Raw genomic sequence first — 230,686 nt, forward strand, 5'->3', positions numbered from 1 at the left:
CTTGCTCCTCGCCCTGCTGGCCGCGCTGCTCTGCGTGGTCGCCGCCCCCAGGGCCCACGCGGCGTCCACCACGCTGGAAGCCGAGTCGGCCACCCGCACCGGCGGGGCGGTCACCGAGACCGAGCACCCCGGCTACACCGGCACCGGCTACGTCGGCGGCTACACCGACAGCCACAAGGGCACCGCGTCCACGTCGTTCGCCGTCTCCTCGGCGGTGGCGGGCAGCGGGTCCCTCAAGATCCGGTACGCCAACGGCACCACCGCCGTCATGACGCTCAGCCTGTACGTCAACGGCAGCAAGGTCCGGCAGATCAGCCTCCCCGCCACCGCGAACTGGGACACCTGGTCCACCACCGACGAGGCCCTGACCTACCAGAAGGGCGCCAACACCGTCGCGTTGACCTTCACGTCCTCCGACAGCGGGAACATCAACCTCGACAACGTCATCGCCACCACGCCCACCGCCCCCACGGGCAGCGTGACGCACGAGGCGGAGAACGCGTTCACCTCCGGCGGCCCCACCAAGGCGTCCTCCGTCACGGGCTACACCGGCAGCGGCTACCTCACCGGGTTCGGCACCACCGGCGCCCGCGCCGCCTTCGCCGTCAACGCGGCCGAGGCCAAGAGCTACTCCATCGAGGTGCGCTACCGCACGCCCGACGCCACCGCCGCGACGATCACCCTGGTCGCCAACGGTCTCACCGTCCGCCGGCTCTCGCTGCCCGCCACCTCCGGCGCCTGGCAGACCCTGACGACCGACGCACCCCTGCGCGCCGGCCTCAACAACCTCACCCTGCGCCGGGAATCGGGCGACAACGGCAACCTCCAGCTCGACGGCCTGAACATCACCGCGGCCGCCGCGAACGCCACCCGCGGCGCCACCGTCCCGTACACGACCTACGAGGCGGAGAGCGGCAGCACCAACGGCTCCGTCCTCGGACCCGACCGCACCTACCTCAAGACCGCCTCGGAGGCCTCGGGCCGCAAGGCCGTCGTCCTCGACCAGACCGGCGAGTACGTCCAGTTCACCCTGTCGAAGCCGGCCAACGCCCTCACCCTGCGCTACTCGATCCCGGACAGCGCCTCGGGCTCCGCCTACGAGACGCCCCTGAGCCTGTACTCCGCCGGAACCCACCTCCGCGACATCACCCTGACCAACAAGTACTCCTGGGTGTACGGCGGTTACCCCTACAACAACGACCCCTCACAGGGTTCCGGGCACCACTTCTTCGACGAGGTCCACGTCCGGCTGGCGAGCACCCTCCCGGCGGGCACCGTGCTCACGTTCCAGAAGGACGCGACGGACACCGCCTCCTCCTACACCCTCGACCTCGTCGAGACCGAGACCGCTCCCGCCGCCTACGCCATGCCCGCCGGATTCGTCTCCGCCACCACGCTCGGCGTCACCGCCGACGACGGCTCCGACGACACCGCCGCCCTCAACTCCGCCGTCGGCACCGCCAAGAACCAGGGCAAGGGACTCTGGCTGCCGTCCGGCACGTACGACATCTCCGGGCACGTCAACCTCACGGGCATCGCGCTACGCGGCGCGGGCGAGTGGTACACCGTGCTGCGCGGCAAGAACGGCAAGGGCGGCCTGTTCGGCCAGGGCGGCACCAACACGGTGCAGGACCTGAGCATCTCCGGAGACGTCACCTACCGGGACGACGCCGGCTTCGACACCGCCGTCGAGGGCGACTTCGGCAACGGCTCGACCGTCCAGAACGTCTGGATCGAGCACACCAAGGTCGGCCTGTGGATCGACGCCCCCACCAACGGCCTGTACGCGAGCGGGCTGCGCATCCGCGACACGTTCGCCGACGGAGTCAACCTCCACAAGGGCACCGCCGGCACCGAGATCTCCCACTCCAGCGTCCGCAACACCGGTGACGACGCGCTCGCGATGTTCTCCGAGGCCCAGGCCGTCACCGACTCCGCCTACCGCTTCAACACGGTCCAGGTCCCGCTGCTCGCCAACGGCGCGGCGATCTACGGCGGCAGCGGCAACCGCATCGAGGACAACCTGATCTCCGACACCGTCACCGCCTCCGCGGGCATCGCGATCAGCACCCGCAACTTCAACCCGGCCCCGCTGCCCTTCGCCGGCACCACGTCGGTCGCCCGCAACACCCTGACCAGGACGGGCGGTTACGAGCCCAACTGGCAGAGCAAGTTCGGCGCCCTGTGGATCTACGCCGACGCCTCCGACATCACCGCCCCGGTGAACGTCACCGACAACACCATCCTCGACTCCACCTACAGCGCGGTCCTCATCTCCTACCAGAAGACCGTCAGCAACCTCACCGTCAGCAACCTGACCATCGACAGGACAGGCTCCTACGGCATCGAGATCAACTCCGCCGGATCCGGCACCTTCTCCGGCGTGACCGTGACCGGCACGGCGTCCGGCGGCCTGAACCTCGCCGGCGGCTTCACCGTCAACCGAGGGTCCGGCAACTCGGGCTGGTAGCCCCTCGTACGCGGGCCCGGTCGCAACGCCCCGCAGGCCGGGCCCGCCCAGCTCCACCCGGCACACGCAGCAAGCAACGCAAAGGAGTCCACGTGACCGAGCGCGCGCCTCGTACCGCCGCCCCCTGGTGGCGACACGCCGCGATCTACCAGATCTACGTCCGCAGCTTCGCCGACGGCAACGGCGACGGCGTCGGCGATCTGGCCGGCGCCCGGGACCGGCTGCCGTATCTGCGCGAACTCGGCGTGGACGCCCTGTGGTTCACCCCCTGGTACGTCTCCCCCATGGCCGACGGCGGCTACGACGTCGCCGACTACCGGGACATCGACCCCGTCTTCGGCACCCTCGCCGAGGCCGAGTCCCTCATCACCGAGGCGCACGCGCAGGGCCTGCGCGTCATCGTCGACCTCGTGCCCAACCACTGCTCCGACCGCCACCCCTGGTTCCAGGAGGCACTCGCCGGGGGCCCGCAGGCACCGGCGCGCGACCGCTTCTGGTTCGTGCCCGGCCGCGGCGAGCACGGCGAACTCCCGCCGAACGACTGGCAGTCGTACTTCGGCGGGCCCGCCTGGACCCGCGTCGTCGAGGCCGACGGCACGCCCGGCGACTGGTACCTCCACATGTTCGCGCCGCAGCAGCCCGACCTGAACTGGGAACACCCCGCGGTGCGGGCCGAGTTCGAGGACATCCTGCACTTCTGGCTGCGCCGCGGCGTGGACGGCTTCCGCATCGACGTCGCGCACGGCCTCGCCAAGAAGCCCGGCCTGCCGGACGTCGGCCCCGCCCCCGACCCGACGGACCTCCCGTACCAGGACGTCGACGACGTCCACGAGGTCTACCGCTCCTGGCGCAAGATCCTCGACGCCTACGACGGGGAGCGCACCTTCGTCGGCGAGGTGTGGCTGCCCACCGCCGAGCAGTTCGCCCGCTATCTGCGCCCCGACGAGCTGCACTCGGCGTTCAACTTCGAGATCCTGTGCGCCCCCTGGGACGCCCGGGTGCTGCGCGAGGTGGTCGACGGCACGCTCGCCGCGCACGCGCCGGTCGACGCCCCGCCGACCTGGGTGCTGGCCAACCACGACACCATCCGGCACGTCACCCGCTACGGCCGCGAGGACACGTCGTTCGACATGGCCGACAAACGGCTCCTGGACCCCAGCGACACCGCGCTGGGCCGGCGCCGGGCCCGTGCCGCGGCGCTTTTCACCCTGGCCCTGCCCGGCGGGGTGTACGTCTACCAGGGCGACGAACTCGGCCTGCCCGAGGTGCAGGACCTGCCGGACGAGCTTCTCCAGGACCCCACGTTCGCCCGCTCCGGCGGCACCGACCGGGGCCGCGACGGCTGCCGTGTCCCGCTGCCCTGGGCCGCCGACGGCCCGTCGCTCGGCTTCTCCCCCGCGGGCGCGACGGCCGCCCCCTGGCTCCCCCAGCCCGCGGACTGGACCGGCCTCGCCGTGGCCGCCCAACAGGGCGACCCGGACTCGGTCCTGAACCTCTACCGCACGGCCCTGTCCCTGCGCCGGACCCGGCTGGCCCGCCTCCCCGAGACCCTGACGTGGACCGAGTCGGCGGCCGACGTCCTGAGCTTCACCCGCCCGGACGGCTTCCACTGCCTGACCAACCTGTCCCCCACCCCGCGGCCCCTCCCCCGGGACACGGAGGTGGTCCTGGCCAGCGGCCCCCTGGAGGAGGACGCGGAGGGACGGGTGACGGTGCCGGCGGACACGACGGTGTGGTCGTGGGAGCGGGGGGCCACTTCCTGAGACGAGGAGGCCGGGGGTGAAACGCCCCCGGAAAACACGGATGGTGCAGACCGGTTCCGGTCTGCACCATCGGTGATGATCTCTGTGTCCGAGGGGGGACTTGAACCCCCACGCCCGTTAAAGGGCACTAGCACCTCAAGCTAGCGCGTCTGCCATTCCGCCACCCGGACGAGGTGTCTGCCGCCTGGACGGGGGTGTTCCCCGCGGCGACATGGACAACAATACCAAGCTTTCGGAGTGCCCTTCACCTGCATATCCGGGCCTCCGGAGCGGGTCCGCGCGGTGGGACGGGGGTGCGCCTACAGTCTCACCATGGGTGACTGGATGACTACCGGGGGCTTGCCCGAGGGGCGTCGGCCGCGAGCGCTGTCGCCGTTGCGGGAGCATCTGCGGGACACGTTCTGGTTCGCGCCCACCGCGGCCATGGTGCTGGTCTTCGTGGTGTGGACGGTGGCCGGCGCGCTCGACACCGCGATCGTCGAGTCGCTCCAGCGGTCGCGGGACTACGAAACGCTCGACAACCTGCTGCGGCTGGCCGAGGACACCAAGACCGTGGTGACGTCGGTCAGCTCGGCGATGATGACCTTCATCGGCGTGGTCTTCAGCATCTCGCTGGTCGCCGTGCAGATGGCGAGCGGGCAGTTCAGCCCGCGGGTGGTGCGCATCTTCGTACGGAGCCGGATCACCAAGGCGACGTTCGCGGTGTTCCTCGCGACGTTCCTGCTGTCGCTCCTCGTGCTCACCTCCTACGAGTCGAACGCCGAGGCACGGCTGGTGACCTCGGTCCCGCTGGTGCAGTCGGTGCTGACGCTCCTGATGCTGGGGCTGAGCCTGCTGCTCTTCGTGCTGTACGTGAACCAGACGCTGCGGCTCATGCGCATCAGCCATGTCATCGACCACATCACCCGGGACGCGTTCAAGCTCGTCGGGCGGATGCCGGTGGTCCGTTCGACCGGCGAGGAGGACGCCCTCGGGCCGGAGACCGCGCGGGTCGCCCATCAGGGACGGGCCGGGGTGCTGCGGGACGTGAACATCGCCCGGCTGGTGCGGACCGCGCGGCAGCAGGACGTCGTCCTGCGGCTGATCCCCCGGATCGGGGACTTCGTCGTCCCCGGCACCCCGCTGCTCGCCGTCCACGGAGGGCCCGCCCCCTCGCGGCGGTCGTTGAGCTACACGGTGAACGTCGGGGTGGAGCGGACCTTCCATCAGGACTTCTCGTTCGGGCTGCGGCAGCTCGCCGACATCGGACTGCGGGCGCTGTCGGCGGCGGTGAACGACCCGACCACCGCCGTGCAGGCGATCGACCGCATCGTGCAGTTCCTGTCCGCCGTCGTGCGCCGGCCCCTCGACACGGCCCTCCACCGGGACCGGCGCGGGGCGGTGCGCCTGGTGCAGCCGGTGCCCGGGTGGACGGAACTGGTCGATCTCGCGTTCGCGGAGATCCGGGCGTGCGCGGTGGGCAGTCCGCAGGTGACGCGGCGTCTCGTCGCCGGCCTCGACGACCTGCTGCTCGTCGCCCCCGAGGAGCGCCGGGAGCCGCTGCTCCGGCACCGCACCCTGCTGGTGGAGGCCGTGCAGCTCACGGTCGCCGAACCGTCGGACCGCGCCTTCGCACTGCGGCCGGACCGGCAGGGCATCGCGTAGCGGGCCCGCCGCCCCGGCCGCGGACGGGGTGGCGCCCGAGCTCGGGCGCCACCCCCCGCCTCACGGCATCAGGTGGTGGTCCGGGAAGTTGCCGGGGAGCCGTTCACCGGGCGGGCCCTGGGTGACCGCGCGGACCAGGAGTTCCCCGCCGACGAACGCGCCGCGCCACGACGCGCCGAAGCCGCCGAACAGTTCGTCGCGGTCGCCGCGCGAGCGGGGCCGGCCGTGGCCGACCTTGAAGGCCCGGATCTGCGGGGCGAGTCGGTCGTACGTCGCCTCGTCGTCCGTGGACAGGGTGGCGACCAGCGCGCCGTTCGAGGCGTTCATGGCGGCGAGCAGCTCGGCCTCGGTGTCGACCAGGACGATGGTGTCGACCGGGCCGAAGGGTTCCGCGTGGTGCAGCGGGGAGGACGGCGGCGGGTTGAGGAGGGTGACGGGCTGGACGTACGCCGAGGTGTCCTGGCCGGACAGGAAGCGCGCGTCGGCCGGGTTGCCGCGGTGCAGCGGGACGGCGCCCCGGTCGATGGCCTCGGCGACCTGGTCGTGGAGTTCCTTGGCCTTGGCCGCGTTGATGACCGGGCCGAAGTCGAGCGAGGGGCAGGGGTCGTCGGGGTGTTCGACGGCGAGGGGGTGGCCGGTCCGCAGGGTGCGGACGGCGGGGAGGTACGCGGTGAGGAAGTCGTCGAAGAGGGAGCGCTGGACGACGAACCGCGGGTAGGCCGTGCAGCGCTGCTTGCCGTAGTCGAAGAGTTTGGGGACGACGGCGGTCAGCGCGTCCCAGTCGGTGTGGTTCCAGATGCCCCAGGTGTTGAGGCCCTCCTGTTCGAGGACGTGGCGCTTGCCGAGGTCGGCGACGGCGGTGGCGACCGCGGCGCCGGTGTCGCGTCCGCCGACGAAGGAGACGCAGCCGATCTCGGGCGCGCGCACGAGCGCCTCCGACAGTTCGCCGCCGCTGCCGCTGACCAGGGTGACGGGGACCCCTTCGCGGGCCGCGAGCGCGCAGGCGAGGGTGAGGCAGGAGACGCCGCCGTCGGTGGGGGTCTTGGCGATGACCGCGTTGCCGGCCAGGGCCTGCACCAGCATCGCGTGGACGAGGACGCTCATCGGGTAGTTCCAGCTGGCGATGTTGGAGACCGGTCCGTCGAGCGGTGTCCGGCCGTCGACCATGGGCTCGATGCCGTCGACGTACCAGCGCACGCCGTCGATCGCCCGGTCCACGTCGGCCTGGGCGAGGCGCCAGGGCTTGCCGATCTCCCAGACGAGGAGGAGGGCGAGGAGTTCGCGGTGTTCGGTGAGGGCGTCGAGGGTCGCGGCGACGCGGGCGCGGCGTTCCGCTAGGGGGACGTGGCGCCAGGCGCGGTGCTGGTCGAGGGCCGCGCCGACGGCCTGCCGGGCGGTGGCGCCGTCGAGGCGGGGCGGGCCGGCGATGGGTGCGCCGTCGACGGGGCTGGTGGCGGGCAGGCTCCGGCCGTCCGCCTGCCAGGCGGCGTTCCAGAGGTTGAGGACACGGTCGTCGCGGAAGGCCTCGGGGGCGGCGGTGAGGCAGCGCCGCCAGGCGTCGGTCCAGGACGTGCCGGACTTGAGGACGAGGGGGTCGCGGGGTTCCGCGGGGGTGGGGTCGAGGGTCGTCATGGGTGTCTCCGCTCTCGGTGCACAGTCGGGGGCGGGGGCCCGGCGTCCGCCGTGCGGCGGGTCGCCCGGGCCGGCGCGAACAGGCGTCGCGCGGGTAAGGGGAAGGTAGTGAGGTGGCGCGTATTCCGGGAGTCACCTCACGTCGACTATGAGTGAGGTCACGTCGGGTCAGGCGGGCCGGGCGGGGTTGCCGAGCCGGGTGCGGACCAGCCGGGCCGTCTCGGTCGGGGTGCCGCCGACGGGTATGCCGGCGGCCTCCAGTGCCTCCTTCTTGGCCCGGGCGGTGCCCGAGGAGCCGGAGACGATGGCGCCCGCGTGGCCCATGGTCCTGCCCTTGGGGGCGGTGAATCCGGCGACGTAGCCGACGACGGGTTTGGTGACGTGGTCGCGGACGAAGGCGGCGGCCCGTTCCTCGGCGTCGCCGCCGATCTCCCCGATGAGGACGACGAGTTCGGTGTCGGGGTCGTCCTGGAAGGCGGCGAGGCAGTCGATGTGGCTGGTGCCGACGACGGGGTCTCCGCCGATGCCCACGCAGGTGGAGAAGCCGATGTCCCGCAGCTCGTGCATGAGCTGGTAGGTGAGGGTGCCGGACTTGGAGACCAGGCCGATGGGGCCCGGTCCGGCGATGTCGGCGGGGATGATGCCCGCGTTGGACTGTCCGGGGGTGATCAGGCCGGGGCAGTTGGGGCCGACGACGCGGGTGCCCCGTTCGGCGGCGTGGGCGCGGAAGGCGACCGCGTCGTGGACGGGGATGCCTTCGGTGATGACGACGACGAGGCCGGTGCCGGCGTCGGCCGCCTCCTCGACGGCGGCTCTGGCGAAGGCGGGCGGCACGAAGACGACGCTGACGTCCGCTCCGGTCGCCTCGACGCCCTCGCGCACCGACCCGAAGACGGGGACGAACCGGTGCGCGGTGCCGAGGCCCGCGGGGGTCTGGGGGACGTCGAAGCGGACGGTCCGGCCCGCCTTGCGGGGGTTGACGCCGCCGACGACGTCGGTGCCGGCCGCGAGCATGCGGCGGGTGTGCCGCATGCCCTCGGCTCCGGTCATGCCCTGTACGAGGACTTTGGACTCCTTGGTGAGAAAGACGGCCATGTCCCGCTCCTTCAGGTGGTGTTGGCGAGGTGGGCGGCGCGGCGGGCGGCGTCGTCCATGGTGGTGGCCCGGTGCACGAGCGGGTGGGCGCGGTCGTCGAGGACGGTGTGGCCGCGTGCGGCGTTGTTGCCGTCGAGGCGGACGACGATCGGCTTGGTGGGCCGCACGGTGTCGAGGGCGGTCACGATGCCCTCGGCGACGGCGTCGCAGGCGGTGATGCCGCCGAAGACGTTGACGAGGACGGCTTTGACGTCCGGGTCGGACAGGACGACGGAGAGGCCGTCGGACATGACCCGGGCGGAGGCTCCGCCGCCGATGTCGAGGAAGTTGGCGGGGCGGGCGCCGCAGCCCGCGATCACGTCGAGGGTGGACATGACGAGGCCCGCGCCGTTGCCGATGACGCCGACCTCGCCGTCCAGTTTCACGTAGGTGAGCCCTCTGGCCGCGGCGGACGCCTCCAGGGGGTCGTCGTGCGGGGCGTCCCGCTCGCCCCAACGGGCCTGGCGGAAGCGTGCGTTGTCGTCGAGGGTGATCTTGGCGTCGAGGGCCGTGAGCCGGCCCTGGGCGGTGAGGGCGAGGGGGTTCACCTCGACGAGGAGGGCGTCCTCGCGGATGAGCACCTGCCAGAGCCGTACGAGGACGTCGGCGGCCCGCGCGGGGAGTCCGGCGGTCCTGACGATGCCGGCCGCCGTCGCCGGGGTGACGCCCTCGGTCGGGTCGACGGGGAAGCGGGTCACCGCCTCGGGCCGGGTCGCGGCCACCTCCTCGATGTCCGTGCCGCCCTCGGTGGAGAGGACGGCGAGGAACTGTCCGCGGGTCCGGTCGAGGACGTACGCGACATAGAACTCGGCGTCGATGTCGACGGGTTGGGCCAGCAGCACGGTGCGGACGGGGTGGCCCTTGATGTCCGTGCCGAGGATCCGCCGGGTCATCAGCTCCGCCTCGGCCGGGTCGGCCGCGAACCGGACGCCGCCGGCCTTGCCGCGTCCGCCGGTCCTGACCTGTGCCTTGACGACGGCCGGTCCGCCGAGCCGGCGGGCGATGGCGCGGGCCTCCCGGGGCGAGTCCGTGACGTCGGCGGGTGGCACCACGATGCCGTGTTCCGCGAGGAGTTCCCGCGCCTGGTGCTCGTACAGGTCCATGTTTCCGCTCCTGTCCTGAAAGTGGTGCGCGACCTCTGGACATCACCCAGCGGATGCGGGATAACAATCTTCATACAGTATTCGTCGACTGTATGCAATGTGCCGCGAGGGGTCCGACCACCGGCGGCACCAGGGCGGCCCAAGGCAACGGACAAGTGAGGTGACCTGTGACGACCAAGGCTCTCGAAGGCATCCGCGTGCTCGACATGACACACGTTCAGTCCGGTCCCTCGGCGACCCAGTTGATGGCGTGGCTCGGCGCCGACGTGGTCAAGCTGGAGGCGCCGGCCGGGGACATCACCCGCACCCAGCTGCGGGACATCCCGGATGCCGACTCCCTCTACTTCACGATGCTCAACAGCAACAAGCGCAGCATCACGCTCAACACCAAGACGGAGCGCGGCAAGCAGCTCCTGACCGAGCTGATCCGCCGCTCGGACGTCATGGTGGAGAACTTCGGCCCCGGCGCCGTCGACCGGATGGGCTTCACCTGGGACCGGATCCGCGAGATCAACCCGCGGATCGTCTACGCGTCCATCAAGGGCTTCGGGGACGGCCCGTACACCGCCTTCAAGGCCTACGAGGTGGTCGCGCAGGCCATGGGCGGGTCCATGGCCACCACCGGCTTCGAGGACGGCCCGCCGATGGCGACCGGCGCGCAGATCGGGGACTCCGGCACCGGCATCCACGCCGTAGCCGCCGTCCTCGCGGCCCTGCTGCAGCGCACCCGCACCGGACGCGGGCAGCGCGTCAACGTCGCGATGCAGCACGCCGTCCTGAACCTCTGCCGGGTCAAACTGCGCGACCAGCAGCGCCTCGCGCACGGTCCGCTCGCCGAGTACCCGAACGAGGACTTCGGGGACGAGGTGCCCCGGTCCGGGAACGCCTCCGGCGGCGGACAGCCCGGCTGGGCCGTACGCTGCGCGCCCGGTGGGCCCAACGACTACGTGTACGTCATCGTCCAGCCGGCCGGCTGGCAGCCGCTGACCCGGCTGATCGGCCGGCCCGAACTCGCCGACGACCCCGAGTGGTCCACCCCGCAGGCCCGGCTGCCGAAGCTGGCCAAGATGTTCCAGCTCATCGAGGAGTGGACGAGCACCCTGCCCAAGTGGGAGGTGCTGGAACGGCTCAACGCCGAGAACATCCCGTGCGGGCCGATCCTGTCCACCCGGGAGATCATCGAGGACTCCTCCCTCGCCGCCAACGAGATGGTCGTCGAGGTCGAGCATCCCGAGCGCGGGTCCTACGTCACCGTCGGCAACCCGCTGAAGCTCTCCGACTCCCCCGTCGAGATCACCGCCTCCCCGCTCCTCGGCGAGCACAACGCGGAGATCTACGTCGGCGAACTCGGCCTGGGCGACGAGGAACTGCGGCTGCTCAAGTCCACCGGGGTGATCTGAGATGGCCTGTCCGTACCTGCTGTTGGGGGGCGCGTCGATGACATGAGTGTGCGCGGGGACGGCCGACGGTGCGCGTCGGCCGGCCCCGGGACCCGTGAGCGCACGAAAGGCATTTGGCAGGGGGCGCTGACCAGATCTTTCGACGCAAGGGGTGCTGGACCGACATGACAACCACCGACTATTCGACCTCCGTCCCCTACCAAGAGGTGACGGATCCGGGCGGCCGGGTGTACCGCGTCGGCGAGTCCGACGTCGACATCATGGGCCGCACACGCAAGTGGATGGTCCTCCTGCCCTGGGCGGGCATGATGGGCATCAGTTCCGCCGAGTACGCGTTCACCTCGGCGGAGGACACGCTGCACGACGCGCATCTGTGGAGCAGCGGACACATCTTCTGGCTGATGGGCGTCTGGATCTTCTTCCAGGCGGCCGTGGCCTTCCCCGCCGGGCAGCTGCGCGAGAGCGGCCGGCTGCCGGCCCGTACGGCGATGCTGCTGGGCGCGCTGGGCACCCTGCTCGGCTATCTGGCGCTGGCGTTCGCGCCCCATGTGGCGATCGCCTATCTCGGCTTCGGCATGTGCAGCGGCATCGGGGCCGGTCTTGTCTACGCGACCTGCGTGAACATGGTCGGCAAGTGGTATCCGGAGCGCAAGGGCGGCAAGACGGGCTTCGTCAACGGCGGTTTCGCCTACGGGTCCGTGCCCTTCGTGTTCCTGTTCACCTCGTACATGGACCTGGGCAACTACCGGGGCGTGCTGGTGGGCGTCGGTCTGCTGTGCTGCGCGATCGTCGCGGTGGCCGGCTGGTTCTTCAAGGACCCGCCGAAGGGCTGGTGGCCGGCGCACGTGGATCCGCTGAAGGTGTCGGACGACCCGAAGATCCGCCGGGCGCTGGAGAAGAACCCGCCGGCCGTGAAGCAGTACACCCCGAGGGAGGCGGCGCGTACCCCCGTTCTGTGGATGATGTGGTTCTGTCTGCTGTGCACGGCCGGGATCAACATCTTCGGCATCGCCTTCCAGGTGCCGTTCGGCAAGGACATGGGCTTCGCGGGCGGGATCGTGGCCACGGCGATGTCCCTGAAGGCCATCGTCAACGGCACCGGGCGCGGCGTCATCGGCTGGATCTCCGACCGGGCCGGCCGCCGGCACACGCTGATCATCGTGTGTCTGGTGCTGGGCACCGCTCAGTTCGGGGTGCTGGTCTCCGGCCAGATGGGCAGCATGCCCTTCTTCCTGTTCTGCTCCATGGTCTCCGGCTTCGGCGGCGGCGCGATCTTCCCGCTGTTCGCGGCGATGACGGCGGACTACTTCGGTGAGAACAACAACGCGTCCAACTACGGCATGGTCTACAGCTCGAAGCTGATCTCGGGCCTGGTGGGTTCCGGGATGGGCGCGGTCGTCGTGGGCGCGTGGGACTACCACGGGGCCTTCGTGCTGGCCGGGTCCGTCGGACTGGCGTCCGCCGTACTGGCCCTGTTCCTCAAGGCGCCGGACCGACCGCAGGCCCGGAGCATCGTTCCCAATCCGCACCCGCTCGGCGAGGAGATGGCGTGATGACGGCGGAACCCATGGCGGCGAAGGACCGGCCGGACGACTCCGGCACCTCCCGGCGTGCCTACCGGGAGGTCACCGACCCCCGGGGCCGGGTCTACCGGATCGGCGAGAGCGACCGGGACATCCTCGGCCACTCACGGAAGTTCATGGTGTACCTGCCGTGGGCGGCCATGATGGCGATCAGTGTCTTCGAGTACGCCTTCGGCTCCGCCGAGGACACCCTGTCGCACGCGCACGGCTGGACGCAGAGCAACACCTTCTGGATCCTGAGCGTCTGGGTGTTCTTCCAGGCGGGCATCGCGTTCCCGGCGGGCTGGCTGCGGGAGAAGGGCATCCTGACGGCCCGCAGGGCGATGTACGTGGGCTCGGTGATGTGCGCGATCGGCTTCCTCGCCCTGTCGCACCTGGGCAACGTACTGCTGGCCATCCTCGGCTTCGGCGTGGTCGGCGGGCTCGGTTCCGGGCTGGTGTACGCGACCTGCATCAACATGGTCGGCAAGTGGTTCCCCGAACGCCGGGGCGCGAAGACGGGGTTCGTGAACGGCGGCTTCGCGTACGGCTCGCTGCCGTTCATCTTCATCTTCAACTACGCCTTCGACACGGCCAACTACCACCGGGTGCTCGACCTCATCGGGGTCTACGTGATGGTCGTGGTGTTCGCCTCCGCGTTCTTCTTCAAGGACCCGCCGAAGAACTGGTGGCCGGCGGACATCGACCCGCTGACGTACGGCGGCAGCGCGAAGGGGGCCGCGAGCCTCGCGAAGAACCCTCCGGCGGTGAAGCAGTACACGCCCAAGGAGGCCATCAGGACCGGGATGCTCCCCCTGATGTGGGTCGCGCTGGTGATGACCGCGGGTGTGTCGATCTTCGGGATCTCCTTCCAGGTCGACTTCGCCAAGGAGGTGGGCTTCGGCCCGCTGGTGGCGGCGTCGTCGATGGGCGTGATGGCGGTCATCAACGGCGTCGGCCGGGGTGTGGTGGGCTGGCTGTCCGACACCTGGGGCCGCAAGCAGTCCCTGGTGTTCGTCATCGTGGTCCTCGGGCTCGCGCAGTTCGGCGTGATCTGGGCCGGTGACATCCACAGCGAGGCGCTGTTCCTGTTCTTCGCCTTCCTCTCCGGGTTCGGCGGCGGCGCGTTCTATCCGATGTTCGCGGCGCTGACCCCGGACTACTTCGGCGAGAACTACAACGCCACCAACTACGGCCTGGTGTACAGCGGCAAGCTGATCAGCGGCCTGTTCGGCGGTGGCCTCGGCTCGATGGTGGTCGCCGCGTGGGGCTACAACGGCGCGTACGCGCTGGCGGGCGGGATCTCCATGGTGGCGGCCGCGATCGCCCTGCTGCTGAGGCAGCCGGGACGCAGCACGGCGGACACCTCGTCGCCCCAGCCGCAACCGGTGGGCTGAGGACGGCCGCCCGCACCGGGGCGGCCCGACAGGTGAGGGGCCCTCCCGGCCGTACCGGCGGGAGGGCCCCTCACGTCGCGCTCCCGGCGGTATGCCGGCGGGCAGGCAACTGCCCTTACCCATCTAGCCGTTGCCTCCGAAAGCCGCGTCGAAGGACGCCGACGGCGGGTCGAAGTCGTAGGCCTTCAGGCGCTTCAGCGCCTCGGGCGCGCCCTGGAGCCGGTCCATGCCCGCGTCCTCCCACTCGACCGATATCGGTCCCGTGTAGCCGATGGAGCGCAGCATGCGGAAGACGTCCTCCCAGGGGACGTCGCCGTGGCCCGCGGAGACGAAGTCCCAGCCGCGGCGCGGGTCGCCCCAGGGCAGATGGGAGCCGAGGCGGCCGTTGCGGCCGTCGAGGCGCTTGCGGGCCTCCTTGCAGTCGACGTGGTAGATCCGGTCGCGGAAGTCGTGGAGGAATCCGACCGGGTCGAGGTCCTGCCACACGAAGTGGGACGGGTCGAAGTTGAGGCCGAAGGCCGGCCGGTGGTCGACGGCGGCCAGGGCACGGTGGGTGGTCCAGTAGTCGTACGCGATCTCGCCGGGGTGGACCTCGTGGGCGAACCGGACGCCCTCGGCGTCGAAGACGTCGAGGACCGGGTTCCAGCGGGTCGCGAAGTCCTCGTAGCCGCGCTCGATCATCGACTCGGGGACGGGCGGGAACATCGCGACGAGGTGCCAGATCGCCGAGCCGGTGAAGCCGATGACGGTGTCGACGCCGAGCGTGGCGGCCGCCCGGGCGGTGTCGGCGATCTCGGCGGCCGCCCGCTGCCGTACGCCCTCCGCCTCGCCGTCGCCCCAGACGCGGGCGGGCAGGATGGCCCGGTGGCGTTCGTCGATGATGGCGTCGCAGACGGCCTGCCCGACGAGGTGGTTGGAGATGGCCCGGCAGGTCAGCCCGTACTTGTCGAGCAGGGCGCGCCGGGAGTCGACGTACGCCGGGTCGGCGAGTGCCTTGTCGACCTCGAAGTGGTCGCCCCAGCAGGCGAGTTCGAGTCCGTCGTAGCCGAAGTCGCGGGCCAGGCGGCAGACCTCCTCGAGGGGCAGGTCGGCCCACTGGCCGGTGAACAGCGTGAAGGTGCGTGGCATGCGGGGGCCTCCTCAGACCGCGATGGGGGTGTAGACGGAGTTCTTCTCGGCGCTCTCCTCGACCGCGGCGAGGACGCGCTGCACCTGGAGACCGTCGGCGAAGGACGGGGTGGGCGGGCGGCCTTCGGCGACGGCCAGGACCAGGTCGCGGGCCTGGTGCACGAAGGTGTGCTCGTAGCCGAGGCCGTGGCCCGGCGGCCACCAGGCGTCGAGGTAGGGGTGGTCGGGCTCGGTGACCAGGATGCGGCGGAAGCCGGCGTGCGTGGCGGGCTCGGTGTGGTCGTGGTAGGAGAGCTCGTTGAGGCGTTCCAGGTCGAAGGCCAACGAGCCGCGCTCGCCGTTGAGTTCGATGCGCAGGGCGTTCTTGCGTCCGGTGGCGAAGCGGGAGGCCTCGAAGGAGGCGAGGGCGCCGGAGGCGAAGCGGGCGGTGAACAGCGCGGCGTCGTCGACGGTGACGGCTCCCGGACCGGGCCCGTGGACGCTGCCCACGGCTGCCGCGTCCGCGGCGGTCCCGGGTGCGGAACCCGCAGCCGGCGCGCCGGTGCCGCCCGCCGGTCCGCCCGGTTCCGGCACGGCCGACAGGCCGCTGGACGCTCCCGCGGGCCACGGCCGGCTGCGCACGAACGTCTCGGTGAGCGCGGACACCCCGCCGAGCGGTTCGCCCGCCAGGAACTGGGCGAGGTCGACGATGTGGGCGCCGAGGTCCCCGAGCGCCCCCGAGCCGGCCACCTCCTTGCGGAGCCGCCAGGTGAGCGGGAAGTCCGGGTCGACCAGCCAGTCCTGGAGGTAGGTCACCCGTACGTGCCGCAGGGCTCCGAGGCGGCCCTCGGCGACCATGGAGCGGGCGAGCACCGTGGCGGGCAGCCTGCGGTAGTTGAAGCCGACCATGGACAGCCGGCCGTGTTCGAGGGCCGTCGCGGCCGCCGCGGCCATCGTCTCCGCCTCGGCGACCGTGTTCGCGAGGGGCTTCTCGCACAGCACGTGCTTGCCCGCCGCCAGCGCGGCGACCGCGATCTCGGCGTGGCTGTCGCCGGGGGTGCAGATGTCGACGAGGTCGACGTCGTCCCGGGCGATCAGCGCACGCCAGTCCGTCTCGGCCGCCGCCCAGCCGTGCCGGTCGGCCATCGCCCGCACCGCCGCCCCGTCCCGGCCGCAGACCGCGGCGAGCACGGGGCGCAGCGGCAGGTCGAAGACGCGGCCCGCGGTGCGCCAGCCCTGCGAGTGGGCGGCGCCCATGAACGCGTAGCCGACCATGCCGACACGCAATGGGGGCTTCGCGGCCTCGTCACCCCGGTGCGACTGTCCCATACGGATGTCCTCCTCGTCGTCGTCGCGCGGTGCGGGAAGGGGCCCGGACCCCCGTGCCGGGCCCCTGGAACGGGGGCGGCTCACTTGAAGCCGGTGGGCATGTACTGCTTGACGTTGTCCTTGTCGACGACGGCGGAGTAGAGGGTGAGCGAGGCGGGGATCTCGAACTCGGCCAGTCCTCCGATGCCCTTGCCCTGGCCGAGGGTGCGGGCGAGGTCGATCGCGGAGGCGGCCATGGTCGGCGGGTACAGGACGGTGGCCTTCAGGACGCTGTCGTCGGCCTCGATGGCCTGGAAGGCGGAGAGCGCGCCGGCCCCGCCGACCATCAGGAAGCCGTCCCGTCCCGCCTGCTCGATGGCCCGCAGGGCGCCCACGCCCTGGTCGTCGTCGTGGTTCCACAGTGCGTCGAACTTCGGCTGCGCCTGGAGGAGTTGGGCCATCTTGGCCTGGCCGGTCTCGACGGTGAACTCGGCTGCCTGGCGGGCGACCTTCTTGATGTTCGGGTAGTTCTTCAGCGCCGCGTCGAACCCTTGGGTGCGCTGCTTGGTCAGCTCCAGGTTGTCGATCCCGGCCAGCTCGATGACCCGGGCGTCGCTCTTGCCCTTGAGCTTCTCCCCGATGTAGTGGCCGGCGCTGAGCCCCATGCCGTAGTTGTCGCCGCCGATCCAGCAGCGGTACGCCTGGGGCGAGTTGAAGATGCGGTCGAGGTTGATGACGGGGATGCCGGCGCGCATCGCCTTGAGGCCGACCTGGGTGAGCGCCTTGCCGTCGGCGGGCAGCACGACCAGGACGTCGACCTTCTTGTTGATCAGTGTCTCGATCTGGCCGATCTGCGCGGCGGTGTCGTTGGAGCCTTCGGTGATCTCCAGGCTGACGTCCGCGTACTTCTTGGCGCGGCTCTTGGCGTTGTCGTTGATGGCGTTGAGCCAGCCGTGGTCGGCCTGCGGCCCGGCGAAACCGATGGTGACGTGCTTGCCGGGCTTGTCGTCCGCGGCCGGCTGGTCGTTCGCGGCCGGCTTCTCGTCCTTGGTGTCGTTGCTGGTGCAGCCGGTGAGGAGGACGCCGGCCGAGACGGCGGCGGTGCCGAAGAGCAGTCCTCTGCGGCTGGTCAGGCTCATGGGTTCTGGCATGGCGGTGGACCCTTCCCGTGTCAGGTCGTGCTTGCTGTGCGCCGCTGGACCAGGACCGCGGCCACGATGATCGCGCCCTTGGCGATCTGCTGGACGTCGCTCTGGAGGTTGTTCAGCGCGAAGATGTCGGTGATCGTCGTGAAGATGAGGACGCCCAGCACGGAGCCGGTGATGGTGCCGCGGCCTCCGCTGAGCAGGGTGCCGCCGATGATCGCGGCCGCGATGGCGTCGAGTTCGTACAGGTTGCCGTTGGTGTTCTGGCCCGAGCCGGAGAGGATGATCAGCAGGAACGCGGCGATGCCGCAGCACAGTCCGGACAGCAGGTAGAGGTAGAGCCGCTGGCGTCGTACGTCGATGCCGGCGAGGCGGGCGGCCTCCCCGTTGCCGCCGACGGCGACGGTGCGGCGGCCGAAGGTGGTGCGGTTCAGGATCAGCCAGCCGATGACGGTGACCACGGCGAAGACGAGGACCAGCGGCGGAACGCCCAGCACGTACGCGTCGCGTTCGCCGAGTCCGAGGACGCCGTCCACCGACACGATCTGGGTCCTGCCGTCGGTGATCTGCAGGGCGAGCCCGCGGGCCGAGGCGAGCATGGCGAGCGTGGCGATGAAGGGCACCATCCCGCCGTACGCGACGAGCAGTCCGTTGACGAGGCCGCAGCCCACGCCGACGAGCACCGCGGTGAAGAGGATGCCCGCGAAGCCGTACTCCTGCGTCGCGACCGTGGTGGCCCACACCGAGGACAGCGCGACGATCGCGCCGACCGACAGGTCGATGCCGCCGGAGGTGATGACGAAGGTCATGCCGACGGTGACGACACCGATCACCGAGGCCTGGGTGAGGACGAGTTGGAGGTTGCGGGTGTCGAGGAACTCGTCGGGCCGGGTCACCCCTCCGATGACGACGAGGACCGCGAGGACACCGAGGAGCGAGAGGGTGCGGACGTCGGCGCGGGCCACGGCCGTTCGCCACACCGGGAGTTCACCCGTCGAGGGCGCCTTGCCGGCGCCTTCCCGGGGCGGGGACACGTGCTGCGTCATGACGCCGGGCTCCCTTCACTGGCCACAGGGCTTCCTTCCATGACGAGGTCGAGTACGCGGTGCTCGTCCAGTTCCGCGGCCGGTGCCTCGTGGACGACGCGGCCCTCGCGGAGCACGAGGACCCGGTCGGCGAGCCCGAGCACCTCGGGCACCTCGCTGGAGACCATGAGGACGGCGAGCCCCTCGTCGGCGAGCCGCCGGACGACGGCGTACAGCTCGGCGCGGGCGCCGACGTCGACTCCGCGGGTGGGTTCGTCCAGGAGCAGGACCCGGCAGCCGCGCAGCAGCCAGCGGGCGAGGACGGCCTTCTGCTGGTTCCCGCCGGACAGGGTGCGGACCGGCGCGGACGGGTTGTCGGGGCGCAGCGAGAGTTCCCGGGTCGCCGCCCGGGCCGCGCCGCGCTCGGCCCGCCGGTCGATCCAGCCGGCGTGCGCGTAGCGGGACATGGACGACACGGACACGTTGCGGGTGACGGACTCCAGCATCAGCAGGGCCTGGGCCTTGCGTTCCTCGGGGGCGAGGCCGAGCCCGGCGCGTACGGCCGCCCGCACGCTCCCGGTGCGCAGCGGCTCGCCCGCGACGGTGACCCGGCCGGTGGTGGGTCTGCGCGCCCCGTAGATCGTCTCCAGGATCTCGGAGCGTCCGGAGCCGACGAGTCCCGCGAGGCCGACGATCTCGCCGGGGCGCACGTCGAGGTCCAGGGGGGCGAACTCGCCCTCACGGGAGAGGCCCCGGACGGTGAGGACGGCGTCGGCCGCCGGCCGTCCGGCGGGCCGGTCGGGGAAGACGTACTCGACGTTGCGGCCGGTCATCAGGGCCACGACCTCGCGGGTCGGGGTGGACCGGGCGGGCAGTCCGCCCGCGACCGCGCGCCCGTCCTTCAGCACGGTGACCCGGTCGCCGATGCGGCGGATCTCCTCCAGCCGGTGCGAGATGTACACGACGGCGACACCGGCGCGGGTCAGGTCGCCGACGATGCGGAAGAGGTTGTCGACCTCGTCGGGGTCGAGGGCGGCGGACGGCTCGTCCATGACGATCAGCCGTACGTCGTGGGAGAGCGCGCGGGCCATGGAGACGATCTGCTGCTGGGCCGCCGACAGGTCGCCGACGAGCCGCCCCGGATCGATCTCCGGGTGCCCGAGCCGGTGGAGCAGCGCGGCCGTCGACGCCCTGGCGGCCTTCCCGCGCACCACGAATCCGGCGGTGGTGAGTTCGTGTCCGAGGTGGACGTTCTCGGCGACCGACAGGCCTTCCACCAGGTCGAGTTCCTGGTAGATGGTGGCGATGCCGAGGCGCATCGCGGCGATCGGGGACCGGAGGGTGACGGGTTCGCCCCGCCAGCTGACGGTGCCGTCGTCGGGCTGGTGGGCGCCGGCCAGGACCTTGATGAGGGTGGACTTCCCGGCGCCGTTCTGGCCGAGCAGACAGTGGACCTCGCCGGCCTGCACGTCGAGGTCGACGCCGTCGAGGGCCCGGACGCCGGGGAACGACTTGGTGATGCCGGACATGGTGAGCAGTGGTGGTTCGGGTGCCATGACGGTTCCCCTTGGCAGGCGTGCGGGCCGGTTGCCGGGTGGTGCGCGTTCAGGCGAGCTGTATTCGGACACGGCGGAGCCGGGCGTCGTGCCGGTGGACCGTGGCGAGGTGCGTGAGGTGAGGTGAACTGTGCGGGTTACGCGGGTGAGAACAGGTGGTCGCTGATCAGCCGGGCTCCGCCGATGACTCCGGCGGTCGGGCCCAGTTCCCCGAGGACGATGGGCAGGTTGCCGGTCGCGAGCGGGAGCGACTGGCGGTAGACCTGGGTGCGGATCGCGGCGAGCAGGGTGTGGCCGAGACCCGTCACCCCGCCGCCGATCACCACCAGGCCCGGATTGAAGAAGCTGACGAGAGCGGCGATGACCTGGCCGGTGCGGTTGCCGCCCTCCCGGATCAGGTCGAGCGCGGTGGCGTCGCCCGCCGCGGCCGCGGCGGCGACGTCGACGGCGGTGAGGCCGCCGTTCGCCTCCAGCCGCGCGGCGAGTTCGGCCGAGCGTCCCTGGTGGGCGGCGTCCACGGCGTCACGCGCGAGCGCGGCGCCGCTGAAGTGGGCCTCCAGGCAGCCCCGGTTGCCGCAGGCGCACGATCGTCCGCCGGGCACGGCCTGGATGTGCCCGATGTCCCCCGCGCTGCCCGTCGCCCCGCGGTGCACCTCTCCGCCGACGACGATGCCGCAGCCGATGCCGGTGCCGATCTTGACGCAGAGGAAGTCGCCCACGGAGCGGGCGACGCCCGCGTGCTGCTCCCCCATCGCCATCAGGTTCACGTCGTTGTCGACCATGACCGGGCAGCCGAGTTCCTGGCTGAGTGCCTCGCGGACCGGGAACCCGTCCCAGCCGGGCATGATCGGCGGGGCGACCGGTACGCCTTCGGGGAAGCGGACCGGTCCGGGGACGCCGATGCCGGCGCCGTCGAACCCCTCCGCGAGCCCCGACGCCTTCAACTTCGCCGCCATGGCGAGGACTTGCTCGAAGACCGCGACCGGGCCCTCGCGGACGTCCATGGGCTGGTTGAGGTGTCCGAGGATCTCCAGTTCGGCGTTGGTGACGGCCACGTCGACCGAGGTCGCCCCGATGTCGACGCCCAGGAAGCGCAGCGCCGGCGCGAGCCGGATGTTGTGGGAGCGGCGTCCGCCGCGTGAGGCGGCGAGGCCGTCGGCCACGACGAGTCCGGTCTCCAGGAGCCGGTCCACCTCGACGGCCAGTTTCGACCGGGAGAGGTCGACCTGGTCGCCGAGCTGGGCACGGGAGTTGGGGCCGTCGTCGCGCAACAGCCGCAGCAGCCGGGCCTGATGGGCGTTCGCGGGTCGTGCTGTCATCCGTCTCACGAGCCCCTCCCCGCCCCACCGGCCTGCGTCCGTCGGTTTCCGGCCACCCGCACCGGTCGCGCTTTCGAGGGGAACGTAGCAGCGGCTGCCGGAGGTGGGAAGAAGTAGCGCAGCAATCGGCACTTACTTTCTCCACTCCGTGGACAAAGCCGGGCGCGCGGGCATGCCTCGGACCGTCGGCGGGGGTGCCGCGGACGGTCGGCAGGCGGGTCGGCTCAGGTGGTCAGCGGGTCACTTCGGACGCTCGTGGTACATCTTCCGGGTGTGCTCCGTGTGGGCCCGCATGACCGCGGTGGCGCGCTGTCCGTCGCGTCCCGCGATCGCGGCGATCAGCTCGCGGTGCTCGATCCAGGACTGCCGGCCGCGCTGCCGGGCGACCGGCGTGTAGTACCAGCGGACCCGGCGGTCGACCTGTGCGGCGAGTTCGGCGAGCACCGCGTTGCCGGCGAGCTCCATGACCTTGGCGTGCAGCCGGGCGTTCAGAGCGACCGCGGCGTCCACGTCGTCGGCGGCCACCGCCCGCTCGCCCTGCGCGCACAGGTCCTCCAGTGCGCCGATCGCGTCGCTGCCCGCGTTGCCGGCGGCGAGCCGGGCCGCCTCGGCCTCCAGGAGGGTGCGCACCGTGAGGAGCTGGTCGGCCTCCTCCTCGGTCGGCTCGTGGACGAACGCGCCCTGGGCGGGCCGCAGATCGACCCAGCCCTCCGTGCTCAGCCGCTGCAGCGCCTCCCGCACCGGCTGCCGGGACACCCCGAGGTGACCGGCGAGTTCGCTCTCGACGAGGTGCTGGCCCGGCTGGAGGGCCCGGGTGGTGATGAGTTCGAGCAGCGCCTCGTACACACGGTCGCGCAGTGGGCCGGGCCGTTCGAGCTTGGGTACCGCTCCCTGAGGCAGTCCTGCCGACAACATCACGGTCCCTCCTGGGCAGCGCCGTCGCCGCGATAGGGAAAGTCAATTATGAATTGTCTTTCGCCTACAGTCTACGGCGCACAAAGCCGCGCGGGCACGGGAGTTGGGCCTGTCACACGGGGTGGGCACGGATCCCGGCCGGGGCCCGTCGGCGGCCCGGTCCGGTCGGCGGAGCCGTCAGGGGCAGCGGACGACCTGTCCCGCGTACGAGAGGTTGCCGCCGAAGCCGAACAGCAGCACGGGGTCGCCCGTGGAGATCTCCCCGCGCTCGACGAGCTTGGAGAAGGCGAGCGGGATGCTCGCGGCCGAGGTGTTCCCGGACTCGACGACGTCCCGCGCGACGACGGCGTTGACGGCGCCGATCTTCTGCGCGAGCGGCTCGATGATGCGCAGGTTCGCCTGGTGCAGGACGACCCCGGCGAGGTCCTCGGGGGTGAGGCCCGCGCGTTCGCAGGCCTTGCGGGCGATCGGCGGGAGCTGGGTGGTCGCCCAGCGGTAGACGCTCTGGCCCTCCTGCGCGAAGCGCGCGGGGGTGCCCTCGATGCGGACCGCGTGCCCCATCTCGGGCACCGAGCCCCACAGCACCGGGCCGATGCCGGGCTCGGCGCCCGGCGCCGAGGCCTCGACGACGGCGGCGCCCGCGCCGTCCCCGACCAGCACGCAGGTGGTGCGGTCGGTCCAGTCCGTCACCTCGGACATCTTGTCGGCGCCGATGACCAGCGCCCGGGTCGCGGCACCCGCGCGCACGGCGTGGTCGGCGGTGGCGAGGGCGTGCGTGAAGCCGGCGCAGACGACGTTGACGTCCATGGCGGCCGGGGAGGGGATGCCGAGCCGGGCGGCGACCCGGGCGGCCATGTTCGGGGAGCGGTCGACTGCGGTGGACGTGGCGACGAGCACCAGGTCGATGTCGCCCGGCGTCAGTCCGGCGGAGGCGAGCGCCTTGGCGGCGGCGTGCGCGGCCAGCTCGTCGACCGGCTCGTCGGGCCCGGCGATGTGCCGCGTCCGGATGCCGACCCGGCTCCTGATCCACTCGTCACTGGTGTCGACCAGGCCCGCCAGGTCCTCGTTGGTGAGGATCTTGGCGGGCTGGTAATGGCCGACGGCGGCGATCCGTGAGCCGTTCATGAGTGGTCCCCCTCGTTGCCTTGGGTAGCGGGATCCACCAGTCTGATCAGTGACTCACGGGTACGACGGCAGGTGATGCCACAGGATCTGGGCGCCAGGCTTGTCGGCTTCTGTCAGACTCTCGGACGCCCGAACACTCACCCACTGAACAGTTGTGTCGCTTTCTGTACCAGCTCGTAGACGCCGTAGCACAGGGGTGCGCCCACCCAGAGCCAGGCGAGGGCGATGAGCGGTCGGCGGTCAGGCGGACTCGGGCTGCTGTCGTGCGACATCGGCTGCCTCCCTCGGTGCGGGGACGTGGTGACGGGGGTGGACGGGCCGCACGAACTCGTTGGCGACGAAGCCTACGACCAGCAGCCCGATCATGATCAGGAACGACATGCCGTAGAGGGCCGAGCCGTGCTTGCCCGCCGCCTCCTGGTGGTCCGCGATCCGGTTGACGATGAGCGGTCCGAGCACACCGGCCGTGGACCAGGCGGTGAGCAGCCGCCCGTGGATCGCCCCCACCTGGTACGTGCCGAAGAGATCCTTCAGGTAGGCCGGGACGGTGGCGAAGCCCCCGCCGTAGAAGGAGAGGATCACCAGGGCGCCGATGATGAACAGCGGCTTCGAGGAGTCCCCGAACCAGGCGATGAGCGCGTACATGAGCGCGCCGACGCCGAGGTACACGCGGTAGATGTTCTTGCGTCCGATCAGGTCGGAGGTCGAGGACCAGCCGATCCGGCCGGCCATGTTGGCGGCGGACAGCAGGGCGACGAACCCGGCGGCCGCGGAGACGGACACGGGGGTGGAGGTGCCGGCGAAGAAGTCCGTGATCATCGGGGCGGCCTTCTCCAGGATGCCGATGCCCGCGGTCACGTTCATACAGAGCACGATCCACAGGCACCAGAACTGTGGGGTGCGCACCGCGCTGCGCGCCGAGACCTGGACCCCGTCGAGCGCGCTCGGCCCGGACGCGACCGGACGCTCACCGCGCGGAACACGCACCAGCAGGACACCGAGCGTCATGAACACGGCGTACGCGAGCCCGTGCACGAGGAAGGCGAGGGCGATGCCGGAGGAGTCGGACCCGAAGGACTTCAGCATCTGGGCGGACCAGGGCGAGGCGATCAGCGCCCCGCCGCCGAAGCCCATGATCGCGATGCCGGTGGCCATTCCGGGCCGGTCGGGGAACCACTTGATCAGGGTGGACACCGGGGATATGTAGCCGATGCCGAGGCCTATCCCGCCGACGAATCCGTAGCCGAACACGATCAGCCAGTACTGCTCGGTGGCGGCGCCGAGCGCGGAGATCAGGAAGCCGGAGGAGAAGCAGACGAGGGCGACGGTCATCGCCCAGCGCGGGCCGTTGCGCTCGACGAGCGTGCCGCCGAACGCGGCGGACAGACCGAGCATCACGATGCCGAGCTGGAAGGGCAGCGCGCTCTCGGTCCCGCTGAGGCCGAGCGCGGATTCGAGGGGCGGCTTGAAGACGCTCCAGGCGTAGGCCTGGCCGATGGAGAGGTGGACCGAGAGGGCGGCCGGCGGGACGAGCCAGCGGCTCCAGCCGGGGGGTGCGACAGGGGGGCTCATGATCCGGAACGATAGGAAGCGGTTGCCCGGCTGGGAACCCGCGTGACGCAAACCGTCGGGGCGCGTGCGACGAGCGGTCCTCCTGACGCGACGAACGGTCGCACAGGCGCGCCGGGCGGGCACGCCGGCGCCGGCCGGGTCGGGCACGTGGCCGATTCCCCTCCCGCGCCCGGTGGTTGTCGAATCCCTTGCCGCCACTCATTCCATCCTGTAGACAATATTTCGTCGACAGAGTTCGGAAGTTCCTCGGTACCCTCGACCGAACGGAGCGCCACACAGTGAGAGTCGCAGTTCTCGGCGCCGGTGCGATCGGCGCCTACGTCGGCGCCGCGCTGCACCGGGCGGGCGCCGACGTGCATCTGGTGGCCCGTGGACCGCATCTCGCGGCCATGAGGCAGCACGGCGTCCAAGTCATCAGTCCGCGCGGCGACTTCACCGCCCGGGCCCACGCCACCGACGACCCGGCCGAGATCGGTCCGGTCGACTACGTCTTCCTCGGCCTCAAGGCCAACTCGTACGCGGCGTGCGGGCCGCTCATCGAGCCGCTGCTGCACGACACCACGGCGGTGATCGCCGCCCAGAACGGCATCCCCTGGTGGTACTTCCACCGGCACGGCGGACCCCACGACGGTCACCGTGTGGAGAGCGTGGACCCCGGCGGCGCGGTCAGTGCGGTGCTCGCGCCGGAGCGGGCCGTCGGCTGCGTCGTGTACGCCGCGACGGAACTGGAGGGGCCCGGTGTCGTCCGCCACCTCGAAGGCACCCGGTTCTCCATCGGGGAGCCGGACCGGTCCGTCTCCGCGCGCTGCCGGGCGTTCGGCGACGCGATGCGGGAGGGCGGGCTGAAGTGCCCGGTCGAGCCGGATCTGCGCAACGACATCTGGCTCAAGCTGCTCGGCAACATCTCCTTCAACCCGATCAGCGCACTCGCCCGCGCCACGATGCGGCAGATGTGCCTGCACGGCGGGACGCGCAAGGTCATCGAGATCATGATGACCGAGACGCTGAGCGTCGCCGAGGCCCTCGGCTGCGAGGTGGGGGTGTCCATCGAGCGGCGTCTCGCGGGCGCCGAGCGGGTCGGGGACCACCGCACCTCCACGCTCCAGGACCTGGAGCGCGGCAAACCGCTGGAGCTCGACGTGCTGCTCGCGGCCGTCGTGGAACTGGCCGAGATCACCGGGGTGCCGGTGCCGACCCTGCGCACCGTCCACGCCATCTCGGATCTGCTCGCGCTGCGGACGGCGGCGTGAGCGCGGAGCGGGCCGCGGGGCCGGGCGGCATGCGGTCCGCTCCGTCCGTGCAGGACAATGAGGACCTGACGGTCACCCGGTCGCGCGACGGGCCGGTGACCCGCACGGCAACCGCCGCTTGAAGGGCCTCTCCGGCCGGCCGCACGGACAGAACCGGGACTGATCAGGACATGGGACGAGTCACGGAACGACGCAAGGTGATCCGCATCCGGGACGGGGCGGTGAACACCCGCCCCGACACGCTGGTCGCCGAGGAGCCGCTGGAGATCCGTCTCAACGGCAAGCCCCTCGCCATCACGATGCGCACCCCGGGCGACGACTTCGCGCTCGCGGCGGGCTTCCTGGTCAGCGAGGGGGTGCTGGGCGCGGCGGAGGAGCTGCAGAACATCGTGTACTGCGCGGGCGCCACCGTGGACGGCTCCAACAGCTACAACGTCGTCGACGTGCGGACCGCGCCGGGCGTCGTCATCCCCGACATCACGCTCGAACGCAACGTGTACACGACGTCCTCCTGCGGCCTGTGCGGCAAGGCGAGCCTCGACGCGGTCCGCACCACGGCCCGCTGGCCCGTCGACGACACGGCGGGCGACACGACTCCCCCGGTACGGCTGGAGCCCGAACTGCTCGCGCGCCTCCCCGACCGGCTGCGCGCGGCCCAGCAGGTCTTCGACCGGACCGGGGGTCTGCACGCGGCGGCGCTGTTCACCGAGGACGGTGAGCTGGTGGACGTCCGCGAGGACGTGGGCCGGCACAACGCGGTCGACAAACTGGTCGGCCGCGCCCTGCAGAACGGCACGCTCCCGCTGTCCCGGACGGTCCTGCTGGTCTCCGGCCGGGCCTCCTTCGAGCTGGCGCAGAAAGCGGTGATGGCCGGCATCCCGGTGCTGGCGGCGGTCTCCGCCCCGTCGTCGCTCGCGGTCGACCTGGCCGCGGAGACCGGCCTGACCCTGGTCGGCTTCCTGCGCGGCTCCAACATGAACGTGTACGCGGGCGAGCACCGGATCGCTCTGCGGGCCGCGGCCGCCCAGGGCTGACCCGGCTCCCCGCGACACGGCGGCGGGGCCCCGAACGGCGGGGTGCGCCCCCTGCGCCGGAGGGGCCCCGCCTCAGCCGCGTACCCCCGCGACCTCGGCGAACGCGGCGACCAGGGGAGCGCGGCGGTCCGCCTCCCAGGCGAGGAACACCTGGTCGGGCGGGGCGTCCGTGACGGGCACGTAGGCGATGTCCGGCCGGGAGTACCGCGCGGCCACGGACTCCGGTACGAGCGTGATGCCGGCGCCGCCCGCCACGCGCTCGAACTTCTCCTCGACGGTCCGGATCGGTGTGTCGTCCGGGCCGGGGTCGGAGTAGCGCAGCCAGGTCTCGCCGTCCAGGTCGCAGAGCAGGAGTTCCTGTTTCCCGGCGAGCCGGTGGGCGGCCGGGAGCATGGCGACCCTGGTCTCGCCGAACAGGGGCAGCAGCGTGAGTCCGCGCTCGTCGACGGGCCTGCGGACGTAGGCGACGTCGACGGTCCCGTCGAGGATCAGCTGTTCCTGGTCGTCCCACTCGACGCGCCGGGCGGCCACGTCGACGTCGGGATGGCCGGCGGAGAAGGCGCGCAGGGCGTGGGTGACGACCACGCCGGCCCGGAAGCCCACGACGAGCCTGCGCGGGCCGCGCGCCGCACGATGCGCCCGACGCCGTGCGGCCTCGGCGGCGGCGAGCAACGGGCGCGAGTCGTCGAGGAGTTGACGTCCGGCGGCCGTCAACCGGACACCGTGGCTGTCGCGGTCGAAGAGCCCGGCGTTCACGTCCTTCTCCAGCGACCTGATCTGACGGCTCAGCACCGGCTGCGCGATGTGCAGCCGCTCCGCCGCGCGTCCGAAGTGCAGCAGCTCGGCCACCGCCACGAAGTAGCGGACCTTGCGCAGGTCGAGATCCACGGCCGTCCCTCTCGTCCGTCCGGTGGCGATGCCTTCAGGGTATCGCCGACGCCGGAAGAGGTCTTGGACGGCGGGGCGGTACCGCGCGCAGGCTTGCAGTCACCGGGGCGGCCCCGGGGAACACGCGGAAGGGAACGGACATGGGTCTGCGAGGACAGCGGGTCGTCGTGATCGGCGGTACGGCGGGGATCGGGTTCGCGGTCGCGGAGGCGGCAGCGCGGGAGGGGGCGGAGGTGGTGGTCGCCTCCCGCCGCCGGGAGAGTGTGGAGGCAGCGCTGAAGAGGCTGCCCGCGGGCGCCGAGGGAGAGGTGCTGGACGCCACCGACGAGGAGGCCGTCCGGGAGTTCTTCGGCCGGGTCGGCGCGTTCGACCATCTCGTCTACACCGCGGGTGAGTCCCTGCTCCTGGAGAGCCTCGCCGAGTCGGACCTGACACGGGCCCGGGCCTTCCTGGACACCCGGCTGTGGGGCGCGTACACGGCGGTGAAGCACGGCGCTCCGGCGATCCGGGAGGGCGGCTCGGTGGTCCTGACGACCGGCACGGCCGGGCGCCGGCCCCTGCCGGGGACAACCGTCGCGGCGAGCCTGTGCGGGGCGATGGAGTCGCTCACCAGGGCGCTCGCCCTGGAGCTCGCGCCGCTCCGGGTGAACGTCGTCTCGCCGGGGGTGGTCCGCACGGAGCTGTGGCGGGAGCTGCCCGCCGAGGACCGCGACGGACTGTTCGCGTCCGCCGCCGCCTCCCTGCCCGTCGGCCGGGCGGGCGAACCGGAGGACATCGCCGAGGCCTACCTGTACCTCATGCGCGGCGGCTACAGCACCGGCTCGGTGGTCGTCGTGGACGGGGGCGGGGTGCTGGTCTGAGCCGCGCGCCGTCCGTACGGGAGGGTGCCGGGCCCGGACCAGCACCGACCGTGCGGGGCACGGGATGCCGATGGGAGGGCGGCGCCGTCCTGGAGGCGGCACGCCCTCGCCCACCACGGCGGGACGAACCGGCCTCACCGCCCCGTGAAGCGCACCTCCGCCGCCGCCACGACGGTGCCGAGACGGGGGAAGTCCAGCCGGATGGAGGCGTCGTGCTCGGGGGCGGTGAACGCGGCCATCGCGTCCTCGACGAAGACGAGGTCGTAGCCGAGGTCTCCGGCGGCGCGCGCGGTCGACTCGACCCCGAGGTTGGTGGCGATCCCGCCGAACACCAGGGTGGAGACACCGTGTTCGCGCAGCTTGTCGTCGAGACCGGTGCCCTGGAACCCGCCGATGGTCCGCTTCACGATCTCCAGGTCGCCCGCCTCGGCGAGCCCGGCGACGAGTCCGCTGCCGGGAGGCTGCTCGGGCACGCCGGACCGCTCGACCCGGACGAGCACGACGAGCGCGCCCGCCTTGCGGAAGGCGGCCGCCAACTCCTCCGCGGTGGTCAGGACTTCGGTGCCCTTGTGGGGCGCCAGGGGCAGCGCCACGATGCGCTCCATCAGATCGACGAGCACGAGGGCGGTGCACGCCGGATCGAGGGCGAGACGGGGTTCGGCTTCGGGTGCGGTCATGACGGAACGTTAGCCCGCATCAGCCGTCCGTACCGGAAATCCGGATCAACAAGCCCGTGAACTGCTCTCGCCGGGGCCGTCGGGCGGGTCACGGCCGGCCGGGGCGACCCGCGTTCCCGCGGTCCCGGACCCTCCCACGCCCTTCCGCCGTACGGCCACGAACCGACACGCGCGGCTGTCCCGCGTCCGGTCCCACCGGGGTGGGCCGAGGCAAGGTGATCTTGCGTCCGAACGTGCCGGACGCCCCTCGACGGGCAGGCGAAAATCTGGCGTGAACACGACCGGTGCACGCTTCTTGTGAGGTGCGCGAGGCCCCAAGTAGCGTCTGCGGCGCGAACGTTGGACGTGGGATGTCCAGAGAATCCGGATGGCCCAGCCGTACGAAGGGCAGGTCGCACCATGCCGTCACGCCTCCGCAGCCGTCCGAGATCCGTCCTCGCCGCGCGACCGGGCCCGCGCTTACCCGCCCGCCGACGGCCCGCCTCCACCCCCCGACCGCGCCAGCCGTCCCGCACCCGTCCGTGCGCCGCCCTCACGGCCCTCCTCGCCGCCGTCGCACTGCTCACGCTGCCCGGCACGGCCCACGCCGCACCGGCCGACGCCACACCGGCCGACACGGTCACGGCCGCCGTCACCGCTCCGGCCACCGACACCGCCACCGCCACCGCCACCGCGCCCGGCGCGTTCGAGCAGCAGGTGCTGTTCAAGGCCTCCCAGGATCCCGGCTACGCCTGCTTCCGCATCCCGTCGGTCGTGCGGACCACCGACGGGACGCTGCTGGCGTTCGCCGAGGGGCGCGTCCTGAACTGCGGTGACGCGGCGGACATCGACATCGTGGTGAAGCGCTCCGGCGACGGCGGGCGCACCTGGAGCCCGCTGCGTGTCGTCAACGACGGGGGCGGCGACACCCACGGCAACCCCACCCCGGTCGTCGACCGCGAGACGGGCCGGATCCTGCTCGCCGAGACCTACAACACGGGCCGGACCGACAGCGCGAGCTGCTCCGTGCCGTGCGACCGCACCCCGCACCTCCAGTACAGCGACGACGACGGTCTCAGCTGGTCGCAGCCGCGCGACCTGAGCGACGAGATCCTGCCCGCGAACTGGAACTCCTGGTACGCCACCGGCCCGGTGCACGGCATCCAGCTCACCCGCGGACGCCACGCGGGACGCCTCGTCCTCGCCGTCAACACCGAGACGTGGAACGGCAGTCGGGTCACCGCCAACAACGCCGCGCTCGTCACCAGTGACGACGGCGGCGACCACTGGGACATCGGCGCCCGGGACTCCTGGCCGATCGCGGACGACGGGACCTTCCGGCAGAAGCCGTCCGAGATGACGCTCGCCGAGCGGACCGACGGATCGGTCCTGGTCAGCGGCCGCGAGCAGGACGGCACCGACCTGGGACACCGCACCCAGGCGGTGAGCCGGGACGGCGGCGACAGCTTCGTGTCGCCCTTCGCCGCCCTGCCCGACCTGTACGCGCCGCAGGTACAGGGCTCGGTGCTGCGCGTCGGCGACCGGATCCTGCTGGCCTGCCCCGGCGACCCGGACCGCCGCCGGACCATGATGATCCGCTCCTCCTACGACGGCGGCCGCACCTGGGACAGCGTCGACCGGGGCACCGTCGTGACCACCGACTGGTCGGGCTACTCCGACCTCGTGCGGATCGACGGCGACGCGGTGGGCCTGCTGTACGAGGGAGGCGCCGTCGACGCCCGCGACGAGATCCGCTTCGCCCGCTTCACCGAGGACTGGCTCCGGCCCCGCCGGGGCCCCGACCCGACGACCGCCGACCTCGTGCCGTTCGCCCGGCCCGCCGCGGTCCTCGGCGGCGCCCACGAGACGGCGGGCGTCCGGGGCGGCGCGCTGGAGTTCGACGGCACCGACGACGCCGTACGGCTGCCCTACAGCAGCCGACTTCCGCTGGGGACAAAGGACTTCACGGCCACCCTGTGGTTCCGTTACACGGCCACCACCGGTGAACAGCCCCTGCTGTGGATGGGCGGGATCGGAACGACACAGCCTCAGGTGTGGGTGCGCGGGGAGCCGGCGTCCGGCCGGATCACCGGTCTCATCACCACGAGGAACGGTGCGGCGGCCCCGGCCACCGCGTCCGTGCGGACCACGAGCGCGTACAACGACGGCCAGTGGCACCGTCTGGCGCTGCGCCGCGGCGGCGGACAGCTCACCCTGTCCGTCGACGGGGCGGCCGTGAGCACCGCGGACGTGCCCGGATCGGTCAGCCGGAACGCACCGTTCGGGGTGCACATCGGCCAACGGACCGACAGCCGCGCGTACTTCACCGGTGCCATCGACGACGTACGCGTCCAGGACCGGGCGTTGAGCGACGCCGAACTGGCGGCCGAGCCCGCGGCGCACGTCACCCGCGACACCGTCCTGTGGCTCCCCATGGACCGGGTGGCCGGAGGCCGCTAACGTCCCGCCCGTGCCCGACGAAGCACGCACGCGACGGCGGACCGGGACCGGGCTCGGCGTGCTGCTGGCCCTGGTCTCGGCCGCCGTGCTGCTCACCGCCCTCCCGGACCGCGACCGGGAGGGCGGCGGCACCTGCGCCGCCCGCACCGTGCGGTCGTGGTCCGTGGACGCCCGACGCACGGACGCGTTCGCGCGGTACGGGGACGACGCCGGCCGCGCCGACGACTGGACCGGCGGCGACGGGACCCACTCGGTGCGGCTTCCGGACGGCCGGCTGCTGTGGCTGTTCTCGGACACCTATCTCGGGCGGGTGTACGCGCCGCCGAACCCGGCCGGCGAGTCGTACGCCTGGCGGGACGCGAGCACGCCCCTCGTGCGCAACGCGGCGGTCGTGATGTCGCGCGACGGCCGACCGCTGAGCACGCTGCCCGCGCCGCTGTTCCCCGACCCGGCGCCCCAGCAGTGGCGCTGGCCGGTGGCGGCCCGCGTCGAACCCCGCTCCCCCGGCTCCGGCGAGCAGGTCCTGCGCGTCCTGCTGTGGACGCGCTCCACGGGCCCGGCGCCCTGGATCTACGGGGTGCCAGCGGCCACCGAGGTCGCCACGCTGTCCCTGCCCGCGCTGCGCCTCGAAGGCATCACCACGGTCCTGGACCAGCGTCCCGTGCGGGACGCCTCCCGGCGGGTCCTCTTCGGCACCGCGGCCGTCGACGCGGACGGCTGGACGTACGTCTTCGGCGGCGACGACGGCCGCGCCGTCGGGCGCCGGGCCTCGCGGGCGTACGTGGCGCGGGTGCCGAGCGGCCGGCTCGGCGAGCCGGGGGCCTGGGAGTACTGGGACGGCACGGCGTGGACGGTACGGGGACGTCCCGCGCCGGTGCTCGGGAACGGCCGGAGCACGGGCGTGGGCAGCGCGTTCACCGTCGTGCGGGACGGCGGGACGTACGTCCTGTTCACCATGGCGGCGGGCGCCGCGGGCCTGACCACGATCACCTCGTACTGGGCGTGCGCGCCGACCGGGCCCTGGCACGGGCCCGCCCGGGGCTTCCGTCCGCGGCTGCCGCTGGGCGAGGTGGCGGCGTACAACCCGCAGGCCCATCCCGAACTGGACGGGGGCGGCCGGATCGTCCTGAGCTACGACGTCAACTGGCTGGACGCCACGGGCGGTGCGGCGCAGACGAACCTCAGCCGGAACGTGTCCCTGTACCGACCGCGCTTCGTGACGCTGCGCCTGGGGGCGCCTTCCTAGGGTTCCCGCCCGATCCGGTCGCGCCGCCCGCACCGCGCGTTCCGCCGGTGCCCGTCGTCGCGTCCGGGCGGTCCGGGCCGGTCCCGTCGGACGGTCCCGTCGCCTCGGGGTCGCGGGCGCGGCGCTTGGCGATCACCGCGCACACCATCAGCTGCATCTGGTGGAAGAGCATCAGCGGGAGCACGGCGAGCGAGGCGTGCGCGCCGAACAGCACGCTGGCCATGGGCAGTCCGGAGGCGAGCGACTTCTTCGACCCGGCGAACTGGATGGCGATCCGGTCCTCCCGACCGAAGTGCAGCGCCTTGCCGCCGTACCAGGTGAGGACCAGCATCACGGCGAGCAGCACCGCCTCGACGGCCAGCAGCCCCGCCAGCCGGACGGCGCTGACCTGGTGCCAGATGCCCTGCACCATGCCCTCGCTGAACGCGGTGTAGACGACGAGCAGGATCGACCCGCGGTCGACGTAGCCGAGGACCTTCTTGTGCCGGGTGATGAACGCGCCGATCCAGGGCCGCAGCACCTGTCCGGCGACGAAGGGCACGAGCAGCTGCAGCACGATCTTGACGAGCGCGTCGGCGGAGAACCCGCCGCCGCTGTTGCCGAGCAGGGCGGCGGCGAGCAGCGGCGTGATGACGATGCCGGCCAGCGAGGAGAAGGAGCCGGCGCAGATCGCGGCGGGCACGTTGCCGCGCGCGATCGAGGTGAAGGCGATCGACGACTGGATGGTCGAGGGAACGAGGGTGAGGAAGAGCAGACCCGTGTACAGGTCGTGCGTCAGGAACACCGGGACCAGGCCGCGGGCGGCGAGGCCGAGCAGCGGGAACACCACGAAGGTGCACACCAGCACCGTGGTGTGCAGCCGCCAGTGCTTGACGCCCTCCACCGCCTCACGGGTCGACAGCCGGGCGCCGTACAGGAAGAAGAGGAACGCGATCGCCGCCGTGGACGCCCCCGAGGCGACGTCCGCCCCCGTCCCGCTCGCCGGGAACAGGGCGGCGAGCCCCACGGTCCCGAGCAACAGCAGGATGTACGGATCGATCGGCATCCAACTCGGCCACTGCAGGCGTTTCACGGTGCTCCACTACTCGTTCGGTGCGTCGGTCGGGGCCGGCCGGGGTGCCGTTCGGGCCGGCCCGGGTCGTGCCCTCTCCATCGTCCTCTCCCCCTCCGCGATCGGGAATCCTTCACACCGCTCTGACTGTCATCACGATCCACGATAACGTGATCGGAATGTACGACCCTTCGCAGCTGCGTACGTTCCTTGCGGTGGCGCAGACCCTCAGCTTCACGCAGGCAGCCCGGCGGCTCGGGGTGCGCCAGTCGACGGTCAGTCAGCACGTGCGCCGGCTGGAGGACGCGGCGGGGCGGCAGTTCTTCTCCCGGGACACGCACTCCGTGGAGCTCACCGAGGACGGCGAGGCGATGCTCGGGTTCGCGCGGCGGATCCTGGAGGTGCAGGACCAGGCCATGGCGTTCTTCGCGGGGACACGGCTGCGCGGCCGGCTGCGCTTCGGCGCCTCCGAGGACTTCGTGCTCACCCGGCTGCCCGAGATCCTGGAGGGGTTCCGCTCCGACCATCCCGAGGTCGACCTGGAGCTGACGGTCGAGCTGTCGGGCACCCTGCACGAGCGGTTGGCGGCGGGCCACCTCGACCTGGTGCTGGCGAAGCGGCGGCCCGAGGACCCGGTCGGCCAACTCGTCTGGCACGACCACCTGGTGTGGATCGGCGCCCCGCGGCTGCGCCTCGACCCCGACCGCCCGGTGCCGCTGATCGTCTATCCGCCGCCGGGCATCACCCGCGCGCTCGCCCTGGAGGCGCTGGAACTCCAGGGCCGGTCCTGGCGCATCGCCTGCACCAGCGGCAGCCTCAACGGGCTGATCGCCGCGGCCCGCGCGGGTCTCGGCGTCATGGCCCACTCCCGGGGACTCGTGCCGCCGGGGCTGGCCCGGGTCCCGGAGCGGGCGGGCCTGCCCACACTCGGTGAGGTGGACTTCGTGCTGGTGCACGGGCGCCGGAGGCCGTCGGCGCAGGGGGCGGCGGACGCGCTCGCGGCGGCGATCCTGGCCGGCGGGGACCGGCTGCACCGGGGGCGGCGCGGCTGACGGAGGTCAGCGGAGCCGGGTGTACGTGAGCTGCTTGACCCGGCGCAGGAACGGCGTCGTCTCCACGTACTGGACACCGTCGAGCCGGCCGAGCGGGCCGCTCAGATACGCGTAGAGGCCGGCCGTGTCGGGGACGACGGCGGTCACCACGATGTTGGAGGGGCCGGCCGTCGCGGAGGCGAAGGCGACCTCGTCGTGGGCCGCCAGGGCCTGCCCGACGGAGTGGAGGGCGGCGGGGGCCGCGGTGATCCACAGACAGGCGGCGAGGGGGTAGCCGAGGATCTCCGAGTGGTACTCGACGTCGATGTACACGGCGCCGGAGGCGAGCAGCGCGGACAGCCGGCGTTTGACGGCCGACTCGGAGCGCCCGGTGGCGCGTTGCAGCTCGGGGTAGGTGGCGCGGCCGTCGCGTTCGAGGGCGGCCACGAGGGGTTCGTCCTCGGGGTCGATCCGGGCGGGCCCGTCCGCCGCCGGCCGCTCGGGGCGCAGGGCGGCGACCTGGTCGCCGGTCAGCGCGGCGAACTTGCGGGTCCAGCCGTCGGGTCCGCCGAAGAAGCGGTGGATCAGCTGGTGGGCCCGGATCTCCAGGATGCTCGGGGTACGCGGGAGTTTGCCGAGCAGCAGGTCGTCGCGGTCACCGGGGCTGCGCGGCCGGGTCATGCACACCACCTCGGTGCCGCCGGAGGCCAGCCCGATCCAGGCGGTGTCGGGGCGTTTGGCGAGGGCGTCCGCGATGGCCTCGACGCCGTCGGGCGTGCAGCGCAGCCGCAGCATCCAGTGGTCCTGGCCGAGCCGCTGGGCGTCCCGGACGGCGACGACCCGCAGGCCGGCCTCGGCGCACAGCCGGCGGTAGCGCCGGGCGATCGTCTGGTCGGAGGCGTCCAGCACCTCCCCGATCCGGCTGAAGGAGGCCCGTCCGTTCACCTCCAGGGCGGCGAGCAGTTGCAGATCGAGGCTGTCGAGGCTGTGGGATTCCATCTTCATGTGGCCTGCCTCTGTCGGATTCCGTCGGTCGCGGACCGTCGACCGCTGCGATCGGCCGGTGCCACCCCATCGTACGGAGAGAAGCGAGCCGACCGGCACAACGGTGCCGGCGGAGTCGGCCGGATCGGCGGCGAGAGTCCCCCGTGCCCGTGGCACGGGGACGCACGGGGATCCGGCGGTACAGGGAGATGAGGCCATGCGTAAGTGGGGGCCGCTGACGGCGGTGTGCCTGGGCACGTTCATGTTGCTGCTGGACGTGACGATCGCGATCGTCGCGCTGCCGGACATGGCGAGGGGGCTGCACGCCTCGCTGAGCGATCTGCAGTGGGTGATCGACGGCTACGCGCTGGCGCTCGCCGCGCTGCTGCTGGGGGTGGGGGCGGCCGCCGACATCCTGGGCCGCCGCCGGGTGCACGTGGCGGGGGTCGCGCTGTTCGCGGCGGCGTCGCTGTGGTGCGGGCTGGCGACCGGGCCCCAGATGCTGGTGACCGCCCGGGTGGTCCAGGGGGTCGGCGCGGCGGCGACGCTCGCGACGACGCTGCCCCTGCTCGGCTCGGTCTACCGGGGGCGGGACCGGTCCACCGCGCTCGGCGTGTGGGGCGCGGTCAGCGGCAGCGCCGCGGCGGTCGGTCCGGTGCTGGGCGGGCTGCTGACCGAGGGGCCCGGCTGGCGGTGGATCTTCTTCGTGAACCTGCCGGTGAGCGTGGCGGCGGTGTGGCTGACGCTGAAGGTGGTGCCGGAGTCGAAGGGCCCGCGTGGCCTGCGGATCGACTGGGCGGGCACGGCGGCGTTCGCCTGCTTCACGGGAGCGACGACCTTCGCGGTGGTGCGGGCGGGGTCCGACGGCTGGGCGTCGGCCGTGACCACCGGCTCCTTCGCGGTCGCGGCGGCGGCGCTGCTCGCCTTCGTCCTGGTCGAGCGCCGGGTGGCGCAGCCGCTGCTCGATCTGGCGCTGCTGCGCAAGCCCGCCTTCGTCGGCGTGATGCTGGGCGCGCTCGCCTTCAACGGGGCGGCGTTCGGTGTCATCCCGTACCTCTCGATCTGGATGCAGACGGTGCTGGGGCTGGGTCCGGTGCACGGCGGGCTCACCCTGCTGCCGATGACCGGCGCCTCGGTGGTCGTCGCGATCCTCGCCGGCAAGCTGCTGCACGGGGCTCCGGCCTGGCTCACGATCGGCGGCGGGCTGCTGCTGATCGGCTCGGGGGTCCTGTGCCAGGCCGTCCTCGACGCGGGCACGGGCTGGACGGTGCTGGTGCCGGGCCTGGTGCTCGTCGGGATCGGCGTCGGCCTGGTCGCCCCGGCGCTCGCGGGAGCCGCGCTCGCCTCCGTGCCGCAGGAGCGGGCGGGCATGGCGAGCGGCGCGGTGAACACGGTCCGGCAGCTCGGGTACGCGCTCGGGGTGGCCGCCTTCGGGACCGTGCTGATCTCCCGGATGCGCGACACGCTGTCGCACGACGCCGCGCACACCCTGGCGGGCGGCGGCGCCGGGGCGCTGCGGGGCACGGTCTCCGAGCACACGCTGCGGGCCGCGTTCGCCTCGGGACTCGACGCGGCGTCGGTGGCGGCCGGGGTGACGGCGCTGGTCGCGGGCGCGCTCGTCGTGATCCTGGTCCGGACGCCGCGCGCGGCCGCGAGCCCCGCGGGCGCTCCGGCGGAGAAGGTGCCGGCGCCCCAGGGCTGAGACGCGCCGGAGCCGGTCCCGGCCCTCCAGGGATCGGTCCGGCGCGTGCTCCCTCGGCGCCCTGGCCGCCGGGGAGGGTCGTCCCGGCCCCGGACGCGGCCTGCCCGCGACCGGGGCCGTCGCGGGCTCCGGAGGCGCGCCGCGCCGGGCGCGGAGCGGGGGTCCCGGGGTCGGCCGAGGGGGTTCGGACGGCTTCCGGAGGGGGAGGATTCCCCTCCGGCGCGGGTGGCGCCGCGGACTGGTGCGGGGTCGTACAGATTCCGTGGAGATTGCGGACCCGAAACCTACGGAACCGTAGGCAATTCTGTCCGGCCCTTCCCCTTGTGCGGGCATTTCCTCGGCTGACCAGTGCGGACGCCGTGTCCGTCGGCGGTTCGAGCCCCCTCCCGTCCGGTCTCGGGGTGGGGTAGCTTTCACGGCGCTGTGCGGAGCGCCACGAGGAGCGGTATTGCGCGAGTTCACCAACCCCCCGTTGGCGTCGGCGCCGCCGGTGGGCGGCCTGGCCGACGTCGTCTTCGAGTATGCCCAGGAGGACCCGCTGCGCATCGCGCTCGGCCGCAAGGACGAGCGGGGAGAGTGGCGCGACGTCACCGCCGCCGAGTTCCGCGACGAGGTCCTGGCCCTGGCCAAGGGCCTCCTCGCCCAGGGCGTCCGGTTCGGCGACCGCGTCGCCATCATGTGCCGCACCCGGTACGAGTGGACCCTCTTCGACTTCGCCCTGTGGACGGTCGGCGCCCAGGTCGTGCCCGTCTATCCCACGTCCTCCGCCGAGCAGGTCTTCTGGATGCTGCACGACGCGCAGGTGTCGGCGGTCATGGTGGAGCACGAGGACCACGCGATGACCATCGCCACGGTCGTGGACCGGCTGCCCACGCTCCAGCAGCTGTGGCAGCTCGACGCGGGCGCGGTGCACGAGCTGTACGAGGCCGGCGCGCACATCGACGACGACGTGGTGCACCGGCACCGCCGGGCCGTCACCCCCGAGTCGACCGCGACGATCATCTACACCTCGGGCACGACCGGGCGGCCCAAGGGCTGTGTCGTGTCGCACGAGAACTTCATGTTCGAGGCGGACACCGTCATCGAGCGCTGGGAGCCGGTCTTCCACTCCAAGCGCGGCGACGAGGCGGCGACCCTGCTGTTCCTGCCGCTCGCGCACGTCTTCGGGCGGATGGTGCAGGTGGCCGCGGTGCGCGGGAGGGTCAAGTTCGGCCACCAGCCGCAGCTGAACGCGGCCGCGCTGCTCCCGGACCTGGCCGCCTTCCGGCCGACCTTCTTCCTGGCCGTGCCCTACATCTTCGAGAAGGTGTTCAACGCCGCGCGCCGCAAGGCCGAGAAGGAAGGCAGATCGGGCCCCTTCGAGAAGGCCGTCGACGTGGCCGTGCGCTACGCGGACGCCGTCGAGTCGAAGGCCTGGGGCATCGGCCCCGGCCCCTCCGCGAGTCTGCGCATGCAGCACCAGGTCTTCGACAAGCTCGTCTACTCCAAGGTGCGGGCCGCGATGGGCGGCCGGGTCAAGCACGCCATGTCGGGCGGTTCGGCGATGGACCGGCGGCTCGGACTGTTCTTCGCGGGCGCGGGCGTCGTCATCTACGAGGGCTACGGGCTCACCGAGTCCACGGCCGCCGCGACCGCGAACCCGCCCGAGCGCACCCGGTTCGGCACCGTCGGACAGGCCATCCCGGGCACCACCGTGCACATCGCGGACGACGGCGAGATCTGGCTGCACGGCGGCAACGTGTTCCAGGGCTATCTCAACAACGACAAGGCCACGGACGCCACCCTGCACGACGGCTGGCTCGCCACCGGTGACCTCGGCTCCCTGGACGAGGACGGCTATCTCACGATCACCGGGCGCAAGAAGGAGATCCTGGTGACCTCCGGCGGCAAGAGCGTCTCGCCGGGCGTGCTGGAGGAACGGGTGCGCGACCATCCGCTGGTGGCGCAGTGCATCGTGGTCGGCAACGACCGTCCGTACATCGCGGCGCTCGTCACCCTCGACTCCGAGGCGGTCGAGCACTGGCTCCAGATGCGGGGCAAGCCGCAGCTGGCCGCCGGCGACCTGGTGCGCGACGCCGACCTGGAGACCGAGGTGCGGCGCGCCGTGGTCGCCGCGAACACGCTGGTCTCGCAGGCCGAGTCGATCCGTACGTTCCGGATACTGGCCCACCAGTTCACCGAGGAGCACGGGCTGCTGACCCCCTCGCTGAAGCTGAAGCGCAAGGCGATCGAGAAGGCGTACACGACGGAGGTCGAGGCGCTGTACCGGGCGTAGCGGCAGGACAGCACGGGCGCGGTACGCGGTGGGGCCGGCGCGGCGGGGGTCGGTGCGGTGGGCCTTTCGGCCAATCTGTATTTCACAGGACCGCGGGCCCGGTCAGGAATGCATCACGGGCCGTGATCGTTGACCATGGGAGTACCACCCGACGACTGAAGGATCGAGAGCTCGTGAGCAAGGTCCCCCCGATCATCCTGAACAACGGCGTCGAGATGCCGCAGCTGGGCTTCGGTGTCTGGCAGGTGCCGGACGACGAGGCGGAGCGGGCGGTCGCCACCGCGCTGGAGTCCGGGTACCGCAGCATCGACACCGCGGCGATCTACGGCAACGAAGAGGGCACCGGCAAGGCCATCGCCGCGTCGGGCGTCCCCCGCGAGGAACTCTTCGTCACCACCAAGCTCTGGAACAGCGACCAGGGGTACGACTCCACCCTGCGCGCCTTCGACACCTCGCTGGAGAAGCTCGGCCTGGACCACGTGGATCTGTACCTGATCCACTGGCCGATGCCCTCCCGCGGCACGGCGATCGACTCGTTCAAGGCCTTCGAGAAGATCCACGCCGACGGCCGCGCCAAGGCCATCGGCACGTCGAACTTCCTGCCGGAGCACCTGGCGAAGCTGATCGACGAGACGTCGGTCATCCCGGCCGTCAACCAGATCGAGCTGCACCCGCACCTCCAGCAGAACGCCGCCCGTGAGTTCCACGCGGAGCAGGGCATCGCGACCGAGGCCTGGTCGCCGCTGGGCCAGGGCAAGGGCCTCCTGGAGGTTCCCGCGATCGTCGCGATCGCCCAGAAGCACGGCCGCACCCCCGCACAGGTCGTACTGCGCTGGCACATCCAGCTCGGCAACGTCGTGATCCCGAAGTCCGTGACCCCGTCGCGGATCAAGGAGAACATCGACGTGTTCGACTTCTCCCTGGACACCGAGGACATCGCGGCCATCTCCGCTCTGAACGAGGACCGCCGGCTCGGCCCGGACCCGGCCACGTTCGAGATCGGCTGACCGGACCGCACCGACCACCACCGCCGGCCCGGACGCTTCGAAGCGTCCGGGCCGGCGGCTTTTTTCGCATCCTGGACCGGACCAACTCCGCGGAAGGTCTTGACGCGGTCATGCAAGGAGGGCCACCTTGTACGGCAACCCAGTAAGGAAAGTTTCCTAACAGAAGGGTTCCCCCACAGTGCGCACTCGAACACTGACCCTGTCCGCGGCCGCCTGCGCCGCGCTCCTGGCCGGCGCCGCCCTCCCGGCCCAGGCCTCAGGAACCGTCAACCCCCGCTCGGCACAGGAGGGTTCGGTCAGCGCGGCCTCCCTGCTCGCCAAGGTGACGTCCTGTTCGCAGATCTCCAGCGGCAAGTACCGCACCGACGAGGAGACGTCGGCCACGATTCCCGTGTGCGGCAAGAACGGCGCCGTGTTCTGGAAGGCCGACATGGACATCGACTGCGACGGCCAGGTCACCAGCAGGTGCAGCGCCGACACCGACCCCTGGTTCCAGGACGACACGGCCTTCCACCAGTCCAACGGCCAGCCGCTGCGCGCCGATTCGCTTCCCTACGTGGTGGTGCCGTCCACCAGCAGCATCTGGAAGTACACGAGTTCGGGCATCAAGGGCGGCGGCGTGGTCGCCGTCATATACAACAACAAGGTCGAGTACGCGGTGGTCGGCGACACCGGTCCGACGAGCATCATCGGTGAGGCCTCGTACGCCACGGCGAGCGCGCTCGGCATCGACCCCGACCCGGAGACGGGCGGCACCGACTCCGGCGTGACGTACATCGTGTTCAAGAACGCGCAGGTGTCGCCCATCGAGAGCCACACCGCGGCCGTGACGCTCGGCAATTCGCTGGCCCAGCAGTTCCTGGCCAACAACTGACCGACGTCGCAGCGCCGTCGGCCGCTCCCCGCAGCAGGTCCGCGCGGAGCGGCCGGTGGCCTGTCTCCCGCGCCGGTGAGGCCGTTCGCGCGGCACGGCCTCACCGGCCGCCGGGTTCAGGCGGGCTGGCCGATCGGGCGGACGACCACGGTGTTCACGTCGACCCCCGCGGGCTGCCCGACGGCCCACACGATCGAGTCGGCGAGCTGGTCCGCCGTCAGGAGATGTCCCGGCGGCAGGCTCCCGTAGCTGTCCCAGAACGGCGTCTCCACCCGGCCGGGGGAGATCAGGGTCACGCCCACCCCGAACTCGGTGACCTGACGCCGGGTGTTCTCGGCGAGCCCGGTCACCGCCCACTTGGTGGCCCCGTAGATGTTGCCGGGCGTGTTCACGTGCCCGGCCACACTGCCGATCAGCACGATGCGGCCACGGCTCTCCTTGAGCGCCTCGACGGACGCCCTGATGAGCAGCGCGGGCCCGAGCACGTTCGTCAGCACCATCTCGGTCCAGCCGGCCGGGTCGCCCTCGGCGACCGTGTCGTGCGTCGCGAATCCGGCGTTGGCGACGACGGTGTCGAGCCGTCCGAACTCCTTGACCGTCGCCTCGACCGCCGCCCGCACCTGGTCGTACTCGGCCGCGTGTCCGACGAACGTCAACAGCCCCTCGGGCTTGCCGAGTTCCTCCGCGAAGTCGCGCAGCCGCTCCGCCCCGCGCCCCGTCACGGCCACCCGGTGCCCGGCACCGAGCAGCCGCCGCGCGACCGCGGCTCCGATACCGCTGCCGCCGCCGGTGATGAGGGCCACGGGAGCGTCGGGTGCCGGCGCGGCTCCGTCGTCACGGCCGGTGTCGGTGTCGGGTGTGGCGCCCGTGTCGGTCATGGTCTACCCCCAGAGAGTCCGGCCGGCCGCCCCACCGACGGCCCGTCCGCGGGTCCGCACTGCCACGGACCGGTGTACGGCGGACCCCGGGAGTCCATCACTTGGAGCGCTCTCGATGTCAAGGGGCGCCGAACACAAGGGAATTGGGCTGCCGGTCCGTCATCTCGGGGCCTCCGTCGCACGGACCCTCGCCGGTGCCGGACCTGCCGACCGCTACTCCGGTGCCGGACCTGCGGACGGCTGCTCCGGCTTCACCCCCACGTGCACCGTCATCGCCGTCAGGACGAACGTGTCGGTGCGGTGGTGGACGCTCGCCTTGTCGTCCGGGTCGAGGAGGCGGTCGAGGGTGGTGACGTCCTCGGGGGTGAGGCCCTCGGCGAGGCCGTCGCGCCGGCGGGCGAGGGAGGCGACGACGAAGGCGCGGGCCTCGTCCGAGAGGGGGGCGGGGAGGTCGACGATGAAGGTGCGGGTCGCCACGTGGCGCAGACCGACGGCGGTGAGCAGGGCCGGCCAGTCCTCCGTCTCGGACACCGCACCGGGCAGGTCCTCCCGCATCCGCGTGAACCACTCGTCGTGCACGGCGTCGACGCGGGCCTGCAGACCCGGCCGGCCGATGCCGATGTCGCGGGGCAGGAACCGTGTGGGCAGGCCGCCTTCGAGGAGGGCGAGGGTCCCGCCCGGGGCCAGACCGCGCACGCATCCCGCGAGGGCGGCGCGCTGGTCGCCGACGTGGTGCAGCGAGCGACTGGCCCAGATCAGGTCGGCGGGGTACTCGACGTCCCCGATGCCGTCCTGGAGTTCGGCCTCCACGGTGCTGAAGCGGTCGGCGACGCCGAGACGTTCGGCGCGGGACCGGGCCTCCGCGAGCAGCGGTTCCGCGCCGTCCACGGCGACGATCCGCGCGCCGGGAAAGGTCTCGGCGAGCAGGCAGGAGACGACGCCGGGGCCACTGCCCGCGTCCACGACCAGTCCGGGCTCGGGGCGCTGCTCGCGCAGCCACGACGCGGCCTCGGTGTAGGCCGGGGAGAACAGCTCCGCCTCCCGCACCAGCAGCGGCAGCATCTCGGCGAAGTCCACGTGGGTGTGGCCGTGGGTGTGGCCGTGGCCGTGCGCGTGCTGGTGTGCCGGAGCACCGGCCACCGCGTCCCGGTGGTGCGCCGGGTCGTGCCCGTGGTCGTGGTCCTGTGCCATGGCGGAAGCCTCTCTATCGGGATGCCGACAGCGTGCCCGTGCCTCCCGGAAACGGCCAGTCGCCTTGCTCGAACGGCAAAAAGAGGGGCTCCGCCCGAGGGACGCGTGGGCGGCGAGCGGGCGGGGCCGGTCGCGGTGGAGTCCGTGATCCGTCGGGGGCGGGGGCGGGTGGCCGGCCGTCGCACGGTGATCCGTGGAATGGGGCGCGGGGATGCTGTCCCCCCGGCCCGGGGGGCGCTTGGCCCGGGAGGAGGCCGCCTGACCCGGAGGGGCACCTGGCCCGGGGGGCGCCGTTTGGACCGGGAGAGGGGCGCCTGGCCCGGAGGGGCGCCTGGCCCGGGAGGGGTTTGCCCGGCCCGGAGGGGCGCCTGGCCCGGAGGGGCGCCTGGCCCGGGAGGCGTTTGCCCGGCCCGGGGAGGCCGCGGCCCCCTCCCGCGAAGGGGGCCGCGCAGCGTCACGCCGTCCCTGACGGCGTCCGGTCGGCTACGACGGCCCGGGCTCCGGCCTCGTGCCCGGGCCGGCCGGCAAGGACCGCCGCCCGTCGGTCACTTGCTGACGGCGAACCGCATGAGGGCGTTCTCGTCGCCCTGCTTGATCTTCCCCGTCAGGTTGATCACCTGGAGCTTCCAGGCATTGCCGTCACGCTGGGCCTTGGCCACCGCGCAGCCGTTGTCCTGCGACAGCAGGCTCGGCCAGATGTCGGCGACCTGCGTGCTGCTGCCCCCGGTGGCGTCGTACACCTTGAAGCTGATGTTGCGCGCCTTCTGGAAGGAACTGCCCTTCTTGTAGGCGGCGGCGATGAACACGATGGACGTGATGTTGGGCGGGACGCGGGCGAACTCGACGGTGACGGTCTCGTCGTCGCCGTCCCCGCGGCCGGTCTGGTTGTCGCCGCTGTGCAGCAGCGAGCCGTTGCCCATCGGGTCGAGGGAGTCGAGGCCCGCGAGGCGCACCGGCTCGCCGCCCTGCATGGCGATGGCGATCAGGTCGAGGTCGGTTCCACTCTTGCGCCGGAGCGCGCCCAGCACCCCGCCGCTGCTTCCGGAGGTGGGGTCCCAGGACACCCCTATGGACAGGTGGGTGACACCGGCCAGATCCGCCGGGCCGTCTTCCTTGGTGAGCGTCATCATGCGTGGATCATCCTCTGCGAGATGGGACTGCGTCAGGCAAATTGTGCCTGGGGGCTTTCGGCCCGTGAGCCGGGGCCGTCGATCCGGGGCGTAGCACGCGCTATCCCTCGTCCTCCCCCTCTCCCCCGTCGTCCCACGCTTCCTCGTCGTCGCCCTCGAAGAAGTCGCCGATCTCGTCGACCACCTCGGCGGCGACCATGCCGCCGACGACGCCCGCGGCCACCCCCGCGGCTCCGGCGGCGATCGCCGTGCCCATGCCCGGGCCGCCCGTCCGGTGACCGCCGTGCGGCTCCGCGTGGCCGACGTTGGCGCCGGCGTACGGGTCCGGGTCGGCGTACGGGCCGTAGGAACCGTAGGAGCCGGAGCCGTAGGACTGACGGTGTTCGACCAGCTGCCGGATCCAGCCGTCCACCTCGGTGTTCCAGTCGCGTCCTGCGATGTCGTCGTGGCCGACGGTGAAGTGGGTGAGGGTGTCGTGTCCGGAGGTGAGGAGGCCGGCGCGCTTGTCCGCCTCCAGGACGATTTCCGTCGCGGACGCGGTGGCGAGGAAGGTCAGCTCGATCTCGTTCACCGCGTGCGCGTACCGCGGCGGCGGGGTCAGTTCGATCTCCTGGTAGAAGGGCAGCCGCTGGCCCGTGCCGCCGATCCGTCCCCGTTCGAGGTCGGCGGACCGGAAGGCGAAGCCCAGCTGTCCGAGGGCTTCGAGGATCGCCTCCTGGACGGGCGACGGGCGCACCGCCAGCGCGTCCAGGTCGCCTTTGTCCTTCGCGCCGGCCACCGCCAGCTCGGTGCGCACACCGAGGACGATGCCGAGCGGCTGACCGTGCAGCTCGCTGACCGGTGTCTCCCACGGGAGCGTCACGCGGAACGGCACGGACCGCTCCTCCTCCTCGCCGAGGCGGAAACCGCCCCCGACGGTGAACCGTTCGAACGGGAGGAGGCCTTCGCTCTCGCCGTCCTCGTGCTCGGACTCCACGCGCGCGACCAGTTCGAGGACGATGTGCTCGATCTCCGCGACCGCGCCTCCGCCTCTCAGCCGCACCTCTCCGGACAGTGAACCGCCGGGCGATACCGCCCCGCCGTCCAGGACCGTGTCCACCGCGGGGCCGCCCACGCCGATCGCCCCGAGCAGCCGTTTGAACACCATGCCGGTGTTGCTCCTTCACTCATCGCACTGGTCGTTCCCTGCCGGCCGGTGCAACGCCGGCCGCCTTGTCGGAACTCACCGGGGTGGCAAAGAAGTTCCCAAGTCACCTGATCGGAGGCGCTTTCCCGGCCGAGGGGACCGGCGGGCGGAGGGGACGTCGTCACGTCCGCGGCGCGTACCTCCGGGCCAGCTCGGCGACCGTCGCGCCCAGGCGGGCGCGGAGTTCGGGAGGCTCCAGGACCTCGATCGCCGTACCGAGACGCAGGAACTCGTCGTGGGCCCGGTCGACCGACTCGATGGGGACCGTGACCCGTGTCCAGCCGTCCGCTTCCGTACGCCCGTTGTCCTCGACCGCCCGTCCCGTGAGGCCGCCGGGGTCCGCGCCGGGCGCGATCCGCAGAACCGCCTCCGCCCGGTGCAGCCGGTCGTGGAAGTCGCGCTGGTACCGAGTCCAGTAGGCCGTCAGGTCGAAGTCGTCCGGGCGGGTGAACTCCTCCCCGGGAGCGTTGAGTTCGAGGATCTGGTCGACGCGGAAGGTGCGCGGTCCCGGGCCGGCGACGACGTACCAGCGGCCCGCCTTGAGGACGAGGGCGTACGGCTCCAGGCGGCGCTCCACGTCGGTGGGCTCGCGCCAGCGGCGGTAACGGACGTGCAGGACGCGGCTGTTCCAGACGGCGTCCGCGACGGCGGGGAGGTACGGGGTCGCGTCGGCGTCGGCGTACCAGCCCGGCGCGTCCAGGTGGAAGCGTCCGGAGATCCGGTCGGCGTGTTCGCGCAGCTCGTGCGGGAGGGCGGCGCGCACCTTGAGCTGGGCGGCGGCGAGGACCGCGCCGAGGCCGAGTTCCGCGGCCGGTCCGGGCACCCCGGCGAGGAAGAGGGCCTCGGCCTCCTCGGTGGTGAGACCGGTGAGACGGGTGCGATAACCGTCGAGGAGCCGGTAGCCGCCCGCGTGCCCCGCGTCCCCGTAGAGCGGTACGCCCGCAGCGCTCAGGGCCTCGACGTCGCGGTACACCGTCCGGACCGACACCTCCAGCTCCTCGGCGAGCTGGGCCGCGGTCAGCCGTCCACGGGTCTGGAGCAGCAGGAGGATCGAGACGAGACGGCTGGACTTCACTGACACAGGATGTCAGTGAAGCGGGCCTAGCGTCCTGCCATGGCTTCGACGACCTCCCTGCATTCCAACGGTTCCTCGGGTTCGGCGGGTTCCGCCGGCTCCCCTCCCGCACCCCCCGCCTCCGGGTCCCCTGGCACCTTCCGGGAGAAGTTCCTCACCGTGCCGCCGCCCGTCGAGGTGGCGGGGCGGTGGATCAAGCGCTACCACGTCACCTCCGACCCGGCCGGTATCGAACCCGACGTCGAGCGGGCGGCGTACGCGGCGCTGCCGGGGCTGCTGCCCGAGCCGGACGGCACTCCCCCGGCCACGTTCGTCGTCCTGCACCGGGGCGCCGACGACGGCGCCTATCTGAACGCCTACAGCTGGGTGTGGGACAACGTGCTGCACTTCCGGGGCGCCGCCGCGGGCCAGCCGGTGCTGGGCTGCCCGGACCGGGACCCGACCCGTTTCGTCAGCCCCGACCTCCCGTGGATCGGCTGTGTCTGGGAGCTGCCGCCGATCCTGCACGAGCGGGACGCCTGGGTACGGCACCTGCTCGCCCCCGACGTGCCCGACCTGAAGGCCTACGTGGCCGACTCGCTGCCCGAGGGAACCACGGGAGACCGCGCGTGAACACCGCCCACGACACCGCCGCCGCACCCCACGACTTCGACTTCCTGCACGGCGACTGGGACGTCCTGAACACCCGGCGCACGGACTTCCTCGACCCGGACGGCGACTGGGTCCGGTTCCCGGCGACCAGCCGCTGCTGGAACCTGTTCGGCGGGGCCGCGAACCTCGACGAGCTGGACGTGCCGGACCAGGGCTGGAAGGGACTGACCCTGCGGCTCTTCGACGTGGAGAGCGGACGGTGGTCGCTGAACTGGTCGTCCAGCCGCAGCGGAAGGCTGTTCCCGCCGGTGCTGGGGAGGTTCGGGCCGGACGGACGGGGCGTGTTCTTCGGGGACGACACCCACGACGGCAAGGAGGTACGGGTGCGGTACGTGTGGTCGGGGATCTCGGCGACCACCGCTCGCTGGGAGCAGGCGTTCTCGCTGGACGGCGAGAGGACCTGGCTGTCCAACTGGACGATGGACTTCACCCGGCGGACGGCCGACTGAGCTGCCTGTCACAGGAGTTCAGGGCCTGCGGAAGGCCCGCAGGGTGAACTCCGGTTCCGGGCGGGGGCTGTCGGGGGCGGGCAGCGCCTCGACACGGCCGGCGAGCCGGTGCCCGCCGGTGACGTACAGCCGGCCTGCCCGGATCTGCTCGGCGACGCGGCGCGGGGTCCGGCCCTGCCCGTGGCCCCGGAACAGGGCGGTCCCGTCCGGCGTGAGGCCGTGCTCGACGGCGTACGCGGCGACGCGGGCCGAACCGTCGGCCGCGTGGCCGGCCCGGTGGGGCGCGCACAGCGCGTCGATGTCGCTGCCGACATCGTGGGCGGCGGCCTTGTCGACGGTGGTGACGAACACACCGCCGGGGCGCAGCAGCCGGGCGGCCTCGGCGACCACGGGCCGCGCGTCGTCCAGCAGATGCAGCAGCCAGACGACCGACACGGCGTCGAACGACGCGTCCTGGAAGGGCAGTCGGCGGGAGTCGGCGCGGACGACGGCGCCGGGGAGACGGGTGGCGGCTCTGCGGGCCATGCCGTGCGCCGCGTCCGCGCCCACCACCCGGAGCCCGGGCCGCCCGGTGGCGAGCCGCCGGGTCACGATGCCGGTTCCGCAGGCCAGGTCGAGGAGCGTCCGGGTTCCGTCGGGGACCAGGGTGAGGACGGCGTCGGCGGCCGCGGCGGCCCGTGGCTCGCCGCCTCGGGTGGCGTCGTACCGGTCGGCTTCCCGGTCGTAGTCCAGCACGTGGGTCAGTGTGCCCCGTGGCCCGGGGCGAGGTCCTCCACCCTGTGGGCGAGGTCGAAGTCGAGGGCGGTGACGGCGCCGCCGACGCTGTGCGTGTTCACGGTGAGGGCGATCGTGTTGTAGCCGAGGGTGAGGTCGGAGTGGTGGTCGAGCTCCTCCTGCACCTGGGCGATGTGCACGACCATCGCGGTCGCCGCGAAGTGCGAGGCGAGCCGGTAGGAACGGGCGAGCCGGTCGCCGTCGAGGGACCAGCCGGGCAGCCCCGCCAGCCGCTCCTCGATGTCCTTCTGCGCCAGCGGTTCGACGGCCATGAGCGGGTTCCCTTCGTACGGCGGAGCTGGGGGACGTTCCCTCAGCGTGCCACAGCCGGGCGGACCCGGCCGGGCGCCGCCGGGGAGCCGCGCGGGCTCCGGGCCACCCCGCGTCACCGGCGGACGCACTCCGCGGCGAGGTCGTCCGCCAGGAGGGTGATCGTGGCGCGGCCCTCGACCTGCTCCAGCCATGCGTGCGGCAGCCCGTGGTCGCCGTGCAGGGCGCCCAGGAGGTTCCCGCACAGCGAGCCGGTGGAGTCGCTGTCGCCCGAGTGGTTCACGGACAGCAGCAGCGCGTCGGTGACCGTGTACTCGGCGAGGGCGCAGTAGACGGCGACGGCCAGGGCCTCCTCGGCGATCCAGCCGGCACCGAGGGACTCGACCTTCTCCGCGCTCGGAGCGCCCTCGGAGGCGAGGTCGAGGGCCCGGTTCAGCGCCGTCGTGGTCTCCTCGTGGGCGGGGTGGCGGGCGAGCAGCCGGAGCGCGCGCAGGACCGCGCCCTCCAGGGAGTCCCCGGCGACGAGGTGGGTGACGATCGCGGCGAGCGCGCCGGACGCGTAGGAGGCGGTCGGGTGGCCGTGGGTCATCTGCGAGCAGCGGGCGGCCATGGCGAACGCCGACTCGGCCGAGGTCCGGGTGAGTCCGAAGGGCGCGGAGCGCATCACCGAGCCGCAGCCCTTGGAGTCCGGGTTGACGGGTCCGGGCGGGCCCAGCTCGCTCGCCGGGTCGGGGCAGTACTCGCGCTCGCGGAGCCCGGAGAGGCAGGCGTTGCCGGGGGCCCGGCGGGCGTACAGCCAGGTCTGCGCGGCGAGTCCGCCGCGCACGTCCGGGGCGGGGCCGGGCGCGGTCTGGGTGTCCAGCCAGCGTCCGTACGCCGTGCGCACGAGCCGGGACCAGCCGCCGCCGATTCCCTTGTGCCGCTCCCGCGCGTGCGCCTGCTGGAGGCCTTCCACGGTGAACAGGGTCATCTGGGTGTCGTCGCTGACCAGGCCGACGGCGCCGGAGCCGTCGGCGACCGGGCCCCGCAGGCCGCGCGGGCCGTGTGCCGCACGGATGGCGTCCAGCGCGTCGAACTCGACCGGGTAGCCGAGGGCGTCGCCGAGTGCGCCGCCGAGCAGACAGCCGCGGACGCGCGCCCGGTATCGGGCCTCCGCCTCCCAGGACAGGTTCCCCAGCTCGTTCACGTGCCACTCCTCGACTACGGTCCTCGTATGAGCATTGTCCCGCCCGGTGCCGCCGGCTCCCCAAGTGCCCCCGCGGAGAGCGGCGTCGGTCCGTTGCTGCGCGGCTGGCGGGAGCAGCGGCGGGTGAGCCAGCTGGAGCTCGCGCTGCGGGCCGGGTCCTCGGCACGCCACGTCAGTTTCGTGGAGACGGGCCGTTCCCGGCCCAGCGAGGAGATGGTGCTGCGGCTCGCCGAGCACCTCGACGTGCCCGTGCGGGAGCGCAACGCGCTGCTGCTGGCGGCCGGTTACGCCCCGCACTACCCGGAGACACCGCTCGACGACCCGTCGATGGACGCGTTGCGCGAGGGGGTGGAGCGGCTGATCCAGGGCTACGAGCCGTATCCGGCGCTGGTCGTGGACGCGACGTACGACGTGCTGGCCGCGAACCGGGGCATCGCGATGCTGCTGGAGGGGGTTCCCGAGCACCTTCTGGTGCCGCCGCTCAACGCGATGCGGCTGACCCTGCACCCGGAGGGCCTCGCCCCGCGCATCCGCAACCTGCGCGCCTGGCGGGACCATCTGCTCGCCCAGATGGACCGGCAGATCGCGCTGCGCCGCTCGAAGCCGCTGCGCGCGCTGTACGAGGAGGTGGCCGCGTATCCGGTCCCGGACGCGGACGCGGAGCCGGCGGGGGACGAGGAGCCCCTCGGCGCCGTGCCGCCCTTCGCGCTGCCGATGCGGATCGAGCACGAGGGGCGGGTGCTGTCGTTCATCTCCTCCATCGCGACGTTCAACACCCCGATGGACGTGACGGTCGCCGAGCTCGCCGTCGAGACGTTCCTGCCTGCGGACCCCGCGACGGTCAAGTACCTGCATGCACTGGCGTCCTGACGACGTCTCACCCGCCCGAACAGTGCCGGGACGGGGTGCCCCGCGTGACAAAGGGGACGGTCCGCAACCCGTCGCGGCCGAACCGTGATGGTTCTTCACGGACATGGCACACTGCACGCATACTTCGGCGCGTGGGGAGGCGTGGCGTGAGTGAGCGGCGACCCGCGCCCACCGTGGGGCAGGTGGTACTGGGGCGGCGGCTGCAGGAGCTGCGCGAGGCGGCCGGTCTGAGGCGTGAGGAGGCGGCCCGGGTCCTGCGGGTCGCGCCGGCGACCGTACGGCGGATGGAGATGGCCGAGGTCGCCCTCAAGATCCCTTACGTACAGGTCCTGTTGACGACGTACGGGGTGGGCGACGACGAGTCCGCCGCGTTCGTCGCGCTGGCCGAGGAGGCGAACCGGCCCGGCTGGTGGCAGCGGTACCACGACGTGCTCCCCGACTGGTTCAGCATGCACGTCAGTCTGGAGGGCGCCGCCCAGCTGATCCGCTCCTACGAACCGCACTTCGTGCCCGGACTGCTCCAGACCGAGGACTACGCGCGTGCCGTGCTGGAGGCCGGAACGGTCGGGCAGACGGGTCCCGGGGCCATCGAGCGGCACGTGGCACTGCGGATGAAGCGGCAGGCCCTGCTGACCCGCGCGAACCCGCCCCACCTGTGGATCATCATGGACGAGACGGCGTTGCTGCGTCCGGTGAGCATCCGGGGCGAGGTCATGCGCGATCAGATGGAGCGGCTCCTCGAATGGGTCGAGCTCGACCATGTGACGCTCCAGGTGGCGGAGTTCGCGAACGGTCCGCACCCGGGGACGTACACCTCCTTCACGCTGTTCCGGTTCGCCGAGCCGGAGCTGCCGGACGTCGTCTACAGCGAGTACGTGACGGGCGCCCTCTACCTCGACGCGCGGGAGGAGGTGGCCCTGCACCTGGAGGTGCTGGACCACATGACGGCGCACGCCGCCTCCGCGCAGCGCACCAAGGAGATCCTGGAGGAGTGCCGCCGGAGGTTCTGAGGACCCACCCGTGCGGGCGCGGTGAGGGAGGGCCCGGCGGTCACGCGGCGCCGTCCCTCGTGTCCCGGTCCCGGTCCCCGTCCTTGTCCGGTGACCGGTCCGCTTCCCGGTCGTCCTCCACGATCTCGGCCTCCACCACGCCCTCGTCCTCGCCGGCGGCCTGCCCGGTGGGCGGCTCGTCCTGCGGGGGCGTGCGCTGCTCGGTGCGCGCGTACATGGCCTGGCCCATCTGCTGGCTGACGCCGGCCAGTTTCTCGATCGCGGTGCGCAGCGCGGCGGTGTCGGTGGAGGAGTCGTCCAGGAGCTGCTTCAGGTCCGCGGCGGCGGACGCGACCTCCGTCCGCGTCTCGGCGGGGATGCGTTCCTCGTTCTCGCGGACGAACCGCTCGGTCTGGTAGACGAGTTGCTCTCCGTGGTTGCGGGTCTCCGCCGCCTCCCGCCGGTTCCGGTCCTCCTCCGCGTACTGCTCGGCCTCACGCATCATGCGGTCGATGTCGGACTTGCCCAGTGCCGAGCCGCCGGTCACGGTCATCTTCTGTTCGCGTCCGGTGGCCAGGTCCTTCGCGGAGACGTGCATGATCCCGTTGGCGTCGATGTCGAAGGCGACCTCGATCTGCGGCACCCCGCGCGGCGCGGGCGGCAGCCCGGTGAGGTCGAAGACGCCGAGCTTCTTGTTGTACGCGGCGATCTCGCGTTCGCCCTGGTAGACCTGGATGCCGACGGAGGGCTGGCTGTCGGCGGCCGTCGTGAAGATCTCCGAACGCCGGGTGGGGATCGTGGTGTTGCGTTCGATGAGCGCGGTCATGATGCCGCCCTTGGTCTCGATGCCGAGGGACAGCGGGGTCACGTCGAGCAGCAGGACGTCCTTCACATCGCCGCGGATCACCCCGGCCTGGAGCCCCGCGCCGACGGCCACGACCTCGTCCGGGTTGACGCCCTTGTGCGGTTCCCTGCCGGTGAGTTCCTTCACCAGGTCGGTGACGGCGGGCATCCGGGTGGAGCCGCCGACCAGGATGACGTGGTCGACCGCGGCCAGCTTCACACCCGCGTCCTTGACCGCCTGGTGGAACGGTGTCCGGCAGCGGGCCAGCAGGTCGGCCGTCAGCTCCTGGAACTGGGCGCGCGTCAGTTTCTCGTCGAGGTGCAGCGGGCCGTCGGACGTGGCGGTGATGTAGGGCAGGTTGACGGTGGTCTCGGTGGACGAGGACAGTTCGATCTTGGCCTTCTCGGCGCCCTCGCGCAGCCGTTGCAGCGCCATCTTGTCGTGGCCGAGATCGATGCCGTGCGAGGCCTTGAAGCGCTGGGCGAGGTGCTCGACGACCCGCTGGTCCCAGTCGTCGCCGCCGAGCCGGGTGTCGCCGTTGGTCGCCTTGACCTCGATGACGCCGTCACCGATCTCCAGCAGCGACACGTCGAAGGTGCCGCCGCCCAGGTCGAAGACGAGGACGGTCTGTTCCTCGCCCCGGTCGAGCCCGTACGCCAGGGCGGCGGCCGTCGGCTCGTTGACGATCCGCAGCACCTTCAGGCCGGCGATCTCACCCGCCTCCTTGGTGGCCTGGCGCTGCGCGTCGTCGAAGTAGGCGGGCACGGTGATCACGGCGTCGGTGACGTCCTCGCCGAGATATGCCTCGGCGTCCCGCTTCAGTTTCTGCAGCACCCGCGCGGACAGCTCCTGCGCGCGGTACCGGGTGCCGTCGATGCCGCCCGACTCGGGGAAACGCCAGTCCACGTCGCCCATGTACCGCTTCACGGACCGTGCGGTGCGCTCCACGTTCGTCACGGCCTGGCGTTTGGCGACCTCGCCGACCAGCACCTCGCCGTTCTTCGCGAAGGCCACCACCGAGGGTGTGGTGCGCGCGCCCTCGGCGTTGGCGACGACGGTGGCCTCACCGCCCTCCAGGACGGCGACCACCGAGTTCGTCGTACCGAGATCGATCCCGACCGCACGTGTCATGTCCGTCCCCTTCCAGAAGGGCTCTGTCCGCCCCCCCAGCACAGGACGCCCGTACCCGCTTGTCAATGGCGCGTGGCGCCGGGACGGCGGCGGACACGACGGTGCCGCGCCCCCCGACGGAGGCGCGGCACCGGTGTGTTCGCGTCAGGCGAGCTTCGCCGACAGGGTGATCGGCGTGCCGGTCAGCGCCTGGCTGACGGGGCAGTTCTTCTTGGCGTCCTCGGCCGCGGCGACGAAGCCGTCGTTGTCGAGGCCCGGCACCGTGCCCTCCACGGTGAGGTGGATGCCGGTGATGCCCTCGCCGGGCTGGAAGGTGACGTCGGCGTTGGTGAGCAGCTTGGTGGGCGGGGTGCCGGCGCCCGCGAGGGCGTGCGACAGCGCCATCGAGAAGCAGGCCGAGTGGGCGGCCGCGATCAGTTCCTCGGGGCTGGTCCTGCCGTTGGCGTCCTGCGCCCGCGACGCCCACGTCACCGGCTGCTGGCCGATGCCGGAGGAGTCGAAGGTGACGACGCCGTTGCCCTCGAGCAGGTTGCCTTCCCACTCGGTGTGTGCGGTGCGCGTGGTAGCCACGGTGTTTCCTTTCGCGTGTGGTCCCGTTGCCGGGGTCCGTGCTCCCATCCGATCACACCCGGGACCGGTCCACCCCACGGATGGGGGTGCGACCTGCCGGGCGGTGTACGGGATGTCACCGGCGGGGGCGCGAGGAGGCGCGGGCGCCCCGCTCCCGCTCCCCTCGCGTGTGCCGTTCCGGGTAGGGGAGTTCAGCGCACCCGGAACACCGGGCCGCGGGCGGTGAACGGCAGCCGGGCGCCCTGCGGGATCAGGAAGGCGTGCTCGCGCCGCACCCGCAGCACGTCGCACCAGCCGTCCGTGATCACCAGGATCGGCGCGCCGGGCGGGAAGTCGTCGGCGCGGTGCAGCAGGTCGACGCCCGGCTGCAGCACGGTGCCGCCGCGGCCGCGGACCCGCACGCTCGCGGCGATCTCGGTGACCGGCAGATAGCCCGCGTCGTGCGGTGCCGCGTCGCAGAACACCACGCGTGCCGCCGGTACGTCCCGGGACGCGGCGTACGAGGCGATGGCCCCGAGCGCCTTGCCGAGCAGGGTGCGGTCCATGGAGGCGGAGGTGTCGAGGACGACGCCGAAGGTGCAGCGGGCGACCTCCTCCGGCGGGAACCAGCGCCCGGCCCGCGGGATGTCGGGGGTGGCCGCCTGCCGGCGCGAGGGACGCGCGTACGACCGCAGGGGTTCGGGCCGGGGCACGAACTCGTCGAACCAGCGGGCCAGTCGGGCGTCCCACGGCAGCGGCGGCTGGCTGAGGGCGCGGATCTCCTCGACCAGGCCGCCGGGCAGGAAGCCGCGTTCCTGCTGCTGGTGCAGGTCGAGTCCGCGGGCGAGTCCGCGCCGGTAGAACGCGTCGAGGTCGACGTGGTCGCGGGGCTCGCCGAGCGGGCCGCCGAGGATGTCGCCCGCGCCCTTGCCGCGCAGCGTCGACAGGCGGCGCATCCGGCGCAGGTCCCCGGCGATCCGGTCGTAGACCTCCTCGGCCGACAGGTCCTTCAGCGCCGGGTCGTACAGCAGCCCGTCGGGCATGGCACCCACGCTCATCTCGCACAGCCAGCCGTTGATCACGTAGTCGGCGGCGACGTTGAAGAGGTACGGGTCGCGGGGTCCGCAGCGGTCGCCGTGCCGCAGGGCGGCGTGCAGCATCTCGTGCGCGAGGACGAACCGCCATTCCTCGTCGTCGAGCCGGCGCAGCGGGTTGACGTAGATCTCGGCGGCCTCGGTGTCGACGGCGGCCACGGAGATGCCGTGGGCGCGGGCCAGTTCGGCGTCGGCGACGAGCGTGATGCCGGCGGCCACCCCGCCGAGCAGCGGGTACGAGGAGATGAACCAGCTCAGGGCCCGCTCCCAGGGCTGGAGCCGGGTGGGGCCGCCGCGCATGGAGTCGCGACGGCCGCCCGCGAGGTCCATGGCGGTGGCCATCGTCCGGGTCAGGGCGTGGGCGAACGCGATCTGCCAGTCGGGCGGGCTGCCGCCGGTCCAGCTGTTCCAGGGCACCAGGAGCTGGTCCGGACCGCCGCCCGCCGTACCGCACCTCTCGTAGAGCGGCGGGATGCCGTCCCGGCGCCAGCGGGCGGCGAGCCGCTCCTCGTCCCCGTGGGGGTAGCCGGCCGGGAGGTCCTCGGGTGTGGTGCCGATCGGGAACCCGAGCAGGAAGCGGTTCACCACGGTGCAGCGGGCGGCGAGTTCGAAGCGGTCCGGCTGCTCGCGCGCGCCGGCCGCCGCCGGTACGTGGCCGAAGCCGAGGTGGATGGCGGCGTGCGCGACGGCCCAGGCCCAAGCGGTGGGCTCGGCCCGCCGGGCGGGGTCGACGTGCAGGACGCCGTCGGAGTCGACGGCGACCAGCCCCTCACGCGGTGCGAGCGGACAGTTCTTCTGCCGGCAGGTGCTGAACCCGATCGCGGCGAGCGCCCGGTTGGCCCGCACCAGCCGCATCCCCTCCGCGAACGCCTCGGCCGCCGGATCGGGCCGGGTCGCCGCGGCGGCCTTGCGGGTACGGCTCATGGCGCGGTCCCGGCGCACGGAGGTGTGGGCGCCCCGGCGCGCGGGCTCACCGGCGGGCCTCCACCAGGCGCGGCATGTCGCGGGCCGCCTCCACCAGGAACCAGGCGGGCAGCACGGGGTTGCCGTCGGGGTCGGCGGCGATGACGCTCTGGGCCACCTCGACGGAGATCTCGGCGAGCTGCACGAGCAGGGACTTGGCGCGGTACGCGGTCTGCCGGGTGTTCGCCGAGAGGTGCTCCTTGCCGGCGGGCAGTTCCTTGACGAGCCGTCCGCGGAAGGACTCGGCGAGGTAGTAGAGGAGGTCGCGGTCCTCCGGGCGGGAGGGCCAGCGGGCGTCGCCCTTGATGACGGCCTCGATGCCGAACCGGCTGCGCACGATCTTGACGTAGCCGCAGAAGGCCACCGCGTGCGCGGGCGTCAGCGTCCCGTGCGCGATCACCTTCAGGGTCTCCTCGTCGATCCCGGGCCCGAACGAGCCGAGCGCGTCGGACAGCATGTGCCAGGAGCGCGGTGTGGAGAACGGCTCCTCGGTCTTCGGCGGCTTCGACCACAGGTGGTCGGGACGGTCGGTGAGATGGTCCAGGACCCAGGGGTGGATGTCGTTCGCGGCGGCCCAGACCAGCCAGTCCCGCGGGGAGGCCTCCAGGTGGACGTGCGTGAGACGGTTCACCAGCGCCGAGGCGATCGGACGGGCCAGCGCGTTGTCCGTCGCGCGGTTGCCGGCGCCGATCACGATGGAACCCCGCGGCAGCTCGTAGTCGCCGATGCGCCGGTCCAGGATCAGCGAGTAGAAGGCCTTCTGGACATCGGGGGTCGCCGCGTTCAGCTCGTCCAGGAACAGGCAGTACGGCTCGTCTCGGGCGATCGTCTCGGGCGGGCAGAAGACGGAGCGTCCGTCACGGATCTGCGGCACGCCGATCAGGTCCTCAGGAGCCAGCTGCGTACCGAGCAGGCTCACGCACTCCAGTCCGAGCGACTCGGCGAACTCCCGCACCAGGGAGGACTTTCCGATGCCGGGGGCACCCCACAGGAAGACCGGCCGCACGGTGGTGAGACCGAGCAGCAGTTCCGGGACACGGGCGGGCGTGACGGTGACGGCTGCCTGCACAGGCGAGCTCCTCGGGGATGTCCGGCGCGGGCCCGCGAACGCGGCGCCCGGTGCGGACAGTGTGGGCGCGCGGACCCCCGCACCGCCTCCGGTTTTTCGGGGTCCCGGGCCGGTCGCGCCCCGGCCGCGTTCAGGCCGCCCGTTCGTCCGAGCCCATGTCCAGGGGTACTTGGGGGCCGTCGCACTCGCGCAGCCAGCGGCGCAGCACCTGGTGGATCTGCTCCGCGCCGACCAGGTCGGCGTCCGCACCGGCCGGTGCGGACAGGGTCACCGGTGAGAGCAGGAAGGGCCTGCCCTGGGCGCCGCCGAGGCCGCCGTGCGATCCGATCTGCTCCTCGAAGGCGAGGACTTCGCCCCCGGCGGGGTCGTACCAGGAGTTGACCATGATGTCGGCGGTGTGCGGGAAGGAGTGCGTGCGGCGTACGGCGTCGGCGGCGCCGGGTCCGAAGTCGGCCAGCGGGCCCGGGTGTTCGTCGTCGAGCCGGTCCAGCGGCACCTCGACCCCGTGTGCGCCGAGTACGACGCCGCCGTGCTCCTCGCTGCGGACCAGGAGGAATCCGATGCCGGGGTGGTTGGCGAGGGTGGTCAGCAGCGCGGGGTGGCGGCGGTCGATCTCCTCGCGGGTCATCCGGTGAGGCACGTCCGGGAAGGAGACCAGGCCGAGGTTGCCGGAGGCGAGGACGACGGGTTCGGAGTGGCGCCCCGACGGTCGCAGCCGTTCCTCGCGCTCGGCCCGCTCGGCGCGCTCCTCCACGGGGCGGCGCAGGGCGGCCCGGACGGCGGTCCGCGCCTCCGCGCCGCTGTGGGTGCGCCGCGCTCTGCGGGGCACGGGCAGATCGCAGCCGGCCCGGACGAGGCTGCCGAGGGTGAGGCCGTAGCGGGTCAGGAACGTCTCGCCGGGGCTCTGGCCGTGGTCGGAGAGCACGACGATCCGGTACGGCCGCGGGGCGTGCTCGGCGACCTTGGCGATCAGCGCGAGCGACCGGTCGAGCCGCTCCAGGATCTTCTCGGCGTCCCGGCCGCGCGGCCCGGAGTGGTGTGCCACCTCGTCGTACGCCACGAGGTCCGCGTAGACGGCGTTGCGCCCGGCGAGCATGTCGCCGATCACCGCGGCGACGACGACGTCCCGTTCGACGACGGTCGCGAAGGCACGGATGATCGGGTACAGCCCGCCCCGTTTGACGCGCGGCCGGCGCTGCCTGATGCGGGCCGTGAGGGACTGGCCGATCTCCCGGAAGACCTCGGCGACGAACGACAGGGCGGTGCGGACGGCGTTGGCCGGGTCGGAGAAGTAGGCGAAGTAGCCGGCGCGTGAGCGGTTGTCGCGGCCTCTGCGGGCGGCGATGGACAGGACGAGGGCGAGTTCGTCGGCGCCGCCGCTGAAGAGGTTGCCGCGGCTCGCGCCGTCGAGGGTGAGCAGTCCTCCGTCACCGGTGCGCTCGACGGCCCGGCGCTGGAGTTCGGCGGCGCTGTTCGGCCGGTTGCAGACCATCACCTCCTGGTTCTCCTTCTCGTACCAACGGAAGGCCGGGACGTCGTGGTTGCTGCCGTGCAGGATGCCCAGCTGGCTGGCGCCGGTCTGGCTGGACCAGTCGGTGCGCCAGGGCACGATCCGGTGGGTGGGGCGCGGTCCGCCGAGCCACCGGGCGGCGGTCGGCATCAGCCCCTTGGCCATCGCCTCCCGCAGCACGTCGTATCCGACGCCGTCGAGCTGGAGGAAGACCGCGCCGGGGGTCGAGGGGCCGGCTCGCCCGGCCGCGCGTCTGCGGCGGCGGTCGGCGAGCCGGTAGAGCCGTCGCCGGTAGGCGTCGTCGTCCCGGACGGCGAGGGCACCGCCGGCGGCGGAGGCGACGGCTGACATCACGGCGGCGACGACCACGGCGGTCTCGGGGGCCGCCTCCCCCCGCCCCGAGGGGTTGATGCGCAGGGCGATCAGCAGCAGCGAGCCGTTCAGGAAGAAGACGAGGACGCCGAGCACCAGGGCGGGGACGAGCAGCAGGGCCCGCACCAGGAAGGGCCACACCAGGGAGGACAGCAGGCCGAAGACGCCCGCGCCGGCCGCCGCGGTGACCGCGATCCGGGTCGCGCTGTCCCCGCTGTCCGACTGCACCTGGAAGTCGGGCAACAACCCGGCGAGGACGAGCATCGTGACCGTGGACACGGCCCACACGGCGACGCTCCGCCCCACCCCGCTGGCGACGCGCCGCCACCGTCCTGCGTCCACGTCCTGCCACCTCACGTCCGGGCCCGCCCGGTCCGCGCGGCCTGCTCCCCACCCTGTCACAACGCGCGGACGTCCCCCGAAGTCCCCCGGACAGCCCTTCCCCGGCCGTGCGGGAGCGATGCGTGCACCAGGTCAGCGGCCGTCGTAGCCGGCCGTCGGCATCGAGAGACGGCGGTGCACCTGCGCCTTCATCCGGGCGTCGTAGAACGGTTCGGCGCTGCCCACCGTCTCGACGCGCACCCCGCGGCGGGCGCACTCGGCGGTGAACTCGTCGACGGAGGCGAGGGCCCGCTCCAGCACGCGGCGGCTGGGGGCGACGAACAGGTCGACGAGTCCGGCCTCGACGTCGGCCCACAGGGTGCGGTGGTCCGGGCGCAGGGCGCGGACGAGGAGTTCCCGGGTGACGACGTACCCGTGCTCGGCGGCCCAGCGGGCACACATCGCGTGCTGGCTGCGGGAGTCGACGAGGAACGGGTCCGCGTCGAGTTCCTCCAGGGGCGTCAGGCTGGCGATCGCCGTGACGCGCAGCGCCGGGGGTTGCGGTCCGGGGTGCCGTGGCGCGGGGCCGCTCCGGCCGTACGGGCGCTCCGGGGCGTCGGTGCCGGAGGCACCGCCCGTTTCTCCCATGGTGTCCCCCCTCACCTCCGGGTTTCGTCGCCGACCCTACTCCTGCCCGTAGGCTCGGGGGGAGTCGCGCGAAGGAGGCAAAGAGGTGCCGGTGGAGATCACCTGGTGGGGGCATGCCACGTGCACGCTGGAGGACTCCGGCACGCGCGTGCTCACGGATCCGCTCTTCGCGCGCCGGCTCGCGCACCTGCGCCGCCGGCGTGGGGCGCCGCCCCCTCCGTCGGCGGCGGTCGCCGATGTCGCCCTGGTCTCCCATCTGCACGCCGATCATCTGCATGTGCCGTCGCTCGCCCGACTGGCCCCGGGCACCCGGCTGCTGGTCCCGCGGGGCGCCCCGCGGGCGGTGCCCGGCCTGCGCCGGCTGGACCATCTGCGGCTCACCGAGGTCGTGCCCGGCGACCGGACCCCGGTCGGCGACCTCCTCGTACGGACCGTGTCGGCGCGGCACGACGGGCGCCGGCTGCCGGTCGGGCCGCATCGCTCCCCCGCCGTGGGGTATGTGATCGAGGGCGACGCGCGGACGTACTTCGCCGGGGACACGGGGTTGTTCCCGGAGATGGCCGAGGAGGTGGGGGAGGTCGACGTGGCACTGCTGCCGGTGGGCGGCTGGGGTCCCCATCTCGGTGAGGGGCATCTGGACGCGGGGCGGGCCGCCGAGGCGCTCGCCGAACTGCGGCCGCGCAGTGCCGTGCCCGTGCACTACGGCACGTTCTGGCCCATCGGGATGGACGCCGTGCGCCCGCACGAATTCCACGCGCCGGGTGAGGAGTTCGTGCGCCTGGCCGCCGAGCGTGCGCCCGGTGTGTCGGTGCACCGTCCGGACCACGGCGAGCGGGTGCGTCCGGAGGTCGCGCGGTGACTCCCTGGTCCGCCGTGGCCCCCTCTCTCCTGGTGTCGGTCAGGGCCGCGGCTCCGGTGACGCTGCTGTCCGCCGCGGCCGCGCGCGGATCGCAGGAGTCGGCGCAGCAGGCGATCGGGTATCCGACCCTGTTCCTGCTGGTGCTGATCGGCGCCCTGGTGCCGGTGGTGCCGACGGGCGCGCTGGTGAGTTCGGCGGCTGTGGTGGCGTTCCATCAGACGGCGCCGTTCGCGCTGCTGACGGTGTTCCTGGTGTCCTCGCTCGCGGCGTTCCTCGGGGACATCGCGCTGTACTGGCTCGGCCGGCGCGGCATGGGCTCGAAGAACGGCTCGCGCTGGCTGGAGGCGATCCGGCAGCGGGCGCCCGAGGACCGGCTCACGCAGGCGCAGGAGAAGCTGCACGACCACGGCATAGCCGTGCTCGTGCTGTCCCGGCTCGTCCCGGCCGGCCGCATCCCGGTGATGCTGGCCTGTCTGATGGCGAAGATGCCGCTGCGGACCTTCGCCCGCGGCGACATACCCGCGTGCCTCGCCTGGGCGGCCACCTACCAGGTCATCGGCATCCTCGGGGGCTCGCTCTTCAGTGAGCCGTGGGAGGGCGTGGTGGCCGCGGTGGCGCTGACCCTGGCGCTCAGCGCCGTGCCGGGCCTGTGGCGCAGGATCCGCAGGCCGGCCGCCTCGTAGCGAACCCCCTACGTAGCGGAACCCCTTCCCAGCGAGCCGCCTCGTGGAGCGTGCGGGGCTTCGTGGACAGTGCGGGGCTTCGTGGAGCGTGCGGTCGCTTCGCGGCGCCGCTCGCCGCACGCCTCGGGGCGCCGGTCTCAGCCCAGCACCCGGGATCCTCCGACCGGCAGGTCCCAGAGGTCCTCGCGCGCGAGGCCCGCCCGCTCCCAGGCGGCCCGCACCCGGCGCAGCGGTTCCAGCACCGGCTCCGCGGAGAGGACGAACGTCCCCCAGTGCATCGGCGCCATCCGCCGGGCCCGCAGGTCGACGGCGGCCCGCACCGCCTCCTCCGGATCGCAGTGCACGTCGCTCAGCCACCAGCGCGGGTCGTAGGCCCCGATGGGCAGCAGGGCCAGGTCGATCCCGGGGTGGCGCTGCCCGATGCGGGCGAACCAGTGGCCGTATCCGGTGTCACCCGCGAAGTAGACACGCCGGCCCTCGGGCGAGGTGAGGACCCAGCCGCCCCACAGGGTGCGGCAGGTGTCGGTGAGGCTGCGCTTGGACCAGTGGTGCGCGGGGACGAAGTCGAAGCGGACGCCGCCCAGTTCGGCCGCCTCCCACCAGTCCAGCTCGGTGACGTGGGTGAACCGGCGTCGCCGGAACCAGCGTCCGAGGCCGGCGGGCACGAACACCGGTGTGTCGCGCGGGAGTCGGCGCAGGGTCGGGGCGTCCAGGTGGTCGTAGTGGTTGTGGCTGATGACGACCGCGTCGACGCGGGGCAGCGCGCTCCAGGCCACGCCGACCGGGGTGATCCGGGCCGGGGTGCCGATGATCCTGCGGGACCATACCGGGTCGGTGAGGACGGTGAGCCCGCCGATCCGGATCACCCAACTCGCGTGCCCCGCCCAGGAGACGGCGACCGTGCGGGTGTCCACGCCGGGCAGCGGTGCCGGTTCGAAGGGCAGCAGCGGGATGTCGGCGAGCCCGTCGGCGCCGGGCCGCAGCGCGCCCTCGCGGGCGAACCGGGCGAAGGCCCGCAGCCCGGGCAGCGGGGCGGTCAGCCGGTCCACGAAGGAGCGCGGCCAGAGACGGCGTTCGCCGAGCGGGCGGGGTTCCGCGAGGGGCGGGGGGACGACGGTGGGGTGCTCCGCAGGCGGGGGCGTCGGGGGCGCGAGGCCCTCGGTGTCCTGTGCCGTCGTGCTCGTGGTCGACTCGGACTGCTGCGTCATCGAGAGGCTCCCATCACCGAGCGTCGTCGCGGAGATCGTCGAAGGCCGACCCCAACCGGGTCAACGCGCGTCGCACATGCGGCAGTTCCAGGGGCGCGGGGGACGTGAGGGACTGCGTCCGTTCCTCGTCCGTACTGCCGAGCAAGGGTCCGGTGCCCAGCCGGACGCGGAGGGCGGCGAGGTCGTCGCCGAAGCGGTGTCCGCCCGGCGCGGGCATGCCGAGCCGGGCGGAGAGGTGGTCCTCCAGGTCCTGCGCGTCGCCGACTCCCCGCGCCCCGAGCACGGAGCGGAGCGGTCCGAGGTCGACGTACAGATGTCTGCCGGCCTGCGGGGGGCGCGCCACGGCACCGGCCGCGGTCACCACGCGGTGGGCGGCGCCGGCCACCTCCGCGTGCAGGCGGGCGGCCGCGGTGATCCGCCCGGTGATCGCGGCGGGCTCCTCGATCGCGTGGGCGGCCGCGGCGGCGACGGGTTCGGCGACGCGCGCGCCGACCGCGGTGAGCACGTCGAGGACGCGGGACCTCAGGCGGCCGCCCTCCTCCCCGGCGGGGAAGCGGGCGACGGCGGCCGGCCAGCCCTGCGGCAGGAACGCGCCCGCGAGGTCCGTGATCACGGTGACGTCGTCGGGGGCCATCTCGGCGGGGCTGAGGAGCACCGTGTCGTGCGGCCGGTGCAGGGTGTCGCGCCAGGTCTCGTCGCTCACCACGTGCAGGCCCTCCCCCACGGCGGCCTCGACGGCCTCGTGGACCAGCTCGGGCGGCGCGACGGTGGCGGTGGGGTCGTCGGCGACGGACAGCACCAGCAGCCGCGGGTCGCCGCCCTCGGCCCGGACTCTGCGAAGGGTCTCCAGGAGGGCGTACGGATCGGGGACGCCACCGCACTCGGCGGGCGTCGCCACCCGGAAGACGGACCGGCCGAGGAGGCGGGCCTGGGGCGCCCACCAGGCGGCGCAGGGCCGGGGCGCGAGGACGTCGCCGCCGAGCGCGCCGGTCAGGGCGAGCAGCAGCGCGGGGGCTCCGGGGGCGACGGCCACACGGTCGGCGGTGGTGGGGAGTCCGCGACGGGTCCAGTAGCCGCAGGCGGCGTCGAGGAACGCGGGGCCGCCGCCGAAGAGTTCGGTGTCCGCCCGGCCGGCCGCGGCGGCCAGCTCCGTGCGCAGCTCGGGCAGCACGGGGAGGCCCTGGTCGGGGAGGGGCGGACCGTAACGGACCGGTCCGCGGCCTTCCGGATCCGTCCGCCGCATGTGTGCCTCCGCGCCGTGGGTGATGCCTTGCGTTCCGTGCCGCGACCTACCTGGCCTGGTCTGCCTTGCGCCGCCCTGGCGCCGACCTGACCTGCCTTGCCCTGCCCTGACCTGGAGTGGCCCGGGTCGACCTGTGCCGTCCCGGTGCCTTCCCCCGCCGTACGGTCCGGGGGCCCGGGGTCCTCTCCCGCGGTTCGGTTGCCGGGGCTCGGCGTTCCGGGCCGTCGGGCTGTCAGTACCCGGCGGCACGCCGTCCCCTGACTGTCTCCGGGGTCACGCCTGTCCCGTCGTCACCGATGCCGCCGTGGACTGTCGTCGTGCTGTCCGCCGGTCAGGCGCGGCGGTTGCGCAGCCGGTGGACGGCCGCGCATCCGGCACCGGCGATCAGCAGGCCGCCCGCGACCAGTGCGGGCACGGAGTCGGTGAAGGCACCGCCGCGGCCGGCGTGCACGCCCTGCTGGACGGTGGGAGGACGCTCTCCCGTTCCCGTTCCCGTTCCCGTGCTCGGCTCGTGCGCCGGGGCGCCCCGGGCGACGGAGTACGAAGCGGTCCACTGCTTCCCCTGGCCGCCCGGCGGCGCGGGGCAGACACCGTCGACGCCCCACTCGCCGCGGGCGGCGCCGCCGACTTCGGGGGCCACCGGGGCGGCCGGCGCGGTGTCGGGGCCCACGGGTTCGGGCGCCGTCTCCGGCGCCGCGGGTTCGGGAACGGTGTCCGGGCCTACGGCGTCCTGCCCCAGGTCGTCGGGGGTCACGGGGTCGGGGTAGCCGGAGCCGGGCTGTTCGGGGTCGGTGGCGACGGCGGGCGGTTCCATGGCGTCGGGCGCGACCGTGTCCGAGCCGCCGGAGTCGGGATCGGCGGGCGGCACGTCACCGTTCTCGGCGTCGGTCGTCCCCGCGACGGAGGAGACCGTCCTGTCGAGGACGCCCGTCTCGTCGTAGCCCGTCCCCGGGGCGGAGCCCGTCCCCGGGGCGGAGCCCGTCCCCGGACCGGAGTCCGACGCGGCCGGACCGCCCGCGCCCTCGGGGGCTCCGGACGGGATGTGGGCCGTCCCCCGGTAGGCGGCGGCGCCCGCGGCGTGCGCGGCGTCGCCCTCGACGCGGTGCAGTTGCACCTTGCCCTCCTGGAACCCCCGGGAGCTGGCGTCGATGGCCTCGGGCGGGGCGCCGCCGACCCCGTCGCAGGTGACGGTGATGGTGATGGTGCCCCCGGGTTCGACGGAGCCCGGGCTGACCTCCGCGGCCGGATCCGCGGACGCGGCCGACGCGGCGACGCCCAGCGCGGCGCCGGCGAGGGCGGTGGCGTACAGGACACGGGCGGTACGGCGCATGAGCGGGGCTCCTTCGGCGGGGCTGCGGTCCGAGAGCCACGGCCGTCGTGTCCCTCGGGCCCATCAGAGCCCGGCCTGCCCCGGCGCGCTATCGGCCGGGCACCATTCGCGGGAAAACAGGGGCCCGAGCGGGTGATGGCGGCTGCGCCGGGCGCCGCTGTCACGCAGCGGCCCGCCGCGTGCCCCGCGTCTGCGGGGTCACGCGGCGGGCTCGGTGTCTGTCGGCGCGAACGGCTTCGCGGTGCCGGCGGCTTCGCGGTGCGAGCGTCATCCCCGCCCGGGCGGCTTCTCCGCCCGGCGGACGCGAAGGGAGGAGCCTAGGCGGCGTCGCGCATGACCTGGTCGCGCAGGCGCGAGCAGCAGCGGGTGATGAGCCGGGAGACGTGCATCTGGGAGATGCCCAGCTCGTCGGCGATGCGGCTCTGCGTCATGTCGTCGAAGAACCGCATGTAGAGGATGGCGCGTTCCCGCTCGGGGAGCGCCTGGAGCCGCGGCTTGACGGCCTCGCGGTCGATGACCGTGTCGAGCGCCGGGTCGGCGGATCCGAGGGCGTCGCTGAGGGAGTAGCCGTCGTCGCTGCCGGGCAGTTCGGCGTCCAGCGAGAGCGCGGTGAAGCTCTCCAGTGCCTCCAGGCCGGTCAGCACGTCCTCCTCGCTCAGCCGGGCGCGCTCGGCGATCTCGGCGACGGTGGGACGTCGGCCCGAGATGGTCTGCGACAGGTCCTGGGCGGCGAAGCGGACCCGGTTGCGCAGGTCCTGGACGCGGCGCGGCACGTGCAGCGTCCACATGTGGTCACGGAAGTGGCGCTTGATCTCGCCGGTGATCGTCGGCACGGCGTAGCTCTCGAAGGCGTTGCCGAGTTCGGGGTCGTAGCGGTCGACGGCCTTGACGAGGCCGAGCGCCGCCACCTGCCGCAGGTCGTCGGAGTTCTCGCCCCGGTTGCGGAACCGGCCCGCGAGACGGTCGGCCATCGGCAGCCAGGACTCGACGATCTCCTCGCGGAGGGCGTCGCGCTGCGGGCCCTGAGGGAGCGTGGCGAGCCGGCGGAACGCCTCCGAGGTGTCGGGGGCGTCGTCGTGCGGATGGTGCGTCGCGCTCGCTTGAGTTCGCATGATGCGTCGCAACTCCCTTGATGGTGCCTGGTATAGGACAGTCATCGTGGGAGCGCACCCGTGATCCGGACGGATACACCCGTGGCGCGGATCGCCGCTCCCACGGACGTGCCTCCTGTCCGAAGCACTGCATCTGCGTCTGCCCCGGGCCATGCGGAGCAAACACACCCCGATTCTCCCCGATCGCGGACGCCTCGTCGCGCGGAGGCCGTCCCGGACGGGGCGCATCTCGACGTGTCGCGTGAGAGTCGTCGGGTACGCGCTCCCCACCTCGAACCTCTGGAGGGGATTTCATGCAGCGAGGCAGTGACCGGATGAGCGCTCACCGGGACGACGAGATGAAGCACGAACTGCGCGACTTCCTCAGGTCAGGGCACCCCACCCGGACCGAGGAGTGGCAGGACCCGGAGCCGGCCGCCGACGACGACCCGGCGATCGCGGGAGGACCGGTGGTGCCGAACACGGCACCGGAATCGCTGGAGACGCTGCGCCTCGATCTGGCGCGGTTCCTCGGCCGTACCTCGTTCCCCGCCGGTCCGCGTGCGCTGATCGACGTCCTGCGGGAGAAGAACGCACCCGAACAGCTGGCCGACTCGCTGGAACGTCTGCCGGACGAGGAGCACTACGCCAACGCGCACGAGCTGGCGCTCGCGGTCGTGGGCTCCGGCGGCAGCTAGCCGGGGCGCGGCCGTCGCGGGTGTGCGGGACCGCCTCGGGCGGCCCGCACGCCGGTGCCGTCAGGGTCGGCCGGACGGCTTCGGACCGGTCAGGCCGGCGGGACGGCCGCGGGGCCCCGTTCGCGTGCGCCCTCGCGGGTGCGGCCCGCCGAGACGGGCCGGCGCGGATGGCGGCGCAGGTACTCGCCCTCCAACTGGGCCATGCGCCCGTTGTGCGTGCGCAGCGCGTCGTTCGAACCGTGCAGCAGCGTGTCGTGGCGGGTGCGGTGGATGGCCTCCAGCTCTTTCATCAGCTGCTGGTCGTCCAGCCGGCCCGGGTCGACTCCGGTCATGGTGCTACCCCGCTCGTCGTGGCCGTCGGCGCGGTCCGGGCGCCCCCGGCGAACGTCGCCCGGAGGCGGCCGGAAGGGAGCCATGGATAGGTGACCTCCACCCACCACTCTACGAACATCGGGTGGTCCGGGCCTCTCCGGGAACCCGGAGCCCGTGAACCGGCAGGTACCGGTCACCCGCTCCCGGTCACCCGGGGCCCGGGTGGACCGCACGGGAGCGCGGTCTAGCGGTCCCGCTCCACCCGGCGCTCGTCCCAGACCGGCTCCTGCGTCTCCCGGACCCGTCCGTCGGAGCCGAACACCAGGTAGCGGTCGAAGGAGCGGGCGAACCAGCGGTCGTGGGTGACGGACAGCACCGTCCCCTCGTACGCCTCGAGGCCTTCCTGGAGCGCCTCGGCCGACTCCAGGTCGAGGTTGTCCGTGGGCTCGTCGAGGAGCAGGGCCGTGGAGCCCTCCAGCTCCAGGAGCAGGATCTGGAAACGTGCCTGCTGGCCGCCCGACAGCTTCTCGAACCGCTGCTCGGCCTGGGCCGTCAGCTCGTAGCGCCGCAGCCGTGACATGGCGGCGCCGCGGTCCTGGGAGTGCTCGCCCCACAGGATGTCGAGCAGCGTGCGGCCCTCCAGCTCCGGATGGGCGTGCGTCTGCGCGAAGTGGCCCGCCACGACGCGCGCGCCGAGCTTCCACTCGCCGGTGTGCGCGACGTCGCCACCCGCGAGGAGCCGCAGGAAGTGCGACTTGCCCGAGCCGTTGGAGCCGAGGACGGCGACCCGCTCGCCGTAGAAGACCTCCAGGTCGAAGGGCTTCATCAGGCCGGTGAGCTCAAGTCCCTTGCAGGTCACGGCCCGTACGCCGGTGCGTCCGCCGTGCAGGCGCATGGTGATGTCCTGCTCGCGCGGCGGCTCCGGCGGCGGTCCGGCCTCCTCGAACTTGCGCAGCCGGGTCTGTGCCGCCGCGTAGCGGGACGCCAGCTCATGGCTGATGGAGGCGGCCTGACGGAGGCTCAGCACGAGCTTCTTCAGCTGGGCGTGCTTCTCGTCCCAGCGCCTGCGCAGTTCCTCGAAGCGCGCGAACCGCTCCCGCCTGGCCTCGTGGTACGTCGAGAAGCCGCCGCCGTGCACCCAGGCGTCCGCGCCGGTCGGGCTGGGCTCGACGCTGATGATCTTCTGGGCGGAGCGGGCGAGGAGTTCACGGTCGTGGGAGACGAACAGGACCGTCTTGCGGGTCTCCGCCAGGCGCTCCTCCAGCCAGCGCTTGCCGGGCACGTCGAGGTAGTTGTCCGGTTCGTCGAGCAGCAGCACCTCGTCGGTGCCGCGCAGCAGGGCCTCCAGGACCAGGCGCTTCTGCTCGCCGCCGGACAGGGTGCGCACCTGCCGCCACTGCGCCTTCTCGTAGGGGACGCCGAGCGCGGCCGTGGTGCACATGTCCCAGAGCGTCTCGGCCTCGTAGCCGCGGGCCTCGGCCCAGTCGGAGAGCGCCTGCGCGTACCGCAGCTGGGACGCCTCGTCGTCGACGGTCATCATGGCGTGCTCGGCGGTGTCGACGGCCCGGGCCGCTTCCCGGATCCGGGGCGGCGCCACGGACACGAGCAGTTCCCGTACGGTCGTCTCGTCGCGGACGGATCCCACGAACTGGCGCATCACGCCGAGTCCGCCGCTCACGTTCACGGTGCCGCCGTGCGGCTTCAGCTCGCCCGAGATCAGCCGCAGCAGGGTCGTCTTGCCGGCGCCGTTGGGCCCCACGAGGGCCACCACGGCCCCTTCTCCCACCCGGAACGACACATCGCCGAGCAGCGCCCTCCCGTCGGGAAGGTAGTACTCAAGATGTGCGGCTTCGAGGTGTCCCATGGGCAGGCATTCTCCGGGGCACGGGGGGTGCGGGGCAAACGCGTATCGGCCGGGGCGCCCGTCACAGGGGCGAGGAAAACGCCTGATCCGGGGTAGACGGACCCGCATGACCCCCACCCCTGACGTCGACCTGACCGCCCTCGTTCCGGGCCGCCACGGCCTCCGGGACCGTCTTCTGTCCGTGGACCTCCGGGTCTTCGAGTCGGTCGCGGCGCGCCACTGGCCGGGCGGCGATCCCGTGCTGCCGCGGCTGAGCCGCAGCGCCAACCACGGGCTGCTGTGGTTCGCGACGGCCGCCGCGGTGGCGGCGAGCCGCACGCCGCGGGCGCGCCGGGCCGCCACCCGGGGCCTCGCCTCGCTCGCTCTCGCCTCCGCGACGATCAACACCGTCGGCAAGCGGTCGGTGCGCCGCAGCCGTCCCGCGCTGGACCCGGTCCCGGCGATCCGGCAGCTGAAGCGCCAGCCGATCACCACGTCGTTCCCCTCGGGGCACGCCGCCTCGGCCGCCGCCTTCGCGACGGGGGTGGCGCTGGAGTCCCGCGGCTGGGGAGCGGCCGTGGCGCCGCTCGCCGCGGCGGTGGCCCTCTCCCGCGTGTACACCGGGGTTCACTTCCCGAGCGACGTCCTCGCGGGCGCGGCGCTGGGCGCGGGCGCGGCGTACGCGGTCCGTGGCCTGGTGCCCACCCGGGACCAGCTGACCGCGCCGGCGCGGCCGCGGGTGGAGGCGCCCGCGCTGCCCGACGGCGCGGGCCTGGTCATGGTGGCCAACACGGGCGCGGGGACTCCGGAGCGGGTCCGCGCGCTGGCCGACGCGCTGCCGGCGGCCGAGCTCGTCGAGTGCGAACCGGCCGACATACGGCAGGAGTTGGAGAAGGCGGCGGCCCGCGCCACGGTGCTGGGCGTGTGCGGTGGCGACGGCACGGTGAACACCGCGGCCGAGATCGCCCTGCGCCACGACGTCCCGCTCGCCGTCCTCCCGGGCGGCACCCTCAACCACTTCGCCCACGACCTCGGGGTGGAGGGCGACCACGACCTCGTCCGCGCGCTCCAGCAGGGCGAGGCGGTCAAGGTGGACGTCGGCCGGTTCGTGTCCGGCGCCCAGGAGGGAATCTTCCTCAACACGTGCAGCCTGGGCATCTACCCGGAGCTGGTACGGGAGCGGGAGAACTGGTCGAAGGTGATCGGCAGCTGGCCCGCCGGGGTGCTCGGCGCGCTGCGGGTGCTGCGGGCGGACCACCATCCGCTGCGGGCCGAACTGAACGGCCGGACGCACCCGTTGTGGCTGCTGTTCGCCGGGAACGGCACCTACCACCGGGTGGGCCTCGCGCCCGCCCGCCGTTTCGACCTCGCGGACGGGCGTCTCGACGTCCGTGTCGTGCACGGCGGACGCCATCCCGCGGTGCGGCTGCTCGCCGCGGCCTTCGCCGGTCCCCTCACCCGCTCCCCCGCGCACGCCGCCGTGCGGGTGGGTCACCTGACCATCGACGGCGTCGACCCCGGCACGCTCCTCGCCTACGACGGCGAGGTCACCGAGGTCAGCGACCGGGTGACGCTCCGCAAGAGCCGCGAGGCGCTGACCGTGTACCGCCCGCAGCCGGCGGGGTGAGCCGGGCGGCCGGGCCCGCCGGCCCGGCCCCCTCCTCCGGTTCCCTGGACCCCTTCTTCCGTTCCCTGGCCCCCTTCCTCCGGTTCCCTCCTGACGGTCCGACCCGGCACGCACGCGGCCCCCAACTGCGCCTGTCCATATAGCAAGATGCGGGTCTCATCATTCGACATGACCGCGTACGGTGAAGCCATCGCCCCGCGGAGTGCGTGCACGCCCCGCCGAGGCCCCGTACACGTCGAAGGGGACCGGTCATGTCGAAGTCGCAGGAGACCGCCGTCTACACGCACGGCCATCACGAGTCGGTGCTGCGCTCGCACACCTGGCGCACCGCCGCCAACTCGGCGGCGTACCTCCTCGACTCGCTGAAGCCCCACATGAAGATCCTCGACATCGGCTGCGGACCGGGCACCATCACCGCCGACCTCGCCGAACGGGTGCCGGACGGGCACGTCACCGGCGTCGACCACGCGGCGGGCGTCCTGGACCGGGCACGGCAGGCAGCCGCCGGACGCGGACTGCGCAACGTCGACTTCGCGGTCGCCGACGTGCACGCGCTGGACTTCCCGGACGACACGTTCTGCGTGGTCCACGCCCATCAGGTGCTCCAGCACGTGGGCGATCCGGTCCAGGCCCTGCGCGAGATGCACCGGGTCACGAAGCCGGGCGGCTTCATCGCGGTCCGCGATGCGGACTACGCGGCCATGACCTGGTATCCGGCGGTGCCGGGCATGGACGACTGGCTGGACCTGTACCGGCGGGTGGCCCGCGCGAACGGGGGCGAGCCGGACGCCGGCCGGCGTCTCACGTCGTGGGCGATGGCCGCCGGCATCCGGGACATCACGTCCACGTCGAGCACCTGGACCTACGCCACCGAGGACGAGCGGGCCTGGTGGAGCGGCCTGTGGGCCGACCGCACGGTGGCCTCGGCGTACGCGGAGCGGGCCACGGCGGGCGGTCACGCGACGCCGGAACAGCTGCGCGCGGTGTCGGACGCCTGGCGGCAGTGGGGGCGGGCGGAGGACGGCTGGTTCGCCGTGCTGCACGGCGAGGTACTGGCCCGCAAGGCGGTCTGAGCCGTCACGGCGCCCGCCCCCGGCCCAGAGCAGGTCCGGAGGCGGGTGCCGTCCGGTTCAGGGGCCGCCCGGCGCCGTCACGGCGCGGTGCGGGTGAACCCCGCGAGGTCCGTGAAACCGCTGAGGCCGGGCAGCTCCGTGAAGGAGTACGCGGCCCAGGGGCCGGTGAGTTCCACCCGCAGTCCGGGCTGCTCGCGGACGCCGCGGTTCACCCGCTCGACGAACTGCTCGGACTCCGCGCGCGGCACCAGATAGGCGGCGTTGAGCACCTGGGAGTAGGCCAGATCGGAGGGCGCCGCGCTCTGCGGGGCGTGCAGCCTGGTCTCCGTGGCGCGGCCGGCGAGGGTGGTGTGCAGCCGGTGCGCGAGCCCGTCCGCCCGCTCCCCCGTGTACCCGGAGGCCCCGGCCGTGTCCGCGTACACCTTCACGTCCCACTCGACCCGGCCGTCGAGCCGGTCCAGCGTCGTGAGGAACTCCTCCCGGCGCTCCTCCATCATCACGCGCACGCCGCTCTCGTCCCGCAGGACGGTGGCGAGCCGCAGCGGCAGCGGGCTGGTGACGCCGGTGAGGGCGTCGATGACGCCCTGGTGGGCGCGCGCCGTCGCCTCCAGCCAGGCCACGTCCTCCAGCCTGCGGCGCAGCGGTTCCGCGGCGAACTCCTCGTCCGGGACGGAGCCGACCACGGCGACGAGGTCGTCGTGCCGCAGCAGCTTGGGCGGAACGCCCGCGACACCGGTCAGCTCGGCCGACAGCGCGGCCGGGAAAGGGCGGCAGATCGCGTAGACGTACGGCAGTCCACTCATGGGGTCTCTCCTCCCGCGGGTCCCCGGGCCCGGCGCGGGGACCCGGCGCACGGCACCGGGCCGCCTCAGGGGCCTTGTCACCATCGTGCTCTCCGTTCCGGGCTCAGCGCACCACGGCCGTCTCGACGAGCAGCCGGGCCGCGGCGGCGATCGACTGCGCGTCGATGCCGGCGGCGCGCAGCTGCTCGGCCGGGCTCGCCGAGCCGGGCATGGTCCGGACGGCGAGCCGGGCGAGGCGGGGCACCGGACGGCCGTCGGTGAAGGCGTCGAGCACCGCGTCGCCGAGACCGCCCTCCTCGCGGTGGTCCTCGACGGTGACCAGGCATCCGGTCTCCTCGGCGGCCTCGCGCAGGGTCGCGCGGTCGACGGGCTTCACGGAGTACAGGTCGATCACGCGGACCTGGATGCCCTCGCCGTCGAGGGCGTCGGCTGCGGCCAGCGCCTCGTGGACGGTGACGCCCGCGGCGACGATCGTCAGCCGGTCGTCGGAGGAGGCGCGCAGCACCTTGCTGCCGCCGACGGGGAACTCCTCGGTGGGGCTGTAGATGACCGGGCTGTCGCCGCGGGAGGTGCGCAGGTAGCGGATGCCCTCCAGGCCGGCCATGGCGACGACGAGCTTCGCCGTCTGGTTGGCGTCGCACGGGTACAGCACGGTCGTGCCGTACAGGGCGCGGAACATCGCCAGGTCCTCCAGGCCCATCTGCGAGGGGCCGTCCTGGCCGATGGAGACGCCCGCGTGGGAACCGACGAGGTTGATGCCGGAGCCGCTGACGGCGGCCATCCGCACGAAGTCGTGGGCACGGGTGAGGAAGGCGGCGAACGTGGTGGCGTACGGCACCCAGCCGCGTGCGGCCATGCCGATGGCGGCACCGACGAGTTGCTGTTCGGCGATGTAGCACTCGAAGTAGCGGTCGGGGTGTTCCTTGGCGAAGAGCTCGGCGCGCGTCGAGTCGCCCACCTCGCCGTCCAGCGCGACGACGTCGCCGCGGGCGCCGCCGAGCGCGGCCAGCGCCTGCCCGAAGGCGTCGCGGGTGGCGGCCTCCTCGCCGATCTCGAAGCGGGGCAGGTCGAGGTGCCCGGAGCTCACGGCGTGCAGCATCCGGGCGGCGGGCGGCGGCCGGACGTCGACGTGGTGGTCGTGCACGCCGCCGAGTTCGGCGACGGCCTCCTCGGCGTCCGGCAGGGGCTTGCCGTGCAGGCCCTCCCGGTCCTGGACCGCGGCGACGCCCTTGCCCTTGAGGGTGCGGGCGAGGATCGCGGTGGGCTGCCCGCCGGTGGACGCGGCCTCGGCGTAGGCGCGGTCGACGGCGTCCACGTCGTGGCCGTCGACCTCGACGGTGTGCCAGCCGAACGCCTGGAAGCGGCGGGCGTAGGCGTCCAGGTCGTGCCCGTGCCGGGTCGGTCCGCGCTGGCCGAGGCGGTTGACGTCGACGATCACCGTGAGGTTGTCGAGGTGCTCGTACCCGGCGTGCTCGGCGGCCTCCCAGACGGAGCCCTCGGCGAGCTCGCTGTCGCCGCACAGCACCCAGACGCGGTATCCGGTACGGTCCAGTCGCTTGCCGGCGAGGGCGACGCCCACACCGACGGGCAGTCCCTGTCCGAGCGACCCGGTGGCCGTCTCCACCCAGGGGAGCCGCCGCGGCGACGGATGCCCTTCGAGCCGGCTGCCCTCCCTGCGGAAGGTGAGCAGTTCGGACTCGCTCACGGCACCGGCCGCCTTGTAGGCCGCGTACAGCAGGGGCGAGGCGTGGCCCTTGGAGAGGATGAGGCGGTCGTTGCCGGGGTGCCGGGGGCGCTCGAAGTCGTACCGCAGGTGGTGGGCGAACAGGACCGCGACGACGTCGGCGGCGGACATCGACGAGGTCGGGTGTCCGGAGTTCGCCGTGTCGGCGGCGCGCACGCTGTCGACCCGCAACTGCTGCGCAAGATCGACGAGTTGACGGGTGTTCATGAGTCTCCTTCCGGGCGGCTCGCGGCCTCCGAATGGTCGCCGCCGGGTCCGGCTGTCCCGGCGGGCGCGGCGGGGTTCGCCGGGCCGGGCGGCGCTCCGGCCACCCGCGCCAGTTCGGGCGCGGAGGTGTCCAGGGGCACCGACCAGGCGCGGACCAGGCCCAACTGCACCGACTGGCGCGGCAGTACGGCGTCCAGGAGCCAGTCGGCCGCGACGCGCACGCGGTTGGCGGGCATGGCGGCGAGGTGGTAGCCGCGGGTGACGGCTCCGGCGAGCGGTCCCGACAGCGGCACACCGAGGGGGTTGGCCGCCGCGTCGACGCCGCCGAGGTCGACGGTGAAGCCGAGGTCGCGGTGGCGGTAGGCGCGGCGTTCGCCGACACCGAGCGAGGCGGCGACGTTGTGCGCCGCGATCTTCCCCTGGCGCCAGGCGTGCTGGGCCGTCATCGGGGTGTACTCGCCGGGCTTCTCCAGGTCGGGTACGGCCGCCGCGTCACCGCAGGCGAACACGTCGGCGTGGCCCGGCACCTGGAGGAACGGGTCGACGAGGAGCCGGCCGCGTTCGAGGGGCCGTCCGAGCCCCTCGACCAGGGGGTCGGGGCGGACGCCGACGCACCATGCCAGGGTCCTGGTGTCGACGAACTCGCCGTCGCTGAGGCGGACTCCGTCGGGCGTTGCCTCCTCGACCGAGGTGCCCGTGCGCACGTCGACGCCGCGCTCGCGCAGCACGCGGTCGGCGGTGCACGAGAGCCGCTCGTCCAGTTCGGGCAGGACGCGGTCCGCGGTGTCGAGCAACAGCCAGCGCGGCCGGACGCCCTCGGGCAGCGATCGCTCGCGGACCAAGGCGTCGGTGAACAGCTGCCCCTGCGCGGCGACTTCGGTTCCGGTGTAGCCGGCGCCGACCACCACGAAGGTGGTGCGGGCGGTGGCAATCTTCGGGTCGTCCGACCCGGCGGCGAGTTCGATCTGCCGGGTCACGTGGTCCCGCAGGTAGAGCGCCTCGGGCAGGCCGCGGAAGCCGTGCGCGTGCTCGGCGACACCGGGCACGGGCAGCAGCTTGTTGACGCTGCCGACGGCCAGCACGAGACGGTCGTACGTCAGCGTGCCGCTGTCGCCCTCGGGGTCGGTGTAGCGCACGGTGCGGGCGTCGAGGTCGATCCCGTCGGACGCCGCCTCGCCGAGCACGAGGCGGACGCCGGGCAGCGTCCCGGTCAGCGAGACGGTGACGCGGCGTGGCTCCAGGACACCGGAGGCGACCTGGGGCAGCAGCGGCAGGTACAGGAAGTAGTCGGTCGGGTTCAGCAGAGTGATCTCGGCCTTGCCCCGGGCCAGCCGCGACAGGGTGCGGGCCGTCCGGTAACCGGCGAAACCGGCGCCGACGATCAGAATGCGGGGTCGCCTCACGATGCTCCTCTGGCAGTGTCGCTTGCGGTGTCGCTCGTACGGGCTTTCCGCGTCCCCCCGAGGGGGTGGCCCAAACACGGGCACCCCCGGCGTTTCGCCGCCTCGGCGAGAAGGGCCGCGGTCGAAAAGGGCTGCGGTCGGGAAGTGCTCCGGTCGTGGGGCGCACCGCACGCGCGGGGCGTCCCGGACTGCGGGGCCACGGATGGGCGCCGTTGCCCCGGGGCCGCCTCGGCACGGGCCCGTCGGCACCGGCACTGCGGTTCTCCTGGGCAACTGGGCCCCGGACCGGGCCCAGTCCTGCGGGCCGGCCCGTCCCGCGGCGCCTCGACGGTTTCCAGTCTGCTCCCGGCGGACCCCTTCGGCACGACGGGCGGGACGCCCGCGGACGGCTGCCGGGTCCGCCCCGGCCGGGGCGGACCCGGCAGCCGGACCGTCAGCGCGCCTGGTGAAGGTACGTGTCGGGGTCGCTCGCGAGGTGGGCGCCGGGGTCGGACGCGCCGGGCGTCACGGCCGGGACCGGCGGGTACAGGACCCCCATGCCGCCGGGCGGGGAGGCCGGCGCGGTGCCGCCGAGGATCCGTCCGGGCGGGGTCAGCTCGCTCGCGTGACCGGTGTCCGTACGGGCGGCGGTGGCGGGCCGGGCCATGCCGCGCAGCACGAACGCGGCGACACCGAGCGCCGCCGCGGTGACCAGGGCGGCGGCCCAGCCGGGCAGCCCGAGAGCGAGCGCGAGACCGAGGGCCAGCGCCAGCGCGGCTCCGCCGTACAGGGCGGCGGCGCCCGAGGCGGCGTACAGCGCGGCCGTGCGCCGCTGCTTGCGCGTCTGCTCACGCAGTTCGTCGCGGATGGTCTCGCGGGCCACCGCGGTCAGTTCGTCGACGAGTCCTTTGTCCAGATGCTCCAGGTGATCCAGGTGCTCGATGGGCTTCATGGTGTCCGGGTACCCGGGTGTCCGTCCGCGTAACGGACCGCCCGGTAAGCGCCGTCGGCCCTGCCGGCCGGTCCCGGAGTGGTGTCGGACGGCGATCGTCCGAAACGATCTCCGTCGCGGGCCGACCCCAACTAGGCTCGTCCGCATGGAGATTCTGGGAGCCACGCTGCGCGTCTGCGTCGACGACCTGGAGACTGCGGTCCCCTTCTACGAGCGGCTCGCCGGCGGCCGTGCGCTGCGCTTCGAGCGCGGCGGTGTGTCGGTCGCCGCGATCGGCTGTTTCCTGCTGATGAGCGGGCCCGAGTCGGAGCTGGAGGTGCTGCGCAAGGTCGCCGCGACGATCGCCGTCAAGGACGTCGAGGAGACCGGCCGGGTCCTCACCGAGCTGGGGGCCCGTGTCATCGCGGGCCCGGTGGCGACACCGGGCGGCCGCAACCTCATCGCCCTGCATCCGGACGGCTCGGTGTACGAGTACGCCGACCGCGACGGCTGACCGCGGGACCCCGGACTCCCGCCGTGCGGTGGGAGTCCGGGACCGTGGACACGGCGCGGCGCGGGCCGTTCAGAGGGCGGACGGCGGCCGCATGCGGAAGTCGTAGCGCGCGGGCAGGGGTTCGTCGCTGAGCCGGGACCACAGCAGACCGATGGTCTCCGCCCCCTCCCTCAGGTCGGCGACCTCGAAACCGGCGTCGAAGACGGCCCGCGCACCCGCGCGGTTCCCCTCGGCGAGCAGCAGCCCGGCCTCGACGAGGCGGAACCGGCCGCGCTCCCGTACGGCCTGCGGCAGCCGATCCCACACGGCACGGGCGTCGGCGGTGCGCCGTACGGCGAGCAGCGCCTCGATGGCCTCGCGGCCGAGCGCTGCCGTCGCCGCGGTCCAGCGCTCCCCGTCGTCGCGCCGTTCCCGGCACAGGTCGTCGAAGGCCTCCCGGTAGCGGTCGGCGGCCCGCTCGGGGTTGCCGCTCTGCTGGTCGGCGACGGCGAGGCAGCGCAGCAACGGCCAGATCGACGGGGCGAGTTCGAGCGCGCGCTCCCAGCTCCGCACGGCCTGGGCGAGATCACCGGCGTGCCACTGGGCCACCCCCAGGTGGTACTCGGCGGCGGGCACCGCGGGTGCCGTCTCCAGCATGTCGCGCCAGTGCGGGGCGACCAGCGACTCCCCGGGCGGGCCGGCCCGCCGGGGCTCGGGGAAGGCACCCGAGCGCAGCAGTTCGCGCCACGGCGCCTGGTCCTCGCCGAGTGTGGACTCGTCGAAGGGTGTCCCCGGCAGCTTGTGGGCGGCGCGCAGGACTTCGAGCGCTCCCCAGCCCGAGCCGATGGCGAGCACCTCGCCCGGTTCGGTGTCGGCGTGCGGCAGCCAGGCGGCGTACGCGGCGTCGACGGCGTCCCGGGGCAGGGCGCCGTCCAGCCGGCGTTCGGTCTCCGCCCGGGCGGCGTCCCAGTCCGTTCCGTGGACGGTCGCCGCGTCGACGGACAGCGGGCCGTACGCCTCCAGCCAGGAGATGTCGCTCTCCGCTTCGAGCCGCACGTGTTCGAGCTGGGTGCGGGCGAGTCCGGCCTGGATCTCGCAGTACCCGCCGGTGCCCGGCTCGGTGAGCCACTCCTGCCAGCGCCGGCCGCCGGGTCCCGAGCCCCAGACGAAGAGCTTGCGCCCGCGCAGGGTGTCGGTCGAGGTCTGCACGAGTCCGTCGCCCGCGTCGTCGAGCGCGGTGATCCAGCGGCGCTGCCCTTCGGGCACCTCGTAGAAGTAGTCCGCGGGGAAGGTGCTGTTCAGCGGATAGGTGCGGTCGGTTCCGTCGTACTCCGGCACGGGCACCGGGCGCAGCCGCCGCTCGTAGCCGAAGTGCCAGGCCTCCTCGGCCGGGGCGATCACCCGGCGCTCCTCGGGGACGGCGATGTTGGACCACCAGTACAGGGGCGTGGGCCGCTCGTGCGGGTTGCGGACGCGGACGCCGACGTACAGGAAGTCGGAGCCGTCCGGCAGCCAGAGGTCGACCTGGAAGGGGAGGTCGCGCAGCCGCTCCCATTCCCACAGGCGCAGCATCTCGCCGCCGTCGGGGGCGGGTACGCGCGCGGCGTGGACGGGTGAGCACGACAGGGTCGTGTGCCCGGTGGCGCCGATGTTCCACTCGATGCCGCCGGAGAACCACGCGCCGTTGAGGGCGAAGCAGGCGGGCTGCACCACCGGGTTCCGGTAGAGGAGTTCGCGGTGGGTGGGCTTGTGGAAGAGGGAGACGACGCGGCCTCCGTGGCCGGGCAGCACGGTGGCCCGCAGCCGGTCGTTCTCGATCACGACGGTGTCGAGCTCCGCGGGCCGGCGCTCGCGTCCGTAGCCGTCGCGGATGCGCTCCGGCAGCACGCTGTGCAGCGGCTCGTAACCTATCTGGCGGGCCATGTCGCGCGGCAGGCCGACGCGGTCGCGGTCGTCGATGGTGTGGGTCTCGTCGAGGGTCCGCAGGGGCGGCAGCGGGTTGCTCGGTCCCAAGTCCGCCGCCGGGAGGGTCAGTACGTCACGTCGGATCGTCGTCACGATGACCATGGAACATGGTCATCGGTCAGCTGACCAGGGTCTCCGCTCGTCAGGTTCGGGTCAGGATTGCGCAAAGGCCCCGACGACGACGTCCGCGAGGAGCGCGCCCGCGGTGCCGTCGGGGTCCAGGTCGGGGTCGTAGATGGTGATGTTGAGGCCGACGCAGCGCGGGGAGCGGACCAAGGGGCCGAGCAGCGCGAGGAGTTCGTCGGGAAACAGACCGCCGGGGTCCGGGCTGTCCACGGCGGGCATCACCGTGGGGTCGAGGCAGTCGGCGTCGAGGTGCACCCAGAAGCCGTCCAGCCGCGGGAGTTCGAGGGCGGCGAGGGAGGCGCGGGCGGTCGCGTCCGCGCCCCGGGTGCGCAGGTCCCCGACGGTCGTCGTGGGAATCCTCAGGGCGGCGAGCTCCTCCAGGTCGGAGTCGTCGTCGCGGATCCCGAAGAGGTGGACGTCCTCGTCCCTCAGATAGGGCCGCAGCCCTTCGAGATCGGACAGGTCCTCCTGGCCGCGCCCGGTGGCGATCGCGAGCTCCTCGCCGCCCGCCGCGCCGATCCGCTCGGAGTTGCCGGGGTGCCGGAAGTCGGCGGAACCGTCGACGGCCGCGAGCCCGAACCGTCCGATGCGGCGCAGCGCGAGGGAGGCGCCGAGCTGGATGGAGCAGTCCCCGCCGAGGACGACGGGCAGATCGCCGTCGCGGACGTGCCGCTCGACCCGGTCGGCGAGGATCCGCGTGTAGTGGGCGATGGCCGCCGCGTTGAAGACGCCGTCGCCCTCCTTCCAGTCGCCCCGGTCGTAGCGCGGGGGCACGACGACCCCGCCCTCCAGGGCGCCGAGCCGCTGCACGATCCGCTGTTCCCGCAATGCGCCGGCCAGTTTGTAGCAGCCGGGCACGGTGCCGGGGGCGGGTGGCCGCAGGCCCAGGTTGGAAGGGGCGTCCAGTACGACGATGTTCCGCATGGGGTCATCCTCACCCGTCGGACGGCGCCCGTGGAAGGGGATCGCGGAGCGGTCGGACGGGGCGGCCGCTCCGCGTCCGGCGCGCGCGGCCGGGCGGTCAGCGGGACGCGGTCATCTCCGCCGTGATCGCCCACCGTTCGTGGTCGCGCCAGGCGCCGTCGACGTGGATGAAGGCCGGCGAGAACCCTTCGAGGCGGAAGCCGCACCGCCGGGCGAGGGCGATGGACGCGGCGTTGCCCGGCTGCACGTTGAGCTCCAGCCGGTGCAGCCCCATCGTCCCGAAGGCGTATCGGACGACGAGTCCGAGGCCCTCGGACATGAGCCCGCGGCCGGCGGCGTGCGCGAACGCCCCGTAGCCGAGGGCGCCGCACAGGAAGCCGCCCTCGACGATGTTGTTGATGTTGACGAAGCCGGCGATGCCCCCGCCGTCGCGTTCGCAGACGAGGAACCCGGCCTTGGTCCGGTCCTCGATGAGCCGTCCCGCGTACGCGGCGTAGCCGTCGGGGCTGCCGGGCGGGAACAGCCACGGCTGGTGGAGGCTCTTGCTCTCCCTGGCCCGCGCGGTGAACTCGTCACCGTCGTCGAGGGTGAAGTGGCGCAGGCCCACCCGCGGGCCCTCGGCGAGATAACCGGCGTTCTCAGGCATCCCGTCACCCTAGTCGAGCACGTGATCAGCGCCTGCGTCGCATGGCGTACGCACCGCACAGCGCGCCGATCAGCGCGGTGGCGAGGAGGGCCACCCACAGCGGCATGGTCACCTCGGGGACGATCAGCCGGATCCTGGTGCTGCGGGTGTTCTCGAAGATGAAGATCAGGGCGAGGACGCCCAGCACGGCGACGACGATCCTGGCGGGCGTCATCGGCCCTTCGCGGGTGCTCTTGCCGCTGGTGGGGGCGTTCTCGGTGGTCTTGCGACTCATGCGTCCAGCATGGGCCCGAAGGCACGGGTCCGCACGACGGGAGGATCTCGGCAAGGCCGGGACCACCCGTCGCGGCTCCCGGCGCCGGTCCCCCGCGACCGGTCCCGGGGCTCAGCCGGCGACGACCGGCAGCTCCAGGGTCCCGGTGTCGCCGGGCGCGCTCGTCACGGTCACCGGCTTCACTCCCCTGTTCCCGGTGTACGCGTCGTCGCTGGCGGCGACGACGAACCGGAGCCGGTGGCCGGCCTCGTACCGGTGGACGATGCCGGGCAGGGTGACGGTGAAGCTCTTCGTCACGTCCGGGACGCGTACCGGGGCGACCAGCCGGTGCACGAGCGCCTTGCTGCCGTCGGGTGCCACGTCGTACAGCTTGGCGAAGAGGACCAGCTTGTCGGCGGCGTCGCCCGAGTGCTGGACCCGCTCGGTCACCGGGGAGACGACCTTCAGCCGGGCCCGGGGCGAGCCGACGACGTCGAGGGGCCGGGTCAGCGGTTCGCCGGTCCAGCCGAGGAAGGTGCCCGCGATGTCGTACGGAGCCGGGTCGGCCAGCCCGGCCAGGGCGGCGAGGGAACGCTCGGAGTGACTGCTCGGCACCAGCAGGTTGCGGTACACCCGGCTGCCGCGGGCGACCTTCGCGCGGTTGTCGACCAGCTTCCCGTCCCCGGAGAGGTACAACGTCCGGTCGGGCACGGGCACCCGAGGGGCGGTGGCGTACCTGGCGTCGGGGTCCGTGATCCAGTCGCGGTAGTAGGCGAGGGCGGGCCCGGTGCCGGCGCCCGCTCGGCGGTTCAGATAGCGGTCGAACCAGGCGAGGACCCGCCGGCCGACATAGCTGGTCTCCAGATTGCCCTGGCTCAGGCTGAGTTCACCGGTCGCGGGATCGGTGAGGCCCCCGCTGTGTCCCCAGGACTGCCAGATCATCCGGGCCTCGGTGCCCTGTGTCGTCAGCGTCCTGTACGTCGCTGTCGCCTCGTTGAGGTTGAAGAGGCTGTCGGCCTGCCCCTGGACGAGCAGGGTGGGCGCCCGCACGCTCCGCAGGTACGAGACGGGCGAGACGCGGCGCGCGTACCGCAGCAGCGACTCCGTCCGGGCGGCGGGGTAGGTCCCCGAGTTCAGGGTGCGCACGGTGGCGCAGGCGTCGGTCACGAAGTGCAGGCAGCCGAGGGTGTTGACGCGGGTGGGGTCCAGGTTGGCCGTGGTGAGCGGCTGGCTCTCGCCGATCAGGTAGAAGCCGTTGCCCCACTGCCATTTGAAGGCGCCGGGCACCTGCCGGGCACCGGCCGCGTTGTTCGGGGCGAGGGCGTACGCGAGGTCGTTCCAGGTGATGAGCGGGACGAGGGCGTCGACGCGGTGGTCGACGGCGGCCGTGGCCATCTGGACGGCGCCTCCGTACGAGCCGCCGATCATGCCGACGCGGGGGTCGTCCCGGCCGTCCCGGGTGACGTAGTCGACCGTCGTGCCGTCGTCGGCGGCGCGGGTGCCCGCGAGGAAGTCGACGAGTCCGGAGGCGGCGCGCCCGTCGATGCCCGGGTCGTCGAGGGAGATCAGGCATCCCGACTTCCCGAAGCCGAGCCCCGAGTAGACGAGGCTCACGTAGCCGCGGGCGGCGAACGCCTTGCCGATGCCGTCCGTGGAGCCGTCCGCCTTGCTGCCGCCGAAGCCGTTGGTCGCGAGGACGGCGGGCGCGGGATGCGCCCGGTCCACTCCAGCGGGCCGGTACAGGTCGGCGTCGACCGTGCAGTCGCGGTCGCCGGCCCGGACGGTGAAGGTGAGCGGCGTGACCGTGTACCCGTCGGTGGCCGAGGCCGCGGGCGCGGTGAACGCGAGCGGCGCGGCCAGCGCCGCACCGAGCGCCAGGGCGAGCGGTGCACGGGACGCGGACCCGCGCGAGCGACCGGACACGAAGACCTCCACGCTGAGGACGACCGACGGGCCACGGCGGGTCCGCCGGGCCGGGACCCGTGGACGCGCCGCGCTACCGACCGGTACATACCGGTCGGTAGTCATGCTGTGACACGTGTCATCCGGGGTCAATCACCGGTAAGAGTGGTTCTCGACAGGGCTGCGGTGACCGTGTCGCGCGTCCCGTGCCGTCAGGCCAGCGCGGGCTCCTCCAGGGTCAGCGTCCCGGCGTCCGCGTCGAGTTCGGCCCGGAGGCCGAACGGCATCGTCAGCGCGCCCTCGGCGTGCCCGAAGCCGAAGTGCTCGACGACGGGCACCCCGAGGTCCCCGAGACGGTCGGCGAACACCGCGCGCAGTTCCTCGTAGGGCCCGCAGTCGACCCAGGAGCCGAGGGCGATCCCGGCCACGCCGTCCAGCCAGCCGGCGCGCAGCAGTTGGGTCAGGATCCGGTCCGTGCGGTAGGCCTCCTCGCCGATGTCCTCGATCAGGAGGAGACCGCCGCGGGCGGACGGGCGGGCGTGCGGGGTGCCGAGGTCGGCGGCGAGCAGGGACACGCAGCCGCCCAGGGTGACACCGCTCGCCCGGCCGGGCACCAGCGCGCCGGCCTCACCGGAGGAGAGGGTCCGCACGGAGTCCGGTTCGAAGAGGGTGGCCCGCAGGTGCTCCTGCGCCCGTGCGTTCTTCAGGAAGTCGAGGGCCGCGATCATCGGTCCGTGCAGGGTGGCGAGCCCGACGCGGGTCGCGAACGCCTCGTGCAGTGCGGTGATGTCGCTGAACCCGAGGAAGACCTTGGGACCGGCGGCCCGGATCGCGTCCCAGTCGAGCAGGTCGACCATGCGCTGCGCGCCGTAGCCGCCGCGGGCGCACAGCACCGCCGACACGTCCGGGTCGCACCAGGCGGCCTGGAGGTCGGCGGCCCGGTCCGCGTCCGTCCCGGCGAGGTAGCGGAACTCGCCGTGCCGGTCGAGGACATGGGGGCCCACCACCGGGTCGAGGTCCCAGCCGCGCAGGATGTCGAGACCGGCTTCGAGGCGCTCCTCGGGGACGGGCCCGCTGGGCGCGACCACGGCGACGCGCGCCCCGGCGGCGAGCCGCGCCGGCCGGGTCAGGGGGGTGACGGTCGAGGTCGTTCGGGTCACGCGTACTGCTCCCGTTCCTGGTGCTGATCTTCGTGCGGGTCTTGCTGGTCGTGCTGGTCGTGCGGGTGACTACCGCTCGTGCGGCGGCCTTCCGCGCAACGGCCTTCCGTGCGGCGGCCGTTCGCAGCGTGGCCGCTCGTGCAGCTGTCGTCCGCAGCGTGGCCGCCCGTGCAGCTGTCGCCCGTGCGGCGGCCGTTCGCAACGTGGCCGTCCGTGCGGCGGCCATTCGCAGCGTGGCCGCCCGTGCGGCGGCCGTTCGCAGGGTGGCCGTCCGGGCGGCGGTCGTTCGTGTGCCGGTCGTGGGCGTGCGCGGCCACCCGGTCCGCCGCCGCCCCGGACCGAGCGGCGCCTGTCCCGGTCGGGTTCCCGGGCCGCGCCGGCCTCACTTGGTCAGCTCCAGGGTGGGGACGTCCGGCGGGTTCAGGCCGAACACCTGCGCGTACAGGGAGAGTTCGGCCTCCAGGGCGCGGACCATCGTCTCGGCGCGCCGGAAGCCGTGGCCCTCGCCCTCGAAGGCGATGTAGGCGTGCGGGACCCGGCGGCCCTCCTCCGCCAGCCGGGCCAGGAAGCGCTCGCACTGCACGGGCGGGCAGATGGCGTCGTCGAGTCCCTGGAGCAGCAGGAACGGGGCGGTGATCCGGTCGGCGTGCTCGGACGGCGACCGCTCGGCGTAGCGGCCGGGCACCTCGGCGATGGGCCCGACCAGCGACTCCAGGTACTGCGACTCGAAGTCGTGGGTCTCGCCGGAGGCCCAGCCGGTGAGGTCCAGGATCGGGTAGATGATCGTGCCGCAGGCGTACACGTCGGTGACGGCGAGGGAGGCGGCGGTCGTCCAGCCGCCCGCGCTGCCGCCTCGGATCGCGAGGCGCCGCCGGTCGGCGGTGCCCTCCGCCGCGAGCGCGAGCGCGACGGCCGCGCAGTCCTCGACGTCGACGACGCCCCACTGCTCGCGCAGCCGGTTGCGGTACTCGCGTCCGTAGCCCGTCGAACCGCCGTAGTTGACCTCGGCGACCCCGATGCCCCGGGAGGTGAAGTAGGCGATCTCCAGGTCCAGGACGAGGGGCGAGCGGCCGGTGGGGCCGCCGTGCACCCACACGACGTACGGCGGCAGTTCGTCGCCGGGCGCGACGTGGCCGGGATGGTGCGGCGGGTAGACGTGCGCGTGGATCTCGCGTCCGGCGGGTCCGGTGAAGGAGCGGATCTGGGGCTCGGGGTAGTGCGCGGGGTCCACCGGGTCGTCGTGCGCGGCGCCGACCACCCGGGCCCGCCCGGTGCGCGCGTCCAGCTCGACGACCTCGTACGCGCTGCGGGGGCTCGCTCCGACGCCGACGATCCTGGTGCCCTGTGCGGCGAGGGTCGGGGCGAACTCCGTCCAGGGTCCGGCCGCGTCGACGAGCTCGCCGGTCTCCGGGTCGAGTATCCCGAGCGCGGTGGACCCCAGTCCGTGCACGACCGCGATCAGGCCGCTGTCCAGGGGGGCGAACCAGCGGTTCCCGACGCGCCAGAGCGATCCGCCGAACTCCTCCTCGCGCGGGCAGACGGCCACGCTCTCGCCGTCCGCGCCGAGTCGGTGGAGGTTCCACCAGCCGGTGCGGTCGCTGACGTACAGGAGGGTGCCGTCCGATGCCCACTCGGCCTGGACGACGGACTCCTCCGGGCCTCCCGCGACGGTGCACGGGCCGGACAGCGTGCCGCCCTCGGTGACGTCCGCGAGGATCACCTCGGTGCCGTCCCAGGGCATCCGGGGGTGGTCCCAGGCGAGCCACGCCGCCTGCCGGCCGTCGGGCGAGATCCGGGGTCCGGTCACGAACCGGTGCCGGCCGTCGGACAGTTCACGGACGGCGTCGCGGTCCCGCGCCGCCGAGCCGTCGAGCGGTACGGCGGCGAGGACCCGGCGCACGTCGCTCGGGCCGTCGCCGGTGAACTCCTCCAGGACGCACCACACCTCGTCCCGCTCCCCGCGGATCTGCGGGTCGACCCAGCGCAGTCCGCCGCCCACGTGCGAGACGGGCGTCAGCGGGATCGGTTCGGCGCCGGGTTCCCAGCGGTAGAGGCGCTGGTCGGAGAAGTCGACGAAGACGATCAGGGGCCCCTCGGCGCGCATGACGCCGGCCCAGGGGAGGCCGCCGTACTCGATGACGCGACTGCGCACGTTCCACGGTGCGGGCAGGACCGACTCCTGCCGGCCGTCCTCCGTCCGGCGCACCAGGGTGCGCCGCCCGCCCTCGGTGGGCCGGGGTTCGGTCCACCAGACCTCGGCGCCGACGAAGCCGGCGAACTCGGGGTGCCCGTCGTGCGCGGCGGCGAGCGTCGCGTCGATCGGCGAGGGCCAGGATCCGTAGGGCAAGGTCTGCATGTCGTCCCCCTAGGCCGTGCGCAGAAAGCGGTCGAGAACGCGGACGCCGAAGTGGAGCGCCTCGACCGGCACCCGCTCGTCGACTCCGTGGAACAGGGCTTGGTAGTCGAAGCCCTCGGGCAGCTTCAACGGGGCGAATCCGTAGCCGGTGATGCCGAGGCGGGAGAACTGCTTGGCGTCCGTGCCGCCGGACATGCAGTACGGCACGACATGGCCCTCGGGGGCGAACTCCTCGACGGCCGCCCGCATCCGCGCGTACGTCGGGGTGTCGAGGGGGGCCTGGAGCGCCACCTCGTGGTGCTCGAACTCCCACTCCACGTCGGGTCCGGTGAGCCGGTCCATGGTGGCGCGGAACTCGTCCTCGCCGCCGGGGAGATAGCGGCCGTCCACATGGGCGACGGCCTCTCCCGGAATCACGTTGATCTTGTAACCGGCGCTCAGCATCGTCGGGTTGGAGCTGTTGCGGACCGTCGGCTCGACGAGGGCCGCGGCCGGGCCGAGCTTCTGGAGCAGGTTGTCGACGCCGCTCGGGTCGCCCAGGTCCGGGTCCACGCCGTACACGGCGGCGAGTTCGGTCAGGGCGGCCCGGACGGTCGGGGTGAGGCGCAACGGCCACTCGTGGTCGCCGATGCGGGTGACGGCGGCGGCGAGACGGGTCACCGCGTTGCTCCGGTTCACCTTGGAGCCGTGGCCGGCGCGGCCCCGCGCGGTGAGCCTGAGCCAGCCGGTGCCGCGCTCGCCCGCCGCGATCGGGTAGAGCTGCCGGCCGCTGCCGTCGTGGAAGGTGAAGGCCCCCGACTCGCTGATCCCCTCGGTGCAGCCCTCGAAGAGTCCCGGATGCCGGTCGGCGAGGAAGCCCGAGCCGTCCTCGGCGCTCGCCTCCTCGTCCGCGGTGAAGGCGATGACGAGGTCGCGGCGGGGCCGTACTCCTTCGCGGGCCCAGGAGCGGAGGACGGCGAGGATCATCGCGTCCATGTTCTTCATGTCGACCGCGCCGCGCCCCCAGACGACGCCGTCGCGGACCTCACCGGAGAACGGGTGGACGGTCCAGTCCTCCGCCTGGGCGGGCACCACGTCCAGGTGACCGTGGACGAGGAGGGCGTCGGCGGTCGGGTCGGTGCCCGGCACGCGGGCGACGACGTTGGTCCGCCCCTCGGTGCGCTCCAGGAGGGTGGGCTCCAGGCCTGCCTCGGCCAGGAGTGCCGCGGCGTACTCGGCGGCGGGGCGCTCGCGGCAGTCGCCGCCGCCCCGGTTGGTGGTGTCGATCCGGATGAGGTCGGAGGTGAACCGGACGACCTCGTCCAGTGCCTGCGCGTCAGCCATACTGCTCCTCCACCGCGGCCGAGACGATCGTGGTGACCGCCTTGAACGTCCGGATCCCCTCGTACATGGTGGCGCTGGTGTAGGCGATCTTCCGCTCACCGGTGCGGTCCACCCCGGGCACGACGGTGGCGGCCATCGCCAGGTGTTCGGCGTCGAACTCCAGGGCGACGGTGAACGGTCCCGCGGCGACGGGCTCGTGCCGCACGGCGAGCGCCGCGGCCTCCTTGGCGGCCGCCCGGATGTCGGCGGCGGTCCTGGCGGGGGTGCGGCACACGGCCGCGTACCGCGACACGTGGTCCTTCACGGCGACCTTCAGGGCACCCGGCGCGTACCCGAGGGCGTCCTCGCACGCCACGTCGTCGCCGGTGACCAGCACCACCGGCACGCCGTACTCGGCGACCACGCGTGCGTTCAGCAGGCCCTCGCTCGCGCGCACCCCGTCGACCCACACGCCGGTGATCGAGTTCGCGAGGTAGGTGTGGGCGAGGACGCCCTCCATGCCGGCGCCGGCGTGATAGCCGACGAACGCGATGCCGTCCACGTCGTCGTGCTGCACGCCCTCGACCATGGACAGCGACTTGTGCCGGCCGGTGAGCATCTCGGCTCTTTCGTCGAGCCGCTCCAGCAGGAGGTTGCGCATGGTCCAGTGGGCCTCGTTGATCAGCACCTCGTCGGCGCCGCCGTCGAAGAAGCCGAGCACCGCGGCGTTCACGTCCGAGGTGAACATCGCGCGGCAGCGCTCCCACTGTGGGGTGCCCGGCAGCACGTCGGCCGGCCAGGTCACACCGGTGGCGCCTTCCATGTCGGCGCTGATGAGGATCTTCATGCCGGAAACCGTACGCGCTTGTGCCCGGGCCCGGCAGAGCCTGTGGACAACTCTCACCGGTCCAGACCACTGGCGTCACTCGGTACGCCCCGCCATCAGCTCTTTCGACATGGTCCGCGGCGCGGCTCCTCCGTCGCGCGGGCGGCGGAGGGAGCCCTGCCGTACGGTCGAACGCACCCGTCGGGGAGCGCGTTCCTGCCGGGTCAGTCCTCGTGCCCCAGTTGCAGGTCCCGTTCCGTGCGGCCTCCGCCGGCGACCTGGAGCACGGTGGCCACGGGCGGGTAGCCGGCCGCGATGACGGTGTACTCGCCGGACGCCAGGTCGACGAACCGGAACGTGCCGTCGGGTCCGGTGGTGAGGGTGTCCACCACGTTGCCCGCGGCGTCCAGGAGGGTCACACGCGCGTCCTCGACGGGGCGTCCGCCGCCCGCCCGGACGGTGCCGCGCAGCACGGCGCCGCCCGCGAGTTCGACGTCCTGGCGGGTCTCGCGCGCGGCCTGGACGGTCACGGGGAGGGCGGCGGGGCGGAACGCGGGCGCGCTGGAGGCCAGGGTGTACTCGCCGGCCACCAGTTCGGTGATCACGTACCCGCCCTCGCGTCCGCTGCGGGTGGTGGCGACGACCTCGCCGTGCACGTTGGTGAGGGTGACGGTGGCCTCCCGCACCGGGGTGCCGTCCGCGGTCAGCACGCTGCCGGCGAGACGGCCGGCGCCGCCGAGCACGACGTCGAGTTCGACGGGTCGTTCGCCGACGGTCACGGAGACGGCCTGCGGCTGGTGTCCACCGGCCGCGGCGATCAGCACGTACGATCCCGCGCCGGGTGTGGACAGCGCGTACCGCCCGTCCTCGCCGCTGGCGCCCCGCCCGATCTGCTGTCCCCCGACGTCGATGAGGGTGAGGGCGGCCCGGGGGACGACCGTGCCGTCGGAGTGCTGCACCGTGCCACAGACGGGGATCCCGGCGGCGTGTCCCGAACGGGCCGGCGGGATGGGGGTGTTCACCTGCGCGGACTCCGGCTCGGCGGTGGGGGCGTTGTGGGACACCAGCGGTTTCTCCTTGAGGAAGAAGGCGATGACCAGTCCGAGGACGAGGACCGGCACGAGGTAGAGGAAGATCCGCGGCATGGCGTCCGCGTACGCGCCGATGTACTGGTCGCGCAGGGCGGCGGGCATCGCGTGGACGAGCTGCGGGGTGATGGACTCGGCCTCCCCGGCGGGGGCGCCGGCGCGCGCGGGGAGGCGTTCGGCGAGGGCGTCTGCCAGCCGGTTGGCGAACAGGGTGCCGAAGATGGCGGCGCCGACGCTGCCGCCGATCTGCCGGAAGTAGTTGTTGGCGCTGGTCGCGGTGCCGAGGTCGGCCGGGCGCACGGAGTTCTGCACGGCGAGCACCAGGACCGGCATCACCATGCCGATGCCGGCGCCGAGGACCGCCATCCAGAGGCTGTAGTGCAGCCGGGGGGTGTCGACCTCGAGGTGCGAGAGCAGCCACATGCCGACGACGGAGAGGGCGCCGCCGAGGATGGGGAAGAGCTTGTAGCGGCCGGTGCGGCTGATGAGCTGGCCGGAGACGATGGAGGCGCCGACGATGCCGCCCATCATGGGCAGCATCAGCAGTCCGGACTCGGTGGCGCTGGCGCCGTCGACCATCTGCAGGAAGGTCGGCAGGTAGCTGGCGGCGCCGAAGAGGGCGACCCCGACGACCAGGCCGACGAGCGCGGTGACGTTGAAGACGCTGTCCTTGAACAGCCTCAGCGGGATGAGGGGTTCGACGGCGAAGCGTTCGACGACGAGGAACAGCGCGGTCGCGGCGAGGGCGCCGGCGGCGAGCCCGAGGATGGCGCGCGAGCCCCAGGCGTACTCGGTGCCGCCCCAACTGGTCAGCAGGACGAGGCAGGTGGACGCGGCGGCGAGAAGGAGGATGCCGAGGACGTCGACGCGCCCGCGGACGGACGGTTTCGGCAGCTTGAGCACGACGGTGACGACCGCGAGGGTGAGCAGACCGAAGGGCACGTTGATGTAGAAGCACCAGCGCCAGGAGAGGTGGTCCGTGAAGTAGCCGCCGAGCAGCGGGCCCGCGACCGACGCGAGCCCGAACGCGGCGCCGATCAGACCCATGTAGCGGCCGCGCTGCCGGGGCGGCACGATGTCCGCGATGATCGCCTGCACACCGATCATCAGGCCGCCGGCGCCGGTGCCCTGGACCGCGCGGAAGGCGATGAGCTGGTCCATGGTCTGCGCCCGGCCGGCGAGCGCCGAGCCGATCACGAAGACGACGATGGCGAACTGGAAGACGCCCTTGCGGCCGAAGAGGTCGCCGAGCTTGCCGTAGACCGGGAGTCCGACGGTGGAGGTGAGCAGGTAGGCGGTGATCGCCCAGGACATCTTGTCCAGGCCGTGCAGCTCCCCGACGATCCTCGGGAGCGCGGTGGCGACGATCATCTGCTCCAGGGCGGCGAGGAGCAGCGCCAGCATGAGCCCGCAGAAGACCAACCGCACCTGGCGCGGGGCGAGTCCGGCGGGCTCGACGGCCGGCGGCGCGACCTCCGGCGGGGGTGCGACGACCGGTTCGTCCTGCACCAGAGTGATCCCGCCCACGTACCGCTCCCCTCGTCGCACCCACGCACAATTGCCGCTTATGGCGACAACTGCGAGCAAGCGCGACGAGTTACGGCACGAACGCCGGCGGACGGGAGATCCACTCGAACCGGTGAGAGAGCAACACGCCCTCGGGCGGCCCCTCTTGACGGTGGCGAGCCCCGCCGGGGGGTTACCGCCGCGTCGCCGGCGTCACTTCTCGGCGTGGGCGGCGAGGTTGGCGAGCTCCGCGTCGTAGATGCGGGCGAGGCCCTTGGGCGCGAAGGTCCGCTCGAAGAAGCCCCCGATGCCGCCCGCGCCGTTCCAGACGCTGGTCACCACGACACGCGACGCCCCCTCACCGGCCGGGGTCACCCGCCAGGTGGTCACCATGGAGGAATTGCGGTCCTTCTCGACGAGTTCGCCGTCGGTGGGCTCGGTCACCTCGAGGAGGCAGTCCCGGACGCGCTTGCTGGTGGCCTGGAGCTTCCAGTGCACGAGGGTGCCCTCGCCGTCGCCGCCCTCGCGGACCTCGTACTCGCTGAAGTGCTCGGGCAGCAGCTTCTGCCGCGTGCCGCTGTAGTCGGCCAGGGCGTCGAACACCGCCTCCGCGTCCGCCGCGATGACCCGCTCCGTCGTCGCCTCGACCTGCGCCATGGCACTTCCTCCAGCAGTTGGTTCCTCGGGTGTGCGGTCAGCCAACCACCCGGCGGCCCGGGCGCCCAAATCGGGGTGCCCGCGGGCTACGGGCCGGGCCGGCCGGGCTTCCGGGAAACACGGTCGCACGATCAAGGGAACATGTGTTCTATTCTGTGGTCAGTGCTACCGAGGAGGCGTCATGCGCTGGGAGAACCTGACCGTGGACCCCGCCGGGGACCCCGCCCGGGACGCCGCGCTGTTCGGCGCGGACCGGGTGACGACACGAACGTTCGACACCCCCGAGTTCCGGGGGATCACCTTCCACGAGATCCGGGCGCGCTCGATCGTGAACCGGGTGCCGGGGGCGTCCCGGATGCCGTTCGAGTGGACCGTCAATCCGTACCGGGGCTGCACGCACGCGTGCGTCTACTGTTTCGCGCGCAAGACGCACAGCTATCTGGACCTCGACACCGGCCTCGGCTTCGACTCGCAGATCGTGGTCAAGGTCAACGCTCCGGAGCTGCTGCGCCGCCAGCTCGCCTCGCACCGCTGGCACGGCGAGCACATCGCGATGGGCACCAACGTCGACTGCTACCAGCGCGCCGAGGGCCGGTACCGGCTGATGCCAGGCATCATCGCGGCCCTGCGCGACCACGCGAACCCCTTCTCCATCCTGACCAAGGGCACGCTCATCCTGCGCGACCTGGACCTGCTGAGGCAGGCGGCCGAGGTGACCGACGTCGGGATCTCGGTGTCCGTGGGGTTCACCGACGCCGAGCTGTGGCGCACCGTCGAGCCGGGCACGCCGGCCCCGGAGCGCCGTCTGGACGTCGTCCGCACCCTCACGGACCACGGCATCGACTGCGGCGTCCTGATGGCGCCCGTGATCCCGTTCCTCGGCGACCATCCCGCCCAACTGCGCGCCACCGTACGGGCGATCGCGGCCTCGGGGGCGACCTCGGTGACCCCGCTGGTGCTGCATCTGCGGCCCGGCGCCCGCGAGTGGTTCATGGCCTGGCTCGGGCACCACCACCCGCATCTCGTACCGCGCTACGAGCGGCTGTACGCGGAGGGCGCCTACGCCCCGAAGTGGTACCAGCGCCGGATCACCCGCCAGGTCCACGAGCTGGCCGAGGAGTACGGCATCGGTCCCACGCGCGCGGGGATGCCGCGCCGGATCACCGCCCCCGAGCCACAGGCCCCGGCGGCCCCGGAGCCCACCCAGCTCACGCTTCTCTGACACTCCCTCAGGACACCTGGCCGGAAAGGGCCGAAGGGTGGCCCGCGGCGGCATCCGAGCGCATCGGGCGGACCAATCGGGTCGAGTCTCGCCGGAACGCGTTCGTCCGGGGCCCGGCTCCGGGACGATACGGCGAAGGCCGTGGCGTGCACGGCTCGAAATCCTCCGTCCTGGGAGGCCTTGTGAAGAAACGCGCAGCTGCTCTGTGCGGGGCTGCCGCCGTACTGGCCGGGGTGATCACGTCGGTCCCCGCCGACGCGAGCGCCGGCCCCGCGGCCGCACCACGCAGCGCCCCGGCCGCGAAGCTCGGCTGGAAGAAGTGCGCCACCAGCGACTACCCGACCCTCCAGTGCGCCTCCCTGAAGGTGCCGCTGGACCACTCGAACCCCTACAGCGAGCGAATCACCCTCGCCCTGTCCCGCGTCCCGCACACCGCGAAGACGTACCAGGGCCCGCTCCTGGTGAACCCCGGCGGTCCCGGCGGCAGCGGTCTCACCCTGGCCGGGTTCGTCGCCTCCGCACTGCCCAAGGCCGTGGCGGCGCAGTACGACGTGATCGGCTTCGACCCGCGCGGCGTGGGCGCGAGCAAGCCCGCCCTCGACTGCAAGCCGGGCCACTTCAAGCCGGTCCGGCCGGACTCCGTGCCGAGCACCAGGGCCCTGGAGAAGGCCAACCTCGACCGCGCGAAGTCCTTCGCCACGGCGTGCGGCGCCAAGTACGCGGACCTGCTGCCGTACATCGACACGGTGAGCGCCGTCCGCGACATGGACGCGATCCGTGCCGCACTCGGCGCCAAGAAGATCAACTACTTCGGGTACTCGTACGGCACCTACCTCGGGGCCGTCTACGCCAAGCTGTACCCGCAGCGGGTCCGCCGGCTCGTCCTGGACTCCATCGTCGACCCCACCGGCGTCTGGTACGAGGACAACCTCAGCCAGGACTACGCCTTCAACGACCGTCACCTGGCGTTCCTCGCGTGGGTCGCGAAGAACAACACCACCTACAAGCTCGGCACCGACCCGGCCAAGGTCGAGGCCAAGTGGTACGCGATGCGCGCGGCGCTCGCCAAGAAGCCCGCGCAGAAGAAGGTGGGCGCCTCCGAACTGGAGGACACCTTCATCCCGGGCGGCTACTACAACGGCTACTGGCCCTACCTCGCCCAGGCGTTCGCGTCCTATGTGAACAGCAAGGACTCGGACGCGCTCGTCGAGGCCTACGACAACTTCGCGGCCGTCGACGCCTCGGGCGACAACGGGTACAGCGTCTACACGTCCGTGCAGTGCCGTGACGCCTCCTGGCCGCGCGACTGGCGCCAGTGGCGCAAGGACAACTGGGCGGTGTACGACAAGGCGCCGTTCATGGCCTGGAACAACGCCTGGTACAACGCGCCGTGCGCGTTCTGGCCGACGGACTCGCTGCGGCCGGTGGACATCTCCAACCACCGGCTGCCGCCCACGCTGCTGTTCCAGGCGACCAACGACGCGGCCACCCCGTACGAGGGCGGCGTCACGGTCCATCAGCAGCTGCGCGGTTCCAGCCTGGTCGTCGAGCAGGGCGGCGGGAACCACGGGATCACGCTGAGCGGCAACGCCTGCCTGGACAAGTACCTGGCGACGTATCTGACCGACGGCAAGGTGCCGCGCGGCGACGGTGAGGCCGACGCGGTGTGCAAGACGCTGCCCGACCCCAAGCCGCTGACCACGAAGGCCGCGTCCACCTCCGCACGGGGCTCGGCGCTGCACGGACTGCTCGGCTTCCGGGGCTGACCCCCGGCCGGGCGACGCCCCGTCGGGGGCACTGTCGGACCCGTGGTCCACGATGGACCCATGAGTGATCCGACCCGCATCCCAGCCCCCGACGGGGTCGCCCCCGCCACCGCGTACTCCCACGTGGTGGCGGCCACGGGGCGCTTCGTGGCCGTCTCGGGCCAGCTCCCGCTGGACGAGGACGGCGAGATCGTCGGGGAGGGCGACGCCGAGGCGCAGGCCCGCCAGGTCTTCGAGAACCTGCGCCGCTGCCTGGCGGCGGCGGGCGCCACCTTCGACGACGTGGTCAAACTGACCTTCTTCGTCACGGACATGGCCCACCTGCCCGCCATCCGGGCCGCCCGGGCCGCGCACCTGCCCGACGACCGGCTGCCGGCCGCCTCGGCCGTCCAGGTCGCCGCCCTGGTGAGACCCGAGTTCCTGATGGAGATCGAGGCGTTCGCCGTGGTCGGCGCGTGAGCGCGCTCCGGGTCCGTGAGATGACCCTCGCCGACTGTCCGCGCGTGGCCGAGATCCGGGTGCGCGGCTGGCAGAGCGCGTACAAGGGCCTCATGCCGCAGTCGTATCTGGACGCGCTCAGCGTGTCCGAGGACGCGGCACGGCGCCGCGGCCACCTCGAACGCGCCGACGGCTCCGTGGTGAACCTGGTCGCCGAGCGCGAGGGCGCGGTGGTCGGCTGGGCGTGCCACGGTCCCTACCGCGACGGCGAAGCCGGCCCCGCGGACGTCGAGTTGTACGCGATCTACGTCCATCCGGACCTGGTGGGCCGGGGAGTCGGGCAGGCCCTCTTGCGGGCATCCGTCGCCCGGTGCGTGGCCGCCGGGCGTGAGCGCATGCTGCTGTGGGTCCTGAGGGACAACATCCCGGCCCGCCGGTTCTACGAGCGGGCCGGCTTCGGCGCCGACGGCGCGGAGGAGCCCTTCGAGGCGGCCGGCGTCGAGGTGCCCGAGGTGCGCTACGTCCGGGACCTGCCGCCCGCGTGACCCGGCTGCCGCCGTCCGCGCACGGGGCCGCCTCCCCCGGGTGCGTCAGCGCGTGCCGCCGGCTCCCCCCTCGGGAAGCCGGTCCAGTGCGCGGACGGCGGCCTGCGCGAGTGCCGGATGGGCCAGCGCCTCGGTCAGGACGGGGCGGGCCCGGGCGTCGCCCAGGGTCCCGAGGCCCTCGACGCAGGCGAGCGCGACCCTGCGGTACGGGTCGTGCGGGAGCAGCCTGCGGCGCAGGACGGTGATCAGCGCGGGTACGGCCTCGGGGGCGCGGAGTTCGACCAGCAGCCGGACCGGCTGGAGGGCGTAGGCGACGCGCAGTTCGTTCGTGGCGAGCGCGGCGGCGGCGCGGGCCGTGCGGGCGTCGCCGAGCCGGGCCAGGGCACGGGCCGCGGACGCGCAGCGCTCGGGATCACGGTGGTTCAGCAGCAGGACGAGCGCCTCGAAGGCCCGCCGGTCACCGGCGGTCCCGAGCCGGAAGGCGACCAACTCCCGGGCCCACAAGGGCTGTCCCGGTTCGGTCAGCGCCGCCGCCAGGACCTCGGGGTCCTCGGTCGCCGCGAGGCGTTCGTACCCCGGCGACGCCCCCGCCTCGGCCCGCACACGCTCCGTGAGTGATCGCAACGCTTCGTCCATGGGCCGAGCTTAGGCACGCCCGTGGGGTGCGGGGACCTACATCACAAAGTCGGGGGCTGGCGCGCTCGTTACCGGCGGGTTAAGCTCAGACGAGCGAGTTACCCACTCGTGTTGGACCTCTCGGTGGCCTGGTGACGCAGCCGCCGGGAGAGCAGTCGGTCCGGTACCTCAGGTATCGCAGTACGACACGGCTCCGGGACAGGGCCGGTCGGCTTCACCGCCACTCGGGCGCGCTCTCTTCGGCGCCCCGTTCGCCACCGGGCGTGTGCGCTCGTCAGCCCGGTCGACACCCGCAACCTCCGCACCGTGTGCGCCTGTTCGGCGTACCCGGGCGCACCCCTCAGTCGTCACCCTCTCCCAGGAGTCCCGCGATGGCCACTCCCCTGTCCGACACCCCTCTGTCCCCGCTGAAGACCGTCGCCGTCGTCGGCCTCGGCACCATGGGCACCGGCATCGCCGAAGTCCTGGCCCGGGCCGGCCGCGACGTCATCGGCATCGACATCAGCGAGGCCGCGGCCGTCCAGGCCGTCGCCGCCCTCGAAGCCTCCACCGGACGCGCCGTGGGGCGCGGGCGGCTCAGTGAGCAGGAGCGCACGGACGCCCTCGGCCGGTTCCGCACCTCCACCGACCTCGCGGCCGCCGCCGACGCCGACCTCGTCATCGAGGTGACTCCGGAGTCGTACGACATCAAGCAGCAGGTCTTCCGGGCGCTGGACGGCATCGTGCGGCCCGAGACGATCCTCGCGACGGGCACCAACGCGCTGTCCGTGACCCGGCTCGCCGCCGACTCCTCCCGCCCCGAGCGCGTCCTCGGCCTGCACTTCTTCAACCCGGCGCCGGCCATGAAGCTGGTCGAGGTCGTCTCCTCGGTGCTGACCGCGCCGGCCGCCGTCGCCGCGGTCACGGATCTGGCCCTGGAACTCGGCAAGGAGCCCGTCGCGGTCGGGGACCGCCCCGGATTCGTCGCCGACGGACTGCTGTTCGGCTACCTCAACCAGGCCGCCGCGATGTACGAGGCGAAGTACGCCTCCCGCGAGGACATCGACGCGGCCATGAAGCTCGGCTGCGGACTGCCCATGGGCCCGCTCGCGCTGCTCGACCTGATCGGTGTGGACACCGCGCGCACGGTCCTGGAGGCCATGTACACCGAGTCCCAGGACCGGCTGCACGCCCCCGCACCCATCCTCAAGCAGCTCAGCGAGGCGGGCCTGACCGGGCGCAAGTCCGGCCGCGGCTTCTACTCCTACGACGCCCCCGGCGGCGCCACCGTCGTGCGGGACGCGCTGACGCCGTCGGAGGACGGCACGCAGACCCCCGGCCGCACGGTCCGCTCGGTCGGTGTCGCGGGCTCCGGGACGATGGCCTCCGGCATCGCGGAGGTCTTCGCGAAGGCCGGCCACACCGTCGTCCTCGCGGCCCGCAGCGAGGAGAAGGCGCAGGCCGCGAAGGCACGGATCGGCAAGTCCCTCTCCCGCTCCGTCGACAAGGGCCGGCTGACCGCCGAGGCGGCGGCGCAGACCCTGGAGCGGATCACGCCGACCGGCAGCTACGACGACTTCGCCGACGTCGATCTGGCACTGGAGGCGGTCGCCGAGGACCTGGAGGTCAAGCAGCAGCTGTTCGGCGTCTTCGACAAGGTCTGCAAGCCGGGCGCGATCCTCGCCACCACCACCTCCTCGCTGCCCGTCGTCGCCTGCGCCCGCGCCACCTCGCGCCCGCAGGACGTGATCGGCATGCACTTCTTCAACCCGGCCCCCGTGATGAAGCTCGTCGAGGTCGTGCGGACCGTGCTGACCGCGGACGACGTGCACGCCACCGTGCGCGAGGTCTGCGCGACGATCCGCAAGCACCCGGTGGACTGCGGCGACCGGGCCGGCTTCATCGTGAACGCGCTGCTGTTCCCGTACCTCAACAACGCGATCAAGATGGTGCAGGAGCACTACGCCTCGCTCGACGACATCGACGCCGCGATGAAGCTGGGCGGCGGCTACCCGATGGGCCCGTTCGAACTGCTCGACGTGGTCGGTCTCGACGTGTCGCTGGCCATCGAGAAGGTCCTGCACCGCGAGTTCCGCGACCCGGGACTGGCCCCCGCGCCGCTCCTGGAGCACCTGGTGGCCGCGGGCTGCCTCGGCCGCAAGACGGGCCGCGGTTTCCGCGAATATGCCCGCCGCTGAGCGTCCGGGCGACTCGTTCACGGCGGACGCCGACTGGGGCGGACTGCTCGAACCGGCCGGAAACCCCTCGCCCGTCCCGGGCGGGGGGATCCCCGGACATGCGCGCTCTCCTGCACACATGCAGTACGTTCGGGTCATGCCCCAGCCCGCCAAGTCCTCACGTACCCCCGCCACGTCCGACGCTCCCCCGGAGAGCGCCGCGGGCAACCGCGCGGCGGCCCAACGGCTCAAGATGCGGCGGGAGCTGGCGGCCGCGGCCATGGAGCTGTTCGCGACCAAGGGGTACGAGGCGACCACCGTCGACGAGATCGCCGCCCGGGCGGGGGTGGCCCGCCGCACCTTCTTCCGCCACTTCCGCTCCAAGGAAGAGGCGATCTTCCCGGACCACGACGACACCCTGATCCGGGCCGAGGCGGTGCTCAACGCGGCGCCCGCGCACGAGCATCCGCTCGACACCGTGTGCCGCGGCATCAAGGAAGTCATGCGGATGTACGCGGCGCAGCCGGAGATCTCCGTCTCCCGCTACAAACTGACCCGCGAGGTACCGACACTGCGCGAGGCCGAGATCGCCTCCGTGGCGCGCTACGAGCGGCTCTTCACGCGCTATCTCCTCGGCCACTTCGACGAGCACGCGCACGACGACGACGCCAACGACGATCCGCTGCTCGCGGAGGTCGCCGCGTCGGCCGTGGTCACGGCGCACAATCACGTGCTGCGGCGGTGGCTGCGGGCGGGCGGCCAGGGCGACGTGGAGACCCAGCTGGACCACGCCTTCGCCATCGTCCGCAAGACGTTCGGCACGGGGATCGGCGCGGGACGGGAGACCGCGCCGCGACCGGCCGCCGCCGCCTCGTCCTTCACCGAGGGGGACGTGCTGGTGACCGTGGCCCGGGTGGACGCCCCCCTGGACCAGGTGATGCGCACCATCGAGCAGGCGCTCAAGGACCGGTCCTAGCCGGCCCTTCGCACACCTTCGGCAGTACCGCCCGTCCGCAGTGGCCGGACGGGTTGATTCAGCACCGGACGGGCTCCTTTTGAGCGCGTCCGGTGTTTTTATGCCCTGATCTGATCGATCATCGCTCACGTGTTACGTAAAGATTTCATCTGAGCGCAACTTTTGGCACTGCGTGCCTTGTCAGGTGACACGGCGTGCCATACGTTGAAGGAGTCCGGGCGGCCGGCGTGCAGAGACCCTTCGTACGCCGGCTGTCCCCGCAAGCCGACGGCCTGCGCGCCCGGACGCCTGCGTCACAGGCACCCTCTCGCGCACACCAAGCGCTGCCCAGCACCACCTCCGCCGGACCGACGGCACACCCCCACCCTCAGCAGCAGCACCGACGTAACCCTCAGCGTTCCCCTCAGGACGCTCATCGCCGGAGGCACCACGTGAAGGAAATCCTGGACGCGATCCAGTCGCAGACGGCCACGTCCGCCGACTTCGCCGCTCTTCCGCTCCCCGAGTCCTACCGCGCGATCACCGTGCACAAGGACGAGGCGGAGATGTTCGCCGGGCTCGGTTCCCGCGACAAGGACCCCCGCAAGTCGATCCACCTGGACGACGTGCCGGTGCCGGAGCTCGGCCCCGGCGAGGCCCTGGTGGCCGTCATGGCGTCCTCCGTGAACTACAACTCGGTCTGGACGTCGATCTTCGAGCCGGTCTCGACCTTCAGCTTCCTGGAGCGCTACGGGCGCCTCAGCGAGCTCAGCAAGCGCCACGACCTGCCGTACCACATCATCGGCTCGGACCTCGCGGGCGTCGTGCTGCGCACCGGCCCCGGCGTGAACTCCTGGAAGCCCGGCGACGAGGTCGTCGCGCACTGCCTCTCGGTCGAGCTGGAGTCCTCGGACGGCCACAACGACACGATGCTCGACCCCGAGCAGCGGATCTGGGGCTTCGAGACCAACTTCGGCGGCCTCGCCGAGATCGCGCTCGTCAAGTCCAACCAGCTCATGCCGAAGCCGGACCACCTGAGCTGGGAGGAGGCCGCCGCTCCCGGCCTGGTGAACTCCACCGCCTACCGGCAGCTCGTCTCCCGCAACGGCGCCGGCATGAAGCAGGGCGACAACGTCCTCATCTGGGGCGCCAGCGGCGGACTCGGCTCCTACGCCACGCAGTTCGCGCTGGCCGGCGGCGCCAACCCGATCTGCGTCGTGAGCAGCCCGCAGAAGGCGGACATCTGCCGCGCGATGGGCGCCGAGGCGATCATCGACCGCAACGCCGAGGGCTACAAGTTCTGGAAGGACGAGACCACCCAGGACCCGAAGGAGTGGAAGCGCTTCGGCAAGCGCATCCGCGAGTTCACCGGCGGCGAGGACATCGACATCGTGTTCGAGCACCCCGGCCGCGAGACCTTCGGCGCGAGCGTCTACGTCACCCGCAAGGGCGGCACCATCACCACCTGCGCCTCGACGTCGGGCTACATGCACGAGTACGACAACCGCTACCTGTGGATGTCGCTCAAGCGGATCATCGGCTCGCACTTCGCGAACTACCGCGAGGCCTGGGAGGCCAACCGGCTCGTCGCCAAGGGCAAGATCCACCCCACGCTCTCCAAGGTGTACTCCCTGGAGGACACCGGGCAGGCCGCCTACGACGTGCACCGCAACCTCCACCAGGGCAAGGTCGGCGTGCTCGCGCTGGCACCCCAGGAGGGTCTGGGCGTGCGCGACGAGGAGAAGCGCGCCCGGCACATCGACGCCATCAACCGCTTCCGGAACGTCTGAGGTCCGCCATGACCGAGCGTCAGCCCACCCCGGCGAGGGCGGAGAAGGACCGGCCGTGGCTCATGCGCACGTACGCCGGACACTCCACCGCCGAGGCGTCCAACGAGTTGTACCGCCGCAACCTCGCCAAGGGGCAGACGGGCCTGTCCGTGGCCTTCGACCTGCCCACCCAGACCGGCTACGACCCCGACCACATCCTCGCCCGCGGCGAGGTGGGCCGGGTCGGGGTCCCGGTCTCGCACGTCGGTGACATGCGCCGGCTGTTCCAGGACATCCCCCTGGACCAGATGAACACCTCGATGACCATCAACGCCACCGCCATGTGGCTGCTGGCGCTCTATCAGGTCGTCGCCGAGGAGCAGGGCGTCGACATCACCAAGCTCCAGGGCACCACCCAGAACGACATCGTGAAGGAGTACCTGTCGCGGGGCACGCACGTGTTCCCGCCGGTCCCCTCCCTCCGTCTCACGACGGACATGATCACGTACACGGTGAACCACATCCCCAAGTGGAACCCGATCAACATCTGCAGCTACCACCTGCAGGAGGCGGGCGCCACACCGGTCCAGGAGATCGCCTACGCGATGTCCACCGCGATCGCCGTCCTGGACGCGGTGTTCGCGTCCGGGCAGATCGCCGAGGACCGCAAGGGCGATGTCGTGGCCCGGATCTCCTTCTTCGTGAACGCGGGCGTCCGCTTCATCGAGGAGATGTGCAAGATGCGGGCGTTCGGCCGCATCTGGGACAAGATCACCCGCGAGCGGTACGGCATCGAGAACCCCAAGCAGCGCCGCTTCCGCTACGGCGTCCAGGTCAACTCCCTCGGCCTGACCGAGGCGCAGCCGGAGAACAACGTCCAGCGGATCGTGCTGGAGATGCTCGCCGTCACGCTGTCCAAGGACGCCCGCGCCCGCGCCGTCCAACTGCCCGCCTGGAACGAGGCGCTGGGCCTGCCCCGCCCCTGGGACCAGCAGTGGTCGCTGCGCATCCAGCAGGTCCTCGCGCACGAGAGCGACCTGCTGGAGTACGAGGACATCTTCGAGGGCTCGCACGTCGTCGAGGCCAAGGTCGCGGCCCTCGTCGAGGAGTCGCTGGCCGAGATGGACCGGATCGAGGAGATGGGCGGCGCGATGGCCGCCGTCGAGTCGGGCTACCTGAAGTCGCAGCTCGTCTCCTCGCACGCCGAGCGGCGGGGCCGTATCGAGTCCGGCCAGGAGAAGATCGTCGGCGTCAACATCTACGAGTCGACCGAGCCGAACCCGCTCACCGCCGACCTGGACGCCGCGATCCAGACGGTCGACCCGGCCGTCGAGGCCCGGGTCGTCTCCGCGCTCCAGACCTGGCGCGACACGCGCTACCAGCCGCCCTTCAACCACCCGCGCCCGTGCAAGGCGCTGGAGCGGCTGAAGGAGGCCGCCGAGGGCACCGGCAACCTCATGGAGGCCACCCTGGAGTGCGCCCGCGCCGGCGTCACGACCGGCGAGTGGGCCGGGGCGCTGCGCGAGGTGTTCGGCGAGTTCCGCGCCCCCACCGGCGTCTCGTCCGCGCCCGTCGCCGTCAGCGCCGGGGAGGGCACCGGGCTCGCCCTGGTGCGCCGCAAGGTGGAACTGACGGCCCGCGACCTGGGCGTCGGCAAGCTCCGCTTCCTGGTGGGCAAGCCGGGCCTCGACGGGCACTCCAACGGCGCCGAGCAGATCGCCGTGCGGGCCCGCGACGCCGGGTTCGAGGTGGTCTACCAGGGCATCCGGCTCACCCCGGAACAGATCGTGGACGCGGCCGTCGACGAGGACGTGCACGCCGTGGGCCTGTCCATCCTGTCCGGCTCGCACGCCCAGTTGGTGCCGGACGTCCTGGAGAAACTGCGCAAGGCCGGCGCCGCCGACATCCCGGTGATCGCGGGCGGGATCATCCCGAACGCCGACGCCGAACAACTGCGAGCCGCGGGAGTGGCCGCCGTCTTCACCCCGAAGGACTTCGACATCACCGGAATCATCGGCCGTATCGTCGACGAGATCCGCAAAGCGAACAAGCTCGGCCCCCTGGAGGTCCCCGCATGACAACGCCCGTCAACCGTCTGCGTCCGCGCCGTTCCTGTCTCGCGGTGCCGGGAAGCAACCCGCGCTTCCTGGAGAAGGCGCAGGGGCTCCCCGCGGACCAGGTCTTCCTCGACCTGGAGGACGCGTGCGCGCCGCTGGCCAAGCCCGACGCCCGGCACACCATCGTCAAGTTCCTCAACGAGGGCGACTGGACCGGCAAGACGCGGGTCGTGCGCGTCAACGACTGGACCACCGAGTGGACGTACCGCGACGTCGTCACGGTCGTCGAGGGCGCGGGGCCGAACCTCGACTGCATCATGCTGCCGAAGGTCCAGGACGCCCAGCAGGTGGTGGCGCTCGACCTGCTGCTGACGCAGATCGAGAAGACGATGGGCTTCGAGGTCGGCAAGATCGGCATCGAGGCGCAGATCGAGAACGCCCAGGGGCTCAACAACGTCAACGCGATCGCGCAGGCCTCCCCGCGCGTCGAGACGATCATCTTCGGCCCGGCCGACTTCATGGCGTCGATCAACATGAAGTCGCTGGTCGTCGGCGAGCAGCCGCCCGGCTACCCGGCGGACGCCTACCACTACATCCTGATGAAGATCCTGATGGCCGCCCGCGCCAACAACCTCCAGGCGATCGACGGCCCCTACCTGCAGATCCGCAACGTCGAGGGCTACCGCGAGGTCGCGCAGCGCGCCGCCGCGCTCGGCTTCGACGGCAAGTGGGTGCTGCACCCGGGCCAGGTGGAGGCCTCCAACGAGATCTTCTCCCCCTCCCAGGAGGACTACGACCACGCCGAGCTGATCCTGGACGCGTACGACTACTACACGTCCGAGGCGGGCGGCAAGAAGGGCTCCGCGATGCTCGGCGACGAGATGATCGACGAGGCCAGCCGCAAGATGGCCCTGGTCATCTCGGGCAAGGGCCGGGCAGCCGGCATGCGGCGCACGTCCAGCTTCGAAGCCCCGGAGGCCTGAGCACCATGCAGTTCGGACGCACCTACGAGGAGTTCGAGGTCGGCGCGGTCTACAAGCACTGGCCCGGCAAGACGGTCACCGAGTACGACGACCACCTCTTCTGCCTGCTGACCATGAACCACCACCCGCTCCACATGGACAGCAACTATGCGGAGAAGACGACCGATTTCGGCAAGAACGTCGTCGTGGGGAACTACATCTACTCGCTGCTCCTCGGCATGTCCGTGCCGGACGTCTCGGGCAAGGCGATCGCCAACCTGGAGGTCGAGTCGCTGAAGCACGTGGCGCCGACCTTCCACGGCGACACGATCTACGGCGAGACGACGGTCCTCGACAAGACGCCCTCCCGTTCCAAGACGGACCGCGGGATCGTCTACGTCGAGACCAAGGGCTACAAGCAGGACGGCACGCTGGTCTGTGTCTTCCGCCGCAAGGTGATGGTCCCCACCGAGACGTACATCAAGGAGCGCGGCGGCGAACAGCCCGGCCGCCCCCAGCTCAAGGAGCAGGAGAAGTAGCCATGGCGCGACTCGCCCAGACCGCCGGTCTCACGGACGTCCAGCGGGAGATCCTCTCCACCGTCCGGGACTTCGTGGACAAGGAGATCATTCCGGTCGCGACCGAGCTGGAGCACCGCGACGAGTATCCGCAGGACATCGTCGACGGCCTGAAGGAACTCGGCCTGTTCGGTCTGATGATCCCCGAGGAGTACGGCGGTCTCGGCGAGTCCCTCCTGACGTACGCGCTGTGCGTCGAGGAGATCGCGCGCGGCTGGATGTCCGTCTCCGGCATCATCAACACGCACTTCATCGTGGCGTACATGCTCAAGCAGCACGGCACGCAGGAGCAGAAGGACCACTTCCTGCCGCGGATGGCGCTCGGCGAGGTGCGCGGCGCGTTCTCGATGTCGGAGCCGGCGCTCGGCTCGGACGTGTCGGCGATCTCGTCGAAGGCGGTGAGGGACGGCGACGAGTACGTCCTGAACGGCCAGAAGATGTGGCTGACGAACGGCGGGACGTCGACGCTGGTGGCCGTTCTGGTCCGAAGTGACGAAGGACACCCCGAGGGCACGGCGCCCCACAAGTCGATGACGACCTTCCTGGTGGAGAAGGAGCCCGGTTTCGGAGAGGTCCGTCCCGGCCTCACCATTCCCGGGAAGATCGACAAGATGGGGTACAAGGGCGTCGACACCACCGAACTCATCATGGACGGACTGCGCATTCCGGCCGATCGCGTGCTCGGCGGCACCACGGGCCGAGGGTTTTACCAAATGATGGACGGAGTGGAGGTCGGCCGCGTCAATGTCGCGGCGCGTGGCTGCGGTGTCGCCCAGCGTGCTTTTGAGCTGGGTGTCTCGTATGCCCAGCAACGCCACACTTTCGGCAAGGCGATCGCCCAGCACCAGGCCATCCAGTTCAAGCTGGCGGAGATGGCTACCAAGGTCGAGGCCGCCCATGCAATGATGGTGAACGCGGCTCGCAAAAAGGACTCCGGGGAACGAAACGACCTCGAAGCAGGGATGGCGAAGTACCTCGCCTCCGAGTACTGCAAGGAGGTCGTGGAGGATGCATTCCGGATCCACGGCGGCTACGGCTTCTCCAAGGAGTACGAGATCGAGCGCCTCTACCGCGAGGCGCCGATGCTGTTGATCGGTGAAGGTACCGCCGAAATCCAGAAAATGATCATCGGCCGCAGGCTGCTCGAAGAGTATCGACTCCAGGGTTAGATGTCCTGGTTCGGGGTGTTTTCTTCGCGAAGAAGATCACACCCCGTCAACACTCTTCGGCCGTCGACTCCGCTTCCTGGCTTGCCCAGTTGTGGTGCGCGACCGGTACGATCGCGTGAAAGCCGCCGTCCCCCGTAAGAGCGCGGCATCATCCGCTACGAAGGTCATCCATGCCCCACAGCCAAACCTCTGCACCTCGCGACAGCCGGACCGGCGTCCGCCTCGCGCGCGGAGCATCGCCGTGGCTCCTCCCGACCGTCGCCACCGCAGCACTCAGCCTGGCCCGTTCGCGCCGCTCCGGCGCGGCCCGGGCCGTGGCCGTACCCGCCACCGCGCTCGCGGCCGGGATGCTGTGGTTCTTCCGCGACCCCGAGCGCGAGATCGCTCAGGGCCGGGTCATCTCGCCCGCCGACGGTGTGGTGCAGAGCATCATGCCGTGGAAGGACGGACGGACCCGCGTCGCGATCTTCATGAGCCCGCTCAACGTCCACGTCAACCGTGCGCCCCTCTCCGGCACGGTGACGTCGGTGGAGCACATCCCCGGCGGGTTCGTTCCGGCGTTCAACAAGGAGAGCGAGAACAACGAGCGCGTCGTCTGGCACTTCGACACCGAGCTCGGTGACATCGAGATGATCCAGATCGCCGGCGCCGTGGCTCGTCGCATCGTCCCGTACATCCCGCAGGGCACCAAGGTCGAGCAGGGCGACCGGATCGGACTGATCCGCTTCGGCTCGCGCGTCGACATCTACCTGCCCGAGGGTGTCGAGGTCGATGTGGAGGTCGGTCAGAAGACCGTGGCTGGGGTGACTCGAATTGACCGTGGTTGATCCTGAGACACAGGCCGGCTGGGTGCCGGAGGCCGACGACATCGACGACGACGAGGAGATGCCCCTCTCGCTCCGTCTGTCGATAGCGGACACCCTCACCCTCGGCAACGCCACGTGCGGCTTCATGGCGGTGTACTTCACCACCACGGGCATTCTGATCCCGCACCTCACCGGCAGCCAGGAGACGGGCATGGCGCGGCACAGCGCCGCGACGGCCGTCATCCTCATGCTCTGCGCGGCCGTCTTCGACCTCTTCGACGGTCTGGTCGCCCGCAAGCTGCGCTCCTCCCCCATGGGCGCCGAGCTGGACAACCTGTCGGACCTGATCAGCTTCGGCCTCGCGCCGGCGTACTTCGTCCTGGTCTACGGCATGGTCGCGGACGACGCGCATCAGCGGGTCGCGGCGGTCGGTGCCATCGTGGTGCTGCTGGCGGTGGTGCTGAGACTGGCGCGGTTCTCGTGCGTGACGGTCAAGGACGGCACCTTCCAGGGCATGCCGTCCCCGTTCGGAGCCCTCACCGTCGTCTCCATCGTGCTGCTGGAGCTGCCGTTCGTCGCCACGCTCATGGCGATCATCGGCACCGCCTGGCTGATGGTGAGCCGAGTCGAGTACCCGAAGCCGCGGGGCCGCCTCGCGGTCGCGATGCTCTCCTGGATCGTCCTGTCGATGGGTCTCCTGGCCGCGTGGGCGTTCGACGCCCCGAGCGGTCAGCTGCTCCTGCAGACCGGCTGTGCGCTCCAGCTGGTCATGGGAGCGGTCATCCCGCTGTTCGCCACGGCCCGCCGGGTGAACAACTTCCGGGACAACCGCCGCGAGGCACGGGCCGCTCAGCTCCCGTAACCCCGCGTACATCGTCACAAGGGCCCCGAACCGTATGGTTCGGGGCCCTTGTGCGTCAGCGGGACGGGTCAGGAGGCGCCAGGAGTGTATCCCTGGGCGGCGGACGAGGCCTCGGCCTCCTGGACGACCTTCATGCCGCCCACGGCGCTCTTGTCGGGCCGCAGGATGACGCTCTCCTTGGAGGAGGCGGCCTTCGGGTCGCCGAAGTTCTGGGTGACGCCGAAGCCCGGGTCGAACGCGTCGATGGTCAGCAGGGCCTTGTCCACGCCCTCACGGGTGAGGTCCTTGGCGGCGCAGGCCTTCTTCAGGGCCTCACCGAACGCCGAGGCGGCGGTCCAGCCGGCCACCACGCCGTTGTCCAGGCTGTCCTTCGGGTAGGCGGCCTTGTAGTCGGCGACCAGCTTCTTCGCCTGCGGGGTGTCGGCCCCGATCGGCAGCGACGGCGAGGCCACGTAGTAGTTCGCCTCCAGCGCGGGCGCGGCGGGGGTGGCGAGGAGCTGCGGGGCGTACGCCGAGTTGTTCCCGATGATCGGGACCCCGAACCTGCTCGCCGCCGCGACTCCGACGAGCGAGGCCGCCTGGCGCGGGCCCGCGCTGATCACGATGGCCTTGACCCCGGCCTTCTTCAGGGCGACGACCTGCCCGGTCATGTCGTTGTCGGTCGGCTTGATCTTCTGCTCGACGACCTTGAGACCCGCCTTCTTCGCCATGTACCGGGAGCCGGTCAGAGCGTTCTCGCCGTAGTCCCCCTCGAAGTACACGTGCCCGACCTTGTCGCCCTTCTTGAGGCCCTTCTCCTTCATCAGGAAGTCGATGGCGTTGATCGTCTCGATGTCGTACGTGGAGCCGATGACCCGGATGTAGGGGCTGCCCAGCAGCGTCGCCGACCAGGCCTGCGGCAGCACGAGCGCCTTGTCCTGCCCGTCGATGCGCTGTTTGACGGCGGCCACGAAGGGCGAGCCGATGAACTGGGTGAAGCCCAGCACCTTCGGGGCCAGCTCCGTGTAGCCGGAGACGGCCTTCTGCGGGTCGTAGCCGTGGTCCCGGACGGTCAGCGCCAGCTTGTACCCGCAGACCCCGCCGTCGGCGTTGGCCTGCTTCACGTACAGCTGCTGGGCCTGGGTGACGCTCTTGCCGAGTGTCGCGTACACACCGGTCATGTCGGTGAGCACGCCGAGGTTGATCGTCTTGCCGGAGATCCCGTCGCCGGTCTTCACCCCGCCGGCGGCGGGCTTGCCGGCGCCGTCGTCGTCCTTGGCCTTGGAGCTGCAGCCGGCCAGCACGAGCAGTGCGGCCAGCGCCCCGGCGGCCATCCTGGCCGTATGTGTCGTTCTCATCGTTCCTCCCCTGCAGTGGCCCCGGGACGGGGCCGGACGCGGAACCGGGCGGCCACCCTGACCAGGCCGCCCGGCAGAAAGAGCACCACCGCCACGACGGCGGCGCCGTACAGGTACCGGGCTGCCTCACCGGGTGCGACCCCGCCGGTGCCCGGGTCGGAGACCAGGGGCAGCGCGTCGCTGTAGCGGGTGAGCAGCTGGGGCAGCAGCGAGACGAAGACGGCTCCCACCACCGCCCCCGAGACCGAACCGAGCCCGCCGATGACGATCATGGCGAGGTATTCGAGCGAGAGCGTGATCCCGAAGTAGTCGGGCACCGTCCGCTGGAAGACGAGCGCGAGCAGCACCCCCGCGAGTCCCGCGTACATCGAGGACAGGACGAACACGGCGGCGCGGTAGCGGGCGACCGGCACGCCGATCACCCCGGCCGCGATCCGGTGGTCGCGGATCGCGTTCATGGCCCGCCCCGGGCGGCCGCGCAGCACCCCGCGGGCGAACAGCCCGCAGCCGAGGAGCAGCACGAGACCCGCGTACCAGAGCTTCTCCGCCGAGCCGAAGGGCACGGCCGCGACGACGACCTCACGCTCGTCGAAGGTGAGGCCGAAGAGGCTCAGCGGCGGTACGTCGCGGCCGTTGAAGCCGCCGGTCAGATCCGTCGCGTTGAACAGGACGTGCTGCCCGATGAAGATCAGGGCGAGCGTGGCGATGCCGAGGTAGGCGCCGCGCAGCCGGCCCGCGATCGGGCTGAACAGTCCTCCGGCGATCCCGGAGACGGCCACGGCGAGCACGGCCGCCAGCCAGGTCGGCAGGCCCAGGCCGGTCAGGCCGCCGCCTCCGTCGGCGGCGAACACGCAGTAGCCGTAGGCGCCGACCGCGAGGAAGAAGGCGTGGCCCATGGAGAGCTGGCCGGTCGCCCCGGTGAGGAGGTTCAGGCCGATGGCGCCGATCGCCGCGGCCATCGCGAACAGTCCCGCCTGGAGCCAGAACCGGTCGAGGTAGAACGGCAGGGCGAGCAGCAGGACGGCGCCCGCGGCCCCCAGCACGGCGCGGGTGCCGGGCCGCCGGACGGCCCGGCGTGGAGCGGTCGGCGGCGCGCTGCTCGCCTCGTCGCGGGTGAGGACCTCAGACACGGGCGAGCTCCTTCGTACCGAACAGCCCGGCGGGCCGGATGAGCAGGATCGCGACCATCACCAGGTAGGGCGCGAGGTCGCCGAGGCCGCGCCCGAGGAAGGTGAGGTCGCTCTGGTAGCCGGTGGCGAGCGACTCGGTGACCCCGACGAGGAGGCCGCCGACGAGCGCGCCGGTCGTCGAGTCGAGGCCGCCGAGGATCGCCGCGGGGAACGCCTTGAGCGCGGCGAGCGAGGTGGCGCGTTCCAGCCCGGGGGTCGGGAAGACGGTCAGGAAGAGCGCGGCGACGGCGGCCAGAGCGCCCGCGACCGCCCAGGCGCCCAGCGACACCCGCCCGAGGCGCACGCCCATCAGCGCCGCGGTCTCCGGGCTCTCGGCGGCGGCCCGCATGGCCACCCCCCAGGAGGTGAAGCGGAAGGCGAGCAGGAACACCGTGATGAGCAGGCCCGCGGTGACGAACGCGGCGATCCGGGTGTGCGCGAGGGAGACCGGTCCGACGGTGAGGACGGCGTTGCCCCAGGGGTCGCCCATCGCGAGGACGTCCGTGCCGATGCGCCGGGTCAGTTCGGTGGTGAGCAGGATGTCGACGCCGATGGTGACGATGGCGAGGACGCTCTGGTCGGTGCCCCGGTAGCGGCGCATCACGAGGAACTCAACGGCCGCCCCCACCAGGGCCGCGCCCGCGACCCCGGCGAGCAGGGCGGGCCAGAAGCCGATGTCGTCGTGGAGGGTCGCGGTGACGTAGCCGCCCGCGAGGAGCAGCGAGGCGTGCGCGAAGTTCACGACCTCGGTGGCCCGGAAGATGACGACGAAGCCGAGGGCGATGAGGGCGTATACGGAGCCCATGGACAGGCCGTTGAGCAGGAGTTCGACGAAGGTGCTCATGAAGCGGTCTCCTCTGGCTCGGCGCGCTCGCCCAGGTAGGCCCGCACCACCGCCGGGTCGTTCTGTACGTCTGCGGGGGCGCCGTCGGCGATGCGGCGCCCGAAGTCCAGTACGGTCACCGCGTCCGCGAGCCGCATCACCACCCCCATGTCGTGTTCCACCAGGACGATCGAGATGCCGAGGCTGTCGCGGACGCCCGCGACGACCGCCGCGGTACGGCGCCGTTCGTCGGCGGTCATGCCGGCGACGGGCTCGTCGAGGAGCAGCACGCGGGGCTCCATGCACAGCGCGCGCGCCAGCTCGGCGAGTTTCTGCTGCCCGTACGGGAGGGAGCCGGCGGGCCGGTCGAGCTGTCCTTCGATGCCGACGAACGCGGCGATCTCGCGGACGCGTTCGCGGTGCCGCCGGTCCTCACGGGCCGCCGCGGGCAGCCGCAGCCCGGCGGCGAGGAAGCCGGTGCGGGTCAGCCGGTGCCGCCCGAGCAGCAGGCAGTCCTCGACGGTGGCGTGCGGCGGCAGGGCGAGGTTCTGGAAGATGCGGGCCACGCCGAGACCGGCGATGCGGTGCGGGGGCAGCCCGGTGAGTTCGCGGTCGCCGAGCCGGACACTGCCGGAGGCGGGCCGGCAGACACCGGACAGCACGTTGAAGCAGGTCGACTTGCCCGCGCCGTTCGGTCCGATCAGGGCGTGCACGGTGCCGGGGCGGACGGTGAAGCCGACCGCGTCGAGTGCGGTCAGCCCGGCGAACCGGACCGTCACGTCCCTGACCTCCAGGGCCGGGATGCCGGGGTCGGCGCCGTCCCGGGCGCTGGTGGCTCCCCCGGTGCCGGGGCCCGGTCCGTGTCCCGGCGGGCCGGACGGGGCGTCCGGTACGGGCCCGGCCGGCTGCCCCGTCCGCGCCGCGCCGGTGGTCTGCGTGGTGTCGTGCGGTGCCGCTGCGTCGCGTTCCTGCACGGCGGTTCACCCCTTCCAGCGGGACAGGGACGGAAGGCCGTCGCGTGCGGTCGCCCCGTCGGCCGCCGCGTCCTCGTCGACGACGCCGAGGTAGCGGCGGCGCACCTCGTCGGAGGCGGCGAGTTCGTCCGCGGCCCCCGACAGGGTCACCTCGCCGACCTCCAGCACGTAGGCGGTGGTGGCGAGCCGCAGGGCGAGGGCGGCGTTCTGTTCGACGAGCAGGACGGAGGTGCCCTGTTCGTTGATCTCCCGCACGGTGTCGGCGATCCGCGCGGCCATCAGCGGGGCGAGCCCGAGCGAGGGTTCGTCGAGCAGCAGCACCTTGGGGGCGCCCATCAGGGCCCGGCCCACGGCGAGCATCTGCTGTTCTCCTCCGGACAGCAGCCCGGCCCGTTGCTGGGCGCGGTCGGCGAGCACCGGGAACAGGTCGTGCACGCGCCGCAGGGCCCGCGCCCGGTCGGCCCGGCCGCCGGTGCCGCCGAGCGCCCCGGCGCGCAGGTTGTCCGCGACCGTCATCCGGGCGAACACCCGTCGTCCCTCCGGGACCTGGGACACCCCGGCGGCGACCACCCGGTCCGGCGCCAGCCGGTCCAGCGGTCGTCCTCCCAGCGTGACCGTGCCGCCGGTCACCGCTCCCCCGTGGAAGGAGAGCGTCCGGCACACCGCCCGCAGGAGTGTCGACTTGCCCGCGCCGTTGCCGCCGAGGACCGTCACGACGGTCCCCTCCGGCACCTCCAACGACACGTGGCGCAGTGCGCGTACGGGGCCGTATCCGACCGACAGTTCCCGCACGAGCAGGGCGGAACCGCCCATGGCACCTCCCTTGTTCTCGCTCGGTGTGGCGCTCACCTCAGCACCGGCGCACCGGCCCGTCCACGGCCCGCGCCCTAATCGCGGCGGCAGCCCAGCGGTGGTGCCCGCCCGTTGTGCACGCGCACAACACCGCGTGTCAGGGGCCTGTGCGGGCCCCTGCCGGGGTGGCATCCTCCGGCCATGGGTGGGCGCAGACCGCGAACCGGTCATGACTGGAAGCTGCTCGCGGAGTCGTGTGTGGCTCTGCTGGAACGGCTGCCCGAGCTCGTCGACGAGCACATCAGGCAGCTCACCGAGTACTCCCCCGTCTACGGACAGGTGCTGCCGCACGACCAGCAGTGGCGGGAGGCGGAGACCGCGATGCGCATCGGCATCCAGGCCATCTCCGCGCCGCGGGACTCACCGCGCCGCGATCTGGAGCACGCCGAGGAGGCCGGCCGGCGGCGGGCCCAGCAGGGGCTGCCGCTCGAACTCCTCGTGCACGCCTACCGGTCCGCGGGCTATCTGGTGTGGGACGCGCTGATGGAGAGCGCGGCGAGCCGGGAGCCCGAGCGGCTCTCCGTGCTCATGCGCTGCGCCACGATGGTGTGGTCGGCGGTCGACGTGCAGGCCGCGACCGCCTCGGAGTCCTACCTCGCGACCGAACGGGAACTGCGGCGGCGCACCGACGAACAGTTGCAGGCCCTGCTCGACGCGCTGCTGGAGGGTCAGGAGGCGCCGGGGCTCGCGGCCCGGGCCGCCGCCGGGCTCGATCTTCCCGAGCACGGCCCGTACGCCGTCGTCGTCCTGCGCACCGAGCGCCATGACGCGCGGGACGGACGGGACGCGCGGGAGGGCCGGGAGGGGCGGGACGGCTGTGCCCGGCCGATGCTCGGCGCGGGGCTGCGGTTCATCTGGCGGATGCGGGCCGACTGCGAGATCGGCGTGGTGGCGCTGGACCCCGGGCAGGGCCTGGACGCCGTGGCCCGGCTGCTGGACGGGCGGCGCTCGGGTCCGGGCGGGATCAGCCCGGTCGTGTCGGGGCTCGGCGAGCTGGGGCGGGCCCGGCGCTGGGCGGAGCTGGCGCTGCGCACCTGCCTGCCGGACGCGACCGGTGTCGTCCGCCTCGACCAGCGGATGGCGACGGCGCTGGTGGTGAGCCAGCCGGAACTGGCGGGCCGGCTGGTGTCGGACGTGTTCGGCGCGCTGCTGGAGCTCGAACCCGGCGACCGGGCCGTGCTGATCGAGACGCTGGACATGTGGCTGGCCTGCGAGGGCTCGGCGGGCCGGGCCGCGGCCCGCCTGTACTGCCACCGGAACACCGTCTTCAACCGGCTGCGCCGCCTGGAGCAGCTGACGTCCCGCTCCCTGGCCCGCCCCCGCGACCTGATCGAGATGACCCTGGCCTTGGACGCGTACCGCCTGGCGGGAACGGGATCGGCGACGGCGCGGTGAGGCCGGGCCGCCTCCGCCGGAGGAGGGTACGGGGGGCGCGCCGCCCGGTCCGCCGGGAGCCCGGGGACGGCCGCCGCAGGCGGTACGGGGCGGTGTGGGGCCTGAGGGGCGCTCCGGCCGGGACCCCGGGGGTCGTGGCCGGTGCGCCCCGTGCGGTCAGGCCAGGAAGTCGCGCCCGATGTTCTCCGCGACGCGTTCCAGGATGGGGCCCGCGTCGGCGATGCACTTGGCGATGTCGGGCTCGACCTCGGTGAGGGGGTAGGCCCGCCGGATCCCGGCGGTGCCGAGGGCCTCCGGCCGCAGGGTGAGCCGGCCGCAGACCGCGACGACGTCCTTGCCCCCGGCGCGGGCGGCGGCCGCGACCCCGGCGGGAGCCTTGCCGTGCAGGGTCTGCTCGTCGAGTGACCCCTCGCCGGTGATCACCAGGGTGGCCCGCTCCAGCGCGGGCGCGAACCCGAGGACGTCGAGCATGACCTCGATCCCGGCCCGGAAGCGGGCGCCGAGGACGAGCGCGCCGTAGCCGATGCCGCCCGCGGCACCCGCGCCGGGCGCGGCGGCGTACTCGGCGGCCTTCGGCCCGATCGCCTTCTCCAGAACCGTGGCGAAGTGCGCGAGCGCGGCGTCCAGCGTCGCCACGTCGTCGGGGCTCGCGCCCTTCTGCGGGCCGTAGACGGCGGGCGCCCCCTTGGGCCCCGTCAGCGGGTTGTCCACGTCGCTGGCGAGGACGAGGTCGACGGAGGCGAGCCGTTCGTCCAGGCCGGACAGGTCCGCGGTGTCCACGTCACGCAGCGCGGCGCCGCCGGGCGCCACCGGCGTACCGTCCGCGGCGAGGAAGCGCGCGCCGAGCGCGGCCAGCATGCCCGCGCCGCCGTCCGTGGTCGCGCTGCCGCCGACACCGAAGACGATGGTGCGCGCACCGGCGTCGAGCGCGGCGCGCAGCAGTTCACCGGAGCCGTACGTCGAGGCCGTGAGGGGCGCGAAGACGCCCTCGGGCAGCCGCTGCAAGCCGCTCGCCTCGGCCATCTCCACCACCGCGGTGTCCCCGCGCAGCGCGTACGCGGCGGTCACCTCGTCGCCCAGCGGCCCGGCGACCCGCACCTCGCGGCGCTCGAACCCGGCCGCGACCGCCGCGTCGACGGTGCCGTCGCCGCCGTCCGCCACGGGCAGCGACTCGACCTCGATCCGCGGCACGGCCCGGCGCAGTCCGGCCGTCACACGCTCCGCGACCTGTACGGCCGTCAGCGATCCCTTGAACTTGTCCGCGGCGATGAGCACACGGGGGGTCCGATCCACTGCAGCGTCCGCCACCTTGCATTCCCCTTGCTTTCGGGCCTTGCACACGTCAAGGCAGTCGCGCCGCTGCGACCTTAACCGCAGGAAGCCCTCGCCGTCATGCCCCGCCCGACCTGCGGGACGGTCCGCGGCCGCGCTCCCGGCCCCGCGCCGGGGGCCCGCGGAACGTGACGCTCCGTGACGGCCGGGCAGGGGTGTGCGGCCGGTCGAGGCGGGTGCGGCGGGTGCCCGGGGCGGCGCGTCCGGGCTGTGGGCGGCGGGCTCGTTACCCTTTCCGGATGACCACGTCGGACTTCGCCGCGTACATCGCCGGCCTGCCGCGGGTGCTCGCCGCGGCCGCCGCTCTCTTCCGCGACGCCGAAGGGAACGTCCTGCTCGTCGAGCCGAACTACCGCGAGGGCTGGGGTCTTCCGGGCGGCACGGTGGAGTCGGACGACGGCGAGAGTCCGCGCCAGGGAGCGCGCCGCGAGACGGCCGAGGAGATCGGCCTCGACGTGGAGCTCGGCCGGCTCCTGGCGGTCGACTGGGTGCGGGGACCCGGCCGCCCGCCGCTGGTGGCCTACCTGTACGACGGCGGCGTCCTCGGCGACGGCGACTTCGACGCGATCCGGCTGCAGGAGGAGGAGCTGCTGTCCTGGCGTCTGGTGCCGCGCGCGGAGCTGTCCGCGTATCTGCCGGGCGCCTCGGGCCGGCGCGTCCTCGTGGCGCTGGACGTGCTGGAGCGGGAGAGCGCGGGGGCGGCGGAGCTGGAGAACGGCCACCGGGTGGGCTGAACGCCCGAGGAACCGCTCAGCCGAGGATGCGGCGCTTCTGCTCCTCGAACTCCGCCTCGGTGAGGACGCCCTGGTTCTTGAGGTCGCCCAGCTGCTTCAGCTGGTCGATCTTGCTGGTCATGTCGGCGCCGGGCGGCGGGGGCGGGGGCGCGGCGGCCGGTGCGGGCTCCTGGTAAGCCTGGGCCGGCGCCTCCTGCTGGGCCCAGCGCCCCGCCTGACGGCGTGACACGCGGTTGGAGACGGCGGTGGCCGTACCGGCCACCACGGCGGTGCGGGCGACCCCGCGAAGGAGACCTGGCACGGCGTTTTCCTTTCACGCACACAGCAGTTGAAAGAGCCGGAACGGAATGCGGCCGCGCGCCCGTTCTTCCGGTGCGCGGAGCATTCCGACGCCCGACGCGCACGGCCGGAAGAAATCCCTGCGTTCCGGGCCGGACCGCTCCGGACAGACCTTTCCATTCCAGCACCGCGGGGCTTCTTCCGCACCTCGATCCGGGTTCGGCCACCCCCTTTTCCCGAGATCTGCCGGTCCGTCATTCCCGTGGCAAGCTGAATCGTGGGCCACCGGCCGTCACCGGCCGATGGTGAGGTCTACGCACAAGGAGCTCGCGATGACTACGACGGATACGCACCGGCGCGACACCGGTGGCAGTTCGGGAATGTGGGTGTCCGGCTGGACCGCCTTCGCCGGGGTCATGATGATCTTCGGTGGCGCGATGGCCATCTTCGAGGGCATCTCCGCCATCGCGAAGGACGATGTCTTCGTCACCACCCGCAACTACACGTACAGCTTCAATCTGACGAGCTGGGGCTGGATCCACCTCGTCCTCGGCATCCTCGTCGTGATCGCGGGCCTCGCCCTGTTCCGGGGCATGCTGTGGGCCCGCATCGTCGGTGTCGCCCTGGCCGGCCTCTCCATGATCGCCAACTTCATGTGGCTGCCGTACCAGCCGGTATGGGCGATCGTGCTGATCGCCATCGACGCGTTCGTGATCTGGGCGCTGTGTGTGGGCCCGGGCCGCGAGGCGCACGCCCGGTAGACCACCGCGACACCCCGGTCACCCGGGGTTCGACCTGACACGGGAGTGGCCCCGCACCTCGGTGCGGGGCCACTCCCGTATCCAGGTCGTCGCTGCCGTCGGGCCGGGTCCTGTCGGGCGGGCTCCTATCCGGCGTCCGTCTCGTCGAGGGCGGCGAGGACGGCCGGTACGGGGATGCGGCCGGAGGCGACCATCTGGGCGCCGCCGCGGCGCAGGGCGGTGGCGAAGGGCGCGGCCCACAGGTTCTCGTAGACGAGGATGCCGGCGGAGTTGCCGGGCTCCAGCGCCTGGCCGGCCTCCGCGATGTCGTCCTCGCCCAGCAGGCCCGAGGAGGCGCCCTCGAACACGGCGAGGTCGAGTGCCCCGTCGCCGGTCAGGTCGGCGATCTCCAGGCCGACCACGGATCCGTCCTCGTCCTTCTTCACGAACAGCAGGTCGAGAATGCGGATGAGTCCGCGGTCCACCAGGTCGACCAGGAGGGGAAATCCCTCGCCGGTCATTCGGCTGCCGGGAAACTCGATGACCACATAGTCGATCGGTCCCATCTCGACGAATTCGTCTTCGCTCACGGCTTCATCCCTGGGTGGTCGCGGAATTCCCCCTGTCCCCAATTCCTCTCCATTGCAGCACCGGACGGATGCCGACGCACTTTCGCGATGTGCCGCGCACGCGGCCGGCGGCGTACGCGTCACGCGGTCAGTCCGTAGATGCTCTTGCCGACCAGCCACAGGCCCAGGAACAGCACCAGCGACACGAGGGCCTGTTCCTGGTGGCCCTCCAGCCAGGTGCGCAGTCTCCCGAGCCGCACGGCGGCCGAGCGGGGGGCGAACGTCGCGTAGAGCTCCATGGCCAGCAGGCTGGACGAGGCCAGCAGGCAGTAGCCCATGAGTGCCGCGTACGACGCGAAGTGCGCGAGGTCGGCCTCGACGACGGTGGCGGCGCCGGCCGCGACCATGCCCCAGGGCTGGAGGAGCAGCGCGAGACCGGCCGCGGACCACGGGGAGATGCGTTCGACGCGTGACATGAACCCGGAGGACCTGTGCCGTGTGCCGATCCGGCGGCGGGTGCGTTCCGCGTACCAGAGGAGGCCGACGCCGACGGCCAGTTTGACGGCCAGGGCGGCGGTGGACGGCGAGGAGTTCGCGGCCGGTGGCTTGCCGCCGGTCATGAGCAGCACGACGGCGATGATGCCGACGAAGGTGGCGAGCCACGTGAGGAGGAAGGCGAGGCCGTTCCAGATGCCGTTGCGGGCCGAGAGCACCAGCACGAACCCGGTGACCGGCAGCGGGTTCAGGGCGATCGCCAGACCGATGAGGACCAGGTCAAGGACCATCGCCGCTCCCGCGTCTCCTCGCACGGCCCACCGTCGCGGCACCGCACACGTCTTCATCGTCCGCTCCCCCGTCCCGCTCCACAAATCAGCGGCGGCAGGGGGGGCCGAAGGGGGCATCCTGCCCGACTCGCCGGACATATCGCCCGGCGATACCGTGATGACGGGGCCGGGTGTCCTCTTCGACCGGCTTCGACCGGCGGGCCCGGACCACGACGCCAGGACGGTGGCCGTATGACCCCCAAACATCCGGCCGACGGCCGGACCCCGCACCGCACGCCGAAGGAACGGGCCGCGCTCGGCAAGGCCGCCCGCGCCTCGGTGCCCCGCTCCAGCCACGCGGACTTCACGCCCTCCCCGAAGCGGACCGACCCGGTCGACGTCGTGGAGGGGCAGTCGGCGAACCGGCTGTCCGAGCTGATCCCCATCCGCTACGGCCGGATGACCGAGTCGCCGTTCCGCTTCTACCGTGGGGCCGCCGCCATCATGGCCGCGGACCTCGCCGACACCCCCCGCTCCGGCATCAGGGCCCAACTCTGCGGTGACGCACATCTGTTGAACTTCCGGCTGCTCGCCTCCCCGGAGCGCCGGCTGATGTTCGACATCAACGACTTCGACGAGACGCTGCCGGGACCGTGGGAGTGGGACGTCAAGCGGCTGTCCGCCAGCTTCGTCATCGCGGGCCGGGCCAACGGCTTCAGCACCAAGGAGCGGGCCGCCATCGTGCGGGCGACCGTGCGCTCCTACCGCGAGTGGATGCGCCGCTTCGCGGAGATGGGCAACCTCCCCGTCTGGTACACGCAGTTCGACGAGGAGTGGGTGAAGACCCACTTCGCCGGGGAGCTGAGCGCGCGGGCCCGCGACCGCTGGTCGCAGTCGGCCGCCAAGGCACGGACCCGGGACAGCGCCCACGCCTTCGGCAAGCTCACCCACATCGTGGACGGCAGGGCCCGCATCACCTCGGACCCGCCGCTCATCACCCCGCTGGACGAGCTGCTCCCCGACGTCGAACGCAGCGCGCTGGAACGGGAGTTCCGCAGACTGCTCGGGCGCTACGGGCACAGTCTGAACTCCGACCGGCGGTTCCTGCTGGAGCAGTACCGGATCGCCGACGTGGCCCGCAAGGTGGTCGGCGTGGGCAGTGTGGGCACCCGCTGCTGGATCATCCTGCTGCTCGGCCGGGACGACGGCGACCCGCTGCTCCTCCAGGCCAAGGAGGCCGACGAGTCGGTGCTCGCACCGTTCGCCGGTGCCAGCGCGTACCGCACGCAGGGCGAGCGGGTCGTCGCGGGGCAGCGCCTCATGCAGGCCACCAGCGACATCTTCCTCGGCTGGGAGCGGGCCGACGGCATCGACGGCCGCCGACGGGACTTCTACCTGCGGCAGTTGAGGGACTGGAAGGGCATCGCGCAGCCCGAGGCCATGGTGCCGTCGGGCATGCGCGCCTTCGGCGAGCTCTGCGGCGCGACGCTGGCGCGCGCCCACGCGCGCTCGGGCGACCGGATCGCGATCGCCGCGTATCTGGGCGGCGGTGACGTCTTCGACCGCGCGCTGGCCACGTTCGCCGAGCGCTACGCCGACCAGAACGAGAAGGATCACCGGGCACTCGTCGACGCCGTCCGCTCGGGACGGGTCGAGGCTCAGGCGGCCTGAGGAGGAGAGCAGCATGGAACGCTATCCGCCGATCGCCGACCACGGGCTCATCGGGGACCTGCAGACGGCGGCCCTGGTGTCCTCCCAGGGCGTGATCAACTGGTTCGCGGCGCCGCGCTTCGACTCCCCCAGCGTCTTCGCCTCGCTCCTGGACCACGACGGCGGCGGCTACTTCCGGCTCGCGCCCGAGCACCCCGAGGGGACCTGGAAGCAGCTGTACTACCCCGACACCGCCCTGCTGGTGACACGCTTCATGTCCCCGGACGGCGTGGGCGAGGTCATCGACCACATGCCGGTCCTCACCGACAGGACACCGACCGACCGCCACACCATCGTGCGGGTGGTGCGGTGTGTGCGCGGCACCGTGCACTTCGCCCTGGAGTGCCGGCCCCGGTTCGACTACGCGCGGGCCGACCACGAACTCGAACTGACCGCCGACCGGGCCACGTTCCGGGCGCCGGGCACGACGGCCCACCTCCAGGGCGGCATCCCGTTCGAACGCGACGGGAAGGACGTGCGGGGCGGTATCACCCTGCGCAACGGGGAGACGGCGGGTGCCGTGTTCACGGTGTGCGGAGCGGACGACGACGCCCCGCCGACACCCGACGTCGACGCGATCACCGAGGGCCTGTGGAACAACGTCGACTTCTGGCAGCGGTGGGTGCGCACCTCCAACTACCGGGGCCGCTGGACGGAGATGGTGCACCGCTCCGCGATCACCCTCAAGCTCCTCACGTACGCGCCCACCGGCGCCCCGGTCGCCGCCGCCACGATGGGGCTGCCCGAGCAGGTCGGCGGGGAGCGCAACTGGGACTACCGCTACACGTGGGTGCGGGACGGTTCCCTGTCGGTGCGCGCGCTCCTCGACCTCGGATACGTGGAGGAGGCGACGCAGTTCACGCGCTGGCTCGGCGAACGCTTCGCGGCCCGCAAGGGATCCGAGGACGAACCCCTCCAGATCATGTACCGGGTCGACGGCGACCCGGACCTCACGGAGGAGATCCTGGAGCACTTCGAGGGCTACCGAGGCTCGTACCCCGTCCGCGTGGGCAACGCCGCCTCGGACCAGTTGCAGCTCGACATCTACGGCGAGGCCCTGTACGCCCTGGCGCAGGGCCGCGACGTGGGTGAACAGGCGGGCTATCACGGCTGGAAGGGCCTGGCCGGCATGCTCGACTGGCTCGCCGACTCCTGGGACCGGCCCGACGAGGGCATCTGGGAGACCCGCGGCGGACGCAAGGACTTCACGTACAGCCGGGTGATGTGCTGGGCCGCCTTCGACCGGGGCCTGAAGCTGGCGGCCGAGTTCAGCAGGCCGGCCGACACCGAGCGCTGGACGCGGGCCCGGGACGCGATCCTCGAACAGGTCATGGAACGCGGCTGGAGCGAGAAGGAACAGGCGCTGGTCCAGCACTACGAGGGCGATGTGCTCGACGCGTCGCTGCTGCTGGCGCCCCGCGTCGGCTTCATCTCGCCGCGCAGCCCCGGCTGGCTGTCCACCCTCGACGCCATGGAACGCGTCCTCGTCTCCGACAGCCTGGTCTACCGCTACGACCCCGAGGCCTCGCCCGACGGGCTGCGGGGATCCGAGGGGACGTTCAGCCTCTGCACGTTCCTGTACGTCGACGCCCTCGCCCGGGCGGGACGCCTCCCCCAGGCCCGCTACACCTTCGAGAAGATGCAGACGTACGCCAACCATGTCGGCCTGTTCGCGGAGGAGATCGGCCCGAGCGGCGAACAGCTCGGCAACGTCCCGCAGGCCTTCACCCACCTGTCGCTCATCATGGCGGCGACGACCCTGGACGAGTCCCTGGACCGCGCCCTCGACCTGCGGGCCCGCTGAGCCACCGCCCCGCCGACGTTCTGCCCCTCTGACCTTTTGGTCTCTGGCCTCCGGCCTCTGACCCGCGCGAAGATATCCGGTCGCCGCCCCGCCCCCGTCGCCCTACCCTCGACGACATGACCAGGCCCCTCGTCGCCGTCCTCAGTGGCGCAGGCATCTCCACCGACTCCGGCATCCCCGACTACCGCGGCCCGAACGGGCTGTGGCGGCAGGACCCGGAGGCCGAGAAGCTCGTCACCTACGAGTACTACATGGGCGATCCGGAGATCAGGCGGCGGGCCTGGCGGATGCGGCGGGACAGCGGGGCCCTCGGCGCGGAGCCGAACGGCGCGCACCGGGCGGTGGCGGAGCTGGAGAGGTCCGGTGTGCCCGTGCGGGTGATCACGCAGAACGTCGACGGGCTGCACCAGCTCGCCGGGATGCCCGCCCGCAAGGTCCTCGAACTGCACGGCACCGCGCGGGCCGTGGTGTGCACCGCGTGTCACGACCGGACGCCCATGGAGGACGCCCTCGCCCGTGTCGACGCCGGTGAGGACGATCCCGGCTGCCTGGCCTGCGGCGGGATCCTCAAGCCGGCGACCGTGCTGTTCGGTGAACGGCTCGACCCGGTCGTTCTCGGTCAGGCGGCAGCGATCGCCAAGGCCTGCCAGGTGTTCATCGCCGTCGGCAGCAGTCTCCAGGTCCATCCCGCCGCCGGGCTCGCGGGCGTGGCCGCCGACCACGGGGCCCGCCTCGTCGTCGTCAACGCCGAGGCCACCCCGTACGACGAGATCGCCGACGAGGTCGTACGGGAGCCGATCGGCAGCGCGCTGCCCGCGCTGCTGGGCGCGCTCGGTTCCGAAGGCGGCTAGGGGCGCTGGGCGGGGCGGTCAGAAGAGGGCCGCTCCGCTCTCGAAGTCCAGCAGGCGCTGCTTGCGGTCCAGGCCGCCGCCGTAGCCCGTGAGGCCGCCGCTCGCGCCGACGACGCGGTGGCAGGGCACGATGATGCCGACGGGGTTCTTCCCGTTGGCGAGGCCGACCGCGCGGGAGGCGCCCAGGTTGCCGAGGGCTTCGGCGAGTTCGCCGTACGAGCGGGTCTCGCCGTAGGGGATCTGCCGCAACCGGTCCCACACGCTGCGCTGGAACGGCGTTCCCGCCAGCCGCAGTTCGACGGTGAACTCCTTCAACTCGCCCGCGAAGTAGGCGTCGAGCTGCTCCGTCACCTCGTCGAAGAGGGTGTCGTCGCGCTCGCCGAAGGTCTCCTCCTGGGGGCGGTGGCGCTGGCCGACCATGTAGAGGCCGCACAGGACACCGTCGTCGGCGACGAGGGTGAGGGGCCCGTAGGGGCTGTCGATGACCATGTGCTGTTTCACTGGGGGTCCTTGCTGCGTGGTGGTCGGTGTGGCGCGTACCGCGTGGTGGGCGGGGGCTCGCTCACGCGGGGAGGAAGTTGATCGGGTGACTGGCCGTGGCCCACAGGTACTGGACCGCGTAGGCCCGCCAGGGGCGCCAGGCCGCGGCCCGGGCGGTGAGGGCCGCGGGCGTGGACGGGAGGCCCAGTTCCTTGGCCGCGTACCGGATGCCGAGGTCGGTGGGGAGGAAGGCGTCCGGGTCGCCGAGGGCACGCATCGCGATCACGTCGACGGTCCAGGGGCCGAACCCGGGCAGCTCCAGCAGCCGCGCCCTGGCCTCCGTCCAGTCGCTCTCCATCCCCAAGTGCAGTCTCCCCTCGGCGAGTTCGGCCACCAAGGTGGTGAAGGTGGTGCGGCGGGTCCGGGGCATCGCGAGCGATGCGGGGTCGAGCGCGGCGAGCGCCGCCGGCGTGGGGAAGAGGTGGGTGAGGCCGCCCTCCGGGTCGTCGACCGGGTCGCCGTGCGCGACGACCAGCCGGGCCGCGTGCGTCCGGGCGGCGGCCGTGGAGACCTGCTGCCCCAGCACGGCCCGTACGGCGAACTCGGCCTCGTCGACCGTGCGCGGCACCCGGCGGCCGGGCGCCTTGTCGACCAGGGGCGCGAGCAGCGGGTCCCCGCGCAGTTGGTCGTCGACGGCGACCGGGTCGGCGTCCAGGTCGAGCAGGCGGCGGCAGCGGCTGATCGCGACGGGCAGGTCGCGCAGGTCGCTGAGGCTGAGCCGGCACGCGATGTGGTCCGGCGTGGGAGTGAGGCCGACGATCCCGTGTCCGTAGGGCAGTCGCAGGGTCCGCCGGTAGGCGCCGTCGCGCCACTCCTCCACGCCGGGTACGGCGGTGGCGGCGAGGTGTCCGAAGAGGTTGTCCGGATGGAGCGGGGCGCGGAACGGCAGCCGGAGGTTCAGGACGCCCGGGGTGTGCGTGACTCCCGCGGCGGCTGCGGCCCCTTTCCTGGGCAGGCGGGCCCGCAGCTCGGTCGGCGACAGGGCGAAGACCTCGCGCACCGTGTCGTTGAAGGTGCGGATCGAGGAGAAGCCCGCGGCGAAGGCGATCTCGGCCATCGGCAGCGGCGTCGTCTCGATGAGCAGCCGGGCGGTCTGGGCGCGCTGTGCCCGGGCGAGGGAGAGGGGGCCCGCGCCCAGTTCGGCGAGCAGTTGCCGCTCGATCTGCCGGGTGCTGTAGCCGAGGCGGGTGGCGAGGCCGGGTACGCCTTCGCGGTCGACGATCCCGTCGCCGATCAGCCGCATCGCGCGGGCCACGAGGTCGGCGCGGTGGTTCCACTCGGGCGAGCCGGGGCTGGTGTCCGGGCGGCATCGCTTGCAGGCGCGGAACCCGGCCTGCTGGCAGGCGGCCGCGCTGGGGAAGAACGTCATGTTCTGCGGCTTCGGCGGCACGACCGGGCAGCTGGGCCGGCAGTAGATCCTGGTGGTGGTGACGGCGGTGAAGAACCATCCGTCGAAGCGCGCGTCCTTCGACTGGACGGCACGCAGACAGCGCTCCGTTTCGGTGTGCATCCCGTTCTGCATGCCTCAAGCATCCGTCACCCGGGAGGGTCGGGCTGGCGGGAATCCGACATCTGCCTTCCCCGGCCTGCACCCCGGCTCCCTCCCTCGCACGCTCGTTCCCGGACGCCGCGGGGGGGGTGCGGCGCTGTGGCCGTACGGGGGTACGAGGGTGCGGGGGGTGTCCCGCTCACAGGACCCGGCGCCGGACCAGGATCCCCAGCGTCACCAGCCCCGGGACGAGGGGAAGCCAGCTGGTCAGCAGCCGGTAGCCGAGCACCGTGGACGCCGCCGCGCCGACGGGCGCGCCCGCGAGGGTGAGGGCGAGGGCGAGCGCGGCGTCGAGGGAGCCGAGGACGCCGGGGGTGGGCAGCAGGACGGCGGCGCTGCTCGCGGCGAGGAAGGCGAGCGCCACCCGCGCGGGCGGCAGGGGCAGGCCGATGGCCTGGGTGACGGCGACGACGACGGCGGAGTGCAGCGCGGCGGAGCCGAGGGCGCCGCCCCACAGGGCGGCCGCCCGGGCGGGCACCTCGTGGACGGCGCGCACGTCGAGCAGGACGCGGCGCACGGCGCGCCGCAGCGGTCCGGCCAGGAGCACCACGGCGACGGCGGCCACCACGACGGCCGCCGCGCAGGCCGCCACCGTCCACGCGGTCGCCGGCGCCCGCGGGATCCGCAGCGCGCCGGGGCAGGCCAGGGCGAGGCCGGCGATCAGACAGCTCCGCGCGACGGCTCCGGCACCGGCCTTCACGGCGAGCGCGGTCGCGGCCTGGGGGACGGGCAGGCCGCAGCGGGTCAGGAAGCGCAGGTTGACGGCGCTCGCGCCGAGTCCGGAGGGCAGGACGTGGTTCGCGGAGGCCGCGGCGAACTGCACCGCGACGAGCCGGCCCGCGGGTAACGGCACCGTGGTCGCGCCCTGTTGGGCGAGGGCCGAGGAGGCCCAGGTCGCGCCGGCCGCGGCGGTCGCCACGAGCAGCCAGCCCCGGTCGGCGCCCGCGAGCCGGGCGGCACCGGACACCACCACGGGCCAGTGCCGGTGGGCGAGGTAGGCCGCGCACACGAGCACGACCAGCGAGAACCCGGCATGCCAGGAGATCCGTCCGCGCAGCCGGGGCCCCGGCCCCGGCAGCGCCGTCGACGGCTCCCCGCCCGCCACGGCCGCCCGCCGGTACGCGACATCACGTCGATACGTGGCCGCCGGCATGCCGTCGCCGTCCCCGCGCGACGGGGACGTCGACGGCACGCCGGGCGGACCGGTCATGGCGCGCGGCTCCCGGTCAGGGGGGACACGTAGACGTCCAGGCCGCCGGCGCGGTGCGGGGTCCAGTCGCGGGCGTACGCGGGCGGCCGGTTCCCCGGCTTGGTGACCACGGCGAACGGCAGCGAGCGGGCGGCCCGTGCGAGGCCCCGCTCGGTGGCGTTCGCGTTGTGCCCGGCGGACGCGAGGGCGGAGCAGCGGGTGTAGAAGGCGACGGGGATGGCCTGGTGGCCGGTCAGCCGGCAGGGCGGGCGCACGCCGAGGCGGTGGAGTTCGGCCGCCGTCGCGGCCCAGCCCCGGTGCGCCTCGGTGGTGCGCCGCACGGTGGTCTGCAGGACCGCGAACTGGACGGCCAGGTGAGCGGCGAGGCCGAGGGCCACGAGCGTCACGGTCACCGGACGCCATGACCTGCCGGGGGCGGCGACGAGGTGGACGACGGCGTCGGCGACGGGGATCGCGAGGAGGGCGTACGCGGGGAGCAGGAAGCGCGGGGCGGCGTAGCCGATCATGAAGAGGTACGGCAGGGCGGCGGTCCCGGCGCAGGCCACGAGCAGCACGGTGGCCGCCGGGCGGCGGGCGCGGACGGCGATCACGAGGGCCAGGGCGGCGGCGAGCGGCAGGGCGAACCACCACAGCGTCGTCGTGGGGCTGGGCAGTCCGCCGGTGCAGGGCCGGCACAGGGCCCGTCCGCCGAGGCTGCGGGCCTGGTCGAGGATCGCGATGTTCCAGCCGAGGCCGCCCTGGATGCGGGAGGCGTCGTCGAGCCGCTGCCCCAGGCCGCCGTAGAAGGCGTACGCCTCGGCGATCCACTCGGCGCCACCGGCGAGCAGGCCCGCGACAAGCACCGCGAGGGGCCGTGCGCGCCGCCACCGGGGAAGCGCCACGGCGGCGACGAGGAGGGGCAGGGTCGCCCAGACGGCGTCGGTGGGCCGCATCAACGTCATCAGCGTGGCGCTCAGTCCGATGCCCCACAGGGCGGCCCGGTCCGTGCGGTCCGCGGCCGCCCGCAGGAAGCAGCCGACGCAGGCCAGCGCGCCGACGGCGACCCAGTAGTTGGGCATGGCCTGCGGCCCGTAGAAGAGCGTCACCCACAGCGTCGCGAACAGGGCGCCCGCCGCGGCGAGCACCCGCGCCGGGAACAGGGCGCGCCAGACGCGCAGCGCCACGAACAGGGCGAGTCCCGAGAGGACGGCGAGGTACACCCGCAGCAGCACGGTCGACGACGACCAGGTGGCGATCGGCGCCACCAGGACGGAGACGCCGCGGGCGCGCGGGGCGCTGAAGAAGGCCGCCGGGGCGTGCCCGGAGACCTGGCTGACGTAGACCGTCTCGTCCCAGCCGAGGCCCATCGCCGGTGCCACGAGGGCGAGTTGGGCGAGGGTGAAGGCGACCGCGACAAGGGCGAGGAGGCCTGTTCCCGCGGGACGGCGGAGCGTTCGGACGGCGGGGGCGGCGGTCGGTCCGTTGCGCCGGGCACCGAGCAGCGGGACGTTGGGCGTCTTGAGCATCGTCCTCCCTTCAGCCCTACAAACCGTAGGGTTCGGCCGCTCCGTGCTCCATCCGGGCAAGGTAAGAGTCGGGGAAATATGCGACAAGCTATCTCGCACCGGCACAAGACGCCGGGTGGGACGGGCAACCGGGCTAGCGTCGCGTCGCGCCGCCGCGCGGGGCCGCACGGACGCGGCGGCCGACCCCTGATCCGGGGCCGTTTCGGGCACCCCTACGCGCTGTAAGGTGAGGGGCATGGCTGGGACAGGCCCCGACAGAAGGGCGCAGCGGCGCAGCGCGGGCATGCTGGAGAGCGAAGTGCTCGCCGCCCTGTGGGCCACCGAGGACGCGCTCACCCCCGCCGAGATCCAGGCCGAGATCGCGGGCGGTCTCGCCTACAACACGGTCCACACGATCCTCAAGCGTCTGTACGACAAGGGTCTGGTGCTGCGTGACGTGGACGGCCGGCGCGGCGCGTACCGGCCCGCCAAGGACGCGGCGGAGCTGACCGCCGCGGCCATGCGCGAGGCCCTCGACCGCGGGCCCGACCCGATCGCCGCGCTCCAGCACTTCGTGACCGCCCTCAGCCCTCAGGAGGAGCAGGCACTGCGGGCCCTCCTGCGGGGCGACGGACGTCCTGGGCCGACGCGCGCGTGACCGTCCGCGGGATCGGCCCACCGCTCCCGCCGCCCGCCCGATACGGTCGCGCCCATGACAGCCTCCGAGGCGGATCCCCGCGGCCGGGCGCGTGCCGGCCGGGTGCGGTTCGCGACGTTCAACGTGCTGCACGGCCGGCCGATGCGCGACGGGCGGCCCGTCGCCCTCCCGCCAGGATGCGGGCCCGACGCGCCACTGGTGCGAGCCGTCGCCTCCCTGGACGCGGACGTGCTGGCCCTTCAGGAACTGGAGCGCCTCCAGGAACGATCGGGCCGGGTGGACCAGGCGCGGGCCGCCGCCGAGGGCGCCGGGGCACCGTACTGGCGCTACGCGTCCGCGTTCACCACCGGTCCGGCACCGACCGGCGGACAGACACCCGAACCGCACGAGCGGCCGCTCCACGTGTACGGCCCCGACCGGACCGGCCCCGGGGCGGGGGCGGACGACGGCGTTCCCTCGCACGGCATCGCCCTGCTGTCCCGGCTGCCCGTACGGCACTGGAGAGCACGCCGGCTGGCACCCGCACCGGTGCCCATGCCGCTGCGGACACCGGGGCGGCGCGGACTCACCGTGTCCTGGGACCAGCCGCGGGCCGCGCTGGCCGCCGTACTGGAGGGCAGCCGCGGCCCGTTCACCGTCGTGGCACTGCATCTGTCGTTCGTCCCGGGCTGGAACGTCCGGCAGTTGCTCGACGTCCGCGCCTGGACGGCCGACCTGCCCGGCCCCCGGATACTGCTCGGCGACCTCAACCTGACCGGCGTCCTCCCGAGAGCCGTCCTCAACTCCCCCGCGCGCAAAGGCCGCACGGAGCTCCGGCGGACACCGGACGCCTCTCCGGGGCTGTCGCGCGCCTGGCACGACCTGGCCCGCACGCCGACCTATCCGGCGCACCGCCCCCTCGTCCAGTTCGACCACGTCCTCGCGAACGGGATCGCGCCGGACGCGGCCACCGGCGTGGCCACACCGCCGACCGAGGTCTCCGACCACCGCCCGCTGGTCCTCGAACTGCCCCTGTGACCACGGCCCGACGGCCCTTCCCCGACGGCCCTTCCCGCCGTCCGACTCCCGGGGCCGACGGACCCATTGGTTCAGATCCGCGCCTCGAACGCGTCGTAGGCGGACTCGTCGAACAGCACGAAACGGACCTCCTCGACATCGGTCCTCGTGGCGCGCACCGTCTCCACCGCGATCCGGGCCGCGTCGTCCATCGGCCAGCCGTAGATACCCGCGGAGACGGCGGGGAAGGCGACCGTGCGGGCGCCCAGTTCGTCGGCGACCCGCAGCGACTCCCGGTAGCAGGACGCCAACAGCTCCGAACGGTCCTCGTCCCGGGCGTAGCGCGGGCCGACGGTGTGGATCACCCAGCGGGCGTCCAGGTCGCCCGCCGTGGTGGCGACCGCCCGGCCGGTGGCGAGGCCCTTGCCGTAGTGGCCGGCGCGGAGCCTGCGGCAGTCGGCGAGGATCGCGGGGCCGCCCCGCCGGTGGATCGCCCCGTCGACGCCCCCGCCGCCCAGCAGCGAGGAGTTCGCCGCGTTGACCACGGCGTCGGCACTCTGCCGGGTGATGTCGCCCTTGACCAGCGTGATCGTGGTCATCCCTGCCTCAGCCTCCTCCACACGGCCTTCGCCGCGTTGTGCCCCGACATGCCGTGCACCCCCGGACCCGGCGGCGTGGCCGAGGAACACAGGAACACGGCCGGATGCGGAGTGCGGTACGGGAACGCGGACAGCCTGGGCCGCAGCAGCAACTGGAGCCCGGAGGCGGCACCGCACGCGATGTCACCGCCCACATAGTTGGCGTCACGCGCCGCGAGCTCGGGCGGTCCGGCCGTCGCACGGGCCAGAACCCGGTCACGGAAACCCGGCGCGAACCGCTCCAACTGCCGCTCGATCGCGTCCGTGAGGTCGCCGGTCCAGCCGTTCGGAACATGACCGTACGCCCAGAACACCTGCTTGCCCTCGGGAGCCCGGGAGGGGTCCACCACACTCGGCTGCACGGTGATCAGGAACGGCGCGTCCGGAGCCCGGCCCTCGCGCGAAGCCGCCCGCAACGCCGTACCGATCTCCGCCCTGCTCGCCCCCACCTGCACCGTGCCGGCCGACCGGGCCTCCCGTGCGGTCCACGGCACCGGCCCGTCCAGCGCGTAGTCCACCTTGAAGACACCCGCCCCGTACCGGTAACCCTCGTAGTAGCGCCCGAACCCGGCGATACGGGCCAGCGCCGTCGGCGAGGTGTCGAAGACGTACGCGCGCGCGGGCGGCAGATCGTCCAGCCGCTTCACCTCGTAGTCCGTGTGGACGGTGCCGCCGAGATCCAGCAGATAGGCGGTGAGCGCGTCCGACACCGACTGCGAACCGCCGCGGGCCACCGGCCAGCCCCGGGCGTGCGCGGCCAGCGCGAAGACCAGGCCCACCGCGCCCGTGCCGATCCCCCCGAGCGGGGCGATCACATGCGCCACCAGCCCCGCGAACAGCGCCTGGGCCCGCTCGTCGCGGAAACGGCGCATCAGCCACGTCGACGGCGGCAGCCCGGCCAGCCCGAACCGGGCAAGCGTGACCGGATCCCGGGGCAGCGACGTCAGCGGCAATGACATGAAGTCGTGCGCCAGGGTGTCCCACTTCGACAGGAACGGCGTCACAAGCCTGCGGTACGCGCCCGCGTCACGAGGCCCGAACGACGCGGCCGTCTCCGCCACCGACCGCGCCAGCACCGCCGCCGACCCGTCGAGGAACGGATGCGCCATGGGCAGCTCCGCGTGCAGCCACTCCAAGCCGTACCGCTCCAGCGGCATCGCGCGGAACGCCGGCGAGTTGACCCCCAGCGGATGCGCCGCCGAACACGGGTCGTGCAGGAAACCGGGCAGCGTCAGCTCCTCGGTACGCGCTCCCCCGCCCACCGTGCCCCGCGCCTCGAACACGGCGACGGAGAACCCCCGGCGGGCCAGCTCCACGGCAGCCGTCAGTCCGTTCGGCCCCGCACCCACCACGACCGCATCGAGCATCGACGGCACCTTCGGACTCCTTCGTCAGCCGACGGCCACTGAGGTTCAGGATATGCCGGTGGACTGACGCCCCGGACGGCCCGGGTCACCGGGAGCGCCCCCGTACAGGCACCGGCAGGCCGCACGCCACCACCCGGACGGAACCGGACCCGGTCCCTCCGGGCGACGGACCCGGCACCCCGCCGACCGCTCAGGCCCCGGCGGCCACCTGCTCGGACCGCGGCTCCAGCAACGCCACCACCCGACGCGCCGTGGCCTCGTCCCGGGCGGCCGTGAACGGCAGCGCGTTCCCCCCGGTCACGCGGAACGGCTCGCCGCCGAGCGTCCGGTGCGCGCCACCCGCCTCCTCCACCAGCAGCAGCCCCGCGGCGTGGTCCCAGGCCGCCTCCCACGAGAACGCGGTGGCATCCAACTCGCCGCGGGCGACCGCCAGATACTCCAGACCCGCCGAACCGCACGGGCGCGCGACGACCCCCTCGGAACGCAGCCCGAGCAGAGCACGCTTCTGGTCGTCCGTCGTGTAGTCCGGGTGCGACATCGCTATGTCGAGGTCACGGCCCGGCTCGGGCGAACCCGAACGCAGGGGCACACCGTCCAGAACGGCGCCCCTCCCCCGAATCGCGGTGGCGAACTCCTCCCGCGCCGGTGCGAACGTCCACGACGCGTGCACCACGCCGTCCAGCACGAGCGCCACCAGGGTGCAGAAACCGGAGTCGCCGTGCACGAACTGCCGGGTGCCGTCGACCGGGTCGACGATCCACACCGGCGCCGTGCCCCCGATCGCCCCGTAGCTGGCGGGGTCGGCGTGCACCGCCTCCTCGCCGACCACCACCGAGCCGGGCAGCAGCGCGGTCAACGCCTCGGTCAGGAACTCCTCGGCCTTGCGGTCCGCGTCCGTCACCAGGTCGTGCGGGCCGGACTTCTGGTCGATCTCGTGCGCGGCGAGCTGCCGGAACCGGGGCATGATCTCCGCGGCGGCCGCCTGCCGGATCACTTCTTCCACGTCGGACGTGCGGTGCGCGAGAAACTCGTCGATGGTTTCGATGTCTTCGATCATGGCTCCATCACAGCACGCGCCACTGACAATCCCCACCCCTCCCGGGTACTCGGGGTGGAATCACCATGAACTCCCGGTGCCGGACGATCACCGGCCGACCGCGTACCCCTGCATCCCGCGCGCGTTGGCCGCCGCCGACAGCACACCCGTCTCCGGATCCCGGGCCACCGCGCACAGCCGCCCCTCCGTCCACGCCCCGGCGACCGTCACGTCATGGCCCCGCCGACGCAGCTCCTCCACCACCGCCTCCTCCATGCGCGACTCCACCGTCAGACTGCCCGGACGCATACCCCGCGGAAAGAAAGAGCCCGGAAAACTGTCGTTGTGCCAGTTCGGGGCATCGATCGCACCCTGCAGGTCCAGCCCGCCCCGCACCCGCGGACGCAACGCCACCGACAGGAAGAAATGCGTCTGCCACTGATCCTGCTGATCACCGCCCGGCGTACCGAACGCCATCACCGGCACCCCGTCACGCAACGCCAGCGACGGCGTCAACGTCGTACGCGGCCGCCGCCCCGGAGTCAGCGCGTTCGGCAGACCCTCCTCCAGCCACGCCATCTGGAGCCGCGTACCGAGCGGGAAACCCAGCTCCGGAACCACCGGATTGGACTGCAGCCAGCCGCCGCTCGGCGTCGCCGCGACCATGTTGCCCCACCGGTCCACGACATCCAGATGACAGGTGTCGCCCCGGGTGCCCCCGTCCGCCGTCACCTCGGGCTCGGCCGCCGCCCGCGCCACGGTCGGCTCCCCCGCGCCCGGCACCCCCCGCGCGTCGAAACCGCCCGCCCCCGAGGCCACCACGCGCGCGTGCCCGCTCATCACCGGCTCCCGGCCACCCGGCCCGCCCGGCCGCAGCTCGAACGACGCCTTCTCACCGACCAGCGCCCGCCGCGCCGCGTTGTACGACTCCGACAGCAGATCGTCCAACGGCACCCCCGCCGCGTCCCCGTACCAGGCCTCCCGGTCGGCCATCGCCAGCTTGCAGCCCTCCACCAGCAGATGCACGTACGCCGCCGAACCGTACGCCGGCAGTTCCGCCGGGAGCAGCGCCAACTGCTGCAACAGGACGGGCCCCTGACTCCACGGGCCCGCCTTGCACAACGTCCAGCCCCGCCACTCGTACGTCACCGGCTCCTCGTACGTCGCCGACCAGCCGGCCAGGTCGGCGGCCGTCAACGTACCCACGTGCCGCTCACCGCTGGTGTCCACGGTGGGCCGCTCCGCCTGCCGGACCAGCGCCCGCGCGACGAACCCGGAACGCCACACCTCCCGCGCCGCCTCGATCTCCGCCTCCCTGCCACCGGCACCGGCGACCTCGGCCAGCAGCCGCCGCCACGTCCCCGCCAGCGCCGGATTGCGGAACAGCTCGCCCGGACGCGGCGCCCGGCCACCCGGCAGATACACCTCCGCCGACGACGTCCACTCCGTCTCGAACAGCTCGCGCACGGTCTCCACCGTCTCGCCGACCCGCTCCACGGGCACGTGACCGTCCTCGGCGTACCCGATGGCGTACTTCAGGACGTCCGCGAGCGTCCTCGTGCCGTGGTCGCGCAGCAGCACCATCCACGCATCGAACGCACCCGGCACCGCGGCGGCGAGCGGACCCGTCCCCGGCACGAGATCCAGGCCCAGCCCCCGGTAGTGGGCGACCGACGCCCCGGCGGGCGCCACACCCTGCCCGCACAGCACCCGCACCGGACCGCCCGCCGGAGCCAGGACGATCGGGACCTCACCCGCCGGACCGTTCAGATGGGGCTCCACCACGTGCAGGACGAAACCGGCCGCGACCGCGGCGTCGAACGCGTTGCCACCGTCCTCCAGGACCGCCATCGCGGACTGCGAGGCGAGCCAGTGCGTGGAGGACACCATGCCGAAGGTGCCCTGAAGCGTCGGTCGGGTCGTGAACATGCCTGCCACCTCGCTGTACGGAGCGATCAACCTCGGCTCCGACTATGACACTTGCCCGCACCCGGACAGCGGAGCGGGCGGCAGGAGCACGATCAGCCCGCCGGCACCCACGCCGTCGCGCCCAGCGTGTTCCGCGGACCGATGTCCAGCGGGTCCGGCAACGGCAGCGTGACGGCCGCCTGCCCCTTGCGCGGAGCCATCCGCAGATACGAGCCCTCCTCGGCCGCCATCCGCCAGTACAGACCCGCCCGGGCACGCTCACCCGGCCGCAGCACGAACGCCTTCGGCCCCGGATCCGGAGGTGCCATCGGCACCTGGTCCGTCCCCGCCACCGCACGCACACCGCCGACCCGCGTGCCCTCGGGGCCGAGGACCGCCACGACATCCGGGTAGCCGTCGACCGCGTACGACCGTTTCCCGCAGTTGGTGAGGGTGAGCGTCATGCCCCGCAGCCCCATCGCCGCGTCCACCGGACCCGTCCCGAACCGCAGCCCAGACGCGGGACACCCACCGCCCTGCTGCCCGGGCACCACACGTGACGGAGAAGACGACGTCGACGGCGACGGCACGGACGACGGGAGCTCGGGCGGCTCGATCCGCAGCGCCCCCGACCCGTCGGTCCCGACCGCGCTCGGAACCGCCGTACGCGCCGGGTCACGCTCACGGTCCAGCTCGGCGGACAGCCCGCACCCGCTCGTGACCGTCATCACCACACAGGCCGCGACGACCGGCCGCACCCACCCGCCCCTCGCACGTATCGCGATCATCGGCCGATCATGACACGCGCCCCCTCCGGACGGACCCCCTCCGACCCACCACGAGGCCTCCGCGACCCGACTCCCTTACACACAAGCCCAGTTGAGGGACACAGAGGCATGCCCGCCACCCACCCGCGACACGATCCCGCACCCCACCCACCCAAGACGCCGAAAAGGGCGGAGTGTCCCACTGCGTCCCCCAACGGGCCCTCGCACCACGGCCGCTGTCACCACACGAGCACGGAGCGAGTTGGCACTTCCCCACCACAGGGACTCGTGTGACACTGGCGTCCCGTCCGCCGTGCGGACCACGACCTCCGCACCGTCCCCCACGAGAAGTGCGCCTTGCGTTCTCTGCCTCTGCCGCTCGCGCTCACCGCGCGTCTGCTGCCCGTCGCCGTGCTCGCCGCCGCGGGCTGGGCCCTGGCCGCGGACCCCTTCACCGCGACCCCCACCGCCGAGCACAACCCGACGCAGGACAACCCCACCGGCACGGCATCGGCACCCTCGACCGCGGCCACCGCCACGAAGACGTACACCGCCTCCCCCGCCCCCTGCGCCGGCATCCCCGTCGCCTCGATCAAGACCCTCGTCCCCGGAGCCAAGACCGCCGGCCAGGAGATCGCGTCGACCGACAAGTCCCTGCGCCGCACCTGCTCATGGAACGCCCTGAAGGACTTCGACTACCGCTGGCTCGACGTCTCGTACGAGATCAAGACCTCCGACGCCGCCGCCGCGAAGGCCTACAAGGACCGCGTCTCCGACAAGAGCGGCGGCGGAGCCGTCCCCGGCCTCGGCGACTCCGCCTACTCCGTCGTCAACCTCACCACCGAGGACAAGCAGCAGACCCGCGAAGGCGTCGTGATCGCCCAGGTGTCCAACGCCCTGGTCGTCATCACCTACAACGGCAGCGACTTCGAGACGAAGAAGGCACCCGGCACCGACGAGATCAACAAGGGCGCCATCAAGGCGGCCAAGGACGCGGTGAACACACTGAAGGGCGGCCAGAAAGCCTGACCGCCCTCCCGGTCCGCCACACTCAGACGGCCGCCGCCCGACCCTTCCCCCGCAGCAGCATCAGCGCCAGATACAGCACCATCGACGTACCGAGCCCGACCGCCCAGCCGTAGTCGGCCAGCGACTTCAGCGCCCCGATCGGACGGCCGTCGACCAGCGGATGGAAGTCGGCCCCGCCCACCGCGAGGACACCGCCGGTCAGGAACGCCACCACGGCACGCCAGTTCCAGCCGCCGTCGTACCAGTAACGGCCACCCGCGCGGTACAGGTCCGCGAGATCCAGCCTGGTCCGGCGCAGGATCCAGTAGTCCGCGATGAGGATGCCCGCGACCGTCCCCAGCAGACCCCCCACCAGCCCCAGCCACGTGAAGATGTAACCCTGCGGATCCGCGTACAGCTTCCACGGGAAGATCAGCACCCCGAGGACACACGTGGCGAGCGCCCCCATCCGGAAACTGATCCTCCGCGGCGCGATGTTGGAGAAGTCGAACGCCGGAGAGACCAGGTTCGCCGCGATGTTCACCGACAGCGTCGCCACCAGCACGGTGACCAGCGCGAACAGCAGCCCCACCACGTTGTCCGTCTTCGCGGCCAGCTGCACCGGATCCCAGACCGCCTCCCCGTACACCGCCTGCGAACCCGACGTCACCATGACCGACAGGAACGCGAACAAGGTCATCGTGGTCGGCAGACCGAGGGCCTGCCCCCAGGTCTGCGCCCGCTGGCTCTTCCCGTACCGGGTGAAGTCCGGGATGTTCAGCGACAGCGTCGACCAGAACCCGATCATGCCCATCAGCGACGGCCAGAACAGCTTCCAGAAGTCCCCGCCCCAGCCCAGCTTGGACGGCTGGTCGAGCAACGGCCCGAACCCGCCGGCCTTGCTGCTCATCCACCAGAGCATCACCCCGGCACCGACGAGGACGAAGGGCGCGGCCCAGTTCTCGAAGCGGCGGATGGTCTCCATGCCCCGGTAGATGATGGCGAGCTGGAGCACCCAGAAGAGGACGAAGGACAGCCACATCGTCCAGGCGTGCCCGCCGACCTGGGAAGCATTGCGCCACCCCTCACCGAAGAGCTTGCCGGCGAGGAAGTAGATCGCCTCGCCGCCGATCCAGGTCTGGATGCCGAACCAGCCGCACGCCACCAACGCCCGGACGACCGCGGGAAGATTCGCCCCGCGAACCCCGAAGGAGGCGCGGGCGAAGACCGGGAACGGGATACCGTACTTCGGCCCCGCGTGCCCGGTCAGAAGCATCGGGACCAGCACGATCAGGTTGGCGAGCGCGATCGTGAAGACGGCCTGCTTCCAGTCCATGCCGACGGCTATCAGTCCCGAAGCCAGGGTCCAGGAAGCGGTGTTGTGGGCCATGCCGACCCAGAGCGCGGAAAAATTGTAGGTGGTCCAGGTCCGCTTCTCGACGGGGACCGGGAGCAGGTCCTCGTTCGCGTAGGGTCCGCTCGGCGCGGGAGCGTCGGGTGCGATCTCCACGCGGCCGTCGGGAAGCGTGACGTGTCCGGAGCCGGACGGACTGTCCGGAGGAACGGTCTCTGTCATGGGCAGGCCAATCGGTGAGGAGTGACAGGAGAGGCCGTGCGGGGACATCCTGCGGGGGGTGCGCGGAGAGCGCCCTGTACCCCTTCCCGGGACGGCGGGAAGGGGCGAACGGGGTTGGGCCTCAAGGGCCCCTGCCATCAGGCCTGACTGTCGACGGATGACGACTGACAGATGTCAGATAACGGATGACAGATGACAGATTTCCATTACTGTCCGTTGACGCCCGGAATGACCTTCTTGCCGTAGGCGTCGATGGTGGCTTCCTGCGCGTCGTGCATGTCGTACACCGCGAACTGGTCGACGCCGAGTGCGCGCAGTGCGTTCAGCTTCTCGATGTGCCGTTCCGCGGGGCCGATCAGGCAGAAGCGGTCGATGATCTCGTCCGGGACGAACGCGGTGTCGGGGTTGTCGGCGCGGCCGTGGTGAGCGTAGTCGTAGCCTTCGCGGGCCTTGATGTAGTCGGTGAGTTCGTCGGGGACGGCGGCGGAGTGTTCGCCGTACTTGGTGACGAGGTCGGCGACGTGGTTGCCGACCATGCCGCCGAACCAGCGGCATTGGTCGCGGGCGTGGGCGAGTGCCTCGGGTGAGTCGTCCTCGGTGATGTAGGCGGGGGCGGCGACGCAGATCTTCACGTCGTCGGGGTCGCGTCCGGCGTCGGCGGCGGCGTCCTTGACGGTCTTGACCATGTATTCGGTGAGGTAGAGGTCGGCGAGCTGGAGGATGAAGCCGTCTGCTTCCTCGCCGGTCATTTTGAGGGCCTTGGGGCCGTAGGCGGCCATCCAGACGGGCAGTTCGGCGCCGGGCCTGACCCAGGGGAACTTGATGACGGTGCCGCCGAGGTCGGCTTCGTCGCCGCGGGCGAGGGCGCGGATGACCTTCATGGCGTCGCTGATGCGGGCGAGGGTGTTGGGTTTGCGGCCGGCGACGCGCATGGCGGAGTCGCCGCGGCCGATGCCGCAGACGGTGCGGTTGCCGTACATGTCGTTGAGGGTGGCGAAGGTGGAGGCGGTGACTTCCCAGGTGCGGGTGCCGGGGTTGGTGACCATGGGGCCGACGGTCAGGGTCCGGGTGTTGGCGAGGATCTGGCTGTAGATGACGAAGGGTTCCTGCCACAGGACGGCCGAGTCGAAGGTCCAGCCGTGGGTGAAGCCGTTGGCCTCGGCGCGTTGCATCAGTTCGATGACGCGGGAGGCCGGGGGGTCTGTCTGCAGGACGAGTCCGAAGTCCATGGCGCCGCTCCTGGTCTCTCAGAGAAGGTACTGACAGGTGGAGCGGGGGGTGTAGACGCCGTGGCCGGCGCGTCCGGTGAACTCCCGCTCGGTGATGACGGGTTCGCCGCGGGAGAGGACGGTCTCGACCTGGCCGGTGACGCGTTTGCCCTCGTAGGCGGAGTAGTCGACGTTCATGTGGTGGGTCTCGACGGACATCGTCTGTTCGGCCTGCGGGTCGTAGATGACGATGTCGGCGTCGGCGCCGGGGGCGATGGTGCCCTTCTTCGGGTAGAGGCCGAACATGCGGGCGGGGGTGGCGCAGGCGATCTCGATCCAGCGGCGGCGGGTGATGTGTCCGTCGACGACGGCCTGGTGGAGGAGGTCCATGCGGTTCTCGACGCCGGGGAGGCCGTTGGGGATCTTGGAGAAGTCGCCGCGGCCGAGTTCTTTCTGGCCGGTGAAGCAGAAGGGGCAGTGGTCGGTGGAGACGACCTGGAGGTCGTTGGTGCGCAGGCCGCGCCAGAGGGCGGCTTGGTGTTCCTTGGGGCGGAGGGGGGTGCTGCAGACGTATTTGGAGCCTTCGAAGTCGGGTTCGGCGAGGTTGTCGGTCGACAGGAAGAGGTATTGGGGGCAGGTTTCGCCGAAGACGTTGAGGCCTTCGTCGCGGGCGTGGGCGATTTCGGCGAGGGCTTCGGTGGCGGAGACGTGGACGACGTAGAGGGGTGCGCCGGCGACCTGGGCGAGTTTGATGGCGCGGTGGGTGGCTTCGGCTTCGAGGAGGGTTTTGCGTACTTCGCCGTGGTAGCGGGGGTCTGTTTCGCCGCGGGCGAGGGCCTGTTCGACGAGGACGTCGATGGCGATGCCGTTCTCGGCGTGCATCATGATGAGTCCGCCGTTCTCGGCGGAGCGTTGCATGGCGCGGAGGATCTGGCCGTCGTCGCTGTAGAAGACGCCGGGGTAGGCCATGAACTGCTTGAAGGAGGTGACTCCTTCTTCGACGAGCAGGTCCATTTCCTTGAGGGTGTCCTGGTTGACGTCGGAGACGATCATGTGGAAGCCGTAGTCGATGGCGCAGTTGCCGTCGGCTTTGGCGTTCCAGGTGTCGAGTCCCTCGCGGAGGCTGTGGCCGACGCTCTGGACGGCGAAGTCGATGATGGTGGTGGTGCCTCCCCAGGCGGCGGCGCGGGTGCCGGTTTCGAAGGTGTCGGAGGCGAAGGTGCCGCCGAAGGGGAGTTCCATGTGGGTGTGTGCGTCGACGCCGCCCGGGATGACGTATTTGCCGGTGGCGTCGATGGTGCGGTCGGCGGTCCAGGTCTCTGCCGTGGGGGTGTTGGTCGCGGCGAGGGCGGCGATGCGGCCGTCCTCGATCAGGACGTCGGCGTGGATCTCGTCGGATGCGGTGATGACGAGTCCGCCACGGATGACGGTTCGGCTCATGCTCCCTCTCCTTCCGGTTGTGTGTGCGTGGGAGTGGTGATGGGGGTGGGGTGGGTGGTCAGGGGGCTGTGAGGCGGCCGGCGGTGTCGGGTCGCGGTCGCGGTGGAGCTGCCGGCGGTTGCGGACGGACGGTGCGCGGTTCATGTCGAGGTCGGGGACGACGAGTTCGGGTTGTCTGTCGTCGGCGATCTCTGCCAGGCCCCTCCGTCTCTTCCCGCGCCCTCTTCGCCCCTCTGGCAGCTCGAACGACTCGCCGCAGCCTGCACCGTCAGTGCCCCGCCGCCACCGCCACCGCCACCGTCACCGTCACCGTCACCGGTGAATGGTTCGTCGACTCCGACGCCCGGTTCGACGAGGGCGGCGGGGTGGTGCGTGCGGGGGCCGCGGGTGTCGGCGGTGTGGTTCGGCGTGTGTGGGCGGGGTGTTACCGAGCCGTGCTGAGGGCGCGTTCGAGGATGGCGGCGCCTTCTTCGGCTTCGGCGACGGTGAGCGTGAGGGGTGGTGCGATGCGGAGGACGCTGGTGTTGTGGCCGCCGCCCTTGCCGATGAGGAGGCCTTCTCGGCGGGCTGTTTCGAGGACGGCTGCGGCGGCTCGGGGGTCGGCTTCGTCGGTGCCGGGTTTGACGAGTTCGATGCCGATCATGAGGCCGCGGCCGCGGACTTCGCGTACGCCGTCGAGTTGGGCGGTGATCGCGCGGAGGCGTTCGATGAGGAGGCCGCCGACGCGTCGGGCGTTGCCTTGGAGGTCGTGTTCGAGGAGGTAGGTGAGGTTGGCGAGTCCGGCGGCCATGGTGATGGGTGAGCCGCCGAAGGTGGAGATGGAGTTGGAGTCGAGGGTGTTCATGATGTCGGCGCGGGCGACGACGCCGCCGATGGACATGCCGTTCCCGATGCCTTTGGCGAAGGTGAGGATGTCGGGTGGTCCGGAGGCGGCGTGGGCCTGCCAGCCCCAGAAGTGTTCGCCGGTGCGTCCCCAGCCGGTCTGTACTTCGTCGGCGATCCAGAGGATGCCGTGTTGGTGGAGGACGTCGCGGAAGGCCGCGTAGAGGCCGTCGGGTGGTGCGGTGAAGCCTCCGACGCCTTGGACGGGTTCGGCGATGAGGGCGGCCGGGGTGCGGGTGTGGCCGAGGAGGTCTTTGAGGTCGTCGACGCAGGCGGCGATGAAAGCGTCGTCGTCGAGGTGGGCGTAGGGGCCTCGGGTGCGGACGCCGCCGTGGACGTACTGGGTCTGGAGGGGGGAGAGGCTGGTGGGTGACCAGCCATTGTTGCCGGTGATGCCGACGGAGCTGAACGAGCGGCCGTGGTAGCTGTTGCGCATGGCGAGGATCTGGTTGCTCTGCCGGTAGGTGGTGGCGAGCAGGAGGGCCGTGTCGTTGGCTTCGGTGCCGGAGGTGGTGAAGAAGACGCGGGCGTCGGGGATGCCGGAGAGTTGGGCGATGCGTTCCGCGAGGTCGACCATCTGGCGGTTGAGGTAGAGGGTCGAGGTGTGGATGATGCGGCCGGCTTGTTCGCTGACGGCTTTGGTGACCTCGGGGAGTGCGTGGGCGGTCATGGTGGTGAGGATGCCGCCGAAGAAGTCGAGGTATTTGTTGCCGTCGGTGTCCCAGACGTGGCGGCCTTCGCCGTGGGTGATCTCGATGGGGTCTTCGTAGTAGAGGGTGAGCCAGTCGGGGAGGACGGCTTGGTGACGGGTGTGGAGGTCGGTCACGGCTGCACCAGCCCTTCGTAGGCGTCGGGGCGGCGGTCGCGGTAGAAGGCCCATTGCTGGCGGACTTCTTCGATGAGGTCGAAGTCGAGGTCGCGGACGACGAGTTCCTCGGTTTTGTCGCTGGCGGGGTCTCCGACGAACTGGCCGCGGGGGTCTACGAAGTAGGAGGTGCCGTAGAAGTCGTTGTCGCCGTATTCCTCTTGGCCGACGCGGTTGATGGCGGCGATGAAGTATTCGTTGGCGACGGCTGCGGCGGGTTGTTCGAGTTGCCAGAGGTGGGCGGAGAGGCCGCGGGAGGTGGCGGAGGGGTTGTAGACGAGTTGGGCGCCGTTGAGGCCGAGTTGGCGCCAGCCTTCGGGGAAGTGGCGGTCGTAGCAGATGTAGACGCCGATTTTGCCGACGGCGGTGTCGAAGACGGGCCAGCCGAGGTTTCCGGGCTTGAAGTAGTACTTCTCCCAGAAGCCTTTGACCTGGGGGATGTGGTGTTTGCGGTATTTGCCGAGGTAGGTGCCGTCGGCGTCGATCACGGCCGCGGTGTTGTAGTAGAAGCCGGTCTGTTCGACTTCGAACACGGGGACGATGATGACCATGCCGGTTTCGCGTGCGAGTTCGCGCATGCGGGTGACGGTGGGGCCGTCGGGGACGGGTTCGGCCCAGTTGTAGTGCTCGGGTTCCTGGACCTGGCAGAAGTAGGGGGCGTTGAAGACTTCCTGGAATCCGATGACTTCGGCGCCTTGCCGGGCGGCCTCGCGGGCGTGTTCCTCGTGCTTGGCGATCATGGATGCGGTGTCGCCGGTCCAGGTGGCCTGGACGAGGGCGGCGCGTACGACGTTGGCCATGAGCTTCTCCTTCGACGGGACGTCAGAGAGCTTCTACGCCCGTAGACAAAGGCAGTAGAGGCTCGAAGGTAAGCCCCCCGGACAGCCTTGCCAAGACCGTCGTCGTTACCCCGCTGAGTCGATCACGTTTCCCACTCCCACGGGTGAAGGACGTGGCCGGTGGCCCGGGCGATGGGGCCCGATCGGCGGACGGGCGGGTGGCCGACAGCTGTGGCCGACGGACGCGGTCGGCGGGTGGGGCCGGCGGGCCTGGCCGGTGGAGTGGGTGTGCGGGTGGTGCGGTCGCCTCGGGGGCGGGTGGTCAGGTGGTGAGGCCGGCGACGCGCAGGGCGTGGACGAGGTCCCAGTGGCGTTGGTCGGAGACGGTGCGCGCGGCCTCGAGGAGGAGCGGGACGAGGCGTTGCGGGTCGGGCTGGGCGCTGCGGGCGGCCTCTTCGGGGGTGCGGACGCGGACGTAGGCGCTGAGGAGGGCGCGGAGTTCGCGGTGGCGGCCCTGGTCGGCGAGGTCGAGGACGGCGGCGCCGATCTCGGGGGCGGGCCGGGCGACGCCTTGGCGGAGCATTTGCTGTCCGTCGGTGGTGCGGCCTGCGGCGGTGAGGGCGTCGGCGGCGGCGACGAGCCGGTCGGCGGGCAGGGACGCGGCTTCCCACAGGAGGGTGGCCCAGTCGGCGTCGAGTCCGTGGTGGTGGAGTTCGGCGGCGAGGTGGGGGAAGCGTGCGGCGGGCCAGTGGGCGGCTTCGACGAGGAGGGCGTGTGCTTCGCCGCTGCGGCCTTCGGCGCGGAGCCGGGTGAGGGTGGTGACGGTGCGGGTGGTGTGGTGCCGTGCGTCGTCGTCGGGTGGGGTGGTGTCGGGGGTGGGGTGGGGTGCGGGTTCTTCGGCGGCTCCGGCGAAGCGGGCGCCGCGTGGTGTGCGGCGGCCGGGTGCGGTGGGGGTGGGGAGGGTGGGTGTCGTGTCGGGTACGGGGGTGGGGTCGGTGTCGGCTTCGGTCATGCCGGCGAAGCGTGCGCTGCCCCGGGTGCGGCGCTTGGGGCGTTTCGTGGCGGGCGGGGCGGGGTGGTCGGCTGCGGCGGGGTCGAACGCGGTGTGGGCGGTGGTGGGTTGGGGGTGGTGGTCGGGTGTCCGGGTGCCGTCGTGGTGGCGTTCGGGTGTCTGGCGTTGCTGGTCGTGGTGTGCGGGGTCGGCGGGTGTGTTCCTCGGGCCGCCTTGTGCGGGGACCCATGCGTGGGGGTCGTGTGCGGGGGTCGGGGTGGTGGGGGCGCCGGGGTCGTAGGGGTCGGCGTACGGGCTGGGGGCGCCGGGTGCGGGGTCGCGCGGGTGGGTGTCCTGTTCGGCGGGGTGGGGCCGGTTGTCCGGGTGCGGGGTCCAGGTGCCGTCGGGTGCGGTCCGCGGGTGTGTGTGGGGGGCGCGGCGGTCGAGGCGGTCGATGCGGTGACGGAGCTCGGTGCAGCGGGCGGTGGCGCGTTCGTGGTCGTCGTGCGCCCAGGCGAGGTCGAGGCGGATGGCGTCGGCTTCCTCGTGGGTGGCGGCGGTGTGGAGGAGGCGGGCCAGGTCCGTCTGGCGTTCGGCGGCGTAGCGTTGTTCGCGGAGCATGACGTCGAGGCGGTCGCCGAGCGCGTTTCTGCCGCCGGGTCGGGCGTCGTGGGCGGCGAGTGAGGCCTGGTGGAGGGTGCGGGCGCGGTCGGTCTCCTGGGATGCGGCGCGGTCTCCGTATCCGGCGAGGAGGTCCTGGAGGAGTGCTTCCACGACGTCCCAGGGGGGTACTTCCCAGCCGTCGAGGCAGGCGCGCATGCCGTCGGGGTCGCGTTGCCAGAAGACTCCGCACCAGCCGCCGCCTTGGTCGAGCCGGTTCATCAGCTCGTTCAGGTAGCGCGCGAACTCCCGGACCTGTCCAGGGAGTTGTTCTACAGTCATCACCCAACTCCCGCCCGACTGGAGTGCCCCGGTCCGGTAGAAAACACCAGCCGTGTTACGGATCGGCTACAGGGAGTTTTCGGCGCGGGCGCAGTGCCCTCAACGATGGATCACTTCGGTGTGCTCCGCTTCGGGCGCGCCGAATGTGGGGCGACCCTACTCCCCTCCCCCGTCCGCGTGTTGGGGGTCGGTCAGGTCCGGTCGGTGATGGGTGACTCGCTGCCGGTGGGGCGGTGGAGGGTGGGAGTTGGTTCGGCGATGTCGGGGCCTTGCGACGGTCCCTTGGGCGCTGTGCGGGCTCCGGTTGCTGCCAGGGCGGGTTCCGGTTTCTCCGGGTCCGGGCCTGGCGCGGGTGATCCGGGCCGGACGCGGGTGATCCGGGCGAGGTGGGTCCTCGCCCGGATCGTCACGTGGCTTCACGTCACGCGGCATCACATCGCGACGCGGGTGGGTGTCGCGACGCGGGTGGGTGCCGCGACGCGGGTGGGTGCCGCGACGCGAGTGGGTGCCGCGACGCGAGTGGGTGCCGCGACGCGAGTGGGTGCCGCGACGCGAGTGGGTGCCGCGACGCGAGTGGGTGCCGCGACGCGAGTGGGTGCCGCGACGCGAGTGGGTGCCGCGACGCGAGTGGGTGCCGCGACGCGAGTGGGTGCCGCGTCGCGAGTGGGTGCCGCGACGCGAGTGGGTGCCGCGTCGCGAGTGGGTGCCGCGTCGCGAGTGGGTGCCGCGTCGCGAGTGGGTGCCGCGACGCGAGTGGGTGCCGCGACGCGAGTGGGTGCCGCGACGCGAGTGGGTGCCGCGACGCGAGTGGGTGCCGCGACGCGAGTGGGTGCCGCGTCGCGGGTGGGTGTCTACGGTGCTGGTCGTACCACCATCGCCGAGCCGCCGCCTCGGCGTACCTTCTCCGCCGCGGCCAGCCATGCGCCGTTCGGGAGGCGTTGGACGCCGGTGGCCGCGCCGATCTCCGGGTTGGGTTTGAAGGAGTGGCCGATGGCTTCGAGCCGTGCCCTCAACGGGCTGTCGTAGAGGGCGGGTTCGAGTTCGGTCTGGGCGGCGTTGCGCTGGCTGGCGCGGGGTGCGGCGATCGCGTCGACGAGGGGGAGGCCCCGGTCGACGAACTCGGTGAGCGTCTGCAGGACGGTGGTGATGATGGTGGCGCCGCCGGGTGAGCCGAGGGCCACGACGGGGCGGCTGTGGCGGTCGAGGACGATGGTGGGGGAGATCGACGAGCGGGGGCGTTTGCCGGGGCCGGGCAGGTTGGGGTCGTGGACGGCGGGGCTCGCGGGTGCGAAGGAGAAGTCGGTGAGTTCGTTGTTGAGGAGGAATCCGCGTCCGGGGACGGTGATGCCGCTGCCGCCGGTCTGCTCGATGGTGAGGGTGTAGGAGACGACGTTGCCCCACTTGTCGGCGACCGTCAGGTGGGTGGTGTTCTCGCCCTCGTACGTCGTCGGGGCGGCCTTTCCGCCGGTGGTGCAGGCGGTGGGGTGGTGGGGGTCGCCGGGTGGGAGGGGGCTGGTGAGGACGGCGTCGTCCTTGATGAGGCAGCCGCGGGAGTCGGCGTACTTCTGTGCCAGCAGGCCCTTGGTGGGGACGTCCTCGAAGGCCGGGTCGCCGACCCAGCGGCCGCGGTCGGCGAACGCGATGCGGCTCGCCTCGATGAAGCGGTGCAGGTAGCGTGCCTCACTCGCCTGGGAGAGGTCGGTGTTCTCCAGGATGTTGAGGGCTTCGCCGACGGTGGTTCCGCCGGAGGAGGACGGGGCGATGGAGTAGACGTTCAGGCCGCGGTACGGGGTCCGGGTGGGTGCCTGGCGTTTCGCCTCGTAGGCGGCGAGGTCGCGTGTGGTCAGTCGGCCGGGGCGGGCGTTGTAGCCGGAGGCGGGGTCGACGGGCGGTTTGTCGGCGGTGGCGACGACCTCGCGGCCGAGGCGGCCGTGGTAGACGGCGTCCATTCCCTTCTCGCCCAGCTCGGTGTAGGTGCGGGCGAGGTCGGGGTTCTTGAACGTGGAGCCGACGACGGGGAGGGAGCCGCCGGGCAGGAACAGTTGCGCGGTGGCGGGGAAGTTCGCGAACCGGGCCTGGTTGGCCTCGGTCTGGGAGCGGAAGGTGTCGTCGACGGTGAATCCGTCGCGGGCGAGGCGCTCGGCGGGCTTCAGGACGGTGTGGAGTCGTTTGCTGCCCCAGGTGTCCAGGGCCGTCTGCCAGGTCGCGGGGGTGCCCGGTGTGCCCACGCTCAGGCCGCTGGTGACGGCGTCGGCGAAGGCGAGGGGTTTGCCGTTCTCCAGGAACAGTCCGGAGTCGGCGGTCAGGGGTGCCGTCTCGCGTCCGTCGATGGTGTGCACCGTGCGGGACTTGGCGTCGTAGTAGACGAAGTAGCCGCCTCCGCCGATGCCGGAGGAGTAGGGCTCGGTGACGCCGAGGGCGGCCGCGGTGGCGACGGCGGCGTCGACGGCGTTGCCGCCGTTCTTCAGGACCTCGATGCCGGCGGCGGAGGCGTCCTGGTCGACGCTGGCGACGGCGCCGCCGTAGCCGACGGCGACGGGTGTCTTGGCGCCGGTGGTTCTCGCGGTGGTGGTTGCGGCCGGTGCTGCGGGGGGTGCCGCGGCACCGACCGTCATCACCGTGGCCGAAACCGCCAGGACCGCCAGATTCCGCGCAACAGGGCGACGCATCCGTACCTCCAGTCAACAGCTGTGGGCGCAGCGTAACGTCGATGCCATGCTCGCGTCAGGACCCCCTCGAACGTGTTTCCGTGGGCCCGCTAGCATGCGCGCCCATGACTGACGACGTGCGGAACATCGTCCTCGGCGTCCTGGCGGCCGGCATCAGTGCCGCGCTCGGCTGGCTCGCCCGTACCTATCTGTGGAAGCGCAGGTTGCGGCGCAAGCAGGCGTTCTTCGGGCTGCCCGACAATTCCGAGTCGCTGCTGGTGGTGAATCGCGAGGCGGGTGGGCCGGAGCTGACGGTGATGCGTCATGACGTGTTCGCGCTGCTGGAGTTGTCGGCGCTGATCAAGGACTGTGGGGCGCATGCCCAGGTCATCGCGCACGATGCCACACAGCAGGGCTTCGGGGAGCGGACGGAGTTCTGTGTGGGGGGTCCGTCGTCGAATCGGCGGATGGCGGCGCATCTGCATTCGTTGCTGCCCGGGATACGGGTGAACGTGGACTCCGAGCCGGGTCCGGACCGGGGTGCGTTCCAGATCGGGAGTGAGCGGTACCGTCTGGAGTCGGGTCGGGCCGAGTACGTGATTCTGGGGCGGCTCACGGCGGGCCAGGGCCGGGACGCGCGGCCGGTGTTCCTGTTCTGCGGGCAGCGGGCGATCACCAATCAGGCGGCGACGCGTTACCTGGCGCGGAACCATGCGCGGCTGGCCCGTAAGCACGGCGGCAGCAGTTTCGTCCTGTTGCTGAAGGTCGTGAACTCGCAGGCGTACGGTCCCGATGTCGTCGAGGTCGTCGCGGACGTCACGCGCGCCGCCCAGGCGCCGTTGCCGACGCCGGCGCCTGCCACGGGGGCGGGCTCCAGGCATCGCGCGGAGTCCTGAGCGGCGGGACGACGCGGCGGAGGCGCGACGGAGGGCGCGCGGCGGAGGGCGCGCGGCGGAGGGCGAGTGGGCGCCGCGCCGGCGCGGGCGGCGGCCCGGGAGGAGATGGACTCTTCAACGATCGTTACTCGCACGTAACTTACTCACGGGTTACTTCCGGTAAGACACCGAGGTTACCGTCGGGTCACTTTGCACCGACCAGTGAGGAGTGACCTGTGGGATCCGGTCGCAACGCCCTGCGCACGTCCGCCGTCGGTGCCGTCTCCGCGACACTGATCGCCGCCGCCGGCCTCGGATCGGCCCCCGCCGCCCAGGCCGCGGGGGGCACGGGCGGCGGTATACGGTTCGTCGACATCGCCGGCGACGGCGGAACGCCCCTCAAGGCCAACGTCGTCACGCCCGCGGGAGCCGACGGCACCCGCGCCTACCCCCTCGTCGTGCTGCCGACGAGCTGGGGCCTGCCGCAGGTCGAGTACCTCGCGCAGGCCCAGAAGCTCGCGAACTCCGGCTACGTGGTGGTCGGTTACAACGTCCGCGGATTCTGGCAGTCCGGCGGGCAGATCGAGGTCGCGGGTCCGCCCGACACCGCCGACGCCTCCAAGGTGATCGACTGGGCGCTCGCCAACACCCCCGCGGATCCCGGGAAGATCGGTATGGCGGGTGTGTCGTACGGGGCCGGCATCAGCCTGCTCGCCGCCGCCCACGACCGGCGCGTCAAGGCCGTCGCCGCGCTCAGCGGCTGGGCCGACCTGATCGACTCGATCTACTCCCACCGCACCCAGCACGCCCAGGCGGCCGCGGTACTGGACGGCGCCGGCCGTCTCACGGGCCGCCCCGGACCCGAACTCCAGCAGGTCTTCTCGGACTTCTTCTCCTCGAACCTGTCCAAGGAGCAGAGCCTCATCGACTGGGGCAGGAAGCGCTCCCCCGCGACCTACGTCGACCGGCTCAACAAGAACGGCGCCGCCGTCTTCCTCGCCAACGCCTGGGGCGACACGGTCTTCTCACCCAACCAGTACGCCCGGTTCTACGGGGAGCTGACCGGCCCCAAGCGCCTGGAGTTCCGGCCCGGCGACCACGCCACGGCCGAGCTGACCGGCCTGTTCGGGCTCCCCAACGACGTGTGGACCGACACCGGCCGCTGGTTCGACCACTATCTCAAGGGCGAGGACAACGGAGTCGACCGCGAGCAGCCCGTACGGCTCAAGTCCCGCTCCACCGGCGGCTACGAGGGCTACCCGGACTGGAAGTCGGTCGGCGCGACCACCCGGAAGATCGCCCTCGGCGGCACGACCACGATCCGTACGAACGTCGACTCGGGCGCGGACGGTGGAGTGGTCTTCCTGTCCAGCATCCTCGACCAGTTGACGCGGACCCCGCCGATGGCCTCGATCCCGCTGCTCCCGCGCACCTGGGCCGCAGTCTGGCAGTCGGGGAAGTACACGAGCGGACAGCAGGTGCGCGGTACGGCGCGGGTGCACACCACGGTCACCGCGACCAAGGAGAGCGGCACCCTCGTCGCCTATCTGTACGACGTGGGGCCGCTCGGCCTCGGCAGGCTGGTCAGCAACGCGCCGTACACCTTCCACGGGCGGACGCCCGGCAAGCCGTTCGGTGTGGACCTGGAGTTGTTCTCCACGGCCTACGACGTCCCGGCAGGGCATCGGCTGGCCCTGGTCGTCGACACGGTGGACCCGCTCTACATCGAGCACAACCCGTCCGGCGCGCAGCTGACCTTCTCCTCGCCGGAGCACGACCCGTCGTATGTGACGGTGCCCCTGCGCGAACAGTGATCTCCGGCTGCCGCCGGCCGGGCCTGGCCCTGTGAGCTGCTGCTCCCCTACGGTGGCGGGGCGGTGGGGGGTACCCCACCCGGCAGCAGCGTCCCTGGTTCGGCCGGTGCCACGTCCACGGCCTCGGTCTCGGGACTGCTCCGCTCCCACCGGTCGGCCCGGGTGAGCGGCGCGCACATCCCGGTGCGGAGCGGCCAGGTCGCCGTCACCGCGGGGATGAACGCCACATCGTAGTCGAGGTTCGACGCGGTCGGCTTCCCGGTGCGGATCCGACGGCCCACGCCGTGCGGGGCGCGGGGGTCGTGGGGCGGGGTGGTCCTGGTGCCGCGGACGTGCCCGCGGGTCCGGCGTGTCCGGCGTGTCCGCTGGCCGAGCGATGTTCCCGGACGGGGGATCCCTTGTGCCGTCGGGCAGTTGGGGTCCTCTCGGGGTACGGGCGGCTCAGCGGGCGGGCTGCCCTCCTTTCGGGGGTGCCGGCGGGCCGGTGACGGCGGTCGCCTCCCCTGTGCCGACGGTGAGGTCGACGTCCTGCGGAACATGCGGCTCCCCGAAGTACGTGGTGACGTCGTGCAGCTCGATCAACGGATCGACGGCCATTCCGGTCCTGTCCACTCTCGGCTGGGTCGGTCAGCAAACTATCGACGCAAAACGGGACTTAAGGGACGACACGCACGCAGAGCAATTAACCGTATTTGAGGCTGCATCACGACCTCATCACGACACTCCGTACGATCCCCCGGATGGCATTCCGACCGGCACGTCCGGGCTACGGGAAGCGGGCCGCAGCCGGGACCGGCCGGAGGGCTTCCGCTACCCCTCGGAGGCCTCGGCGTAGGTCTGGGACAGTTCGGGGACGCCCTGGACGGCCCAGTCGAGCCCCGCCTCGACGACCGCGATCTCCCGGCCCGACGGCAGCCGGACGGCGGGGCTGCCACCGGGCCAGACGTGCCAGGACGCGCCGGGGACCGTACGTACGACGACCGTGCCGAGATAGAGGCCGGCGTCGTTGCCCAGCCAGGGAAGCGCCTCCGGGTCGTCGCGCCACAACGGCAGCAGTTGATCCAGCGCCGCCAACGACGCCGGGCTGTCGTCCAGTTCGAGGCCGGCCGCCGCGGCCTGGGAGCGGAGCAGCTCGCACTCCGAGAGGAGTTCGGCGACACCGTCCGGGTCGTCCTCGAAAGCGGCGGCGAGCGCCCGGTCCTGCTGCGCCGGATGGCGCCTGCGCCATTTTTCCAAGAAGGGGATGTTCATGACCGGCCTCTCCGTGGGGTGCGATCGCCGACGGCTCCGCGTTCCCGGCGTTTCCACGAGCCTATCTTGCGGCAGTTGATCACGGAATGGGCGAATCGGCGGCGTAGCGGACCCGCCGTTGCCTACCCCTGGCCGGGGCAGGCCGGGTGGCGCCGGGGCGCCGATACTCGGAGCCATGAACGGAACATCGCACCTCGGGGACTTCCTGCGGACGCGGCGCGCCCAGCTGCTTCCCGAGGACGTCGGGGTACCCACGTACGGCGAACGGCGGCGGGTGCCGGGGCTCCGGCGTGAGGAGCTGGCCCTGCTGGCGGGCGTGAGCGTCTCGTACTACACGCGGCTGGAACAGGGCCAGTCGCAGAGCGCCTCGCCGGAGGTGCTGGACGCGATCGCCCGCGCGCTGCGGCTCGACGAGTCCGAGGTGCGGCACCTGCGTCACCTGGCCCGCGCGGACCGCCGACGCCCGCGGGAGCGGCGGCCCGCTCCGGAACGCGTGACCGAGCCGATGCGTCAACTCCTCGACGCGCTCGGGGACGTTCCGGCGATCGTGCTCGGCCGGCGCAGTGACGTACTGGCGTGGAACCGTCCGGGACACGCCCTGTTCGCCGGCCATCTCGCCCCGCGGGCACCGGAGTCGGCCGCCGGGCGGCCCAACATGGCCCAGCTGGTGTTCCTCGACGCTCACACCCGTGGGCTGTACGCGGACTGGCCGGACAAGGCCAGGGCGGTGGTGGGGAACCTCCGGCTGGTGGCGGGCCGGCACCCGGACGACGGCGCGTTGCACGCGCTGGTGGGCGAACTCAGTGCGAAGAGCCCGGAGTTCGCGTCGATGTGGGCGGACCACCGGGTCAGGGCGTGCAGCGTCGCGGCCTACGCGATGCGGCATCCGCTGGTCGGTGCGCTGACCGTCACCCAGCAGACGCTCGGCGACGGTCCGGGGCCCGGCATCGTCGTCGCCACGACCGCGTCGGGCTCGTCCTCGCGTGCCGCCCTCACCCTGCTCGCCCAGGCCGTCCGGTCCGCCCCGCCGGCCGTTCCCGAAGCCGTCGTGCCGGAAGCCCTCCGGACCGTACCGGCGTCCCCGGGACCGCGGACGCCCACCGTCTGACCGGGCCCGGCGTCCGGACATCGACCCCCTCGGTTCCCCGACACTCCCGACTCCCCCCGACACCCCCAACACCCCCAACACCCCTCAGGCGTCGCCGTGTTGCTGCCGCATGCCCGAAAACACGTGAAGGAACCATGGTCAAGAAACTCTCCACGCTGTCCGCGTCGGCGGCCGTCCTCGTCACGGCCCTGACGGCGGCACTCGCCCCGGCACCGTCCCCGGCGTCCACACCGGCGGAAACACCCTCGATGACGGCCGCGGCGTCGGCTGCCGTCTCCTCCTCGTTGGACAACGCGCGGATCGCCGCGCACTTCGACCTGGCCTCGGGACGGACCCCCGAGAACATCGCCCTGGCACCGGACGGCGACGCGTACGTGACCTTCGCCGCGGGCCGGCAGGTCGCCAAGGTGTCCCGCGACGGCACCACCCGCATCCTGGCGACCCTGCCGAAGCCGGCCGACGGCGGTGTCCACACCCCGGTCCTCGGCTTCCCGCTGACCGTCGGTATCACCCGCGCCCACGACGGCACCCTGTACTTCCTGTACGCCACCGGCACCGCCGACCTGACCGGCGTCTGGCGGCTGCGGCCGGGCGGCCGGCCCGAGCGGATCGCCGCACTGCCCGCGGGCGGCCTGCCCAACGGCCTCGCCCTGGACGCCCGCACCCGCACCCTCTACGTCACCGACTCCGTCCTCGGCACCATCTGGCGCGTGCCCGCCACCGGTGGCACCGCCACCGCCTGGTCGACCGCCCCCGAACTCGCCTCCACGGGCTTCCTCGGCGCCAACGGGCTGAAGGTCCACCACGGGGCCGTCTGGGCCGGCAACCTCGACCGGGGCACCGTCGTACGCATCCCCGTCCTCCCGGGCGGACACGCCGGGGAGGCCAGGATCAGGGCCACCGGCCTGCCGGGCATCGACGACTTCGCGTTCACCGGCCACGGCGACCGCCTGCTCGCCACGCTCAACGGCACCGGCCAGGTCGCCCTCGTCCAGGGCGACGGCAGCCACTCCATCGTGCTCACCGGGGCCGACGGCCTCCAGAACCCCACCGCGGTCGCCCTGCGCGGACGCACCGTCTACGTGACGAGCGCCGCCTACGTCACCGGCCAGGACCCGAACCTGCTCCTCGCCCGCCTGAACGACCAGCGCCACGCCACCGCCCACCCCGCGTACCGGGGGCGACGCGCCCGGTGAGGTGCCCGCACGGGTGTCGTACGTTCACGTTCCGTACGGTGCCCGTGCGGAGGCGCCCGCACCGTCGGGCGCGCGGCCGGTGTGCGGGGCGAGAGCGGAGGCAGTCGTGAAGGCAGTGCGGTTCAGCCGGTTCGGAGGGCCGGAGGTGCTGGAGGTCGTCGATCTTCCGGATCCGGTTCCGGGTCCCGGTCAGGTGCGGATCGCGGTGCGTGCCGCCGGGGTCAACCCGAGCGACTGGAAGAAGCGCGCGGGGCTGATGGACGAGGAGCTTCCGCAGACCCTGGGCCACGAGGCGGCCGGCGTCGTCGACGAACTCGGCGAGGGCGTCACGGATGTGGCCGTCGGCGACCGCGTGTACGGCTTCTCCCCCGACGGCGCGGCCCAGGCCGAGCTGACGGTGCTGTCCGCGTACGCGCCGATCCCGGCCTCGCTCGACTTCCCCGGTGCCGCCGCGCTGCCCGCCGCGGTGGAGACCGCCACCCGGGCGCTCGACCGGCTCGGGGTCGGGGGCGGCGTGCTGCTCCTCGTCAACGGCGCCTCCGGGAGCGTCGGCGGCGCCGCCGTCCAGCTCGCCGTGGAACGCGGTGCGCGGGTGATCGGCACCGCCGGTCCCGCGAACCAGGACCACGTCCGCTCGCTGGGCGCCGAGCCCGTCGTCTACGGTGCGGGCCTCGTCGAGCGGGTCCGTGCGCTCGCGCCCGACGGGGTCGACCTGGCGCTCGACGTCGCCGGGAGCGGGGTGCTTCCCGAACTGATCGGTCTCGCCGGCGGGGCCGGGCACGTCCTCACGGTCGCCGACTTCGCCGGAGCGCGGCAGCACGGGGTGGAGTTCAGCAGCGGGGACGGCGGCCGCGCGCTCCACGCGCTCGGTGACATCGGGGAACTGATCGAGTCCGGGCGCTTCACACTCCCCGTCGCACAGACGTTCCCGCTCGCCGAGGTCGCCGAGGCGCACCGGGCGGGCGAGCGGGGCGGTGTACGCGGCAAGCTCGTCCTGACGGTCGGCTGAACCGCGGGGCCGACGCCGGCCGGCCTGGGCGGCCGCGGCGCCGGTTCCTCCGTGCCGGGCACTGTGGCCGGCGGGCGGCGCCCGCGTGCCGTGCCTTCGGTGTGCCGGGGTGCAGGGCTTCCTAGACGTCCAGGTCCACGACGACCGGCGCGTGGTCGGAGGCGCCCTTGCCCTTGCGCTCCTCCCGGTCCACGTAGGCGTCCTTGACCGCTGTGGAGAACGCCTCGTTGCCGTAGACGAGGTCGATGCGCATGCCCCTGTTCTTCGGGAAGCCGAGCTGGCGGTAGTCCCAGTACGTGAAGGGCTGGTCGTACTTCAGGGGGCGCGGGACCACGTCCGACAGGCCGGTCCCGCGCAGGGCCGCGAGGGCGTCGCGCTCGGCCGGGGTGACGTGGGTGAGGCCCTCGAAGGCGGCGACGTCGAAGACGTCGTCGTCCGTCGGCGCCACGTTGTAGTCGCCCATCACGGCGAACGGGCGGCTGCCCGCCGCGTCGCCCGCGACGGCCGTCCTCAGGGCGTCGAACCACTGGAGCTTGTACGTGTAGTGCGGGTGGCCGACCTCGCGGCCGTTCGGCACGTACACCGACCAGACGCGGACCGGGCCGCAGGTCGCCGACACGGCGCGGGGTTCCTCGACGCCCTCGTAGCCGGGGTCGCCGGGCAGGCCCTTGACGACGTCCTCCAGGCCGACGCGGGAGATCACCGCCACGCCGTTCCACCGGCCGGTGGCGTGCACCGCCGCCTCGTAGCCCAGCTCGCGCAGCGCGTCCGTGGGGAACTGCTCGGCGGCGATCTTGGCCTCCTGGAGGCACAGCACGTCCGTGCCGGTGCTCTCCAGCCAGGCCAGCAGCCTCGGCAGGCGGGCGGTGATCGAGTTCACGTTCCAGGTGGCGATGCGCATGCCCCACAACCTACCCGGCGGGTACGACAACGGGTCCGCGGGCGACACCCGGGCCCCTCTTGCGTGCGACGGGGAAGGGGCTCGCAAGGGGGGCGCGCGGGTGAGGGCGGTCCCGGTCGGACCTCGGCCGAACGGTCGGACCTCGCCCCAGCGGTCGGACCTCGGCCCGGTGGTCAGACCTCGGCCGACGTTCCCGGGGCGAGCCGCAGGTGCTCGGCGCCGCCCAGGGAGCCGATCTGGCTGTCGTAGATGGGCCGGGCCAGGTCCGTGAGCAGGGCGTCGTGGATGTCGTAGGCGCGTTGCGGCTTGACCTCGCGGACGTACTCGATGACCTCGGAGATCTTGTTCCACGGGGCCATGACCGGGAGCATCAGCGTCTCGACCGGGCCGCCGGGGACGGTGAGCGCGTCGCCGGGGTGGAAGACGCGGCCGCCGTCGACGAGGAAGCCGACGTTGGTGATGCGCGGGATGTCCGGGTGGATGACGGCGTGGAGTTCGCCGTGCACCTGCACGTCGAAGCCGGCCGCGCTGAACGTGTCGCCGTGGCCGACGGTGTGCACCTGCCCGGGGAAGGCCGCCGAGATCTTCTTTGCCACCGAGCGCAGCGTCCAGATCTCCGCCGCCGGGTCGGCCTCCATGCCGGCCCGCAGCCGCTCCTCGCTGAAGTGGTCGGGATGCTCGTGCGTCACGAGGATGATGTCCGCGCCCAGGGCCGCGTCCTCCTCGCTGAAAGCGCCGGGGTCGATGACGAGCGTGCGTCCGTCCTTCTCGAGACGGACGCAGGCGTGCGACTTCTTCGTGAGCTTCATACGTCCCATCCTGCCCCCGTGGCCGCGCCGGGGCTCCACCGGCCGGACGCGGGGGCCGCCGGCGCCGGTGGTCACTCCTCCGGGGTGGTCTCCTCGCGGATCACCTGCTGCGCCACCTTGAAGGCGCTGTTCGCGGCCGGTACGCCGCAGTAGACGGCCGCCTGGAGGAGGACTTCCCTGATCTCGACGGGGGTGAGGCCGTTGCGGAGGGCGGCGCGGGTGTGGAAGGCCAGTTCGTCGAGGTGTCCGCCGGCGACGAGGGCGGTGAGGGTGACGCAGCTGCGGGAGCGCCGGTCGAGTCCGGGCCGGTTCCAGACCTCTCCCCACGCGTAGCGGGTGATGAAGTCCTGGAAGTCGCCGGAGAACTCGTCGGCCGCGCCCAGGGCGCGGTCCACGTGCGCGTCGCCCAGCACTTCGCGCCGCACCTTGATCCCGGCGTCGTAGGGGTCGGGCCGGCCCATGACCTCGGACGGTGCGGCGGCGGGGCCGATCTCGGCGAACGGGGCGACCGGCGGCGGCGCGGACAGGGCTGCGTGTACGGGAGCGGACTGGATCGCCATCTGTCCGGTGGCGGAGTCGAAGGCGGTGGGCTGCCAGGCGGTGGAGAAGTGGCGTACGAGGAGGTCGGTGACGGCGGCGGGCTGCTCGACCGGTACGAGGTGGGAGGCGCCGGGGACGACGGCGAGGCGCGCGTCCGGTATGCCGGCGACCAGGGTGCGGGCCTCCGCGGGGCCGGTGACCTGGTCGTCGGAGCCGACGAGGACGAGGGTGGGCACGCCGATGCGGCCCAGTTCGGACCGTACGTCGAAGGCGGCGAGGGCCTCGCAGGCGGCGATGTAGCAGCCGGGGTCGGTGGTGCGCACCATCTGGACGGCCCACTCGGTGATGGCGGGCTGGGCGGCGGCGAAGCCGGTGGTGAACCAGCGCTCGGGCGAGGTGCGCGCGATGGGGTCGAGTCCGTTCGACCGGACGATCACTCCGCGCTGGCGGAACTCGTCGGCCGTGCCGAAGCGGGGTGAGGCCGCGATGAGGGCGAGGGAGGCGACGCGTTCCGGGCGGCGCAGGGCCAGCTCGATGCCGAGGGCGCCGCTGAACGCGCAGCCCGCGTATCCGAAGCGCTGGACGCCGAGCTGGTCGAGCGTGGCGAGCAGCCGCCCCGCCAGTTCGGCGACCGAGCCGGCCGGGTACGCGAGGGCTCCGCCGTGTCCGGGCAGGTCGAAACGGAAGACCCGGAAGCTCTTCGCGAGCTCCGGGACCTGCCGGTCCCACATGTGCCAGGTGGTGCCCAGGGAGGGTCCCAGGATCAGGACAGGTGCGTCTTCCGGCCCGTCAAAGCGGTATTGCAGGGTGTTAGGTGGTGTCTCGCTCACCCGACAGACCCTCTCATCTCTCACGAGAACTCACATGGCCGGTCCCAACCTAGTGGCTGTGGTCCCCGCTCGAGGACGGGCCGGTCGCCGTCGGAACGGGGTCCGGGTGCCTGCTCCGCGGCGTGTGCGGGAGGGCTGTTACCGCCGAGTGTCGTGGCGGGTGCCCTCGTCCGGTCCGGGGTGGCCGGGTGGGGTGGGGAAGGTGGCCGACGCCGCGAGGAAGGCGTCGTTCTCCGTGGGAGAGCCGATCGAGACGCGGACTCCCTCGCCCGCGAACGGCCGGATCGACACGCCCGCCGCCGCGCAGTGACCGGCGAAGGCGAGGGCCTGGTCGCCGAGCTGGAGCCAGAGGAAGTTGGCGTTGCTGGAGGTGACGGGCCGGCCCTGTGCGGTGAGGGTGTGGTGGAGTCGCTCGCGTTCCTTGACCGTGGTCTCCACGCGGGCCATCAGGGCGTCCTCCGAGCGGAGTGCGGCGATCGCCGCGGCCTGCGCGACGGCGTTCACGCTGAAGGGGAGGAACGCCTTGCGCAGGGCTTCGATCACGGTGGGGTGGCCGACGACGAAGCCGACTCTGAGCCCGGCCAGGCCATAGGCCTTGGAGAAGGTGCGCAGGACCACCACGTTGGGTCGCCCGGGCCGCAGCGTGAGGCCGTCGGGGACGTCGTCGTCGCGCACGTACTCGATGTAGGCCTCGTCGATGACCACGAGGAGATCGGCGGGGACCCGGTCGAGGAAGGTCTCGAGGTCGGACCGGGAAATCACCGTCCCCGTCGGGTTGTTGGGGTTGCAGACGAAGATGAGGCGTGTCCGGTCGGTGATCGCGGCGGCCATCGCGTCGAGGTCGTGGGCCCCGTCCTTGAGGGGGACCTCGACCGGCGTGGCACCGGAGAGTCTGGTCAGGATCGGGTAGGCCTCGAACGAGCGCCAGGCGTAGAGGACTTCACCGCCGGGCTCCGCGACCGCTTCCAGGAGCATCTGGGAGACACCGACCGAGCCGCAGCCGACGGCGATGCTGTCCTCCGGTACGGCGAAGCGTGAAGATATCTCGGAGATCAGGTCCGCGCAGGTGTTGTCCGGATAGCGGTTGACGCCCAGGGCCGCCTCCTGGATCGCCCGCACGACCGCGGGGATCGGCTCGTACGGGGACTCGTTGGCGGACAGCGGGAAGGCGTGCCCCTCGGGCGAGCGGGGGGACTGGCCCTGTTTGAAGCTCACGAGCCGGTCGAGCGCGGAACGGATACGGGGCACCTGCCCGGCGGCGTCGGAAGCGGCGGTTGTCGGGACAGCGGACATGCTTCATCTCCTCCTCGGAGTTCGTAACACGGTCTCGTTGCGGTGCCCTGGTCGAACGCGACCGGCACGACGCCGCCGTTCGAGCGTCACCGGACACCTCAGGAGCACCCCACCGCGACCGTGTTACGCGCTCTCGGAGGATCGGTGGTGTCTGGTTACTTCGTTGTGGCGTGCTTCGGCGTGGTGTCGGTGGTTTCCTCTGTGGGTTCGGTGGGGGTGGTTTCGTTGGTGGCTTGTTGGATGGCGTGGTTGCTGAGTGCGGGGAGGCTGGCGAGGGCGACGATGATCATGAGGAGGCCGCCGGTGATGAAGGGGGTGCGCAGGCTGGTGGTGCTGGCGAGGTAGCCGGCGAGGATGCCGCCGAAGGGGGCGCCCATGAGGGAGATGAGGCGGCTTGCGGAGAGGACGCGTCCGCGGATTTCGGTGGGGGCCAGGCGTTGGCGGAGGGCGCCGACGATGACGATCTGGACGCTCATGGAGAAGCCGATGGTGGCCATCATGGCGCCGGCGATCCAGGGGCTGGTGGTGAGGCCGAGGCCCAGGACGGCGAGTCCTTCGATGGACATGCCGACGCAGCGCATGGTGCCGACCTGGATTTTTTTGGAGATGGGGGCGGAGAGGAAGCTGCCGATGAAGGCGCCGACGGCGGTGGAGCTGAGGAGGAGTCCGTAGCCGATGTCGCCGAGTCCGAGCTGGTTTTTGGCGAGGAGGACCAGGAGGGACATTTTGGCGGTGAAGACGAGGTTGCCGATGGCTGCGGTGCCGGCGAGGGTGCGCAGGACGCGGTGTTTGAGGAGCCAGCGCAGTCCTTCGGCTACTTCGGTGCGCAGGCTGGTGGTGGTGGGTTGGGTGGTGGGGGGGTTGGCGAAGTTGCCTTTGAGGGAGTTGACGCACAGGGCGCTGATGAGGAAGGAGAGGGCGTTGCCGAGGAAGGGCAGGGAGTGGGAGAGGGAGAAGAGGACGCCGCCGATGGGGGGTCCGGCGAGTTGTTCGCCGTTGATCTGTGCTGCGGAGATGCGGCTGTTGGCGCGGATGAGTGCCTGGTCGCCGGTGACGACGACGGGCAGGACGGCCTGGGCGGAGATGTCGAAGAAGATGTCTCCGCAGCCCAGGGCGAATCCGGCGGCGATGAGGAGGGTGATGTTGGCGTGGTCGGTCAGGACGGCGAGGGTGAGCAGGGCGAGGATGGTGAAGCGGACGAGGTCGGCGCGGAGCATGACCTTTCTGCGGTCCCAGCGGTCGACGAGGGCGCCGGCGGGGAGTCCGAGGAGGAACCAGGGCAGGGTGCCGATCGCGCCGACGGCGCCGATGAGGAGGGGGTCGGTGGTGAGTTGGATGGCGAGCAGGGGCAGTGCGGCCATCTGGACGCCGTCGCCCCAGGACGAGGCGATCGCGGCGACCCACACCTTGTTGAAACTGCTTCCCAGGCCCGGCTGGGCCTGCTTGTCCTTCTTGTCTTTACTGATGACGTTCAACGAATCTCCCGAGAACGGATGGTGAGGACAGCAACGGTGAGACGGAGACGACACCCCGGACGGAGGGAAGGGGAGGTCGGGCCGTCGACACCGCCGGCGCGTGAGAGCTACGCGGTGGGCGCGTCCTCCACGTCACGGTTCCACTCGGACTTCGAGGACTGCCAGCCCTCTTCGTCGGCCCCGCGTCGCCAGTAGCCGGAAATGGACAGCTGATCGCGCGTCAGGCCGCGTTCCACCCGCAGGTGGCGGCGGACGGCCTTCACGAAGTGCGCCTCGCCGTGGACGAAGGCGTCCACCGTGCCGGCCGGGAAGTCCAGAGCGGAGACGGCCTCTTGGAGCGCGTCGCCGATCTGGCGCTCCCCGCGGTGCAGCCAGACGATGTCGGCATCGGCCGACGTCCGGATCTCCTGCTCCTCCTCCGGGCCGGAGACCTCGATGAACGCCTTGGCGACCGCTCCCGACGGCAGCGCCTCCAGGGAAGCGCCGATCGCGGGCAGGACGCTCTCGTCTCCGACGAACAGATGCCAGTCGGCCTCCGCACGGGGCGCGTAGCCGCCGCCGGGACCGATGAAGTAGATCTCCTCCCCCGGCTTGACCTTCGCGGCCCAGGGGCCGGCCAGGCCGCTCTCGCCGTGGTAGACGAAGTCCACGGACAGCTCGACGGCGTCCGGGTCCCACCGACGGACCGTGTACGTACGGGTCTTGGGCCACTGGTCCTGGGGGAAGTCCCGGCGAATGGCCGAAATGTCGAAGGGCTCGGGGTACCGCACCTCCTCCAGCGGGAAGATCAACTTGACGTAGTGATCGGTGTACTGACCGGCGGTGAACTCCTTCAGGCCCTCACCGCCCAGCACGACCCTGGCCATGTGCGGGGTCACCCACTCGACGCGCAGCACCCGCCCTCGGTGCAGCCTCGACCTGTTGGGCGTCGGGTTGTCGGACATCAAAGGCTCCTTGCCTGCTTCATTGATCAGGACTGCTTCTTCAGCGCGCGAGCCAGAACCGGAGCAAGGTCCGCGAGCGCATCCGAACTCATCAGCTGCATGTGCTGGAAGGGGGTCACGTGCTGTTCGATGTGGCCGCTCACGTACGGGTCCCAGACCTCCGCGAGTCCGGTGGACGCACCGTCCGGCCCGGCCGCCTCGAAGAAGAGCATGTCGCCGTCGAACTGTTCGGGGGCGGTCGCGCGGCTGATCCTGAGGTTGTTCTCCGTGATGTCGATGAGCGCGGCGACGGTTCGTTCCTCGAGGCTGGCCAGTGTTCCGCCATGGGCCTGGAGGATCTCCAGGATGCGTGGCATCTCGATCGGGTCGTCGCCCGGTTCGGCGTGGAAGGCTCCGATTCCGTCGAACGCGAGCTCCAGGAGGTCTCGTTGGCTGCGCGTACTGTCCGAGCTGGCGTGTCCGCCGGTGCCGGCGTCGAGCACGGCCAGCAGGGACACCTGCTCGCCTTCCTGCTGGAGGCGGGCCGCCAGGTTGTGGGCGACCTTGCCGCCGAAGGACCAGCCGAGGAGGGCGTACGGGCCGGAGGGCTGGATCGCCCGGATCCGGCCGAGGTAGTCCTCGACCATCTCGTCGAGATCGGCGGGGTACGGCTCGTCCGTGGCCAGACCGCGGGCCTGGAGCCCGTACACCGGGTGTTCCCTCGGGACGTAGCGCAGCAGTCCGGCGTAGCACCAGGCCATGCCGCCGCCCGGGTGCACGCAGAACAGCGGCGGGCGGCTGCCGACCGATCGCAGGTTCAGCACGGGCTCCAGTGCGCTGTCCTGCTCCTCGTCGTCGGCCTGGCCCAGGTTCGACAGGGCGGCCACGGTGGGTGTTTTGAGCAGCTTGTGGATCGAGAGCTTCACGCCCAGGATGGACCGGATGCGGCTGGCCAGGCGGGTGGCGAGGAGGGAGTGGCCGCCCAACTCGAAGAAGCTGTCGTCGATGCCGACGGTGGGTACGCCCAGGACTTCGGCGAACAGTCCGCACAGGATCTCCTCGCGCGGTGTGCGCGGGCCGCGTCCGGTGCCGGTCTTCGCGGGTGCGTCGGGTTCGGGCAGGGCCCGCCGGTCCAGCTTGCCGTTGGTGGTCAGGGGGAGCTGGTCGAGGACCACGAACGCTGAGGGGACCATGTACTCGGGCAGCAGCCCGGCCGCGTGGGTGCGCAGGGCTTCGGCATCGATGGCGGTGCCGGTGGTCTCCGCGACGACGTAGGCCACGAGGCGTTTGTCGCCCGACCGGTCCTCACGGGCCACGACCGCGACCTGCGCCAGCCCGGCGAAGCGGCTCAACACCGCCTCGATCTCACCGAGTTCGATACGGAACCCGCGTATCTTCACCTGGTCGTCGACGCGGCCGACGAACTCCAGCAGCCCGTCGCCCGACCAGCGGGCCAGATCACCGGTGCGGTACATACGGGTCCCGGCCGGGCCGTAGGGGTCGGCCACGAACCGCTCAGCCGTCAGGTCCGGCCGCCCGAAGTAGCCCCGGGCCAACCCCGCACCCGCCAGGTACAGTTCACCGGTCACGGCCACCGGGGCCGGCGCCAGGGTCTCGTCGAGGACATAGGCGCGCATGCCGTCCAGCGGACGCCCGACGGGTATCGGAGCCGGCACCTCGTCAGCCACGTCCCACGGCGCCTGAGTCGCGAACAGCGTCGTCTCGGTGGGCCCGTAGGCGCAGCGCACGACGGTGTCCGGGCAGTGTTCCAGTACCCGCTCCACCGCGGTCGGGGAGATCACATCACCGCCGGTGATCACTTCCCGCACTCCCGCGAAGCAGCCGGGGTCCTCTTCCGCCATCACCCGGAACAGGCCCGCCGTCACCTGAAGCCCGGTGATCGACTCCTCGGCGATCAGGCGAGCGAGCGTCGCCACGCTGAGATCGTCGCCGGGCGTCACCACCGTCCGGCCGCCGTGCAGCAGCGGCACCCACAGTTCGTAGGTCGAAGGGTCGAAGGCGTACGGGGCAACCATCAGCACTCGTTCGTGTGCACCCGCGCCGAACATGCCGTCGACGGTGAGGTCGAGGACGTCGCGGTGGGTGACCGCCACCCCCTTGGGACGCCCGGTCGAACCGGAGGTGTACATCACGTAGGCGAGCTGCTCGGGCCGACTCTCGATGCCCAGGTCACCGACCGGCAGCCCGGCGAGGTGTTCGTCCTCGTCCACCACGACCAGGGCGCCAGTGTTGGGTACGCCGCGGTCGCGCATGGCGCGGTCGGTGAGCAGTACGGGCGCGGAGGTCTCGTCGACGATCCACTGCATCCGTTCCAGCGGATACCCACTGTGCAACGGCAGATAGAAGGCCCCGGCCTTGAGCACCGCGAGGAGCGCGACGACCAGATCCACGGAACGTTGCATCAGCACCGCGACCGGCGTCTCGGGTCCCACGTCCAACCCGGTGAGCCGGTGGGCGAGTTGATTCGCCTGCTCGTCCAACTCCCGGTACGACAGCTCCCGTCCGGCACACCGCACCGCCACCGCATCCGGGGACCGCAGCGCCTGAGTCGCGAAAGCCGCCGGCACCGATGCATCGATCATCGCCATATTCGACTCAGATGACCGATCCTCGACAAAATCAACAGTATCTGCAGCACGCATTGCCAATCACCCTCTTTCGGTTGTGGGGTCGAGCGTGTGTCGCATGGAGAGCTGTCCGAGAGCTCACTTGCCGATGGTGGAAAGGGACACGGATCCCAAGGACTCGAAGGACGCGCTGACGGTGGCGCCGGCTTCGAGGTCGATCGCTGCGGCCAGCGATCCGGCGAGGACCAGGTCGCCGGCGGCGATCCCCTCGCCGAAGGAGGCCAAGATGCGGACGAGGCAGGCCACGGACTCCGCCGGGTGCCCCATCACGGCCGAACCGTCGGCCGTCAGAACGGAATCCCCCGCCGTGAACACCATGGTCTCGGCGGCGAGGTCGCGCCCGTCGAAGGGAACGGCCGCGCCCAGGACGGCCATGGCCGACGAGGCGTTGTCCGCGACGGTGTCCACCCAGGCGATGTCCCAGTTCTCGATGCGGCTGTCGAGCACCTCCAGGGCCGGGAAGACCTCGGTGGTGACGTTCAGTACGTCCGCGGCCGTCGTACGGGGATCGGAGAGGTCGGCGCCGATCCGGAACGCGATCTCCCCCTCGACCTTGGGTGAGATGAACCGCCCCGGATCGAGGCGGGCGCCGTCGGCGAGAAGCATGCCTTCGGTCAGGAACCCGAAGTCCGGTTGGTCGACGCCGAACATCTTCTGGATGGCGATGCTGGTGGCGCCGATCTTGTATCCGGCGTGCACCGCACCGTTCTTGTGTTCAAGGGTGCGGAAGGCGCGCTGGACGGCGTAGGCGTCCAGCGCGGTGAACTCGGGATACCGGGCGGAGATGGGTGGTATCGCCCCGCGGTCGTTCTTGGCGTTCCAGAGTTCGAAGGCTATGTGCTCGTGAACGGCGTGTGGATCCTGCAGCATGACTCGTGGCCGAATCGACGGCCGCGCAGGGGATCCGCGCAGCTGTCGCCGTCTCGGCACGCCTCCATTCGGGCCTGGGGAAGTTACTTGGTCGCCACGAACAGCCGGCCGCCCGGCATGATGTGTGACACGCACTCGACGTCCGAGAAGCCGGCGCTGCGGAACTTCTCCACCCACTGGTCCGCGGTGGGCAGCTTGATGCCCATGAAGTTCGCGTGCAGGTAGGTGAAGAGGGCGCTGAACTTGCGCTCGCGGGTTTCCTGTCCGTACGAGACCGCGTCGACGACGGCCAGGACGCCGCCGGGTGCGAGTGCCTTGCGGCAGGTGCGCAGCACGTCGTCGAAGACGGATTCGTCCTGCAGGACGTCGTGCATCACGAAGCAGGCCTGGATGACATCGGCTCCTTCGAGCGGGCTGGGGTCGGTGATCAGGGACTCGACCGAGCGCTCGATGACCTGCAGTCGGTCGTCCACGCCGGCTCGTCCCGCGGCTTCTCGCGCGGCGGCGCAGGCGGCCGGGCTCAGGTCGACGGCGACTCCGGTGCGGCGGTCGTCCTGGGTGAGGAGGCCGATGAGCAGTCCGGCGGCGCCCGCGCCGAGGTCGACGACGTGCCGGGCGTCGGCGGCCACGACCCGTTCGACCACGGCGGGGTAGAAGGCGCGGTCTCCGATCCAGCGTGAACTGACCGCCACCCGGCGTCCGTCACGCTGGTGGTCGTCGGCGGCGGAGCCGCTGTCGGAGAGGAAGGCTCGGGCGTTCTGCAGGAACGGGCTGTTGGCGGTCAGCGCCCAGGACAGGTAGCCGACCTCGTGCCTCCAGTCCGCGTAGTCGTCGGACGCGCGGTACAGGTCGTTTCCGTCCTCGGCGGTGACCAGCCCGGCGGACGACAGTGCGTGCACGTACTCCCTGAGGCTGTCCTGGGGAAGGCCTGTCACTTCGGCCAGGTCGGCCGTGTCGAACGTGCGGCCCGAGTCCAGTACTTGGTCGGCGCCGATCTCGGCGCCGATCTGGAGCAGTGCGGCGACCGCCGCGTAATCCGCTCCCACTTCGCGTGCGGAATCCAGTTTCACCTTTGCTCCTCGGTTTTCTGAGCGGTCGTCACATGACGTCGTAGAGGGAATTCTTCTGGGCGAGGCCCATGGCCACTTCGATGATGGCGTCCTCCTGGCCGGCGACGACTCCCCTGCGGCCCAGCTCCATCAGGATTTCCCGTGGGTCCACGTTGAAGCGCTCGGCGGCGCGGCGTGTGGGTGCGGCGAATCCGGAGAAGACGCCGGCGATACCGCTCGCAATGGTGACGCTGTCGTTCGTCGGAATGCGTTTGACGAATGTGGATTCCGCGAGATCGGCCGCGTCGAGTGCCGCGTACAGCTGGAGCCTGGTCTCGATCTGTTCCAGGTGCAGGTTCGCCGCAACGAGTTCCAGCGGGGCGTTGCCGGCTCCGGCGCCGAATCCGCGGGCCGTCACGTCCACGATGGTCGCGCCGGCCTTGACGGCGGCCATGCTGTTCATGACCGAGAGGCCGAGGTTGTTGTGGCCGTGGAAGCCGATCTCGATGTCGAGTTCCTCGACGAGCGCGCCGACCTTTTCCTCGACTGCGGCCGGTGTGTACGCGCCTGCCGAGTCCATCAGGATGACCGCGTGTGCTCCGTATTCCTGTATGAGCCGTGCCTGCTCGATGAGCGTCTTGGTCGACGCCATGTGGCTCATCAGCAGCATGCCTTTGACCGTGACGTCCATGTCGCGGAGCATGGTGATCTGTTGGCGGGTCACGTCCGCTTCCGTGCAGTGCGCGCCGACCCTGACCTCGTCGACGCCGCAGTCCAGTGCGGGCTTGAGGTCGCGTTCGACCGTCGCGAAGCCGGGGATGGACAGGACGCCGAGCCGGGTCTGCTTCAGTTGGGCGCGGGCGGCGGTGAGCATCTCCTTGTCGGTCAGTGCGGCGCGTCCGACCTGGATGGACGAGGCGCCGAGGCCGTTGCCGTGCCCGACCTCGAGGAGGTCCGCGCCCGCGCGTTCGGCGGCCTCGGCGTAGGCGACGATGTCCGCGTGGCCCAGTTGGTGCGCCACGGCGTGATTCCCGTCCCGCAGGGTCGTGTCGCAGATCTTGAGCTGCCGCTCGGCAGGGGTGTTCATCGGCGTGCCTCCGCTCGCCCCTCGGCAACGGCCACGGCCGCGCAGGTGATGACGTCCAGGTTCCCGGCGTAGCGCGGCAACCAGTCGCCGAGTCCTTCCACTTCGATGGTCACCATGATGCGATCGCCGGTGGCGACGGGCGGGACGACGACGCGATAGCCCGGGACGTAGGAATTGATGCGCTTCTCCATGGTGTCGACGGAGACGCGCAGGGCTTCCATGTCGACGTTCTCGGAAGCGGGGACCGCGATGGTGTTCCGCATGACCATTCCCGGCTCGGCCGGGTTGATGACGAGAATGGTCTTGGCGGTGTCCACCCGGCAGAATTCATGAGTGGCATGCTGAGTGGTGAAGGCGTATTCATCAATGTTGGCCCTCGTCGCGGGGCCGACGCTCGCGGATGAGCTGGCCGTGGCGATCTCCAGGTATCCCAGGCCGCCGTCGGAGGCATCGCTGAAGCAGCGCGCGATGGGAACGGCGGCTTGTCCTCCGCAGGTCACCATGCTCACGTTCTGCTCGGTGAGGCACTCCTCGAGGTTCAGGGCCGGTACGCAGAACTTGCCGAGGTGTGACGGGGTGAGGTCGACGACCGGAATGCCCAGTCCTTCGAGGATGTTCCAGTTGTGCACCGCGTCCTGGGCCGAGGTCGCGTCGAAGACGAGGTCGATGCGGTCGGCGATTTCGGCGACGGCATCGATCCCGCCGGCGGTCGTCGGGATCCCGCGAGAATTCGCGAGTTCTATACCCGGAGAGCTGATACGTCGGCCGGCGAACGAGTCGCACCGGAGTCGGGGCGATGCCATGACCTTGAGCAGCAGGTCACAGCCGATATTTCCCGTGCCTATGATGGCCACGCGAAGAGGATCAGCAAGGGAATCTTCTTGTGGGTGCATTCACCTAACCTCTATCCGCAGTCTCGATGCTGTGGGCGTCGGACCGGGTTCGGCCGACGAGATGCGTACGGGGGGCCTGCGCTATTTCCTGCTGGCGCGTGCCGGGGACCGGGTCGACCGGTTCGGCGTTCCAGCCGGCTCGGCCCAGTTCCACGACGATCCGGCCGGCACGCTGCGCCGGCACGGCGAAGGTGATGGAGAAGGTTCCTTCCTCCGCGGAGTACCGCGGCACCACGTCCTCCGCCTCCACGTGGAGGGTCTTGAGAGCGTCGAGCAGGCGCACCAGTTGTCCGGGGCCTTCCGCGACGGGAACCTCCACGTGTGTCTCCCCGTCGGCGGGCTGCCGGCCCTGGACCGCCGCCAGTCCGGCGGCGCCCCTGTTCAGCAGGTCCACCATCGGCTCCAGTTCCTGGCTTCCCAGGTCCCGCGGTGCGGTGGACATGTCGTCGAGCGTGGCCAGGAGGGTGGTCAGGTCGTCGCTGAGTTCGCGGAGGACCGCGGCGACGGCCGGTGCGTTGGCCTGGAGGATGTCGCTCCACAGTCCGGTGTCTCGGACAGCTGTCCGGGTCACGTCGCGCAGTCCTTGCCCCGCGAGCCGGACCGCCTCCCGGGGGCTGTGCTGAAGTCGCGCGGCCATGAGGCTGGCGACGAGGTGAGGGGCGTGCGACGTCAACGCGACCGCGTTGTCGTGCGCGCGGCTCTCCATGATGACCGGGACTGCGCCGCACAACGCGATCATTTCGAGTGCTCGGTTCACCGCGTCCTGTGACGTCGACTCCGAGGGGGTCAGGACCCAGGCACGGTTCTCGAACAGGTCCGCGCGAGCGGCGAGCGGGCCGCATCGCTCGCGGCCGGCCAGGGGGTGTCCACCGACGTAACTGGACGGTGTGTGGGCGGACTTCCGGATGTCTCGTGCCAACTGCGCCTTCACACTCGCCACGTCGGTGTAGCTGCGGGCCAGCCCGCGTGCCTGCATCTCGGCGAGTACGTCGCCGACCGCGCCCGGGGGGACGGCGATCACAGCCAGGTCGACCGGGTCGTCCCACGCGGCCACCACTCCCGCGCCGAGCGCGGCGGCGGTGCGAGCGGCCACCTCGTCCTTGTCGAGCAGATGCACTGTCGTGCCATGTCGACTGAGGGCCAGGCCGATTGAGGTGCCGATCAGGCCCGTGCCGACCACAGCCATCGTTCGTATCATCGTTACCTCCTTCAGCCTGTGGGCGGCCGTCGGCCACCGCAGGGTTCACCCGGCCGACGTGGCCGGCCCGCCCGCATCGGGGCGCGGGGTCGGGGTCGGGGTCGGGGTCGGGTCAGTAGCCGAATTCCGCCCAGCGCATTCCGTCGGCGGAGGGCACGAGGCCGCCGTCCCGCAACGGGCCTTCGTCGTCGTCGACGTCTCCCAGCGCGGCATGGACCTGGATCTTGGCGCCCTCTTCGAGGACCGACTGGACGAGCGTCGAGTCGAACAGGTCGCGGTCCGTTCCGCTCTCGCCCGCGGGCCGGTCGGCCAGCTCGGAGAACTCCCGGAAGGTGGATTCGCGCTGTTCGGTGTAGGAGGTGGCGTTGACCAGTCCGCTTTCGTGCGAGGCGCCGCCGCCGACCAGTTCGACGAAGGACTCGAGTCCGGGTGCCGAGCTGTTCATGACCTTCTTGGCGGTCCAGAAGTACGAGTCCTCGTCCTGGTGCATGTCGTAGAACGCCACCAGGAAGTCGTGGAAGAGCGAGTACTCGTTGCGGTACCGGAGTTCGTACTCCTCGAAGCACTTGGTCTCTTCGAAGTCGCCGCTCAGTGACGAGTTGATGGAGCGGGCGGCCAGAAGTCCGCTGTAGGTGGCGAGGTGCACGCCGGAGGAGAAGACCGGGTCGATGAAGCATGCCGCGTCGCCGACGAGGACCATGCCGGGGCGCCAGAAGGTGTCCTGGCAGTACGAGTAGTCCTTGCGGACGCGGACCTCGCCGTAGGGTCCGCTCTCCACCCGACGTGCCTCGGAGAGATACTCCGCGATGAGCGGACATTCGTCGATCAGGCCCATCAGGGCCTTCTCCCGGTCGCCCTGGACCCGCTCCAGAGCGTCGCGCCGCAGGACCGCGCCGACGCTGGTGAGCTCGTCGGTGAGCGGGATGTACCAGAACCAACCGGAGTTGAAGGCGGCGCAGAGTATGTTGCCGGAATTGGGGGCGGGAAGCCGCTTTCCGCCCTCGAAGTAGCCGAAGAGCGCGATGTTCTGGAAGAAGTCCGAGTAGTGCCGCTTGCCGCCGATGCGGCTCTGGATGCGGCTCTTGTTGCCGGAGGCGTCCACGACGAAGCGGCTGCGTATCTCGTGGCGGATTCCGTCGGCGTCGCTGTAGACGACCCCGCGGACGCGGCCGTCCTCCTCGATGACGTCCACCACGGAGCTCTTCTCGCGGACCTCGACTCCCTTGGCGCGCGCGTTGTCCAGGAGGATCTGGTCGAACTTCATCCGTTCGACCTGGTAGGCCAGGGAGGTCGGGCCCGAGAAGGTCGCGGAGACGGAGAAGGAGAAGGTCCACGGCTCGGGGCTGCTTCCCCATCGGAAGGTGCCGCCGCGCTTGGGCATGAAAGCGGCCTTCTCCAGTTCCTCCGAGACACCGAGGAGCCGGCAGATTCCGTGCACCGTCGAGGGCAGCAGGGACTCCCCGATCTGGTACCGGGGGAATTCTTCCTTCTCCAGGAGAAGAACACGGTGACCCTGCATGGCCACCAGGGTGGACACGGTGGAGCCACCCGGCCCACCACCGACGACAACGACATCGAACGCGTGGTCTTCGACTTGCATGACGCCTTCTCCTCAAGAGTGTGTTCAGGGGAATGAAAGATGTCCGTGTCAGGCCCGCGCACCGGAGACGAACGAACGCAGGGTGCGTGCGGCGGCCAGGTCGGCACAGCCGGCCAGGAGGAGGGCCTCCTCGAGTTCCGTCCGCAGGAGCGAGAGCACCTGAGCGACTCCCGGCGCGCCGGCTGTGCTCAGCCCCCACAGCACCGGACGCCCGATCAGGACCCCGTCGGCGCCCAGCGCCAGTGCCCGCAGGATGTCGGTGCCGCTGCGGACACCGCTGTCCATGAGGACCTGGCACTGCCCGCCCACCGCTTCGACCACCCAGGGCAGCGCGGTGATGCTGGGCAGCGCACCGTCCAACTGCCGGCCGCCGTGATTGGAGACCACCACGGCGTCGGCGCCGAGTCGGACAGCCTGTTCCGCGTCCCTGGGATCAAGGACACCCTTGATCACCAGGGGGAGTCGGGTCTGCTCCCGGAGCCATTCCAGGTCGGACCAGCCGAACGTGGAGTCGAAGGCGAGTTTCGTGTGTGCGGCCACGGCCGACGCGCCGGGCCGGCGGGAGTGCGCCGCGGAGGGGCCGTCGGGCTCGAGGTTGGCACTGCGGATCCAGGACGGAAGCGCGAACTCGTTGCGCAGGTCGCGCAGCCGACGGCCCATGATCGGCACGTCCACGGTCACCATCAGCGCCTGGCAGCCGACGCGTTCGGCGCGACGGATCAGCTCGACCACTCGGCCACGGTCGTGCAGCCAGTACAGCTGGAACCACAGGGTCGCCCCGACCTCGGCGATCTCCTCCAGCGCGTGGCTGCTGATCGTGCTGACCACGAAGGGCACCCGCGCCGCCAACGCGCCCCGCGCGGCAGCGAGATCGCCCTCCGGATGCAGCAGCCGCTGGTACGCCATCGGCGCGACGGCGAGAGGCAGCGCTGCCGGCGTGTCCAGGAGCTGCGCGCCGGTGTCGGTCGTCTTGACGCCTGCCAGCACTCTGGGCACGAGTGACACGCTGTCCAGGGCCGCACGGTTGGCGTCCAGGGTGGATTCCGTGCCGCTGCCGCCGGCGATGAAGTCCCACACCTCGGGCGCCAGCCGCGCGGCGGCCGACTGTCGCAGATCCTTCACGCACACGGGCTGCGTCCCCGCTGTGTCGACCACTCCCCCGGACGGCAGGGCCATTACTTCTCAGCCCCCTCTTCGACCCGCTGCCGCTCGACGGCTTCGTAGAGGGCCTTGATGTTCCCGCTCCCGAAGGTGCGAGCCCCCAGACGCTCGATGACCTCCATGAAGAAGGTGCCGAGCGGGTGGACCGAGGCGGTGAAGATCTGGAACAACTGACCGTCGTGGTCCTCGTCGACCAGCACGTCCAGTTCCCGCAGTCGGGAGACGGAGTGCTTGGCCAGATCCACGGACAGCAGCCTGTAGTAGGCGTCCGGAGTGCTCAGGAACGACACACCCACCGACTTGAGCAGGCCCACCGACTCCACGATGTTGTCCGCCGTGAAAGCGATGTGCTGGACGCCGGCCCCGCCGTGGTTCTTCAGGAACTTGTCTATCTGCCCCGGATCCAGCGAGGTGTCGGGTTCGATCAGCGTGAGCGTGACAGAGCCGGAGCGACTCTGGACCACCTTGGAATCCATCGCCTGACTGCCCACCACGATGCGCTCTTCGAAGATCATCCTGAAGTCCAGGACCTTCTCGTAGAACTCCACGGTGGACGCGAGCTGCCCTGCCTCGAGGCAGACGGCGAAGTGGTCGATCGCGCCCAGGCCACTGTCGAACCGGGCACCCTCTTCCGGAACCGCCGAGAAGCCCGGAAGGGTCCGTGCGTCGGTGAGCGCCGGGCGCTGCACGAAGGTGTGGATCACATCTCCGAAGCCCCTGATCGAGGCCGTGACCAGCCCGTCCCGCTCGGCCGGTTCCGCCACCGCCGCCGCACCCCGGCGCACCGCCTCGGTGAAGGCCCCGGCGGCATCGGAGGCGGTGAGCGCGATATTGGCCACCCCGTCACCGTGCTGCTCGACGTATGCGGCCGCGGGGTGGTCGGCGCCCCGCGCCGTCGTCAGCACCAGCCGGATCTGATGCTTGCCGAGCGCCACCGAACGGATGGCCTCGTCGGAATCCGCCGTTTCGGAAGCTCCGTAGATCTCGAACCCATAGCTGTCTGTGAACTGCGCTGCGGCCACCGCCATGTCGTGCACGTAGAACTCGACATGGTCAATGGAGAGTTCATCAAAAATGGACACGTTAGAATTCGCCATTTGCTTCACTATCCCGATTGACTGTGGGCGGGAACCCAGGTCGGCGAGAGCGGGGAGGGTTCACGCCACCGAGTTCATGTGCCGTACGAGGCTGTGCGGGCGCATTTCCTTCCAGTTCGAGTCGATGTAGTCGATGCACGATGCGCGGTCATCCGCATGCACCGCGGTCCAACCGGCCGGCACCTCGGCGAACTTCGGCCAGAGCGAATACTGCTTCTCTTCGTTGACCAGCACGAGGTACTCGACCTCGGGGTTTTCGAAAGGGTTGGTCATGGCCTCGCTCCTTCTGCTCCTCACGGGTGCACGGTTTTCAATTCGTCGTGGCGGCATTACTTTGATCTCTGCGGGGCAACTCTCGGATGCGCCGGTGTCGGCACGATATCCCTCGACTTGATGCGGCCGCACGGGACCGGAGTGATCCTCAAGCGGACCTGGATTCGAATTCAAGGACACCGTCCGCACTGGAAGTGCGATCCAGGACCGCTCGAGATCCGGGCTTCCCCACCGGATCGCGGAGTGACCGCCCGTGGCCACTCCCCTAATGTGACTGCGGAGATGCCGGAATCATCATTTCGCGACGATCCCGTGTTGTCCGAGGCCTTGCGTTCCGTGACGATCACGCGCCATCCGGGCCGTCCATTCCCCAAAGATCATCCGCGTCGCTGGTCCCCCTGAACTTCGCGCGGTCTCAACACCGAAAGAGGGTGATTGGCAATGCACACCGCAGATGCTGTTGATTCTTTTGAGGGTGCGTCGTTCGAGTCGCACGTGGCACTCGTCGGCGACTCCGTGCCGGCGGCTTTCGCGACTCAGGCGCTGCGGTCCCTGGATGCGGTGGCGGTGCGGTGTGCCGGACGGGAGCTGTCGTACCGGGAGTTGGACGAGCAGGCGAATCAACTCGCCCACCGGCTCACCGGGTTGGACGTGGGACCCGAGACGCCGGTCGCGGTGCTGATGGAACGTTCCGTGGATCTGGTCGTCGCGCTCCTCGCGGTGCTCAAGGCGGGAGGCTTCTATCTGCCGTTGCACAGTGGGTATCCGCTGGAGCGGATGCAGTGGATCGTCGACGAGACCTCCGCGCCCGTACTGCTCACCGACCGCGCCATGCGCGACCGCGGCGTACCCAACACTGGCGCCCTGGTCGTGGTGGACGAGGACGAACACCTCGCCGGGCTGCCGGTCGGTGACCTGGGTATCGAGAGCCGGCCCGAGCAGCTCGCCTACGTGATGTACACGTCGGGTTCGACCGGGCGTCCCAAGGGGGTGGCGGTCACCCACCGCGACGTCCTCGACCTCGTCGTCGACGGCATGTTCGGCGCGGGTGCACACGAACGAGTACTGATGGTGGCCCCGTACGCCTTCGACCCTTCGACCTACGAACTGTGGGTGCCGCTGCTGCACGGCGGCCGGACGGTCATCACGCCGGAGGGTGATCTGAGTGTCGCGACGCTCGCTCGTCTGATCGCCGAGGAGGAGATCACCGGGCTTCAAGTGACGGCGGGTCTGTTCCGGGTGATGGCCGAGGAGGACCCCGGCTGCTTCGCGGGCGTGCGGGAAGTGATCACCGGCGGTGATGTGATCTCCCCGACCGCCGTCCAGCGGGTGCTGGAACACTGCCCCGGCACGGTCGTGCGGTCGACGTACGGTCCGACCGAGACCACGCTGTTCGCCACTCAGGCGCCCTGGGTCGTGGCTGACGAGGTGCCGGCTCCGATACCCGTCGGGCGTCCGCTGGACGGCATGCGCGCCCACGTCCTGGACCGCGCTCTGCAGCCGGTTCCGGCAGGGGGCACCGGGGAGTTGTACATCGCGGGTGCGGGGTTGGCTCGTGGCTACTTCGGGCGTCCGGACCTGACGGCGGAGCGGTTCGTGGCCGACCCCTACGGCCCGGCCGGAACCCGTATGTACCGCACCGGCGACCTGGCCCGCTGGTCGGGCGACGGGCTGCTGGAGTTCGTCGGCCGCGTCGACGACCAGGTGAAGATACGCGGCTACCGTATCGAACTCGGGGAGATCGAGGCGGTGTTGAGCCGCTTCGCCGGGCTGGCGCAGGTCGCGGTCGTGGCCCGTGAGGACCGGTCGGGCGACAAACGCCTCCTGGCCTACGTCGTCGCCGAGACCGCCGACGCCACTTTGGACGCCGAAGCCCTGCGCACGCATGCGGCCGGTCTGCTGCCCGAGTACATGGTCCCCTCAGCATTCGTGGTCCTCGACCAGCTCCCGCTGACCACCAACGGCAAGCTGGACCGGCGGGCCCTGCCCGCCCCCGACGCACCCGCGAAGACCGGCACCGGACGCGGCCCGCGCACCCCGCGCGAAGAGATCCTGTGCGGCCTGTTCGCCGAAGTCCTGGGCGTACCCACCGTCGGCATCGACGACGACTTCCTCGCACTCGGCGGCCACTCCCTCCTCGCCACCCGCCTGGCCAGCCGCATCCGATCGACCCTGGGCGTCGAACTTGCGGTACCGACCCTCTTCGAGGCCCCCACCGTCGCCACCCTGGCCGACCGGCTCACGGAGGCGGACGCGGCCAGGCCTGCGCTGACCGCGATGGAGCGTCCCGCGAGGATCCCGCTGTCCGCCGCGCAGAACCGCCTCTGGTTCCTCAACAACCTGGAAAGGACGAGGGCCACTTACGTCCTGCCGCTCGCCGTACGCCTTTCAGGTGATCTCGATCGAGCGGCTCTGGAAGCGGCGATAGCCGACGTGATCGGCCGGCACGAGACGCTGCGGACGGTGTTCCCGGAGGTCGACGGAGAGCCTCAGCAGCTCATTCTGGAGCCCGATCAGGTCCGCCCCGAGCTTCCTGTGGTGGAAGTCGAGGCGGCGAACCTCGACGAGGCACTTCGAGCCGCGGGCAACACCGCCTTCGATGTCACCGTCGATCTGCCGTTGCGGGCCAGCCTGTTCACCACCGGTCCGGAGCATCACGTCCTGCTCCTGGTCCAGCATCACATCGCGAACGACGGCTCGTCGCTGGCCCCGCTGGCCCGTGACATCAGCCTTGCTTACGCCGCACGGTGCGCGGGTACGGCCCCGGCCTGGTCGCCCTTGCCCGTGCAGTACGCGGACTTCACGTTGTGGCAGCGCGAGCTCCTCGGCTCGGAGGACGATCCCGACTCCTCGGTGAGTCGGCAGCTCGCCTTCTGGAAGGCCGCCTTGGACGGCGTGCCCGACCAGCTGGAGCTGCCCTTCGACCGCCCTCGCCCGAAGGTGGCCGACTACCGCGGCGACACCGCCCCGATCAGGATCGACGCCGACCTGCACCGTGCCCTGCTCGGTCTCGCCCGGGAGACGAACACCACCCTGTTCATGGTCCTCCAGGCCGCCCTCGCCACCCTGCTCAGCCGGCTCGGCGCGGGCTCCGACATCCCCCTCGGAACCCCCGTCGCCGGCCGCACCGACGAAGCACTCGACGACCTCGTCGGCTTCTTCGTCAACACCCTGGTCCTGCGCAACGACACCTCGGGAAACCCGACCTTCCGAGAACTCCTCGCCCGGACCCGCGCGACCGACCTGGCCGCCTACTCCCACCAGGACGTCCCGTTCGAACGCCTGGTGGAGATCCTCAACCCGGAGCGGTCGCTGGCCCGCAACCCCCTGTTCCAGGTCATGCTGGTGATGCACAGCACCGCGGCCCCCGTTTTCGAGCTGCCCGGTCTGTCGGCCGTCGCCGAAGACCTCACCAAAGACGTGACCAGCTTCGATCTGACCTTCAATTTCTACGAGGTCGTGGACGGCGCCGGGGAACCCGCGGGGCTCGACGGCTTCCTGGAGTACCGGACCGATCTGTCCGACGCTGGCACGGCGGAGCGGTTCATCGAGGGTCTCCGGCTGCTGTTGGCGGCCGTCGCCGAGCGACCCGACCTTCCGATCAGCGCCGCCGAACTGCTCTCCCCGGCCGAGCGGAGCGAACTGCTCGCCGAGGGGGCAGGCGGGCCGGCACCCGAACACCGCTTCTTCAGCGACCTGTTCCAGGAGCAGGCGGCGCTTCGCCCCGACGCACCGGCGCTGGAGCACGAAGGCACCGTGCTCACCTATGCCGAGTTGAACACGCGGGCCAACCAGGTGGCCCGCCTGCTGATCGCGCACGGGGTCGGCCCCGAGCAACTGGTGGCCGTGGCGGTGCCCCGGTCGGTGGAGATGGTGGCGGCACTGCTGGGCATCCTGAAGGCCGGCGCCGCCTTCCTGCCCGTCGATCCGGAGTATCCGGCGGACCGCATCGCGTTCATGCTCGAGGACGCGGCCCCGGTCCGGGTGCTCACCAGCCGGGAGATGGCCGGACGGCTCCCCCGGGGTGGCCCCGCCACCGTGGTCCTCGACGACCCCGCGACCCTGGCCGGACTCGACGGTGCCGATCCCACGGACGCCGAGCGGACCGCCCGGCTCCGGACCGACGGACTGGCGTACACCGTGTACACGTCGGGCTCGACGGGCCGCCCCAAGGGCGTGGCCGTCACCCACCGCGGTATCTGTGCGCTGGCCGCCACGGTGGCGGAGAAGTACCAGGTCCGGCCGGACGACCGGGTCCTGCAGTTGGCCTCGATCAGCTTCGACATGGCGTTCGAGGACTTCATCCGGGCGTTCTGCTTCGGCGCGACCCTCGTCGTCCCCTCGCCCGGCCCCCTGGTCGGGGACGCTCTCGGCGACTATCTGGAGCAGCGCCGGATCTCCTGCGCCGACATGCCGCCCAGTGTGCTCGCCACCCTGCCTGCCCGGCCCTTCCCCGCCCTGCGGGTGCTGAGCGTCGGCGGCGAGGCGTGTCCCCCCGCCCTGACCGCGCGCTGGGCGGACGGCCGGCGGATGCTGAACCTCTACGGCCCCACCGAGTCGACGATCTCGGCGACGGCCAGCGAGCCGCTGTCCGGTACCGATCCGTCCGCCTCGACCCCGATCGGAGCCCCGGTGAGGGGCGCCCGGGCGTACGTCCTGGACGAGCGGCTGCGGCTGGCTCCACGAGGTGTGCCAGGTGAGCTGTACATCGCCGGCACGGGCGTGGCCCGCGGGTATCTGCGTCGCCCGGGCCTGACGGCGGAGCGGTTCGTCGCCGACCCGTTCGGACCGGCCGGCAGTCGTATGTACCGCACCGGTGACCTGGTGCGGTGGCGTGGTGACGGCCAGCTCGAGTTCGTCGGCCGGGCGGACGACCAGGTGAAGATCCGCGGCTTCCGCATCGAGCTGGGCGAGATCGAGGCGGTGCTGGGTCGTCACCCGGCCGTGTCACAGGTCGCGGTCGTGGTGCGCGAGGACCAGCCGGGTGACAAGCGCCTGGTGGGATATGTGGTGGCCGAGGCCGGAAGCGGTGGGGCGGGCGCGGATGCCCTGCGTGCTCACGCGGGCGGATCGCTGCCGGAGTTCATGGTCCCCTCGGCGTTCGTGATGCTGGACAGTCTGCCGTTGACGACGAACGGCAAGCTGGACCGGCGGGCTCTGCCGGCGCCCGTGTACGAGGCGGGGGTGAGCGGTCGTGGTGCGCGGACTCCGCTGGAGGAGATTCTGTGCGGGCTGTTCGCCGAGATCCTGGACGTCCCGGCGGTGGGTATCGACGACAGCTTCTTCGAGCTGGGCGGCCACTCTCTGCTCGCGACCCGGGTGGTCAGCCGGATCAGGTCGGTCCTGGGTGTCGAGCTGGCGGTGCGGACCTTGTTCGAGGCGCCCACGGTCGCGGAGCTGACGGGTCGGGTCGCGGAGGCGGAGGCGGGTACGGCCCGGCCGGCGCTGACCGTGGTGGAGCGTCCGGAACTGGTTCCGCTGTCGCCGGCGCAGAACCGGCTGTGGTTCCTGAACAAGCTGGAAGGCCCGAGTGCCACCTACAACGTCCCGATGGCGTTCCGGATCACCGGACACCTGGACGCGGATGTCCTCGAACAGGCACTGAACGACGTGGTGGTACGGCACGAGAGCCTGCGCACGGTCTTCCGGGAGATCGACGGGATCCCGGCCCAGACAGTCCTGGCAGCGGACGCCGTAGACCTGACACTGCATCACGTCTGCTGCGACGAAAAGGACATCACTGCGACGCTGCGGTCGGCCGGGCAGTACGTCTTCGACCTGTCCGTCGAACCGCCGCTTCGCGCGACGCTGTTCACCGTCGGCCCGAGGCAGCGAGTGCTGCTGCTGCTCATGCACCACATCGCCAGTGACGGCGCTTCGATGGGGCCTCTCGGACGCGATCTGGAGATCGCGTTCGGCGCCCGACTCCAGGGGCGGGCCCCGACGTGGCCCGCGCTCCCCGTGCAATACGCGGACTACACCCTGTGGCAGCGCGACCTCCTCGGCGCGGAGGAGGACCCTCACTCCCTGGTGCGCAAGCAACTCGGCCACTGGAAGACGGCGTTGGAAGGAAGCCCGGACCGACTTGAGCTGCCCTTCGACCGCCCCCGGCCCAAGGTGGCCGGCCACCGCGGCGACATGGTTCCCCTCCAGATGGGCCCCGAGCTGCACCGCACGCTCGTCGACCTGGCCCGGGCCACCAACACCACGGTGTTCATGGTGCTCCAGGCCGCCGTCGCCACCCTGCTGAGCCGCCTGGGCGCGGGGTCGGACATACCGATCGGCACCCCGAGCGCGGGCCGCACCGACGAGGCTCTCGACGATCTGGTCGGTCTCTTCCTCAACACGCTCGTGCTGAGGACCGACACCTCGGGCAACCCGACGTTCCGGGAACTTCTGGAACGGGTCCGCAAGACAGCACTGACCGCCTACATGCACCAGGACGTGCCCTTCGAGCGCGTGGTCGAAGCCGTCAATCCGACGCGCTCACTGTCCTGGCATCCGCTCTTCCAGGTCATGGTGGTCCTCCAGAACACCGGCGGCCACGAGTTGTCGCTGCCCGGCCTCGTGACGAACGCCGAGGACGTCTTCAGCACCCGTACGGCCAAGTTCGATCTTGGCTTCATCCTCAACGAGCACTACGAGGCCGACAGCCGTCCGGCCGGGCTCGACGGGATGCTGGAGTACAACACCGACGTCTTCGAGCAGGGCACCGCCGAACGGACGGTGGCCCAGCTGGTGCGGGTGCTGACACAGCTCAGCACCGCTCCCGACCGCCGGATCGGTGAAGCGGACCTTCTGTCGGAGACGGAACGTGGGCGGCTGATGGAGTTGTCGGCCGGCGCGGAGGCTCGTGAGGGACTCGGGGCCGCTTCGGTGCCGGCGGCCTTCGCGGCTCAGGCGCAGCGGACGCCGGACGCGGTGGCCGTGCGGTGTGCCGGACGGGAACTGTCGTACCGAGAGCTGGACCAGCAGGCGAATCAACTCGCGCACCGGCTGGTCGGGTTGGGGGTAGGTCCTGAGGCGCCGGTCGCGGTGCTGATGGAGCGTTCCGTGGATCTGGTCGTCGCGCTCCTCGCCGTGCTCAAGGCGGGGGCCTTCTACCTGCCCTTGCACAGTGGGTATCCGCTGGAGCGGATGCAGTGGATCGCCGACGAGACCTCCGCCCCGGTACTGATCACCGACCGCGCCATGCGGGATCGCGGCCTGCCCAACACTGGCGCCTTGGTCGTGGTGGACGAGGACCAGGAGCTGGCCGGACTGCCGGTCAGTGACCCGGGCATCGAGAGCCGCCCCGAGCAGCTCGCCTACGTGATGTACACCTCCGGCTCGACCGGACGTCCCAAGGGAGTGGCGGTCACCCACCGCGACATCCTCGACCTCACCGTCGACGGCATGTTCGGCGCGGGTGCACACGAACGAGTGCTGCTCCTGGCCTCGTACGCCTTCGACCCCTCCACCTACGCCTTCTGGGTCCCCCTCCTGCACGGCGGACGCACCGTCATCACCCCCGAAGGCGAACTCGACGTCGCCGAACTCGCCCGGATCATCATCGAGGAACAGATCACCGGCCTCGACATCACCGCCGGACTCTTCCGCCTCATGGCCGAAGAAAACCCCGGCTGCTTCGCAGGAGTGCGCGAGGTCATCACCGGCGGCGACCTGATCTCCCCCACCGCCGTACGCCGAGTGCTCGAACACTGCCCCGACACCGTCGTCCGCTGCGCCTACGGACCCACCGAAACCACCCTGTTCGCCACCCAAGCCCCCTGGACCACCACCGACACGGTGCCCGCACCGATACCCGTCGGGCGGCCCCTCGACGGCATGCGCGCCTACATCCTCGACACCAACCTCCAGACCGTCCCAGCAGGCGTGACCGGAGAACTCCACCTCGCAGGCACCGGGCTCGCCCGAGGCTACTTCCGACGACCGGACCTCACAGCAGAACGGTTCATCGCCGACCCCTACGGCCCCGCCGGAACCCGCATGTACCGCACCGGCGACCTCGCCCGCTGGTCCCCCCAAGGCCTCCTCGAATTCGCCGGCCGAGCCGACGACCAAGTCAAGATCCGCGGCTACCGCATCGAACTCGGCGAAATCGAAGCCGTGTTGAGCCGGACCCCGGGGCTGGCGCAGGTCGCGGTCATTGCCCGCGAGGACCAGCCGGGCGACAAACGCCTCGTCGGCTATGTGGTCGCCGAGCCGGGCCGCGGCGAGCAGGTGGACGTCGAGGCCGTGCGCGCGCAGATGGCAGATCAACTGCCGGAATACATGGTCCCGTCCGCGTTCGTGGTGCTCGACCGGCTCCCGCTGACCACCAACGGCAAGGTCGATCGGCGGGCCCTGCCCGCTCCCGACCTGCCGACGACGGCCGGCACGGGACGCGGTCCGCGCACCCCGCGGGAGGAGATCCTGTGCGGCCTGTTCGCCGAGGTCCTGGGCGTGCCCGCGGTCGGCATCGACGACAACTTCTTCGCACTCGGCGGACACTCCCTCCTGGCGCCTCGCCTGGTCAGCCGCATCCGCACCACCCTGAACGTCGAACTCCCGGTGACCGCCCTCTTCGAGACCCCGACGATCGCCGCGCTTGTCGGGGGGTTGGACCGGACGCCGGGGAGCTCTTCCGGGGACTCGTTCGGGGTCCTGCTTCCCCTGCGCACCGAGGGGGATCTCGACCCGTTGTTCTGCGTCCACCCGGCGATCGGGCTCAGTTGGGCGTACTCCGGCCTCTTGCGGCATCTGGATCGTCAGCAGCCTCTTTACGGTCTGCAGGCCCGTAAGTTCAGCGATCCGGACGCAGCGGCACCCGGTGTGGAGGAGATGGTCGAGGACTACCTGAACGAGATCCGTTCGGTTCAGCCCTCCGGTCCGTACTCCCTCCTCGGCTGGTCCTTCGGCGGCATCGTCGCGCACGCGATCGCGGTGCGCCTGCAGGAGGAGGGCGAGGAGGTCGCGCTGCTCGCCATGATGGACAGTTACCTGCCCACCGACGGCTGGGAGAGCGAGCGGCTGTCGTACGACAGCCCCGAGGTACTGAGTGCCATAGCCGAGTCCGTCGGACATGACCCGACGTCACCCGACAGTCCTCTTGCCGGCCTTGGCGCGGATGGGCTTTCGTCACTGGTCGAAGTCTTCGTGGATATCGCCAACTTGAGCGAGCGCATCAGTGTCGGCAAGTTCATGGGCGACATCCTGTTCTTTGCCGCGGCCGCCGAAAAGGCGGGCAGTGAACTCGCTCCCGAGGTCTGGTCCCCTCATACGAACGGACGCGTCGAGGTACACGCCATCGACTGCGTGCACGGGGCTATGACCCAGCCCCGCCCGCTGTCCGAAATAGGGCAGATATTGGCTGCGAAGTTGGCCGGTAGCGCGGGAAATCAGGGCAAGGCCTGAGTTCTTCCCGCCCCGTTTCGGGGTGTTGTCTCCGTCTCACCGTTGCTGTCCTCACCATCCGTTCTCGGGAGATGCGTTGAACGTCATCAGTAAAGACAAGAAGGACAAGCAGGCCCAGCCGGGCCTGGGAAGCAGTTTCAACAAGGTGTGGGTCGCCGCGATCGCCTCGTCCTGGGGCGACGGCGTCCAGATGGCCGCACTGCCCCTGCTCGCCATCCAACTCACCACCGACCCCCTCCTCATCGGCGCCGTCGGCGCGATCGGCACCCTGCCCTGGTTCCTCCTCGGACTACCCGCCGGCGCCCTCGTCGACCGCTGGGACCGCAGAAAGGTCATGCTCCGCGCCGACCTCGTCCGCTTCACCATCCTGACCCTGCTCACCCTCGCCGTCCTGACCGACCACGCCAACATCACCCTCCTCATCGCCGCCGGATTCGCCCTGGGCTGCGGAGACATCTTCTTCGACATCTCCGCCCAGGCCGTCCTGCCCGTCGTCGTCACCGGCGACCAGGCACTCATCCGCGCCAACAGCCGCATCTCCGCAGCACAGATCAACGGCGAACAACTCGCCGGACCCCCCATCGGCGGCGTCCTCTTCTCCCTCTCCCACTCCCTGCCCTTCCTCGGCAACGCCCTCTCCTTCCTCATCAGCGCCCTGTGCGTCACCTCCCTCAAAGGCAACTTCGCCAACCCCCCCACCACCCAACCCACCACCAGCCTGCGCACCGAAGTAGCCGAAGGACTGCGCTGGCTCCTCAAACACCGCGTCCTGCGCACCCTCGCCGGCACCGCAGCCATCGGCAACCTCGTCTTCACCGCCAAAATGTCCCTCCTGGTCCTCCTCGCCAGAAACCAGCTCGGACTCGGCGACATCGGCTACGGACTCCTCCTCAGCTCCACCGCCGTCGGCGCCTTCATCGGCAGCTTCCTCTCCGCCCCCATCTCCAAAAAAATCCAGGTCGGCACCATGCGCTGCGTCGGCATGTCCATCGAAGGACTCGCCGTCCTGGGCCTCGGCCTCACCACCAGCCCCTGGATCGCCGGCGCCATGATGGCCACCATCGGCTTCTCCATGAGCGTCCAGATCGTCATCGTCGGCGCCCTCCGCCAACGCCTGGCCCCCACCGAAATCCGCGGACGCGTCCTGTCCGCAAGCCGCCTCATCTCCCTCATGGGCGCCCCCTTCGGCGGCATCCTCGCCGGCTACCTCGCCAGCACCACCAGCCTGCGCACCCCCTTCATCACCGGCGGCCTCCTCATGATCATCGTCGCCCTCGCCAGCCTCCCCGCACTCAGCAACCACGCCATCCAACAAGCCACCAACGAAACCACCCCCACCGAACCGACAGAGGAAACCACCGACACCACGCCGAAGCACGCCACAACGAAGTAACCGGACACCACCGATCCTCCGAGGAAAGCGAGGTTGCATGAACGCCAGTGGAGTGGAACTCCTGACCGCCGACCTGAGTACGGATCAGCTGCACGCAGCGCTGCAGGATCCCGCGCTCGCTTCCATGAACTTCCTGAACGAAGTGGCCGGCCGCTTCCCGGAGGCCATTTCACTCGCCGCCGGCCGGCCCAGTGAGGAATTCTTCGACGTCGACGACCTTCCTCGGTATCTGAAGATCTTCTGCGACTATCTCGCCGCCGAGACGGGTGCGGACGAGGACGGCATACGCCGAACTCTCTTTCAGTACGGTCGGACCAAGGGCGTCATTCACGAGCTACTAGCCCGGAATCTCGTCTGTGACGAGGGTATTGACGTCGACCCGGAGTCGATCGTCGTCACGGTCGGCTGCCAGGAGGCGATGTTCCTGGTGCTCCGGGCGCTTCGCCGGGACGAGCGGGACGTCGCGCTGACGGTTTCGCCGGGCTACGTCGGTCTGGCGGGTGCCGCGAGGCTGGTGGACATGCCGCTCTGGCCGGTGCGGGAGAACGAGGACGGTGTCGACCTCGACCACCTGGTCGAACAGATCGAGGCGGCGCGCGCCGCGGGGAAGCGGCCACGGGCCTTCTACCTCGTCCCGGACTTCGCCAATCCGTCCGGCGCGAGCCTCGACCTGGAGGCAAGGCGGAGATTGCTCGCCATCGCGGCGGAGCACGATCTGCTGATCCTCGAGGACAATCCGTATGGATTGTTCCAGGCCGAGGACGGTCGGCGCCTGCCCACGCTCAAGGCCCTCGACACGTCACGGCGGGTCGTCTATCTCGGCTCGCTCGCGAAGACCTGCTTTCCCGGAGCCAGGGTCGGGTTTGTGGTCGCGGATCAGCACGTGTCCGGCGACGGAGGCTCCACGCTGTTCGCGGACGAGCTGTCCAAGATCAAGAGCATGCTCACCGTGAACACCTCGCCCCTGGCCCAGGCCGTCGCGGGAGGCAAGCTGCTGGAGCACGACTGCAGTCTGGTCAAGGCGAACAGCAGGGAGACCCGGCTCTACAGCCGAAACATGCGGCTGCTGCTGGAGGGGATGAGCCGGCGGTTCCCCCAGGGCGGGGATCACCAGGTCTCGTGGAACACCCCCGGCGGTGGATTCTTCGTGGTGGTCACCGTTCCGTTCATCGCCGATGACACCGCACTGGAATACGGGGCCGGGAAATACGGCGTCCTGTGGACACCCATGAGCCATTTCTACGACGGCTGCGGCGGCGAGAACCAGCTGCGTCTGTCGGTGAGCGTGGTGTCGCCGGACGAGATGGAAGCGGGACTGGATCGACTGGCGATGCTGATCGCCGACCTTTCCGGCAAGGAAAACCTACGCAGTAGTCACCGATTCTGAGGCCAGGAGATTTCCATGCCGAACAAAGGTATACCCGCCGACGATCTCAACCGGGTGGACCTCACGGACCCGAGCACCTTCCTGCGTACCGACATGGAAGATTTCTGGCGGCGGGTCCGGACCGAACAGCCCGTATATCTGCACCCGGCCACCGACCGGGGATCCCCCTTCTGGGTGGTGTCCCGCCACGCGGACGTCATGGCCGTTCTGCAGGACGCCGAGCGCTTCAGTTCGCAGCCCGGGAACATGATGTCCTCGCTGCACAAGCCCGGTGGGGATCCCGCGGCCGGCAAGATCCTGGCGCTCACGGACGCGCCGCGCCACAACGCCATGCGGACGATCCTGCTGAAGGCGTTCAGTCCCCGGATCCGCAAAGGGGTGACGGACAAGCTCCAGCAGCGGGTCGACCAGATCCTCGGCCACGGCGTCGGCACCGGGACCTTCGACTTCGCCAAGGAGGTCGCGGAAGTGATCCCCATGGGGACGATCTGCGATCTGCTGGGTTTTCCGTCGACGGATCACAAGTACGTGCTCGACCTGAGCCGGGAGGCGGTCAGCGCGGACGACGAGGGGCAGACCGAGGAAGACGTCTGGCTCTCCCGCAACGAACTCCTCATCTATTCGCAGGAGATCATCGAGACCCGCCGCGAGGACCCGCAGGACGACTTGATCAGCGCGATGGCCACCTGCCGGATCAACGGTGAGCCGATGACCGACGACGAAGTGGTCGTCAACTGCTACGGGTTCATCCTTGCCGGGGACCACACCAGCCGCCTGGCCATGGTCGGCGCCCTGCTCGCCTTCGCCCAGCACCCGGATCAGTGGCGGGCGTTGAAGGAGGGCCGCGTCTCCATAGCGAGCGCGGTCGAGGAGATCGTGCGCTGGACGACGCCGGCGATGCACATCGGGCGTACCGCGACGGCCGACGTCACCATCGGCGGGCGGACGATCCGCGAGGGCGAGCACGTCATCCTCTGGATCACTTCCGCGAACCGCGACGAGAGCGTCTTCCCGGATCCGCACAGGTTCGATCTGGCGAGGACGCCCAACAAGCACCTGGGCTTCGGGTTCGGGCCCCATTTCTGCTTCGGGTCGTACCTCGGCCGGGCCGAGATCGCCGCCGTACTGAAGACCCTCGTCAGCAGGGTGGACCGGATCGAGCTCACGGGTGATCCCAAGGCGCTCTACTCGACGTTCCTGCGCGGATACAGCAGCCTGCCGGTCTCTCTCGTTGCCGGCCCCTCCACCACGGAGTAGTGCGCTTCCTTTCCCGGCGTGCCGCATCACGCACATTCAGTTCGACTCGAAGGAGTTCACGAAGTGATTGAGGTCGACATACAGGCTCACTCTGCGGATGTCCCACCCCTCCACCTGTTGAAGGCGGAGCAGCTTCCCGCCACGAGAGGCGCCGTCACCGGCACGATGAACCAGCGCGTCGCGGACGCCTTGCGGACCGTCATCGACATCACTCCACAGGACTCCGACCGACGCGCGCTGGCCGCCGTCGACGCCGCCCTGACCTGCCTGGCCTCACCGCCCGCTGCCGCCGCGTACACCGATGCGGAGCGAAAGGCCCTGCCGGATGATCTCTACGAGGAGCATGACCTGTTCTTCGGTGCGATCAGGGTCACCGGGAACTCGGTGGAGACGTTCGTCTCCACGATGCTCGAAGCCCTCCGCAGCCAGCTCGACGACGCCCTGTCGGCCGGGATCACCCTCAGCAGCGGTGAACGGGCCGATCTGCGGGAGGCGTTCTGGACGACGTTCCACATGGTGTGGCGTATCGGGGTGGCCGGCACGCCGTTCGAGAACGCGGCTCGTGCTCGCGCCTGGGTGACGGACGTGAGGACCGGCGATGTGAAAGGGGGGCCTCTGATTCGCTGGCGTCTGGGCCACCAGGTGTTCTTCGCGCTCATCCAGGGGCTGATTGTTTCGGTCGGCTGCCTCGAGGAATGCCTCAGGGACGATCCGGATGACGTCGACAGCGCCTGCCGGCTGCTGGAGGACGCGACGGCGCTGATGATCGGGTCCGGCGCCTCGCTGCGGTACGCCGGCGATTTCACGCGCACGCACTACGCGGATTCGGTGCGTCCCGCGATGATGCCGCCGCACATCAATGCCAAGTTCAGCGGTCTGCAGTTGCGCGATCACCGGATCCTGCTCAAGTTGCTCCACCGGGTCAAGCCGCTGGTCGCGTCGCCCGCTCCGGCCGTCGACAAGTCCTACAGGTTGCTGCTCGACGCGATGTCGACGGCCTATGACGCGCACATCTCGGTCTGCTCGAGGTTCGGCGGCGACCGTGAATCGAGTCTCCGCACGCCCGGCTCGACGGTTCCCGCGGTGGAGGTCCTCCAGCGATTCCGCGACCGTCGACTGGGTGCCGCCACGCCGGATCGACCGGCGGAGTAATTCGGTCATCCCTTGCCGCGCGCTGTCGCGCGCAGGGCAACGTCCCCTCCCGCGCCGATCTGTGCTGCCGTGGTCCCGCACTGCCGAGTAGCTGCGAATTCGTGCGATCTCACCACCGAAAGAGAGTAATTGGCAATGCGTACTGCAGATGCTGTTGATTCTGTTGAGGGTGCGTCGTTCGAGTCGCACGTGGCACTGGTCGGCGACTCGGTGCCGGCGGCTTTCGCGGCTCAGGCGCTGCGGTCGCCGGACGCGGTGGCGGTGCGGTGTGCCGGACGGGAGCTGTCGTACCGGGAGTTGGACGAGCGAGCCAGTCAACTCGCCCACCGACTCATCGGGTTGGGGGTAGGTCCGGAAGCGCCGGTCGCGGTGCTGATGGAACGTTCCGTGGATCTGGTCGTCGCGCTCCTCGCGGCGCTCAAGGCGGGGGCCTTCTATCTGCCGTTGCACAGTGGGTATCCGCTGGAGCGGATGCAGTGGATCGTCGACGAGACCTCCGCGCCCGTACTGCTCACCGACCGTGCCATGCGGGACCGCGGGCTGCCCGTCGCCCCCGTGACGGTGGCGGTGGACGACGACGCGGAACTGGCCGGGCTGCCCGTCAGTGACCCGGGCATCGAGAGTCGGCCCGAGCAGCTCGCCTACGTGATGTACACCTCCGGCTCGACCGGGCGTCCCAAGGGGGTGGCGGTCACCCACCGCGACGTCCTCGACCTCGTCGTGGACAGCATGTTCGAGCCGGGTGCGCACGAGCGAGTCCTCATGGTCATTCCGTATGCGTTCGATCCCTCGATCTACGGCTTGTGGGTGCCGTTGCTGAACGGTGGCCGGACGGTCATCACACCGGAGGGTGATCTGAGTGTGGCGACGCTCGCCCGGCTGATCACCCAGGAGGCGATCACCGCCCTGGACGTCTCGGCAGGTCTGTTCCAGGTGATGGCGGAGGAGGATCCGGGCTGCTTCGCGGGTGCGCGTGAGGTGATCACGGGGGGAGACGTGGTCTCCCCGACCGCGGTGCGGAGGGTGCTGGACCACTGCCCGGACATCGTCGTGCGCAGCGCGTACGGTCCCACCGAGACCACGCTGTACGCGACGCAGCATCCGTGGACGGGTGACGGCGAGCTGCCCGCCCCGCTGCCGATCGGGCGCCCGCTGGACGACATGCGCGCCTACGTTCTGGACGAGACCCTGTCGCTGGTCCCGGCAGGGGCCACCGGGGAGCTGTATCTGGCGGGTGCGGGGTTGGCCCGTGGCTACTTCGGGCGTCCGGACCTGACGGCGGAGCGGTTCGTGGCCGACCCGTACGGCCCGGCCGGCAGCCGCATGTACCGCACCGGCGACCTCGCGCGCTGCTCCGGCGAGGGCGTGCTGGAGTTCCTGGGCCGGGCCGACGACCAGGTGAAGATCCGCGGCTTCCGCATCGAACTCGGCGAGATCGAAACGGTGTTGAGCCGTGCTCCGGGGGTGTCACAGGTCGCGGTCATAGCGCGCGAGGACCAGCCGGGCGCCAAACGCCTCGTCGGCTATGTGGTCGCCGATCCGGGCCGCGGCGAGCAGGTGGACGTCGAGTCCCTGCGGGTCCATGCGGCCGGTCTGCTGCCGGAGTTCATGGTCCCCTCCGTACTCGTGGTCCTCGACCGGCTCCCGCTGACCACCAACGGCAAGCTGGACCGGCGGGCCCTGCCCGCCCCCGACCTGCCGGCGACGGCCGGCGCCGGACGCGGTCCGCGCACCCCGCGGGAGGAGATCCTGTGCGGCCTGTTCGCCGAGGTCCTGGGCGTGCCCACCGTCGGCATCGACGACGACTTCTTCGCACTGGGCGGCCACTCCCTCACCGCCACCCGCCTGGCCAGCCGCATCCGTTCGGCCCTGGGCGCCGAGCTGGTGGTGGGGACCGTGTTCGAGGCCCCGACGGTCGCCGCCCTCGCGGACCGGGTCGCGGAGGCAGGGGTGGCCCGACCCGCGCTGACCGCGATGACCCGTCCGGAGCGGATGCCGCTGTCGCCGGCACAGAACCGGCTGTGGTTCCTCGACAAGCTCGAGGAGACGAGTGCCACCTACAACCTTCCCCTCGTGGTGCGTCTTTCGGGGCGACTGGACCGGGCCGCGCTGCGGGCCGCGCTCGAGGACGTGGTGGACCGGCACGAGAGCCTGCGTACCGTCTTTCCCGAGGACGCCCAGGGCGTTCCGTTCCAGCTGGTCCTGCCGGCGACGCGGGCGATGCGGGACTTCGCGGTGGTGGAGACCGACGAGGCCGCCCTGCCCGGGGAGATCTCGGCTCGTGCCGGGGAGCGTTTCGATCTGGCGGTGGACCCGCCGGTCAGGTTCCGTCTGTTCGCCCTGTCGGCGACCGAGCATGTCCTGTTCCTCCTGACGCATCACATCGCGTCCGACGGCTGGTCGCTGGCTCCGCTGACCCGCGACATCAGCCGCGCCTACGCGGCACGGTGCGCGGGGGCGGGGCCGTCCTGGTCCGCGTTGCCGGTGCAGTACGCGGACTACACCCTGTGGCAGCGTGAGCTCCTCGGCGCGGAGGAGGACCCCGACTCCCTGGTGAGCGGACAGCTGGCGTTCTGGACACAGGCGCTGGCCGGCATCCCGGACCAGCTCGAACTGCCCTACGACCACCCCCGGCCGAAGGTGGCGAGCCATCGCGGCGACACGGCCTCCTTCGAGCTCGACGCGGAGCTGCACCAACGCCTGATCGATCTGAGCCGTACCCATCAGGCCAGTCTGTTCATGGTGGTCCAGGCCGCCTTCGCCGCGCTGCTCTCCCGGCTGGGCGCGGGGAACGACATTCCGGTGGGCACCCCCGTCGCCAACCGTACCGACGAGGCGATGGGCGACCTGGTCGGGTTCTTCGTGAACACCCTGGTCGTCCGGACCGACACCACCGGCGATCCCTCCTTCCGGCAACTGCTGGCCCGGGTGCGCGAGGTGTCCCTGAAGGCCTTCGCGCACCAGGACGTCCCCTTCGAGCTCGTGGTGAACGAACTCAACCCGGTGCGTTCTCCTGCCCAGCACCCCCTCTTCCAGGTTCTGCTGGCCATGCAGAACAACGCGTCCGTCCGCTTGGACCTTCCGGAGCTGACAGCGGACGTGCGGCTCGGGGACACCGACGTCGCCAAGTTCGATCTCACCCTCGAACTCTTCGAGCAGCACGCGGAGGAGGACGTCCCCGACGGGATCAGCGGACGGTTGGGGTATGCCCTCGATCTGTTCACCGCGGACACCGCCCAGCGGATCGCCGCCTGCTTCAAGCGCCTGCTCGCCGCGGTCGCCGCGGACCCGGACCTCTCACTGAGCCGCATCGACCTCCTCTCCCCCGAGGAGCACCGCCGGCTCGTCGTCGAGTGGAACGACACGGCGGTGCCCTACGCCGACAACACCACCCTGCACCGGATGGTCCAGGAGCAGGCGGCCCGGACGCCGGACGCGCCGGCCGTGCTCTGCGGCGCGGAGGAACTGACCTACGGCGAACTCGACGCGCGGGCGAACCGGCTCGCCCACCATCTGATCGCCCGCGGGGTGGGCCCGGAGCAGTTGGTTCCGATCTGTGTCGAACGGGGCTTCGACGCGGTCGTCGCCGTCCTGGGCGTACTGAAGGCGGGCGCTGTCTATGTGCCGCTCAACCATGAATTCCCGGTGCACCAGATCGAGTTCATGGTCGCGGACGTCCATGCTCCGCTCGTCGTCACCCAGGCCCACCTCCAGGAGCGACTGGGGGCCACCTCCGCCGAACGCGTGCTGATGGACCAGGACTGGCACGAGATCGCCACCCGCCCGGACACGGACCCCGATGTGCCGGTCGGCCCCGAGGGCCTGGCCCACGTGATCTTCACCTCCGGATCGACCGGCACCCCCAAGGGCGTCATGATCGAGCACCGCTCGCTCTGCCGGATCGTGGACAGCGACCTGTTCGCCGGCCTCGGGCCCGGCGACGTCGTGGCCCAGCCCTCCAGCTTCTCCTGGGACGCGTTCACCTTCGAGTGCTGGCCCGCGCTGACGTCCGGAGCCGCCATGGCCGTCATGGACAAGGAGGTTCTCCTCGACGCCGCCACGCTCAAGGCCGCCCTCCGTCGCCGCAAGGTGACCATGATGTGGCTGACGGCGCCCCTCCTGCGCCAGCACCTGCAGGACTGCCCCGACCTCCTCGCCGGAGTCACGTCCGTCTTCTACGGCGGTGAGGCGATCGACCGGCCGGCGGTGGACGCACTGGTGGACGGACCCTGGGCACCCGAGCGGCTCATCCACGGGTACGGGCCCAGCGAGGCGACGGTCTTCACCACGAGCTACAGGGTGGACCGGAACACCCCCCGCGACGGGCAGATCCCCATCGGCCGGCCGGTGGCGAACACCGAGGTGTTCGTCATGGACGAGAACGGCGTCCTGGTGCCCCCGGGCGTTCCCGGCGAACTGTGGGTCGGCGGCCCCGGACTGGCCAGGGGCTACTGGAACCGTCCGGAGCTCACCGCGGAACGGTTCGTCAAGCACCCCTTCTCGGACGATCCTCAGGCGCGCGTGTACCGCAGTGGCGATGTGGTGCGGTGGCGCGCGGACGGCCGGTTGGAGTTCGTGGGCCGGGTCGACGACCAGGTGAAGATCCGCGGACTGCGGGTCGAGCTGGGTGGCATCGAGTCGGTACTGGGCCGTTTCCCGGGCCTGGCGGAGGTCGCGGTCGTGGTGCGGGAGGAGCGCCAGGGCGACAAGCGTCTGGTGGCCTACGTCGTCGCCGAGACCGGGAGCGAGGGGCCGGACGCGGACGCCCTGCGTGCCCATGTCGGCGGTCTGCTGCCGGAGTTCATGGTCCCATCGGCGTTCGTGGTGCTGGACCGTCTGCCGTTGACGACGAACGGCAAGCTGGACCGGCGGGCTCTGCCGGCGCCCGTGTACGAGACGGAGGTGGGCGGGCGTGGTCCGCGCACCGTCCAGGAGGAGATCCTGTGCGGCCTGTTCGCCGAGATCCTGGGCGTGCCCGCGGTCGGCATCGACGACGACTTCTTCGACCTCGGTGGGCACTCCCTCCTCGTCACCCGCCTGGCCGGCCGCATCCGTTCGGTGCTGGGCGTCGAGCTGGTGGTGCGAACCGTGTTCGAGGCGCCCACGGTCGCCGCCCTCGCCGACCGGGTCGCGGAAGCAGGAGTGGCCCGGCCCGCGTTGACCGCGATGCCCCGTCCGGAGCGGATCCCGCTGTCACCGGCACAGAACCGGCTGTGGTTCCTCGACAAGCTCGAGGAGACGAGTACCACCTACAACGTTCCGGTCGCCTTCCGGATCGTCGGGGAGCTGAACGCCGACGTGCTCGAACAGGCGTTGAGCGATGTCGTCGCACGGCACGAGAGCCTGCGCACGGTGTTCCAGGAAGTGGACGGGAGCCCTGTCCAGGTGATCCTGGACAAGGACGCCGCCGGCGTGAAGCTGCACCACGTCAGCTGTGGCGCGGACGAGTTGGACCGGGAACTGCGGGAGGCCGGTCAGTACGCGTTCGACCTGTCGGCCGAGTTTCCGCTGCGGGCAACGCTGTTCACCGTCGGTCCCGACGAGCGGGTCCTGCTGCTCCTCATGCACCACATCGCGAGTGACGGTGCCTCGATGGGGCCGCTGGGGCGTGACCTGGAGATCGCGTTCCGGGCCCGCCTCCAGGGACTCGAACCGTCGTGGCCGGCTCTCCCGGTGCAGTACGCGGACTACACGTTGTGGCAGCGTGATCTCCTCGGCGGGGACGAAGACCCCGAATCCCTGGTGAGTGAACAACTGGCCTTCTGGACAGGGGCTTTGGAAGGCATCCCGGACCAGCTCGAGCTGCCCTACGACCGCCCTCGGCCGAAGGTGGCCGACTATCGCGGCGACTCCGTCTTCTTCGAGCTGGACGCGGACGTGCACTGCGGCATGGCCGATCTGGCCCATACGACGGGCGCCACCACGTTCATGGTGGCGCAGGCGGCACTGGCGGTGGCGCTGACGAAGATGGGCGCGGGCACGGACATCCCGATCGGAACCCCGGTCGCCGGACGCGCCGACGAAGCACTGGACGACCTCGTCGGCTTCTTCGTCAACACCTTGGTCCTGCGGACGGACACCTCGGGGAATCCGACGTTCCTGGAACTGCTGGAGCAGGTCCGGGAGACCGACCTGGCCGCCTACTCCCACCAGGACGTGCCGTTCGAGCGGCTGGTCGAGGCGGTCAACCCCCAGCGCTCACTGGCCCGTCACCCCCTGTTCCAGGTCCTGCTCAATCTTCAGAGCGGCGACGGGCACGCCCTGGATCTGCCCGGCCTGTCAGTCCAGGAGATCGTGAAGGAACAGCAGACAGCGAAATTCGACCTGTCGCTGAACTTCCTCATGAAATACACCGATCAAGGTCTCCCCGGTCCGGTGCGGGCGTATGTCACCTACGCGACGGAGCTCTTCGACCGGGAGACCGTGGAGCGTCTGTTCACGCGCCTCGTCCGTGTCCTGGAATCCGTGGTGGCCGATCCGGCCCGGCCGCTCAGTCGGATCGACGTGATCGAGGCGCAGGAGCGCGTACGGCTGACGGAGCTGTCGGCCGGCGCGGAGGCTCGTGAGGGACTCGGGGCTGCTTCCGTGCCGGCAGCCTTCGCGGCTCAGGCACAGCGGACGCCGGACGCAGTGGCCGTGCGGTGTGCCGGACGGGAACTGTCGTACCGGGAGTTGGACGAGCGAGCCAATCAACTCGCGCACCGACTGCTTGGGTTGGGCGTCCAGCGGGAAGCGCCGGTCGCGGTGCTGATGGAACGCTCGGTCGATCTCGTGGTCGCGCTCCTTGCGGTGCTCAAGGCGGGTGCCTTCTATCTTCCGTTGCACAGTGGGTATCCGCTGGAGCGGATGCAGTGGATCGTCGACGAGACCTCCGCGCCGGTACTGCTCACCGACCAAGCGATGCGCGACCGCGGCGTACCCAACACTGGCGCCCTGGTCGTGATGGACGAGGACGAACAGCTCGCCGGTCTGCCCGTCAGCGATCCGGGCATCGAGAGCCGCCCCGAGCAGCTCGCCTACGTGATGTACACCTCCGGCTCGACCGGACGGCCCAAGGGAGTGGCGGTCACCCACCGCGACATCCTCGACCTCACCGTCGACCACATGTTCGGCGCGGGTGCACACGAACGAGTCCTCCTGCTGGCCTCGTACGCCTTCGACCCCTCCACCTACGCCTTCTGGGTCCCCCTCCTGCACGGCGGACGCACCGTCATCACCCCCGAAGGCGAACTCGACGTCGCCGAACTCGCCCGGATCATCATCGAGGAACAGATCACCGGCCTCGACATCACCGCCGGACTCTTCCGCCTCATGGCCGAGGAAAACCCCGGCTGCTTCACAGGAGTACGCGAGGTCATCACCGGCGGCGACCTGATCTCCCCCACCGCCGTACGCCGAGTACTCGAACACTGCCCCGACACCATCGTCCGCTGCGCCTACGGCCCCACCGAAACCACCCTGTTCGCCACCCAAGCCCCCTGGAACCCGGGCGACACGGTGCCCGCACCGATACCCGTCGGACGGCCCCTCGACGGCATGCGCGCCTACATCCTCGACACCAACCTCCAGACCGTCCCAGCAGGCGTGACCGGAGAACTCCACCTCGCAGGCACCGGGCTCGCCCGAGGCTACTTCCGACGACCGGACCTCACAGCAGAACGGTTTGTCGCCGACCCCTACGGCCCCGCCGGAACCCGCATGTACCGCACCGGCGACCTCGCCCGCTGGTCCCCCCACGGCCTCCTCGAATTCGCCGGCCGAGCCGACGACCAAGTCAAGATCCGCGGCTACCGCATCGAACTCGGCGAAATCGAAGCCGTACTGGGTCGCTTCGCCGGCCTGTCCCAGGTCGCGGTGCTGGCTCGGGAGGACCAGCCGGGCGACAAGCGCCTCGTGGCCTATGTGGTCGCCGAGGCCGGCAGTCACGCCCTGGACACCGAGGCCCTGCGCACGCACGCCGCCGGGCTGCTGCCCGAGTACATGGTTCCCTCCGCGTTCGTGGTGCTCGACCGGCTCCCGCTGACCAGCAACAGCAAGGTCGACCACCGCGCCCTGCCGGCGCCCGACCTGCCGGCCGCGGGAACCGGGCGGGGACCGCGGACTCCGCGGGAGGAGCTCCTGTGCGGCCTGTTCGCCGAGGTCCTGGGCGTGCCCGCGGTCGGCATCGACGACAGCTTCTTCGCGCTCGGCGGACACTCCCTCCTCGCCTCTCGGCTGGTCAGCCGCATCCGCACCACCCTGAACGTCGAACTCCCGGTGACCGCCCTCTTCGAGACCCCGACCATCGCCACTCTCATGGCCCAGATCGCGGAGGCGGGTTCGGCCAGGTTCGCGCTGACGGCGAAGGAGCGCCCCGCGCGGATCCCGCTGTCGCCGGCGCAGAACCGGCTGTGGTTCCTGAACAAGCTGGAGGGTGCGAATGCCACGTACAACGTCCCGGTGGCGTTCCGGATCAGCGGGGACCTGGACGCGGGTGCTCTCGAACGGGCGTTGAACGATGTGGTGGTACGGCACGAGAGCCTGCGGACGGTCTTCCAGGACGTCGACGGAACTTCGGCCCAAGTGGTGCTGGAGGCCGACGCCGTGGACCTGGAGCTGCACCACGTCGCCTGCTCCGCGGGCGAGTTGCGTGATGCGTTGCGCGACGCGGGACAGTACGCGTTCGACCTGGCCGCCGAACTCCCGCTCCGGACGACGCTCTTCTCCGTCGGCCCCGACGAGTACGTCCTGCTGCTGCTCGTGCACCACATCGCGAGCGACGGCGCCTCGATGGGGCCGCTCGGGCGCGACCTGGAGACCGCGTTCCGTGCCCGACTCCAGGGCCGGGCGCCGGAGTGGTCCGCGCTCCCGGTGCAGTACGCCGACTACACCCTGTGGCTGCGGGAACTCCTCGGCTCGGAGGACGATCCCGACTCCTCGGTGAGCCGGCAACTCGCCTTCTGGGAGGCCGCCTTGGACGGCGTGCCCGACCAGCTGGAGCTGCCCTTCGACCGCCCTCGTCCGAAGGTGGCCGACTACCGCGGCGACACCGCCCCGATCAGGATCGACGCCGACCTGCACCGTGCCCTGCTCGGCCTGGCCCGGGAGACGAACACCACCCTGTTCATGGTCCTCCAGGCCGCCCTCGCCACCCTGCTCAGCCGGCTCGGCGCGGGCTCCGACATCCCCCTCGGAACCCCCGTCGCCGGCCGCACCGACGAAGCACTCGACGACCTCGTCGGCTTCTTCGTCAACACCCTGGTCCTGCGCAACGACACCTCGGGAAACCCGACCTTCAGAGAACTCCTCGCCCGGACCCGCGCGACCGACCTGGCCGCCTACTCCCACCAGGACGTCCCGTTCGAACGCCTGGTGGAGGCGATCAACCCTCAGCGGTCGCTGTCCCGCCATCCCCTGTTCCAGGTCATCTTCGGCGTGGACGCCACCGGCGGCAGCGCGCTGAATCTGCCCGGCCTGGCAGTGGCTCAGGAGTCGGTCCCGATCGAGTTCAGCAGGTTCGACCTGGGCTTCAACTTCATCGAGCAGTACGGGATCGACAGCCGTCCGGCCGGGATCAGCGGCCTGCTGCACTACAGCACCGACCTGTTCGACCGGGAGAGCGTCGAAGCGCTCGTGACCCGGATGGTGCGCGTGGTGGAAGCGGCGGTCGCGGATCCGGACCGGCCGCTCGGCCGGATCGAGATCCTTTCCGCGGGGGAGCAACGGCAGATCCTGGGGGCGTGGAACGACACCGGTGCCGCGCTGACCGACGCGACGCTTCCCGCTCTCTTCCAGTCGCAGGTCGCCCTGACGCCGCGGCGCCCGGCGGTCCTGGCCTCGGACGCCGACCTGAGCTACGGCGAGCTGAACGAGCGGGCCAACCGCCTGGCCCACCATCTGATCGCGCACGGGGTCGGCCCCGAACAGTTCGTCGCTCTCGCCCTGCCGCGTACCGCGCAGACCATGGTGGCGCTGCTCGCCGTGCTCAAGGCGGGAGCCGCCTACATGCCGGTCGACCCCGCGTACCCGGCGGACCGGATCGCCTACATGCTGCAGGATGCCGATCCGGCGCTGGTCCTCACCGTCGCGGAGACCGAGCGGATGCTCCCGGAGGGCTCCCGGACCCCGCGTCTGGTCCTGGACTCTCCCGAGGTCGTCGCCGCCCTGGAGAGCCGTCCCGCCACCGATCCGACCGACCGGGACCGGATCGGCGTCCTGCGGCAGCCACACCCGGCCTACATCATCTACACCTCGGGCTCCACCGGCCGCCCCAAGGGCGTCGTCGTCACGCATGCCAACGTGGCAAACCTGGTCGCCTGGGCCCGTGACGAGTTCGGCGAACAGCGCCTGGCCCACGTCCTGTTCAGTACGTCACTCAACTTCGACGTCTCCGTGTTCGAGATGTTCGGCCCGTTGCTGACCGGTGGTCGCATCGAGGTGCTGCGTGATCTGCTGGCCCTCGGCGACCGGGACGCCGACGACCGTTCGTCGGTCCTGGTGAGCGGGGTTCCGTCCGCGCTCGCCCGGATCGTGTCCCAGGGCGACGTGCGGGCCGCGGCGGACACCGTGGTGTTCTGCGGCGAGGCCCTCACCGCCCAGGCCGCCACCGAGGTCAGGGACGAACTCGGGGCCGGCCGCGTCTACAACATCTACGGCCCGACCGAGGCGACGGTGTACGCCACGGTCTGGTCCACGGACGCCCCCGTCACGGGAGCGCCGTCGATCGGCCGCCCGCTGCACAACACGCAGACCTACGTCCTGGACGGCGGTCTGCGGCCGGTTCCGGCGGGGGTCACCGGGGAGCTGTACATCGCGGGTGCGGGGCTGGCCCGGGGGTACTTCGGGCGTCCGGACCTGACCGCCGGGCGGTTCGTGGCCGATCCGTTCGGCCCGGCCGGAACCCGCATGTACCGCACGGGCGACCTGGCCCGCTGGTCCGGTGAGGGGCTGCTGGAGTTCCTGGGCCGGGTGGACGACCAGGTGAAGATCCGCGGCTTCCGCATCGAACTCGGTGAGATCGAGGCGGTGTTGAGCCGCGTCGCCGGGCTGGCGCAGGTCGCGGTGCTGGCCCGTGAGGACCAGCCGGGCGACAAGCGCCTGGTGGCCTACGTGGTTGCCGAGCCCGGCAACGACGCGCCGGACACCGAGGCGCTGCGCGCGCACGCGGCGGGTCTGCTGCCGGAGTACATGGTCCCCTCCGCGTTCGTGGTGCTCGACCGGCTCCCGCTGACCACCAACGGCAAACTGAACCGGCGGGCCCTGCCGGCGCCCGTGTTCGCAGCGGACGCCGCCGGGCGCGGTCCGCGGAATCCGCGGGAGGAGATCCTCTGCGGGCTGTTCGCGGAGATCCTGGGCGTGCCGACGGTCGGTATCGACGACAACTTCTTCGAGCTGGGCGGACACTCGCTGCTGGCGGTTCAGCTGATCAGCCGCATCCGGGATGTTCTGGGCGACGGGCTGGCCATTCGAGCTGTGTTCGCGGCGCCCACCGTTGCCACGCTGGTGGAACAGCTGGGCCGGTCGTCGGGCGGTGAGGAGTTCGACGTGCTCCTGCCGATCAAGGACCACGGAGGCGGCTCGTCGGTCTTCTGCGTCCACCCGGTGAGCGGAATCGGCTGGTGCTACGCGCCCTTGGCCGGAATCGCCTCTCCGGAACACTCCGTGTACGCGCTGCAGGCGCGGGGTCTGGACGGCGGGGACGCGCTCCCGGGCTCGATACAGGAGATGGCGGCCGACTACGTCCGGCAGATCCGTGCGGTACAGGAATCGGGCCCGTACCACCTGATGGGATGGTCCTTCGGCGGTGTCGTCGCCCATGAGATGGCCGTCCAACTGCGGGCACGGGGCGAGCGGGTGGAGACCCTCGCCCTGCTGGACTCCTACCCGGCGCACGGGACCGCGACGCCGCTCCCGATCACGGAGGAGGACGTGGCGGCGGGGCTCGCCGAGTTCTTCGGAGTGCGGGCCGGGGACGGTGAGGAGCCCCTCACGATGACAGGGATCGTGGCGGCACTGCGCCGGGACCGCAGCCTGTTCACCGAACTCGCCGAGCGGCATCTCGCGGACATCGCCGCGATCTACCGGAACAACCACCGGATCATGACGGAGCACGTTCCCGGGGAGTTCGACGGGGACGTCCGGTTCTACGAGGCGGGCCGCGAAAGGCCCACCGACGTGTGCGCGGCGACCGCGTGGAGCGCGCACGTATCAGGGCGCCTCGACATCGCGCGCATCGCCTGCAGTCATGCGGAAATGGCCCGCCCGGACTCCCTGGCCGAGATATGGCGGGACATCGCCCCGGCGGGCGAGCGGCAGGCCCTCAAGCGTTGACGCGGCTCCGCGTGCGATCCGCCGACACGTCCATCACCTCAGAGAAAGGGTTCTTCGCCGATGACGACTGCGCTCGCTCCCGGTCTGCCGGCCGTATCCGGACTGTCCCATCTGTTCTTGGTGCTCGCCCTGATCATGGCCTGCTGCCATGTCGCGGGCCGGGTCTGCCGACGGCTGGGGCAGCCTCCGGTCATCGGTGAGATCGTGACCGGTGCGGCACTGGGCCCCTCACTTCTCGGAGCCGTCTGGCCCTCCGGACAACGGTGGCTCTTTCCCGCGGACCTGCTGCCCGTGATCAACGCACTGGCCCAGGTCGGCCTGGTCCTCTTCATGTTCCTGGTCGGCTACGAGTTGAACGTGGAGCACGTCCGTGGTCGCGGAAGGGTCGCCGCGTTGGTCAGTCATGTGAGCGTGGCCGTGCCCATGATCGGCGGGGTTCTCCTCGCGTTCGCGATGTACGGGCGGTTCGCCGACCCCGGTATCGGGTTCCCGGCGTTCGCGCTCTTCATCGCCGTGTCCATGAGCATCACCGCGTTCCCGGTGCTCGCACGGATTCTCACCGACCGGAGGATCGACCGCACACCGGTCGGCGCCCTCGCCCTCACGTGCGCGGCCGTCGACGACATCACCGCCTGGTGCCTGCTCGCTCTGGCGACGGCGCTGGGGCGGGGCACCTCCTGGACCTCGGTGCTCACCACCGTCGCCCTGACCGCTGTGTTCGTCTCCGTGATGATGTACGGGCTGCGTCCCTTGCTGGCCCGGCTGGCCGAGCGTCACGCGGACCGGCCGGCGGGGGGAACGTCACTCCTGTTCGTGCTCCTCGCGGGGATCCTGCTGGCGTCCTTCGCGACCGACTGGATCGGCATCCACCCGATCTTCGGGGCCTTCCTGTTCGGCGTCGTCGTTCCGCGCGGCGCGGTGCAGACGGCGGCCGTGGAACAGGTGCGAGGCGTCACCGTGGTGCTGCTGCTGCCGCTGTTCTTCGCCTATTCCGGACTGCAGACCGACTTCCGGCTGATCGGCGCGGATCCCGCCCTGTGGGGCTGGTGCGCCCTCGTCGTCGCCGTCGCGATCGTCACCAAGTGGGCGGGGAGCACGGGTGCGGCCCGGCTCACCGGCCTCGGCTGGCAGGAGTCGCTCTCCCTCGGTGCCCTGATGAACTGCCGGGGACTGACCGAGCTCGTGGTGCTCGGCGTCGGACTGGAACTCGGCATCATCACCCCCACCGTGTTCGCCATGCTGGTGGTGATGACGCTGGTCACCACGGTGCTGACGGCCCCCGCGCTCGCCCTGATCGACCGCCTGGCCGTCCAGCAGCGGGCAACTCCCGTACAGCGACGAGAAGTCGTGGCCAGGTGACCGTCATGGTGCCGGACGCATCGGCGCTTCCGCCGCCCTCCGGAGCACTCGGCCCGCGGCCCGCGACCAGGACCTCGTCGCCCCCACACCTTGTCACCCCGCCCGAGCACGCCGAGCAGGCATGCGTGGCCAGAGAGAGCGAGACATGACACCCGAGATAGATCAGATCTTCCAGGACGTGAAGGACCGGCACGGAGCCGGCTCCATCACCCGCGTCGAGGAGATGGTGTACGCCAAGCGGCAGGAGCGCCATCCGCTGCAGAAGGACGCCAAGTGGATCATGCCGGGGATCTCCCGGACCCCCTGGCACGATCCCTACGAGCACCCCGAGATCGAACCCGTGGTGCGCGCCTTCGAAGCCGGGCACGCCGCCATCAAGCAGGAGCTCGCGGACGCGTGGTCCGATCGCAAGAGCGCCTTCTCCGACTACGAGCACTATCTGAGCCGTCAGGAGAACTGGCAGGCGCTGTATCTCTTCCGTGACGGCGGGCCGGTCGAGTCCTCCGCCGCCCTGGTGCCCACCGCGTACAGCGTCCTGACCCAGGAGGTCGTCGAGCAGGGGAAGCTGTGCCCCCTCCTGGAGAGTCACTTCTCGACGCTGCTGCCGGGTGCCTCGATCGCCCCGCACTGCGACCTGTGGAACTTCAGCATCAATCTGCACCTGGCGGTCGACATCCCCGAGGGGTGCGGCATCACGGTCGCCGACGAGACCCGGCACTGGCAGGAGGGCGAGTGCCTGCTCTTCGACTACTCCTTCGTGCACGAGGCGTGGAACAACGGCTCCCGGCCGCGCACCTGTCTTCTCGTGGACCTGTGGCATCCGGAGACGACGGTGCCCGAGCGTGAGGCCCTCGTCGGTCTCATCACCGAGATCCGCCAGCTGATGGGCTAGCGTGCCGCCGCGGTCTCGTCGAGGGTCGTCCGGTCGTGGGCCGGGCGGCCCTCTTCACCGGCAGAGCGGGGTGGGGCGGGGTCCGTCGAGGCTCCGCCGCCGGGCGGGTCACCAGTGCGGTGTGGGGACGCTCGGCGCGTCGCCGTCACTGTCGCGCACGGGCCGTGGTGGCTGGTCGAGGACCTCGCGGGCCGTGACGCCGTGGCCCCGGGCCCGGCGCCGGCGGACGCGTGTCAGGCCGCCGAGGAGGGCCAGACGTTCGAGGAACAGAACGAATGCGGCTTTGTTCCGCTTCACGGCGATTCCTTCCGAGAGGGTCTGGGAAAATCCATCGCAGATCTGAACAATGAGCATGACAGGGGCTGTTGGGGTCGTCTGGCTGATGAGGGGGGTTGGGTGGGCGGCATCGGTGAGGACGGCGAGATACCGGGCCCGCGTACGGCGGCCGGGTGGGCGTCGCGCGAGGCGCAGTTGTCCGAGGACGCCGTCCGGGTGTTCCGGTGGGTGAGCGACCAGGGATCGTGCGACGCGAGGACGCTGGGCGCGACTCTGGGATTGCCGGAGACCCGCGCGGCGTCCGCGGTGACGACGCTGACCGAATTGTTGCTGCTGCGTCATCCTCCGGGGAACCCAGAGGAGCTGGTCGCGGTGGCGCCGGACGAGGCGCTCGCGGCGCTGGTCGCGCCGAGGGAGGCCGGGCTGCGCCGGCAGCTCGCCGAGATCGACCGGCTGCGGGCCGAACTGTCCGTCCTGGCGCCCTTCTACGCGCAGGGCAGGCGGCAGTGGCGGGGCCGGGCGCCGCTGACGGAGGTCACCGATCTGAAGACCGTCGTGGGGATGATCACCGAGGCGACCATGCGGTGCCGTCAGGAGGTCCGCACCTGCCATCCGGGGGGCGGCCGCTCCCCGGCGCTGCTGGAGCAGGCGTTCGTGCAGGACCGCGACATGCTGCGGCGCGGGGTGCGGATGCGCACGCTGTACCAGCACACGGCCCGCTATCACCTGCCCACCCAGGAGTACGCGCGGCGGATGACCGACGAGGGCGCCGAGATCAGGACGTTGAGCGAACTGTTCGGCCGCATGGTCGCCTTCGACGCGGAGTCGGTGTTCATCCCGCACCAGGACGATCTGGACGCGGCCATCGTCATCCAGGAACCGTCCACGGTCTCCTATCTCTGCGCGACCTTCGATCACGCCTGGTCGCTGGCCGAGCCCTACCACCCGGCCTGGACGGAGAGTTCGGCGCGTGACGAGGTGAAGCAGGCCATCGTGCGGCTGCTGGCCGAGGGCATGAAGGACGAGATGGTGGCCCGGCGGCTGGGGATGTCGCTGCGCACCTGCCGCAAGCACATCGCCGAGATCATGGAGCAACTCGGCGCGGCCAGCCGCTTCCAGGCCGGGTACCTGGCCCGCGTGCAGTCCTCCGGTCCGGCCTCGGCGGCAGCGGGCGGGACCTGAGAGCCTCGCCGGAGCGGACCGTCGGCCGCCGGGCGCCGACCGCGTCGCACCGGACGCGGCCCGCCGGGATCCCGCTCCGCCGGAGCGGCCCCGAGCCGGCGGCGAGGCGTCCGTGGCCGGGGCCTTGCCGGCCCGGGGAGGCGGCCGCAGCCGCGGTTCCGACCGGGCACGACCTGTCCGCCGTGCCGCCGTGGCCCGGCTCCGGGGCGAGCCGGCCGCCCGAAGGGCGTCAGGCCGTGTCATGCCTGGTACGGGGCGGAGGGCATCGCCGCCCCGACGGCGCTCTCCGCCGCCGTGCCGTGGGGAACCCGCATCCGCCCCGGGCGGAACACCGCCGCTGTCGGCCCCGGCCCGCGAAACGTCCGCACGCGGCACCGGCCACCGTGGCCGGTCCCCTGTTCCCCTGCCACGGCCGCCCGGGGACCACCTAGCACCGGTCTCCCGCCGCGGCGGCCTGCTCGCGGGCGAACAGGAGGGTCAGCCACGGCAGTTCGTAGCGCACCTCGTCCGGGAGCACGGCGAGGTGCGCGGTGACCTCGGGCAGCGACGGCGGTGGCAGGACGCCGACGTCGATCAGTTCCTCCAGGGCGCGCTGGGCGTCCCGTCCGTCCCGGCCCAGGGCGCGGGCGGCGGCGGGGAGGGTGAAGGAGGAACCCGGCAGTGCGGCCAGCGCGTCGAGGGAGGCGCGGGCGGGGACGGGAAGCCGGGCCCACGCCGCGGCGAGGCGGGCGCGGACCCCGAGGCCGCCCGACGCGAGTTCGTCCAGCGCCTCCAGGGGGTGTTCGAGACGGTCCGCGTACTGGGCGAGCGGCATGTGGCGCAGCACGGACAGGCGGTTCCCGGCGGCTCGCAGGGCGAACGGAAGGTGATCTGTGGCGGCGGCGATCCGGGCGGCCGCGGCGGGTTCGGCGGTCAGCCGGGGGAGCCCGATGACGCCGCCGAGCAGGTCCAGGGCCTCCTCGGTGGACAGGGGCGGGAGTTCGACCCGGTGGGCGGACTCCAGACAGGGGAGCCGGCTGCGGGAGGTGACCAGCGCGGCCGTGGTGCCGGACGGGGGCAGCAGCGGGCCGAGGGCGGCGGCGTCGGGTGCGTCGTCCAGGAGCAGCAGGATCCGGCGTCCGGACAGCCAGGACCGCCAGACGGTGGCGGCCTCCTCACGGCCCGCGGGCAGTCGTTCCGTGCAGCCGAGCGAGCGGGCCAGCTCCGCCAGGACCGACGTCCAGGGGCGGGGGGAGCCGTCCTCGGCGCACAGCCGGGTGGCGACCACGCCGTCGGTGTAGCGCGCGGCGAGGCGGTGGGCGACGTGCACGGCGAAGGCGGTCTTGCCGGCGCCCGCGGCACCGGTCACCAGGACCGGGGGGCCGCCCTCGGTGTCCAACTGCGCGCTGACCGCGTCCAGTTCCCTGGTGCGGCCCGTGAAGTCGGAGAGGTCCGGGGGGAGCAGGCGTGACCCGGCGGGTGCGCCGCGCGGCCGGGGCGGCGCCAGGTCGACCAGCAGGGAGCGGTAGGCGCTCTGCAGGGCCGCACCGGGCTCCAGGCCCAGTTCCCTGGACAGGAGTTGCCGGCAGTCGTCGTAGGCGGCCAGTGCCTCCGTCCTGCGGCCGACCTGGTGCAGCGCGGTGAGCTGGACGGCACGCAGCCGCTCCCGCAGGGGGTGGCGGCTCACCATCTCGTCCACGGTGTCCGCGACCGGGCCCGGGTCCCCGATCTCCAGCTGGGCCTCCGCCCACGCCTCGTAGACGGCCAGCCGTCGGGCGTGCTGCCGGTCGACGGCGGCGCGCAGTACGTCGGCGCGGGCCGCGAGGTCGCTGAAGGGGGCGTGCCGCCACAGGTCCAGCGCCTGGCGGTACGTGCGGGCCGCGCGGCTCGACGCTCCGGCGCGCATCTCGGCGTCGCCGTGCCGGGCCAGTTCGTCGAAGCGCAGGGTGTCGCACTCCTGCGGGGTGAGGTGCAGGACGTAGCCGCCGGGTCCGTGGCGCAGCCGGCCCAGGTCGTCGGGGTCGAGCACCCGGCGCAGGGTCGACACGTACACCTGGAGGTTCTTGCGGGCCGTGCGGGGCGGGTCGTCCGGCCAGACGGCGTCGGTCAGTTCCTCCAGCGACACCGGCGTGTTGGGGCGGGTGAGCAGGACCGCGAGGACCAGGCGCTGTTTCAACGGTCCTAGTTCCAGGGGCAGTCCGTCACGGGAGGCCCGCAGCGGGCCGAGGAGGGTCAGTCGCAGGGGGGCGGCGGTTGCGCCGCCGCCGATCCCACCGGCGGGCTCGCGTGGAATTCCGGGAGCCGAATCCGCGCCGCGGCTTTCCGTGAGCGAATCGACCATCTCCCCCTCAGCCCCTTCCCCAACCGGTGTCGTCGGGGTTCTGGGCGAGGGAAATCATTCCGTACACGAAAGCCTCCGAGGAGCGGCAGGGGGTGAGGGAATCCGCGAGGAGCCGTGAACGCGTCGGGAATTCGGTGCCATTCCTTCGGCCTTCACAGCATGCGCACACGCCGGTTCGGGGGCCATGGACTCGAGGATGGCTCAAGGTGCATGCAGCAACAGACCCGCCGGGACAAAGGGGTGACAGAGTTTCAAAGCGGGGCGATTCGACGGGGCGTGGTGCTCTGTGGATCGCTGCTGTGCGCCCCGCGTCGCGTACCGCCGCCGAACCGGCCGCGAACCGTGACCGAACCGGTGTCCCGCACGGTGGGGCCGCACGTCCCGGGGACCGACGGAGGTGACGAGATGCGGCTGGCGGAGATCATCGAGCTACGTCCGGTACCCGCGGCGGGGCTGCTCGCCACCCTCACCAGGCGCTGCCCGCTGAGCTGCGCCCACTGCTCCACGTCGTCGGGGCCGCGCGGCGAGGACACGCCGGGCGGGGCGCTGCGCCGCTTCGTCGCCGGCTTCACCCCGGCGGACCGTCCGGAGGTCCTGATGCTCACGGGCGGTGAGCCGTTGCTGCGGCCCGCGCTCGTGGCGGACCTCGCGGCGCTCGCGTCGGCGGCAGGAACGCGGACGTCGGTCCTCAGCGGCATGTTCTTCGCGGGCGAGGGCCGGGTGCCCGACCGCATCCTGCGCGCGCTGCGCAACGTCGCCCATTTCTCGGCGAGCATCGACGTGTTCCACGAACGTGAAGTACCGCGCGCGGCGGTCTTTCGCGCGATGCACCGCATCATGGAAAGCGGAATCGACGTGAGTTTCCATGTGGCGGGGACCGCTGAGGACGACGCGTATCTCGCGGACGTCACCCGGTCCATTCGCAGCGAATTCCGGGACCAGGCGGCGGTTCTGGTCAATCACGTCAGGCCGGTGGGGCGTGCGGCGAGCTGGGCGACCGCGCGCACGGTCCCGCTCCGGGACACCGCGGAGACGGGTCCGCTGTCCGACGTACCGCCGGCGCCGTGCGCGATGGCGGCCTGGCCGGTGGTCGCCTTCGACGGCACCGTCGCCGCCTGCTGCAACCAGGTGGTGGTGGACGCCCGCCCGGTTCCGGACCATCTGCGGCTCGGACACATCGCGGAGGACGACTGGGCCGCCGTACGGCGCCGCTGCCAGGAGTCGCCCGTGCTGCGCACCGTCCGTACGGCCGGGGTCGGGTCGTGCGCGGACTGCCGTGCGCTGGCCCGGCGGCCCGGCGCGCTGGAGGCGGCCGAGCGGTCCGGTTCGCGTCCGGCGGCGGGCGCGATGGACGTGCTCGGCGCCCGGCTCCAGCGCGACGCGGGAGCCGCCGCACTGCTGCGGCGCTACGGAAGCGACCGGTACGCGCCCCTCGTACTGCTCGGCGGTACCCGTGGCGGAGAGGGTGCCGGCGACGAGGAGGTTCCCGCGTGAGTCCGTCGGCCGTCGCGAACCTGCGACTCGAACTGTCCCTCGTGGAGCCCGTCCTGTGGACGTCGGCCGCCCGCATGTGGCGCTCCGGTCCCGGACTCGCCGACCGCTACCGGCGCTATCTGAGCGCCATGCACCAGGTGATCCGCGCCTCCGTCCCGCTGATGGAGCGGGCGGCCGTCCGCTGCGAGGCGCTGCCCCGGGATCCGGTGAGCCGGCCGCTCGCCCGGTACCTGCGGGCGCACGCCGAGGAGGAGCGGGGTCACGACGAGTGGCTGCTCGCCGACGCGGCGGTGACCGGAGCGGCGCCCGGTGAGCTGACCGACGCGGTGACGCCCGCCCACGTGGCCGCCCTGGTGGGGGCGCAGTACTACTGGCTCGAACACAGTCATCCGGTGGCCCTCCTCGGCTACATCGCGGTCCTGGAGGGCAACGCTCCCGCGCCGGGACTGGCCGCCCGGCTGGCCCGGGAGACCGGGCTCCCGCAGGCCGCCTTCGCGACCGTACGTCTCCACGCGGACCTCGACGACGGACACAGCGCGGACCTGGACCGGCTGATCGACGAACTGCCCCTGGACGCCGCGCAGCGTTCCCTGGTCGCCGTGAGCGCCCTGCACACGGTCGCCTCCCTCGCCGAGCTGTTCGACCGCATCGCCGCGGCACCAACCGGATGGGAGAGCGCCCATGACTGACCCCGCACCCGATCGCCTCCGCGCACTGGAGGACGCCGGGTTCCCGCTGCACAGCCTCTCCCCCGAGCAGCGGGAGGTGCTCCAGGACCTCAGCACGGAGGAACTCACCCTGCTGCTGGGCCTGAAGGAGCGGCTGGACGCGGCCGAGCCGGAGGTACAGGCGCACAGCGAGATCGCCGGCGGAGCGCTGTTCTGATGACCGACGGCGCGCGCGTGAAATGCCCACAGTGCCCCGAACCCCCGCCGGAGGGCGCCGCGTTCTGCCCCCGGTGCGGCACCGCGTGCGTGGTCGCGGGCGACACCGCCACGGCCGAGGAGCGCCGGGTGGTGACCGTGCTCTTCTGCGACCTCGTCGGGTCGACGGCCCTGTCCGGGCGGCTCGACCCCGAGACCCTGCGCACGGTGACACTCCGGTACTTCGCGCTGATGCGGGCGCGTATCGAGGAACACGGCGGAACGGTCGAGAAGTTCATCGGCGACGCCGTGATGGCGGTGTTCGGGGTTCCCGTGCGCCACGAGGACGACGCCCACCGGGCGCTGGCCGCCGCGCGCGGCATGGTCACCGGCCTCGACGGGCTCAACGCCGAGCTGGCGCGGGAGCACGGTGTGCGGCTCGCCGTCCGCATCGGTGTGAACACCGGCGAGGTGGTGGTCAGCGTCGACCCCGCCGCCCGGCAGGCACTGGTGTCCGGCGAGGTCGTCAACATCGGTGCCCGGCTCGAACAGCACGCCGGGGCGGGGGACATCCTCATCGGCCCGGCCACGCTGCACGCCGCCGGTCCCTCCGCGGTCACCGAGTCCGCGGGAGCGCTGTCCCTGAAGGGAGTCGGTGTCCCCGTCCCGGCCCACCGCCTGGTCGCCCTGCACGAGGACGACCCCGAGCGGGTCCGCCGCTTCGACACCCCCTTCATCGGCCGCGCCCAGGAGATGGCCGAACTCCGGCTGCTGCTGCGCAAGTTGGAGACGGACCCGCGCTCGCACCTGGTGACCGTCTACGGCGAGGCGGGCCTCGGCAAGACGCGCCTGCTGCGCGAGTGGCTGCGGGACTGCCCGGCCTACGGCGAGGGCCGGTGCCGTCCCTACGGCGAGACCGGCTCGCTGTCGCCGCTCGCCGAAGCGGTGCGCCAGGTCCTCGCCGCCGTCGGCGAGGACGCGGCCCTCACCGCGCTAACGGCCCCCGAGCGGACGGAGGCGGAGCAGGCCCTGCGGCTGCTGCGGGCCGGACTGCTCGCGGACGGCACGCCCAGCCCCTCGGCGGACGACACCCTCATGGCGCTGGCCTGTCTCCTGGACGCTCTCTCGCGTGAGCGGCCGGTGGTCGTGGTGCTCGACGACTGTCACTGGGCGTCCGGACCGCTGCTCGACATGGCGGACCGGCTGCTGGACGAGCTCGACCGCTCCCCCGTCGCCCTGGTGTGCGTCGCGCGCCCGGAGCTGCTGGAGACCCGTCCCGGCTGGGGCAGCGGCCGGATGCGGTCCGCGTCGCTGCTGCTCACGCCGCTCACCCGGGAGGAGGCAGCCGCTCTCGCCGACGAACTGGTCGAGGTGGCCGCCCACCGGCAGGGCGTACTGGAGGGCGCGCTCGACCGCGCCGAGGGCAATCCCCTGTACCTGGAGCATCTGACGGCGATGGCGGCCGAGTGCGACGACCTGCCCCTGACCGTGCACGCCCTGCTCGGCGCCCGTATCGACGCGCTGCCGCCCGAGGAGCGGACCCTGCTGCAGGTCGCCGCCGTCCTGGGGCGGGAGTTCCAGCGCGCCGACCTGACCGAACTGGCCGGCGCCGAGGAGCCGGCGGGGCCGGCGGACTCGCCCGGCGGTCTGCTGCGCGGTCTCGTACGACGGCGGCTCATCGAGGCCGCCGGACGCACCCTGTCCACGAGTTCGGTGCTCCGGTTCGGCAGCGCCCTGGTGCAGGAGACCGCCTACCGGGGGATGGCGAAGAAGGTGCGCGCACGGCGTCACGAGCACGCCGCCCGGGTCCTCGTCGACCACGACGCGGGCGATGCCGCCGTCGGCTCCCATCTGGCGCGTGCTCACCGTCTGCTCTCCGAACTGGGCGTCCACGACGACGACTCCGACGCGCTGCGGGCGCGTGCCGCCGGTCTGCTGACCCGGGCCGGGGCGGCCGCCCTGGCACGTTCCGACCTGCCGTGGGCCGACGACCTCCTCACCCAGGCCCTGGAACTGGCCGCGCCCGGCGAGCCCTTCGCCGGCGAGGCCGCCCGGCGGCTCGGGGAGACGAAGGTCGCCCGCGGCGAACCGGAGCGGGGTCGCGAACTGCTGGCCGACGCGCTCGGTGCCGCCGACCGGACGGGTGACCGGCTGGGCGCCGCCCACGCCCGGCTCGCGCTGACCGCGCTCGACCCCCGGCACGGGTCCGCCGCCGAGGTGGCCGAGGCCGCGCTCCCGCTGTTCACCGCGGCGGGCGACGACCAGGGCATCGCCCGCGCCTGTGTCCGGATCGCCCAGGACCGTCAGCGGCGCGGGCTGCACGCCGAGGCCGAGGAGTCGCTGCGGCGGGCTCTGGACCACGCCGACCGTGCGGACGCCGAACCCGAACGGGCGCTGGCGCTCGGCGCGGTCGGCATCTCGCTGTGGCGCGGCCCCACCCCGGTGGCGCGGGCCGTGGCGCGCTGCGAGGAGTTGCTGACGGTCCATGGCGCGGGCCGTCCCACCGTACGGGCCACGCTGGGCTGCCCGTTGGCCGTGCTCCTGGCGCTGCAGGGCAGGCACGAGGAGGCGCACGAGCGGCTGGCCGAGGCGGCACGCCTCGCCCGTGGTCTCGGCTATGCGGAGAGCACGCTGTTCGTCCCGCTGTTCGCCGCGGAGGTCGAGGCCGTGACCGGTACGCCCGTGCGACGGCTCGCCCTGCTGGAGGAGGCGGCGCGCGCCGGCCGTGGACTCGGCGCCACGGGTGCCCTGCCCGGCATCGCCCGGGAGCGGGCACGCATCCTGCTGGACGGCGGGGAGCCCGCCGAGGCGCTGGCTCTGCCGGACCCGGAACGGGCGGGCCTGCCGCCGGCCGAGTCCGCCGACGCGTACGGGCTGCGGGGCCGCGCCCTGGCACTCGCCGGGGAGCGGGACCTGGCGCGCGTCTGCGCGGACCGGGCCGTCGCCGCGGCGGGTGCCACCGACTCCCCGGTCCTGCGGGGCACCGCGGCGCTCGACCTCGCCCACACGCTGCGCGCCCTCGGGCTGTCCGCGGACGCGGCGCGGGAGGCACGCACGGCTCTGGGGCACTTCGCCGCCAAGGGGCACCGGCCGGGCACGGACCGCGCGTCCGCGTTCGCCGACGAGAAGACGGCCACGGCCCGGGGCGCGGACCGCCCGGCCGGACGGGAAGGCAGGACCGGATGACCACAGGAACGGCAGGAGGGCTCACCTGGAGCCTGCGTGACCGCTCTCCCGAGGACCTCACGATGCTCGCCGACACGGTGCCGGATCTGCCCGCCGACCCCTCGGCGTGGTCGGACGGCCGCGGGGTGCGCGTGTGCGTGGTCGACACCGGGGTGGAGTGCGGCCATCCCTCGGTCGGCGCCGTCCAGGGGTCCTACGAGGTGGCGCCCGCCCCCGACGGCACCCTGCGCGTCGTCGACAGCGGCCCGCTGCCCGACGGCGCCGGAGACGGCTGCGGGCACGGAACGGCGTGCGCGGGCATCGTCCGGCGGGTGGCACCCGAGTGCGAGCTGTACAGCGTGCGGGTGCTCGGCGAGGGGTTCACCGGCAGCGGCGAGGCCCTGCTGGCCGGGCTGCGGTGGGCCGTCGACCAAGGCTTCGACGTGGTCAACCTCAGTCTGTCCACGACCCGTCCGAAGTTCCTGGAGACCCTGCGGTCGCTGGCGGACCAGGCGTTCTTCACCGGCACCACGCTGGTGGCGTCCGCCCACAACACCCCGGTGGAGAGCTTCCCCTGGCGGTTCTCGTCGGTCATCTCGGTCGGCACGCACCGCGAGGACGACTCCGGGCTCTTCCTCTACAACCCCGCACCGCCCGTGGAGTTCTTCGCACCCGGCCAGAACGTGCAGGTTGCCTGGACGGGCGGCAGGACCATCCGCACCACGGGCAACAGTTTCGCCACCCCGTTCATCAGCGGGATGTGCGCACGCCTGCTCGGCACCCGACCGAAGCTGACACCGTTTCAGATCAAGCACGCGCTCTACCTCTCCGCCGCGAACGTGCGCATCGGCGAACCAGGAACCCGAGGTGAATCATGAGCCAGCCCCCCGGCCTCGTCCCCGCCGCAGGCGTGGACCCCGCCACGCGCCCCGGCAGCGCGGAGCACGATCTGCTGCAGTCCGTCGTCGACACCGCGCGGGCGATCTTCGGTGCCGCGGCCAGTTCCGTCCTGCTGCACGACCGGGACGCCGACGAACTCGTCTTCCAGGCCGTGGCCGGCGAGGGCGAGAAGTCCCTCGTGGGCTCGCGGTTCCCCGCCGACCGGGGTCTCGCCGGCTGGGTCCTCGTGTCGGGCGAGCCCATGATCGCGGACGACCTGCGGGAACAGGGCATGTTCGCCCGGGACGTCGCCAAGTCGACGGGGTACGTGCCGGACGCGCTGATGGCCGCCCCGCTCGCCCACCACGACCGGGTCCTCGGCGTCCTCGAAGTCCTGGACCCCGCCGAGCAGTCCCGCTCCAGCCTCTCCGAACTCGATCTGCTCGCCCTCTTCGCCCGCCAGGCCGCGGCGGCCCTCGCGGTCATCGCCGACCGCCGCCACGAGGAGACACCGTCGGCGGTCCGCGCCCGGGGCCTGGAACTCCTCGCCGCGCTCCGGGACGTACTCCTCGACGGGGTACCGCCGCAGGCGGCCCACGAGGGCTGAGACGCGGGGCTGCCGGGCCATCGGCAGCCCCGGGTGCCTGCCTGCTGAAGGGGGCCTCGGGGCCCGGGCGTTGAGGCTCGGGAACGTGACGCAGCACCCTGGGAAGGCCACGGCCGCCCGCCCAGGGTGCTGCGTCACGCTCCCCGAGTGGGCCGATCCCCGGGGGCCCCGCAGACCAGGAGTGACCAAGCGACTTCGACCGACGCCTGTGTGGACCACGCCCGGACGGTGGCGGCTCCGAGACGCCGACCTGCGCGCCCGGCAGACCCAAGTCCGCTCCGAAAGACGCCCGTTCGCCTGGCCGGAGGTCGACCGGCGTCGATCCGCGTCCGGTCGGGACCCGGCCCGGGCGGTACGCGCGGCGTCCTCGGCGTCAGCGGGACGCGGCTTCCACGGCGTCCGCCGCATGGGTCTCGCTCTTCCCTGCGGCGAGCAGCCCCGCCATCTCCCGTGCTCGGATGCGGAGTTCGGGATCGTGGGCCGTCTCCTCGACCGCGGCGCGCAGGGTGGCGGCGGACGCGCCGGGCTCCGGCAGCCGGCGGGCGACGCCCGCGCGCAGGCAGCCGGCGGCGAGAACCTGCTGCTCCGACCCGTTGGGCGCGACGAGCAGCGGTGTGCCGCGCAGGAGCGCGGCGAGTACGGGCGCCGACGTCGCGTTGGTCAGCACGAGGTCGGCCCGGTCGACGAGCGGTCCCATCCAGGGGCGGCGGCCGACGATCAGGTCGGCGTCCTGGGCGGCCTCGGGGGCGCCGGACCGTCCCAGTTCCACGACGGCCCGGTGGGTGCCGGAGGTGAAGGCGGCGTTGAGGCGCGGCCAGAGCGAGGCGCCGCCGAAGGTCCGGCCGAGGTGGACGTACGCCAGCGGCTTGGATTCGGGCAGCGGATCGGACGCCGTGGGTTCCGGCTCCCACCAGCAGGGCCCGACATGCCTTACGGCCGGCGGGAGTTCGGCGCCGGGCGGCTCCAGGGCGGGATGCCCGCGAAGCAGGAAGGCCGCGCCGAGCAGCGGGGCGTCGGGGAACCGGTCGTGCCGTGGGGCGAGGCCGGCCGCCTCCCGTACCGCCCCGTAGTGCTTCAAGGTCGCCATGAGCCGCCAGGTGCGGTCGTGCGCGTCCGGCGCGTCGGTGCCGGAGCGGTAGGGCCACAGGTGGGCCGCCAGTCCGAGGACGACCACAGGCAGGTCGGCCGCCTCGGCGGCCACCAGTGCGCCGTGGCAGAGGACGGAGGTGACCAGGACGTCGGGCCGCGTCTGCCGGACCGCCCGTGCCACCTCGGTGTACTGCTCGGGCCCGCGGACCGTCCAGTGGGACACCGAGAGTGCCGTGGCGTCCTCGACAGCGAGCGTCTCCAGACCCGCCTCGGTGTTCGTCGGTGCGGCCCGCGGACCGGCGAGGACGTGCACGCTGTGGGCGCGGCGGCGCAGTTCGGCGCCGACGGCGAGGGCGGGATAGAGGTAGCCCGGGTCGTTCAGCGGGCACAGCAGCACCTTCATGTCAGCCGTCCTTGGGCAGAAGGAGGCCCAGGTGGTGGGCGAGGAAGGCCATGACGTCCGCGTAGAGGCGTGCGCTGCGCGAGGCGCCGCGCGCGCCGTGTCCGACGCCGCGCTCGGTGCGCAGCACGACCGGCCCGGCACCGGTGCCGGCCCACTGGAGTGCGGCGCACATCTTCCGGGAATGCGCGGGGTCGACGCGGGTGTCTCCGTCGAAGACGGCCAGCAGCACGGCCGGGTACCGGGCACCCTCGCGCACCTGGTGGTAGGGCGAGTACGAGAGCAGTCGCGCGAACTGCGCGGGGTCCGCCGCGCTGCCGTACTCGTCGCGCCAGCTCGGACCCATGCCGGACAGCTCGTAGCGGACCATGTCGAGCAGCGGCGCCGCGCACACGACGGCGGCGTAGGTCTCCGGCCGCCGGGTCAGCGCGGCGGCGGCCAGCAGGCCGCCGTTGGAGCTGCCGAGGACACCGAGCCGGCCGGGTGCGGCCCATCCGGCACGGAGCAGGTGGTCCACCGCGGCGTCGAAGTCGTCGAAGGTGTTGTGCTTGTGTTCGCGGCGTCCCGCCCGGTGCCACTCCTCGCCCTCCTCTCCCCCGCCGCGCACGCAGGCCACCGCGTACACGCCGCCCGCGCGGACCCAGGGCACGGCCTGCGGGGTGAAGCCGGGGGTCATCGAGGCGCCGAAGCCGCCGTAGCCGGTGACGACGGTGGGCCGGGGCGTGTCGGGACGTCCCGTGGGAGACATCACGAAGAGGCGTACCTCGGTGCCGTCGCGGGAGCGCAGGACCTCCTGGGTGACCTTCACACCCTCCGCGGGCGGTGTCGCAGGGGAGCCTCCCGGCCAGGGGCGCAGGCGTCCGGTGACGGCGTCGTAGTGCAGGACGACAGCGGGTGTGACGTGGTCGGTGTACGCGAACCACAGCTCGTGCCCGGCGTCTTGACGAGACGTCAGGTCGGTGACGGTTCCCTGTCCGGGCAGGGGGACGGTCCCCGTCAGTGCGCCGTTCCGTGCGTCGTGCAGGGTCAACTCGCCGACGGCGTGCCGGGTCCGTACGACCGCCAGCAGGGGCCGGTCCAGCGCCGGGCCGTCGAGGACCGCGAAGTCCTGCAGTACGGTGCCGGGTTGCTCGGCGACCAGGGTGCGCCACCGGCCGGGATCCACGGCGTCGCGGGCGGCCTCGGCGATCCGGCCGCGCGGGGCGCCGGCCGTCGTCCGCAGCAGCTGCGGTCCCCGGCCGGGTCTGAGGCGGACGGTGGTGCGGCCGTCGTCGCCGTGCTGGAGGCGGCGCAGTTCCGGCCGGTCGGGGGCGGTCGCGGTCAGGTCGGCGGTCCACAGGTCGGTGCGCGGCGAGGTGCCCTCGCCGGCGCCGACGACCAGGAGCCGGCCGTCGGGGGCGGTGGCCACGGTGTAGTACTGGGTGTCCGACCGTCCGGCCCCGAAGATCTCCGTGTCCTGGTCCGCCGGTGTACCGACCCGGTGCAGGTACACGCGGCGCCGAAGTCCCGTGCCGCCCCCGGTGTGTTCGGAGGACAGCCGACGGACGTAGTAGAAGGCGTGGCCGCCCGGCAGCCAGGCCACCGGGGAACGGCGGACCCGGTCCACGGGCCCGTCGACCGTCTCGCCGGTCGCCGTATCGAGCACGCGCAGCACCGAGTGCTCCGTACCGCCCGAGGACAGCTGGACGGCCACGAGGTCGCCCTCCCACGACGGTTCCCAGGCGTCGAGCACCGTCGTGCCGGACGGGTCGGCGTCCAGCGGGTCGAGCAGGATCCGCGTCCGCCCGGCCTCGCGGACGGCCAGCGCGGCCAGTTCACGTCCCGGTTCCCTGCGCAGATGGAACTCCCGTCCGCCGCGCGCCACCGGAGGCCGGGCCCCGCCGCCCGCGAGCAGGGCGGTCATCCGCACGAGCAGGGCGTCCCGGGCCGGCCAGCGGGCCTCCTCGTCGGCGTAGAGCACGTCCTGTGCGGCGCACCAGGCGGCGGTGGCGGGATCCCGCGGATCCTCCAGCCAGCGGTAGGGGTCGGCCACGCACACTCCGTGGACGACCTCCCGCGGTCCGCTGCGCGGGGCGGACGGGTAGGTGGACCGGCCGGGCACCGGCCCCGCGTCACGGGGCGGGGACTGGGTCATCGCGGCGCTCCAGGGAGAACGGGCAGGGCGACGGACAGGGAGAACGGACCGGGAGAGCGGATCACGTCGGTCACGATCACGGGCACAGTCACGGTCACGGTCACGGGAGGAGGCACGTCCGGCGTCCGCGGGGTGCGGACGGGGGCGGATGCCCTTGCCGGGTACGGCGGACGAACGCCGTTCTCAGGATGCGGCGTTGCCGGGAGGCGGGGCGGCGGGGTCCGCAGGTGCGGGCTCGGCCGTCGGTGCCGGACCGTCCGAAGTGTCCGGCTCCCCGTGCGCCATGACCTCTGCCCGGTCGGAGGGCCTCGCGTCGAGGGGGCCCACGGCGTCCGGGACGCCGGCGGCGGACGCGGAACGCGCCGGTACAGCAGGGCCCGCCGGCGACCCAGAGGCGAGAGGTGCAGCAGGGGCGACAGGTGCAGCAGGGGCGGCAGCGGCGTCGGGAGCAGCGGTCGCCGTGGGGTCGGCGGGAGCCGGAGGCTCCCGGAGGCTGGTCGACCGGCCTGCGGGCTTCCCCTTCTTCGTGGTGTCCGCCACGGCCTTCTTCGTATCGTCCGCCACGGCGTCCAGGCTGGTCTCGCGCAGAAGGGGCACCGAGGACAGCACGGTCACCACCGCCGCCGTTCCGGCCAGGGCCAGCCAGGTGTGGCTCGACCCGAGGGAATCCACGAAGGAACCCGCGAGGAGCGGCCCGAGGGAGGCGAGGCCGGCCATGAGGAGTCCGGTCGCGGTGCTGACCCTGCCGAGCAGGTCCCTGGGTGCGAGGACCAGCATCGCGCGGCCGACGACGATGCCCGCCGGCGGACTGAAGAAGACGACCACGACGAGCACCGGGCCGATCGTCCAGGGCTGCGTGGTACCGGAGAAGACGGCGAGACCGACCGCCCAGACCGCACCGATGAGCACGAACAGCCGGGCGGCGGGGATCCTCTTGATCAGCCACGGTGCCGAGGCGGCGCCCAGCATCGCACCGACGCCCGCGCAGCCCATCACCGCTCCGATCGCCGTGCCGCCGGCGCCGCTCTGCCGCAGGGAGACGACCATGGCCGTCTGGGCCGCCGCCGAGACGACGTTGATACCCGCGGCGAAGAGCAGGGCGGCCAGCAGGGCCCGTTGGTGCGTGAGCCAGCGCAGCCCGGCCGTGAGCCGGTTGTCGCGCTCGGCCCCCGCCACCTGGCGGGCGGGCCGGGAGGCGATCCGCAGCAGCAGCACGGCGGACACACCGTAGGACAGCGCGTCGGCGGCGAACGGCAGGATCGGGTCCAGGGTGAACAGCCAGCCGCCGAGGAACGGGCCGATGAGCGAACTCGACGCCATGGCGGCCTGGCTGCGGCTCAGTGCGTCGGTGAGGTCCTTCTCCGGCACCACGTCGCGCACGGCGATCGTGGCCGCGGGGGCGAAGAGGGCGGTCGCCGCGCCCTCGACCACCGCGACCCCGAGGAGATGCGCCTGCCCGAGGTCCCCCAGTGCCGACACCAGCGGAATGCTCGCCAGTGCCACCAGCCGCACCAGGTCGGTCCCGACCATGATCATCCGCCGGTCGAACCGGTCGGCGAGATGGCCCGCCGGAAGGCGCAGCAGCGTCCGGGTCACCAGCGAGCAGGTCGCGACCGTACCGGCCTGTGCCGCGCTGCCCCCGATCGACAGCACGAGCAGCGGGAAGGCGAGCAACGACAGCTGCGATCCGAGGGTGGACAGCGTCGAACTGAGCCAGAAGCGGCGGAAGTCGGGGTTGGTGCGCAGGATGCCGGCGCTTTTCATCCCAGCCGTCCGACGGCGTCGAGGCAGTCCAGGACGCCGGCGTCGACCCGGTCCTGGAAGACGGCGCGGACGGCCGCCTCCTCGTCGTACTGGTAGTGGTCGTGGCAGCTGACCCAGCGGCCTTCGGTCTGCTCGGCGTCGAGATAGCCGTCGGCGATGGTGCCGACCTCCATGCCGGGCTTTCCGGCGGTCTCCCAGCAACTGGCCAGCACACCGTCGGCGTTGACGACCGCGCCGTAGCGGCCGTCGGTGAAGGAGCAGGCCTGGCAGGGGACATGGGCACGCGGGCGGGACACGGTGAAGCCGAGTTCCAGCGCGCGGGCGTGCCAGCGGACGAAGTCGTCGACGAGGCCGTTCTCGTGCAGCAGGTTGTTGGCGTAGCCGACGCCGACGTCGCCGACCCGGGCGAAGTGGATGCCGCAGCGTGCCGGATCGAGCTGCGTGCCGAGCCGCTCCACCAGTTCGTCCACGCCGTTGCGGTTCAGGTGCGAGACGTTGACCCGCAGCATCCAGCGCAGGGAGGTCTTCTCGATGGCGCGCGCGATGTTGGAGACGATGACGTCGAAGGTGCCCCCACCGGAGCGCCTGACCCGGATGGCGTCGTGGTCGGCACGGTCGCCGTCGAAGGTCACCTGCACGGAGCCGAGTCCGGCCGCGTTGAGTTCCTTGGCGATCAGCGGTGTGAGCAGCGTGCCGTTGGACGTCATCGACGCGGTGAGGGTGCCGAGTCGGCCGGCCCGGGTGAGCAGGTCGCGGCAGCCTCGCGGGTTGAGCAGCGGTTCGCCGCCGAACAGCAGCAGCGACAGCCGGTCCATCTCCGCGGCGGCCATGCGCTCGCGGGTGAAGTCCAGTACCTGGCTCACGCCTTCGGGAGTGAGGCGTGCGTGGTTGATCCGCGGCGGCCTGCTGCCGCCCTTCGGGTCCTGCGCGGTGTTCTGGAAGCAGTAGCCGCAGCCGAGGTTGCAGTCCGTGCTGGTCAGCACGGTCAGCGAGTACGAGTTGTAGGGCTTCACCTCGTACAGGCCGGCCTCGCGGAGATAGCGCTCGGCCGAGGGCCGCAGGGTGCCGTCGGGCTCCACCTGGCCGGGCCGCATCAGGGCGTAGCCGCCGGCGCCCAGGAACCACCACCCCCTGCGGGCACGGATCAGACGGGCCCCGGCGGTGGGGACGGCGACGGACTGCGTACCGGGCACGGCAACCTCCGGAGCGAGGGCGGGAGTGGGGAGGCGGGCGCGGCCCGGTCGCGACGGCGTCAGGCGCCGCCGCGACCGGAAGGACCGCGCCGGTGGTGAGCCGATCAGGCGTTGTGCTCCTGGTGGACGCCGCACCACGGGGTGTCCTCGCCCTCCTCGGAGTGCGCGACCACCTCCGGCTCGTCGAGGTGCTCCTGGTGCACACCGCACCAGGCGACGTTGGAGGCGGCGTGTGCGACCACCTCGGGCTCGTCCACCGACTCCTGGTGCACACCGCACCAGGCGACGTTCGAAGCGGCGTGCGCGACGACCTCGGGAGTCTCCTCCGCGGGGGTCTCGGTGGTCTCCTCGTTGGGCTCGACGTTCTCGGCCATGATGGTCCTCCATACGACGGGCGTTCGGGACGACGGACGGCAGCACTGCGCCGACCGGCAGGAAGCTAGGAGCAGCCGGTTCGGCACCGGTTCGCCGCCGGTTGTGCGGCGGTGAATCCCCCTGGTGGGCGCCCCGGGTGAGCACGGTGCGGTGGGGTGTGGCCGACGTGGCGGGGTCGGACGCCCCCGGGGACAGCGCTCCTGGAGTACGCGAGGCCGCGGACGCGGACGTCGGGCGCTGCTCTCCGTGGCACGGCGCGGAGGCTGCCGACGGATGTCGCACGGTGGTTCGGCACGGAGACGGCCGCCGGGTGTCAGGCGGGTGGTTCGACAGGTGGGCAGTCAATGGGTGTCCCGCGGTGGTTCGGCGCGTAGGAGTCGATGGGTGTCACGCGGTGATTCGACGCATAGGCAGTCGACGGGTGTCACACGGTGATTCAACGCATAGGCAGTCGACGCGTGTCGGGCGGGTGGTTCGGCACGGAGACGGCCAAGGGGCGTGCTTCGACTGGCCCGTCGAGGCCGGGCATACCGGAATCGCACCGGACCCGAACCGGCGGGCAACCGGCCTTTCCTACGGTGACCGCCGCACACTCCGCGACCGCGAGAGGACGCCCGTATGGACACCGAGCCCGCCGTCACGGCCGCCCCTCCCGCAGCGGCAGGACGGCAGCGGTTGCCGGAACCGCTCGGGCCGGGATTCCTGGCCCGGCCGGAGGAGACGCTCGCCGCGATCCGGGAGACCTGTCCCGTGGCCCGGATCAGGACGCCCGCGGGACGGCCGGCGTGGCTGGTGACCCGTGCCGAGGACGTGCGCGCCGGATTCCTGGACCCGCGCCTCTCCCTGAGCGGCGGCCGTGTTCCCGACCCGGACGTGCGGCGACGTGCCCTGGACGTGACCCTCGTCAACTACGACCCGCCGGACCACACGCGCATCCGCCGCCTGGCGACACCGGCCCTCACCCCGGCCCGCATGACCGCCCACCGGGAACGCATCGAACAGGCCGCCGGTGAACTCCTCGACGCGGCCGACGCCGCCCGCGGGAGCGGACCCGTGGAGCTGATGGACGCGTACGCGCGGCCGTTCGCCTTCCGGTCGCTGTGCGAGGTCTTCGAGGTGCGCGAGGAGGAGCGGGCCGCGCTGTACGAACCGGTGGCGCTCCTCGCGGACAAGACGGGCCGCACCGCTCGTGCCGTCGAGGAGAGCGTGGCCCGCATCGACGCCTTCGTGCGCGGCGAGATGGCCCGCCGCGAGGCCGCTCCGGGTGAGGACGTCGTGTCCCGCGTTCTCGCCGCCTGGCACGAGCAGGGCGGTGCGAGCGAGGACGAGGTCGCCTCGCTCCTGGCGATGCTGCTGCTGGCCGGCTTCGACAGCACGGTGCAGGCGATCGGCATGAGCGTGGTGGCGCTGCTGGGCCACCCGGACGTGCAGGAGTCCCTGCGGAGCGAGCCGGGGCGGATCCCGCGCGCGGTGGACGAGTTGCTGCGCTGGGACACCCCGGGCCCCTTCAGCACCAAGAGGGTGGCACTGGAGGACGTACGGTTCGGGGACACCGTCATTCCGGCGGGCAGCGGTGTCCTGCTGTCCGTGGCGGCGGCCAATCACGACCCGCGCTGCCACGCCGACCCGGCGACGCTGGACCCCGACCGCGGTACCGCCGGCCGTCACCTGAGCTTCGGTCTGGGTCCGCACTACTGCCCCGGGTCGGCCCTCGCCCGCCTGGAGCTCACGGTGACCCTCACCGCCGTCCTCGGCCGCTGGCACCGGCTGGAGCCGGCGGTGCCGCTGCACGAACTGGCATGGGGCGGCGGCTACCTGCACCGGCGACTGGCCGCACTGCCGGTCCTGCCCCACGGACCGGCGTAGGCGGGTCCGCCGGGGGCGGCCGCCCCCGGCGGGGCGCGGAGGGCGCGTCAGAGGTCGCCCGGCGCGCCGAGTCCCGTCAGGGCGCCGACGGGGTCGAGGTCGGGGGTGCCCCGGGGCCACCAGTCGTCGTGGCCGGGCTCGGACTCGAAGGCGTACCAGAGACCGTTGCGGCCGAGGCGGAGTTGGGCGTGGCCGCCCGGGTGGGTCAGGTGGTTGCGCCACGGACGGAAGGCGGGGAGGTCCGCGGCCAGCAGCAGCGGCCTCGCCCGGTCGAACCGGCCCGCCGGGGGGTCCCAGGGCTCTTCGAGCACGCCGAGCGCGTCGAACCCGCCCTGCCGCCAGGCGGCCACCGCACGCGCCAGATCCGCGGGGGTCCGCCGGGTCGCCGTCGCGAGCGAGGCGTAGAGGGCCCTGGTGCCGGCGGTGAGGCCCGATCCGGGGCGGGCGGCGGCGATACGCACCGCGTCCTGCCAGAGCGTCAGGTCCGCCACGGGGTCGCGTCCCGCGGTGAGTAGGGCGTGCGCACGGGCTGCCGCGTCCGTCGCCAACTGGTCCAGCGCGAAGGGGTCCGGGCCGCCCGGAGCACCCGGATAGGCCGGTGGCTGCTCGGGATGCGCGGGCGGTGGCAGCGGTACGGGCAGGGGCGGAAGCGCACCCCGGGCGAGGACGTCACGGGCACGCACCCCGGGCAGCGGCGCCGGTTCCCGCTCCTGGGACGCGCGGGCGGCGCGGGTGGCGTTGCGCCGCGACAGCGCGTCGAGCAGTTCGCGCTCGCCCCGGCCGCGCAGCAGGAGCAGCACGAACGGGTCCTCGTCCAGCAACCGGGCCGTCTGATAGCAGAGCGCGGCCGCGTGCTTGCAGGGATGTCCGAAGTCGGGGCAGCTGCAGTGCGGTTCGAGCTCGCCGGGACCGGGGAGCAGGTCGACCCCGCACTCCGCCAGCGACTTGGGCATCTCCTTGTCGAGGAGTGCGGCGATGTGTCCGGGCCGTTCGGCGGCCGCGTCGAGGAAGCGGTCCCAGTCGGCGTCGGCGAGGGTCCGCACCCTGATCTGCACGCGGTACGGCCGCGGCCGGCTGCCGTGCACGTACGCGAGGACCAGGCCGGGGGTGACCGTGATGGCGTCGACGTGTCCCTGCCCGGCGTACGCCCGGCCTCGCGCCAACCGTCCGGCGTCCAGGACCCCTTCCTCCAGCGCCGTGACCCACGCGTTGCCCCACCACGTCTCCGCGAACGCGCCGTCCGCGGCGTCCCGCGCCGGGAACCTGGGGAACGTACGGCGCAACTCCCCGTCCCGGCCCGGAGATGCCATGGAACGCGGCAACCTCTCGACGAGAGCGGGGTTCCCCTGGGCGCCACGACCGGACGCGGGGTATCGGCCGGATCCCGATGCGGGGTGCGGGCCGGGCTGCGCTTCGGAGTGCGGCGGGGCCGCGTCCCGTTCCGCCTCGTCCGCCGCGCGGCCCTCTTCCGAGGATGGGGGCCGCGGCCCGGACGGCCCCAGGGACGGGTCGGAACGGAGTGGCTCCAGGGAGGGGGTGGAGGTGGTCGACGGAGTGGACTCTGGAGTCCGGGGCCCGGAGACGTGGTAAGTGGGTTGCTCCGCATCGGAGTTGACGGGTCCACCGGTCGCGGTCCGCGACCCGGGCGCGGTGTGCGGGGCGTGCGCGCCCGGCTCAGGAGTGCGGTGGTCGGAGGTGCCGGCCGCTGCGAGGGGTGCGTCGGCCGTCGTCTCGTCGCCTTCCCCTTCCGGATGGGCGAGGGGACGTCCGGTCGCCCCCTCGTCGCCCCGCTCGTCAGCGGGGTGCGACGGAATCCAGGGGTCGGACACGTCGGAGGGGAGCTGGAAGGCACCGGCGAGCAGTTCCCTCAACTCCTGGGCACGGGACGCTCCCTCGGAGTTCGCCGCGCTCGCGCCGCCCCGACGTCCTCGGGTGCCCCCGGTCGTCCCCTTGTCGGGCCGGGTCCGCGCACCTCGCTTCGAGCCGGCTCCACGACCCCCCGCACCCGTTGGGGCTCCCCCTTCGTCGCCCCCGGCCGCCCGCGCCCGCTTCGCCTCGTCCCGCGCGGCACGCAACGCCTCACGGGCGATGTCGCCCGGGCGCGCGCCCTCGGTCGTCCCCGCGCCCGGAGCCCCGGGCGGGACAGACCCCGCCGCCTCGGCACCTCCCGCCGCTCCCTCGTCACCGTCCCCGCCCGAACCGTCGGCCGCGACGCCCTCAGGGACCTCATGGCCACCACCGCCGACCACCGCCTCCGCCCCGCCCCCATCCCCATCGCCATCGCGGCCGCTATCGCTGTCGCTGTCGCCAGGCGCCGAACCCGACACGGCACCACCGCCACGCCAACTCCGCGCAGCAGAAGGAGAGTCGGTACGGCCGCCCCGGCCGGTCCGGCCCCTCTCCGCCGCCGCACCGGAACCAGCGTCGGACACGACGTCCCCGGCCGGGGACGTCCGCCCATCGGTGTCGGCCTGCTCGTCGTCACCGCGACCGTCACCGTCATGGGCACCGTCTCGGGCACCCACAGACCCGACAGCGCTCGTCCGGGCCCCTCGGGCCCCGGCGGTCCTCGCCGCCTCGGTCGCCCGTCGCAGGGCCTCGCGTGCCACGTCACCAGGGCGCGAGGCCGGGGCGGACCCCGGCCGAGAAGCCCTGCCCGCACCGTCCCCCGCAGGCGAGTGGGACGTGGAGGAGGTGGAGGACGTGGAGGACGAACCGGCCGACGGCCAGGACGCAGAAGGCCCCGCCGGCCCGGCCGCCGAGGACCCCTCATCCGGCTCGCCCCGCGCACCATCACCCTCACCCGCAACCGAAGGCGAGAGGGAGAGCGATGCCGAGGACGAACCAGCAGCGGCAGCCTCAGCCGCAGGCCCAGTCGAACCCTCACTCGGATCAATTCCCGCGCCCGCACCCGTACTCGTGGCCGCCCCCACCGCCCCGCCGGCCGCGCCCGGCTCCCGGCCGCCCCGCTCTCCGCTCTCCCGTCCCCTCTCCCCGTTCCGCTCCCGGGCGGCCCGCAGCGCCCGGCGGGCCGCGTCCGCGGGGCGCTCTCCCGGTGCCGGTCGGGACAGGTCGGTGCCCTCGGCGTCCGTACCCTCCACGTCCGTGCCCTCCGCGTCCGTGCCGTCGGCCGGTTCGCCGGCACCGGTCTCGTCCACGCGGCGCTCCTCCCCCTCCGTCCCGCTCACGTCGGCCTCCGGAGCGAGACGAGGTCGGACAGCTCGCGGTCGGTCAGCTCCGTCAGGGACGCCTCGCCGGAGCCGAGGATCGCGTCGGCGAGGGCACGCTTCGCTTCCAGCATCTCGGCGATGCGGTCCTCCACCGTGCCCTCGGTGATGAGGCGGTGGACCTGGACGGGCTGGGTCTGGCCGATGCGGTACGCGCGGTCGGTGGCCTGCTCCTCGACCGCGGGGTTCCACCAGCGGTCGAAGTGGACGACATGGCCGGCGCGGGTGAGGTTCAGGCCGGTGCCCGCGGCCTTGAGGGACAGCACCAGGATCGGGGTACCGCCGCTCTGGAAGCGGTCCACCATGCGTTCGCGTTCGGCGACCGGGGTGCCGCCGTGCAGCAGCTCCACCGGAACGGCCCGCGCGGTCAGGTGGGCGGTGATGAGGCGGGCCATGCCGACGTACTGCGTGAAGATCAGGGCCGAGCCGTCCTCGGCGAGCAGGGTGTCCAACAGCTCGTCCAGCAGGGCGAGTTTGCCGGACCGGGCGGACGGTCCGTGGGCGGCGGCCTCCGGGTCCTCCTTCAGGAACAGGGCCGGGTGGTTGCAGATCTGCTTGAGGGAGGTCAGGAGCTTGAGGACGAGTCCCCTGCGGGCGATGCCGTCGGTGGTCTCGATCGCGAGCAGCGACTCGCGGACCACGGCCTCGTAGAGGGAGGCCTGTTCGCGGGTCAGCGGGACCGGGTGGTCCGTCTCCGTCTTGGGCGGCAGCTCGGGGACGATGCCCGGGTCGGACTTCTTGCGGCGGAGCAGGAACGGGCGGATCAGCCGCGCGAGCCGGGCCACCGCCTCCTCGTCCTCGCCGTTCTCCACGGCGCGGGCGTGGCGGGCGCGGAAGGACTTGAGGGGGCCGAGCAGTCCGGGGGTCGTCCAGTCCAGCAGGGCCCACAGCTCGGAGAGGTTGTTCTCCACGGGGGTGCCGGTGAGGGCCACGCGCGCGGGGGCCGGGATGGTGCGCAGGGCCTTCGCCGTCGCCGAGTAGGGGTTCTTGACGTGTTGCGCCTCGTCGGCGACGACCATGCCCCACGGCTGCTCGGCGAGGTGGGCGGCGGCCGAGCGCATCGTCCCGTACGTGGTCAGGACGAAGCCGCCGTCGAGGTCGTCGAGGGTGCGGTCGGAGCCGTGGAAGCGGCGCACGGGGACGCCGGGTGCGAAGCGGGTGATCTCCCGCTGCCAGTTGCCCAGGAGGGAGGCGGGGCAGACGACCAGGGTCGGTTCGGGGCGGGCCCGCCGGAGGTGGAGGGCGATGAGGGTGACCGTCTTGCCGAGTCCCATGTCGTCGGCGAGGCAGCCGCCGAGGCCCAGGGAGGTCATGAGGTCCAGCCAGGCGAGGCCGCGCAGTTGGTAGTCCCGCAGGCGGGCCTGGAGGCCGGGGGGCGGCTCGACGGGGGCGAGGCCGGCCGTGAGGCGGTCGCGCAGGGTGGCGAGCGCGCCGACCGGTACGGCCTCGACGGTCTCGCCGTCGACCTCGGCGGTGCCGGTGAGGGCGACGGAGAGCGCGTCGACGGGGTCGAGGAGGCCCAGTTCGCGCTTGCGTGCCTTGCGGACGAGTGCCGGGTCCACCAGGACCCACTGGTCGCGCAGCCGGACGACGGGCCGGTGCGCCTCGGCCAGGGCGTCCATCTCGGCGTCGCTGAGGGGGTCTCCGCCGAGGGCGAGCTGCCAGCGGAACTGGAGCAGTTCCTCGCTTTCGAAGAAGCCGGTGCCGTCCGTCGCCGAGCCCGGCGCGGGGCGCACCACGGCGGCGGCGCTGAGGTCCTGGGCGAGGTCGCGCGGCCAGTGCACGGCGACGCCCGCGGTGCCGAGGCGGGCCGCGGCGACGCCGAGGAGGTCCGACAGCTCCTCCTCGGAGAGGGCGAGCACGTCCGGCACGTCCTGCTCCGAGAGACGGTCGAGCGGGGGCCAGACGCGGGCGGCACGGCGTACGGCGAGGGCGGCGTCGACGCGCGCGCGGGGCCCGAAAACGTCGTCGGCCTCCCCCGACCAGAGGGCCGCCGCGTCGATGACGAGGGTGGGGTCGGCGAGGCTGTGCACCTGGACGACGGCGGCGCCGGCGCGCCGGGCGCCCTCGCCGTCGTCGAAGAGCTGGTAGGCGGACAGGTCCAGGCGCAGGGAGATCCGTACGCCCGCGTCCATGCCCGCGGCGACCTCGGCCGCCCAGTCGTGGGCTCCGGGGAGCCGCTGGGGGGCGCGGGCCGCGAAGGGGAGGCCGGAGACGTAGGGCGCGGCGGGGGTGCGCGGGAGGGTGTCGGCGACGGCGTCCAGGAAGGAGCGCATGAGGGCTTCCGGCTCGGGGAGCCGGAGGGGTCCCTTGCCGGGGAGCGGGACGGCGTGTCCCTCGTACGGCAGGGCACCGGCGATCGCTCGCAGGTGGGCGACGTCGTCCTGGTCGAGGGGGCCCGCGCGCCAGGAGTCGAAGCCGTCGGGGGTGAGGCCGGGGAGCAGGCGTCCGCGGGCGACGAGGCGCAGCGCGTGGAGTGCGGCGGCGCCCCAGCAGGCGGTGGCGGGATGGGCGGCGGGGTTGCGGCGGGCCGCGGCGAGCAGGGGCAGGGCCTCGCTGACGGAGAGGGTGAGGGCGGGCACGGTGGCGCGGCGGATTCCGGAGCCGTGCGGGCGTACGACGGTCAGCTCGGTTCGTTCGCGCGCGGGCGCGGCGGCGGGGCTCGCGGTCGGCGCGGCGGCCTCGGGCTCCTCCGTGAGCGCTGGGTCGTCCTGGTCGGCGGCGGGTGCCGACGCGTCGACCGGGTCCCAGAACGCGATCCGTCCTTCCCGGGGCAGCGGGGCGGGCAGGAAGACGGCGGCCAGCCGCACGGAGGGCAGCGGGGCGGCGGGCGGACCGGCGGAAGGTGTCCGGTCCGGGCGGGCGGGTGCGGCGGGCACCTGGGCCGGGGAGGGCCAGACGGGCGCCCGCTCGGCCACCGCGTCCATCGCGTCGCGCATACGTCCGGTCACCTCCCGCCCCTGTGTCGCGTCAGTTGTCTTCGACTCTACGGGCGGGGTCGGACAATCGGCTCCCACGGCCACGCGGGGCGGGGAGCGGCCCGGCCGGGGGCTCGGGCCGGGGAGCGGGCGGGGTCGGTGACACGGTGCCGCACGTGTGGCGGTGCGGCCGTCCGTGCGTCCGCCGGGTGGTGCGGGAACCCGTGCGGATCGGGACTCCGGGCGGCGGGTCCGCGGGG

The 230,686-nt window shown here is 72.0% G+C and carries 175 protein-coding genes and 1 tRNA gene (1 of these 176 running past the window's edge); 70 read left to right on the forward strand and 106 right to left on the reverse strand.

All coding sequences use genetic code 11. The annotated features are described in order from the left end of the window. Both OG406_RS08990 and OG406_RS08995 read left to right on the forward strand, forming a co-directional pair. Nucleotides 1–2,470, forward strand: partial view of a CBM35 domain-containing protein gene (locus OG406_RS08990; RefSeq protein ID WP_329185173.1) — the 3' portion only. 44 nt of this gene lie to the left of the window's left edge; the window shows 2,470 of its 2,514 coding nt (coding positions 45–2,514); its start codon lies beyond the left edge, outside the window; the stop codon is at nucleotides 2,468–2,470. A gap of 92 nt (nucleotides 2,471–2,562) precedes the next feature. Then, complete coding sequence (locus OG406_RS08995; RefSeq protein WP_329185175.1) at nucleotides 2,563–4,233, forward strand: glycoside hydrolase family 13 protein; 1,671 nt, start codon at nucleotides 2,563–2,565, stop codon at nucleotides 4,231–4,233. Nucleotides 4,234–4,318: 85 nt separating this feature from the next. Here the strand turns inward: OG406_RS08995 and OG406_RS09000 are convergent. Further along, nucleotides 4,319–4,403: transfer RNA gene (locus tag OG406_RS09000), tRNA-Leu, on the reverse strand. A gap of 142 nt (nucleotides 4,404–4,545) precedes the next feature. Between OG406_RS09000 and OG406_RS09005 the strand changes: the two genes are divergently transcribed. Then, on the forward strand, nucleotides 4,546–5,877 hold the full coding sequence (locus OG406_RS09005) for a DUF2254 domain-containing protein (RefSeq protein WP_239155167.1): 1,332 nt from the start codon (nucleotides 4,546–4,548) through the stop codon (nucleotides 5,875–5,877). 60 nt (nucleotides 5,878–5,937) lie between these two features. Here OG406_RS09005 and OG406_RS09010 read toward each other — a convergent pair whose 3' ends face one another. From OG406_RS09010 to sucC, 3 genes are all read right to left on the reverse strand, one after another. Then, entirely contained in the window at nucleotides 5,938–7,509 is a 1,572-nt protein-coding gene (locus OG406_RS09010; RefSeq protein WP_329185180.1) for an aldehyde dehydrogenase family protein, read from the reverse strand. A 168-nt stretch (nucleotides 7,510–7,677) separates the two neighbouring features. Continuing rightward, complete coding sequence (gene sucD / locus OG406_RS09015) at nucleotides 7,678–8,604, reverse strand: succinate--CoA ligase subunit alpha (RefSeq protein WP_329185182.1); 927 nt, start codon at nucleotides 8,602–8,604, stop codon at nucleotides 7,678–7,680. 11 nt (nucleotides 8,605–8,615) lie between these two features. Further along, nucleotides 8,616–9,746, reverse strand: a complete 1,131-nt coding sequence (sucC, locus tag OG406_RS09020) for an ADP-forming succinate--CoA ligase subunit beta (RefSeq protein WP_329185184.1) — start codon at nucleotides 9,744–9,746, stop codon at nucleotides 8,616–8,618. 167 nt (nucleotides 9,747–9,913) lie between these two features. On the opposite strand from sucC, the gene frc reads away from it, so the two are divergent. From frc to OG406_RS09035, 3 genes are all read left to right on the forward strand, one after another. Beyond that, nucleotides 9,914–11,146, forward strand: a complete 1,233-nt coding sequence (gene frc, locus OG406_RS09025; protein ID WP_266617480.1) for a formyl-CoA transferase — start codon at nucleotides 9,914–9,916, stop codon at nucleotides 11,144–11,146. Between the two features lie 164 nt (nucleotides 11,147–11,310). Next, complete coding sequence (locus tag OG406_RS09030) at nucleotides 11,311–12,699, forward strand: OFA family MFS transporter (protein ID WP_164371647.1); 1,389 nt, start codon at nucleotides 11,311–11,313, stop codon at nucleotides 12,697–12,699. Next, nucleotides 12,699–14,105, forward strand: coding sequence for an OFA family MFS transporter (locus OG406_RS09035; RefSeq protein ID WP_267048958.1), 1,407 nt, complete (start codon nucleotides 12,699–12,701; stop codon nucleotides 14,103–14,105). Before OG406_RS09030 ends, OG406_RS09035 begins: the two co-directional genes overlap by 1 nt. A 123-nt stretch (nucleotides 14,106–14,228) precedes the next feature. Here OG406_RS09035 and OG406_RS09040 read toward each other — a convergent pair whose 3' ends face one another. From OG406_RS09040 to OG406_RS09080, 10 genes are all read right to left on the reverse strand, one after another. Beyond that, nucleotides 14,229–15,233, reverse strand: a complete 1,005-nt coding sequence (locus OG406_RS09040) for a sugar phosphate isomerase/epimerase family protein (RefSeq protein ID WP_164371645.1) — start codon at nucleotides 15,231–15,233, stop codon at nucleotides 14,229–14,231. A 12-nt stretch (nucleotides 15,234–15,245) separates the two neighbouring features. Next, nucleotides 15,246–16,541 (reverse strand): Gfo/Idh/MocA family protein, encoded by a 1,296-nt coding sequence (locus tag OG406_RS09045; protein WP_329185190.1) that lies wholly within the window; start codon nucleotides 16,539–16,541, stop codon nucleotides 15,246–15,248. Between the two features lie 80 nt (nucleotides 16,542–16,621). After that, on the reverse strand, nucleotides 16,622–17,671 hold the full coding sequence (locus OG406_RS09050; RefSeq protein ID WP_266617477.1) for a substrate-binding domain-containing protein: 1,050 nt from the start codon (nucleotides 17,669–17,671) through the stop codon (nucleotides 16,622–16,624). Nucleotides 17,672–17,691: 20 nt separating this feature from the next. Further along, on the reverse strand, nucleotides 17,692–18,711 hold the full coding sequence (locus OG406_RS09055) for an ABC transporter permease (protein WP_329185192.1): 1,020 nt from the start codon (nucleotides 18,709–18,711) through the stop codon (nucleotides 17,692–17,694). Continuing rightward, nucleotides 18,708–20,246 (reverse strand): sugar ABC transporter ATP-binding protein, encoded by a 1,539-nt coding sequence (locus OG406_RS09060; protein ID WP_329185193.1) that lies wholly within the window; start codon nucleotides 20,244–20,246, stop codon nucleotides 18,708–18,710. The genes OG406_RS09055 and OG406_RS09060 overlap by 4 nt, the downstream gene beginning before the upstream one ends. A gap of 137 nt (nucleotides 20,247–20,383) precedes the next feature. After that, entirely contained in the window at nucleotides 20,384–21,565 is a 1,182-nt protein-coding gene (locus OG406_RS09065) for an ROK family transcriptional regulator (protein WP_267048954.1), read from the reverse strand. Between the two features lie 240 nt (nucleotides 21,566–21,805). Further along, on the reverse strand, nucleotides 21,806–22,480 hold the full coding sequence (locus tag OG406_RS09070) for a GntR family transcriptional regulator (protein WP_266617474.1): 675 nt from the start codon (nucleotides 22,478–22,480) through the stop codon (nucleotides 21,806–21,808). A 177-nt stretch (nucleotides 22,481–22,657) separates the two neighbouring features. After that, nucleotides 22,658–23,605 carry a beta-ketoacyl-ACP synthase III gene (locus OG406_RS09075; RefSeq protein WP_164371638.1) on the reverse strand — a complete coding sequence of 316 codons (948 nt, stop codon included), beginning with the start codon at nucleotides 23,603–23,605 and terminating at the stop codon, nucleotides 22,658–22,660. A gap of 137 nt (nucleotides 23,606–23,742) precedes the next feature. Continuing rightward, a complete protein-coding gene (locus tag OG406_RS39410; RefSeq protein WP_434481467.1) occupies nucleotides 23,743–23,877 on the reverse strand; it encodes an MFS transporter small subunit in 135 nt (44 codons plus the stop codon). Continuing rightward, entirely contained in the window at nucleotides 23,846–25,177 is a 1,332-nt protein-coding gene (locus tag OG406_RS09080) for an OFA family MFS transporter (protein WP_266851480.1), read from the reverse strand. The genes OG406_RS39410 and OG406_RS09080 overlap by 32 nt, the downstream gene beginning before the upstream one ends. Before the next feature lie 278 nt (nucleotides 25,178–25,455). Here OG406_RS09080 and OG406_RS09085 point away from each other — a divergent pair, with 278 nt between their 5' ends. Together OG406_RS09085 and fdhD are read left to right on the forward strand one after the other, a co-directional pair. Continuing rightward, nucleotides 25,456–26,427 (forward strand): 2-dehydropantoate 2-reductase, encoded by a 972-nt coding sequence (locus OG406_RS09085; RefSeq protein ID WP_164371636.1) that lies wholly within the window; start codon nucleotides 25,456–25,458, stop codon nucleotides 26,425–26,427. 170 nt (nucleotides 26,428–26,597) lie between these two features. Continuing rightward, nucleotides 26,598–27,461, forward strand: a complete 864-nt coding sequence (gene fdhD / locus OG406_RS09090) for a formate dehydrogenase accessory sulfurtransferase FdhD (protein ID WP_081220246.1) — start codon at nucleotides 26,598–26,600, stop codon at nucleotides 27,459–27,461. Between the two features lie 72 nt (nucleotides 27,462–27,533). Here fdhD and OG406_RS09095 read toward each other — a convergent pair whose 3' ends face one another. Beyond that, a complete protein-coding gene (locus OG406_RS09095; protein WP_329185198.1) occupies nucleotides 27,534–28,349 on the reverse strand; it encodes a LysR family transcriptional regulator in 816 nt (271 codons plus the stop codon). Between the two features lie 140 nt (nucleotides 28,350–28,489). Here OG406_RS09095 and OG406_RS09100 point away from each other — a divergent pair, with 140 nt between their 5' ends. Beyond that, on the forward strand, nucleotides 28,490–29,209 hold the full coding sequence (locus OG406_RS09100) for an SDR family oxidoreductase (protein ID WP_329185199.1): 720 nt from the start codon (nucleotides 28,490–28,492) through the stop codon (nucleotides 29,207–29,209). Between the two features lie 134 nt (nucleotides 29,210–29,343). Here the strand turns inward: OG406_RS09100 and OG406_RS09105 are convergent, their stop codons facing one another. Continuing rightward, complete coding sequence (locus OG406_RS09105; protein WP_164371633.1) at nucleotides 29,344–29,886, reverse strand: isochorismatase family protein; 543 nt, start codon at nucleotides 29,884–29,886, stop codon at nucleotides 29,344–29,346. 399 nt (nucleotides 29,887–30,285) lie between these two features. Here OG406_RS09105 and OG406_RS09110 point away from each other — a divergent pair, with 399 nt between their 5' ends. Then, nucleotides 30,286–32,325, forward strand: coding sequence for a sialidase family protein (locus OG406_RS09110; RefSeq protein WP_329185202.1), 2,040 nt, complete (start codon nucleotides 30,286–30,288; stop codon nucleotides 32,323–32,325). 10 nt (nucleotides 32,326–32,335) lie between these two features. After that, on the forward strand, nucleotides 32,336–33,571 hold the full coding sequence (locus OG406_RS09115; RefSeq protein ID WP_329185203.1) for a DUF4185 domain-containing protein: 1,236 nt from the start codon (nucleotides 32,336–32,338) through the stop codon (nucleotides 33,569–33,571). On the opposite strand, the gene OG406_RS09120 is transcribed toward OG406_RS09115, so the two are convergent. Next, complete coding sequence (locus tag OG406_RS09120) at nucleotides 33,507–34,616, reverse strand: bile acid:sodium symporter family protein (protein ID WP_267050045.1); 1,110 nt, start codon at nucleotides 34,614–34,616, stop codon at nucleotides 33,507–33,509. The two genes, OG406_RS09115 and OG406_RS09120, sit on opposite strands and share 65 nt — an antisense overlap. A 185-nt stretch (nucleotides 34,617–34,801) precedes the next feature. On the opposite strand from OG406_RS09120, the gene OG406_RS09125 reads away from it, so the two are divergent. Beyond that, nucleotides 34,802–35,674: a LysR substrate-binding domain-containing protein gene (locus OG406_RS09125; protein WP_164371631.1), complete on the forward strand. Its 873-nt coding sequence runs from the start codon at nucleotides 34,802–34,804 to the stop codon at nucleotides 35,672–35,674. Between the two features lie 6 nt (nucleotides 35,675–35,680). Here OG406_RS09125 and OG406_RS09130 read toward each other — a convergent pair whose 3' ends face one another. Then, complete coding sequence (locus OG406_RS09130; protein ID WP_329185205.1) at nucleotides 35,681–36,658, reverse strand: Lrp/AsnC family transcriptional regulator; 978 nt, start codon at nucleotides 36,656–36,658, stop codon at nucleotides 35,681–35,683. 196 nt (nucleotides 36,659–36,854) lie between these two features. On the opposite strand from OG406_RS09130, the gene OG406_RS09135 reads away from it, so the two are divergent. The 4 genes from OG406_RS09135 to OG406_RS09150 all read left to right on the forward strand — a co-directional run bounded on the left by OG406_RS09135 (nucleotide 36,855) and on the right by OG406_RS09150 (nucleotide 42,495). Next, entirely contained in the window at nucleotides 36,855–38,339 is a 1,485-nt protein-coding gene (locus OG406_RS09135) for an MFS transporter (RefSeq protein ID WP_266851494.1), read from the forward strand. 448 nt (nucleotides 38,340–38,787) lie between these two features. Then, nucleotides 38,788–40,614 (forward strand): AMP-dependent synthetase/ligase, encoded by a 1,827-nt coding sequence (locus tag OG406_RS09140; protein ID WP_329185208.1) that lies wholly within the window; start codon nucleotides 38,788–38,790, stop codon nucleotides 40,612–40,614. A 215-nt stretch (nucleotides 40,615–40,829) separates the two neighbouring features. Next, nucleotides 40,830–41,621, forward strand: a complete 792-nt coding sequence (locus OG406_RS09145; protein WP_164370462.1) for an aldo/keto reductase — start codon at nucleotides 40,830–40,832, stop codon at nucleotides 41,619–41,621. Between the two features lie 178 nt (nucleotides 41,622–41,799). Further along, the gene (locus OG406_RS09150) at nucleotides 41,800–42,495 is read left to right on the forward strand and encodes a glycoside hydrolase family 75 protein (RefSeq protein WP_164370439.1); all 696 of its coding nucleotides are present in this window, start codon (nucleotides 41,800–41,802) and stop codon (nucleotides 42,493–42,495) included. Between the two features lie 116 nt (nucleotides 42,496–42,611). Here OG406_RS09150 and OG406_RS09155 read toward each other — a convergent pair whose 3' ends face one another. The 5 genes from OG406_RS09155 to OG406_RS09175 form a co-directional block, all read right to left on the reverse strand. Beyond that, the gene (locus OG406_RS09155; RefSeq protein ID WP_326842007.1) at nucleotides 42,612–43,373 is read right to left on the reverse strand and encodes an SDR family oxidoreductase; all 762 of its coding nucleotides are present in this window, start codon (nucleotides 43,371–43,373) and stop codon (nucleotides 42,612–42,614) included. 213 nt (nucleotides 43,374–43,586) lie between these two features. Beyond that, nucleotides 43,587–44,564, reverse strand: a complete 978-nt coding sequence (locus OG406_RS09160; protein ID WP_443067060.1) for a class I SAM-dependent methyltransferase — start codon at nucleotides 44,562–44,564, stop codon at nucleotides 43,587–43,589. A gap of 545 nt (nucleotides 44,565–45,109) precedes the next feature. After that, complete coding sequence (locus OG406_RS09165) at nucleotides 45,110–45,694, reverse strand: TerD family protein (RefSeq protein WP_164370441.1); 585 nt, start codon at nucleotides 45,692–45,694, stop codon at nucleotides 45,110–45,112. Between the two features lie 100 nt (nucleotides 45,695–45,794). Next, nucleotides 45,795–46,841, reverse strand: coding sequence for a sporulation protein (locus tag OG406_RS09170; protein ID WP_329185212.1), 1,047 nt, complete (start codon nucleotides 46,839–46,841; stop codon nucleotides 45,795–45,797). A gap of 160 nt (nucleotides 46,842–47,001) precedes the next feature. After that, on the reverse strand, nucleotides 47,002–47,955 hold the full coding sequence (locus OG406_RS09175; protein ID WP_329185214.1) for a helix-turn-helix transcriptional regulator: 954 nt from the start codon (nucleotides 47,953–47,955) through the stop codon (nucleotides 47,002–47,004). Between the two features lie 39 nt (nucleotides 47,956–47,994). On the opposite strand from OG406_RS09175, the gene OG406_RS09180 reads away from it, so the two are divergent. Together OG406_RS09180 and OG406_RS09185 are read left to right on the forward strand one after the other, a co-directional pair. After that, a complete protein-coding gene (locus tag OG406_RS09180; protein WP_329185216.1) occupies nucleotides 47,995–48,567 on the forward strand; it encodes a hypothetical protein in 573 nt (190 codons plus the stop codon). After that, nucleotides 48,564–49,055 carry a hypothetical protein gene (locus OG406_RS09185; protein WP_164370444.1) on the forward strand — a complete coding sequence of 164 codons (492 nt, stop codon included), beginning with the start codon at nucleotides 48,564–48,566 and terminating at the stop codon, nucleotides 49,053–49,055. Before OG406_RS09180 ends, OG406_RS09185 begins: the two co-directional genes overlap by 4 nt. Nucleotides 49,056–49,073: 18 nt before the next feature. On the opposite strand, the gene OG406_RS09190 is transcribed toward OG406_RS09185, so the two are convergent. The 3 genes from OG406_RS09190 to OG406_RS09200 all read right to left on the reverse strand — a co-directional run bounded on the left by OG406_RS09190 (nucleotide 49,074) and on the right by OG406_RS09200 (nucleotide 51,285). Then, nucleotides 49,074–49,790, reverse strand: a complete 717-nt coding sequence (locus tag OG406_RS09190; RefSeq protein ID WP_329185218.1) for a class I SAM-dependent methyltransferase — start codon at nucleotides 49,788–49,790, stop codon at nucleotides 49,074–49,076. Nucleotides 49,791–49,795: 5 nt separating this feature from the next. After that, entirely contained in the window at nucleotides 49,796–50,101 is a 306-nt protein-coding gene (locus OG406_RS09195; RefSeq protein ID WP_329185220.1) for a 4a-hydroxytetrahydrobiopterin dehydratase, read from the reverse strand. Nucleotides 50,102–50,214: 113 nt separating this feature from the next. Next, nucleotides 50,215–51,285: an ADP-ribosylglycohydrolase family protein gene (locus tag OG406_RS09200; protein WP_266851509.1), complete on the reverse strand. Its 1,071-nt coding sequence runs from the start codon at nucleotides 51,283–51,285 to the stop codon at nucleotides 50,215–50,217. A 27-nt stretch (nucleotides 51,286–51,312) separates the two neighbouring features. On the opposite strand from OG406_RS09200, the gene OG406_RS09205 reads away from it, so the two are divergent. Together OG406_RS09205 and OG406_RS09210 are read left to right on the forward strand one after the other, a co-directional pair. Further along, complete coding sequence (locus OG406_RS09205) at nucleotides 51,313–52,155, forward strand: helix-turn-helix domain-containing protein (protein WP_329185221.1); 843 nt, start codon at nucleotides 51,313–51,315, stop codon at nucleotides 52,153–52,155. A gap of 146 nt (nucleotides 52,156–52,301) precedes the next feature. Beyond that, nucleotides 52,302–53,165: a helix-turn-helix domain-containing protein gene (locus OG406_RS09210; protein ID WP_266617454.1), complete on the forward strand. Its 864-nt coding sequence runs from the start codon at nucleotides 52,302–52,304 to the stop codon at nucleotides 53,163–53,165. 40 nt (nucleotides 53,166–53,205) lie between these two features. On the opposite strand, the gene dnaK is transcribed toward OG406_RS09210, so the two are convergent. The 6 genes from dnaK to OG406_RS09240 all read right to left on the reverse strand — a co-directional run bounded on the left by dnaK (nucleotide 53,206) and on the right by OG406_RS09240 (nucleotide 61,645). Continuing rightward, nucleotides 53,206–55,119 (reverse strand): molecular chaperone DnaK, encoded by a 1,914-nt coding sequence (dnaK, locus tag OG406_RS09215; RefSeq protein ID WP_329185224.1) that lies wholly within the window; start codon nucleotides 55,117–55,119, stop codon nucleotides 53,206–53,208. Nucleotides 55,120–55,263: 144 nt separating this feature from the next. Beyond that, a complete protein-coding gene (locus OG406_RS09220) occupies nucleotides 55,264–55,689 on the reverse strand; it encodes an OsmC family protein (protein ID WP_164370450.1) in 426 nt (141 codons plus the stop codon). Nucleotides 55,690–55,880: 191 nt separating this feature from the next. Beyond that, a complete protein-coding gene (locus tag OG406_RS09225) occupies nucleotides 55,881–57,686 on the reverse strand; it encodes a vWA domain-containing protein (protein ID WP_329185226.1) in 1,806 nt (601 codons plus the stop codon). Nucleotides 57,687–57,732: 46 nt separating this feature from the next. Then, nucleotides 57,733–58,794, reverse strand: coding sequence for an ATP-binding protein (locus tag OG406_RS09230; RefSeq protein WP_164370452.1), 1,062 nt, complete (start codon nucleotides 58,792–58,794; stop codon nucleotides 57,733–57,735). A gap of 130 nt (nucleotides 58,795–58,924) precedes the next feature. Then, nucleotides 58,925–61,018 carry a phage holin family protein gene (locus OG406_RS09235; protein ID WP_267048938.1) on the reverse strand — a complete coding sequence of 698 codons (2,094 nt, stop codon included), beginning with the start codon at nucleotides 61,016–61,018 and terminating at the stop codon, nucleotides 58,925–58,927. 132 nt (nucleotides 61,019–61,150) lie between these two features. After that, nucleotides 61,151–61,645, reverse strand: a complete 495-nt coding sequence (locus OG406_RS09240; RefSeq protein ID WP_385394858.1) for a hypothetical protein — start codon at nucleotides 61,643–61,645, stop codon at nucleotides 61,151–61,153. An 85-nt stretch (nucleotides 61,646–61,730) separates the two neighbouring features. Between OG406_RS09240 and OG406_RS09245 the strand changes: the two genes are divergently transcribed. Next, nucleotides 61,731–62,504: an MBL fold metallo-hydrolase gene (locus OG406_RS09245; RefSeq protein WP_329185229.1), complete on the forward strand. Its 774-nt coding sequence runs from the start codon at nucleotides 61,731–61,733 to the stop codon at nucleotides 62,502–62,504. A 56-nt stretch (nucleotides 62,505–62,560) separates the two neighbouring features. After that, nucleotides 62,561–63,187 (forward strand): DedA family protein, encoded by a 627-nt coding sequence (locus OG406_RS09250; RefSeq protein WP_267050043.1) that lies wholly within the window; start codon nucleotides 62,561–62,563, stop codon nucleotides 63,185–63,187. A 137-nt stretch (nucleotides 63,188–63,324) separates the two neighbouring features. Here OG406_RS09250 and OG406_RS09255 read toward each other — a convergent pair whose 3' ends face one another. The 4 genes from OG406_RS09255 to OG406_RS09270 form a co-directional block, all read right to left on the reverse strand. Then, nucleotides 63,325–64,395 (reverse strand): MBL fold metallo-hydrolase, encoded by a 1,071-nt coding sequence (locus tag OG406_RS09255; protein ID WP_327408575.1) that lies wholly within the window; start codon nucleotides 64,393–64,395, stop codon nucleotides 63,325–63,327. Nucleotides 64,396–64,408: 13 nt separating this feature from the next. Beyond that, nucleotides 64,409–65,638, reverse strand: a complete 1,230-nt coding sequence (locus OG406_RS09260; RefSeq protein WP_329185231.1) for an aminotransferase class I/II-fold pyridoxal phosphate-dependent enzyme — start codon at nucleotides 65,636–65,638, stop codon at nucleotides 64,409–64,411. 331 nt (nucleotides 65,639–65,969) lie between these two features. Then, entirely contained in the window at nucleotides 65,970–66,968 is a 999-nt protein-coding gene (locus tag OG406_RS09265) for a hypothetical protein (RefSeq protein WP_329185232.1), read from the reverse strand. 317 nt (nucleotides 66,969–67,285) lie between these two features. Further along, nucleotides 67,286–68,080 (reverse strand): RNA polymerase sigma factor SigF, encoded by a 795-nt coding sequence (locus OG406_RS09270; RefSeq protein ID WP_081220223.1) that lies wholly within the window; start codon nucleotides 68,078–68,080, stop codon nucleotides 67,286–67,288. Nucleotides 68,081–68,373: 293 nt separating this feature from the next. Here OG406_RS09270 and OG406_RS09275 point away from each other — a divergent pair, with 293 nt between their 5' ends. Continuing rightward, nucleotides 68,374–68,757, forward strand: coding sequence for a DUF2795 domain-containing protein (locus OG406_RS09275; RefSeq protein ID WP_267048933.1), 384 nt, complete (start codon nucleotides 68,374–68,376; stop codon nucleotides 68,755–68,757). Between the two features lie 89 nt (nucleotides 68,758–68,846). Here the strand turns inward: OG406_RS09275 and OG406_RS09280 are convergent, their stop codons facing one another. Both OG406_RS09280 and OG406_RS09285 read right to left on the reverse strand, forming a co-directional pair. Further along, nucleotides 68,847–69,089 (reverse strand): DUF6158 family protein, encoded by a 243-nt coding sequence (locus OG406_RS09280; protein WP_164370460.1) that lies wholly within the window; start codon nucleotides 69,087–69,089, stop codon nucleotides 68,847–68,849. Between the two features lie 224 nt (nucleotides 69,090–69,313). Continuing rightward, nucleotides 69,314–70,933 carry an ABC-F family ATP-binding cassette domain-containing protein gene (locus OG406_RS09285; RefSeq protein WP_164370461.1) on the reverse strand — a complete coding sequence of 540 codons (1,620 nt, stop codon included), beginning with the start codon at nucleotides 70,931–70,933 and terminating at the stop codon, nucleotides 69,314–69,316. Nucleotides 70,934–71,039: 106 nt separating this feature from the next. Here OG406_RS09285 and OG406_RS09290 point away from each other — a divergent pair, with 106 nt between their 5' ends. Further along, nucleotides 71,040–72,539, forward strand: a complete 1,500-nt coding sequence (locus tag OG406_RS09290; protein WP_266617443.1) for a bifunctional phosphatase PAP2/diacylglycerol kinase family protein — start codon at nucleotides 71,040–71,042, stop codon at nucleotides 72,537–72,539. 251 nt (nucleotides 72,540–72,790) lie between these two features. After that, nucleotides 72,791–73,612: a class I SAM-dependent methyltransferase gene (locus OG406_RS09295; RefSeq protein WP_329185239.1), complete on the forward strand. Its 822-nt coding sequence runs from the start codon at nucleotides 72,791–72,793 to the stop codon at nucleotides 73,610–73,612. Nucleotides 73,613–73,689: 77 nt separating this feature from the next. On the opposite strand, the gene OG406_RS09300 is transcribed toward OG406_RS09295, so the two are convergent. The 4 genes from OG406_RS09300 to OG406_RS09315 form a co-directional block, all read right to left on the reverse strand. Then, nucleotides 73,690–74,415 carry a GvpL/GvpF family gas vesicle protein gene (locus OG406_RS09300; RefSeq protein WP_164374314.1) on the reverse strand — a complete coding sequence of 242 codons (726 nt, stop codon included), beginning with the start codon at nucleotides 74,413–74,415 and terminating at the stop codon, nucleotides 73,690–73,692. Between the two features lie 103 nt (nucleotides 74,416–74,518). Further along, nucleotides 74,519–76,366, reverse strand: coding sequence for a transketolase (locus OG406_RS09305; RefSeq protein WP_329185242.1), 1,848 nt, complete (start codon nucleotides 76,364–76,366; stop codon nucleotides 74,519–74,521). After that, nucleotides 76,363–77,769 carry an NAD(P)/FAD-dependent oxidoreductase gene (locus OG406_RS09310; protein WP_329185243.1) on the reverse strand — a complete coding sequence of 469 codons (1,407 nt, stop codon included), beginning with the start codon at nucleotides 77,767–77,769 and terminating at the stop codon, nucleotides 76,363–76,365. The genes OG406_RS09305 and OG406_RS09310 overlap by 4 nt, the downstream gene beginning before the upstream one ends. Before the next feature lie 433 nt (nucleotides 77,770–78,202). After that, nucleotides 78,203–78,700, reverse strand: a complete 498-nt coding sequence (locus OG406_RS09315; protein ID WP_393633513.1) for a phage holin family protein — start codon at nucleotides 78,698–78,700, stop codon at nucleotides 78,203–78,205. A gap of 145 nt (nucleotides 78,701–78,845) precedes the next feature. On the opposite strand from OG406_RS09315, the gene OG406_RS09320 reads away from it, so the two are divergent. Next, nucleotides 78,846–79,193 carry a VOC family protein gene (locus tag OG406_RS09320; RefSeq protein ID WP_081220216.1) on the forward strand — a complete coding sequence of 116 codons (348 nt, stop codon included), beginning with the start codon at nucleotides 78,846–78,848 and terminating at the stop codon, nucleotides 79,191–79,193. 69 nt (nucleotides 79,194–79,262) lie between these two features. Here the strand turns inward: OG406_RS09320 and OG406_RS09325 are convergent, their stop codons facing one another. The 11 genes from OG406_RS09325 to OG406_RS09375 all read right to left on the reverse strand — a co-directional run bounded on the left by OG406_RS09325 (nucleotide 79,263) and on the right by OG406_RS09375 (nucleotide 93,883). Next, nucleotides 79,263–81,239, reverse strand: a complete 1,977-nt coding sequence (locus tag OG406_RS09325; RefSeq protein WP_329185245.1) for a DUF5107 domain-containing protein — start codon at nucleotides 81,237–81,239, stop codon at nucleotides 79,263–79,265. A 51-nt stretch (nucleotides 81,240–81,290) separates the two neighbouring features. Further along, nucleotides 81,291–82,187, reverse strand: coding sequence for an arginase family protein (locus tag OG406_RS09330; RefSeq protein ID WP_267048929.1), 897 nt, complete (start codon nucleotides 82,185–82,187; stop codon nucleotides 81,291–81,293). Between the two features lie 97 nt (nucleotides 82,188–82,284). Beyond that, entirely contained in the window at nucleotides 82,285–82,833 is a 549-nt protein-coding gene (locus tag OG406_RS09335) for a GNAT family N-acetyltransferase (RefSeq protein ID WP_267048928.1), read from the reverse strand. A 25-nt stretch (nucleotides 82,834–82,858) separates the two neighbouring features. After that, complete coding sequence (locus OG406_RS09340; RefSeq protein WP_164374321.1) at nucleotides 82,859–83,107, reverse strand: LapA family protein; 249 nt, start codon at nucleotides 83,105–83,107, stop codon at nucleotides 82,859–82,861. A gap of 111 nt (nucleotides 83,108–83,218) precedes the next feature. Continuing rightward, a complete protein-coding gene (locus OG406_RS09345) occupies nucleotides 83,219–85,021 on the reverse strand; it encodes a CocE/NonD family hydrolase (RefSeq protein ID WP_443067061.1) in 1,803 nt (600 codons plus the stop codon). A 179-nt stretch (nucleotides 85,022–85,200) separates the two neighbouring features. Next, nucleotides 85,201–86,148 carry a S66 peptidase family protein gene (locus tag OG406_RS09350; RefSeq protein WP_164374323.1) on the reverse strand — a complete coding sequence of 316 codons (948 nt, stop codon included), beginning with the start codon at nucleotides 86,146–86,148 and terminating at the stop codon, nucleotides 85,201–85,203. Between the two features lie 382 nt (nucleotides 86,149–86,530). Further along, on the reverse strand, nucleotides 86,531–88,504 hold the full coding sequence (locus OG406_RS09355) for a prolyl oligopeptidase family serine peptidase (protein ID WP_329185247.1): 1,974 nt from the start codon (nucleotides 88,502–88,504) through the stop codon (nucleotides 86,531–86,533). Between the two features lie 9 nt (nucleotides 88,505–88,513). Further along, nucleotides 88,514–89,827, reverse strand: coding sequence for a M20/M25/M40 family metallo-hydrolase (locus OG406_RS09360; protein WP_329185248.1), 1,314 nt, complete (start codon nucleotides 89,825–89,827; stop codon nucleotides 88,514–88,516). Next, on the reverse strand, nucleotides 89,820–90,653 hold the full coding sequence (locus OG406_RS09365) for a M55 family metallopeptidase (protein ID WP_329185249.1): 834 nt from the start codon (nucleotides 90,651–90,653) through the stop codon (nucleotides 89,820–89,822). Before OG406_RS09365 ends, OG406_RS09360 begins: the two co-directional genes overlap by 8 nt. Nucleotides 90,654–90,856: 203 nt before the next feature. Next, nucleotides 90,857–93,247, reverse strand: a complete 2,391-nt coding sequence (locus OG406_RS09370; protein ID WP_266851552.1) for an MFS transporter — start codon at nucleotides 93,245–93,247, stop codon at nucleotides 90,857–90,859. A gap of 192 nt (nucleotides 93,248–93,439) precedes the next feature. Continuing rightward, a complete protein-coding gene (locus tag OG406_RS09375; RefSeq protein ID WP_081220206.1) occupies nucleotides 93,440–93,883 on the reverse strand; it encodes an SRPBCC family protein in 444 nt (147 codons plus the stop codon). A gap of 181 nt (nucleotides 93,884–94,064) precedes the next feature. Between OG406_RS09375 and OG406_RS09380 the strand changes: the two genes are divergently transcribed. The 4 genes from OG406_RS09380 to OG406_RS09395 all read left to right on the forward strand — a co-directional run bounded on the left by OG406_RS09380 (nucleotide 94,065) and on the right by OG406_RS09395 (nucleotide 97,854). Further along, nucleotides 94,065–95,105: an Rv2578c family radical SAM protein gene (locus tag OG406_RS09380; protein WP_266617430.1), complete on the forward strand. Its 1,041-nt coding sequence runs from the start codon at nucleotides 94,065–94,067 to the stop codon at nucleotides 95,103–95,105. A gap of 182 nt (nucleotides 95,106–95,287) precedes the next feature. Beyond that, entirely contained in the window at nucleotides 95,288–96,871 is a 1,584-nt protein-coding gene (locus OG406_RS09385) for an alpha/beta hydrolase (RefSeq protein WP_266851554.1), read from the forward strand. A 60-nt stretch (nucleotides 96,872–96,931) separates the two neighbouring features. After that, nucleotides 96,932–97,330, forward strand: a complete 399-nt coding sequence (locus OG406_RS09390; protein WP_164374330.1) for a RidA family protein — start codon at nucleotides 96,932–96,934, stop codon at nucleotides 97,328–97,330. Then, nucleotides 97,327–97,854, forward strand: a complete 528-nt coding sequence (locus OG406_RS09395) for a GNAT family N-acetyltransferase (RefSeq protein ID WP_267048919.1) — start codon at nucleotides 97,327–97,329, stop codon at nucleotides 97,852–97,854. The genes OG406_RS09390 and OG406_RS09395 overlap by 4 nt, the downstream gene beginning before the upstream one ends. A gap of 45 nt (nucleotides 97,855–97,899) precedes the next feature. Here OG406_RS09395 and OG406_RS09400 read toward each other — a convergent pair whose 3' ends face one another. Beyond that, the gene (locus tag OG406_RS09400) at nucleotides 97,900–98,490 is read right to left on the reverse strand and encodes an adenylosuccinate lyase (RefSeq protein WP_267048918.1); all 591 of its coding nucleotides are present in this window, start codon (nucleotides 98,488–98,490) and stop codon (nucleotides 97,900–97,902) included. A 371-nt stretch (nucleotides 98,491–98,861) separates the two neighbouring features. Between OG406_RS09400 and OG406_RS09405 the strand changes: the two genes are divergently transcribed. The 9 genes from OG406_RS09405 to pssA all read left to right on the forward strand — a co-directional run bounded on the left by OG406_RS09405 (nucleotide 98,862) and on the right by pssA (nucleotide 109,804). Further along, nucleotides 98,862–100,667: a 3-hydroxyacyl-CoA dehydrogenase family protein gene (locus OG406_RS09405; protein ID WP_329185254.1), complete on the forward strand. Its 1,806-nt coding sequence runs from the start codon at nucleotides 98,862–98,864 to the stop codon at nucleotides 100,665–100,667. 136 nt (nucleotides 100,668–100,803) lie between these two features. Next, a complete protein-coding gene (locus OG406_RS09410; protein ID WP_266617425.1) occupies nucleotides 100,804–101,622 on the forward strand; it encodes a TetR family transcriptional regulator in 819 nt (272 codons plus the stop codon). Nucleotides 101,623–102,053: 431 nt separating this feature from the next. Continuing rightward, nucleotides 102,054–103,391 carry a crotonyl-CoA carboxylase/reductase gene (ccrA, locus tag OG406_RS09415; RefSeq protein WP_081220198.1) on the forward strand — a complete coding sequence of 446 codons (1,338 nt, stop codon included), beginning with the start codon at nucleotides 102,054–102,056 and terminating at the stop codon, nucleotides 103,389–103,391. Nucleotides 103,392–103,399: 8 nt separating this feature from the next. Next, complete coding sequence (locus tag OG406_RS09420) at nucleotides 103,400–105,448, forward strand: protein meaA (RefSeq protein WP_329185255.1); 2,049 nt, start codon at nucleotides 103,400–103,402, stop codon at nucleotides 105,446–105,448. Continuing rightward, nucleotides 105,445–106,410 (forward strand): HpcH/HpaI aldolase/citrate lyase family protein, encoded by a 966-nt coding sequence (locus OG406_RS09425; RefSeq protein ID WP_164374336.1) that lies wholly within the window; start codon nucleotides 105,445–105,447, stop codon nucleotides 106,408–106,410. The genes OG406_RS09420 and OG406_RS09425 overlap by 4 nt, the downstream gene beginning before the upstream one ends. Before the next feature lie 5 nt (nucleotides 106,411–106,415). Then, nucleotides 106,416–106,928: a MaoC family dehydratase gene (locus OG406_RS09430; RefSeq protein ID WP_164374337.1), complete on the forward strand. Its 513-nt coding sequence runs from the start codon at nucleotides 106,416–106,418 to the stop codon at nucleotides 106,926–106,928. A 2-nt stretch (nucleotides 106,929–106,930) separates the two neighbouring features. Continuing rightward, entirely contained in the window at nucleotides 106,931–108,136 is a 1,206-nt protein-coding gene (locus tag OG406_RS09435) for an acyl-CoA dehydrogenase family protein (RefSeq protein WP_164374338.1), read from the forward strand. A gap of 170 nt (nucleotides 108,137–108,306) precedes the next feature. Next, nucleotides 108,307–108,963: a phosphatidylserine decarboxylase gene (locus tag OG406_RS09440; protein WP_081220193.1), complete on the forward strand. Its 657-nt coding sequence runs from the start codon at nucleotides 108,307–108,309 to the stop codon at nucleotides 108,961–108,963. A 22-nt stretch (nucleotides 108,964–108,985) separates the two neighbouring features. Beyond that, complete coding sequence (pssA, locus tag OG406_RS09445) at nucleotides 108,986–109,804, forward strand: CDP-diacylglycerol--serine O-phosphatidyltransferase (RefSeq protein ID WP_081220192.1); 819 nt, start codon at nucleotides 108,986–108,988, stop codon at nucleotides 109,802–109,804. Nucleotides 109,805–109,872: 68 nt separating this feature from the next. On the opposite strand, the gene OG406_RS09450 is transcribed toward pssA, so the two are convergent. The 5 genes from OG406_RS09450 to OG406_RS09470 all read right to left on the reverse strand — a co-directional run bounded on the left by OG406_RS09450 (nucleotide 109,873) and on the right by OG406_RS09470 (nucleotide 114,920). Further along, on the reverse strand, nucleotides 109,873–111,141 hold the full coding sequence (locus OG406_RS09450; RefSeq protein WP_164374339.1) for an ABC transporter substrate-binding protein: 1,269 nt from the start codon (nucleotides 111,139–111,141) through the stop codon (nucleotides 109,873–109,875). Beyond that, nucleotides 111,138–112,271: a branched-chain amino acid ABC transporter permease gene (locus OG406_RS09455; RefSeq protein WP_164374340.1), complete on the reverse strand. Its 1,134-nt coding sequence runs from the start codon at nucleotides 112,269–112,271 to the stop codon at nucleotides 111,138–111,140. Before OG406_RS09455 ends, OG406_RS09450 begins: the two co-directional genes overlap by 4 nt. Then, nucleotides 112,264–113,154 (reverse strand): branched-chain amino acid ABC transporter permease, encoded by an 891-nt coding sequence (locus OG406_RS09460; protein WP_266617422.1) that lies wholly within the window; start codon nucleotides 113,152–113,154, stop codon nucleotides 112,264–112,266. Before OG406_RS09460 ends, OG406_RS09455 begins: the two co-directional genes overlap by 8 nt. Next, a complete protein-coding gene (locus tag OG406_RS09465; protein WP_164374352.1) occupies nucleotides 113,151–113,936 on the reverse strand; it encodes an ABC transporter ATP-binding protein in 786 nt (261 codons plus the stop codon). The genes OG406_RS09460 and OG406_RS09465 overlap by 4 nt, the downstream gene beginning before the upstream one ends. Nucleotides 113,937–114,113: 177 nt before the next feature. Then, entirely contained in the window at nucleotides 114,114–114,920 is an 807-nt protein-coding gene (locus OG406_RS09470; protein ID WP_164374353.1) for an ABC transporter ATP-binding protein, read from the reverse strand. Between the two features lie 180 nt (nucleotides 114,921–115,100). Here OG406_RS09470 and OG406_RS09475 point away from each other — a divergent pair, with 180 nt between their 5' ends. Next, nucleotides 115,101–116,354, forward strand: coding sequence for a PucR family transcriptional regulator (locus OG406_RS09475; RefSeq protein ID WP_164374342.1), 1,254 nt, complete (start codon nucleotides 115,101–115,103; stop codon nucleotides 116,352–116,354). 156 nt (nucleotides 116,355–116,510) lie between these two features. On the opposite strand, the gene OG406_RS09480 is transcribed toward OG406_RS09475, so the two are convergent. After that, entirely contained in the window at nucleotides 116,511–117,662 is a 1,152-nt protein-coding gene (locus tag OG406_RS09480) for a glycerate kinase (protein ID WP_329185259.1), read from the reverse strand. 263 nt (nucleotides 117,663–117,925) lie between these two features. Between OG406_RS09480 and OG406_RS09485 the strand changes: the two genes are divergently transcribed. After that, on the forward strand, nucleotides 117,926–118,420 hold the full coding sequence (locus OG406_RS09485) for an NUDIX domain-containing protein (protein WP_267048913.1): 495 nt from the start codon (nucleotides 117,926–117,928) through the stop codon (nucleotides 118,418–118,420). Between the two features lie 16 nt (nucleotides 118,421–118,436). On the opposite strand, the gene OG406_RS09490 is transcribed toward OG406_RS09485, so the two are convergent. Then, nucleotides 118,437–118,721: an SHOCT domain-containing protein gene (locus tag OG406_RS09490; protein WP_081220183.1), complete on the reverse strand. Its 285-nt coding sequence runs from the start codon at nucleotides 118,719–118,721 to the stop codon at nucleotides 118,437–118,439. A 310-nt stretch (nucleotides 118,722–119,031) separates the two neighbouring features. Between OG406_RS09490 and OG406_RS09495 the strand changes: the two genes are divergently transcribed. Next, entirely contained in the window at nucleotides 119,032–119,460 is a 429-nt protein-coding gene (locus tag OG406_RS09495; RefSeq protein ID WP_164374346.1) for a DUF7144 family membrane protein, read from the forward strand. Nucleotides 119,461–119,585: 125 nt separating this feature from the next. On the opposite strand, the gene OG406_RS09500 is transcribed toward OG406_RS09495, so the two are convergent. Together OG406_RS09500 and OG406_RS09505 are read right to left on the reverse strand one after the other, a co-directional pair. Next, nucleotides 119,586–120,005 carry a DUF6325 family protein gene (locus tag OG406_RS09500; protein ID WP_081221894.1) on the reverse strand — a complete coding sequence of 140 codons (420 nt, stop codon included), beginning with the start codon at nucleotides 120,003–120,005 and terminating at the stop codon, nucleotides 119,586–119,588. A gap of 143 nt (nucleotides 120,006–120,148) precedes the next feature. Further along, nucleotides 120,149–120,793 carry a GAP family protein gene (locus tag OG406_RS09505; RefSeq protein ID WP_329185261.1) on the reverse strand — a complete coding sequence of 215 codons (645 nt, stop codon included), beginning with the start codon at nucleotides 120,791–120,793 and terminating at the stop codon, nucleotides 120,149–120,151. A 231-nt stretch (nucleotides 120,794–121,024) separates the two neighbouring features. Here OG406_RS09505 and OG406_RS09510 point away from each other — a divergent pair, with 231 nt between their 5' ends. From OG406_RS09510 to OG406_RS09520, 3 genes are all read left to right on the forward strand, one after another. Continuing rightward, complete coding sequence (locus tag OG406_RS09510; protein WP_267048912.1) at nucleotides 121,025–122,443, forward strand: DUF2252 domain-containing protein; 1,419 nt, start codon at nucleotides 121,025–121,027, stop codon at nucleotides 122,441–122,443. Between the two features lie 13 nt (nucleotides 122,444–122,456). Continuing rightward, nucleotides 122,457–124,286 (forward strand): glycoside hydrolase family 15 protein, encoded by a 1,830-nt coding sequence (locus tag OG406_RS09515; RefSeq protein ID WP_327408596.1) that lies wholly within the window; start codon nucleotides 122,457–122,459, stop codon nucleotides 124,284–124,286. A gap of 116 nt (nucleotides 124,287–124,402) precedes the next feature. Next, the gene (locus OG406_RS09520; protein WP_329185263.1) at nucleotides 124,403–125,137 is read left to right on the forward strand and encodes an SIR2 family NAD-dependent protein deacylase; all 735 of its coding nucleotides are present in this window, start codon (nucleotides 124,403–124,405) and stop codon (nucleotides 125,135–125,137) included. An 18-nt stretch (nucleotides 125,138–125,155) separates the two neighbouring features. On the opposite strand, the gene OG406_RS09525 is transcribed toward OG406_RS09520, so the two are convergent. From OG406_RS09525 to OG406_RS09540, 4 genes are all read right to left on the reverse strand, one after another. Continuing rightward, entirely contained in the window at nucleotides 125,156–125,638 is a 483-nt protein-coding gene (locus OG406_RS09525; RefSeq protein WP_164374351.1) for a methylated-DNA--[protein]-cysteine S-methyltransferase, read from the reverse strand. A 61-nt stretch (nucleotides 125,639–125,699) separates the two neighbouring features. Continuing rightward, on the reverse strand, nucleotides 125,700–127,187 hold the full coding sequence (locus tag OG406_RS09530; RefSeq protein ID WP_267050041.1) for a DNA-3-methyladenine glycosylase 2 family protein: 1,488 nt from the start codon (nucleotides 127,185–127,187) through the stop codon (nucleotides 125,700–125,702). 178 nt (nucleotides 127,188–127,365) lie between these two features. Then, on the reverse strand, nucleotides 127,366–128,436 hold the full coding sequence (locus OG406_RS09535) for a lysylphosphatidylglycerol synthase domain-containing protein (RefSeq protein WP_329185265.1): 1,071 nt from the start codon (nucleotides 128,434–128,436) through the stop codon (nucleotides 127,366–127,368). Then, nucleotides 128,433–129,941, reverse strand: a complete 1,509-nt coding sequence (locus OG406_RS09540; protein ID WP_329185266.1) for a hypothetical protein — start codon at nucleotides 129,939–129,941, stop codon at nucleotides 128,433–128,435. Before OG406_RS09540 ends, OG406_RS09535 begins: the two co-directional genes overlap by 4 nt. A gap of 235 nt (nucleotides 129,942–130,176) precedes the next feature. On the opposite strand from OG406_RS09540, the gene OG406_RS09545 reads away from it, so the two are divergent. Both OG406_RS09545 and OG406_RS09550 read left to right on the forward strand, forming a co-directional pair. Further along, a complete protein-coding gene (locus OG406_RS09545) occupies nucleotides 130,177–130,578 on the forward strand; it encodes a BlaI/MecI/CopY family transcriptional regulator (protein WP_164370389.1) in 402 nt (133 codons plus the stop codon). 54 nt (nucleotides 130,579–130,632) lie between these two features. After that, on the forward strand, nucleotides 130,633–131,595 hold the full coding sequence (locus tag OG406_RS09550; protein WP_327408600.1) for an endonuclease/exonuclease/phosphatase family protein: 963 nt from the start codon (nucleotides 130,633–130,635) through the stop codon (nucleotides 131,593–131,595). A 71-nt stretch (nucleotides 131,596–131,666) separates the two neighbouring features. On the opposite strand, the gene OG406_RS09555 is transcribed toward OG406_RS09550, so the two are convergent. The 5 genes from OG406_RS09555 to OG406_RS09575 form a co-directional block, all read right to left on the reverse strand. Continuing rightward, on the reverse strand, nucleotides 131,667–132,173 hold the full coding sequence (locus tag OG406_RS09555; protein WP_164370388.1) for an O-acetyl-ADP-ribose deacetylase: 507 nt from the start codon (nucleotides 132,171–132,173) through the stop codon (nucleotides 131,667–131,669). Next, entirely contained in the window at nucleotides 132,170–133,579 is a 1,410-nt protein-coding gene (locus tag OG406_RS09560) for a phytoene desaturase family protein (RefSeq protein ID WP_329185269.1), read from the reverse strand. Before OG406_RS09560 ends, OG406_RS09555 begins: the two co-directional genes overlap by 4 nt. A 190-nt stretch (nucleotides 133,580–133,769) precedes the next feature. Beyond that, nucleotides 133,770–134,636 (reverse strand): inositol monophosphatase family protein, encoded by an 867-nt coding sequence (locus OG406_RS09565; RefSeq protein WP_267048904.1) that lies wholly within the window; start codon nucleotides 134,634–134,636, stop codon nucleotides 133,770–133,772. Between the two features lie 87 nt (nucleotides 134,637–134,723). Then, nucleotides 134,724–136,544, reverse strand: coding sequence for a gamma-glutamyltransferase family protein (locus OG406_RS09570; protein ID WP_329185272.1), 1,821 nt, complete (start codon nucleotides 136,542–136,544; stop codon nucleotides 134,724–134,726). A 92-nt stretch (nucleotides 136,545–136,636) separates the two neighbouring features. Then, complete coding sequence (locus OG406_RS09575; RefSeq protein WP_329190717.1) at nucleotides 136,637–137,002, reverse strand: DUF4232 domain-containing protein; 366 nt, start codon at nucleotides 137,000–137,002, stop codon at nucleotides 136,637–136,639. Here OG406_RS09575 and OG406_RS09580 point away from each other — a divergent pair. Next, on the forward strand, nucleotides 136,986–137,324 hold the full coding sequence (locus OG406_RS09580) for a hypothetical protein (protein ID WP_267050112.1): 339 nt from the start codon (nucleotides 136,986–136,988) through the stop codon (nucleotides 137,322–137,324). The two genes, OG406_RS09575 and OG406_RS09580, sit on opposite strands and share 17 nt — an antisense overlap. Before the next feature lie 323 nt (nucleotides 137,325–137,647). Continuing rightward, entirely contained in the window at nucleotides 137,648–138,319 is a 672-nt protein-coding gene (locus tag OG406_RS09585; protein WP_267048902.1) for a hypothetical protein, read from the forward strand. A 22-nt stretch (nucleotides 138,320–138,341) separates the two neighbouring features. On the opposite strand, the gene OG406_RS09590 is transcribed toward OG406_RS09585, so the two are convergent. From OG406_RS09590 to ggt, 7 genes are all read right to left on the reverse strand, one after another. Beyond that, on the reverse strand, nucleotides 138,342–139,874 hold the full coding sequence (locus OG406_RS09590) for an NCS1 family nucleobase:cation symporter-1 (protein ID WP_329185274.1): 1,533 nt from the start codon (nucleotides 139,872–139,874) through the stop codon (nucleotides 138,342–138,344). A 206-nt stretch (nucleotides 139,875–140,080) separates the two neighbouring features. Further along, nucleotides 140,081–141,103 carry a TIGR03842 family LLM class F420-dependent oxidoreductase gene (locus OG406_RS09595; protein WP_266851580.1) on the reverse strand — a complete coding sequence of 341 codons (1,023 nt, stop codon included), beginning with the start codon at nucleotides 141,101–141,103 and terminating at the stop codon, nucleotides 140,081–140,083. A gap of 18 nt (nucleotides 141,104–141,121) precedes the next feature. Beyond that, nucleotides 141,122–142,522 carry a dihydropyrimidinase gene (gene hydA / locus OG406_RS09600; protein WP_329185276.1) on the reverse strand — a complete coding sequence of 467 codons (1,401 nt, stop codon included), beginning with the start codon at nucleotides 142,520–142,522 and terminating at the stop codon, nucleotides 141,122–141,124. A gap of 424 nt (nucleotides 142,523–142,946) precedes the next feature. Next, a complete protein-coding gene (locus OG406_RS09605; protein WP_329185278.1) occupies nucleotides 142,947–144,230 on the reverse strand; it encodes an aspartate aminotransferase family protein in 1,284 nt (427 codons plus the stop codon). Next, nucleotides 144,227–145,069, reverse strand: coding sequence for a nitrilase-related carbon-nitrogen hydrolase (locus OG406_RS09610; protein WP_329185280.1), 843 nt, complete (start codon nucleotides 145,067–145,069; stop codon nucleotides 144,227–144,229). Before OG406_RS09610 ends, OG406_RS09605 begins: the two co-directional genes overlap by 4 nt. A gap of 301 nt (nucleotides 145,070–145,370) precedes the next feature. After that, nucleotides 145,371–146,981 (reverse strand): hypothetical protein, encoded by a 1,611-nt coding sequence (locus OG406_RS09615; RefSeq protein WP_329185281.1) that lies wholly within the window; start codon nucleotides 146,979–146,981, stop codon nucleotides 145,371–145,373. Between the two features lie 851 nt (nucleotides 146,982–147,832). Continuing rightward, nucleotides 147,833–149,650, reverse strand: a complete 1,818-nt coding sequence (ggt, locus tag OG406_RS09620; protein WP_329185283.1) for a gamma-glutamyltransferase — start codon at nucleotides 149,648–149,650, stop codon at nucleotides 147,833–147,835. Nucleotides 149,651–149,754: 104 nt separating this feature from the next. Here ggt and OG406_RS09625 point away from each other — a divergent pair, with 104 nt between their 5' ends. Both OG406_RS09625 and OG406_RS09630 read left to right on the forward strand, forming a co-directional pair. Then, nucleotides 149,755–150,525 (forward strand): hypothetical protein, encoded by a 771-nt coding sequence (locus OG406_RS09625; protein ID WP_329185285.1) that lies wholly within the window; start codon nucleotides 149,755–149,757, stop codon nucleotides 150,523–150,525. Between the two features lie 215 nt (nucleotides 150,526–150,740). Beyond that, nucleotides 150,741–152,318 carry an alpha/beta fold hydrolase gene (locus OG406_RS09630; protein ID WP_329185287.1) on the forward strand — a complete coding sequence of 526 codons (1,578 nt, stop codon included), beginning with the start codon at nucleotides 150,741–150,743 and terminating at the stop codon, nucleotides 152,316–152,318. A gap of 441 nt (nucleotides 152,319–152,759) precedes the next feature. On the opposite strand, the gene OG406_RS09640 is transcribed toward OG406_RS09630, so the two are convergent. After that, the gene (locus OG406_RS09640; protein WP_382753838.1) at nucleotides 152,760–152,930 is read right to left on the reverse strand and encodes a hypothetical protein; all 171 of its coding nucleotides are present in this window, start codon (nucleotides 152,928–152,930) and stop codon (nucleotides 152,760–152,762) included. Nucleotides 152,931–153,128: 198 nt separating this feature from the next. Continuing rightward, complete coding sequence (locus OG406_RS09645) at nucleotides 153,129–153,569, reverse strand: DUF6278 family protein (protein ID WP_164370374.1); 441 nt, start codon at nucleotides 153,567–153,569, stop codon at nucleotides 153,129–153,131. A gap of 175 nt (nucleotides 153,570–153,744) precedes the next feature. On the opposite strand from OG406_RS09645, the gene OG406_RS09650 reads away from it, so the two are divergent. The 3 genes from OG406_RS09650 to OG406_RS09660 all read left to right on the forward strand — a co-directional run bounded on the left by OG406_RS09650 (nucleotide 153,745) and on the right by OG406_RS09660 (nucleotide 156,882). Continuing rightward, complete coding sequence (locus tag OG406_RS09650) at nucleotides 153,745–154,677, forward strand: helix-turn-helix domain-containing protein (RefSeq protein WP_329185289.1); 933 nt, start codon at nucleotides 153,745–153,747, stop codon at nucleotides 154,675–154,677. Nucleotides 154,678–154,811: 134 nt separating this feature from the next. Continuing rightward, nucleotides 154,812–155,873, forward strand: a complete 1,062-nt coding sequence (locus OG406_RS09655) for an SMP-30/gluconolactonase/LRE family protein (RefSeq protein WP_164370372.1) — start codon at nucleotides 154,812–154,814, stop codon at nucleotides 155,871–155,873. 106 nt (nucleotides 155,874–155,979) lie between these two features. Continuing rightward, the gene (locus tag OG406_RS09660) at nucleotides 155,980–156,882 is read left to right on the forward strand and encodes an NADP-dependent oxidoreductase (protein WP_164370371.1); all 903 of its coding nucleotides are present in this window, start codon (nucleotides 155,980–155,982) and stop codon (nucleotides 156,880–156,882) included. 121 nt (nucleotides 156,883–157,003) lie between these two features. On the opposite strand, the gene OG406_RS09665 is transcribed toward OG406_RS09660, so the two are convergent. The 16 genes from OG406_RS09665 to OG406_RS09740 form a co-directional block, all read right to left on the reverse strand. Beyond that, a complete protein-coding gene (locus OG406_RS09665) occupies nucleotides 157,004–157,783 on the reverse strand; it encodes an exodeoxyribonuclease III (RefSeq protein ID WP_164370370.1) in 780 nt (259 codons plus the stop codon). A 173-nt stretch (nucleotides 157,784–157,956) separates the two neighbouring features. Beyond that, the gene (locus OG406_RS09670; RefSeq protein WP_329185292.1) at nucleotides 157,957–158,592 is read right to left on the reverse strand and encodes an MBL fold metallo-hydrolase; all 636 of its coding nucleotides are present in this window, start codon (nucleotides 158,590–158,592) and stop codon (nucleotides 157,957–157,959) included. A gap of 71 nt (nucleotides 158,593–158,663) precedes the next feature. After that, nucleotides 158,664–159,962 carry a bifunctional 3-oxoadipate enol-lactonase/4-carboxymuconolactone decarboxylase PcaDC gene (pcaDC, locus tag OG406_RS09675; protein ID WP_164370369.1) on the reverse strand — a complete coding sequence of 433 codons (1,299 nt, stop codon included), beginning with the start codon at nucleotides 159,960–159,962 and terminating at the stop codon, nucleotides 158,664–158,666. Between the two features lie 138 nt (nucleotides 159,963–160,100). Beyond that, on the reverse strand, nucleotides 160,101–161,255 hold the full coding sequence (gene hisC / locus OG406_RS09680) for a histidinol-phosphate transaminase (protein ID WP_329185295.1): 1,155 nt from the start codon (nucleotides 161,253–161,255) through the stop codon (nucleotides 160,101–160,103). A 155-nt stretch (nucleotides 161,256–161,410) separates the two neighbouring features. Continuing rightward, a complete protein-coding gene (locus OG406_RS09685; protein ID WP_266851630.1) occupies nucleotides 161,411–162,730 on the reverse strand; it encodes an MFS transporter in 1,320 nt (439 codons plus the stop codon). 107 nt (nucleotides 162,731–162,837) lie between these two features. Beyond that, the gene (locus tag OG406_RS09690) at nucleotides 162,838–163,674 is read right to left on the reverse strand and encodes a siderophore-interacting protein (RefSeq protein ID WP_267048891.1); all 837 of its coding nucleotides are present in this window, start codon (nucleotides 163,672–163,674) and stop codon (nucleotides 162,838–162,840) included. 26 nt (nucleotides 163,675–163,700) lie between these two features. Then, nucleotides 163,701–166,256 (reverse strand): amino acid adenylation domain-containing protein, encoded by a 2,556-nt coding sequence (locus tag OG406_RS09695; protein ID WP_329185296.1) that lies wholly within the window; start codon nucleotides 166,254–166,256, stop codon nucleotides 163,701–163,703. Between the two features lie 123 nt (nucleotides 166,257–166,379). Then, nucleotides 166,380–167,171, reverse strand: coding sequence for a 2-keto-4-pentenoate hydratase (locus OG406_RS09700; RefSeq protein WP_329185297.1), 792 nt, complete (start codon nucleotides 167,169–167,171; stop codon nucleotides 166,380–166,382). An 83-nt stretch (nucleotides 167,172–167,254) separates the two neighbouring features. Next, complete coding sequence (locus OG406_RS09705; RefSeq protein WP_329185298.1) at nucleotides 167,255–168,241, reverse strand: class I SAM-dependent methyltransferase; 987 nt, start codon at nucleotides 168,239–168,241, stop codon at nucleotides 167,255–167,257. Nucleotides 168,242–168,269: 28 nt separating this feature from the next. Beyond that, nucleotides 168,270–169,307 (reverse strand): 4-hydroxy-2-oxovalerate aldolase, encoded by a 1,038-nt coding sequence (dmpG, locus tag OG406_RS09710; protein WP_164370362.1) that lies wholly within the window; start codon nucleotides 169,305–169,307, stop codon nucleotides 168,270–168,272. Further along, nucleotides 169,304–170,161, reverse strand: a complete 858-nt coding sequence (locus tag OG406_RS09715) for an acetaldehyde dehydrogenase (acetylating) (RefSeq protein ID WP_266851621.1) — start codon at nucleotides 170,159–170,161, stop codon at nucleotides 169,304–169,306. The genes dmpG and OG406_RS09715 overlap by 4 nt, the downstream gene beginning before the upstream one ends. A 43-nt stretch (nucleotides 170,162–170,204) precedes the next feature. Continuing rightward, complete coding sequence (locus tag OG406_RS09720; RefSeq protein WP_164370360.1) at nucleotides 170,205–171,398, reverse strand: prephenate dehydrogenase; 1,194 nt, start codon at nucleotides 171,396–171,398, stop codon at nucleotides 170,205–170,207. Between the two features lie 112 nt (nucleotides 171,399–171,510). Then, the gene (locus tag OG406_RS09725) at nucleotides 171,511–172,998 is read right to left on the reverse strand and encodes a tryptophan 7-halogenase (protein ID WP_164370359.1); all 1,488 of its coding nucleotides are present in this window, start codon (nucleotides 172,996–172,998) and stop codon (nucleotides 171,511–171,513) included. Nucleotides 172,999–173,046: 48 nt separating this feature from the next. Further along, nucleotides 173,047–174,120: an alpha-hydroxy acid oxidase gene (locus tag OG406_RS09730; RefSeq protein WP_443067062.1), complete on the reverse strand. Its 1,074-nt coding sequence runs from the start codon at nucleotides 174,118–174,120 to the stop codon at nucleotides 173,047–173,049. Between the two features lie 53 nt (nucleotides 174,121–174,173). Beyond that, nucleotides 174,174–175,256, reverse strand: a complete 1,083-nt coding sequence (gene hppD / locus OG406_RS09735) for a 4-hydroxyphenylpyruvate dioxygenase (protein ID WP_329190719.1) — start codon at nucleotides 175,254–175,256, stop codon at nucleotides 174,174–174,176. A gap of 60 nt (nucleotides 175,257–175,316) precedes the next feature. Continuing rightward, the gene (locus tag OG406_RS09740; RefSeq protein ID WP_164370357.1) at nucleotides 175,317–175,529 is read right to left on the reverse strand and encodes an MbtH family protein; all 213 of its coding nucleotides are present in this window, start codon (nucleotides 175,527–175,529) and stop codon (nucleotides 175,317–175,319) included. Nucleotides 175,530–175,970: 441 nt separating this feature from the next. Here OG406_RS09740 and OG406_RS09745 point away from each other — a divergent pair, with 441 nt between their 5' ends. The 8 genes from OG406_RS09745 (at nucleotide 175,971) to OG406_RS09780 (ending at nucleotide 204,674) form a co-directional block, all read left to right on the forward strand. After that, nucleotides 175,971–184,925, forward strand: a complete 8,955-nt coding sequence (locus OG406_RS09745; protein ID WP_329185302.1) for a non-ribosomal peptide synthetase — start codon at nucleotides 175,971–175,973, stop codon at nucleotides 184,923–184,925. A 76-nt stretch (nucleotides 184,926–185,001) separates the two neighbouring features. Continuing rightward, nucleotides 185,002–186,318, forward strand: coding sequence for an MFS transporter (locus OG406_RS09750; RefSeq protein WP_329185303.1), 1,317 nt, complete (start codon nucleotides 185,002–185,004; stop codon nucleotides 186,316–186,318). 37 nt (nucleotides 186,319–186,355) lie between these two features. Continuing rightward, nucleotides 186,356–187,705, forward strand: a complete 1,350-nt coding sequence (locus OG406_RS09755) for an aminotransferase-like domain-containing protein (protein WP_329185305.1) — start codon at nucleotides 186,356–186,358, stop codon at nucleotides 187,703–187,705. A 15-nt stretch (nucleotides 187,706–187,720) separates the two neighbouring features. Continuing rightward, nucleotides 187,721–188,962, forward strand: coding sequence for a cytochrome P450 (locus OG406_RS09760; RefSeq protein ID WP_267048883.1), 1,242 nt, complete (start codon nucleotides 187,721–187,723; stop codon nucleotides 188,960–188,962). 63 nt (nucleotides 188,963–189,025) lie between these two features. Then, entirely contained in the window at nucleotides 189,026–190,114 is a 1,089-nt protein-coding gene (locus OG406_RS09765) for a hypothetical protein (protein ID WP_266851635.1), read from the forward strand. A 135-nt stretch (nucleotides 190,115–190,249) separates the two neighbouring features. Next, entirely contained in the window at nucleotides 190,250–202,423 is a 12,174-nt protein-coding gene (locus OG406_RS09770; protein WP_329185308.1) for a non-ribosomal peptide synthetase, read from the forward strand. Between the two features lie 60 nt (nucleotides 202,424–202,483). Beyond that, the gene (locus OG406_RS09775) at nucleotides 202,484–203,782 is read left to right on the forward strand and encodes a cation:proton antiporter (protein WP_329185310.1); all 1,299 of its coding nucleotides are present in this window, start codon (nucleotides 202,484–202,486) and stop codon (nucleotides 203,780–203,782) included. A 145-nt stretch (nucleotides 203,783–203,927) separates the two neighbouring features. After that, nucleotides 203,928–204,674, forward strand: coding sequence for an aspartyl/asparaginyl beta-hydroxylase domain-containing protein (locus OG406_RS09780; RefSeq protein ID WP_266617381.1), 747 nt, complete (start codon nucleotides 203,928–203,930; stop codon nucleotides 204,672–204,674). A 108-nt stretch (nucleotides 204,675–204,782) separates the two neighbouring features. Here OG406_RS09780 and OG406_RS09785 read toward each other — a convergent pair whose 3' ends face one another. Further along, nucleotides 204,783–204,971 carry a hypothetical protein gene (locus OG406_RS09785; protein WP_329185311.1) on the reverse strand — a complete coding sequence of 63 codons (189 nt, stop codon included), beginning with the start codon at nucleotides 204,969–204,971 and terminating at the stop codon, nucleotides 204,783–204,785. A gap of 99 nt (nucleotides 204,972–205,070) precedes the next feature. On the opposite strand from OG406_RS09785, the gene OG406_RS09790 reads away from it, so the two are divergent. Next, nucleotides 205,071–206,132 (forward strand): LuxR C-terminal-related transcriptional regulator, encoded by a 1,062-nt coding sequence (locus OG406_RS09790; RefSeq protein ID WP_164370347.1) that lies wholly within the window; start codon nucleotides 205,071–205,073, stop codon nucleotides 206,130–206,132. A 427-nt stretch (nucleotides 206,133–206,559) separates the two neighbouring features. On the opposite strand, the gene OG406_RS09795 is transcribed toward OG406_RS09790, so the two are convergent. Next, nucleotides 206,560–208,452 (reverse strand): AfsR/SARP family transcriptional regulator, encoded by a 1,893-nt coding sequence (locus OG406_RS09795; protein WP_329185314.1) that lies wholly within the window; start codon nucleotides 208,450–208,452, stop codon nucleotides 206,560–206,562. A gap of 405 nt (nucleotides 208,453–208,857) precedes the next feature. Here OG406_RS09795 and OG406_RS09800 point away from each other — a divergent pair, with 405 nt between their 5' ends. The 6 genes from OG406_RS09800 to OG406_RS09825 are packed head-to-tail and all read left to right on the forward strand — an operon-like array spanning nucleotide 208,858 to nucleotide 215,460. Next, nucleotides 208,858–209,946 (forward strand): radical SAM protein, encoded by a 1,089-nt coding sequence (locus tag OG406_RS09800; protein WP_329190720.1) that lies wholly within the window; start codon nucleotides 208,858–208,860, stop codon nucleotides 209,944–209,946. Then, a complete protein-coding gene (locus OG406_RS09805) occupies nucleotides 209,943–210,635 on the forward strand; it encodes an iron-containing redox enzyme family protein (protein WP_329185316.1) in 693 nt (230 codons plus the stop codon). Before OG406_RS09800 ends, OG406_RS09805 begins: the two co-directional genes overlap by 4 nt. After that, nucleotides 210,628–210,831: an aroma-sacti cluster domain-containing protein gene (locus tag OG406_RS09810; protein ID WP_081220130.1), complete on the forward strand. Its 204-nt coding sequence runs from the start codon at nucleotides 210,628–210,630 to the stop codon at nucleotides 210,829–210,831. Before OG406_RS09805 ends, OG406_RS09810 begins: the two co-directional genes overlap by 8 nt. Continuing rightward, nucleotides 210,831–213,995, forward strand: coding sequence for an AAA family ATPase (locus OG406_RS09815; protein WP_329185319.1), 3,165 nt, complete (start codon nucleotides 210,831–210,833; stop codon nucleotides 213,993–213,995). Before OG406_RS09810 ends, OG406_RS09815 begins: the two co-directional genes overlap by 1 nt. Further along, nucleotides 213,992–214,852 carry a S8 family peptidase gene (locus OG406_RS09820; RefSeq protein ID WP_267048876.1) on the forward strand — a complete coding sequence of 287 codons (861 nt, stop codon included), beginning with the start codon at nucleotides 213,992–213,994 and terminating at the stop codon, nucleotides 214,850–214,852. The genes OG406_RS09815 and OG406_RS09820 overlap by 4 nt, the downstream gene beginning before the upstream one ends. Next, complete coding sequence (locus OG406_RS09825) at nucleotides 214,849–215,460, forward strand: GAF domain-containing protein (RefSeq protein ID WP_164370341.1); 612 nt, start codon at nucleotides 214,849–214,851, stop codon at nucleotides 215,458–215,460. The genes OG406_RS09820 and OG406_RS09825 overlap by 4 nt, the downstream gene beginning before the upstream one ends. Nucleotides 215,461–215,833: 373 nt before the next feature. Here the strand turns inward: OG406_RS09825 and OG406_RS09830 are convergent, their stop codons facing one another. The 5 genes from OG406_RS09830 to OG406_RS09850 all read right to left on the reverse strand — a co-directional run bounded on the left by OG406_RS09830 (nucleotide 215,834) and on the right by OG406_RS09850 (nucleotide 222,414). Next, on the reverse strand, nucleotides 215,834–216,952 hold the full coding sequence (locus OG406_RS09830) for a glycosyltransferase (RefSeq protein ID WP_329185322.1): 1,119 nt from the start codon (nucleotides 216,950–216,952) through the stop codon (nucleotides 215,834–215,836). A gap of 1 nt (nucleotide 216,953) precedes the next feature. After that, nucleotides 216,954–219,083: a prolyl oligopeptidase family serine peptidase gene (locus OG406_RS09835; RefSeq protein WP_329185324.1), complete on the reverse strand. Its 2,130-nt coding sequence runs from the start codon at nucleotides 219,081–219,083 to the stop codon at nucleotides 216,954–216,956. 183 nt (nucleotides 219,084–219,266) lie between these two features. Beyond that, complete coding sequence (locus OG406_RS09840) at nucleotides 219,267–220,847, reverse strand: MFS transporter (protein ID WP_329185326.1); 1,581 nt, start codon at nucleotides 220,845–220,847, stop codon at nucleotides 219,267–219,269. Next, nucleotides 220,844–222,040 (reverse strand): radical SAM protein, encoded by a 1,197-nt coding sequence (locus OG406_RS09845; RefSeq protein ID WP_164370337.1) that lies wholly within the window; start codon nucleotides 222,038–222,040, stop codon nucleotides 220,844–220,846. Before OG406_RS09845 ends, OG406_RS09840 begins: the two co-directional genes overlap by 4 nt. A gap of 104 nt (nucleotides 222,041–222,144) precedes the next feature. Continuing rightward, nucleotides 222,145–222,414 carry a hypothetical protein gene (locus OG406_RS09850; protein ID WP_081220123.1) on the reverse strand — a complete coding sequence of 90 codons (270 nt, stop codon included), beginning with the start codon at nucleotides 222,412–222,414 and terminating at the stop codon, nucleotides 222,145–222,147. 619 nt (nucleotides 222,415–223,033) lie between these two features. On the opposite strand from OG406_RS09850, the gene OG406_RS09855 reads away from it, so the two are divergent. Continuing rightward, complete coding sequence (locus tag OG406_RS09855) at nucleotides 223,034–224,281, forward strand: cytochrome P450 (RefSeq protein ID WP_329185330.1); 1,248 nt, start codon at nucleotides 223,034–223,036, stop codon at nucleotides 224,279–224,281. A gap of 47 nt (nucleotides 224,282–224,328) precedes the next feature. Here OG406_RS09855 and OG406_RS09860 read toward each other — a convergent pair whose 3' ends face one another. Together OG406_RS09860 and OG406_RS09865 are read right to left on the reverse strand one after the other, a co-directional pair. Then, nucleotides 224,329–226,152: an SWIM zinc finger family protein gene (locus OG406_RS09860; protein WP_443067063.1), complete on the reverse strand. Its 1,824-nt coding sequence runs from the start codon at nucleotides 226,150–226,152 to the stop codon at nucleotides 224,329–224,331. A gap of 1,313 nt (nucleotides 226,153–227,465) precedes the next feature. After that, nucleotides 227,466–230,459, reverse strand: a complete 2,994-nt coding sequence (locus OG406_RS09865) for a DEAD/DEAH box helicase (protein WP_329185331.1) — start codon at nucleotides 230,457–230,459, stop codon at nucleotides 227,466–227,468. Nucleotides 230,460–230,686 lie beyond the last annotated feature (227 nt).

This window comes from Streptomyces sp. NBC_01428 (assembly GCF_036231965.1).
In the GTDB taxonomy this organism is placed as follows: Bacteria; Actinomycetota; Actinomycetes; order Streptomycetales; family Streptomycetaceae; genus Streptomyces.

Excerpts from the sequence above, each read along its gene's own strand:
- OG406_RS09035 (WP_267048958.1), top strand. The coding sequence starts at position 12,699 with ATGACGGCGGAACCCATGGCGGCGAAGGACCGGCCGGACGACTCCGGC.
- OG406_RS09060 (WP_329185193.1), bottom strand. The coding sequence starts at position 20,246 with ATGGCACCCGAACCACCACTGCTCACCATGTCCGGCATCACCAAGTCG.
- dmpG (WP_164370362.1), bottom strand. The coding sequence starts at position 169,307 with ATGAACACCCCTGCCGAGCGGCAGCTCAAGATCTGCGACACGACCCTG.
- OG406_RS09795 (WP_329185314.1), bottom strand. The coding sequence starts at position 208,452 with ATGGTCGATTCGCTCACGGAAAGCCGCGGCGCGGATTCGGCTCCCGGA.
- OG406_RS09430 (WP_164374337.1), top strand. The coding sequence starts at position 106,416 with ATGCAGTTCGGACGCACCTACGAGGAGTTCGAGGTCGGCGCGGTCTAC.
- OG406_RS09545 (WP_164370389.1), top strand. The coding sequence starts at position 130,177 with ATGGCTGGGACAGGCCCCGACAGAAGGGCGCAGCGGCGCAGCGCGGGC.
- OG406_RS09540 (WP_329185266.1), bottom strand. The coding sequence starts at position 129,941 with ATGCTCAAGACGCCCAACGTCCCGCTGCTCGGTGCCCGGCGCAACGGA.
- OG406_RS09110 (WP_329185202.1), top strand. The coding sequence starts at position 30,286 with ATGCCGTCACGCCTCCGCAGCCGTCCGAGATCCGTCCTCGCCGCGCGA.
- OG406_RS09030 (WP_164371647.1), top strand. The coding sequence starts at position 11,311 with ATGACAACCACCGACTATTCGACCTCCGTCCCCTACCAAGAGGTGACG.
- OG406_RS09330 (WP_267048929.1), bottom strand. The coding sequence starts at position 82,187 with ATGCGGAACATCGTCGTACTGGACGCCCCTTCCAACCTGGGCCTGCGG.
- OG406_RS09280 (WP_164370460.1), bottom strand. The coding sequence starts at position 69,089 with ATGACCGGAGTCGACCCGGGCCGGCTGGACGACCAGCAGCTGATGAAA.
- OG406_RS09040 (WP_164371645.1), bottom strand. The coding sequence starts at position 15,233 with ATGCCACGCACCTTCACGCTGTTCACCGGCCAGTGGGCCGACCTGCCC.
- OG406_RS09325 (WP_329185245.1), bottom strand. The coding sequence starts at position 81,239 with ATGGTCATCGTGACGACGATCCGACGTGACGTACTGACCCTCCCGGCG.
- OG406_RS09720 (WP_164370360.1), bottom strand. The coding sequence starts at position 171,398 with ATGATACGAACGATGGCTGTGGTCGGCACGGGCCTGATCGGCACCTCA.
- OG406_RS09655 (WP_164370372.1), top strand. The coding sequence starts at position 154,812 with ATGGTCAAGAAACTCTCCACGCTGTCCGCGTCGGCGGCCGTCCTCGTC.
- OG406_RS09590 (WP_329185274.1), bottom strand. The coding sequence starts at position 139,874 with ATGACAGAGACCGTTCCTCCGGACAGTCCGTCCGGCTCCGGACACGTC.
- OG406_RS09195 (WP_329185220.1), bottom strand. The coding sequence starts at position 50,101 with ATGGCCGTCGAACCGCTGGCGCAGAAGGACATCGAGGAGCGGCTGGCG.
- OG406_RS09165 (WP_164370441.1), bottom strand. The coding sequence starts at position 45,694 with ATGATGACGCTCACCAAGGAAGACGGCCCGGCGGATCTGGCCGGTGTC.
- OG406_RS09745 (WP_329185302.1), top strand. The coding sequence starts at position 175,971 with ATGCACACCGCAGATGCTGTTGATTCTTTTGAGGGTGCGTCGTTCGAG.
- OG406_RS09100 (WP_329185199.1), top strand. The coding sequence starts at position 28,490 with ATGGGTCTGCGAGGACAGCGGGTCGTCGTGATCGGCGGTACGGCGGGG.
- OG406_RS09550 (WP_327408600.1), top strand. The coding sequence starts at position 130,633 with ATGACAGCCTCCGAGGCGGATCCCCGCGGCCGGGCGCGTGCCGGCCGG.
- OG406_RS09565 (WP_267048904.1), bottom strand. The coding sequence starts at position 134,636 with ATGATCGAAGACATCGAAACCATCGACGAGTTTCTCGCGCACCGCACG.
- OG406_RS09505 (WP_329185261.1), bottom strand. The coding sequence starts at position 120,793 with ATGGTCCTTGACCTGGTCCTCATCGGTCTGGCGATCGCCCTGAACCCG.
- OG406_RS09510 (WP_267048912.1), top strand. The coding sequence starts at position 121,025 with ATGACCCCCAAACATCCGGCCGACGGCCGGACCCCGCACCGCACGCCG.
- OG406_RS09410 (WP_266617425.1), top strand. The coding sequence starts at position 100,804 with ATGCCCCAGCCCGCCAAGTCCTCACGTACCCCCGCCACGTCCGACGCT.
- hisC (WP_329185295.1), bottom strand. The coding sequence starts at position 161,255 with ATGTCCGCTGTCCCGACAACCGCCGCTTCCGACGCCGCCGGGCAGGTG.
- OG406_RS09355 (WP_329185247.1), bottom strand. The coding sequence starts at position 88,504 with ATGCAGACCTTGCCCTACGGATCCTGGCCCTCGCCGATCGACGCGACG.
- OG406_RS09295 (WP_329185239.1), top strand. The coding sequence starts at position 72,791 with ATGTCGAAGTCGCAGGAGACCGCCGTCTACACGCACGGCCATCACGAG.
- OG406_RS09780 (WP_266617381.1), top strand. The coding sequence starts at position 203,928 with ATGACACCCGAGATAGATCAGATCTTCCAGGACGTGAAGGACCGGCAC.
- OG406_RS09070 (WP_266617474.1), bottom strand. The coding sequence starts at position 22,480 with ATGTTGTCGGCAGGACTGCCTCAGGGAGCGGTACCCAAGCTCGAACGG.
- OG406_RS09270 (WP_081220223.1), bottom strand. The coding sequence starts at position 68,080 with ATGCGAACTCAAGCGAGCGCGACGCACCATCCGCACGACGACGCCCCC.
- OG406_RS09265 (WP_329185232.1), bottom strand. The coding sequence starts at position 66,968 with ATGCGCCGTACCGCCCGTGTCCTGTACGCCACCGCCCTCGCCGGCGCC.
- OG406_RS09595 (WP_266851580.1), bottom strand. The coding sequence starts at position 141,103 with ATGGACTTCGGACTCGTCCTGCAGACAGACCCCCCGGCCTCCCGCGTC.
- OG406_RS09170 (WP_329185212.1), bottom strand. The coding sequence starts at position 46,841 with ATGGTGTTCAAACGGCTGCTCGGGGCGATCGGCGTGGGCGGCCCCGCG.
- OG406_RS09775 (WP_329185310.1), top strand. The coding sequence starts at position 202,484 with ATGACGACTGCGCTCGCTCCCGGTCTGCCGGCCGTATCCGGACTGTCC.
- OG406_RS09075 (WP_164371638.1), bottom strand. The coding sequence starts at position 23,605 with ATGAACGGCTCACGGATCGCCGCCGTCGGCCATTACCAGCCCGCCAAG.
- OG406_RS09405 (WP_329185254.1), top strand. The coding sequence starts at position 98,862 with ATGGCCACTCCCCTGTCCGACACCCCTCTGTCCCCGCTGAAGACCGTC.
- OG406_RS09055 (WP_329185192.1), bottom strand. The coding sequence starts at position 18,711 with ATGACGCAGCACGTGTCCCCGCCCCGGGAAGGCGCCGGCAAGGCGCCC.
- OG406_RS09180 (WP_329185216.1), top strand. The coding sequence starts at position 47,995 with ATGGCTTCGACGACCTCCCTGCATTCCAACGGTTCCTCGGGTTCGGCG.
- OG406_RS09740 (WP_164370357.1), bottom strand. The coding sequence starts at position 175,529 with ATGACCAACCCTTTCGAAAACCCCGAGGTCGAGTACCTCGTGCTGGTC.
- OG406_RS09005 (WP_239155167.1), top strand. The coding sequence starts at position 4,546 with ATGGGTGACTGGATGACTACCGGGGGCTTGCCCGAGGGGCGTCGGCCG.
- OG406_RS09520 (WP_329185263.1), top strand. The coding sequence starts at position 124,403 with ATGACCAGGCCCCTCGTCGCCGTCCTCAGTGGCGCAGGCATCTCCACC.
- OG406_RS09425 (WP_164374336.1), top strand. The coding sequence starts at position 105,445 with ATGACAACGCCCGTCAACCGTCTGCGTCCGCGCCGTTCCTGTCTCGCG.
- OG406_RS09320 (WP_081220216.1), top strand. The coding sequence starts at position 78,846 with ATGGAGATTCTGGGAGCCACGCTGCGCGTCTGCGTCGACGACCTGGAG.
- OG406_RS09580 (WP_267050112.1), top strand. The coding sequence starts at position 136,986 with ATGCCCCGCAGCCCCATCGCCGCGTCCACCGGACCCGTCCCGAACCGC.
- OG406_RS09840 (WP_329185326.1), bottom strand. The coding sequence starts at position 220,847 with ATGAAAAGCGCCGGCATCCTGCGCACCAACCCCGACTTCCGCCGCTTC.
- OG406_RS09065 (WP_267048954.1), bottom strand. The coding sequence starts at position 21,565 with ATGACAGCACGACCCGCGAACGCCCATCAGGCCCGGCTGCTGCGGCTG.
- OG406_RS09645 (WP_164370374.1), bottom strand. The coding sequence starts at position 153,569 with ATGAACATCCCCTTCTTGGAAAAATGGCGCAGGCGCCATCCGGCGCAG.
- OG406_RS09690 (WP_267048891.1), bottom strand. The coding sequence starts at position 163,674 with ATGTCCGACAACCCGACGCCCAACAGGTCGAGGCTGCACCGAGGGCGG.
- OG406_RS09815 (WP_329185319.1), top strand. The coding sequence starts at position 210,831 with ATGACCGACGGCGCGCGCGTGAAATGCCCACAGTGCCCCGAACCCCCG.
- OG406_RS09365 (WP_329185249.1), bottom strand. The coding sequence starts at position 90,653 with ATGAAGATCCTCATCAGCGCCGACATGGAAGGCGCCACCGGTGTGACC.
- OG406_RS09615 (WP_329185281.1), bottom strand. The coding sequence starts at position 146,981 with ATGACTGTAGAACAACTCCCTGGACAGGTCCGGGAGTTCGCGCGCTAC.
- OG406_RS09290 (WP_266617443.1), top strand. The coding sequence starts at position 71,040 with ATGACCCCCACCCCTGACGTCGACCTGACCGCCCTCGTTCCGGGCCGC.
- OG406_RS09125 (WP_164371631.1), top strand. The coding sequence starts at position 34,802 with ATGTACGACCCTTCGCAGCTGCGTACGTTCCTTGCGGTGGCGCAGACC.
- OG406_RS09260 (WP_329185231.1), bottom strand. The coding sequence starts at position 65,638 with ATGCGGCGGACGGATCCGGAAGGCCGCGGACCGGTCCGTTACGGTCCG.
- OG406_RS09670 (WP_329185292.1), bottom strand. The coding sequence starts at position 158,592 with ATGAAGCTCACGAAGAAGTCGCACGCCTGCGTCCGTCTCGAGAAGGAC.
- OG406_RS09755 (WP_329185305.1), top strand. The coding sequence starts at position 186,356 with ATGAACGCCAGTGGAGTGGAACTCCTGACCGCCGACCTGAGTACGGAT.
- OG406_RS09440 (WP_081220193.1), top strand. The coding sequence starts at position 108,307 with ATGCCCCACAGCCAAACCTCTGCACCTCGCGACAGCCGGACCGGCGTC.
- OG406_RS09625 (WP_329185285.1), top strand. The coding sequence starts at position 149,755 with ATGACTGACGACGTGCGGAACATCGTCCTCGGCGTCCTGGCGGCCGGC.
- OG406_RS09420 (WP_329185255.1), top strand. The coding sequence starts at position 103,400 with ATGACCGAGCGTCAGCCCACCCCGGCGAGGGCGGAGAAGGACCGGCCG.
- OG406_RS09400 (WP_267048918.1), bottom strand. The coding sequence starts at position 98,490 with ATGGACGAAGCGTTGCGATCACTCACGGAGCGTGTGCGGGCCGAGGCG.
- fdhD (WP_081220246.1), top strand. The coding sequence starts at position 26,598 with ATGGGACGAGTCACGGAACGACGCAAGGTGATCCGCATCCGGGACGGG.
- OG406_RS09275 (WP_267048933.1), top strand. The coding sequence starts at position 68,374 with ATGCAGCGAGGCAGTGACCGGATGAGCGCTCACCGGGACGACGAGATG.
- OG406_RS09135 (WP_266851494.1), top strand. The coding sequence starts at position 36,855 with ATGCGTAAGTGGGGGCCGCTGACGGCGGTGTGCCTGGGCACGTTCATG.
- OG406_RS09700 (WP_329185297.1), bottom strand. The coding sequence starts at position 167,171 with ATGCTGCAGGATCCACACGCCGTTCACGAGCACATAGCCTTCGAACTC.
- OG406_RS09575 (WP_329190717.1), bottom strand. The coding sequence starts at position 137,002 with ATGGGGCTGCGGGGCATGACGCTCACCCTCACCAACTGCGGGAAACGG.
- OG406_RS09240 (WP_385394858.1), bottom strand. The coding sequence starts at position 61,645 with ATGGGAGAAACGGGCGGTGCCTCCGGCACCGACGCCCCGGAGCGCCCG.
- OG406_RS09130 (WP_329185205.1), bottom strand. The coding sequence starts at position 36,658 with ATGAAGATGGAATCCCACAGCCTCGACAGCCTCGATCTGCAACTGCTC.
- OG406_RS09825 (WP_164370341.1), top strand. The coding sequence starts at position 214,849 with ATGAGCCAGCCCCCCGGCCTCGTCCCCGCCGCAGGCGTGGACCCCGCC.
- OG406_RS09800 (WP_329190720.1), top strand. The coding sequence starts at position 208,858 with ATGCGGCTGGCGGAGATCATCGAGCTACGTCCGGTACCCGCGGCGGGG.
- OG406_RS09650 (WP_329185289.1), top strand. The coding sequence starts at position 153,745 with ATGAACGGAACATCGCACCTCGGGGACTTCCTGCGGACGCGGCGCGCC.
- ggt (WP_329185283.1), bottom strand. The coding sequence starts at position 149,650 with ATGCGTCGCCCTGTTGCGCGGAATCTGGCGGTCCTGGCGGTTTCGGCC.
- OG406_RS09390 (WP_164374330.1), top strand. The coding sequence starts at position 96,932 with ATGAGTGATCCGACCCGCATCCCAGCCCCCGACGGGGTCGCCCCCGCC.
- OG406_RS09305 (WP_329185242.1), bottom strand. The coding sequence starts at position 76,366 with ATGAACACCCGTCAACTCGTCGATCTTGCGCAGCAGTTGCGGGTCGAC.
- OG406_RS09610 (WP_329185280.1), bottom strand. The coding sequence starts at position 145,069 with ATGGCCAACGTCGTACGCGCCGCCCTCGTCCAGGCCACCTGGACCGGC.
- OG406_RS09855 (WP_329185330.1), top strand. The coding sequence starts at position 223,034 with ATGGACACCGAGCCCGCCGTCACGGCCGCCCCTCCCGCAGCGGCAGGA.
- OG406_RS09105 (WP_164371633.1), bottom strand. The coding sequence starts at position 29,886 with ATGACCGCACCCGAAGCCGAACCCCGTCTCGCCCTCGATCCGGCGTGC.
- OG406_RS09315 (WP_393633513.1), bottom strand. The coding sequence starts at position 78,700 with ATGAAGCCCATCGAGCACCTGGATCACCTGGAGCATCTGGACAAAGGA.
- OG406_RS09570 (WP_329185272.1), bottom strand. The coding sequence starts at position 136,544 with ATGTTCACGACCCGACCGACGCTTCAGGGCACCTTCGGCATGGTGTCC.
- OG406_RS09160 (WP_443067060.1), bottom strand. The coding sequence starts at position 44,564 with ATGGCACAGGACCACGACCACGGGCACGACCCGGCGCACCACCGGGAC.
- dnaK (WP_329185224.1), bottom strand. The coding sequence starts at position 55,119 with ATGACACGTGCGGTCGGGATCGATCTCGGTACGACGAACTCGGTGGTC.
- OG406_RS09770 (WP_329185308.1), top strand. The coding sequence starts at position 190,250 with ATGCGTACTGCAGATGCTGTTGATTCTGTTGAGGGTGCGTCGTTCGAG.
- OG406_RS09285 (WP_164370461.1), bottom strand. The coding sequence starts at position 70,933 with ATGGGACACCTCGAAGCCGCACATCTTGAGTACTACCTTCCCGACGGG.
- OG406_RS09850 (WP_081220123.1), bottom strand. The coding sequence starts at position 222,414 with ATGGCCGAGAACGTCGAGCCCAACGAGGAGACCACCGAGACCCCCGCG.
- OG406_RS09340 (WP_164374321.1), bottom strand. The coding sequence starts at position 83,107 with ATGAGTCGCAAGACCACCGAGAACGCCCCCACCAGCGGCAAGAGCACC.
- OG406_RS09485 (WP_267048913.1), top strand. The coding sequence starts at position 117,926 with ATGACCACGTCGGACTTCGCCGCGTACATCGCCGGCCTGCCGCGGGTG.
- OG406_RS09145 (WP_164370462.1), top strand. The coding sequence starts at position 40,830 with ATGCCGCAGCTGGGCTTCGGTGTCTGGCAGGTGCCGGACGACGAGGCG.
- OG406_RS09120 (WP_267050045.1), bottom strand. The coding sequence starts at position 34,616 with ATGCCGATCGATCCGTACATCCTGCTGTTGCTCGGGACCGTGGGGCTC.
- OG406_RS09300 (WP_164374314.1), bottom strand. The coding sequence starts at position 74,415 with ATGAGTGGACTGCCGTACGTCTACGCGATCTGCCGCCCTTTCCCGGCC.
- OG406_RS09515 (WP_327408596.1), top strand. The coding sequence starts at position 122,457 with ATGGAACGCTATCCGCCGATCGCCGACCACGGGCTCATCGGGGACCTG.
- OG406_RS09335 (WP_267048928.1), bottom strand. The coding sequence starts at position 82,833 with ATGCCTGAGAACGCCGGTTATCTCGCCGAGGGCCCGCGGGTGGGCCTG.
- OG406_RS09475 (WP_164374342.1), top strand. The coding sequence starts at position 115,101 with ATGGGTGGGCGCAGACCGCGAACCGGTCATGACTGGAAGCTGCTCGCG.
- OG406_RS09460 (WP_266617422.1), bottom strand. The coding sequence starts at position 113,154 with ATGAGCACCTTCGTCGAACTCCTGCTCAACGGCCTGTCCATGGGCTCC.
- OG406_RS09045 (WP_329185190.1), bottom strand. The coding sequence starts at position 16,541 with ATGGGACAGTCGCACCGGGGTGACGAGGCCGCGAAGCCCCCATTGCGT.
- OG406_RS09205 (WP_329185221.1), top strand. The coding sequence starts at position 51,313 with ATGAGCATTGTCCCGCCCGGTGCCGCCGGCTCCCCAAGTGCCCCCGCG.
- OG406_RS09500 (WP_081221894.1), bottom strand. The coding sequence starts at position 120,005 with ATGGGACCGATCGACTATGTGGTCATCGAGTTTCCCGGCAGCCGAATG.
- OG406_RS09470 (WP_164374353.1), bottom strand. The coding sequence starts at position 114,920 with ATGGGCGGTTCCGCCCTGCTCGTGCGGGAACTGTCGGTCGGATACGGC.
- sucC (WP_329185184.1), bottom strand. The coding sequence starts at position 9,746 with ATGGACCTGTACGAGCACCAGGCGCGGGAACTCCTCGCGGAACACGGC.
- OG406_RS09820 (WP_267048876.1), top strand. The coding sequence starts at position 213,992 with ATGACCACAGGAACGGCAGGAGGGCTCACCTGGAGCCTGCGTGACCGC.
- OG406_RS09760 (WP_267048883.1), top strand. The coding sequence starts at position 187,721 with ATGCCGAACAAAGGTATACCCGCCGACGATCTCAACCGGGTGGACCTC.
- OG406_RS09255 (WP_327408575.1), bottom strand. The coding sequence starts at position 64,395 with ATGACGCAGCAGTCCGAGTCGACCACGAGCACGACGGCACAGGACACC.
- hppD (WP_329190719.1), bottom strand. The coding sequence starts at position 175,256 with ATGGCGAATTCTAACGTGTCCATTTTTGATGAACTCTCCATTGACCAT.
- OG406_RS09495 (WP_164374346.1), top strand. The coding sequence starts at position 119,032 with ATGACTACGACGGATACGCACCGGCGCGACACCGGTGGCAGTTCGGGA.
- OG406_RS09155 (WP_326842007.1), bottom strand. The coding sequence starts at position 43,373 with ATGACCGACACGGGCGCCACACCCGACACCGACACCGGCCGTGACGAC.
- OG406_RS09380 (WP_266617430.1), top strand. The coding sequence starts at position 94,065 with ATGCGCTGGGAGAACCTGACCGTGGACCCCGCCGGGGACCCCGCCCGG.
- sucD (WP_329185182.1), bottom strand. The coding sequence starts at position 8,604 with ATGGCCGTCTTTCTCACCAAGGAGTCCAAAGTCCTCGTACAGGGCATG.
- hydA (WP_329185276.1), bottom strand. The coding sequence starts at position 142,522 with ATGAGCCGAACCGTCATCCGTGGCGGACTCGTCATCACCGCATCCGAC.
- OG406_RS09725 (WP_164370359.1), bottom strand. The coding sequence starts at position 172,998 with ATGCAAGTCGAAGACCACGCGTTCGATGTCGTTGTCGTCGGTGGTGGG.
- OG406_RS39410 (WP_434481467.1), bottom strand. The coding sequence starts at position 23,877 with ATGTCGCACGACAGCAGCCCGAGTCCGCCTGACCGCCGACCGCTCATC.
- OG406_RS09375 (WP_081220206.1), bottom strand. The coding sequence starts at position 93,883 with ATGGCGCAGGTCGAGGCGACGACGGAGCGGGTCATCGCGGCGGACGCG.
- OG406_RS09560 (WP_329185269.1), bottom strand. The coding sequence starts at position 133,579 with ATGCTCGATGCGGTCGTGGTGGGTGCGGGGCCGAACGGACTGACGGCT.
- OG406_RS09080 (WP_266851480.1), bottom strand. The coding sequence starts at position 25,177 with ATGAGCCCCCCTGTCGCACCCCCCGGCTGGAGCCGCTGGCTCGTCCCG.
- OG406_RS09530 (WP_267050041.1), bottom strand. The coding sequence starts at position 127,187 with ATGCACACCGAAACGGAGCGCTGTCTGCGTGCCGTCCAGTCGAAGGAC.
- OG406_RS09225 (WP_329185226.1), bottom strand. The coding sequence starts at position 57,686 with ATGAGCCGTACCCGCAAGGCCGCCGCGGCGACCCGGCCCGATCCGGCG.
- OG406_RS09360 (WP_329185248.1), bottom strand. The coding sequence starts at position 89,827 with ATGGCTGACGCGCAGGCACTGGACGAGGTCGTCCGGTTCACCTCCGAC.
- OG406_RS09695 (WP_329185296.1), bottom strand. The coding sequence starts at position 166,256 with ATGATCGATGCATCGGTGCCGGCGGCTTTCGCGACTCAGGCGCTGCGG.
- OG406_RS09810 (WP_081220130.1), top strand. The coding sequence starts at position 210,628 with ATGACTGACCCCGCACCCGATCGCCTCCGCGCACTGGAGGACGCCGGG.
- OG406_RS09435 (WP_164374338.1), top strand. The coding sequence starts at position 106,931 with ATGGCGCGACTCGCCCAGACCGCCGGTCTCACGGACGTCCAGCGGGAG.
- OG406_RS09830 (WP_329185322.1), bottom strand. The coding sequence starts at position 216,952 with ATGAAGGTGCTGCTGTGCCCGCTGAACGACCCGGGCTACCTCTATCCC.
- OG406_RS09450 (WP_164374339.1), bottom strand. The coding sequence starts at position 111,141 with ATGAGAACGACACATACGGCCAGGATGGCCGCCGGGGCGCTGGCCGCA.
- OG406_RS09665 (WP_164370370.1), bottom strand. The coding sequence starts at position 157,783 with ATGCGCATCGCCACCTGGAACGTGAACTCGATCACCGCCCGCCTGCCG.
- OG406_RS09535 (WP_329185265.1), bottom strand. The coding sequence starts at position 128,436 with ATGACCGGTCCGCCCGGCGTGCCGTCGACGTCCCCGTCGCGCGGGGAC.
- OG406_RS09835 (WP_329185324.1), bottom strand. The coding sequence starts at position 219,083 with ATGACCCAGTCCCCGCCCCGTGACGCGGGGCCGGTGCCCGGCCGGTCC.
- OG406_RS09010 (WP_329185180.1), bottom strand. The coding sequence starts at position 7,509 with ATGACGACCCTCGACCCCACCCCCGCGGAACCCCGCGACCCCCTCGTC.
- OG406_RS09555 (WP_164370388.1), bottom strand. The coding sequence starts at position 132,173 with ATGACCACGATCACGCTGGTCAAGGGCGACATCACCCGGCAGAGTGCC.
- OG406_RS09050 (WP_266617477.1), bottom strand. The coding sequence starts at position 17,671 with ATGCCAGAACCCATGAGCCTGACCAGCCGCAGAGGACTGCTCTTCGGC.